Source organism: Pseudomonas sp. R3-57 (genome assembly GCF_051132065.1).
In the GTDB taxonomy this organism is placed as follows: Bacteria; Pseudomonadota; Gammaproteobacteria; order Pseudomonadales; family Pseudomonadaceae; genus Aquipseudomonas.
Genome location: NZ_CP071655.1, coordinates 2,399,306 through 2,629,991 on the forward strand (window position 1 = coordinate 2,399,306; position 230,686 = coordinate 2,629,991).

Sequence of the window (230,686 nt, forward strand, 5' to 3'; positions counted from 1 at the left end):
ACCTGATGCAGTGGGAGAGGGGACGCTGAAGCGAACTTCCCGCGTCGTCTATATCGAGGGCATTGGCACCCGCTCTGGAGAGGAAGATAGTAAATTCGGCTCAGGTACCGGGCGCGGTGAGACTGGCGTTGCCAGTCGAGTCGAGTCCTCATTTCCAGTCATTCAACAAGCGATCAGCCGAGTCTTGATCGATAATCCTGACAGCGAAATCACTTCACTGACGTTCGATACCTTCGGCTTCAGCCGCGGCGCCGCAGCAGCTCGACATTTCGCCAATGAGATCGTCCGAACCAGCCGTGGCCCACTTGGCACCGTCCTGAGGAACCTGCCGAGAGCTTTCAGCCCTAAATTCAACGACCAGTACAAAAGCGATATCAATATGGGGTTTATCGGCTTGTTCGATACAGTCCCATCAATTGCTGGATGGTCAAATCTTGGCAACATCAAAAGCGCTGTCGCCACAGGCGTCAAACTTTATCTCGATCGCCGTTTTTTTACTGACGTCGTGCAGTTGACCGCCCGTGATGAATGCCGCGCCAACTTCGCACTCAGTCGAGTCAAAGCAGATCACTTGGAGATAACCTTGCCGGGTGTACATTCAGATATCGGCGGAGGCTATCTGGAAGAAGCGCAGGAGTGTGTGCTTGTAAGTCCTATGCAAACGCTGATCGTGCCTTTGAATACTGATGTCACGACGACCTCGATATACCGCGATGCCGTCGAGGCCAAGGCCCAATGGTTAGCCAAAGGCTGGCCTACGGAGATGCTTGAAATCGTAACGCCCGACGCATTGCTGATGCCGAACAGCCCGCAAGATCGACTCAGTCCCAAAGTGAAGCGTGTGTACGCCGCTCTGCAGCTCAAACGCTCGGTAAGCGGCATGTTATCTAGGATCTATTTGCGAGTGATGCACCGCTTGGCAAAAGAAAAGGGCGCCCGCTTCAACGACATTCCAGATACGCCTGATCTTGCCATTCCTGAAGAGCTGCAGCCCCTGTGCGATAGATTCTTGGCAGGGGACTACAGCGTCACAGCGCAAGAAGATGAATTGCTGCAATTGAAGTACATTCACACCTCCGCCAATTGGAACCATCCGCTTGGCCGAAAAGATGGCAGCGGGATCAACGCGGTTTACATCAATGCCCCCACGGAAGATTCAATCCGCGTGCAACATCCTCATGTACCTGACTGGACGCTTTGGTAATGAAAGTTCTCGTGACTTTGATGTGTGCACTGTTCATGACGGCATGCCAATCTGCTAATTCGCTGTCGGCCAAAAACGATCCTAAATCGGAATCATGGGAGCTCGCCTTTACCGAACCTTATTACATGAAGGTATGGGTTGAAGACAGCGCAGTAGAGGATATCAACGGCAAGCTATTCAAGCGCACAGGATCAGGAACAGCCGCAGGAGGGGAGCCTGAAAACGGTAAAGAATCCGCTCGAGGCTGGCACGCAGTAGGTGGTGCTGCAAAAGCAGTGATAGGTGCCGATCTTCCCAAGCGCATTTACGTGCGCTGGCAATCAGTTGTTGAGCCACAGACCTATCAGGTTTGGGTAGATGTGCCAGAGGAGGCGAGAGGCCTGATGTTGCAATCGGTTAATCAACGGTGCACGGAAACTCCAGAGCAGCAGGCTAGCTATAGCGCTTCTATCTATTTAGGGCTAGCTCCTGGGGGAGTTGTACAGGTTTTCGTCAGAGATTCTTGCCATCGTCCGGTCAAGGTGGCCAGAGCCCAAGCTGATATCGAACCGTTGGGGCCTAGTCAAGGGAAGAACCAAGGGCGTTACGCTTATCCCGTGAGTGAAAAGGCAAAGCGCTACATCGAAAAATACGGCATCCCTTATGGAAGCTGGTAAGTCAAACGATGAAGAAGCTTGTTATTGCTTTGTGCGCGCTTTTTGTCTGCGGTTGCCAGTCCACTAATCCGCTTTCGGCCAAAAACGATCCCAAATCCGAGTGGTGGGAGTTGGCCTTTACAGAGCCTGATTACATGAAAGTCTGGGTGGAAGACAGCTCCGTACTCGACATCAAAGGTAGAGTCTTTTTCAGAACCGGAGCCGGCACCGCGGCCGGTGGAGAGCCTGAAGATGGAACAGAGTCTGCGCGTGGTTGGACGGGCGTGGGTGGCAGTGGAAGACAGGTAATAGGTGCCGATCTGCCGTTGCTTATCTATGTTCGCTGGCAATCGATCGTCGAACAAAAAACCTGGCAGGCGTGGGTGGATATTCCGGAAGAAGCCAGGCGAATAATGGTGGCGTCCACAAGCCAACGTTGCGCGGAGAGGCCCGACAGAACCGCACGCTACATGGCTTCAGTTTATCTAGGTCTTGCTCCTGGCGGTGTGGTGCAAGTTTGGGTTAGAGATTCCTGCCACCATCCAATCAAAGTGGCCAAAGCTCGGGCAGAAATCGAGCCAATGGGGCCGAGTCAGGGTAAAACCCATGGGCGATACGCGTATCCCGTCAGCGAAAAGTCCAAGCGGTATATCGAGAAATTTGGCATTCCGTACGGGAGTTGGTAGGCGTCAGCAATCCGCAGGCTTGCTGCGCTTGCATTGCCTGTACCTTGAGCCATCACTTTCGACGCCCGTGGCTTCTCCGTTTGTTGACTGGCTGCTTACGGCCAGAAGCGGACGTTCGCAACCGACCGCTAGCGGCGATAAGCAGTACATGACTCCTTTCGCTTAAGATCCATAGGATCACCCGAAGATATTTCTTAGCTGTTAAATAGGATCCCCTAGACCTTAGGTCTGATGGACTTCTAGGCACGCTCACGCGCTAGCGAGAGTCCCTAATCGAAAAACATGGCAAGGTTACATTTCATCAGCTTTACTGCACAAATACTCAAAAAACACCTTCGATGTTCTTCAGTGCCATAGCACACTCAAGATGACTGTAGAAGTGAGTTTTATCATCAAAATTCGGAGGTTGCTGTCGAGGGGGACCTATTATGGGAATTCATCGGCGACACTTCAGGGGGCGAAAATGGAAACGTTCCACAATCCAGACAGGTTTATGTCCGACTTGCGTCAAGTATTGTCACAGGGAAGAAAGCGTATTGGAATTCTTGTAGGCGCAGGAGCGCCGCTTGCAATTCGCGTTAACGAGAGAAATGAAATAGATCCCGATGGTAAGTCGCTAATTCCTGGCGTCGAAGCACTTACGCAACAAGCAACTTCTGGGCTGACAGAAACTCAGGCTGGGGCGGTTGACGCTATAAGAAAGAGCTTGGGTGCGACCGCCAACATCGAGTCAATTCTTTCGCGTATTCGTTTATTAGAACAGGCGCTGGGAGAGACGCTAGTTCAGGACCTAGACTCAGTCGGATACCAAAATCTCGGGAAAACAATATGTAAAAATATTGGAAAAATTGTTGGCGTTTCTTTGCCTAAGCAACGTAATGCCTATTCCGATTTGATCGCATGGATTACGGGGACTGTGCGATCTAATTCTGTAGAGATATTTACCACGAACTATGATTTTCTTTTCGAAGAAGCATTTGAACGGGTCAGAAGCCCTTATTTTGACGGCTTTTCGGGAGGCAGCAAGCCTTTCTTCGACCCCGTTTCGGTTGCCGGAGATGACTTACCTGCTCGATGGGCAAAACTCTGGAAGATGCATGGTTCCCTTGGCTGGGCTTTGGAAGACGGAGCAATTGTACGCGGGCATGGGCGCGAGGCCACCGAGTTGGTCTATCCTGATCACTTGAAGTATGACCTGACTCAAAAACAGCCCTACTCAGCCCTTTTTGAAAGGCTTAAAAGTTTCTTGCTCACACCAGATTCTTTATTGCTGGGAATTGGATTTTCTTTTAGAGATGCGCATATTTGTGCAGTACTTGATGAAAGTCTGGCGATGAATGCTAACTCGGCTGTATTGGCCTTTCAATATCAGACTTTAGATAAGGAAGAGCCTGTCGTTAAGCTAGCAAGCGACAGGCCAAACTTGAGTGTTTACGCGGCTGATGGCGCTGTAATAGGTGGTGTTCCTGGAAAGTGGCGTCCGGGAGAGCTTCCCAAAAACTGGGGAAATATTCGTGAAAGCTTCTGGGCACCGCGGTGGCCTAAAGAACCAGCCTCATTCCTATTGGGAGACTTTGCTGCTTTCGCTCGATTCTGCGCTCTAGCACAAGCCAATGATTTGATAACAAAGTCTTTGCAAAGAGACGAACCCAGTCAGGCTGAGAGTATCAGTGGAAATGGATCTGATGTAGAGGAAAAGCAAAATGAGCGGTAATGACCCTACCTATTTAGGAGTTGTTAGTGCTGTTTCAGGAGCCACGCTAACTGTAAAGCTAGCGGAGTCACTAGATTCGGGCTTCGCCGTTATCAAAGGCCATACATATCGAGTTGGCCAGGTTGGGAGTTTTGTTAGAATTCCTCAAGGCTATCAGGACTTATTCGGTATCGTTTCCGAAGTTGGTGCTACCGCTGCACCAATTCAGTCAGAAATTTCAAGTATCGACTCGGGTAGATGGATGACTGTTCAACTTGCTGGTGAAACAGTTGGCGGCCAATTTGAAAGAGGTCTAAGTCAGCATCCGAATATAAACGATTCTGTACACTTGGTTACCGAATCCGATCTAAGAAGAATATATGGTTCAATAGGCGAAGACCAAGTGGTTATAGGTCACCTTGCAAGTGCTGAAAATATTGAGGTGCGTCTATCGCTGGATGCGCTTGTGACACGGCACTCCGCAATACTAGGTTCAACGGGAGCGGGAAAATCTACAACTGTTGCAAGTCTCCTACGGTCCATCATTCGGAAAGATGAAAAAGAGGGGTCCCCAGGCGCTCGTATTCTCATGATCGATATACATGGGGAGTACACGCAGGCGCTTGAGGATGTGGCGAGGGTATTTAGCACTACTCCTAGTCCTGGGCAGGAGCCATTGTTTGTTCCTTACTGGGCTTTGGAGGCAGGCGAGCTTTTAGATTTTGTGACGGGAGGCCTATCCGATACCCACGAAATTGCCTTCACAGATAAAATTGCAGAATTGAAAGAAAAAGGAATTATTTCGTATCCAAAAGCAGGTATCGATTCAAAAATACTTACCGTAGATAGCCCTGTTCCATTCAGTTTGAAGCAGCTATGGTATGAACTGATCAACTTTGAAACAACCACCTTTCTCGGAGCAAATCGTGATGAGCCTGCGCTTGAAGAAGAAGGCGACGCAGACGCGCTGATTGCACCAAAATACCAACCTCATGCTATGGGCACTAGAGGCCCCTTCACTAATTCCGCAGCCAAGGGTATCCGCAGACCATTGAATCTACTCAGATCCCGAATGCTAGATCGACGTTATGATTTTTTGCTTCATCCCGGAGACTGGGAGCCAGAACTATCGGGAGAGGTGAAAAACGATCTGGACGAACTTCTTAAAGGATGGCTTGGCCATGATAAACAAATCACGATATTAGATTTGTCTGGCGTTCCCAGTACAGTGCTCACGCGGCTTATTGGCTCCATTCTTCGTATCGTTTATGAGGCGCTGTTTTGGAGTCGAGAAAAGTCAGAAGGTGGAGTAGAACGGCCACTCCTCGTCGTTATGGAGGAGGCTCATCGCTACCTCGGGCCGGATGCGGGGACAGTGGCCTCTGAAGTAGTGAAGCGTATCGCGAAGGAAGGACGTAAATACGGGGTAGGTGCCATGGTGGTTTCTCAACGACCGGCAGAAGTTGATGAAACAGTGCTGTCGCAGTGCGGCACAATTATCGCGCTAAGGCTTTCCAATCCCGTAGATCGCGGACGCGTGAAGGGGACTTTACCGGACAATCTAGCCGGATTGATGGACTTGTTACCAGTGTTGAGAACTGGTGAAGCTATAATAACCGGCGAAGCTGCCCGCCTCCCAGTTCGCTGCCGCATTGCTTTGCCTCGTCAAGAGCATTTACCTAGGAGTAACGATCCTAAGGTAACTCTAGCGTGGTCGCGGCGGCGATCAGCGGAAGGATACGACCGTGTGGTTGCTTCCTGGCGAAGCCAACAGACTAATGCGGTTATCCGACAACTTGGAATCACACGTACACCTGTCGAAGACGACAATGAGGAGAGCTGAAATGGATCGCGATGCCGTATCTTCGTCGAATATTTTGTCAGCAGGCTATGACCTTGAGAGTGAAACGTTGGAAATTGAATTTTTGGGAGGGGCTGTTTATCAGTATTACAATGTGAGCGAGCATCTTTATGAGCAATTCAAATTAGCTCCTTCAAAAGGTCAATTCTTCCATATGTACATAAAGAATGCGGTGCCATTTTCGAGAGTCTAATGAGTTAACTCAAACAAAAATTAAAGGACTGCCGTCAACCGGAGACCTGTTTTCTATGATTGGCCGTGAATGTGCGAAAAAAGCCTTTGTCGTTGGACTGCAGAGGCGTAAGTAGTAATTTCTAGACTATTCTCTCAGCAGGGATGAAGTTAAGTTGGCTTTCAATGTCGCTCACGAGCGTAACCATTCCAGAAAATTACTGCAGAAAAGGGGACAGATTTATTTTTCGAGAAATAAATTTGCCCCCTTTCTTATTCTTTTTTATTTATCTCCTCTTTTCTTCGTTCAGTTTTCGTGCGTCCGCCGGAGACTGAGCGATGTTTTTTGTAAATCTACTTCATGCTAAGAGCACTTACGATCTCACGAAGAAACTCTAGTTTAAAGTTATTATTTCGAACGCGACGAATAATTTTAAGGTTTTTAATGTCGTACTTAGGGTCGTCGCTTGTTATTTTTTCAACAAGTAAAATGGTGTAGGGGTTTTGAAACTTCTTTTCTAGTTTAGGCAAGAAATCATCTGTCATATTTTTTGCGCTTGCTTTGGCCTCGACTATTACGACCTGATCTCCTTGAGTAATGACAAAATCCGCCAATTCGTCCTCGCGCACTTTAATTTTGCCATTGCTTTGAACCAGTTCTTTTAGCGATGATCGAATGAAGTTCTCAAGCTGCAACTCTGACTCAACAGCGTCCTTAATTACCTCGGGATTAAGAGAGTCAACTTTTATCCGTTGTTTTTTTCCATTTTCGAGAGCAAACTCGATAACTCGATACCGGCTCTTCGCTCTTTTCGCAAAAAATAATGAAGAGAAATAACCAGTAATTGCAGCTGTAGTGCCTGCTAATAATGCGAATAGTAGCTGCAACATTATAAGCGCTCCTTGACTGCGGTCATAATCAGGCTCGCTAGATACGCTAGGACACCTATAATTAAAGGTAGGCCGACTCCGTAATTGTAGACCATGTATGAGTGTTCTGCGGGATTTTTATTAGCGATCACGCAGCAAGTTCCCCAAGCCCCAAAAGCGACCATTATCATCAGCCAAGTGAATCCAATAAAATTGCTGTCAATCTTCTTGATTGTAATATGGCCAACCACGCCCTCAAGTTGAAGTCCGGAAATTTCTTTTGGCTTGGTTAATGGAGCTAGAAAACATAGTGCAGCAGAAGCCAAAGTCGGACCAATAAAGTCTGACGTGTCAATATTTATCACTGCACGAATTCCTAATTCAAACAGGATTAGAATTACAGGAAAGCCGTACGTAATTATTAAGTACATCTGAAACTTCCGCCCTTTGCGAACCGTCCATTTTTATGTTTTTCCACTACTTTTGCCTAAACCATCCCCTACACGAGTGGGCTGTGTTCAGCCTGCCAGAAGATAGCGTAACCTCATTAAGTTTCCTACCTCTTTCCTCCATTTAGACTGCTGCTCATAGGTCTACAAAATAACGTGAAAACTTAGTGCGACTATCGAGTGTATTGGCAGGTCAAAAAACGGACCTTAGGGGGTAGCCGCTTCTGGCCTACAGCGGTCGCTTGCCGAGGTCCGCTTCTGGCCGAAAGCTGCCTTCCGTGACGGGAGTGTCATAAATTTTGTGTTCGGGCATAACATGTCGCAGAGGTGCATGTATGCCAACCAAAAAGAAACCGGCCCGAGAGGCCCAGCGTGACCTTCCTTCCGTTCCCGAAGAGCTGATCGACCAGTTCGTCAGCGGCCCGATGAGCGCCGTCGCTATTCAGGACGCCGCGATGGCGTTCAAGAAGGCGCTGATCGAGCGAGCCCTTGGCGCCGAGCTGGGGCACCACCTTGGTTATCCTCAGGGCGCGGAGCGTCCCGAGGATTCGAGTAATCAGCGTAACGGCAAGAGCGGCAAGACCGTGCTGACCGATGACGGCCCGTTGGGTCTGGATATTCCCAGAGACCGTGACGGCAGTTTTTCTCCGATTTTGATCCCCAAGCACGAGCGGCGTTTTACAGGCTTCGACGACAAAATCATCGCCATGTATGCCCGTGGCATGTGCGTTCGTGAGATTCGTGCTTTCCTCTCGGAACAGTACGGCACAGACGTTTCCCATGACTTCATCAGCTCCGTTACCGATGCGGTTCTAGAGGAAGTCAGTACTTGGCAACAACGCCCGCTTGAGCCTATGTATCCGGTCATTTTCTTCGATGCTCTATGGGTCAAGATCCGTGACGAAGGCGTGGTTCGCAACAAAGCGATTCACTTGGCGCTGGGCGTACTTCCGGACGGCACCCGCGACATTCTGGGCATCTGGATTGAGAACACAGAGGGCGCCAAGTTCTGGATGAAAGTCTTCAACGACCTCAAAACCCGAGGTGTCGAAGATGTTCTGATTGCAGTAACAGACGGGCTCAAAGGCATGCCTGAAGCTTTGGCCGCAGTGTTTCCTCAGGCAGCGTTGCAGACATGCATCGTTCACCTGATCCGCAACAGCCTTGATTACGCGTCATGGGACAAGCGTCGCGAACTGGCCAAAGCCCTGAAACCGATTTATCAAGCACTCAACGCAGACGTCGCCGAGCAGGCTCTGGATGCCTTCGAGTCAGGCCCCTGGGGCAAGCAATATCCAACGGTGGTTGCAGCTTGGCGACGCGCTTGGGATCGAGTTATCCCGTTCTTTGTGTTCCCGCCAGCCATACGAAAGGTGATCTACACCACCAATGCCATCGAGAGCATCAACTCGCAGCTGCGCAAAATCATCAAGACAAGAGGTCACTTTCCAACCGACGAAGCCGCGACGAAACTGATCTGGCTGGCACTGCAAAACATCACCGCCAACTGGGGCAGCGCCGCCCATGACTGGAAAAGCGCCATGAATCAGTTTGCGGTTTTATACGGAGACCGATTCATCAGGCCGAACTGGTGAAATGAAGGCTTGCCTAACGGCAGGCCATTACCGGCCCGCACACAAAAACTCTGACACTCTCTCCGTGACTCGAAGCTATTGGCCGAAACAGCCTCGTCGTGATTAAGCATCCATCAATAACTGCCAATTTTATTGACCCATCCACGCCACCCTCAACCAACCAAATCAAAAGCCCCACTCCCCAAAACCTCCCCATTAACCATCACCCAAACCCCATGCCGTCCCACAAAATGCTTCCGCGTCGTAAAGTCCCTAATCACCTGCCTCCGCCTAACCACCTCACTCCCAAACCCTGCCAATTCCACCATCTTCAACTTAAAAACTTTCCGCGAAAACCCGCCATTCGCCTTCACATAGTCAATCGCATAATCAATCACCAACCGCTGCCCAACCGGCACAGTGGATCTCACTGAAAACGACAACGTAATCGCATCCCCCAACCGCACCACCGCCGGCTCAACCCGCACATTCAGCAATTCCACCTCAGCCTTCGCCCCCGCACCAATCACCGTCAGGGCGCGCGTATCTCCCTGCTTGATCAAACTGCGCAACGCATGCTTCGCAATCCATCCCGTGTGCTTGTTCTCCAGCGACCAACCTTCAATCGTGTCCAATACCCACTGCGGATGCACCTTCGTCACATCATTCAAATGATTCGCCACGGATTTGCGCACGTACAAATTCTCATCTGCCTTCAACCGCTCGAGTATCCCGGCGGTCAATTGCGGATTTGCTTGGATGGGTTCCAGTCGAAACGACCACGGCAGGCGAGGGCGGCTGCCTTCGCTGGCGAGGCGGCGGATGTGGTGGTTTTCGTCGTGGGCCCAGTCGTGCATGTGTTCCAGGGTGCGTTCGAGGTCGCTGCGCAGGAAGTGGCGGATGGCGAATTCGGAGGAGCCGAAAGTGGTGAAGTATTTCAGCGCGTTCATCGATGTATCGAACGCGTGCCCGCCATAGCTCGCGACATAGTGCGGCAGGCACATGCTGACGAAGCCGCTGTTCAATCGCGGGGCGAGTTCGAACAGCGTTTCGAGGGAGTTTTCGTAATCCAGCGGCAGCACGGCATGCAGGCTTTCGCTGACACGCGCCATGCGTTGCATCACCGATAATTCTGCGAGGCCGTGCTGGGCATGTTCAAGAAACGCCTTGGCGTTGAATGCCGGGTACACGGCGCTCATCTCGCTGGCGATGTGTTGCAGGCGTTCGGTGTTGAAGATTTCCTTTAGCGCCGGAGCGGCGGTGTCGGGCGCACTCATGCTCAGGTCATCGGCGTGCTGACGAACGCTTCAAAGGTTTCGGCGTACGCGGTGTATTGGGCGATGTGCGGGTAGCGGCTGGCGTCGATTTGATCGGGGACGACAAGGTCGGTGAAACTCCAGGCCACGGCGAGGCTGATCCCGGTTTGGGTGAGAGCGCCGTCGGTGGGCAAGGGGTGTTTTTCCAGTTCCTGTTCGAGGGCGGTGAAGGCGGCGGCGAGTTGGCTTTCGACGCGTTCGACCCACGGCTGGTATTGAATGTCGGCGGGGCGCAGGTTGCGTTCGTAATACAGCTGCACGGCTTTTTCGCAGGCGGCGAGGCTTAGGCCGATCAGGCGCAGGGCGTGGGCGCGCTGGCTCAGTTCGCTCGGCAGCAGGGTTTTGCCGGAGCGGGCTTCGAGGTAGTCGAGGATCAGCGTTGAGTCCATCAGCACGACGCCGTCGTCGAGGATCAGCGTCGGGGCTTTGACCACCGAGTTGATTTGCTGGAATTGGTCGAAGTGGCGGAACACCGAGACCGACTCGTGTTCCAGGTCGATGCCCAGGCATTTGGCGGAGATCGCCACGCGGCGCACGTAAGGGGAGTCGAGCATGCCGATCAGTTTCATGACGCGTTCCTTCAAGTCGAACCGGTGGGGTAGGCATAACCTAGCCGAGGTGGCGGCAATTGTCAGTCATCGAATCCGGCTTGTTCATGAATCTCTTCAACGTTCAGCCCCAACCGATACGCCACCGCGACAAACAGCGCCTGACACAAACACAGCGTCGCACTCAGCGAGCGAAAGGCCAGGGCGCTGCCTTCGTTGACCAGCAGCACGCTGTTGGCCTGTTTGACCAGCGGCGAGAGGTGGCTGTCGGTGAGGATCAGGGTGTTGGCCTGTTGCTCGCGGGCGAAGCGCAGGCAGTGCTGGGTTTCCTTGGCGTAGGGGACGAAGCTGATGGCGATGACCAGATCATCCGCGCGCACGCTGCGCATCTGCTCGCGATAGCTGCCGCCAAGTCCGGACACCAGATGGATGCGTTTCTGCGTGTGTTGCAGGTTGTAGACGAGGTAGTCGGCGACGGCGAAGGAGCGGCGTACACCGACGACATAAATATTGTCCGCGTTAACGATGAGGTCGACGGCTGTGGCGAACGCCGCGTCGTCGAGTTCGCGGCCCAGGCGTTTGATGCCCGAGCGCGTCGCATCGATGCATTCGCGGGCGAGGTCGCCGTCGCTGGCATTGCGTGAGGGGCTGGCGATCAGGCTACGGATGCGTTGCTGGTAGTTTTGCGCGGGCGAGGCTTTGTGTGTGTAGGCGCTGCGGAACAACGCCTGCATTTCGCTGAAGCCGCTGAAACCGAAGCGTTGCGAGAAGCGCACGATGGCGGAGGGTTGCACTTCGCATTCGCGGGCGATGTCGCTGATGCGGTCGACCATGATCCGTTCGCTTTGCTGGCTGATGTAGCTGGCAATGCGTCTGAGCTGGCGCGGCAGGCTGTCGTATTGCTCGGTGATCAGGTGCAGCAAAAGCTCGGCGTTGATCGGGGGGCTGGCGAGGGCTACCTCGGCGGTGGCCGGCAGATCGGGGCGGGGCATACGTCGTCCTTCAGGCTGTTTGAGCACAGGTTGCGCCTGATAGTAGTGGGGCTTGGCGCGCTCTGCTGTGCTGAAACGATGCACTGCGCGCAGAAAATTCATCGAGCAGGCGCGGCGTAGTTAGCCGTTTGTCTTCTATATACAGCCGCTCGACTGAATTTCTTGCTATAAACGCACTCCGATGGCCGTATGAAGCCTGTGTCAGAGCAGTTTCCGGGCGTTGTCGGACAAATTCCCAGTATTTACAGTTGCTGAGGCCTCGATCGGGCCTTAGACTGCCGCCCCTTCGTAAATTGAGTGCCGGGTGGCGTTTGCAATAAACGATGCCTTTTCGACGACCGGACACGGCTCGCCGAAACGCTCCCTAATTCGCCTTAATGCACGTTTTTTTATAGAGATATCAATGACAAAGGACAAGTTGCTGGCGATGCCGGCAGATGACTACATGAATGCAGAGCAACACGCTTTCTTCACTGAGCTGTTGCAGAACATGAAAGTCGAAACCCACGAGCGCATTGAGCAAAACCGTATCGCCATCGAAAGCCTGGACACCCCGGCTGACCCGGCGGATGCGGCTTCGGTTGAAGAAGAGCGCACCTGGCTGGTCAACGCGATCGATCGCGACCAGCGCATGCTGCCACAACTGGAACAAGCCCTTGAGCGTATCAAGGACGACAGCTTCGGCTGGTGCGACGACAGCGGCGAGCCTATCGGCCTGAAACGCCTGCTGATCAGTCCGACCACCAAGTACTGCATCGAAGCTCAGGAACGTCACGAGCAGATCGACAAGCACCAGCGTCAGGCCTGATTTTCCGGCGCTGTGATCGCGGGCAAGTCCGCCCCATCAGGTTCGAATCGAACCGGTGGGCGCCGGGCTTGCCCGCGAAGCTTTTTATCGCCTGCAACATTTGCTCCGCGTTTGCATTGACCTGCCACAGACCTCACGACTAACGGACCATGGATAATGGCGTTGTAGTGGCGTTTAATGCAGTCACAACAATGAGAACAGGCGTGGGGTGATGATATGACGAGAGACGGATCTCTGGTTGCGGCGCTGCCTGCACCAGTGCAATTAGCAAAAAACCGCTGGATCGCACCGACCCTGCAAAGCATCGCCCTGATGCTGTTATTGGCTGGCACGACTCTGGCCGAATGGTCGCTGTACATCGGCTTGCCGCTGGCAGTGCTGATTGTCTGGCTGCCGCGCCTGCGCAGCCGTGCTGTTGCCGATTTGCTGCCAAGCGACAACCGCAGCGCGATTTCCGAACTCACTCGCGATCTTTCCTACACCACCAGCCATAACGCGCTGTCAGCGGCCGGCGTGGCGTTTTCGGTCAAAGAGCTGGCGAGCAAGCTCGAATCGCAACTCGACGCGGCGGCGCAGATCGTCAGCAATGCCGAGGTGATGATTGCCACCGAACAGGCCACGTCGCAACTCAGCCGCGCAGCGCTGGAAGCCGCCAGTCAGGCGCACCACAGCAGCGCGGCGGGGCGCACGGAGCTGGTGGATTCGATTGCGCGCATGCATCAACTCAGTGAGCGCGCCAACGCCAGCCGGGAACTGATCGAAGCCCTGAGCCTGCGCAGCGATGACATTCAGCGCGTCACGCTGGTGATCCAGTCGATTGCCAGCCAGACCAATCTGCTCGCGTTGAACGCGGCGATTGAGGCGGCGCGGGCCGGTGAGCATGGTCGCGGGTTTGCCGTGGTGGCGGATGAAGTGCGTGGTCTGGCGGCGCGCACGGCGTCGGCGACCGGCGAAGTTGGCGAAATGGTCGCCGATATTCAGCAGCGTACGGCTCAGGTGGTTGAGCAGATTCGCCAGCTCTCCAGCGATCTGCAAACCGGCGTCGAGCAGGTCGAGCACACTGGCGAGCATCTGGAAAACATTGCCCGATTGGCGGCCGGGGTGGAAAGCCAAGTCGGCGAAATCGCCCACGGTGCACAGACCAATCGCGAGCAACTCGACAGCTTGTTCATAGCGATCGAGCAGATGCGCAGCGACCTGGCGATCAGCGATCAACAGACTCGGCGCCTGGCTGAAGCAGCGGTACAGATGGAAGGGCAGGCGGAAACCATCAGCGAGCGTCTGGCCGAAGTCGGGCTGGATGACTATCACCAGCGCGTCTACGATCTCGCCCGTGAAGGCGCGAGCCAGATTGCCGCGCGTTTCGAGGCGGATGTCGAGCAGGGCAAGATCAGCTTGGAAGATCTGTTCGACCGCCAGTACCAGCCAATCCCGAATACCCAACCGGCAAAATTTCACAGCCGTTTCGACCGTTACACCGATCAGGTGCTGCCGGCGATTCAGGAGCCATTGTTGCCACGTCACGAAGGGCTGGTGTTCGCCATCGCCTGCACGCCGCAGGGTTATGTGCCGACGCACAATCAGCAGTTCAGTCAGCCACTGACGGGCGATGCGCAGGTCGACGCCATCACTAACCGCACCAAACGCAAATTCGCCGACCGCACCGGGATTCGTTGCGGCAGTCATCAACAACCGGTGCTATTGCAAACGTATACGCGCGACACAGGTGAGCTGATGCACGACCTCTCGGTGCCGATCATGGTCAAGGGCCGGCATTGGGGCGGGCTGCGTCTGGGGTATAAGCCTGAGCGTCCGCGCTGAGCGATTGTTACGGCTGACGCAATGAATCTGTGCACGGGCGTTGCTGTTTCCGCTCGACCGAAACCCTTAATCTGCAAACTTGTTAGGTTGCTAATGATTTCGGGAGGGCTGCATGCAATGCAGAATCGATGTGGCGGTGATGGTCGGCAGTGGCGTGCCGGCCGGTTTGCGCGCGATGGGGCGCAGTGTGTGCTGGGTGGTGTTGCTCAACGGCGAGCGGCGTGGGACGGCGTTTGCCAGCCGCGACGAGGCTGAGGCGTGCAAGGCTGCCTGGCTCGATCAACTCAACTTCGAGCCGGGCGACCTTCTGCACTGATTGCATTTATTTACCGCGATGCAGGCGCACGTTCAGCTCATCGACAATCGGCGCTTCTTCACCGTCTGCACGTAGCCATTCCTTGAGTAATTGCGCTTGTTGCGGCGTCCAGAAATCAGCATCAATAAGCTTGGTGTCCGGGTCCAGCGGGTGTGCTTCGACGAAATCGTTGATTGACGCCTCGTCCGACGGCAAGCCCAGCTGTTCAAAAAGGGTGGTCAGGTTAAGCTCGGTTGGCAGTTCCATCGTCTACTCCTGGTTCGGTGCCGGTGCGGCGTGTTCGTTTACTCCCCTTATCAGAGGCGGCAGCTGGCGCGGAGTTCGATTTGTGTTTCAAGGGCGCGGGCGAGGGCGCAAGCTTCGTTGTGATCGCCGCGGAAACCTCTGACAAGGCCGGTTGATGTTTCTTTTATATGAAAGAACGCGTTTCCGGCGGGGACGACCTGATAGCGCAGTTGCGGGTGGTTGTTAGAAGTTGTCGGCAGATCGTTCAGGTGATTGACCTGCATGATCAGCGGTGCGCTGATTCGGGCCTCAGCCGATACGGCGAAATGAGTCAGAGTGCACATATGAAGTCCTTTTCATCAGTCGGCCGGGAATTAGCGGCCGTTTCGGGTAGTCGGAATGAGCATCGCTGCTCTAGAATCGCCAGTGCCTGTTGACGACAGGGCTTATCTAAAGCAATTTTTCGCCAGCGATATGTCGGAAAAGTGCTTTTTTTCGTGAGAATTTTCCTTAAGGTTTGTAGTCAGTCTGCTTGCGCCATCAGTAAGGATTTTTCCTTCGACCTGTGGCGACTTTGGGACGGGTCTCGCGGGTGACAATCCAGTAGTCTTACCAACCTCGCGTTGAACGAGCGCTCTGCTCGAATCGGATTTCAGTTGAGTTTTGGCAGCTTCATCGGCCTGGACGTTTTTTGCCGTGCGCGTTTTCCGTGTGCGATTTTTCAGATGTGGGGATGTTTCCTTGGCAGTCAGTAATCTCGATATGCATGCTTTGTTCGTGTTGGGTGATTTGCGCGCAAAGCTGGTCAAACTTTTCCAATCGCGTTTTGTTTACATCACCGAGCAAAACGCCGAAGGCATTTACGTTGCCGAGATCGACACCGAAAGTGCTTTGGTCGTTGACGACAAACCCGGCCTCAAGCTCAAGGTCGGCGATCATTTCAGTGCATCGGTCTTGCCCAGCCGTGAAGGCGGCAAGATGGATATCCGCTTCCGTGAAATCAAACTGACGGTGTATGGCCTGGGCGATTACGCCTTCGTCGAGACCGCTGACGGCCATGCGATCCTGTTCAAGGAAGGTCACAGCGTGGTGACCGTGTTCGCCGCTCATCAACAGTTGCAGGAAGGCCTGACCAAGACGCTCAAAGCCGTCACGGCCAAAGCGGCCAAGTGGCGCAAGGGTGAACTCGTGACCTTCAAGGCCAGCGAGTGAGCCGCGCGGATTTCCATTTGCAACACCTCGAAGCCGCACGCGAAGAGGCCCGACGTTTGTTCGCTGCAAAAACCGATCTGCAAGGCGCATGGCTCAACTGGCTGGCGGCGCAGCTCTATGCCTTGCGCCCCGCGGAATACGCCGCCATGGTCAGACGCGAGCTGCAAAGCTTGCAGGAAAAGTCTGAAACCTGACCTCGTCGCGGCGCACGCCCGGAAAAAGCAGGAACCTCGGCTACAGTGAGTTGACTGAGTATTCAGCGGCTTGCGGTCTTCTCTCAGGCCAACGGCCATGGCTGTGAACAGCACGAGGTGTAATGCATGAACGGATTTCGACGGTTACTGGCCGCCAGCGTGGCCACCTTCGGTTTGCTGGTGTCAGCGCAATCGGTCTCGGCGGCGCAAGCGCCGATCCATTTCGCCGACCTGAACTGGGAAAGTGGCAGCCTGATCACCGATGTCCTGCGGGTCATCGTCGAGAAGGGCTATGGATTACCGACCGACACGTTGCCGGGGACCACCATTACGCTGGAAACCGCACTCGCCAACAATGACATTCAAGTCATCGGCGAGGAGTGGGCCGGGCGCAGTCCGGTGTGGGTCAAGGCCGAGGCCGAGGGCAAAGTGGTCAGTCTGGGCGATACGGTCAAAGGCGCCACCGAAGGCTGGTGGGTGCCGGAATACGTGATCAAGGGCGACCCGGCCAAGGGCATCAAGCCGATGGCTGCGGATTTGCGCAGTGTCAGCGACCTGAAAAAGTACAAGGACGTGTTCAAGGACCCGGAAAACCCCAGCAAGGGGCGCTTCCTTAACAGCCCGATCGGCTGGACCTCGGAAGTGGTCAACAAGCAGAAGTTGACGGCTTACGGCCTGCAGGACGATTACACCAATTTCCGCAGTGGTTCAGGGGCCGCGCTGGATGCCGAGATCAGCTCGTCGATCCGTCGCGGCAAGCCCGTACTGTTTTATTACTGGTCGCCAACCCCGCTGCTCGGCAAGTACAAGCTGGTGCAGCTGGAAGAACCCCCGTTCGACGCCGAAGCCTGGAAGACCCTGACTGACGCCGACAACCCCAATCCAAAACCAACCCGCTCGCTGGCCTCGAAGCTGTCGATCGGCGTGTCTACGCCGTTCCAGAAGCAATATCCGCAGATCGCTGAATTCTTCAGCAAGGTGGATTTTCCCATCGAGCCGCTGAACAAAGCGCTGGCGGAGATGAGCGAGAAGCACACCGCGCCACGGGAGGCGGCGGTTGCGTTCATGAAGGCACATCCTGATGTGTGGCAGGCATGGTTGCCGAAAGATGTGGCAGAGAAGGTTTCGGCTGATCTGAAATAGTCGTCTCGGCGATTGAGTTCATCGCCAGCAGGCTGGCTCCCACAGGGGATCGCATACCAACTGTGGGAGCCAGCCTGCTGGCGATGTTTTTGAAACCCGGCTCATGCCCCCGCATACCGCCGACCGGTCGTGCATACGAAAAAAATCCGACTACGATGGTTTGTTCAAATCCCTTTCCAAGGATTTCAACCATGACCTTTGTGTTGGCTCAATGGCTGGTGACCGTTTTTGCGTTGATCAGCCTGATGCATGTGTATTGGGCGCTGGGTGGGCAATGGGCGGCGGCCGTGGTGGTGCCGCAGGTGCCGGTGGCCGGTTTTGTCGAGACGCTGCGGCCAGCGTTCAAACCGTCGGGCTGGATCACCTTGCTGGTGGCAGCCGCTCTGTTGCTGATTGCCGTGCTGGTCTGCATGCGTGTCGGCTGGGGCATGCCAGCGGTGCAGCACAAGGCATTGCAATGGGTAATCAGTGCGATTGCCTTGTTGTTGTTTGCCCGGGCGATTGGCGATTCGAATCTGGTCGGGTTTTTCAAGGAAGTGAAGGATTCGCGCTTTGCCCGGCTGGATACCTGGGTGTATTCGCCGTTGTGCGCGGTGTTGGGGGCGGGGTTGTTGGCGGTGGCTTGGGTTTGAGGTGAATGAAAGATCGCTATCGCGAGCAGGCTCACTCCTACATTTGAAATGCGTTCCCATGTAGGAGTGAGCCTGCTCGCGATAGCTTCATGCAGGCAATAAAAACTTCAGCTACCGCTTTCACTTTTGCGGCTACTGACCTCAGCCGGAACATCATCCCCGGCCATGCGCTTGCGAAACAGTGCCGCCCGCGCCAGCAAAAGTGTCGTCACCGGTACGGTTATCGCCAGCAGGATCGGGATCAGCCAGGCGTGCACTACCGCCGTGGATTTCAGCGCCGAAAAACAAATGATCGAGGCCAGCGCCACACACCAGGCGCCCAGCGTCGACGCCAGTGCCGGCGGGTGCATGCGCTGGAAATAGTCCTTCATGCGCAATAGGCCCAAGGCGCCAATCAGTGCGAACACGCCGCTGAGCACCAGCAGAATCGCCACTGGAATCTCAACCCATAGAGACAGTTCGTCGGTCATTCGATCACCTCGCCACGCAGCAGGAATTTCGCCAAGGCAAACGAGCCGACGAAGCCGAACAGCGCGATCAACAACGCGGCTTCGAAGTAAGTGTCACTGGCATAACGAATACCCAAGGTGAGCATCATCAGCATCGCGACGATGTACAGGTAATCCAGCGCCAGGACGCGATCCTGCGCGGAGGGGCCTTTGAACAGGCGAATCAGCGTCAGCACCATGGCCAGCGAGAACAGGAATAGCGTCAGCAGAATCGCATTCGACAGCAATGGGCTCATTCGAAAATCTCCATCAACGGTCGCTCGTAGGTGCTTTTGAAATGCTCGATGAATTGCGCCTCATCATGCAGATCCCAGACGTGCAGCAGCAAAACGCTGCGATCCAGTGCCAGCTCCGACCACACCGTGCCGGGTACCACCGTGCAGATCATCGCCAGCGTCGCCAGGCCGTGAGCGTCGCGCAGATCAAGCGGCACTTTGACGAAGCAAGAGTGCGGCGCGCGCCGGCCGGCGTTGAGCACGCCCCAGGCGACAATCAGGTTGGACATCACCACGTCGCGGCCGACCAGAAAGAACAGGCGCACGATGCTGCCAGGGCGGCGAATGCGTGCGCGTTTGGGGCGCAGTTTGCGCATCATCAGGGGGGCCGCAAAACCCAGTGCCGCGCCGAGCAGCAAGTTACCCGGGCTGACCGACAGGTTCAGCGTCAGCCACAAAACCCAAAGTGCCAGAGACAACCACGGTGCCGGAAACAGTCGTTTCATGGTTGCACCTCCAGCAGCGCGGCTTTGCCTTCCGGGCTGGGCACGGCGCGGGTGCCGAGCACCGCCATGACGTATTGCTGAGGATCGTGCAGCGCCTCGGCGGTGGCCTGGGTATAGCGCAACAGCGGCTCAGCCTTGAACGTCAGCACGATGCTCAGCCCCAGCAGCAGGAAGATCGGTGCGCATTCCAGTTTGCGCAACAGCGGCGAAGGGCGCTCTTCGGGCGTCCAGAACCGCTGAATACCCAGGCGCGAAAACGCCATCAATGACGCCAGCCCGGTCAGAATCAGCAAGGCCAGCAGCGCCCACGCGGCATTCGAGATTGGCCCGCCGTTGCCCAATCCCGGCGGATTGAGCAGCGCACCGATCAGGCTGAGTTTGCCAATGAACCCCGACAGTGGCGGCATGCCGATGATCAGCAGTGCGCAGGCGATAAAGCTCAGGCCGAGAAAGGCCATGGTCCATGGAATCACCTGACCGACCACGGCTTTTTGCTCATCGTCGAGGTTGATGCCTTTGGGCGGTTGCAGGGATTCCTGCGGTCGTGGCAGCAATTCGCTTTCGTCTTCCAGCGGGATTTCGTTGGCCGAGCGCGAACGCTCGATCAGCTCCGCCAGGAGAAACAGCGCACTCAGTGCCAGGGTCGAGCTGACCAGATAGAACAGCGCGCCGCCAATCAGGTTCGGCTGAGCGAAACCCACCGCCGACAGCAGAATCCCGGCCGACACCAGAATGCTCAGGCTGGCCATGCGCTCGAGTCGTTGCGCCGCGAGAATCGCCAGCGCTGCGATGCCCATCGTCGCCATGCCGCCATAGATCAGCCAGTCGCCACCAAAAAATGCCGAAGCCCCGGCTTGCCCGGAGAACAGTAGCGTCCACAGGCGCAACAAGGTGTAGACGCCGACTTTGGTCATGATCGCGAACATCGCCGCTACCGGCGCACTGGCCGAGGAATACGCCGGCACCAGCCAGAAATTCAGCGGCCACATGCCAGCCTTGGCCAGGAACGCAACCGCAAGAATCCCGGCGCCAGCGTGCAGCAAGCCACGGTCGGCTTCCGACACCAGCGGAATCTTCAACGCCAGATCCGCCATGTTCAGGGTGCCGGTAACGCCGTAGATCAGCGCCGCGCCAATCAGAAACAGCGATGAGGCGAGCAGGTTGATCGAGATGTAATGCAACCCCGACGACACCCGCGCCCGGCCCGAACCATGCAACAGCAAACCGTAGGACGCGGCGAGCAGCACCTCAAAGAACACGAACAGGTTGAACAGGTCCGCGGTCAGGAACGCGCCGTACAGCCCCATCAGTTGAATCTGAAACAGTGCGTGGAAGCTTGACCCTGCGCCATCCCAGCGTGCCATGGCGAACAGCAGGGCGCTGACGCCGATGATCCCGGTCAGCACCAGCATCAGCGCCGACAGTCGATCGATCACCAGCACAATACCGAACGGCGCCTGCCAGTTGCCCGGCAGGTACACGCCGATCGAGCCAGGCACCCCGGTGGTCTGGGTCCATTGCAGCAGCATCACCGAAATGAACAGGCCGAGCAGGCTGGAGAACAGGTTGATTTTCGCCTTCAGCGGCCGGTGCCGTTCGCCGAGCATCAACATGAGCGCGGCGGTAAGCAGCGGCAGCAGAATCGGTGCGGCGATCAGGTGCGTCATCGCCATCATTCCTTAGGCTCCCGGCCGTCTACGTGGTCGGTGCCGGTCAGGCCGCGCGAGGCGAGCAGCACGACGAGGAACAGCGCGGTCATGGCAAAGCTGATGACAATCGCCGTGAGGACCAGCGCTTGCGGCAGCGGATCGGTGTAGTGCAGCAAGTCCTGGGTGACGCCGTCCTTGATCACCGGCTCCTTGCCGATGAACAGGCTGCCCATACTGAAAATGAACAGGTTGACCCCATACGACAGCAGGCACAGGCCCATGACCACCTGGAAAGTCCGTGGCCGTAATATCAGCCAGACCCCGGACGCGGCGAGAACGCCGATGGCGATTGCGATGACTTCTTCCATCAGACGGCTCCTTTACTGGCGACGGACCTGGGTAGCGACGCGGTCTTGTGGCCCCGCACCGATTGGTGGGCGAGGGCGGTCAGGATCAACAACGTCGAACCGACCACCACGCCATACACGCCGACGTCGAAGAACAGCGCGCTGGCGATGTGGATATCACCCAGCACCGGCAGTTCGAAGTGCCAGGTATGCGTGGTCAGGAACGGATAACCGACCAGCATCGCCCCGAGACCAGTGGCGGTAGCAAACAGCAACCCGGTGCCCATCCAGCGCAGCGGTCGCAGGCTCATTTGCGCTTCGACCCACTGCGTCCCCGCCACCATGTATTGCAGGATAAACGCCACCGACATCACCAGACCGGCGACAAAACCGCCGCCCGGCTGGTTGTGCCCGCGCATGAACAGGTAGAACGACACCACCAGCGCAATCGGCAGCAGCAGACGCACCAGCACCGCCGGCACCATCATGAAGCCGAGCGCGGTGTCGCTGGCCGAGCGCGGGTTGACCAGATCGGTGACCACGTCGGGCGCCAGCAGGCGTTGCTGCGCTGGCAGTTGCAGGCTTTCTTTCGGTGGGCGGAAACGGCGCAGCAGGGCGAACACGGTCAATGCCACCGCGACCAGCACGGTGATTTCGCCGAGGGTATCGAAGCCGCGGAAATCCACCAGCATCACGTTGACCACATTGCTGCCGCCGCCTTCGGGCAGTGCGCGACTGAGATAGAAGGAGGAAATGTCGTTGGGTGTCTGCCGGGTCAGCATGGCGTAGGAGAGCAACGCCATGCCGCCGCCGACGGCAATCGACAGCAGCAGGTCGCGCAGGCGACGAATCCGCGCCTTGCGCAGGCTGCTCGGCAGTGGCGAGACTTCTTCGATGCGCCGTGGCAGCCAGCGCAGACCGAGCAGGATCAGCACCGTGGTGACCACTTCGACGGCGAGCTGCGTGAGCGCCAGATCCGGCGCGGAGAACCAGACGAAGGTCACGCAGGTCATCAAGCCGCAGACGCTGACCATGGTCAGTGCCGCGAGACGGTGATATTTGGCCTGCCAGGCGGCACCGAGGGCGCAGGCGATCGCCAGCAGCCACAGGGTGACGAAGACGATCGAACCAGGAATCTTCGGCCGGTCGCCCCAGCTCAGGCTGCTGTTCAACATCGGGATCAGGCCGGCAAGCACTGCCGCCAATACCACCAGAAACAACTGCATCTGCAGGCGCTTGGTGCCGAGGCGGCGTTCAACGCGCCGGGCCAGACGCATCATCACCACCAGACTGCGCTCGAACAGGCGCTTGCCATTGAAGCGACCCACCAGCGGCGGATATTTGAAGCGGCCCAGTCGGAATTGCTGGCGCAGCAGCCAGTAGAGGACGATGCCGCCGGACATGGCGATCAGGCTCATGATCATCGGCGCGTTCAGGCCATGCCAGATCGCCAGGCTATATTCAGGCAGCTCGCCGCCGACCACGGGCAACGCCGCAGCGGCGAGCAGCGGACCGACGATCTGCGCAGGGAAAATCCCCACCAGCAGGCAAGTGAACACCAGCAATTCCACAGGTGCGCGCATCCAGCGCGGCGGTTCATGCGGAGTGTGCGGCAGGTCGGTGGCAGTCGGTCCGAAGAACACATCGACCGTGAACCGCAGCGAATAGGCGACGCTGAACATGCCAGCGATGGTGGCGACGATCGGCAGACTGATTTCGACCCAGGCCGTGGCATTGATGAACACGGTTTCGGCGAAGAACATTTCCTTCGAGAGGAAACCGTTGAGCAACGGCACGCCGGCCATTGAGGCGCTGGCGACCATGGCCAGTGTTGCGGTGAAGGGGATCAGCTTGAACAGGCCGCTGAGTTTACGGATATCGCGGGTGCCACTTTCATGATCGATAATGCCGGCGGCCATGAACAGCGAGGCCTTGAAGGTGGCGTGGTTGAGAATGTGGAATACCGCCGCCACGGCTGCCAGCGGGCTGTTCAGGCCCAGCAGCAGGGTGATCAGGCCGAGATGGCTGATCGTCGAATAGGCCAGCAGACCCTTGAGATCGTTCTGGAACATCGCGCAATACGCGCCGAGCAACAGCGTACAGGCGCCGGCCCCGCTGACGATGTAGAACCATTCTTCGCTCCCCGCCAGCGACGGCCACAAACGTGCAAGCAGGAAAACCCCGGCCTTGACCATGGTCGCCGAGTGCAGATAGGCCGAAACCGGGGTGGGCGCTGCCATTGCGTGGGGCAGCCAGAAGTGAAAGGGGAACTGCGCACTTTTGCTGAGGGCGCCAATCAGAATAAGAGGCAAGAGGATGGGGTAGAGGGCATGTGCGCGAATCATGTCGCCGGCGGCCAGGACCTTGTCGAGGTCATAGCTGCCGACCACATGGCCGAGGATCATGACCCCCGCCAGCAGGCACAATCCGCCGGCCCCCGTAACCATCAACGCCATGTAGGCACCGCGCCGGGCGTCGGCACGGTGATGCCAGTAGCCGATCAGCAGGAACGAGAACAGGCTGGTCAGCTCCCAGAAAAACACCATCTGAATCAGGTTGCCGGAAATCACCAGACCGAGCATGGCGCCCATGAACGCCAGAAAAAACGCGAAGAAACGTGGCACCGGGTCATCCGGCGACATGTAGTAACGGGCATATAAGGAAACGAGAGTGCCGATGCCCAGCACCAGCATCGAGAACAGCCAGGCGAAGCCGTCCATGCGCAGAATGAAATTCAGTCCGAGGCTGGGCAGCCACATGAATTCTTCGCGGATCACCCCGCCATGGGCGATTTGCGGGTACAGCATTGCGACCTGGACGGTGCCGATCAGAGCGACCAGACCTGCCAGCAGGGATTCGGCGTTACGCGCATTGTGTGGCAGCACGGCTGCCAGACAGCTGCCTATGAAAGGCAGAAGCAGTAGAACTATCAGGGACATAGGCTTCTAATCTGCGGAGGTTTGTGAAGCATCATACGTGCCAGCTCCCCGATCACCAAACGCCAGGATGTCTCAGAATCCTACAAAGTAGTCCGGAATTTAGTGTTTAGCCTTGTTTCAGGTGAAGCAATGTTGCCTATTTAGGCCCTATCGCGAGCAGGCGCGCTTCCACATCGAAATACATTCCCCCTGTAGGAGTGAGCCTGCTCGCGATAGCCATCGGAAAGGCACTGGATATTTCGGATCAGCCCTGTATTTCCCGCTCCAATTCCGTTTCTGCTTCGACAACCTTCCGCTTGGTCTTCAACTCACTGACAATCACCGCCGCAACAATCAACCCCGCACCCACCATGGCAATCGCCGGCAACCGCTCGCCAGCGATCCGCCCGACAATCCCGGCCCACACCGGCTCACCGGCGTAGATCAACGTTGCCCGAGTCGGCGAAACACTTTTCTGCGCCCAGTTCATCGCCACTTGAATCGCCGCACTTGCAGCGCCCAGCCCCAGCGCGGTGACCAGCAATGTCCAGGAAAAGTCCGGAATCAGCTCACCGGTCGGCACGACCAGCAGGAACGACAGCACCGACGTGGTCGCCAGTTGCACCACTGTCACCCGGCGCACATCGACCTGGCCGGCGTAAGTGCTGATCAGAATGATCTCCGCAGCAATGGCGATGGCGCTGATGAGCGTCGCGATTTCGCCGGGGCTGAAGTTCAGCGCAGCGCCGGACGGGCCGGACAACAGCATTAAGCCGGTAAACGCCAGCATGATGCCGATGCTGGGCATCAATCCGGGCCGCCGTCCCAAAATCAGCCATTGCAGCAACGGCACAAACGGTACATACAGAGCCGTGATAAACGCCGACTGGCTGCTCGGAATGGTTTGCAGGCCCACCGTCTGCAAGCCGTAACCGAGCATGATCGCCACGCCGATGAACGCGCCGGCCTTGAGTTCGAATACGGTCAACTCACGCAGCTGACGCCAGGAGAACAGCGCAACGATTAATGCCGCAGCCGCAAAACGCAGCCCGACAAAAAACATCGGGCCGCTGACCGTCATCGCATGCTGAACCAGCAGGAACGTTCCGCCCCAAATCATCGTAATCAGTACCAGCACGCACTCGGCTTTGCTGAAGCGGGACAGACGCACAGGTGTAGGAGAACCGTTCGATGGCATGATGGCCTTGCGCACTATAAAAAGGAGGCCGCACAATGCGGCGCAACGTTGCGCAGTATACTGCCCAACCCCACCGAGTGAGCAATATAGTGCACAAAGATTCCACGCAACGCGCCTCCGTCCTCCAACACGTCAGCCAGAATGTCCGCCGTTTGCGGCATGCGGCTGACCTGAGCCAGACAGCACTGGCGGAGAAATCCGGGGTCAGTCGGCGCATGCTGGTGGCGATCGAGGCGGGCGAGAAGAATGTCAGTCTGACCACGCTCGATCGCGTCGCCGAAGCGCTTGACGTCGCATTCAGCGATCTGATCCAGGCCCCGGATGCCCGCGATCCCAGCCGCATCAACGAGGTGGCATGGACCGGCAGCATTCCCGGCAGCAAAGCAGTATTGCTGTCGAAAGCCATCGCTACGCGCGAAGTCGAGCAGTGGGAATGGTGTCTGCAACCCGGTGAGGTCTATCCGTCGCAGGTCGATGCCGAGGGCTGGAGCGAGCAGATTTTTGTCTTTGAAGGATGCCTGACCCTGATGCTGGGTGATCAGCCGCAGCACATCAATGCCGGAGAGTTCTACATGTTTGCCAGCCATCAGCCGCATTCTTATCGCAATGATGGCGACGTGGCGGCGCGATTCATCCGTAATGTGGTGATTTGAATGAGCCTGAGCGCAGACGTCCTTATCATCGGCGGCGGCCTCAGCGGCACGATGCTCGCGGTCCAGTTATTGCGTCTGCCCGGGCAGCGCAAGATTGTGATTATCGAACCGCTCGCCGAACTCGGCCGGGGCGAGGCTTACAGCGCAGTGGAGCTGGGCCATACGCTGAACGGTAACGCCGCGCGCATGAGCGTCGACCCGGATAATCCTGACGACCTGACTCAATGGCTCACCGGGTACATCGCTGGCGGCGGCTGGCCGGAGTCTGCAGAGCAGAGCGTGCCGGTCAGCGAACTGTTCCCGCCGCGCGGCTTGTTTGGTGTCTATGTCCAGCAGCGTTTGGCTGAAGCCCGCGCAATCGGCGCGCAACACGGCTCGAGCGTCCAACACATCTGCGCCGAAGTCACCGACCTGTTATCCGCTACGGATTCGGTACAGCTGAGCTTGAGCGACGGGCAAACCCTGCACGCAGCCTATGCAGTGCTGGCGACCGGCATGTTTCCCGCCGCGCGAACCCCACAAAAAGCCTCCAGCGGCCTCAACGCTGCCGCGCTCGATCCTTGGGATGTCGCCGCCATGCGCCTGCTCGACCCGCAATCGACGGTGTTGATCATCGGCTCCGGCCTGACCATGGTCGACGCGGTGGTGTCGCTGGAGCAGGCCGGGCATCGCGGGCCGATCAAAGTGTTTTCCCGGCATGGCTTGTTGCCGCATGTACGCCGGCAGCCACCGGCCTGGGTGGATTTCCTCGGTGCCGATCACAGCCTGCGCACGCCACGGCAACTGTTGCGCGAACTGCGGCTGCAATGCCAGACAGCCATTGCGCAAGGTATCGACTGGCAGGCGCCGCTGGACACGGTTCGCGTGCATATCGCACGTTTATGGAGTCAGGCGACCGACGAGCAGCGGCGACAATTCGTACGCCATGTGCGGCCATGGTGGGAGTGTCATCATCACCGTTCGCCGCCATTGAGTGCGCAGTTGCTTGAGAGACTGCACGGGGCAGGGCGGCTGACGATTGATGCGGCCTCGTTCAAGGGGCTCGAGCCGAGTACGGAGGACGGAGTCGGGATTCGCATTCGGCGTCGTGGAGAATCCGAAACGCGCGTGGTAACGGGCGCTGCGCTGATCAATTCCAGCGGCATCGAGTACGACTGGCGCCGCGTGGCTCGGCCATTGCCGCAGCAGTTGCTGGCACGCGGTCTGGTGCAGCCGGGGCCGTTGGCGCTGGGGATTGCCGCGGCGGCGGACGGCGCGGTGCTCGATGCCGAAGGGCATGCTGCCAGGCGTTTGTTTGCCATGGGGCCGCCATTGCGCGGGATGTGGTGGGAGAGTACGGCGGTGACGGATGTGGCGTTACAGGCCAAGGCCTTGGCTGCGCGTCTGGTGAGCTGAGTTGTTCTTCAGGGCCTCATCGCCAGCAGGCTGGCTCCCACAGGTTTAGCGGTGTGGCGAACATACCGTTCACAACCCGAATCCCTGTGGGAGCCAGCCTGCTGGCGATGGCGGAGGATCAGTCAGCATTTATCTATCTGATCTACCGCTATCGCTGGCAAGCCAGCTCCCACATGGAATTGTGTAGTGGCTTGAAAGTTACGCCACCACTCGATAACACGGCACATACGCCGCGCCGCCCGGCAGTTTCATCCGATGCTGGGCGACGAAGGCTTTGAGCAAGGCATCGAGCGGTTGCATGATCGCCGCGTCACCGCGGATCTGGTACGGCCCGTGTTCTTCGATCAGGCGAATGCCCTTGTCCTTGACGTTGCCGGCGACGATCCCCGAGAACGCGCGACGCAAATTCGCCGCCAGTTCGTGCGCGGGCTGGTCGAGATGCAACTTCAGATTGGCCATGTTTTCGTGGGTTGGATCGAACGGGCGCTGGAAGCCTTCGTCGATCTTCAGCAGCCAGTTGAAATGGAAAGCGTCGTTGCGCTCGCGGCGGAATTGCTTCACGGCTTTCAAGCCTTGGGTCATCTGCCGCGCCACTTCGGCCGGGTCATCGATGATGATTTCGTAATGCTGACGGGCCGCTTCGCCGAGGGTGGCGGTGACGAACGCATCGAGTTGTTCGAGATACGGTGCGGCATTTTTCGGGCCGGTGAGGATCACCGGGAACGGCAGGCCCTTGTTGTCCGGGTGCATCAGGATGCCGAGCAGGTAGAGGAACTCTTCTGCCGTACCGGCGCCGCCCGGGAAGATGATGATGCCGTGGCCGACCCGCACGAACGCTTCCAGACGTTTTTCGATGTCCGGCAGGATCACCAGTTCGTTAACGATCGGGTTTGGCGCTTCGGCGGCGATGATGCCCGGCTCGGTCAGGCCGAGGTAGCGACCGCCATGAATGCGCTGTTTGGCGTGGGCGATGGTCGCGCCTTTCATCGGGCCTTTCATCACGCCCGGGCCGCAACCGGTGCAGATGTCGAGGCTGCGCAGGCCCAGTTCATGGCCGACCTTCTTGGTGTATTTGTACTCTTCGGTGTTGATCGAATGACCGCCCCAGCACACGACAATCTTCGGTTCGACGCCTGGGCGCAAGGTGCGCGCGTTGCGCAGCAAGTGGAACACGTAGTCGCTGATGCCTTGGGAATTGCTCAGGTCGATGCGCTGGCTGTCCAGCTCGTTTTCGGTGTAGACGATATCGCGCAGGGCGCTGAACAACATCTCCCGGGTGCTGGCGATCATTTCGCCGTCGACGAACGCGTCGGCCGGAGCGTTCAACAGTTCGAGGCGCACACCGCGATCCTGTTGATGAATGCGGATTTCAAAGTCCTTGTAGGCTTCGAGAATGGTCTTGGCGTTATCGACATGGGCGCCGGTGTTGAGGATGGCCAGGGCGCACTGGCGGAAGAGGGTGTAGGTACTGCCGGATCCGGCTTCGCTCAGTTGCTGCACTTCACGTTGAGAGAGGGTTTCCAGGCTGCCTTTCGGACTGACCGAGGCATTGATTACGTGTCGTTGGGTCATGCAGTGATCCTTAAAACGATGTCATTCCCTGAACAGGCGAACGGCATCCGAATAATGTGTATCCATGAATGAAGATGGCACGATCTGCGCTATACCGCCATGTCCCCGTTGGACGCTGAAAAAATCAAAAGGAGCCCCAGCATAGCTAAATCCGCGCCAGAGGCGATAATGCGCCGGGCGGTTTTTTCCGTTACCCCTCTTGTCGCTCAAGGAAGTCATTTGTGATGTTCGAGATTCAGCCGATGGACGCCGCCACTTTCCGTCAGCAGACCCGGCGCAGCACGATCATCATCGCCGTGCTGTTTCTGCTATTGGCGATGCTGTTTTCCAGCGTGGCGGTGGCGCTGTTCGGCGAGCCTGACGGCGACAACCTGCGCTTCAATGTCGGCGGGGTGTTCCTGGCCTTTTTACTGACCGGCGCATTGCTCCGTGGACGCTTCTGGCATCAGAGCTGGATGGCGCCGGCGGTGTACAGCTGGCGGCTCAAACGTAGCCTGATGACCATCACCAACGTGATGCACCACCTCACCGCCGCGGTCGCGCAAAACGATCCGACCGCGTTGAAAGTGCTGCGCTTTTATCATCTGGGGCTGATGCAGATGCACGAGCTGGACGGCAACTCCAGCGATCAGGGGCAGCTGTGGCGGGAAGTCGAAGAGCATAAACAGCGCATGCAGGCGCAGGGGCTCGATACCGAGCAGACGCGCCTGGATCCGACATGGCTGGAAGGGTTGAAGCAGACGCCGCGCTAAGGCGTCAGCGTATTCAGCCGAAAATCAGCGAGCGGTGTGTGCCTGCCCCGGCGCGGGCTCCGTCGCCGACCGCCAGTGCGACGGAGCCGGCAGCCAGTGCGGCATCTCCGCACGCGAAGATCCCAGGGACGCTGGTTTGTTGGGTCGCGTCAGTCTGGATAAAAGGCCCCATCGGCCCTTCTTCGAATGCACAGCCCAACTGATCGGCCAGCGGGCTTGCCATGCGTGTGCGCGGCATGGCGAACAGGCCAGCAACCGCGACGATCTCGCCGTCGCTGAGGACTACGTCCGCACGCGCGCCTTCAATGCGCCTGACGCGTCGGGTTTCCAGTCTCACACCGCGCGCAGTCAATTGCGCCAGTTGCTCCGCATCGGGTTCGAAAACGCCATTGATGAAGAACGTGGTCGGGCCCCAGTCAGGCAGCATCAGGGCGTGATGAATCGACAGGGGCGAAGTCGCCAGTACGCCGATTGCGCCCTGATTCAGTTCATAGCCGTGACAGTAAGGGCAATGAAAAACGCTTTGGCCCCAGCGTGGTCGGAGTCCTTCGATGTCCGGCAATTCGTCGATCACGCCCGACGCGAGGATCAGGCGCCTGGCGCTGAGCTGCTCGCCGGTGCGGGTGCGCACAGCAAAACCAGCGTCAACCTGCACGGCCTCTACCGCCGTATCTGCCAGCCATTGCACGGTAGGGTAGGCCATCAGTTGCGCCCGCGCCTCGGCAGCAATGTCGCCGGGTGCGCGTCCGTCCTGTCCGAGAAAGCCGTGAGAAGTGTCGGCGAAGCGATTGCGCCGCAGGCCTGAATCGAGCACTAGCACGCTGCGCCGGGCGCGGGCCAGCTGCAGGCCTGCGGACAGCCCTGCGTAACTGCCGCCGACAATGATGACGTCGTACACCATGATCCAGATCTCCGCTGTGAGGTTTTCAGCGTACAGCGTAAGTTACGTGAAAAAAGACTGTCAATAGTCTCGTAACTTCAGATCTTGCAAGCGATACTCGGAGGTATTCTTTGTTCAGTCTGGAAACGCTCAAGTGAGAAACGACACGCGCCTGTCGCGCATGCTGCATGTGCTGATCCACATGGATCGCCACGAAAAACGCGCCACTTCGGAAACCATCGCTGCAATGCTCCGCACCAATCCGGTAGTAGTGCGGCGCACCATGGGTTTGCTCAAGGAGCAGGGTTTCGTGACGTCGGAGAAGGGCCATCAGGGCGGCTGGGCGCTGGCCAAACCGCTGAAGCAGATTACGTTGCTGGAAATTCATCAGGCACTGGGCACACAGTCGATTTTTTCCATCGGCTTATCGACGGATCATCCACAGTGCCTGGTCGAGCAGGCGGTCAACGCCGCGCTGACGCGAACCTTCGATGAGGCGCAAGCACTATTGCTGTCGAGACTGGGCAGCATCACCCTGGCGGATCTGGCGGCGGATTTCGACTCGCGTTTCAAAACCGTTTGCGAGGTCGATCAGGGCTGAGCGGCGGCGCGACGCAACTTCCACGAGCGGATCAAGCGTCCGTACACCAGCAAGTTGATCGCCAGTACCACGCTGCCGAGCGCCAGTTGAATCTGCGGGGTCAGCCCAGCCGGGTAGATGATCGGCCAGATGTAATGCTCGATGAAGCCTCCGGCGTATTCGGTCTGGCCGGCGGCGTGGCGCATGAGGTTTTCCCAGTAGGTCAGCGGGCACGTCAGGTGCAATACCTCGACCGCCACGCCCCAGGCGGCGGCTGGCAAATGCAGCCACAGCAACCGTGGCCATTTGAGCACCAGCAGCCCGCCAAACAGCACGAACAGAATGAACAAAAGATGAAACAGCACCAGCCCGTCGGCTGCGATTCGGTACAGCATGTCGTCTCCCTGACGCGATCATGAGTGACACCATGTTACGCCGGCGCGGGGATTAAAGCTCAGGGCGGACGCCACGTATTGGGCCCTTATCTGAAACCTGATCTACGCTTGAAGCGAGACTGTTGACGGTGACAGGAGGTGCGCATGGCGAATGAGCAAAAACAGCCTGAAAAAGATGTAGAAGCGGATGAACCGAGCGAAGAAGAAATAGAACGCGAGAAGCGTAAAGAGAAGACCTGGAAGCATGACGATAGCCAGGAGCTTTCCGAGCCTGATCGCAAATTCTGAGCAGTCGAAACGAAGAGCCCCGCAACTGCGGGGCTTTTTTTACAGGCTCAAAGATCGTCCAACTGGGTGAGGTCCGGGTGTGAAGCCCGATATCCCAGTGTCCTGTCGATCCAGGCATTTAGCTCGTTGACCATCACTGGCGCATGGCCGGGATAGTTCTTGAGGGTACTGCGCAGGGTGCGTTCGATGTCGGGAACGGCACCCAGGTTTCGGGTCTTGATGTAGTGGCCGATAAAACAGTCGAGTTCAAAGCGCTCTGTCGTGGACAGATGAATACACTCCAGGCCACCGACCTGTTTGATTGCAAAATCGTCGCGCAACTTAGTTCTCTGCAAGGCTTGTAGATGTTGTTGGGATCCTGGTTCGTTGACTCTTTGGTCAACTGGTATACCAAATGGAAATGCGGCGCGCATGCTAGCTGTAGTGCAGCGAAATGTATGTACGATGGTCGGGTTGTCTGACAAGCGGTTGGTCTATTTGCGTATCGGTTACATTCGCACTGTTTCACGTGTGAAACAGCCGTTGTAACGACCCCGAGTCGGTGGTTTGCAGAAATGGCGTTTGCCGCTCATTCAATCGGCTGAATCAATTCAGCATTTTGGTTACGGACGTTTCCGACGGCTTTCCCGACTCTGTGCCATTCGAAGTGCTCGCTGCCTTCACCTTCAAACAACAACATCTGCTCGGCGCGCTCAATGGAGGTCGCCGGGTCGAGCCACTCGCGTGCCACTTCTGGGCGAAACACCACCGGCCGACGATCATGCACATCGAGCAGGCCGCCCACCGCCTCAGCGGTAATGATCACAAAGCCGTCATCGTCTCGAGCCGCGCTTTCGGCTGTGAGAAATTGCCCGATGGCGGCGCAGAAAACCGGGCTCTGGTCTGCACGACGAATCAGCCACGGCTGTCGGGCCTTTTCCCCGGTATCGACCCATTCGAACCAGTTGTCGACGGGGACAATCAGGCGACGGCGCCAGATCGAGCGGAAAAACGCGCCATGGGCGACTTTTTCTACGCGGGCATTGATCGGCGCAGGGCGGTCCGTGGCCCAGTGTGGTCGCCAGCCCCAGCGCAGGTTGTCGGCCTGCAAGCGTTGCCCCTGTTGATGGAGAATCGCCAACGCGGTGGTCGGCGCCGCGTTGTAGCGCGCCAGCGGTGCATCGCCGACGTGATTGATCAAGGCGTCGGGAATGCTCAGCGCGGCGACGAAATCATGAATGCCGCGATATTGCGAGAGTCTTCCGCACATCGGCTGAATCTCCGGTTGAAGATTTCAGCTTAGTCGCTGACATCCCGAGTGGAGGTCACCGCGTCGAATCGCACATTAAACAACCGAGGTAATGAGCGCCGGAACCAAAGCCTGTGTACCCTATCCAACCTCCGCTCGCGAAGGGCGATGCACGGATGGAAAGGGCGAGGGAAGTTGCCAAACGACAACATGACGGCAGCGGTCGCGCTCAAGGCAAACATGACATCCGGATTCAAGCTTTTTACTGCTGCGCTCATAATGCTTGGTCTGGCCGGCTGTATCGCCGCGCCGATAGAAATGACTACACAAACCGAAACGCGACTGCGGGGCCAGGCGCCGGTGCGGTTTCTACTGACCTTTGACGACGGCCCCAGTGCTTCGAGCTTGTGGAACCCAACGGCGATGGTGCTCGACAGCCTCAAGGACAACCCGCTGCAAGCGAATATCAAAGCGGTGTTCTTCGTGCAGACCCGGGCGCCGCGAGCGGGCAACAGCGAGATCGGCCGCAGCCTGATGCGCCGGGAACACGACGAGGGCCACATTCTCGCGTTTCACACCGCGACCCATTGGCACACCAATCATCGCTCACTCGACCCGCAACAGCTTGAAGCGTCACTGAGCAATGGCATGGCGGACATCGCTGCCATCACCGGGGCGCCGCCGAAATTGCTGCGTCCGCCGTTCTGGAATTACGACAAACGCACCTTCGCGGCGTATCAGCGGCACGGTTTCCAGGTGTTGCTGACGGATCTCAGCGCCAACGATGGCAAGATCTGGGGCTTCAATGCCAGCCCACGCCGACGCGCCAACTTGTTGCGGCAGTTATCCGAGGTGCGTGAGCGTATCGCCGCGGGGGCGTTGCCGACGGTGGACGGAGTGATTCCCGTGGTGGTGACCTTTCACGATCTCAATCGCTACACCGCGCGGCATACCCGCGAATATCTGCAGATCCTGCTCGACAGCGCGGCCGCTACCGGCGTGAAGCTGGACCGCAAGCCTTTCTATGATGATCACGAAGCGCTGCAAAGAGCGGCGCTGGCGCGCACCGTTGAGAAAAGCTCGGAGCCAGTGAGTCTGCCAGGCATGTGGAACTGGATCTGGGACCATGACTCGCATTGATTTGTGAGCCAGTAGACATTTGCGTGACAACGCATAGCAAAATGCTGATCTATGCTCTACCGATTGAACGGTCCCATCGCCTGCGAGGCGTGCCACCATGCTCGCTCTTGACGACATCTGCCGCATCGTTGAATCAGGTTTTCCTGGGTTTGAATGCGAATGCACACCCATGTCGCATGGGCTGTTGCAGATCAAGGTCTATCGGCTGAAAGACGGCCAGGTCGAGCTGTTGCTCAATGGCGTATCGCCGGAACATCTCGTCACGATCCGCGACGTATCCAATTTCATCGGTGAACTGCGCACGGAGATGAGCGCTGGGCGCCGCGCGTTTGCCGGTTGAGCCTTATAAACGCCGTTGAAACGCTTCAACAATGCGCAGCGTCGCTTCATTGGTATTCAAATGGCGCACCGCATCAAGTGGATGCCAGATGCAATCGATGATTTCGTTCTGCGGCCGCACTTGCTCCAGATCTGCCACTGACGCCTCGTAAACGTGGTGGCGGGTGCTGCCGCTCTGCATTTCCATCAGATACAACACGTCGTCGGCATTCAGCCCGGTTTCTTCCTGCAATTCACGCACGGCCGCCTGCGCGCGGGTTTCCCCGGGCTCGACTTTGCCACCGGGCAATGTCCAGTGGCTGCGCGGTTTGCGGACCAGGAGGATGTGGCGATCCTGTTCGCATATAACGGTGGCACGTACTTTCATCTGTTACCTGTTTACGGCTTGTCACGTAATTGTCATCAAACTGCAATATTTGAGCCGCGGCCTCGAATAAAGGTTTCAATAAGATTTTGAGCGGGCGTGGGGGCGAAAAGTGCAAGATTTCTGCGGGCCGGACCGTGCGACATCCGGTCGGCAAATTCAGCGAGTCAGGGTGTAAGGTAAACCGGTGAAGCTGGAACTGACCGTAAGCAACTATGGAGGTGTCCATGAGCATGCCGATGTTGAACAAGATGCACATGAACGGCTATGACGTGCTTAGCGTGAACAATGGCCCCTGGCGGGTCTGTACCCAGGGTGACCGGCTGGCATCGTTTGCCAGCAAAGAGGAGGCGCTGGCTTACGCCGCAGCACTGCCTGGCTACAAAAAACGCTCGGCGCGGGCGAAAAGTCACACAACCCACTGATTGACCATAACAACAGCCCCGACATGTTTGCCGGGGCTTTTTATTGGGTGGTCAGGGCTGGGTGCCTCAGTGCACCTTGATCCGGCTGATGGCACGCGCTTTCACCTCTTTGGCGTAGTGCTGCAAACGCTCTTCATCGCTTTGCAATACCTCGCAAGACCTCAACACCGCTTGCGCGTCCGCCTCATTGCCCGATTTGCGTAGCTGGTCGGCGATACGTTTCAGGTCGACGGCCGACCATCTCAAGTCCGATGCGACACTTTGCAGGTCGCGCTGAAGTTCGTGTTCGTATTCATTGAGCCGCATGATCATCTCCAGAACATTCTCGGTAGAAAAGAGTAGTCGCATTTTTCGCCGATGGGCGAAACACGTTCGTCTGTCTGTGCAGCTTGTGAAAAGTTGTGCAGATTGCGCCACGGTTGGTGTGCCACGATGGATGTACACCCCGGTTACGCGTTACATTCGCTTTTTTCAGATCAGGAAAACACCATGCGGATATGGATCGTGGGGTTGGCGCTGGCCCTGTTGGCGGGTTGCTCGTTGCCGAGGTCACTCGTGCCGGGTGAGCCGAATGTCAGCAAGACCAGCGACAAGGCACCCAAGGACTATGCCGCATGTGTATTACCGTTGTGGCAGCGGGATGTGGCGAAGACCTCTCAAACCTCGATTTCCAACGGCTACCGCATCACCGCGCCGAGCGTCATCACCGCGGACGAGATCCTCGACATCGTCAAATACAAGGACGGCAGCCGGGTCTCGCTGTATCAGGGGCCGCCATGGGCCAAGTCCGGGGCGTTGCGCCAATCGGTGCGTGATTGTCTGTAGTTATCCGCGAAGCAAAACCGGATTGGCGATTTCACTTTAACAGTCACTCAGAAATGTCGGCCAAAGGAATAGTGCCGACATTGCCCTTTTTCTCCCGCCGATCCTGAATCCAGTCCTCCACTTGCTGGCCGAATTCCTTCGGAGCCTTGCGGCCGACCTTCCGGGCGATGTCGAGAATTGTCTGTTGCGCGAGAGCTTCTTCCATACGCTTTTGCGCTGTCATCATCGCGCCGTGAATCGAGCAGGTGCCTTCCACGGCCCATTCCGGCGGATTGCCCTCGAACAAGGCGCAACGCCCGCGAATGTCGCGGCATTCGAAAATATTCTTGCGCCCGTCGATGGCATTGACGATGTCGAGCAGGCTGATTTCATCCGCCGGCCGCGCCAGGCTGAATCCGCCCCGCACGCCTTCCGAAGCGACCACCAGGTTACCCTTCGCCAGTCTGGTGAAGATTTTCGCCAGGTATTCCAGTGGTACACCCTGCAATTCTGCGAGGTCCCGCACGCTGGCTTCGCGGCTGTCGCCACCGTTGGTCACCAGAAAGGCCAGGCAATGGATGCCGTATTCAACGCCAGCACTGTAAAGAGACATGGATAAGTCCGACTTGATTTGTCGTAAATGCTATCAGCCAGGATCCGGCCCGGCAATGGTTCACGCAAGGTCAAGCGACGGCAAACCGCGGAGAAACGCTATCTATGGCCCTGCTCAGGACTCAAGTCGGAGCCAGACCTATCTACAAGTCCGATCAAAACTATCGGATAATTAAACTTGTTGGTGATAAGTCCGACCAATAGAGTCGGCGCTATTGGCCCGTCCGCAGTGTTCTGGTGACGACGTCGATGATCTCTTTCCATCGTCCTGGAGCAAAATGATGAAACAGCAGATTCTGGTAATCGGCGCAGGTTTTGGCGGCATGTGGTCGGCGCTGAGCGCGGTACGTCTGGTCGAGCTGCAGGGTCGCGACGATATTGAAGTCAGTGTGCTCGCGCCGCAGGCCGAGTTGCGCGTGCGGCCACGCTTCTATGAACCGAATGCCCATCACTTGGTCGCTCCGCTGCATGAACTGTTCGACGTGGTCGGCGTTCATTTCATCAAAGGGGCGGCTGAAACCATCGACGTAGCTGCCAAAGCCGTTGGTTACATCGACGCGTCCGGTGCACAAAAAATCTACAACTACGACAAACTGGTTCTGGCGGCTGGTAGTAGTTTGGCCCGGTCTGACACGCCTGGCGTGAGTCAGTACGCTTTCGATGTTGACCAGATTGAAGCAGCCATCCGCCTGGAGACCCACCTCAAGGCGCTTGAAAACCTGCCGGACAGCAAGGCGCGCAATACGGTCGTGGTGGCGGGCGGCGGTTTTACCGGCATCGAAACGGCGACTGAAATGCCGGCTCGTCTGCGCGAGATTTTCGGTGAGCAGGCCGAGGTTAACGTGATCATTGTCGATCGCGGACAAAAAATCGGTATGGTGATGGGCGAGGAAATCAGCAAATCCATTGCCGCGGCCAGTGACGAACTGGGCGTCGAGTGGCGTTTGGGTGTCTCAGTGCAGGCGGTCGATGCCAATGGCGTGACGCTGTCGGACGGTCAGCACATAGAGGCGAAAACCGTGGTCTGGACTACGGGTGTGCGCGCCAGTTCGCTGACCGAACAGATCCCTGCGGAGCGCGATAAACAAGGGCGCCTGCACGTCGATGCGCACCTGAAAGTCGTTGGCCAGGACGACATCTTTGCTACTGGCGATGTCGCCTACGCCGCCACTGACGACATCGGTAACTACGCGCTGATGACCTGCCAGCACGCCATCTCCCTGGGGCGCCACGCCGGCAATAATGTCGCTGCGCGCATCCTCGGCGTCGACCCGACGCCGTACAGCCAGCCGAAATATGTCACCTGTCTGGATCTGGGCGCGTGGGGCGCGGTGTACACCGAGGGCTGGGACCGTCAGGTGAAGCTGGTTAAACAAGAGGGCAAGAACCTCAAGACCCAGATCAATACGCAGTGGATCTATCCACCAGCGGCTGACCGTGCCATTGCGCTGGCCGCCGCCGATCCGTTGATTCCAGTGGTCGCTTAAGGCGCTGAGTGTCAGGCCAGAATCCCGCGTCGGGGTAATCCGCGCGGGATTTTGTTATCAACATCCGCACGCGGTTTCGTTGAGCAGGATTCGCCCGAATTCTGCGTCAGCGTCCTCCGGCGTGATGGCGAGCAGGTGATCAAGACGAATTTCTCTCTGCGCGCCTGCCTGTTCAATGACGAAGAACTCTTCCTTGTCGCCGCTCGTTCGGGTAGTCACGGCCCGAGCCGTCAGGCGCTGTCCATCGGTCAACTCGATGTCCAGTTGATACCCGCGCAGGCAGGCGATTTCCAGGTAATCATGCAGGTCGCAATTGAGTGGCTGGTAGCGGTCCATGAGTTACTCCTCAAAGCTTTGAAGGGTCATGATGCAAGAGCCTGTTTCGCTGATTGCCGCGGCGCCTCATGGGTTGGGCATGGGGGATTCGCGGAGTGAAACGCCCGGTGACAGTTGTACGCGATTTGTTTGCCAGCGTGCACTAGGCTTTTGAGTGTCGGTCGGCAAGACCCTGAAGAGAGCCTCGGATCATGGATGATCTGGTCAAAGAAGTCATACCGTTGCTGCAGTATCTGATTCCCGGGTTTCTATCCGCATGGATTTTCTATTCGCTCACGGCGTTCAAGCGGCCTGACACGTTCGGGCAGATTGTGCAGGCGTTGATTTTTACGTTTGTGGTGCAGGGAGCGGTCTGGGCGATTGGTTCTCTGTGTTTGTGGGTGGGTTCGAAAGGCTTTTCCATCGGGCGCTGGGATGCCAAAGCCGAAACGATGTGGGCATTCGTTGTGTCGGTGACGCTTGGACTGCTGTCCTGTTATCTGGCCACCAATGACAAATTGCATGGCTGGTTACGCAGTCGAAATGTGACGAAACAATCTTCCTACCCCAGTGAATGGTTCAGCATTTTTGCCCAGCACCATCGGCTCATTACGCTGCATTTGAACGATGAAAGGCGCGTTTTTGGCTGGCCTGTGGAGTGGCCACCAGAGGCCAGCAATGGCCAGTTCGTGGTGCAAAATCCGTGTTGGCTGGATGCCGACGGGAAGGAGGTGCCTTTTGGCGCCGAGTTTTTGCTGATAGATTCCGGGAAAGTCAAATGGGTCGAATTCGGTCCGAAATAGGAGGTTTCGTCATGACAGCCAGAGCACCGCAACCAATGCCAGAGTGGGTGGCACGTCGTTACACGCCAGATGGCAAGCCTGTTGCGAATGCGCAGCCCAAAGCACCCAGTGGTCCACCACCGCTAAAAAACCAGTAAGCTTTTTACTCGCCCCAACCTAGCGCCACAGCCCGGCGAATCGCTTCCAGCAACATCGCAAACGCCGGGTTGTCATTGTTCTCCCGCCAGATCAGATGCAGCTCGCTCTGCACCCCTTCGCCCAGGTCAATATCGCGAAACACCACGTTCTTGAACACCACGCTGGTCGCGCAACGCGGTACCAGCGCCAGGCCCATGCCGGCGTTGACCAACGCCAGAATCGTCAGTGATGAACCCAGCCACTGCACATAGTCCGGTGCGACCCGCGCCGAGCGCAGCATGCCGGTCAGCAGTTCGTTGAACGGTGGATAGGCGGCGTGGGAGTACATCAGAAACGGTTGTTGATCCAGGTCGCTGACCAGCACTTGAGCCGCCGTCGCCAACGGATGCGCGCTGGGCACCGCCAGCACAAACGGCTCGCGCACCAGGCATTCGGTGGCGTAGCCCGGCTCCAGCAGTGGCGCGCGGGCGATGCCCAGATCAATGCGTCGCGCGCGCAGGGCTTCGTGTTGTTGGTAGGTGTTCATCTCGCTCAGATCGATTTTGACCTGCGGCTGTTTCAGCCGTGCCTCGGCGATTACCTTGGGCAAAAACTCATACACCGCGCTGCCGACGAAGCTGATGTTTACCGAACCAATATCACCCTCGGCAAAGCGCCGCGCAGTGATCGCTGCCTGCTGGGCACGCTCGAGCAAATTCTGCGCTTCGATGAAAAATGCGCGGCCAGCGGCGGTCAGCGCAACGCTGCGGGTGCTGCGGGTGAACAACTCGACGCCGAGGTGGTGTTCGAGCAACTGAATCTGCCGGCTCAGCGGTGGCTGGGTCATGTTCAGCCGTTCGGCGGCGCGGCGAAAATTCAGTTCGGTAGCGACAGTGGTGAAGCAGCGCAGTTGGGTCAGTTCGAACATTGATCTAATCCGGGTATCAATCGAATGCCAAGTTAGATTAGACGGGATCAATACACAGCGTCCATGATCGACCCATCGCTTCACGCCATTCCTAAAACAACAAGATCGGGAGTCGCCCCTTGAAAACCCTGCAGAGTCCAGCGGACGTCACGGTGCTCGCCCGCGCCGCCGCCAAGGTCAAGCGCCACGTGCTACCGCTGTTCGTGGTGATGTTCATCGTCAACTACATCGATCGGGTCAACATCGGCTTCGTCCGCAGCCATCTGGAAACCGATCTGGGTATCGGTGCGGCGGCGTACGGCTTGGGTGCCGGTCTGTTCTTTATCGGCTACGCGTTGTTCGAAGTGCCCTCCAATATGCTGCTGCAGCGATACGGCGCGCGGGTATGGCTGACGCGAATCATGTTCACCTGGGGCGCGGCCGCCATGGCCATGGCGTTCGTGCGCGGTGAAACCAGTTTCTACGTGCTGCGTTTCATTCTCGGCGCGGCGGAGGCGGGGTTCTTTCCGGGGATCATTTATTACTTCACGCAATGGCTGCCAGCCTCCGAACGCGGCAAGACCATGGCGGTGTTTCTCAGCGGCTCGGCGATTGCCTCGGTGATCTCCGGGCCGGTGTCCGGTGCGTTGTTGCACATCAGTGGCCTGGGTCTGCACGGCTGGCAGTGGATGTTTCTGATCGAGGGCGCGGCGTCAGTGGTGCTGTGCGCATTCGTCTGGTTCTGGCTGCAATCGCATCCGCGTCAGGCCAAGTGGCTGAGCGACGACGAGCGTGAAGCGCTGGTCGCGGCGATTGCCGAAGAGCAGCGTGCCCGCGAAGCAGTGCAGGTCAGCAAGCCGTCAATGTTCAAGCTGCTGGCGGATCGGCAGATCGCGCTGTTCTGCTTCATCTACTTTTCCATCGCCCTGACGATTTACGGCGCGACGTTCTGGCTGCCGAGCATGATCAAGAAAATGGGCAATCTCGGCGACTTCCAGGTCGGCTTGCTCAATTCGATTCCGTGGATCATTTCGATTGTCGCCATGTACGGTTTCGCCGCGATGGCCGGCAAATGGAAATTCCAGCAGGCATGGGTCGCCCTGACTTTGGTGATCGCCGCCATTGGCATGTTCATGTCGACTATCGGCGGCCCGGTCTTCGCGTTCGTTGCCATCTGCTTCGCGGCGATTGGCTTCAAAGCCGCCTCGGCGCTGTTCTGGCCGATTCCACAAAGTTATCTCGATGCGCGCATCGCGGCGGCGGTGATCGCGCTGATCAACTCCATCGGCAATCTCGGCGGTTTCGTCGCGCCGACCGCGTTCGGCATTCTTGAGCAAACCACCGGTTCGATCGAGGGCGGTCTGTATGGCCTGGCGGCGACTTCGCTGATTGCTGCGGTGGTGATTTTCTTTGCCCGCACGGCGCCGGGCGCCAAAGGCCAAACCCCAGCAAAGCCCGCTGACGAAACCGCCGTCGTCGCGCCGGCCCGCCCGGCTGCGAGCCACTGAATCGATTGTTGATCTGTCAGGAGCATCATCTTGAAAATCACCCGCGTCACGGTTACTCCGATTGCCTTTCGTGATCCGCCGCTGCTCAACGCCAGTGGCATCCACGAACCCTATGCCCTGCGCTCGATCATCGAAATCGAAAGCGACAACGGCTACATCGGCCTGGGCGAAAGTTACGGCGACGCGCCGGCGCTGGCGATCCAGCAACAAGTGCAGGCGCAACTGATCGGTGTCGACCCGTTCAACCTCAACCAGTTGCGTGCGATCGTGCAGGCGACGGTGGCGGCGCACAAACCGGCCAGTCTGGCCGGGGCCGAACTGGCACCGGGCTCCCACGCCAGCAAAGCGGTGAGCAACGCCTATTCGGCGTTCGAAGTGGCGTTTCTCGATCTGCAGGCGCATTACCTGAACGTGCCGCTGGTGGACCTGCTCGGCGGTGCAATTCGCGATGAGGTGCCGTTCAGTGCCTACCTGTTTTTCAAATACGCGCAGCACGTCGATTCGCCATACAAGCCCGATAACTGGGGCGAAGCGCTCAGCGAACAACAAATCGTCGCGCAAGCGGCGCGGATGATCGAGGCGTACGGGTTCAAGAGCATCAAGCTCAAGGCCGGTACGCTGCCGCCGGAGCACGAAGTGGCCTGCATCAAGGCGCTGAAAAAAGCCTTTCCCGGCTACCCGCTGCGCATCGACCCGAATGGCAACTGGTCACTGCAAACCTCGATTCGCATGGCTGAATTGCTCGGTGATGATCTGCAATATTACGAAGACCCGACGCCGGGCCTCGACGGTATGGCGGAACTGCATAAACGTACCGGCCTGCCGCTGGCGACCAATATGGTGGTCACCGATTTCGACGAGTTTCGCCGCAGCGTGGCGCAGAACAGCGTGCAGATCGTGCTCGCCGATCATCATTATTGGGGAGGCCTGCGCGACACCCAGACCCTGGCGAAAATGTGCGAGGTGTTCGGCCTCGGTGTGTCGATGCATTCCAACTCGCACTTGGGCATCAGCCTGATGGCCATGGCGCATGTCGCAGCGGCCGTGCCGAATCTGGATTACGCCTGCGACACTCATTACCCGTGGCAGGAGCCGGACGAGGAGGTGATCAAGGGCGGCAAGCTGCCGATTGTCGATGGCTGCGTGAAGATCAGTCGCGCGCCGGGGCTCGGGCTGGAGCTGGATCATGAGCAGTTGGGCAAGCTGCATGATCAATACCTGACCTGCGGAATTCGCCAGCGCGACGATGTGCGGCAGATGCAGCGGTACAAGCCGGACTGGAGGGCGGTCAAGCCGAGGTTCTGAGGCGTCTGTGGCGACGCCATCGCGAGCAGGCTCACTCCTACAGGGGAACGCGTTGCAAATGTAGGAGTGAGCCTGCTCGCGATTGGCGTCCTCAGTCACAACGTTTTTATCAGCCAGTCCCGAAACGCCGTCAGCGACGGCAGCTTCTCATTGCGCGGTGGATACACCAGATAATAACTACGCCGGCTGGTGATCGGCTCGCCCAGTTGCAGTAGCTCGCCATTCGCCAACTCATCCTCGACCAGAATCCGCGGCACCAGCCCCACACCGATATTCGCCCGCACCGCTTGAATCAGGTGTGAGGTCATTTCAAAGCTCGGCCCGATACGCATGCTGCGGTGGGGCAAGCCGCGGTGGCTGAACCATTCCGCCCACGCCTGAGCATTACTGCTGACATTAAGCAGCAGTTGCCCGGCGATGTGCCGTTCGGCGTCGTCGCGCTCGGCGGCGGACAGTTGCGCGCTGGCAATCACCACCAGTTCTTCGGTGTGCAGGGGCAGGGCGGTCAGTCCCGGCCAGTCGCCACCACCGACGCAGATCGCCGCGTCGATTTCGCTGGTATCGAAGTCGATCGCTTCGATACGCGAATGCAAATGCACGGTCATGCCGGGATGTGCGGTGTAGAAATCCTTGAGGCGCGGCAGCAGCCATTTCGAGCCGAAGGTCGGCAGGGTCGCCAGGCGCAGGCTGTGGATGCCTGAACCGAATGCCATCGCCTGCAGCGTCGCGCTGCGTATCTGCCCGAGTGCTTCGGCCAGCTCGCGTTGATACAGGCGCCCGACATCGGTCAGCACCACTTGCCGGCCTTCGCGAGTAAACAGGCGCATGCCGAGCATCTTTTCCAGAATCTGCACCTGACGGCTGACCGCACTTTGCGTCAGCGACAGTTCGTGGGCGGCGCGGGTGTAGCTTTCGTGACGGGCGGCAGCCTCGAAAGCCAGCAATAACGACATGGACGGCGTAAGCGTGCGCGGATTCATTCGCAAAAGTCATCAATAACGGGCCGAATTTACGGTTGTCCCTGAGTTGTTCAGCAATGAACATGGGCACCCTGAGATGGCGGAGCCTGACGCAATCATTCGTTGCGTACAACTGTTCACCGCCACACGGCCCGATTTTGACCGAGATACCCTGACCGATGATTGCCCAGCTGTCGCCCGCAAGCACCCTTACTGCCGATTATCAGGCGTTCCTCAACGCCCTCAGGGCCAGCGGCTTTCGCGGTGAGATCAGCGCCGATTACGCCAGCCGCGTGGTACTGGCCACCGATAACTCGATCTATCAGCGCCTGCCACAAGCGGCGGTATTCCCCATGGACGCCGAAGATGTCGCGCGGGTGGCGAAGCTGATCGCCGAGCCCGCCCATCAGCAAGTGGTGATCACGCCCCGCGGCGGCGGCACCGGTACCAATGGCCAGTCGCTGACCGATGGCATCGTCGTCGACCTGTCGCGACACATGAACCGCATTCTCGAAATCAACGTCGAGCAGCGCTGGGTGCGGGTGCAGGCCGGGGTGGTCAAGGACCAGCTCAACGCCGCACTGAAATCCGCCGGGCTGTTCTTCGCCCCGGAACTGTCGACGTCCAACCGCGCCACCGTCGGCGGCATGATCAACACCGATGCCAGCGGCCAGGGCAGTTGCACCTACGGCAAGACCCGCGACCATGTGCTGGAACTTGACATGATTCTGCGTGGCGGCGAGCGTTTGCACGCTCAGGTGCTGGACGAAAACGAGCTGCAAGCGCTGTGCACGCGTGACGATCGGGTCGGTGAAGTCTATCGCTGTGCACGGCAGATCATCGATGAGCAGGGCGAACTGATCAAACAGCGCTTCCCCGATCTCAACCGCTGCCTGACCGGTTACGACCTCGCGCACCTGCGTGAGGCGGACGGCCGTTTCAATCTCAACAGCGTGTTGTGCGGCGCTGAAGGTTCGCTCGGGTTTGTCGTCGAGGCGCGGCTGAATGTGCTGCCGATTCCCCAGCACACGATGCTGGTGAATATCCGCTACGCCGGTTTCATGGACGCGCTGCGCGATGCGCGCTCATTGATGGCGCTCAAGCCGCTGTCGATCGAAACCGTGGACTCGAAAGTGTTGCTGCTGGCCATGCAGGACATCGTCTGGCACGGCGTCGCCGAGTATTTCCCGGCCAGCGCCGAGCGGCCGACGTTGGGCATCAACCTGGTCGAATTCTGTGGTGACGATCCGGATGAATTGCACGCTCGCGTCGCTGCGTTTGTCGAGCACCTGAGCACAGACCGCACCGTCGAGCGCTTGGGCCATACGCTAGCGATCGGGCACGCGGCGGTTAACAAGGTCTATGGCATGCGCAAGCGCGCGGTCGGCCTGCTCGGCAACGTCGCCGGCGAAGCGCGGCCGCAACCGTTTGTTGAGGACACCGCGGTGCCGCCGCAGCACTTGGCCGAGTACATCGCCGAACTGCGCGATCTGCTCGACAGCCACGGTTTGCAGTACGGCATGTTCGGCCATGTTGATGCCGGCGTGCTGCACGTGCGGCCGATTCTCGACATGAAAGACTCGCAGCAAGCGGCGCTGGTGCGCCCGGTCTCCGATGGCGTTGCGGCGCTCACTCAACGATACGGCGGGCTGCTCTGGGGCGAGCACGGCAAAGGCCTGCGCTCGGAATACGCGCCGGCGTTTTTCGGTGAGTTGTACCCGGCGCTGCAAGCGCTGAAGGCCGCGTTCGACCCGTTCAATCAGTTCAACCCCGGCAAGATCGCCACGCCGGCCAACACCGACGCGGCATTGCTGAAAATCGATGAAGTGACCCTGCGCGGCGAACTCGATCGACAGATCGACGAAAAGGTCTGGCAGGACTACGGCGCGGCGATGCATTGCAACGGCAACGGCGCCTGCTACAACTTCGATCCCGATGACGCCATGTGCCCGTCGTGGAAAGCCACCCGCGAGCGTGCGCAGTCGCCCAAGGGCCGCGCCTCGTTGATCCGCGAGTGGCTGCGCTTGCAGGGCGAGGCGGGTGTCGACGTGCTGTCCGGGGCGATTCGCCGACCGGCGTTTTTTACGACCTTATGGCAGCGCTGGCGCAACACGCGGGCGCAGTCGGCGGACTTTTCCCACGAGGTCTATGACGCCATGGCCGGTTGCCTGGCGTGTAAATCCTGCGCGGGGCAATGCCCGGTGAAGGTCAACGTGCCGGATTTTCGCTCGCGTTTTCTGGAGCTGTATCACACACGGTATCTGCGTCCGGCGCGGGATTATCTGATCGCTTCGCTGGAATACAGCATTCCGTACATGGCGCGCATTCCGGCGCTGTACAACGGCTTGATGGGTGCGACGTGGGTGCGCGGAGTGCTCGAGCGAGTCGGTGGCATGGTCGATGTGCCGTTGCTCAGCCGTTTCGATTTTCACGCCGCGATGCGCCGCTGGCAGGTGCAGCCGGCAACCGTTGCGGCGCTGTCGGCGCTGACACCGGCGCAGCGTGAACGCAGCGTGGTGATCGTTCAGGACGCCTTTACCCGTTATTTCGAAGCGCCGTTGCTGGCGGATCTGGTCGAGTTGATCTCGCGCCTTGGTTATCAGGTTTATCTGGCGCCGTTCAGCGCCAACGGCAAACCGTTGCATGTGCAGGGCTTCCTCGCGGCATTCAATCGCGCGGCGCTGCGCAATGCGCGGCAGTTGCGTGAGCTGGCGGACGTCGGCGTGCCGTTGCTGGGTCTCGACCCGGCCATGACGCTGGTGTATCGCCAGGAATACCTCAAGGTTCCCGGTCTGCAAGACTGCCCAGAGGTTCAACTGGTACAGGAGTGGTTGCTCAAGGTGATGCCCGAGCAGGCGCCGCCGCACAGCGAAGCAAAATTCCGTCTGCTCGCCCATTGCACCGAGAAAACCAATGCGCCCGCCGCGACGCGGCAATGGGAGCAGGTGTTCGAGCGTGCCGGATTGAAACTGACAACCCAGGCCACCGGCTGCTGCGGCATGTCCGGCACTTACGGCCACGAGGCGCGCAATCGCCAGACCTCGGCGCTGATCTACGAGCAGTCCTGGGCGCGTCAGGTGGATGCATCGGCGGAGCAGGGCGAAGCGCTGGCGACCGGTTATTCGTGCCGCAGCCAGGTCAAGCGCCAGTCGGATCAGGCGTTGCGTCATCCGTTACAGGTGCTGCTGGCGGCTCAGCGTCGCTGACGCTGTCGCCGGTGTCCTTGTCCCAGATCAGCCGCGGATCGAAGCTCATTGCCGCAAGCATGGTGAACACCACGACCAGGCCGAAAAACAGGATGCCTGGTCGTGGCTCGATGTCGCCCAGCGTCTGGAATTTCACCAGCGCGGCGACCAGCGCCACCACCAGCACGTCGAGCATCGACCAATAGCCGATCAGCTCGACGAAGCGGTACAGCTTCGAGCGCTCCTTGCGTGCCCAGGCGCTGTCGCGCTGCACGGTGATCAGCAGCAAGGTCAGGGCGACGAACTTGATCCCCGGCACGGCGATACTGGCGATGAAAATGATCAGGGCAATGTCCCAGGCACCGGCTTCCCAGAACTCCAGCACGCCGCTCATGATCGTGCTGTCGGCGCCGCTGCCGAGCATCAGCGTGTTCATCACCGGCAGCAGATTGGCCGGCACGTAGAACGCCAGCGCGGCGAGCATGTACGCCCAGGTACGCGTCAGCGAATTGGTCTTGCGGCGGTGCAGTGGCGCATCGCAGCGCGGGCAATAATGCGGTTCGTCGCGCATGTCGCAGGCCAGGCCGCAGCTGTGACACAGGCACAGGTTGAGCTCGGCGGCGGTCGGTGGACGTTTCATAAAATATCCCAGAGTTCACGGATGTCGCGCCCGGCAATGCGGATCATCATCAGGCTCAGCGCCGCCAGGGCGAACAGGCCGATGCCCGGCAGTACATCGAGCAGCCCGGCGAGTTTGAACACCGCGACCATCGCCCCCAGCAGACACACTTCAAGCATGCTCCACGGGCGCAGGGTTTCCAGCCAGCGCATCGACAGCTTGAAGCCCGGCGCCCGTCGCGACGCCAGGGCAAAACCCAGCACCCAGATCAGCAGCACCAGTTGAAAGGCCGGGGCGATGATGATCGCGATCGCCGCGACCATGGCGATGAAGGTGATTGGCCCCTGACTCAGCGCCAGCACCGAATCCCACAGCGTGGCGCTGTTTTTCAGGCCTTTGAGGCTGATGCTCATCACCGGGTAGAAATTGGCGAACAGCCACAGCATCGCCGCGGTGAAGGTCAGGGCCAGACGCTGTTCGATGGTCAGGCCGTTGTAGCGCTGCAACACGCCGCCGCAGCGCACGCAGAGGGTTTTCTGGTGTTTGGCGAGGACGACTTTTTGATAAACGCAGTCGCAGTGCTCGCAGATGATCAGGTGTTCGGTGTTGACCATGGACCACGCTCGGCAATTGGCCGCAAGGGCAGGGGAGACTTGATCACTATAGAAGTCTGAGGCGATTGGGCAAATGCAGCGGGGCACAGGATCGAGAATTGCTGAGAATCACTCTCGATCGGGTTTGGATGTTGCGTTTTTGATGTTATAAGGTAACGCAGTTTTCAGGCGGCCAGTCGCTCCCGCCTGGTGTCTTTCCTTCGAGTGTGAAATATCCATGACGATTGCGCTGTCCCGTTCTGCTCCGGTTACGTCCGGCCGACTGTTGTCCATCGATGCGCTGAGGGGGCTGGTGATCCTGTTCATGCTGCTCGACCACGTGCGTGAAACCTTCCTGCTGCACCGTCAGGTCGGCGATCCGATGGACATTGCCAGTACTGAGCCGGCGCTGTTTTTCAGTCGCACCCTGGCGCACCTGTGCGCCCCGGTGTTCGTGCTGTTGACCGGGTTGTCGGCGTGGCTGTTCGGGGAGAAATATGCCGGCAAGGCTGATGTCAGCGCGTTTCTGTTCAAACGCGGGTTGTTTCTGGTGGTGCTGGAATTCACCTTGGTCAACTTTGCCTGGACGTTCCAGCTGCCGCCGAGTGTGATTTATCTGCAAGTGATCTGGGCCATCGGCCTGAGCATGATCGCCTTGTCGGTACTGGTCTGGTTGCCGCGCGCGCTATTGCTGACGTTGAGCGTGCTGATCATCGCCGGACACAACCTGCTCGACGGCGTGCATTTCCCACTGGAATCGGCGCTGCATGTGCCATGGGCGATCCTGCATGATCGCGGCTGGATCGATGTCAGCGACAGCTTGCGTCTGCGCACCTCCTATCCGCTGTTGCCGTGGATCGGTGTGATCGGTCTGGGCTACGCCTTGGGGCCGTGGTTTGCTCGCGGCGTCGACGCCGTTGTGCGCCAACGGCGCCTGCTGATCGCCGGTAGCGCAGGGCTGCTTGGCTTTGTCGCGCTGCGGATGCTCAACGGTTACGGGGAAAAGCCGTGGGCCGTAGGCGACACGCTGGTGCAGACGTTGATGAGCTTTTTCAACATCACCAAGTACCCGCCGTCACTGCTGTTTATTGCGTTGACGGTGAGTATCGGCTTGTTGCTGCTATTGGCGTTCGAACGCGTGCAGGAGCGGCGCTGGATCCGCTGGCTGACCGTGTTCGGTTCGGCACCGATGTTTTTCTATCTGCTGCACTTGTACGTGTTGAAAGTGCTGTACCTGATTGGCGTAGCGCTGTTCGGGCTGAATCAGGGCAGCTATTTTGGCTTTTCGTCGGTGGCGGCAATCTGGCTGGCCGCAATCATTCTGGCAATTGCACTGTTCCCGGCCGTGCGCTGGTTCTCCGCGTTGAAGGCCCGGCGTCGGGATCTGACCTGGTTGAAATATTTGTAAGCACTGACCGCCGCCATCGCCAGCAAGGTTTCGCGTTGTACTCGGAATAGAGCTGAAACGCAGGACCTGTAGGAGTGAGCCTGCTCGCGATAGCGGTTTACCAGTCAAAATTGATTCGACTGACCTGCCGCCATCGCCAGCAGGCTGGCTCCCACAGTGTTTTGTGTTGTGCCCGCAAAGAGCTGAAACGCATTACCTGTAGGAGTGAGCCTGCTCGCGATAGCGGTTCACCAGTCAAAATTGATTCGACTGACCTGCCGCCATCGCCAGCAGGCTGGCTCCCACAGTGTTTTGTGTTGTGCCCGCAGTAGAGCTGAAACGCATTACCTGTAGGAGTGAGCCTGCTCGCGATAGCGGTTCACCAGTCAAAATTGATTCGACTGACCTGCCGCCATCGCCAGCAGGCTGGCTCCCACAGTGTTTTGTGTTGTGCCCGCAGTAGAGCTGAAACGCATTACCTGTAGGAGTGAGCCTGCTCGCGATAGCGGTTCACCAGTCAAAATTGATTCGACTGACCTGCCGCCATCGCCAGCAGGCTGGCTCCCACAGTGTTTTGTGTTGTGCCCGCAATAGAGCTGAAACGCATTACCTGTAGGAGTGAGCCTGCTCGCGATAGCGGTTCACCAGTCAAAATTGATTCGACTGACCTGCCGCCATCGCCAGCAGGCTGGCTCCCACAGTGTTTTGTGTTGTGCCCGCAATAGAGCTGAAACGCAGGACCTGTAGGAGTGAGCCTGCTCGCGATAGCGGTTTACCAGTCGAAATTGATTCGACTGACCGCCGCCATCGCCAGCAGGCTGGCTCCCACAGGATTATTTTCGATCCAGCCACACAGTCTGCGCGTTGCAGAATTCGCGGACGCCGAAGTGTGAAAGCTCGCGGCCGAAACCGCTTTTCTTCACGCCGCCGAAGGTCACACGAGGGTCGCTGGCGGAGTAGCCGTTGATGAACACACCGCCGGTGTCCAGTTCGCTGGTCAGTTGCTGGGCCAGTGGCACGTTGGCGGTGTAGATCGTCGCGGTCAGGCCGAATTCGCTGTCGTTGGCCAGCGCTACGGCGTGGGCGCAGTCGCGGGCGGTGATGATCGAGGCGACCGGACCGAACAGTTCCTGTCTGAACGAGGTCATGCGGTCGGTGACGTCCGCCAGCACGGTAGGCTCGAAATAGTTGCCCGGGCCTGCCGCTTTGCCGCCGCCAAGCAGCAGCGTCGCGCCTTCTTCGAGGGTGTCGCGTACTTGCTGGTCGAGTTCATCACGCAGATCGAAACGTGCCATCGGACCGATGTAAGTGTCGGTAGCCAGTGGATCGCCGACCTTCAACTGACGCGTGGCTTCGACGAATTTGCGGGTGAATTCTTCAACCACGCCTTCCTCGATGATCAGTCGCTTGGCCGCTGCACAGACTTGACCGGAGTTCTGGTAGCGACCGATGACGGCAGCTTGCACGGCTTCATCGATGTCGGCGTCATTGAGCACGATGAACGGGTCGGAGCCGCCCAGTTCCAGCACGCATTTTTTCAGGGCAGCACCGGCCTGAGCACCGATGGCCATACCGGCGCGAACGCTGCCGGTCAGGGTAACCGCAGCAATGCGCGGGTCGGCGATGGCGGTCGATACGCCTTCTGGCGTCACGTTGATTACTTCAAACACGCCATCGGCGAAACCGGCGCGGGTGAACGCGTCGCGCAGCAGGTAAGCGCTGCCCATCACGTTCGGCGCATGCTTGAGCACGTAGGTGTTGCCAGCAATCAGCGCCGGCACGGCGCCGCGCAGCACTTGCCAGATCGGGAAGTTCCACGGCATCACCGCCAGGATCGGCCCGAGCGGACGGTATTCGATGCGCGCCTTGCCACCTTCGACCTGAGTCGGTTCGGCATCGAGCATGGCCGGGCCGTGTTCGGCGTACCACTCGCAGAGTTTGGCGCACTTTTCGATTTCGCCACGGGCCTGGGCGATCGGTTTGCCCATTTCCAGAGTGATCATGGTCGCCATGGCGTCAGCGGTGTCGCGCAGCGAGCCGGCGAGGGCGGTCAACAAGCGTGAGCGGTCCTGCAACGGCTTGCGCTTCCACTTGCCGAAGCCGTAGGCAGCGCGGTTCAGCGCAGCATCGAGGTCGGCAGCGGATTCAAAGGCGTAGTGGCCGATCTGCTCACCGGTGGCTGGGTTGATCGAAATGGCGTGGGTCTGGCTGGAAATCTGGCTCATGGCGTCGTCCTGCGTGTTCAGTGGATGGGCCTAGAGTAAGGTGGCGTTTGTTTTCTGGAAACTGAATAATAAAGATCGTTTCTTTCACGATTGGAGAATGCCTGTGGACCTGGTGCAGCTGGAAATCTTCAAAGCCGTGGCTGAGCACGGCAGCATCAGCGCCGCCGCCGCGCAGATCCATCGCGTGCCGTCGAACCTGACCACGCGCATCAAGCAATTGGAGCAGGATCTCGGCGTGGATCTGTTTATCCGTGAGAAAAGCCGTTTGCGCCTGTCACCGGCCGGATGGAGTTTTCTTGAGTACGCGCGGCGGATTCTCGATCTGGTGCAGGAGGCGCGGGCAACAGTGGCGGGTGAAGAACCGCAGGGTGCGTTTCCCCTGGGCTCGCTGGAGAGTACGGCGGCGGTGCGCATACCCGAACTGCTGGCGGCGTATAACCAGTTGCACCCGAAAGTCGATCTGGACCTGTCGACCGGACCATCGGGGACCATGATCGACGGCGTACTGTCCGGGCGCCTCGCGGCGGCGTTCGTCGATGGTCCGGTGCTGCACCCGACCCTGGAAGGCGTGCCGGCTTTTGAGGAAGAAATGGTCATCATCGCGCCGCTCAATCACGTGCCGGTGCAGCGTGCGGCGGATGTGAACGGCGAAAACATCTACGCCTTCCGTTCCAACTGCTCCTACCGGCATCACTTCGAAAAATGGTTCAGCACCGATGCCGCCGTGCCGGGCAAGATCTTCGAAATGGAGTCCTACCACGGCATGCTCGCCTGTGTCAGTGCCGGCGCCGGGTTGGCGCTGATGCCGCGCAAAATGCTGCAAAGCATGCCCGGCAGCGCGACCGTCAGCGTCTGGCCATTGACCGCGGATTTTCGTTACCTGACGACGTGGCTGGTCTGGCGTCGCGGCACGGTGTCGCGCAGCTTGAGCATGTTCGTGCGCTTGCTCGAAGAGCGTGGGGTGGTGCCGGCAGATGCCTGACCGCGGCTGCAACTCAGCCGCGGGCCAGGGTGTGCTTATTGCGACTCGAGGCTGGCGATCAACGCGCCGGTGTCGGTAATGACATGGGCGAAGGTCGGGCCGTTGAGCTCGTGGGCCGCGTGCATCATATCTTCTTTGAACGCGGCGGTCGCATCGCGGACCAGCGTGACGTGGTAGCCGAGTTCCGCGGCATAGCGGGCGGTGGCTTCGATGCAGGTATTGGCCAGCAGACCGACGATGATGACGTGGGTAATGCCTTCCTGCTTCAGGCGAAAATCCAGGTCGGTGTTGGCAAAACCGCTGGAGCCCCAATGCTCCTGAACGATAATGTCGCCGTCCTGCGGGGCAAAATCCGGATGCCATTCACCACCCCATTCGCCGCGAGCGAAATGATGCATGTGCATGATCTTGCACTGCGTCGGCGTGGGATGAGCCCAGCGTTCGTAATCGCCTTTTTCCCAACGATGATGCGGTACGATCACCACCGGAATGCGCAGGCTACGCACCGCACGGTCGAGTTTGCGCAGGTTGTCGAGCAGGCCGTTCTGCTCGGCCATGGGTTTGATCAGCGGGAAAACCTTGCCACCCTCGGAGAGGAAATCGTTGTACGGGTCGACCAAGAGATAGGCGGTGCGGTCCAGCGGGTAGAGAGGGTCAGACATGGCGGCTTGCTCCGGCAAAAGGAAAGAGCGGTGCGCAGGGCTTGTCCCGGCATCGTGTTGATATGATAATCATAGTAACTGTAAAAGAGGCAAGCCCCGATGGCTGAAAACCATAGCGCACCCGACACGCAGTGCCCGATTTCACGTGCCGAAAACATTGTCGGCGACCGCTGGACCGTGCTGGTTCTGCGCGAGTTGTTCATGGCCAACCATCGCTACGACGAGATCCAGGCGCAGACCGGCGGCACCCCACAGATGGTTGCTACGCGGCTCAAGTGCCTGGAGGCGGACGGACTGGTCGAGCGGCGGTTGTACAACGAACGGCCGAAACGCTACGAATATCACCTCACCACGAAGGGCGAAGCGTTCTACCCAGTGATCCTGGCCTTGCGGGCCTGGGGCGAAACCTGGTGCAAAGCCCCCGAGGAAGGGCTGGCAGTGGTCTTCACCCACAAACCCTGCAACCACCCCGCAGGCCTCGGGCCGGTGTGCGCGCATTGCGGCGAACCATTGCGTCGAGAAGATCTGATCAGCCAGCCGCAAACGGCTTACGTCGCCGAACGCCAGGCGCGGCGGGAGGCGTTCAAAAACAAATAGTCATGTAAACAACGTCCTTTTCAGGCGCGAGACTGTTTGTTAAGCCGGAGGGTCAGTCACCGTTGGGATATCCGACCCGTTGCTATCGCCAGCAGGCTGGCTCCCACAGTTTGGATTGGTTGGACCAGCAAAGAGAATGCTTGGCTGACGCGCTGCCATCGCTTGAGGGCAGAATCAAAAGCCCCTCACCCTAGCCCTCCCGAAACGTCGGACCGCCCGTAGGGAGAGGGGACTGATCGCGGTGATTGGAAGGCATACGCCAACATGCGATACCGAGTCGAATGCAATATTCGAAACCAACCAAGATCGGCTCCCTCTCCCTCGGGAGAGGGCTGGGCGGGCGGCGTTCCGATGAGGGGCGAATCCACTGAAGATTTCAAGCCATGCGACGCTTCTCACCACTCAACAATGAGCGCCAGCTCGAGTGCTCTTGATCTTGCCTAACCGGCGACATCGGAAGGCTGAGTGGAGGGATCGATCCGGGCGTGGGAGCGCAGCGACCGTACGACGAAGTCGTACACAGCGGAAGTAGGTGCAGCGCAGCAAACCGTAGCCGCTGCGCCCGGATCGGTCCCGCAGCGAAGGGACCCGAGCCTGCGAGGGCCGTACGTAGGAGCAAAGCCTTTTGGTTCCTTTTTGGCGTTTGAAAAAGGGACTCGCCGTAAGGGCGAAACCGCCAGCCACAGCACCCGCAGCAACGGATATGTCCCCAAACCAAAAAAAATTCACCGCCTGAAAGAAAGCCATCGCCAGCAGGCTGGCTCCTACAGATTCAAGAGCATCGCGGCCAGATTCAAAGGCTCACGGCGTACCATTACGCCCATACAACCGATACCCCTCACGCAAACTCAACCGCTCGTAATAAGCGCTGACCGCAGGGAAATCAGGATGCGCCAGCGGCGTTTCGAACCAGCGATTCACCGACAGCCCAATCGGAATGTCCGCCAGAGAAAACGCCTCCCCGCTGACGTAACCCCCGGTCTTCTGCAACTGGCGATCAAGAATCTCCATGTTCCGCGCCCAGTCCCGACAACCCGCGGCCAGCGCAGCGCTGTCCTGGTAATCCGGGGACTTGCGCACCAGCGCCATCAGCGGATACGACCACGACCGGTTCAGCTCCGAAGCCTGCCAATCGATCCACTGATCGACCTGTGCTCGCGCCCGCGCTTCAACGGGATAAAGCGCCGCGCCGCCATAACGCGTCACCAGATAACGAATGATCGTATTCGATTCCCACAGGGTGAAATCATCGTCCTGAATCACCGGCACCATTGCGCACGGATTGAGCGCGAGAAACTCCGGGGTCTGCGTCGACTGAAACCCCGATCCCCAGTCTTCGCGCTCGAACGGAATGCCCAATTCGGCACACGTCCACAGCACCTTGCGCACATTGATCGATGAAGCCTTTCCGAGTATCCGCAACATGGATTGTCCTTCCCGAGAGTCGACACAAGCCAATAAATAGCACAGCAGAAAAAAGAAGGCCCGCACTCGGGCGGGCTCTTCTCGTTCATGCCGATTGATCAGCGCTGCAGGAACGCCAGCAAATCTTCATTCAACGCCTGCGCATGGGTCACGGCAAAACCGTGCGGCGCACCGGCATAGACTTTCAGCTCGGCGCCTTTGATCTGCGCAGCAGCTTGTTTGCCGGTGGTCTCGAACGGCACGATCTGGTCACCGTCACCATGGATCACCAGCGTCGGCACATCGACCTTGGCCATGTCCGGGCGGAAGTCGGTTTCCGAGAACGCGGTGACGCAATCCACGGTACCTTTCAAGGACGCCATCAGCGCGATGTTCAGGGTCTGCGTGAGCACGCCGTCGGAAACCGTCTGGCCTTGATTGGTGCCGTAGAATGGCGCGGCAAAATCGGCGATGAACTGCGCGCGGTCCTTCAGCAGACCAGCCTTGATTCCGTCGAATACCGACTTGTCGACGCCTTGGGCGAAGTCGGGCTTCTTGCCGAACAGCGGCGTGACCGCACCCAACAACACCAGGCCAGCCACACGCTCGCTGCCGTGGCGGGCAATGTAGCGGCTGACGTCACCGCCACCCATGGAGAAACCGACCAGGGTCACGTCGCGCAGGTCCAGATGGTTGATCAGACCGGCGATGTCATCGGCGAAAGTGTCGTAGTCATAACCGGTCCACGGCTGATCCGAGCGGCCAAACCCGCGACGGTCAAAAGCGATGGTGCGGTAGCCGCGGCTGCTCAGGTATTCCATCTGGTATTCCCACATGTCGCCGTCCAGTGGCCAGCCGTGGCTGAACAGCACGGGTTTGCCGCTGCCCCAGTCCTTGTAATAGATCTCGGTGCCGTCTTGGGTCTTGAAGGTGCTCATGAAAACTCCTTGTGATCGTGTGTGGGTAAGACTGAATGCCGAATGGGCAGCGTGCACTATCTGCGCAAGCGCGGTTTCACACTTGTACGCAGGTGCTGGTTTCTCCCGCGCAACAGCGCCTCGAGTCGACCAATGGTAGAACATAAGTTTGACGTCAAAATGATGGCCATCTAATATCGCGCCACTATTTTGATGTCACTTTCGTCTCGAGGGATCGAACATGTCCTCACCCGCCCTCGTGGCGCGGTTGTGCGTAGCGTTGCTGTGCCTTTCTCCGCTTCATTTCGCCGTTGCTGCACCCACTCCCGGTGAAACCGACCTTATCCGCGACCGCCAGAATCGCCTGCTCGAAGAGCAGCAGCGCCGTCTCGAAGAACTCAAGGATTTGCCCGGCAAAGACGCCAGGCCAGCGCAACCGGCAACTCCCACCGATAGCCGTTGTTTCCTGATCAAGGACATCGAACTCAAAGGCGCAGACAGCCTGAGCGAGGGCGAAAAGAGTCTTCTACTCAAGCCTTACATCGGTGCATGCCTCGGTGTGCCCCAGCTCAATGAGCTGCTCAAAGTCATCACCGATCACTACATCGAGAAGGGGCTGGTCACCAGTCGCGCCTATCTGCCGCAACAGGACCTGTCCAGCGGGCATCTGCAAGTGCTGGTGGTCGAAGGCCGGCTCGAAGGCATGAAGGGCGCCGACAACAGTCGGCTCTCGGATCGTGAACTGGCCATGGCCTTTCCCGGCAAGACCGGTGAACTGGTCAACCTGCGCGAGATCGAGCAAATGGTCGATCAGCTCAATCGTCTGCCGTCCAATCAGGCAAAAATGGAGCTGGCCCCCGGGCAGAATGTCGGTGGCAGTGAAGTACGCGTGACCAACACGCCGCAGAAGCCATGGCGCGCCGGGCTGTCGCGCAGCAACGACGGTCAGCGCAGCACCGGCGAACAACAGTGGGGCACATCCTTCGATTGGGACAGCCCGCTTGGCCTGGCCGATCAGTTGAGCCTGCGCGGCGGCCACGATGCGATGACTGACCATCAGCACACCTCCAACAACGCCATGCTCAATTACAACCTGCCGTGGGGCTGGTGGACGTTCAGCTACACCTACAGCCAGAGCGAATACCGTTCGCAGATCGCCGCCAACGGCTACAACTTCAAGCAGACCGGCGACAGCGAAAACCATCAGCTGCGCGCCGAGCGGGTAATCCATCGCGACTCGGTCAGCAAGACCTCCCTCAGCGCCGGCCTGTCGTACCTGCGCACCAACAACTTCATTGAAGACAGCAAACTCAAACTGAGCAGCAACCGCATCAGCGAAGCGCAGTTCGGCTTCAACCACGGTCGCCGTGTCGGCAGTGCCTTCGTCAACTTTGACGCCGGCATGCAGGAAGGCATCGGCGCCTTCGATGCGCAGGGCAGTCACGATCCCGGTCCCGGCGAGCCTAATGCACGCTACCGCAAATACAGCGCAACCCTGAGCTACTTGCAGCCGTTCAAGCTGTGGGGCGAGTCGTTCAGCTTCAGCAGCCTCATGACCGGCCAGCGCAGCGAAGACGTGCTGTTCAGTTCGCAACGCACCAGTCTCGGCGGATCGTCATCGATCCGTGGCTACAAGGACCAGTCGCTGTCCGGCGACAGCGGTGGTTACTGGCGCAACGATCTGCGCTGGAGCCGGCCGGTGAACGCCGCCTGGCTGCAACCGGTGTTCGCCGAGTACGGCGCCAGCCTCGGTTACGACCAGGGTGTGATCGCCAACGATCGCTACAACGGCGATCAGCACGGGCGCATGTCTAGCAACTCGCTGGAGCTGTTCGCCCGCGGCCAGCACGTCGCCGCCAGCGTGACCTTCGCCCATTCCCTGGAACGACCGGATGCGCTGCCCGAGCGCGAAGCACCGATCTATTTCCGCCTCGACTTTTTCATCTGATAACGACTTTTTAGAGAACCGCCCACATGGACGTTCGTCACCCCGTCTCGCTCGCCGATCAGCCCCGCGCAGCCGCAAACAACCAGGATACTTTCCTTGGCATGCCCAAGCGCGGCCTGGCCTTTTTGCTGGCGAACGTCATGTTCTGGCAACCGATGTGGGCGCAGGCTGACGGCATCGTCGTCGCCAACCCGAATACCGCGCTGGATCGGGCCGGCAACGGTGTGCCGATCGTCAACATCGCCACGCCCAATGCCAGCGGTCTGTCGCACAACCAGTTCCACGATTACAACGTCGGCGCGCAGGGCGTCATCCTCAACAACGGTTCTGCACAAACGTCGAACACGCAACTGGGCGGTCACGTCATCGGCAACCCGAACCTGAAGAACAGCGGTTCGGCGCAAGCGATTCTCAACGAAGTCATCAGCGGTAACCCGAGCCAGTTGCGTGGTTATACCGAAGTGGCGGGGCAGTCGGCGCGGGTGATCGTCGCCAACCCGTACGGCATCACTTGTAACGGTTGCGGTTTCATCAATTCGCCGCGCGTCACGCTCACCACCGGTAAACCGGTAATCGAAAACGGCCGACTGGACCGGTTCCAGGTCGATCAAGGCACGGTAACGATTGAAGGCGCGGGCATTAACGCGAGCAACGTCGATCGTTTCGAGATCATCACCCGCAGCGCGAAAATCAACGCGCAGATTCAAGCGCAGAACCTGGCGATTGTTGCCGGTCGCAACGACGTCAATGCCGATAGCCTGAATGCCACCGCGCGCGCCGATGACGGCAGCGCCAAACCGCAACTGGCGATCGATTCCTCGGCGCTCGGCGGCATGTACGCCGGGGCGATCAAACTGGTCGGCACCGAAGCCGGTGTCGGGGTGAAACTCGACGGCAAGCTGATTGCCAGCGGCGGTGATATCCAGCTCGACGCCAACGGCCAGTTGAGCCTGGCCGACACCTCGGCCACCGGCGCGGTCAACGTCAAAGCCGCCAGCCTCGATGCAAAAAGCCCGATCTACGCCGGCACCGCGCTGAACGTGCAAACCCAGGGCAACCTGACCAACCGCCAGACCCTCGCCGCACGCGACAGCATCACCCTCAGCGCCGGCGGGCAGTTGACCAACGCTGGCGCCATCGAGGCCGGCGTCAATGCTGACGGCAGCCGCAATGCCAGCGGCGATCTGAGCCTGAGCGCACAGATCGTTGATAACGCCGGCAAAAGCCTGACCGCCAGCCGCAACCTGAGCGTCGACGCCACACAAATCCTGAACAACCAGAGCGGCATGCTCAGCGCGAAAAACATCACCGTCACGGGCGGCGTGCTGAACAATCTCAGCGGCCAGGTGCTCGGTGATCTGGGTCTGTCGATCGATCTGCGCGGTGCGCTGGACAACCGTGACGGTGTGCTCGGTTCGGGCGCTGCGGTGTTCGTCAGAGCCGCGAGTCTGGATAACCGCCAGGGTGGTGCGCTGGTCAGCGATGGCAGCCTGACCGCGCGCATCAGCGGCACGCTCGACAACCGCAACAAGGGCGATATCTCGGCCAAAGGCGCCATCGATGTGCAGGCCGGTACGCTGGATAACCGCGACGGTAAAATCATCGGCAAAAGCACACTGGCGTTGCGCGGCGATGTGGCCGATAACCGCGCCGGGGTGGTTCAGGCTGATCAGCAGTTGAGCGTGAATATCGCGCAACTGGATAACCGCGACAAAGGCGTGATCAGCGCCAAGGCCGGCCTGACTTACGTCGGCAACCGTCTGGACAACAGCGGCGGTCTGGTCAGCGCAGCGGGGCCTTTCAATCTCACGGCCGCCGAGATTCAAAACGCTGCCGGGCGGATATCCAGTCAGGGCGACCTGCTGGCGACCATCGGTCTGCTGCAACAGCAGGGCGGCGAACTGGTTGCCCAAGGCAATCTGAACCTCACCGGTAAAACTCTCGACAACCGTAACGGCGGTCTGGTCGGCACCACTAAAGCGCTGACACTCAGCGTTGACGACATCGACAACCGCAGCGGCGAGATCTCCAGCAGCCTGTTGCTGAACGTCAAAGGCCTGCGCCTGGACAACAGTGATGGCGGCAAAATCCTTGCCGGTACCGACCTCGGTCTGAGCGTCGCCAGACTGATCAACCAGAACAAGGGCTTGATCTCCGCCGTCAAAGGCGCAGCGACCATCACTGGCACGACGCTGAACAACAGCGGCGGCACGCTCAGCAGCCTCAACGGCCTGGTGATCACCCTGGACGATGCGTTGATCAACGCCGGGATCATCAGCACTGAAGGCGCGCTAAGCGTCAACGCCGCGCGTATCGACAACCGCAGCGGCAGCCTCGGCAGTGCCGGCAATCTGCGCCTGACCAGCACTGGCGCGTTGCTCAATTCGGGCGGTTCGATCAGCACGGACTCCGCGCTGACCCTCAACAGCGCCAGCCTGGATAACAGCCACAAAGGCGTGATCTTCGGCCAGGGCATCAGCCGCGTCGAGACCGGCGCATTCGACAACCGCGCCGGCGGCAAGCTCACCAGCGGTGCGGCACTGACGCTCAAGGCCGGGCAGGTCAACAACGCCAGCGGACGCATCGCCAGCCAACAGGCCCTCGACGTTTCGCTGACCGGGCTGGATCAGCAGGGCGGCGAACTGTTCAGCAAGTCCGATCTGACTCTCGATCTGCACAACGGCCTATTGAACAACCAGAACGGTTTGATCAACGCGCCGGGCACGCTGCTGCTGAAAAACCTCAACGGCGTGAACAACCAGAATGGTGAAATCTCCAGCCAGCAAGCCTTTACGCTCGCCGCACAAAGCCTCGATAACAGCAACGGCAAGCTGCTTAGCCAACAGGGCCTGACGCTGCGTATTGCGGCGGCCTTGAACAACGTGAAAGGCGTGATTTCCGGCGCTTCGCTGGACAGCCACAGCGCCAGTCTCGACAACGGGCAGGGCTTGATCAGCAGCCGCGGCGTGTTGCTGCTGACCACCGACAAGGCTCTGAACAACCAGCTCGGGACGATCATCGCTGACGGTCAACTCACGGTTAGCGCCGATGAGTTGGTTAACGGCGAAGGCAGCATTGCCGGTAAAGCCGACGTGAGTGTCGAGGCGCGCACCGTCAACAACCAGAAAGGTCAGTTGATCGCCACTGGCGTACTCAAACTGAATGCCGATCAAGTTGATAACCGGCAGAACGGCCTGCTCGGTTCAAGCCAGGACATGACCCTGACGGTCGGCGATCTGGATAACCGTGGCGGCGAGATCAGCACCAACGGTGATCTGCACATCAGCGGCACAAAGCTCGACAACAGCGAGGGCGGCAAGGTCTTCACCGGCAAGGCGCTGACCCTGATCGTCGATGAGGTGATCAACCGCAGTAAAGGCCTGATCGACGCCGGTACATCGCTCGATCTACGCGGGCGCACGCTGGTCAATGGCGGATCATTGCTCAGTCAGCACGGCCTGCAACTGACCCTCAGCGGCGCTTTCGATAACAGCCAGGGCAAGGTCAGCAGCGAACAGGCGCTGACCGTCAAAACGGCGCAACTGACCAACAGCGGCGGCAGTCTGTCCAGCGCCGGCGATCTGACCGTCAACAGTGACGGTAGCGTCGACAACCAGGGCGGCCAGATCGTCACCGACGGTGCGCTGGTACTCGACAGCGCCAGCCTCGACAACCGCTCGCAGGGCACCCTCAGCGCTAAAGGCGCCGTCAGCATCAGCACGGGCGCCTTCGATAACAGCAACGGGCGGCTCAGCAGCGCCGACACGTTGAACCTGACGGCCGGCCAGGTCACCAACGGCGGTGACGGCAGCATTGGCAGCCAGAATACTCTGACAGCCTCGGTCACCGGCTTCGATCAACGCGGCGGCAAACTGTTCAGCAACTCAAACCTGAGCCTCGATCTGAACCACGGCCAGCTGAACAATATCGGTGGTCTGATCAACGCACCGGGGACGCTGCTGCTGACGCAACTCAACGGCGTCAACAACCAGGGCGGCACCATCTCCAGCGCCGAGGCCTTTACGCTTGCCGCGCAAAGTCTCGACAACAGCAACGGCAAACTACTGAGCAATCAGAGCCTGACCTTGCGTATCGCCGCAGCCCTGAACAACGTGCAAGGCATGATCGGCGCCGCCGCCATCGATGCGCAGGCCGCAAGTCTGAACAACAGCGGCGGCAGCGTGGTCAGCCGTGGCGACCTCGCCCTGAGCGTCGATGGCCTGCTGCGCAACGACGCCAAAGGGCTGATCAGTGCTGCGCAAACCCTTGAGATCAGCAGTGGCGAGCTGGACAACCGCGACGACGGGCTGATCAACAGCCAGGGCCAGCTGACGCTGACCGCCACCGCTCTGGACTCCAGCCACGGCGGCGAAGTCTCTGCCAGTGGCGATATCGATCTGCACCTGACCTCGCTGACCCAGAACGGCGGCCGCCTGCTCGGCGATAAAGCCGTCACAATCGACCTGGCCAACGGCAACCTCGACAACCAGAACGGCTGGCTCACCGCCAAAGGTCCGCTGACCCTCAAGCGTCTGCGCGACCTGAACAACCAGAGTGGCGAGATCTCCAGCAACCTCGGTTTCGATCTGATCGCCCAAGCGGTCAACAACACCTCGGGCAAAATCATCAGCGGCGAAAAACTGCTGCTGCGCGGCACTACGCTGATCAACCAGAAAGGCCTGCTGTCGGGCTGGCAAGGCCTCACCGTCAATGGCAACAGCCTGGACAACCGCAACGGCGGCACGCTCTCGAGCAAGTTCGCCGATGTATCGGTGGATCTCAAGGACGCGCTGCTCAACAGCAACGCCGGCGCCGTGGTTGCGCAGGGCGATTTGAACATCAAGGCCGGTTCGCTCGACAACAGCGACAAAGGCAACCTCAGTAGCGCAGCCGGGCAGACCCTGACGCTGAGCGGCGCGCTGAACAACAACCTCGGCGGCCTGATTTCCAGTGGCGCGGCGCTGGATATCGTCAGCACGGCGTTCACTAATGCCGGCGGGATAATCAATGCCGAGCAGGCGTTCAACGCCACCGCTACGCGCCTCGACAACCAGGGCGGACAGATCGCCAGCAACGCGGCGATCACCCTCAACCTGAGCGGTGAGTTGAACAATACCGCCGGCAAACTCGCCGCCGCAGGGCCGATGTTGGTCAAGGGCGTGACCGATCTGCGCAACCAGAACGGCCAGATCGCCAGCCAGAAAACCCTGGAGGCGCGCACCGGTTCGCTGGACAACAGCAACAAGGGCACGATCGCTGCCAATGATCAGTTACAGCTCGGCGCGACTGGCGCCGTCAACAACAGTGGCGACGGTCTGATCTACAGCAAGAACGCCGATGTGCAACTGACGGCGGCCAGCCTGGGCAATGCCAAAGGCTCGATTCAAAGTGAAACCGCACTGACCCTCGACGTCAGCGGCGACTTCGACAACCAGAGCGGCAAGGTCATCGCCCAGAACGGCAATGTCCTGGTCAAAGCGGCCAACATCGATAACCGTGGCGGCACCCTGGCGAGCATCAAAGGCGCATTGGAAGCGCGTACGGTGGGTGTGCTACGCAATGGTTTTGATCTCAACAACAATCGTCAGGGCGGCGTCATTCAGGCGCAGAGCCTGATCCTCTCGGCACTGGCCGGTCTGAGCAATAACGGCGGGCGGATTTCCGCACAAGCGGCAGACCTTGGCGTGACCACGGCGGCGCTGGATAACAGCAGTGGCGTGCTCTATTCGAAAGGTCTGCTGAGCGTCAGCGGCACCAGCCTGGAAAACGCCGGTGGCCAGATCGCTGCCAACCGCATCGATTTCGGCCTCAGCGATGCACTGCGCAATGGCGCGGGCGTCATCGAAAGCACCACTCAACTGTCCGTCAAAGCTGCCAGCGTCGACAACCAGAACGGCCGTCTGCGGTCGCTGGGCAATACCGGCAAGACCCTGTTCCAGATTGGCGGTTTGCTCGACAACCGCAACGGCGTACTGGAAACCGCCAACGTCGACATGACCCTCGCCCTCGGCGGCTTCCTCAATGGCGGCGGGCAACTCAACCACGTCGGGCGTGGCAAGTTCGACATTTCCACCGCCAATGTCATCGGCGCCGGCGGCAGCATCGTCACCGGTGGCCTGCTGGAACTCAACGCCGATACCTGGAACAACTCCAACGTCATTCAGGCCGGTCGCCTGAACATCAACGTGCGCGAGTTCAGCCAGACCGCCAGCGGCAAATTGCTGGCTTCGGATGCGTTGCAGATCGTGGGTGGCAACTGGACCAACGATGGCTTGATCGCCAGCGACGGATCGATCGACATGCGCTTGTCCGGCAACTATGGCGGCAACGGGCGCTTGACCAGCCTGCGCGACACCTATCTGTCGGCGGCTTCGATGAACCTTGGCGCGGCCGGCAGTTTTGCTGCGGGTGCGACGTCGACGATCCAGATTGACGGGCAACTGCTCAATGCCGGTCGCATCACGTCCGGCGAAGACCTGACTGTCAACGCTGGCAGCCTCGTCAACCATGGCACCCTCGGTGCGGCGCAAAACCTGATCGTCAAGGCGCCGGTCTTGCTTAACGACCGCGGCCTGATTTTCAGCGGCAACGACATGACCCTCAACGTCGGCACGCTGACCAACCAGAGCGGTGACTTCTACGGTCTGGGCAACGTAGTGATCGCTGGCTATAGCGGCGGCACGCGCGCGGCGGGGGTGTACAACATTTCCGGTTCGATGGAGAGCGGCGGCGGGTTCACGCTGGATGCCGATGTGTTCGAGAACCGCACCGAAGGGCCAACGGCGTCGGCAGAGCGCAAGTTGATTTCAGGCTTTATCGCGGCCACCTGCGGTGACTGCGTGGGCAGTACGTTCAACAACTTTCTTGCAACTCGCGAGACGTACCAGTTCATCGATACCGATAACAGTGCGTCCGCCGTCCTCAACGTCGGCAAGGACTTCGTCTTCCACGGCGGTACGTTCCTCAACAGCAAAAGCACCATAGCGGCGGGCGGTGGCATCGACATCACCGCGGTCAGCCTGAAGAACATCGGCACCCAAAGCGGGACCATCGAGGTTACCCGTCAGTACAACTTCGAAATGGGCACGGGCACCACGGCGCAATTCATGGCCAACGTGATCATGCCGTACAACCAGCGCAACAACCCTGATTTCCCGTTCATGTATTACGTGATCGCGCCGGAAGGCCTGATCCGTAAAGCGATTGCCAAAACCGTGGGCAACAGCGTTGTCATCGTTGATGCCGAGACCGGCGCCAACGTCGGTAACAGCAAATATGGCCGGGCCATGTCGGGTTACAGCGCCGGCTTCGAGACATCGACGCCATCGTTGTATGACCCGAATAATCTGATGGCCATACCGACCGAACTGACGCAGTTCCAGAAAGGCGACGCGGTTGAAGTGAGCGTCGATGGCGCGGGTGCGCCCGGCACAACGACCGGACGCAACGCGGTGATTCAGGCCGGTGGCAAGGTCTCGATCAACGCCACCAAAGAAATTGAAAACAGCGTTATCCAGCAAGACTACAGCGCCAGCGGCGGCACCAACAAAGTCGCCGATACCCGCGTGGGCAACGGCAACACCACCGTGGTGCGCATCAATAGTCAATTGCCACCGGACCTGGCTCAACAGCAAGTCAATCCGCTGAGTCTGCCTGGATTTTCCTTGCCGACCGGTGAGAACGGTCTGTTCCGTTTGAGCGGGCAGGGCAGCAGCGACGCTGTCGCCGGCAACATCGGGCCAGCACCGACCTGGACGGTGGGCACTGAGAAAGTCGATACCCAAGAGCACGCAGTCGCTGCCACCAGCGGTGGACCGCGCAATCTGTTCATCGATGCGCCGGCCGCGGTCTCCGACAGTACGCGCATGGTCGACACCTTCGACCGCAAACCGAGTCAAACGAAAGCGGCCGCCAGCAGCATTGATGCCAACGTTCCGGTGGATTCTGCCGGGCCGGGCCTGCACGACCGTGACAACGACATGAAGGAGTCGATCGACACGCGTCCGGTCACCCGCGTGACTGGCCTGCCCGACACCCAGGCACCGTCCAATCCGCACAAATACCTGATCGAAACCAACCCGGCACTCACCGACCTCAAGTCGTTCATGAGCTCCGATTACCTGCTCGACAAACTCGGCTTCGACCCCGACCAGAGCGCCAAGCGCCTGGGCGATGGCCTCTATGAGCAACGCCTGATCCAGCAAGCCGTCACCGCGCGCACCGGCCAGGCGTTCCTCGACGGCCAGACCTCCAACGAGGGCATGTTCAAGTACCTGATGAACAACGCCATCGCCAGCAAGGACGCGCTCAACCTGTCGGTCGGCGTCGGCCTGACCTCGCAGCAAGTCGCCGCACTGACCCACGACATCGTCTGGCTCGAAGAGCACGAAGTGAACGGCGAAAAAGTGCTGGTGCCGGTGGTGTATCTGGCGCAAGCCAATGGCCGTCTCGGCCCGACCGGGGCACTGATTGCCGGTAATGACGTGACGCTGATTGCCGGGGAAAACCTCGACAACGTCGGCACGCTGAAAGCTACCAATAATCTGTCCGCGACAGCCGGCAAGGACCTGATCAACAGCGGTTCGATCGAAGCGGGCAATCGTCTCGATCTGCTGGCGACCAACAACATCATCAACAAGGCCGGCGGCATCATCACCGGCAAGGACGTCAGCCTGACCACTCGCACCGGCGATGTGATCAACGAGCGGACCATCACCTCGATGGACGACCAGTACGGCTCCGTCACTCGTCATCAGGATTTTGCTGACAATGCGGCACGCATCGAAGCCGTGAATGACCTGACCATCAAAGCAGCGAAGGACATCAACGTCATCGGCGGCGTGCTGAAAAGCGGGCAGGACATGACGCTGAATGCCGGGCGTGATGTAAATGTGGCTTCGGTACAGGTCAATGACAGCGTGTCATTGGGCTCGCGGGCAAATGCCAGCGATATCACCCAACTGGGTGCGGAGATCGACGCCGGTCGAGATTTCAAGGCAGACGCCAAACGCGACATCAACGTCATCGCCAGCGAGATCGATGCCAAGCGTGATGTGTCGATGAAGGCGACCGAGAATCTGGTGATCACCTCGGCAGCGGACGAGGAACATTCGGACTCGAAAAACAAAAACGAGAAACGCCAGGAGGACCATGTCACTCAGGTGATGTCCGGCATCACGGCGGGCGGCGACGTCAAGCTGGATGCGGGCAAAGACCTGAGTGTGATTTCCAGTCGGGTGACGGCGGGGGATGAGGCGTATCTGGTGGCGGGCGATAACCTGCAGATTCTCGCTTTGCAGGACACCGATTACTCGCTGTACGACATGAAGAAAAAGGGTGGCTTCGGCAAGCTGAAAATGCAGCACGACGAGGTTACCGACAACAAGTATGTCGGCTCCGAGATCAAGTCTGGCGGCGATCTGACCCTCAAGAGCGGCGGCGATCAGCTTTATCAGGTGGCCAAGCTTGAAAGTGGCAATAACATCACCCTGGACAGCGGTGGCTCGATCACTTTTGAAGCGGTAAAAGACCTTCACAACGAAAGCCATACCAAGACCGACAACAACGCTGCTTGGGTGTCCTCCAAAGGCAAGGGCAACACTGACGAAACCCTGCGCCAGACCCAGATGATTGCCAAGGGCAACATCGTTATCAAAGCCGTCGATGGCTTGAAAATCGACATCAAGGATGTAAATCAGCAGTCCGTCAGCCAGACCATCGACAGCATGGTCAAGGCCGACCCGCAACTGGCGTGGTTGAAAGAAGCCGAGTCCCGTGGGGATGTCGATTGGCGGCTTGTTAAAGAAATTCACGAGTCGTTCAAGTACAACAATTCGGGGCTGGGTCCTGCTTCGCAGATGATCATCGCGATCGTGATGGCAGCGGTTGTTGGGCCGGCAGCTTTGACGGCGATGAGTGGGATGGGCACGTTCTGGGCGGCATCGTATGCTGCTGTAGCTACCGGAGCAGCGACAAATGCTGCCACTAGTTTTATCAATAACGGTGGCAACCTTGGCGCTGTATTCAAAGACGTAACGTCTTCTGATGCGCTGGCTGGCTATGTTATTTCAGGAGTAACTGCTGGCCTGACGGCGGGCTACTTCGACAGCATTCTCAAGACCACAACAAATCCGATAACCGGCCAAGCCATGACAGACTTGAGCAGTCTGGAAGGCATCGGCCGTTTCGCCGGTAACCAGCTGCTGCAGAACACGACTTCCACTGTTTTGGGCGCGGCTTTTGGTCAGCACGCGGATTTCGGTAATGCGTTGACGGGCGCTCTGTTGAGTACTCTGAACGCGGCGGCATTCAATGCTGTAGGCGATTTTGCTGCTAATCAGGGCTGGAAAGACGGCAGTCTCGAAAAAATCGCATTGCACGCGGTTGTTGGAGGGTTGCTGACTGAAGCTGCAGGTGGCGATTTCAAAACGGGTGCATTGGCGGCGGGTGCAAATGAGGCTCTGGTTACCCAGTTGGCCACGCTGGTCAAGAACGACAGCAACCTGTTGTCGATGTCCTCCCAACTAGTGGGTATCGCCGCGGCAGCCGTAAGCGACGGTAACCTTCAAGACGGCGCGACTATTGCGAAGGACGCTACTAATTACAACTACCTTATGCACCACGAAATCGTGGAAATGCTGGATGAGCAGGCAAAATGCGCATCCGAGACGTGCAAATCAGAAGTACGAGAGCGTTATGCCAATCTGGATGAGCAGCGAAATGCGGAGTTGGGTAGCGTCTGTCAGAAAAACTTGACTGCCTGCAAGCAGCTTTCGGATCAGCTCCTAGCCGATCAGCCAAAAATTCGCGAACTGGCAGAGCAGCTCAGGCTCAGTGGTGATATAGGTGCAGCTGCAAACGTAGGCTGGATCATTACGGAGAATAACCAAACTGCGCAAAACACGATCATCAGAGAGATTGTGGTTCAGCGTGATGGTGAAAGCGCCGCGTTTTGGGCAGATGCTGCAGGCGTAGCCGCAGATGTCGCGGGCGGTGGTAAACCGGGCGGTAGCAAAGGAACGACCAAAAACAGCGCGTCTCATTCACCTGATGTCGACGGTAATCCTGGTGAGTCTGGAAGCGTAAAGGGCGCGGGTGATACTGTTGTGCGCAGCGATCACGATTTCAGTGCCACAGTGAATGGAAACGGTAAACCGAAAGCGCATCTTAACGAAAATGGCGATTTAGTTCCGCCAAATATAGACGGAACCGGTAGCGTTCAATCACATGTACGCGGTGGTAACGCTGAAAACTCGCCGTATATTTCTGTTACCGACCCGAGCACAACGTCAAACCCAAAAGATTACGGTACGGACAAAATTGAGATTGACGTAAAAAGATTGCAACAGGACATTGATTCCGGTGTATTGCCTAACACTAAATATTTGACAAATCAGGAAGTAACAACGGAGTTGCAGACGAAAGTCGATGCGGCACGTGATAAATTTACAAACAATCCCACGCCAAAAAATCAAACCTCATTAGACAGAGCAGAAACAGATTTGGCAAACGCTGTGAGGGATGGGGAATGTTTGATCAAAGGTTGTGTTCCGGCTGACTACATTAAACCGGTGAAAAAATAGGTGAAAGCGATGGATCCCAAAACATACGAACTGCTCAATGGTATTCCGGAACACGCCGATTACGCTGTGGAGGCGGGTGACCTTGACCGAGAGGACATTTCAGAAGAAAGAATGGCCGCAGTGAGACAACTGCTCAACAGTGAGAATGAAATGGAGCGTTTTCAAGCTTCTAAACTTCTCACCAGCTGGGGCGTCCATGACGGCTTGATAGTGCTGGAAGAATATATGCGACGCCCAGAGATTATCCAGGGTATTTATACCCATAGGCTCCATGGGTACGATGATACATATCGACATATATTGATGGCAGTAACGATGTATTTCGCGAATGCCGCTGAGGTCAGTGGAAAGGAATTAGCGAGGCGTCAGGTATATGATGTGCTTTCAAAAATCATCGCTCTGGCCAACGAGAGGCCTTTTGAAATATCGGAAATATATTCTTTTGTGCATCGTGAAAAGTATTCAGAGTACCTCCCGCTGCTGAAGCAGCATTTGATCGCAATGGTTGAACATCCCGAACTTCATCGGTGGAAAATCAAAGATGCCATTGGTTTGATAATGGAGTTTGATGCTGATTTTGTCAGAGCCTTATTGTCTGAGAACGATAAAATTCTGCAAGATTTTGTGAAAAAATAAAAGTGGGATAAATGAGGGCGGACCACATTTAGAAAGCACTCCAAAAGCGTGGTCTGTCCCCGTTTTCGTGCTCAGGCGCAAGAAGTGCTATTTAACCCGGCTACCAACAAGAAGACAAATGGGGACAGACCACGTTTAGAAAGCACTCTAAAAACGTGGTCTGTCCCCTTTTTTCTTCAAAGCACATCGAAGAGTTCTTGACCCGAAATGGTTTGTCGCATACATCTTCCATGGCCAGTCAAGCGATGCTTGGCAGTTTTCAGAATGCGCTTAATAGTGCTGCTACGCAGGGCATCAAGTATGGGGAAATTATGCAAGTCGGTCGATGGGAACTGATTATCAGCGCTGGGCGTCCCGGAGATCCATTACCAGTTGTAAAACATGCGCTTTATAAATAATCATAATGAGACTTAACAGTATATTAGAATGTGAAGGTACTATCGTCGAAATCGACGAGTATGTGCCATTGATAGTTCGGTTTGAGTCGAGTCGCGATTCTCTGCCATTATATTGGCGTGCGGGGAATGGCAAAACGTCTCTTTTGGAAATTGGATTAAATAGATATACAGGGCAAATTATAAATGTGACCGTTGTTGCCGCCGGCTCTGTAAAAATGGAGGGTTGGAAGGCAAGAGTAGACGGCTTCATATTGGATGTTGGAATTCCGGCGTTTAAACTCGAACGCTGGGGAGCAGGGGGTAGTTACTCAGATAACTATATCGATGATTTTAGTGTTGAATTTGAGCTTGTCGTGGGTGTTGATGAAGCTTGCATCCTTCTAGGTAAGCGCCAGGATATTGATAGGGTAGTAGAAAATGGATGTGTAAGCTTCGGGTTTTCCTCAAGCGGTGAGTTGTTATCGATTCGGATCTCGTGCTTGCGGCCTAATGAGGTGGCTCTGTTAGAAAGTCATTTTTTTCATTAGGTGTAAAGGGGTGAAAAGGGGGACAGGCCACGTTTAATGTAATTGACTGCCACAATACGTAAAAATTTGCCGTCATGTTTAGCTTTCGGCCCGCTAAGCTTTCAGTTCGACCAATTGAAAGGATTCCTCGATGCCGCGTAGAGCCCGAGTTTTGATACCAGGTGTACCGCTCCACTTGATTCAGCGAGGAAACAATAGATCTGTCTGTTTCTTTGCCGAGCAAGATTATCTTTTTTATCTGGAGCTTTTGGTCGAGCAGGCTTCTAAAAATGATTGTGATATTCATGCGTGGTGCTTAATGACCAATCACATACATTTATTAGTCAGTCCTCATAATGCCAACAGCGCAGGCCTGCTGATGAAAGGTGTCGGGCAAAGATATGCTCAATATATAAATCGTACGTATAGTCGCAGCGGAAGTTTATGGGAGGGCCGGTATCGTTCATGCCTTGTTGAGAATGAACGATATTTGTTGTGCTGTTATCGATACATCGAAATGAATCCCGTCAGAGCTAAAATGGTAAATCATCCGTCAGAATATCGCTGGTCAAGTTTACCGTGTTAACGCACAATCAGAGCGATCACACATTGTTACTCCTCATGCTCAGTATTTGGCGCTTGGAGGGCAGGGCGGGCAACCGGCAGATGCTTACCGCGAACTGTTCAAAAATGACTTAGAGTTAGAACTGGTTGACCAAATTCGTGATGCGACCAATGGAAATAATGTTTTTGGCGGTTCAAAGTTTGCTATTGATGTTGAGGCAATGATCGGTCGTCGTGTGCAGCGAGGGAGCCCGGGACGGCCCAAAAAGCCGACCATTTAGTGGAAAACGTGGTCTGTCCCCGTTTTCCTACAAATGAACTTAAATCGGTGAGAAAATGAAGATTGGTGAACCCCTACAAGTGCTCAATCCTTACGACTGGCTACCTGGTTATGGTGAGTCGAAAGTGACTTTCTGTTCTGACGGCTTGGATATAGTTGTTGAAATAATTTATGACCGTGTTGGAACTGATGCTGAAGAATTTTCCTCGGCAAAACGGACCTTATGCTTCAAGAACGTAAGTAGCTTTATAAAGCTCCCTTTCCCCGGAACTGCTGTGTTTGATTTTGTTGGCGATGCAACTGGACTTGAATTGGGGAGATTGACTGAATTCAAAACGTCTGACTTATTAATGCTGGGGAAAGGGAGTTTCGGATCTGAGCAGCAAAAACATTATGCTATTCAGTTTTTGTCGGAAAATCTAAGTTTGCATGTGGTAGCCGAAGGTTACTGTTTGTCAGTAGAAATTCCTGTATTGGCTCAGTTGTAATTTGATGAGGAGGGGTAAATGGGTAAATGGGGACAGGCCACGTTTATATAGCACCTACTCCAAAAACGTGGTCTGTCCCCGTTTTCCCCTTTATGCAAATGACGGGCAAGGGGGCAAGGCAATGGAAAGCTACGAGATGATGCTGACCGATCCAGGGTATTGGGGCGAGATGGCTATCTCGTTAATGCTTTCCGCTGCCGGTGGGTATGTACTTAAGGGAGTAAAAGGTGTTCAATTCCTTATTGAGCCAAAAATTGCTCAGCAGATGGTGAAACGAGGCTGGACAGCGGAGTCTCTCGAAAGCGTCATCAAGAATCCAAGCAAGACGGTTGTGACTAAAGATACTAGGTTTGATCCAGTTTCTGGTACTAAGCTTAATGACCCTGCAACTGGATATGTTACCAAAGATGGTTCTTATGTCGTCCGAAATGACCGGGCGGGTGCGATAGCCCAAGTATCAGATAGAAATGATAAAAACTGGATTGCACCATGGGAGTAATGCAATGAAAGAATTCGTGTCTTTAGGTGATAGTCCTGAGCCTACAAAGGTTTGGGGTAGTACCCCATTATTTAATTTGATCGATGGCCGTAAGTTGCTGGATTATTGCGATAAGCACGATGCGGCCGTACTCGGAATTGAAGGATTCAAAATTATCGGGGGTGAAAGAATTCCTGACTTGGATTGTATAGTGGATTTTTCTAAATTGACAACGACTGGTGAGAAGTTCGCCGTTTTGTCTAGGCGAGCCGCTAGGCAGTTCCTTGATTCGATTTTAAATAAAGACATATTTTTAGAATTTGTTTTAGTGACCCTTTGATTGCGGGAAATAAATGGGATGAATGGAGGGCAAATGGGACGCGATAAATGGGGACATACCACGTTTAAAAAGCACTTCAAAAACGTGGTCTGTTCCCGTTCCCGTTCTACATGACGAACAAGCGCCTTGATGGCTCTGTAGTGGTCTTTGATACCGATGCCAATAAAGTGATACCTCAGCATGGGGATGGGCCACGAAATCGGGACCCTCCCCAGAGAGTCGATGAAGGGCAGCCACGTTATTCCCTTGAGTTGCACAAGATATAGGAGTCGCTACTTGAAAGTAATTCGAGTAATGCTCGAGTCTATACACAAGAAGAATTTTTCAAGGAATACAAAAAATGACAGTGAATCAAGAGTTGTTCGATGACTTATGGGGCGGGGAAAAAAGCATCGGTTTTTTTGTTCATTCTGGAATATGTTTTTGGGTTGTTGATGAAAAGCGTAACTTTACTATTGATGTGAAGCTGAGTCTGCGTGCCTCTCTAAAAAATGGGACCATCACTCAGGAGCGTTATGAGCAGTCATGCCTGAGCTTTAGAGGTGGCGTTTTAACTTTGACAGCCGAAAATTTCCTCACGTATTAAATGGAGGAAGTGCGAAGCTTCTAACGTCATCCGAGTTGCAGGATTTTGTGAGAGCAGACAAGGCTGTCTTTTCACGAGTCGAAGATTATTTTCTCAGTGGCAATGGCTTGGATTCTGATTTGTTTAAGCGTGCAAATGTTATTGGGTCTCGGCTTCCTTTATTTTATATAAACTTTGATCGTAAAATCTTCATGCATATGGATGATGGGCGATCCCATGAAAATTATGTTCATTCTGACTGGGTCTCCCAGTTCCATGATTTCAGTTTTTTGATTCCTACGAGCGAAAAGTATTGGGTAGAATCCGGTAACGATTATTGGAAGCTTCGATTTTTATAGAGAGCGAAAACGTTGTCTGTCCCCGTTTTCCGTTCTTCGCGTCATCTCGACACGGCCAAACCGCTTTGACGCTTCAGACAACACTGAGTAGAATGGCCATCATATTGGCATTACCCTCGTGGCTCGCCACATGAGTCCGCGTGCCTTCACAGGCTCTACGCACGCCAATCTGCCTCACAAATCTACGCCTTCGCTTACTCCGTCATTTCAGGTACTCAGCTCCGTGTCTGTTCCGAAAATTTCCGTCGTCATCCCCACGTACAACGTTGAGTCCTACATCGCCGAAACCCTCGATTCGCTGCTCGATCAACCCGTGCCGCTGCATGAAATCCTCTTGATCAACGATGGTTCGACCGATGGCACGCTGGCGGTGATTGAAGCCGGTTTTGGCCATCGCCCAGAAGTCAAAGTGGTCACCCAGGACAATCAAGGTGTCGGCGCTGCCCGGCGTAATGGTCTGGCCTTGGCGAGTGGCGACTACGTGTTCTTTTGTGACCCGGACGATGTGGTCAGCCCTGAGTTGTTTTCGACGCTGGTGGAGCAGGTCCAGGCCAACGCGGCGCTGGAGTTGTTTTATTTCTCCAAGCGTTCCTACACCGAAGTGGACGGCAAAAAGCAACTGTTGCGACGCAACACCGCTGCCGGCCGCGAAGGCTGGTTCGATGCCGGACGCGACTTGCTGGAAGATCTGATCTTGTCAGGCAAATATCACGCCGCGACGTGGCAGTACATTTTCAAGCGTTCGGTGTGCGAGCGATTTGCGGTGCGCCTGGAAGGGCGGGCCCATGAAGATCACGTGTTCAGCATGAACATTTATCTGCACAGCCAGGCCACTTTCGCGACGGCGGCGGACTTTTACTTTCAACGGGTCCGCAGCGGTTCGCTGACGCAAAGCCATAAGGATGTCGAGTATGTGCTGGGCAGTTATGGGGCGTATCGCGACACCTTGGCCGCGTTGAAAAAACACATTGGCTCGTTCAATGCCGGACGCGATGTGGCGCTGAAGTTCATGGAGCGCAATGTTGATGCACTGATCACCAAATGCATCAAATACAGTGTGCCTTTGCCAGCGCAAATATCCTCGATGACACGTCAGGACAGCCGTGATTGCGGTGTGGTCTTGCACCCTCGCTGGACGCTGCTGTTTCCGCGCATTGCTCATGGGACGCGCAAGTTGCGTTTCAATCTGAAGCAGTTGCGCAGATCGCGGAAAGGCTCATTTCAGGGCTAGTTTCTGTACGATGACTCAAGCAAAAAAAGGGGCGAATTCATGACGATGAATTCGCCCCTTTTTTATTGAGTGTCAGGCCAACATGCTGTCAGCGAAACGCCGGCACCACATGCTTGATAAACAGCTCCAGCGACTTCTTTTTCTCCGCATGCGGCAAGCTGTTGTCACACCAGAAACTGAACTCATCCACGCCCAGCTCCTGGTAGTACTTGATCCGTGGGATGATCTCTTCCGGAGTGCCGATCATCGCGGTCTTGTGCAGGCTTTCCAGTTCAAACTCCGGACGCCCGGCAAACTTCTCTTCAGGGCTCGGCGCGAGGAAGCCGTTGACCGGGGTTTGCTTGTTGCCGAACCACGCGTCGAACGTGCGATAGAAACGCGAGATGGCTTTGGCACCGACTTTCCAACCGTCCGGGTCGTCGGCGGTGTGCACGTGGGTGTGGCGCAGCACCATCAGTTGCGGGCGCGGCACATCCGGGTTGTTGTCGAGTGCGGTCTGGAATTTGTTTTTCAGGTCGACGACTTCTTCGTCGCCCTTCATCAATGGCGTGACCATCACGTTGCAACCGTTGGCCACGGCGAAGTTGTGCGAGTCCGGGTCGCGGGCGGCGATCCACATCGGCGGGTTGGGCTTCTGGATGGGTTTCGGCACGCTGGTCGAGGTGGGGAATTTCCAGATGTCGCCGTCGTGGGCGTAGTCGCCTTGCCAGAGGGCACGGACCACCGGGACCATTTCGCGCAGGGCCTGGCCGCCGCTCGAGGCGGGCATGCCGCCGGCCATGCGGTCAAATTCGACTTGATAGGCGCCACGGGCGAGGCCGACTTCCATGCGGCCGTTGCTGATCACGTCGAGCAGGGCACATTCACCGGCAACGCGCAGCGGGTGCCAGAACGGCGCGATGATGGTGCCGGCGCCGAGGTGGATGGTGGTGGTTTTCGCCGCGAGGTAGGCCAGCAGCGGCATCGGGCTCGGCGAGATGGTGTATTCCATGGCGTGGTGTTCGCCGATCCACACGGTGCTGAAACCGCCGGCCTCGGCCATCAGGGTCAGTTCGGTGAGGTCTTCGAACAGTTGGCGGTGGCTGACGCTTTCGTCCCAGCGTTCCATGTGGATGAACAGGGAAAATTTCATGACGCTACCTCGAGTCTTTTGTCATTGGCCGGTCGTTTGCTGGCCTGTCGAACTGCCGTGAGCGCTGGACGCTCGCGAGTTTTATCACCCTTCAGGCACGCCTTCGAGGACGGCTGGTCGGTTGAATGAATATTGGTATACCATAATACGGAATATCCGCAAACTATTTCTGACCGACACTTCGAACAAGGAAAGCCTCAAACGCTATCCGAGCAGCGATGCCGCGCAAGTGCCCATGGGGCCGCAGGATCTTCAATTGTTCAAGCTGTTCGCCGGGCTGGCCAAGGCGCATCCGGCGTACACCTATCTGTCGCTGGGCACCGAGCAGGGCGGTTATCTGTTCTGGCCGGGCGATGCGCAACTGGCCGGCTGGTTCAATCAGTTCCTGGAAGCGATCCGTACCTTGATCCAGCGCATCGGCCAGGCGGCGGGGCAGATCCACAGCAGCTCCGGCAGCGCCACGGAAGTCTCTGCGGAGATGGCTGAAGTCGCGTCGCGTCCAATCGACACATCCGCCAGATTCATGGTGATGCGCAGCTGGTCGCGAGTCTGGCGGATTCGACCCGTGAGGATGCGCAGAATCTGACGGCACTGTCGCAGACGTTGAATCAGTTGGTGAGCCGGTTTCGTACACACTAACTGACCGTCGCATACCTGTGGGAGCTGGCTTGCCAGCGATAGCGTCAGCACGGCCAATAGCGTCATTGACTGAACTGGCCTCATCGCTGGCAAGCCAGCTCCCACAAGGGTGTGTGTGGATCAGCGCTTGTGATCAAACAAGTACCGGCAAAGCCCCCATCTTGCCGTGGCAATACACCAGCGGCCCGGCCACTTGCTCGGGCACGATCAGGTTTTTCACCGCGCCGACCATGATCGCGTGGTCGCCACCTTCGTATTCGCGCCATAGTTCGCATTCGATCACCGCCGTCGCATTGGCGAGGATCGGATTGCCCAATTCGCTCAACGTCCACTCGATGCCCTGCGCCTTGTCCTTGCCTTTACGGGCGAAGGCGTAGGCTTCGCTTTGCTGGCCGCCAGACAGAACGTGAATCGCGAAGCGCTTGTTCTTGATCAGCACCGGGTAGGAGTCGGAGCTGTAGTTGGGGCAGAACAGCACCAGTGCCGGGTCCATCGACAGCGAGCTGAACGCGCTGGCGGTCAGGCCAACGATCTGGCCGTCATCGTCGAGCGTGGTGATCACGGTGACGCCGGACGGGAACGAGCCCATGACTTGTTTGTAAATGGCAGCATCGATCATTGGTCATTCCTCGGGTGGTGTGCAGCGTTTTTTGTTCGTTTGATGGTCTGATGGTATACCAGTATTTTGCGTTTGCAAGGCCTTTCCAGCTGAACCGATAAACGTGCCACGTTCGTCGGAAACTCAATATTTACGGGGCTTTCGGCTGGTTTGCCAGCAGCGCTTTGGGCGAGGATGGCGTATCAGATGGCGCGGTAAATCACGGATCAGTCTTGTGAAAAGTTTGGAATACCATAATATGGTCTGCATCTGAGGGGCGACCAGAGAGTCCCCGGTTTGGCTTCATACAAAGATAAGAACAGACAAACTCGAGTTCATGCATATGTCCCAGATGTCCCGGCAAGATCCGTTGATCGAGAATCACACGGTCGATTACGTCCCACTCGCGGAACGCCACGGGAAGGCCCGCGACCTGTTCACCCTTTGGTTCAGCACCAACATTGCGCCACTGCCCATCGTCACCGGCGCCATGGTGGTTCAGGTGTTCCATCTTGATTTGTTCTGGGGGCTGCTGGCGATTGCGCTGGGGCACATGATCGGCGGCGTGGTGATTGCGCTGGCGTCGGCCCAGGGTCCGCGCATGGGCATTCCGCAGATGGTCCAGAGTCGCGGTCAGTTCGGTCGGTATGGCGCGCTGCTGATCGTGTTTTTTGCGGCGCTGATCTACATCGGTTTCTTCATTTCCAATATTGTCCTGGCGGGCAAATCGATCGTCGGCATTGCGCCGTCGGTGCCGGCGCCGCTGAGCATTCTGATCGGTGCATTGGCGGCCACCGCGATCGGAGTGATCGGCTACAACTTCATTCACACGCTGAACCGCATCGGCACCTGGGTGATGGGCGGCGCGTTGCTCGCCGGGTTCATTTACATCTTCGCCAATGACCTGCCCGCAGACTTTTTCACTCGCGGCAGCTTCAACTTGTCCGGCTGGCTCGCAACGGTGTCGCTGGGGATCATCTGGCAGATCAGCTTCTCGCCGTACGTGTCCGATTATTCGCGTTACCTGCCGGCCGATATCGGCATCGCCAAGCCGTTCTGGGCGACTTATCTGGGCGCGACGCTGGGCACCATTCTGTCGTTTGCCTTCGGCGCCGTTGCGGTGCTGGCGACCCCGGAAGGCACCGAAGCGATGGCGGCGGTCAAACAGTCGACCGGTTGGCTGGGGCCGATTCTGATGGTGCTGTTTCTGCTCAACATCATCAGCCACAACGCGCTGAATCTGTACGGCGCGGTGCTGTCGATCATCACCTCGATCCAGACCTTCGCCAGCCAGTGGACGCCGAGCATCAAGGTGCGCGTGGTGTTGTCGAGCGTGGTGCTCGCCGGTTGTTGCGTGGTCGCGTTGGGCGCATCGGCAGATTTCATTTCGCAGTTCATCGGGCTGATTCTGGCGCTGTTGCTGGTGCTGGTGCCGTGGGCGTCGATCAACCTGATCGACTTCTATCTGATCAAGCGCGGCTGCTATGACATCAGTTCGATCTTCCGCGCCGATGGCGGGATCTACGGGCGCTTCAACCTGCACGCAATCATTGCCTACTTCATCGGCATCATCGTGCAGTTGCCGTTCGCCAACACCTCGCTGTACGTCGGGCCGTACGCCAATCTGGTTGAAGGCGCCGACCTGTCGTGGCTGGTCGGCCTGGTCGTCACCGTGCCGCTGTATTACTGCCTGGCCACTCGTGGTCAGGCGCAGCAGAGCAGGGCGGCGAAGTTGGGGTATACCGACTAAGGTGATTGTTACCGACTGAGTCGCTCCGCTGTTCAATCAATGCCCGGCCTGTGCCGGGCATTGTCGTTTGCGCATCCCGGCGGTCACCTAAATTGGCCATATCGATCCCCTTTTGGCCGATGCCCCACTGTGATCACCCGGCGCTCTCGGCAAGAATCAACGGCACAACGAAACGCTCGACCTTATTACCCTCGGCCGCCATTTCGGCCACTGCCGTGTACAGAACATAAAAACCATCGAACTCACGCCGCTTTCGGGGAACAACCATGGTCACGATGAAACGTATTCTGGGTGCCACTGTGTGTGGGTTGACGCTGTTGGCCAGCGCCGCCCAGGCCGAGCAACGCGAACTGCGCGTCTACAACTGGGCCGACTATATTCTGCCCGCCGTACCCAAGGATTTCGCCGCGCAAACCGGTATCAAAGTGACTTGGGATACCTTCGACACCAACGAATCGCTGGAGGCCAAGTTGCTCACCGGCAACTCCGGTTACGACCTGGTGGTGCCGTCGAACCAGTTTCTCGAAACGCAGATCAAGGCCGGCGTGTTCCAGAAACTCGACAAGACAAAATTGACGAACTGGAGCCATCAGGACCCGGAACTGTTGAAGCTTTTGGGCAAGAACGACCCCGGCAACCAGTACGGTGTGCCGTACATGGTCGGCACCGTGCTGATCGGCTTCAACCCGGCCAAGGTCAAAGCGGCGCTGGGCGACAACGCGCCGGTGGACAGCTGGGATCTGGTGTTCAAACCGGAGAACATGGAAAAGCTCAAATCCTGCGGCGTGGCGATGCTCGATTCGCCGACGGAAATCCTGCCGCTGGCGCTGCACTATCTTGGTCTCGACCCGAACAGCCAGAACCCCGCCGATTATGAAAAAGCCAAAGCGTTGATGCTCAAGGTTCGCCCATATGTGACCTACTTCAACTCGGCCAAGTACATGACCGACATCGCCAACGGCGACATTTGCGTGGCCATCGGTTATTCCGGCAGCTTCTACCAGTTCGGCAACCGCGCCAAAGAGGCGGGCAATGGTGTGGTGGTCGACTGGCGCTTGCCGAAGGAAGGCGCGCCGATCTGGTTCGATACTTTCGCCATTCCGAAGAGTGCGAAAAACGTCACCGAGGCCCACGAATTCCTCAACCACTTGCTCGACCCGAAAGTGATCGCGCCAATCAGTGATTTCCTCGGTTACCCGAACGCGAACAAGGATTCGCTGGCGTTGATCAACAAGGAGATCACCGACAACCCGAACCTGACGCCAACCCCTGAGGCACTGAAAAAACTCTACGTGGTTCAGCCGTTGCCGCAGAAACTCGAGCGCGTACGGACCCGCGTGTGGACCAGCATCAAGTCCGATAAATAACAGCGTTTCCCTGTAGGAGTGAGCCTGCTCGCGATAGCGGTGTGTCAGCCAATATCCAAGTCACCTGACCCACCGCTATCGCGAGCAGGCTCACTCCTACAAGGTTTTATGTTGTGTCATTCAGTGCGGCGTTCACCCTCGCGCGTCACCACCAGGCTCAGCAACACCGAGCCCAGAATTACCGCGCCGACCACCGCCAGCGACCATTCAACCGGCATGTGGAACCATGGCATCAGCACCATTTTGCCGCCGATGAACACCAGCACGATTGCCAGTCCGTACTTGAGCAAATGAAAGTGGTCAGCCATGTCGGCAAGCAAAAAGTACAGTGCACGCAAGCCCATGATCGCGAAGATATTCGAAGTAAAGACAATGAACGGGTCGGTGGTCACCGCGAAGATTGCCGGGATGCTGTCGACCGCGAACATCAGGTCACTGGCCTCGATCAGCACCAGCACCAGAAACATCGGCGTCGCCCAACGCACGCCGTTCTGCACGATGAAAAACCGTTCGCCGTGAAAGCCGCTGGTGATGCGCATGTGATTGCGTACCCAGCGCAGCAGCGGGTTTTTTTCCAGGTCCGGTTGCTGCTCGGCAAATATCAGCATCTTGATCCCGGTGATGATCAAAAACACCCCGAACGCATACAGCAGCCACTCGAACTGCGACACCAGCCACACCCCGGCAAAGATCATCACCGCGCGCATCACAATCGCCCCGAGGACACCGTACAACAGCACCCGTCGCTGCAATTCCGGTGGCACGGCGAAGTAGCTGAAGATCATCACGAAGACGAACATGTTATCGATCGACAGTGATTGCTCGATCAAATAACCGGTAAGGAATTCAAGGGTTTTCTGCCGGGCGATCTCGCCGCCGAATTCGCCGTGCAGATACCACCAGAGCAAACCGGCAAAGCTCAGCGCCAGCAGGCACCAGGCAATCACCCAGGCCAGCGCTTCACGCACTGACACCCGGTGGGCTTTACGCCCGCCAAACACAAACAGGTCCAGTGCCAGCATCGCCAGCACAAAAACGATGAAGGCGCCCCACATCCACGGTTCGCCGATATTGAGGTTGGTCGCTGGCATGTCACGCTCCCCGTCGAGGCTTAGGTCAGACAGGGCCATGCTAACGACGGATTTATGCGCAGGAAAAATCGTTTATTTTTGGGGAATAGTTCGGAAAAATCGAAGTTATATAAAGACGGAACCTAAACCGGGGCCAAAGCAACAAATCCACATGCAAGTTGACGGAGTTTATGAAGCGCTGAGTGTGCCAAACACTGCGAAATATTCGTTTCAGTTTGGCCCTCAGAGTTCGGTGTTGATTATAAGTCTCCAGTTTCAACTAAAGAAAATTTCCCGTTTTGTACCTCATATACAATACCGCCCCGATCTATTTCAAAATGGAAGCTTGCTCGTACTGTTTTCCCTTCTCGAGTAATATCTATCTTGCCATTTTTTCCGGCGGATATTTCACCATTTGCCACAACATTGGAGCTAACCTTGCCATCGCCCCAATCTTCAATATCGTAAATTTTTGTTTGAAAGTCGTAGGGTAGAACGAATCCGATCTGGTAAAAAACGTCGCCGACGTGGTACCGGCCATGATGCTCATCGTATCTTTTGTGAAGGATTGATAGATAAACTGATTAGGTCGAAAGTTTTCAATATGTGGAAAAGCAGGTGAAAATGTCGCTTTGTAATACTGCTCTTGCGTTACTGGTTTACCTTTAATCGAGGTGGGTTTGAGATTGGTATCAAGAGCAAGTTGAGATGATTGAATGTCATTCATGGCATGGATCTCATGGAGTATGGTTTATGCCGGTCGACAAAACATTGATTTGTCAACGGCAATAAAATACTACTCATGCTCCATGCTTATACAACTGTCAGGTCTGACAGTTGTTAACTTTCATGAAGTATGTATCCAGTAACATACTGCGTGATAAAGAAGCCCACCCGGCGCGAATCAACGAAAAAACTCCCCTGGCGTCTGCCCAAACTGCTGCCGAAACGCCGCAATGAACGCCGACGTCGAGTCATACCCGCACGCCAATGCCACGTCCGTCACCCGTTGGCCTTTTTCCAGTGGCGTCAGCGCGCCGAGCAGGCGCAGGCGTTGGCGCCAGGCGCGGAAGGTCAGGCCGGTGTCGCGCAGGAACAGGCGCGTGAGGGTTTTTTCGGTGATGCCGAACTGCTCGCTCCAGTGACTCAGTGTGGTTTGTTGTTCCGGGTGTTGTTCGAGGCTCTGGTAGATCTGCTTCAAGCGCGGGTCTTGCGGCAGTGGCAGCATCAGATCGATTGGCGGCGCCTCGGCGAGCTGGTCGAGGATGACTTGCGCCAGACGCCCATGTGCCCCGTTCTCGTCATATTCCACCGGCACCTGGCTGAACGTACGGATCAATTCGCGCAGCAGATCGCTGACGGCCAGCACGTGGCAATGCTCGGCGGCCCAACTCGAAACGCTGCAATCGATGTACAGGCTGCGCATTTCCGTGTGCGGCGCGCTGAAGACCCGATGCGGCACACCGGCGGGAATCCACACGGCACGCTCGGGAGGGGCGACGAAACGCCCGGCGCTGGTCTGTACTTCGAGCACGCCTTGAATCGCGTAGGACAACTGCACCCACGGGTGACTGTGGCGGCGGGTCAGGGCGCGATTGGGCAGCGATTCGGTTCTGCCGTACAACGGACGCGGCAGGCTGGGCAGCCCGGGAATGCTGCGGCGAACGCTGTTGGTCTGTCCTTTAGGCGGCATCTTGCGGCTCTTCGGCGTTAGTCGGTAATTGCCAGTCACGTTAGAGTCGTCGGCAAGCACTGGCAACCCCCGGATGAATATCATGACGCGCCCTCGTTTTTTGCCCGACAACTTCACCCTGACGCTGATCGGCGTGGTCCTGCTGGCGAGTTTTCTGCCGGCCAGCGGCCAGGTTGCGGTCGGTTTCGGCTGGCTGACCAATCTCGCCATCGCGCTGCTGTTTTTCTTGCACGGCGCCAAACTGTCCCGCGAATCGATCATCGCCGGTGCCGGCCACTGGCGCCTGCATTTGCTGGTATTCGGTCTGACGTTCGTGCTGTTCCCGCTATTGGGGCTGGCGCTCAAACCCGTGCTGTCACCGTTGATCGGCGACCAGCTATACATGGGCATGCTGTATCTGTGCGCGTTGCCCGCGACGGTGCAATCGGCGATTGCCTTCACGTCGCTGGCGCGGGGCAATATTCCGGCGGCGATCTGCAGCGCGGCGGCGTCGAGTCTGTTCGGGATTTTTCTCACGCCGTTGCTGGTCACGCTGTTGCTCAACGTCCACGGTGATGGTGGTTCGACGCTTGATGCCATCGTGAAAATCAGTGTGCAGTTGCTGCTGCCGTTCATTGCCGGGCAGATCGCCCGGCGCTGGATCGGCGCCTGGGTCGGGCGCAACAAGAACTGGCTGAAGTTCGTCGATCAGGGTTCGATTCTGCTGGTGGTGTACGGCGCGTTCAGCGAGGCGGTCAACGAGGGCATCTGGCAGCAGATTCCGCTGTTCGAATTGCTCGGGCTGATCGTGGTTTGCTGCATCCTGCTGGCGCTGGTGCTGCTGGCGTCGATCCTGCTCGGCAAGGCGTTTGGCTTCAATCAGGAGGACCGCATCACCATTCTGTTCTGCGGTTCGAAAAAGAGCCTGGCCACCGGCGTGCCGATGGCGCAGGTACTGTTCGCGGGCAGCACCATCGGCGTGTTGATCCTGCCGCTGATGCTGTTCCATCAGATCCAGTTGATGGTCTGCGCGGTGCTGGCCCAGCGGTATGCGCGCCGGCCCGAATCGGTGCCGGAGTTGATGGCTCAGGTCGATCCCTGAGCGCTGCGCCTCAGACGATATCGTCGATCAGAATATGGTGCAGCCCACGGCTGCACTGTTCGATCCGCGCTTCAACCTTGTACACGCTGCGCAGCATCTGCTCGGTGATCACCTCACTGCTCGGGCCACTGCCCTGGGTGGTGCCATCAGCGATGACCAGCACCTGATCGGCAAACCGCAGCGCCTGATTCAGATCATGAATCGCAATGAACACAATCACCTCGCGTTGCCGCGCCAGGCTACGCATGAAGTTCAGCACCTGCACTTGCCGATGCATATCGAGGGCGCTGGTCGGCTCGTCCATCAGCAGGATTTCCGGTTCGCGCACCAGCGTCTGTGCGATGGACACCAGTTGCTGCTGCCCGCCACTGAGTTCACCGAGGTTGCGAAACGACAGGGCGGTGATGCCCAGTGCGGCGAGAATGTCGTCGACCAGTTTCAGTTCGTCATCGTGGACGACCCAGCCCGGCGTCAGTTGTTTGCGCGCCAGCAGCACCGATTCGTACACGGTCAGGCGGGCGCTGGCGTTCAGGCCCTGGGGCATGTAGCTGATCCCCGTCGGGCCTTTTTTCGAGTCCTGCAGGATCACTTGGCCGGGGCCGTCGATCAGCCCGGCCATGCGCTTGAACAACGTCGATTTGCCGGCCGCATTCGGCCCGACCACGGCCACCACCTGACCACCCAGAAACGCCGCGGTGGAGACGTCGCGGATGATCTCGCGCTGGCCATAGCGGGCGCCCAGATTGTCCAGTTGCAGCTTCACCATGAGTTTTTCTTCCCGCCGAGAATCAGTGAAATGAAGAACGGCACGCCGATCAGCGAGGTGACCACGCCGATCGGGAAGATCGCGCCGGGAATCAGGGTCTTGCTGACCACCGAACTGGCCGACAGAATCAGCGCGCCCGTGAGCAGCGAGGCCGGCAGGAAGAAGCGCTGGTCTTCGCCGATCAGCATGCGTGCGATGTGCGGGCCGACCAGGCCGATGAAGCCGATGGTGCCGACGAACGCCACGGGAAACGAGGCGAGCAGACTGACCATGATCAGCGTCTGAAAGCGCAGGCTGCGCACGTTGATGCCGAAGCTCGCCGCCTTGTCGTCGCCCAGGCGCAGGGCGGTCAAGGCCCAGGCACGGCGGGCGAAAATCGGCAGGGTGATGAGGATCACCAGACAGATGATGCCAAGTTTTGGCCAGGTGGCTTTGGTCAGGCTGCCCATGGTCCAGAACACTACGGCGGCGACGGCTTGCTCGGTGGCAAAAAACTGCACCAGCGCCAGCAGCGCGTTGAAGGTGAAGACCAGGGCAATGCCGAGCAGGACAATGGTCTCGGCGGTAACCCCGCGGCGCATGCTCAGAAAGTGAATCAGCAGCGCCGAAAGCATAGCCATGATGAACGCATTGAGCGGCACCATGAATTGCGCGGCCAGCGGAAACAGCGCGACGCCGAAGGCCAGGCCCAGCGCAGCGCCGAAACTGGCGGCGGCAGAAATGCCCAGGGTGAACGGGCTGGCCAGCGGATTGTTGAGGATCGTCTGCATCTGCGCGCCGGCCAGCGACAACGCCGCGCCGACGGCCACTGCCATCAACGCCACGGGCAGGCGAATGTCCCACATCACCACGCGCACTTGCGGCGAGGCGCTGTCCGGTGAAAACAGCGCGCCGAGCACTTCGCGCAGGCTGTAGCTGGCCGGGCCGAGCGCCAGATCGAGCAGTACGCTGCACAGCAGCAGAATTACCAGCCCGGCGAGGACCAGGCGTTTGCGCAGCACCAAGCGGCGATAGGTTTCGCGCTGGACTTCCACGGTGTCGGTCATCGAGCTCATGGCTTGACCTCGGTCTCGCCCAGGCTGACGAAGTAGCCCGATTCGTACGGCACCGGCAGGAAGCGCTCATGCAGTTCGCGGAACGCTGCGTCCGGGTCGAGATCGGCGAACAGCTCCGGGTGAAACCATTTAGCCAATTGCTGGATGGCAACGAACTGGTAGGGGCTGTTGTAAAACTGGTGCCAGATCGCGTGGAAGGCTTGATGCTCCTGGGCCTTGATGCCGGCGTAGGCCGGGCGCTGGGTGTACCAGGCGAGCTTTTTCCGTGCCTGCGCCATGTCCGCGCCGGGGCCGACGCCGACCCAGTGACCACCGGGGGCAAACGCTTCCCAGTTGGCGCTGGTGACCACCACATGCGACGGATTGGCGACGATGACTTGCTCGGGATTCAACTGGCCGAACGTGGTCGCAATGATGCCGCGCGCGACGTTGTTGCCGCCGGCCATGTCGACGAACAGGCCGAAGTTTTCATTGCCGAAACTCAGGCAGCAATCATCGGTGTAGCCGCCGATGCGCTCGATGAACACGCTCGGGCGAGGCGGGTGCTGTTTTTCGATGACGTCGGTGACGCGATGGATCTGCTGGTTGCGAAAATCGATGAACGCTTCGGCCCGTTGCTCCTTGCCGAGCAACTGGCCGAACAGGCGCATGGTCGGCTCGGTGTTCTGCATCGGGTTGTTGCGGAAATCGACGTACACCACCGGGATGCCGAGGGCGTCGAGCTTTTCGATGTAACGCGCATCCTCGGTGGCGTGCTGCGCCTCAATGTTGAGGATGATCACGTCCGGGCGCTGAGAGATGGCCTGCTCGATATCGAAGGTGCCATCCTCGAAACCACCAAAAGTGGGGATTTTCGCGATGGCCGGGAATTTGCGCAGGTACGCGTTGTAGGTGTCCGGGTCGGACTGGATCAGGTCCTTGCGCCAGCCAACGATGCGTTCGATCGGGTTCTGTGTATCCAGCGCCGCGACCAGATACAGCTGCCGGCCTTCACCGAGGATCACCCGTCTGACCGGCAGATGCACCTTGACCTTGCGTCCCAGCAGGTCGGTCACCTCGGTGCGCGCAGCGTCGCTGTCAGCGGCGTCAGCACTGGGCAGCACAACGGAAAGCAGGCTCAGCACGCCTGCCAGTAACAGCGCAGCAACCGCCTGGCTGCGTCGATCGAAAATCGCCATGGTCCAACCTTTGCCAAAGTCAGCGCGGCCCTCGGCGCCTGCCGTCGCCACGCTGAACGTTTCAGAAATCGACAGTAGCCGACAGTAATAAAGTGCGCGGGGAGCCCTGGGAGAACGCGCCGTAAGAGGCGACGCCCGACCAGTACTCTCGATCGAATACGTTCTGCACCGTGGCGCGGAACGTGGTCGGCCGCTCATCGATGCGCGTGGTGTAACGCGCACCGACATCGAAGCGCGTCCAGTCATCGAGTTTTTGCGTGTTGGCCTGGTTCACGTACTGGCTGCCGGTGTGGATGGCGCCACCGGTCAGGGTCAGCCCTTCAAGCCACGAGGTGTCCCATTCGGCCCAGAGGTTGGCCTGCACCGACGGCACGCCGACCGGCTTGTTGCCGCGATTGCCGGCCACGGCGGTTTTCGTCAGTTCGGCGTCCAGCAGGGTCACGCCACCGAGCAACCGCGTGCCCGGCGTCACTTCGCCAAACACGTTCAGCTCGAGGCCGCGGTTGCGCTGCTCGCCCTGCACCGAAAACACCCCGGCGGCCAGTTCGCCGCTGGGCTTGGTGATCTGGAACAGGCTCAGGGTCGAGGTGAAGGTGCCGTAGTCGGCCTTGACGCCGAGCTCATGCTGGCGCGAAACGTACGGCGCGAAGATCTCCCCGGCGTTGCTGGCGGTGGAGGGCGCGATGTCGCCCTTGCTCAGGCCTTCGATGTAGTTGTAATAGAGCGCGACGTGGTCCCAGGGCTTGATGACCGCACCGAACAGCGGCGTGGTGCGGCTGTCGTCGTAGGACGTGGTGAGCACGCCGCTGGGGTTGTAATTGTCCGATTTGATGTTCTGCTGGCGCACGCCGAGGGTCATCTGCGCGCGGTCGTCGAGGATCGACAGGGTGTCGGCGAGGGCCACGCCGGTCAGTTCGCTCTCGGAGACTTTCGGCGTGGCCGGCTCAGGAATGTAAGGCTCCGGGCGATCCACGGGGTGATAAATGTTCGACAGGATCGGCGCGGCGGAAATGATCCCCCGTGACAGCACATCGCGATAACGGCTGACTTGCACCGCGGTGCGGTGGCTGACTGGCCCGGTGTCGAAGCGCAGCCGCGCCCCCGTGTCGACGGTGTAGCGCTTGACCTCGAATTTGTAATAACCGGGCGTCGAAGACGTGTCGCCAGCCGGGTTGATGATGGTCGGGGTCTGGTCGGACATGCGCGCCACCGCCGATTTGCCGCCGCCGGCATGGGCGAACACCGTCAGCGCATCGCTGAGGTCGTATTCGCCGCTGAGCAGCGCCGAGGTGTCTTGGGTTTTCGACCAGCCCCAGTCCTGGCTCACGCTGGTTCGGCCGTTGGCGGCGGAGGGAATGTCCACGCCCGGCGCAATCAGAAACGGCCGCGAGGCGGCATCGAAGCGTTCTTTCTGCCGCAACCAGTCGAAGCTGGTGCGCAGGCGCTCGCCTTGATAATCGAGGGCGATCGCGCCGATGTCGACGTGGCGCGACTGCTTGTCGATCGCCGTGTCGCCCAGTTGCGTACTGCCATTGATGCGCACACCGAAGCGCCGCTCTTCACCGAAACGCCGGCTGACATCAAGGTGCCCGCCGAGCTGCGCATTCATCGCGTAACTGGCCGTGAAACGGCTCAGGTCTTCGTCCAGCGAACGTTTCGGCACCACGTTGATCACGCCGCCCACCGCGTTGTTGGGGGACATGCCGTAGAGCAGGGCGCCGGGCCCTTTGACCAGTTCGATGCGCTCGGCGTATTCCGTGAATACCCGGTAGTTCGGCGCGACGCCGTAGACGCCATCGAACGCCAGTTCACCGAGATTGCCTTCGCCCACCGGAAAGCCGCGAATGAAAAACGAGTCGACGATGCCGCCGGTCTGCCCGGTAGAGCGCACCGAGGAATCGCGTTCCAGCACATCACCGACGGTGACGGCCTGTTGATCCTTGATCAGCGCCGAGGTGTAGGTGCTGACGCTGAACGGCGCATCCATCACATCGGTGTTGCCGAGCAGGCCCAGACGTCCGCCGCTGGCGACCTGGCCGCCGGCATACACCGCCGGCAGCGCATCGCTGCGCCGGTCGGTGCCGAGCACCGCCGTTTCATCCAGCGTGACCCGACGCGCAACCAGCGTGTAACTGCCGTCGCTGCGCCGCACCATGTCCAGACCACTGCCGGCCAACAAGCGATTGACCGCTTCCTGGGTCGAGTAGCGGCCGATCAGCGCCGGGCTGCTCAAGCCGTCGGTCAGTGCCGGCTGGAACGACAGGGCAATGCCGGCGTCCACGGCAAAACTCGACAGGGTCGCACCGAGCGGCCCGGCCGGAATGTCGTAGGCACGCAGGGCGAGCGTATCCAGTTGCGCAGGCTCGCCGGCGAGGGCCAGCGGGCAGGCGACAGCGATCAGGACAAGGCTCAGCAACGCACTGCGAATAGCGGGGTTGAACGGACGATCCGGGCGCAGGAGGCGTGCAGCGGGCATGGATGGATGAGCCTATGAACAGGACGAAAATATGCATCTCCCCCATAGCCAGTCGAGATCGGAAAAAGTATCAGCGCGGCGGCAAATATTTTTCCGCTCAGGCGCGGGAGAGCATGACCCAGTAGCCATTCAAGTGGCCGCTGACCAGAATCGGGTAGGTTTGCGCCAGCATGTTCAAGGTGCGCTGGCTGTCGCTGATCGGGTAGGCGCCAGAAATGCGCAAGTCGGCAATCGCCGGATCGAGGCGGATGAAACCGCGACGATAGCGCGTCAGTTCCGCGACGAAATCGGCAAGGCGCATCTTGTCGGCCATCAGCATGCCTTGACTCCAGGCACCGGCGTAACGGTCGGTCGCACTGACTGCGCCAAAGGTCGAAGACGAGAAGTCGGTGCGCTGCCCGGCGTTGACGATCAGTGGCGTGTGCTGGCGATTGTCCGCGAGTTCGACTTTTACCGCGCCTTCCAGGACCGCGAGGTGCGTTTGCGGAGGCAGCGCGCGCACGGTGAATCGCGTGCCCAGCGCCTGCATCCGGCCCTGCCGGGTCGTGACCACGAAGGGCCGCGCCATCGGTGAGATATCCGCTGCCGTCTGCACCAGTATTTCGCCTTCGCGCAGGTGGATCAGGCGCTGACTGGCGTCGAACAGCACGTCGATGGCGGAGTCGGTATTGAGGGTGATTTTTGAGCCGTCGGCGAGGGTCAGTTCGCGTTGCTGGCCGACGGCCGTACGGTAATCGGCTGACCATTGCTGGGTTTGCGCAAGCTTCCAGCCGCCCCAGCCGGCCGGGACCAGCGCCAGCAGCAGCGCCAGTTTGCCAATCGCCGCACGGCGTTCCGGGCTGCTGGGTCGGTCGAGGGCCGACATGGCCAAGGACGGCGGCAGGCCACCCAGTTTGCCCTGCAACAATTGCGCACGGGCCCAGGCGCGCGTGCGCTCGGGGCTGCTGGCTTTCCACAATTCCCATTCGCCGCGTTCGCGGTCGCTCAGCTCGCGCTCGCTCATGCGCATCAGCCAGTCAGCGGCTTCTTCCAATGCCTGAGGAGCGGGTTGCGCTTCATTGCGCCGGGCGAGCATTCACTCCACCAGCAACAGGCATTGCACGAAGGCTTGCTTCATGTAGCGCTTGACGGTGATCAGCGATACGCCCAGTTGCTCGGCAATGTCGTCGTATTTCAAGCCGCTGATCTGCGACAGCAGGAACGCCCGTTTGACCAGCGGTGGCAGGGCGTCGAGCATCGCGTCGATTTCGTGCAGGGTTTCCAGCACCATGAAACGCAGTTCCGGCGACGGCACCTCGGGCGCAGGCAAGTGCGCCAGTGCATCCAGATAGGCGCGTTCGAGCGCCTTGCGCTGATACCAATTGACCAGAATGCCCTTGGCCACGCAGCTCAGGTAGGCGCGCGGCTGCTCGATCACCGTGACCTGCGAGGCGAGGATGCGCGTGAAGGTGTCCTGCGCCAGATCCGCCGCATCCATGGCGTTACCCAGTTTTTTTCTCAGCGTCGCGTACAGCCAGCCGTGATGGCCGCTGTACAGGGCTTCGATCGCGCGCAGATGCTTGTCGTTATTCGCGGGAAGGGTTTCGCTCATGGCTGCAGATTTTCATGCAATTGAGAAGTATTCCCAATGCTAGTTTACAAAGCCTGTGCGATGCAAGCGCCGATTGGCCTGCCGTTTCAAAGGTGCGGCAGAGCGCGTAACGCGGCAATCATCGCGTCGATTTCCGCTTCGGTGTTGTAGGCGTGGAGCGAGGCGCGGCTGACTTCCAGCAAGTCTCTGTGCTGCATGTCCAGCAGGGTCGAGCGAAAGGTTGAAGTGCTGACGTTGATGCGCTTGGCCTGCCCGGCCAGCCACTGTTGCACCTGCGCGGCGCTGTGCTGGCGATGACTGAAGGTGACGATACCGGACCTGTTCATAGGCGGATCCTGCAGCGTGAAGCCGGGGATTTGCCTCAAGTGCTGGCGCAGATAATCGGCCAGTTGCTGGATCCGCAGCCACATCGGCTCGATGCCTTGCGCCAACGCGTACTCCACCGCCGCACCAAGACCGAGTTTCGCCGCGACATTGCATTCCCAGTTTTCGAAACGTCGGGCATCAGCACGGACCGTGTAGCTGTCGGCGCTTTGCAACGATGCCGCGTGCAAATCGAGAAACACCGGCTCAAGCTCCTGGCACAACGCTTTTTCGATGTACAAAAAGCCCATTCCACGCGGGCCGCGCAAGTATTTGCGGCTGGTGGCGGTGAGCATGTGACAACCGATCTTCTGCACATCCAGCGGCATCTGCCCGGCGCCCTGGCAGGCATCGAGCAGATACAGCACGCCGGCCGCCCGGGCGAGGGCGCCGATCTGTTCGATCGGCTGTACCGGCCCGCCGTTGGTGGCGATGACGGGCAGCGAGATCAGCGCCACCCGGTCATCCTCGAGCATCTGCTGCAATGCCGACAACGAGACCCGACCGTGCTCATCGTTGGCAATGATGCGAATCTCGATACCGCGCTGCTGTTGCAGTTGCAGATAAGGAATGTAGTTGCCGGCGTATTCGGTGGCCGACGTCAGCAGCACATCGCCGCGTTGCAACGGCAAGGAATAGAAGGCCATGTCCCAGGCACGCGTGGCGTTCTCGATCACCGCGATTTCATCCGGCGCGGCGTTGAGCAAGCGCCCGATCGACCGGTAGACCTGCTCGACTTCGGCCGCCTGGCGCCCGGCGGCTTCATAGCCGCCAAGGCTGGCTTCGAGCTGGATATGCCGGGTCACGGCCTCGATCACTGGCGTCGGCATCAGCGCCGCGCCGGCATTGTTGAAATGGATCAGTTGCGCGACGGCGGGAGTGTCGGCGCGCAGTTGTTCAATGTTCAAGACGTCACCCTTGATCAGTCCGCCGGCGGTGCGGCATTCGGTTGCATCGCCGCAGGCCAGTAGCGCAAGGCGATAATCGGGATCAGCGCGACCCCATAGGCCAGGCACACGAACAGGTAGGTGTACTGCAAACCGTAGACCTGACTGAGCAGGCCGCCAGCCGATATCCCGGCAATCGAGGCGAATTGCGCGGTGCCCTGCGCGATACCCAGCACATGCCCCTGTTGCGAGCTGTCGGCGGTTTTTGAGATCAGCGCCATCAGCACCGGGGTGGTCGCGCCGAGCAGTACGCCCCAGATGAAATAAGCCACGACAAACACCAGCGGATTACGCGTGACGCCTGCGACAGCGGTCAGCGCGATGCAGCCGATCACCACGTAGGTCATGCGCTGCAGGGTGTCCTGCTGGCCGCGGTGCTCGAAATAGCGCGACCATGCCGTGGCCGACAGGATGAAGCCCAGCGCCAGCAAGCCGTAACACAGGCCGACCACCGAATTGCTCACCTCGAACACCGAGCTGACGTACAGCGAAAACGACGTCTGCGGGAGCATGCGCGCCAGCAGCAGAATGCCCATCACACCCAGCAGCGAGAGCAACGGCGAGCCTTGCCAGAGACTGGCGCGGCGTGCGGGTTTCGCGGATTCGCTGACCACGGGCTTCTTCACTGGCGGCACGTCCGGCAGCGTCACCGCGGCGATCACCGTACACACCGCGCACAGTGCCGAGGCGATGATGTTGATCCAGAAGAATGTTGCGTAATCGAGGATCAGCCCGCCGACCACCGCCCCAAGCAGCGAGCCGACGTTGGTCGAGATCTGCAGGATCGCGAACAGCCGTGCCCGTCGCGACGGCGCTTCGATACTCACGCCATACGCCTGCGCCGGGGCGATGTAACCGGCAAAGGCGCCCTGCAGGAAACGCAGAATCAGAATGGCCCAGATATCACTGAACAGGGCCAGCCCCAACTGGGTCAATGACAACCCGGCGAGCGCGCGGATCATCATCAGCTTGTGACCGTAGCGGTCACCGATGCGGCCCCAGAAGGCACTGGTCAGAATAATGCCGAGCATCGGCCCGACATACACGGCGATGCTGGCGAAGCTGAAAACCGTTTCGGAGTCGGTCAGCCCACGCAGGTGGACAGGCCAGAACGGCCCGCTCATTTCCATCGCGCCCATCGACACCAGCTGGATCGCGAACAGAAGATAAATCAGGATTCGTACACGTGAACCCTGGATGGCACCTGCATGGGACATGAGTCGGCCTCGGTTAAACGCTGGCGAGCGGGTTGCTCAGGGTATGTTGCAAACGATAGTTGCTGTACTGCATCAGATGCATGCGCAGCAACGAACGCGTTGGCCAGGGCTCTTCGACGAACGCGCGGTGTTCGGTTTCCCAGATTTGCGGCGCGACGCGCTCGCGCACCGCGTCGAAGGCGAGGTCGGTTTCCTCGCGCAGGATTTGCCAGAGTCGCGTGTCGTTCAAGCCATACTCCTTGGTCAGCCACAGGGCCAGTTCATGCAGGTGCGTGAGGAACGCCGCATCCAGGACAAACATGCGCACCGGCTCGATGTCACCGCTGAACACCGTTGGCAGGATACCCGGCTGGACATGCGGTTGCAGGCTGTAGCCGCGGCCTTCGAGCAGCGGCGCATAGGTGCGGCCATCGCCAAAATCGCGGATCAGCAGACTACGTGCTTTACCGTCGGCAGAGAACAGCACCATGGTGTTTTGCTGATGCGCTTCCAGGCCGATGCCATACAGCAGATAGATCGCCACGACCGGGTGGGTGACCACTTTCGCATATTCGCGGTACCAGCTTTCCACCTGCGCGGCAGTGGCGCGTACGCCGTCACGTTCGATCAGGTCGGTGAACAGCGGGCGATCGTTGCCGGGCAAACGGGTGAACAGCGACGCCACGGTAATCGGCAGGCAAGCGTCGGAGCGTTCGAACGCGGGTGCACTGGCGCGATAGACCACAGACAGATGCCGGCCGGGGTGATCGTCCTGGGTGACGGCGTTCTTGTAGCGCACACCGATCTCTTCCGGGAAGATTTCCAGGCGTTGGTCGAAGCCGTTTTCGGCTTGCAGAATCTGGCTGATCACCGTGCTGATGCGCGGCCCCATGTGAATCGACTTGGCTTGCAGGCTGCGCAGTTCGCTGGTCATCCACACGGCGATCGGCAGCTTGATCAGCGGCGCACAAACGTCCAGAACCGGCATCATCGTGCGGTAGGACATGGTCGGCAGCGTCACAAGGTCCGGGCCGTCGGTGATCAGGATCCCTGCTTCGATTTCCGCGGCGAACGTCTTCAGCACGTAGGCCTGCAAATGCCAGCCGTGAATCGGCAGCGGCAGCCATTCGCGTTCATCCAGACCCTTGCGGTTGAGCGCCGCTTTCCATTGTTCCCATTGCGCGGGGAAGCTGGCGGCGAACCAGTCGTGGTAGCTGCTCACGTGCGGCATGCTTTCGCTTTGCGCATGTTCGGCGCGCAACGCGGCGATGCGCAGCGGCACCTGCGCATTGAACTCGGGCGACAGTTGCGCGACTTCCTCATCGCTCAGGCCCGGCCGGGCTTTCCAGGTCGGGTAATACGGATGGCCTTCCAGCGAACCCCACTGGTCGAGCAGGATCGCCGCGTCTTTGGTGCTTGCGTGCTGGCGCAGGTAATCGGTGAAACTGTCCAGCCCTTGATCCTTCGCGGCCTGATGCAACCGCGCGTTCCACTGCTGGCGGTGCTGACGGGCGTGAGCGTCGTTGGTCAGGCTGTTTTCCATGTCGGCCTTGAGCCCGGCCACGCCTTCGTCCGTCGGCGCGAAATCGAAGCTGTCGCGCAGCACGTCGAGCATGTCCTGATGGCTGGTGATGGTCTGGCGTACGCCTTCGTCGGTGACCAGCACTACCTCACCGTCGTTGACGATGGTGTCGGCCGGACCTTTGGCAATCTCGGAAAACGCCAGGTGCGCGCGGCCGCCCTTGAGCGGGTAGGTGGCCTGGTTGCCGCCGGCGCAAAAGCTCAGGGCGGCACGGTCGAGAATGTTTTCCGCAAACAGGCAGCGCACCAGACGGCGCATGGCGTTGCGGCGGGAGTAGGCGATCAGTGTCTTGAAGTCATCCATATCAGCGGTCTGCTCGTCGAAAATGAGTGAAAAGGTCATGCCGCAGCGCTGGCCGTGTGTGGCCATTGGCGCGGGAAATAGTCGAGGGCCGAATCACGCAGACCGTGCATATAAGCCACGCTCCACTGCAGGACTTCCTCGATGTGGGGCACCTTGATTTCGAAGCGCCGGGCCATCTCCACCAACAGCACCAGGCCGTAGGCGACGTCTTCGTTGAAGGCACGGCTTTCGCGTTCGATCACGTAGCCCGCGCGGTTGTCGGCAGCGGGCACCATCGGCGCGAGAATGTCGTTGTAGGCCTGATTGGTGCGCAGGATCGAAAGCATGCTGCTGGTGTCGCGGATCTGCTCGCCATAGGCCTCGACGATTTCCTGCTTCAGCGATTTCACCGACGACAGGTCAATGCCCAGACGCTGGCTGATCACCGCGCAGAGCGCCTGGCTTTCCTCGTCCATGCGCTCGAGAAAGTACGCGCCCAGCTCCGGGCATTCGGTCCACCAGCACATGCGCTGCGGGAAGATCTTGCGATGCCACTGGCCGTACGGGCCGATCAAGCCGTAGATCACCGAGCTGTGCATGATCGGGTTGCCCGGCGTCAGGGTGATTTCCAGATAGTGCTCGAGCAACGTTACGCAGGGGCCATACAGTCGCGTGAGAATGGCCTGAAGCTGATGTCGCGACGCCTGCGATTCACGGGCGTGGGTTGCCACGTACAGCTGGCTTTTGCCGCCGCCCATTTTGATCGAGCGCCCAGGATTCAGCTCGAACGCAGTGTGCGGCACATCCTTCATGCCCCAGATCACCACATTCGGCCGCTCGGGCAGCGTCGCCTCGGCCAGCCAGTCGAACCCGCAGAAGCCCGGAATCGCGCCGACATACACCGGCTTGTTCGCACTCAGGTGCGGGGCGATGGCTTGCAGGGTTTGCTGGCGCACGTGAGCGGGCACGGTGATGATGACCAGATCGGCATCTTCCACCGCGCTACGCGCATCCGCCGTGACCCGGTCGAGGCGGGCGCTCAGGCACGAGCCATCCGGCAACAGCGCTTGCATCGGCGTCTGCCGCGCGTGCTCTTCGAAGACCTCGGGGTTGTGGGTGAGCAGCGACACCTGCACATCGGCCAGTTGCTTGAACAGAATGGCGTTGAGATGGCCGGTCCTGCCGCCACCACAGATGGCGACTTTCAACAGATTCATCGAGAGGCGTTCCTGTGTAAAGGATGGGTCATGCGACGCTCAGTTGCAGCGGCGCGGAAACGGATTCCAGCCATTGGGTCTTGCCCAGCCAGATGTCCAGTTGTGCGCCGATGCCCGGATCGAGCAGGTCGCGCTCTTGCAGCCATTGGTCGTCGAATACGGTGTGCAGGTATTTCTCGCCGCCATCGGCAATCGGCACCACGACATTGCCGCGCAGCACACCTTTGTGAATCAGCTCCAGCGCCTTGAAAATCGCCCCGCCAGTCGAACCGCCCACCAGCAAGGCAAAGTTGCGGGCGATGTAGCGTGCGGTTTCGAAGGCTTGCGAGTCGGTGACCTGCACGCCCAGATCGATGCAGCTGTAATCGAGCACCAGGCCCACGGTGTCGCCGGCCGGAGTGCCGGTGCCCGATTGGTAGTAGGGATAGCCGGGATGGCCGAACACAATCGAACCGGCCGGTTCGACGCCGACGGTCACGGTGTCGGGGTTGTGCACTTTCAGGCCGCGCGCAATGCCGGTCATCGAACCGCCCGTGCCGACACAACCGACATACGCACCGATCAGGCCCTCGGCCTGGGCCACGGTTTCGCGGACGAAGTCGCTGTAGCCGCCGGCATTCGCGGCATTGTCGGACTGGTTCATGAACACCGCGCCGGGAATTTCCGCCGCGAGTTCGGCAGCCAGGCGCTGGCGTTCGACGACGGCGACTTCGTCCTCGCGGTAGGTGCCTTTAACGAAACGAACCTCGGCGCCGAGCGCCTTCATCACCGCGATCTTGTCCTGCGCGGCGTGGTGATCGACCACAGCGATGAAGTGCAGACCGAACTCGACCGCCGCCATGGCCAGGCCGATCCCGGTGTTGCCGGACGACGACTCGACCACCACGCCGCCGGGTTTCAGTCGCCCGGACTTGAGTGCCGCCAGCACCATGTTGCGCGCCATGCGATCCTTGATACTGCCGCCGGGGTTGTTCTTTTCAACTTTCAATAACAACCGGGCGTTGGTATCCGGTACATCAATAGCCAGCATCGGTGTATTACCGATAAGGTCGGAAACTTTATTCAAGATCATTTGGTTAGTCCCTTCAGTAGTCAGGTGTGAACGCGTAATTACCTTCCGTACAACAGGTTGCGGTTAATCGCCGGGGCAGGGGATGGCGATGAAACTGGTTTTCCAGCAAGTCCATCTGATAGCCGGCGGTATTGATGTAAATCAATAAGTCGCCGCTTTCGGGGCGTGTTGCGAAGTTGATCAAACGATAACTGATGACGTCGTCGTCGAGACAACTATGCCCGGCAATATAGGCCTGGCTCGGGGCGGCGGGGCGTGGTTCTGCGCTGATCAACAGCGGATCAACCAGATATTCCGAGGCGAACCAGGTTTCGCAGGCGCTGAAACTACTGCCCTCAACAAAGATGACGGTTTTGTTGTCGGCAAGCTTTTTTGTCCGGGTGATGCGGAAGATCGAAATCGCCGCCTGGTCCACCAGACTTCGTCCCGGTTCCAGTGCCAGTGTTATTGACTGTTCCCGCAAGTAAGCGGCAATTGACCGTCCCGGCGAATGTTCGGCTTCGAGGAATAATGTCAGCCATTGTGGCGCCGTCAGGTCGCTGCCGTAGGGGTAATAATCAGCCGGAACTTTATGGTTGTAATAGTGGCTGGGGTTATTGTCGTTTTGCAGGAAGCCGGCATAGGTCTGTGGCTCTACATAGCGAATCGGTAATCCACCGCCAATATCAATCATCTGCGGATGGAGGCCCATTTCCCGTGCCGCTTCGACGAATCCGGTGACTTCCCGAAACGCTTGAGCGCGGGATTCGAAGCCGTAGCCGCCGAGGTGAAAATGAAACCCTTCGAAGCGGAAAATCTCAGGGTGTCTGGCCAATCGTTGCAGGCATTCGAGCAACTCTTCTGCACCCATTCCAAAACGGCTTTTACCGCTGTTCTTCGGCCGGTAACGCAGCAGAACCCTTGATTTTACTGGGCTTGGTTGCGCTTTCAGTACACTGCGCAGGTGGTCGAATTCCTCCAGCGAGTCCAGGCAAATCAGCGAACCGGCACTGATCAGCGCCTGGTGGAACAGCGCCGTTTTCGCCGGCCCGGTGGCGCAGATCTTCGCGCCGGGAATGGCAGCGCGTAGCGCGTCCTGCAGTTCGTGAAGGCTCGACACGTCGACACCGATGCCTGACTTGGCTGCGGCGCCGAGCAGGCTTTGCGACTTGTTGGCCTTGGCGCCGTAGAAGATTGCGTGGGCAATCTTGAACCGTTTCAACACGTTCATCAGCGCTTGTGCATTGGCTTCAAACGCATGCGGCCAGACCAGATTCAGAGGGGATCCGTGTTGTTCCAGCAAATTGCCCAGTGTCTTCGGGAAGTGCTTGATAAACGTGGTAATAACCGGATCGATCAATGGCTGTAGCATGAGCGGATGATGGACTTTATTGTCCTGCTCGGAAGTTGCGGTATTTATTCCAGGCATCGTTAACCTCTGGCGCGGAAAAATAACTTCGCCATAGCAATATCGACAACAAGCCGTTATCGAATCATGAAGTGTCGCTGCTCGTCAGAGACGGGTTTTTATATCGGCAGGTGGCGGATGCCAAATGAAGGCAGTGGTTGGATCCGATATACCCGACGTCATGAATAATTCATCAAGCGCTTGCATAAGAACCCCGATCCATAAGGTTTGCACGAATGTGCTAACTGGCCATTAGTTCTCGGCCAATACTCTTGGAATACCAAGACTGATGTTTAAGTGACATCAGCTGAGCGGTATTTTTCCAGCTGTCACTGACTTGCTTTGAAACGCCGATAGTTCCTGTTGGCGGCGTGAACAATATTGCGAACAGGAACGATTATCAAGTAAGGTTTTCAAATATTTTTGAATAAAGCCCAGCGCAAGACGAACCCATGAACGTGTAATAACACGCTCAAGGACTCGTTCGCCCGCAAATAAAAACAACGGTTAATTGCTTGATAGAAAAGGCATTAACGGTTGTCGCGACAAGCCCCGCAACGGCAGGCGAAAAGTCCCGTTCGAGGGCTGCGGGAATCTTCCCAAACCACGACTGGTTCACACCAAGGAGCAACGCCATGCAATCGGATCGACTCAACCGCAAAACCCGGCGCGCAATCAGCTACCTGTTCGTGCCGGGCAACCGTCCCGAGCGCTTTGCCAAAGCGGTCGAAGCAGGGCCGGACGCGATCATTCTCGACCTCGAAGACGCCGTTCATCCGGACAGCAAGGCCGCCGCCCGCGCGGCCATCTGGGCGTGGCAGGAGAGCGCGCCGAGCGTTGCCTGCGAGCGCTACATCCGCTTGAACAGCGTCAGCAGTGCGCTGTTTCGCCAGGACCTGACCTGGCTCAGCGACATGCGCTATCCCGAGCGCTGCAGCGGGATTTTCCTGCCCAAGGCCGAATGCCCCGAGGCGTTGGCGGCGGTGGTCGAGCGCCTGCTGGCGTGGCAGCCGCAGTTGCACGTTGTCGCGATCATCGAGACCGCCAAGGGATTGCAACAGGTCGAAGCGATTGCTGCGGTTCCCGGCTTGGCGCGACTGGCGTTCGGCTCGCTGGATTTCGCCCTGGACATCGATTGCAGCCAGATTCCCGAGGCGTTTCTGTTCGCTCGCAATCGCATCGTGCTGGCGTCGCGCACGGCCGATCTGCCGGCGCCGATCGATGGCGTGACGCCGGCAATCAGCGATCTGACGGTGGTCGCCAAGGACGCGCACTACGCCCGCTCGCTGGGGTTCGGCGCCAAGCTGTGCATCCACCCCGGCCAACTGGCCACGGTGCAACGCGCCTTCCTGCCGGATTCGCGGCAGTTAGCCTGGGCCGACCGGGTGATGCGCGCCGTGGCCACCGGCAGCCATGCGGTGCAAGTCGATGGCGAGATGGTCGATCTGCCGTTGATCGAACACGCCCAGCGCCTGCTTGACGTCGCCCGCCAGCACGCGCCGATTGTTCGCGCCGATGCCTGCTGAATCGCGGCGCACAGGAGATCACCATGGCACACGGTTATCAGATTGCGCTGCGGCCGCTTTGCGAAGTGCTGCAGTCCGAGCAGGTCGATCCGGCCAACGTGACGATGCTATGCGAATCGATTATCCGCGCCGGGCATTGGCTCGAGCCGATCATCGTCGAGCGCTCGCGCGGCATCGTGATGGATGGCAATCACCGCTTCACCGCGGCGTTGCAACTGGGCCTGAAGCGAGTGCCGTGCATCCAGCTCGATTACGGCGATCCGCGGGTCTGCGTGCGGCACTGGCAGACCGGGCAGGTGTTCGAGGTGGAGCGGATTTTCCGCACCATCGCCCGTGGCGAGATGTTCCCGTACAAGACCACCCGGCACGCCTTTGACCCGGCGTTGCCGGTGGTGGCGATACCGCTGGAGCGCCTGTACGCCTGACCCGCAGCGAGTGCAAAAAAAATAAAACCGACTGCGGGTGATACTTTTTCGCAAATCGACTGGCAATAGGAGTGATTACCATTTTCCCTCGATGAAAAGGATCCTCACGTCATGCCTGTTGTCAGTCGTCCTTGCGGTGAGCGGGTGTTAACACTCGCTGTGCGTACCGCCATGCTGAATTTCGTTCTGGTCGCAGGAAGCGCCAATGCCTGGGCCGCTGGCTCCGGGCAGACCGACGTCGCCGCCCAGACATCGAACGCCGCGTCCACCGCGCCGGCCGATGACAGCAAGGACGCGCTGACCCTCGACACCACCAACATCAACGCCCGCTACAACAGCGCCACGGCGTTGCCGGAAACCCTCGCCGGAGGGCAGGTTGCGCGGGGTGCACGGCTGGGCATGCTGGGCAACAAAGACGTGATGGACACGCCGTTCAGCGTCACCAGTTACACCGCGAAAACCCTTGCCGACCTGCAGACCGTGACCGTCGCCGATGCGCTGGAGCGCGACCCTTCGGTGCGTTCGACCGGCCAGACGGGGGGCATCGTCGACTCGTTTTTCATTCGCGGCTTCCCGATTGGCGAAGGCAACCTCGGCGAGCTGGCGTTCGACGGCGTCTACGGCGTGGCGCCGAACTATCGGGTATTCACCGATTACGCCGAGCGGGTGGAAGTGCTCAAGGGCCCCGGCGCGCTGATGTACGGTATCTCCCCGAACAGTGGCGTCGGCGGGGTGATCAACATCGTGCCCAAGCGTCCGCTGGACGAAGACCTGACCCGATTCACCGGCAGCTACGCCTCCGACTCGCAGGTTGGCGGGCATCTGGATCTGAGCCGGCGCTTCGGTTCGGAGAACCAGTTCGGCGTGCGTTTCAACGGCAATCTGCAAGGCGGCGACACGGCAGTCGATGATCAGCACCGCGACCTCGGCGTCGGCGCCATTGCGCTGGATTATCGCGGCGAGCGTCTGCGCTTGAATCTTGACTACATCAGTCAGAAAGAGAGTTGGGAAGCCGCCTCGCGGCCCTTCACCATCGCACCGGGTGTCGACGTGCCGTCCGCACCGAACGGCCGCACCAACCTGCCGCAGGACTGGGGCTGGTCGGACACCAAGGAACAATCGGCGCTGCTCGGTGGCGAATATGACCTGAGCGACAACGTCACGGTGTTCGCTCACGCCGGCGGTGGCCGATCCGACGTCAAGCGCCTGTCCGATCAGGTGCCGAGAATCCTCAATGACGCCGGCGACACCAGCAACATTCCCGGCTACTACAAATTCAACGTCGACCGCTCGACCGCCGATGTCGGCATGCGCGGCGTGTTCGCCACAGGCCCGATCACCCATACCACGACGCTCATGGCCACCCGTTATCAGGATGAGCTGTCACGCGGGATCACCAACGGCACCGCGATCCTGTCGAACATCTATCACCCGGTCGACGTGCCGCAGCAGTACCTCAGCTCGCCGAAGGTTCAGCGGGTGTCCGAGTCGGAGCTGTCCGGTGTGGCGTTGACCGACACCTTGTCGATGCTCGATGACCGCTTCCAGCTGACCCTCGGCGTACGCCGCCAGGACATCGAGTCGCGCAATTACAACGCGGCCGGTGCGGTCAGTTCCAAGTACAGCGACAACGCGACGACGCCGCTGGTTGGTGTGGTGGTCAAGCCGTGGCAGGACGTTTCGCTGTACTACAACTATGTCGAAGGCTTGTCCAAAGGCGACATCGCGCCGGGCACGGCGAGCAACGCGGGCGAGACTTTCGCCCCGTACGAATCGAAGCAGCATGAGATCGGCGTCAAGTACGAACACGGCACCTTCATGACCACGCTGGCCTTGTTCCAGATCGAAAAACCCAGCGGCGAAATTGGCGCCGGTAATGTGTTTTCGGTGCAGGCCGAACAACGCAACCGCGGCGTCGAGTTGAGCATGTATGGCGAGGTCGCCAAAGGCACACGCCTGATGGGCGGCGTCACCGTGCTTGACGGTGAGCTGACCGATTCGGCCACGGCGGCCAATCGTGGCAACAAACCGGTCGGCGTGCCGGACGTGCAGGCCAACCTCTGGGCTGAATGGGATACGCCGTGGCTGGAAGGCTTCACCCTGACCAGCGGGGCGATTTACACCGACCGCCAATACGTCAACCAGGCCAACACCCAGGGACTGGATGCCTGGACCCGTTTCGATGCCGGTGCGCGTTATGCGACGAAAATCGAAGGCCGGCCGACCACGTTCCGCGCCACGGTGCAGAACGTCTTCGATCGCGAGTACTGGTCGGGCGTGGCTTCCTACGGCGCGTTTTCGCCGGGGTATCCGCGCACGCTGCAATTGTCGGCCACCGTCGATTTCTGATGACAGCAGCGGGGCAGTTGTCCGGTCATCCGGTGACTGCCTCTTCTATATAGAGAGCGGTTTGAGCATTTCAGAAAAGGAGTCTTCGTCATGTTGAACCATCCCGGCGTTGCGGCGCTTGTCGTTCGGCCCGCATCCTCTGCGCTGCCGCGCGAGTTCGATCGCAGTGCCAATCAACATATCCGTCAATTGCTGAGCCACTTCGGACTGCGCAGCAGCCTGATCCGCTTCAAGGTGCTCAATGCACTGCTGCTTGCCAGCCGTGATGGCTATTCAACGGGAGTCAACGGCGTGCATGCGTGGGTGGCCTCGTCGTCACCGCAGTTGTCGTTCATCAGTGTGCGTGAAGTGCTCAAGCGCCTGTGCCTCGAAGGCTTGATCACCCTGGAACAGGACAAGAACTACCGCTTCACCCGGCAAGCCCGGGCCATCCTGCAGCAACACGACCATTGCTTGTAGGCGCGGGACCAGCTGCGCCTACACCAGCCCGAGATACTTCACCGCGGCGGCAGCCCGCGAAGGCACATCCAGCGCGCGTAATAAACAAGACACGTGAATGCGCACCGTGAAGGGTGAAATGTCCAGCTCACGGGCGATTTCCTTGTTGGTCTTGCCTTGCGCTATCAGCCGCAACACCTCCTGCTGACGAGGCGTGAGGGCGCTGGCGGGTTCCAGCGGCAGCAAGCCTGACGGGGCAAACTTCACCAGTACCTCGCCCGCGCGGATCGCCAGAATCGCCTGACCGATTTCATCCGGGGCGATGTTCTTGCCGATAAAACCGTCAACACCCGCGCTCATGACCTCGCTGATCAGCGCCTGGTCATCGACCATCGACACCACGATCAGCGTGGTGCGCGGCAAGCGTCGGCGCAGTTCGGCGAGTTGGGTAATGCAGGTCAAACCCGGAAAGCGCAGGTCGAGTATCAACGTATCCGGCTCGCTGCCCAGCAGCGCGGTGACAGCGTCGAGGTCACCGGCCTCGTCGATAGTCGCCTCGGGGAGCAAGCGCTGCACAGTGCGCACCATCGCTTCGCGAAACAGTGGGTGATCGTCGGCTATGATGATCCGGCATGCCATGGCGCGACCCTCCCTGGGTCAAGCGTTAATCAAGGCTGGCACCTTAGCATCGGACGCGAAGGTTGCCTGTAGGCTGCTTCCGAAACTGACGAACGCTGCACAAGGACGTTTACATGAAATTCGAGAAAAACACCGAACTCGATCAGGCCAATCTGCGCATCATCATCGCGGCCATCGCCGTGGTTTACATGGTCGGGTTGAGCTTTGTGCCCGGCCATCGCGTCGATACCTACCTGCCGGTCATTACCTACATCAGCCTGTTTTTGCTGGCTTCCATTGTGTTCCGTCAGGCCATTGCGCGCTGGCCCGGGCATTATCCGGCGCGGCGGATTTTTGCCATGATCCATGATTACACCGGCACCTGTTTCGGTCTGGTAGTCGGCGGCGAAGCCGCGCTGCCGTTGTACGCGGTGATGGTCTGGGTCAACCTCGGCAATGGCATGCGCTATGGCTCGCGCTATCTGGCGGTCGCCACCGGTCTGGCGTTGCTGGCGCTGCTGGCGGTCTATCGCCTGACGCCGTACTGGCAGGCGCAACCGTTCATGGTCCTGATGTTGATGATCACCAGCACGGTGATCCCGTTTTACGCACACCTGCTGCTCGAGCGTACGCGCAAGGCGTCGGAGGAGGCCGAGGCGGCCAATCTGGAGAAGTCACGCTTTCTCGCCCAGGCCAGTCATGACCTGCGGCAGCCGATCCATTCCATCGGTTTGTTCACCGCGTGTCTGCGCGAGTCGCGCCTGGGCGATAGCGAACGCAGGCTGGTCGATAACATCGACCGTTCACTGCTCAACGTTTCGCAGTTGTTCCGTTCGATCCTCGACCTCTACACCTTGGATAACGGCCGGGTCGAAGCAAAAATGCAAACGCTGAACCTCGGTGAATGGCTCGCGGACATCGTCCGCCAACATCAGGAAGCGGCGCGTTGGGCGGGTGCCGAACTGCGTTTGCGTCCCTGTTACCACTGGGTCAGAACCGACCCGGCGCTGCTGGCGACCATGGTGCAGAACGTGCTCTCCAACTGCTTCAAATACGGCGCTCAGCGGCCGGTGCTGATCGGCGTGCGTAAGCGCGGGGCAGGGCTGGCTGTCGTCATCCATGACTGCGGCAATGGCATTGCCGAAGAGCACCTGCACAAGGTGTTTGAGGAGTTTTATCGGGTGCGGCAGGTACGCGATAAAGACGTCGAGGGTGTCGGGCTGGGCCTGTCGATCATCAAGCGTCTGGGTCAACTGATCGATGTGGACGTTGCTCTGCGCTCGCGGGTAGGGTGCGGCACGACGGTGACCCTTGGCGGTTTGCCAATCGTAGCGGCGGCGCAGTCACGGCTTGTCCGCGGTGAAGCGCGACAGGTGGGTTTGTTGACGGGGCTGAAGGTGTGTCTGGTAGAGGATGATCGCAACGTGCTGCTGGCGACGTCGACGTTGCTCGAGCGCTGGGGCTGTGTCGTGCAAGCCGAATGGTCGGCCGAAAACCTGGTCACCGACTGCGACATCCTTGTCGCCGATTATGACCTCGGCACCCATGCCACGGGCATCGAATGCATCGATGAAGTGCGCAGGCAGCGCGGTTGGGCGGTGCCTGCGATGATCATTACCGGCCACGACGTCGAAAGGATTCAGGCGGCCTTGCACGATCGGCAGATTGCGATTCTGTCGAAACCGGTGCACCCCGCCGAGTTACGCACGACGCTACGCGCCCTGCGTGATCGACGAGGCGAATCCACCGACAACGTTCTGACGTAAAGTCCGGTTGGGTCTGCGGGCTTTACGTCAGTGCAGTGCTAGATGTTCGCCAGTGCCCTGGCCAGATCGGCTCGCAGGTCTTCGACATCTTCAACGCCGACCGACAGCCGCACCAGCCTATCGCCGATCCCCAGTTTCGCGCGGGTTTCGGCCGGAATGGTCGCGTGGGTCATGATTGCCGGGTGCTCGATCAGGCTCTCCACGCCGCCGAGACTTTCCGCCAAAGCGAAGATCTGCACGTTCTCGAGAAACCGCCGTGCGCCGGCCAGATCACTGTTGAGGTCCACGGAAATCATCCCGCCGAAACCGCGCATCTGCCGTTTTGCCAGTTCATGCTGCGGGTGTGACGACAAGCCCGGGTAGTAGACGCGTTTGACCTGCGGCTGTTGCTCGAGCCACTGCGCCAGATCCAGCGCGTTGCTGCAGTGACGCTCCATGCGCAGCGCCAGGGTTTTCACCCCGCGCAACGTCAGGAAGGCATCGAACGGCCCGGAGATCGCCCCGACCGCGTTTTGCAGGAAGCCGAGTTTCTCCGCCAGTTCGGCGTTCTGCCCGACCACCGCAATACCGCCGATCACATCGGAGTGGCCGTTGAGATACTTGGTGGTCGAGTGCAGCACGATGTCGAAGCCCAGTTCCAGCGGGCGCTGAATGTAAGGGCTGGCGAACGTATTGTCGGCCACGCAGATGATCCCGCGGGCGCGGCAGATGCGGGCGATGGCAGCCAGATCCGACAGGCTCAACAGCGGGTTGGTCGGTGTCTCGACCATGACCATGCGCGTGTCGTCCTGCAACGACGCTTCGAACGCCGACAGATCGGCCAGATCGACAAAACTGAAACGGTGCCCGGCGCTGCGCTGGCGGACCTTGTCGAACAGGCGGAACGTGCCGCCGTACAAGTCATTGCCGGAGACGATGTGCGAACCGGCATCGAGCAATTCCAGCACCGTGGAAATCGCTGCCAGCCCCGAAGCGAAAGCGAACGCACGGGTGCCACCTTCGAGGTCCGCCACACAGCGTTCGAGGGCGAAGCGCGTCGGGTTGTGCGAGCGCCCGTAGTCGAAACCCTTGTGCACGCCGGGGCTGTCTTGCAGGTAGGTGGAGTTGGCGTAGATCGGCGGCATCAGCGCGCCGGTGGTCGGGTCCGGTTGTTGTCCGGCGTGGATCACCCGGGTCGCGAAACCTTGGGATTTATCGTCGTGCTGACTCATGCAAGGGATCTCCGTAATTGGTTGAGCATGTCGGTGCGGGTGATCAAGCCATGGAAACCTGTGGCGTCGGCGACGATGGCGACGAGGCCACGGCTGAGCACCGCTTCCAGCTCGGCCAGCGCCGCGCCGGGGGCGAGGGTTTGCAGCTTGTCGGTCATCACGCTGGACACCGATTGGCTGAAGCGCGCGGCGTCTTCGTGCACCGCCATGAGGATGTCCGATTCATCGATCACACCCACCAGTTGCTTGCCTTCGACCAGCACCGGTAGTTGCGAAACATCGGCCAGGCGCATGCGCTGGAACGCGGTCAACAGGGTATCGTCGGGACCCACGCTGATTACCCGGCCGTCTTCGAAACGCCTAGCGATCAGGTCGCGCAGGTCACCATAGCCTTTGCGTTGCAGCAGACCCTGATCGGTCATCCACTGGTCGTTGTAGACCTTCGACAAGTAACGCGTGCCGGTGTCACAGACGAAACTGACCACGCGTTTCGGCTCGGTCTGCTCGCGGCAATAACGCAGCGCAGCGGCGAGCAGGGTACCGGTCGACGAGCCGCCGAGAATGCCTTCGGCCTTGAGTAACTGGCGCGCGTGATCGAAGCTTTCGGCATCGCTGATCGAGTAGGCGTGGCGTACGCTGGAAAGGTCGGTGATCGATGGAATGAAGTCTTCACCGATGCCTTCCACCGCCCATGAACCGGGCGTTGGCAGGCTGCCGTCGCGGCTGTATTGCGCCATCACCGAACCGACCGGATCGGCCAGCACCATCTCCAGATCCGGCTGCACCCGTTTGAAGAAACGGCTCAGGCCGGTCAGCGTACCGGCCGAACCGACGCCCACCACAATCGCATCCAGATCATGTTCGGTCTGCGCCCAGATTTCCGGCGCGGTACTGCATTCATGGGCCAGCGGGTTGGCCGGGTTGTTGAACTGGTCGGCGAAAAATGCGCCGGGAATGTCTTTCGTCAAACGCGCGGCGACGTCCTGGTAATACTCGGGATGGCCCTTGCCGACGTCGGAGCGGGTGATATGCACCTCGGCGCCCATGGCCTTCAAGTGCAGGACTTTCTCGGTGGACATTTTGTCCGGCACTACCAGCACCACGCGGTAGCCCTTGGCGCGGCCGACCAGTGCCAGACCGAGACCGGTGTTGCCGGCTGTCGCCTCAACGATGGTGCCGCCCGCTTGCAAGCGGCCGTCGCGTTCGGCGGCATCAATCATCGCCAGACCGATGCGGTCCTTGATCGAGCCGCCGGGGTTTTGCGATTCGAGTTTGAGAAACAGTGTGCACGGCCCGGTATCGAAACGGGTGACCTGAACCAGCGGAGTATTGCCTATCAGCCCAAGCACGGCAGGGCGTGATTCCTTTGACATTTCTTCACCTCATGATGGTGTTGATCGCGTTCCAGTCGCGAAGAAAGACTCGCGTGCAACATAGGCTCAGCGATGATCCGTCGCAACCTTTAGTCCTGTGTTGATGCAGCCAGTTTGATCTAACGATAGAACGAAATCAGCGCCGTGGCGGACGGGTTTGAACGGGTTTACACAGACGCGTCATTGAGTTTCCAAAGGGCGGCACACAAGCGGGAATTGCTTGAACATCAAGGAGATTTTCTACAGCGTTTTGTGGGCGGAGACTGCCCAAATCGCCAGCAGGCTGGCTCCCACCGGTTTTGCGGTGCAGGCAAGGCTTGGGGCAACACGCAGATCCGCTGTGGGAGCCAGCCTGCTGGCGATGGCTGTCTTTCAGTCACCGCAGTGCTGAATGACCCACCGCTATCGCGAGCAGGCTCACTCCTACCAGTGGATTGAGTACATTCCCAAAGACGGGTCGGCTATCAGGCCGCCATCGCTTGCAGGCAAGCTCCCACATTTGATTGCATTTCTTCAGTGGGAGCGCAGTCATCCAATCAAAAGCCCCTCACCCTAGCCCTCTCCCAGAGGGAGAGGGGACTGATCGTGGCGGATGCGAGAGCTGCGCCGACGTGCAATACCGAGTCGAGCGCGATGTCAAAGCCAACGCAAATCAGCTCCCTCTCCAGGGGGAGAGGGCTGGGCGGGCGGCGTTCCGATGAGGGGCGAATTCACCGCAAATCCCAAGCCATGCGACGCTTCTAACCACTCAACAATGAGCGCAAGCTCGAGTGCCCTTGATCTTGCCTAACCGGCGACATCGGAAGGCTGAGCGGAGGGATTGATCCGGGGGTGGGAGCGCAGCGACCGTACGACGAAGTCGTACACAGCGGAAGTAGGTGCAGCGAAGCAAACCGTAGCCGCTGCGCCCGGAGCGATTCCGCAGCGAAGGGACCCGAGCTTGCGAGGGCCGTACGTAGGAGCAAAGCCTTTTGGTTCCTTTTTGGCGTCTGAAAAAGGGACTCGCCGTAAGGGCCATCCCTTTCAAGGTCTTTTCGTTTTTTTAGCCTTGATTAACCGGTCCGTTGAAACATGCGCATGTACTGCGGTGCCCTGGACCCATGTTTTAGGCTTGGGCACTTTGGGACCGCGAGGGCTTTTCGCGACTTGTTTGGGCTGGATATTTCTGGCCAGTTCCAATAAGCGCTGGGCCAGTTTTTCTAGCGGGATAACGGGAAGATGTTCCGCGGGCAACGCAATTTGCATTCCCTCATACCCACTCCTGACTTGAACCGCCAAGTGATAGATAGAGGCCTCCCATCCTTTAGGCTGGGTATCGCGATGAGCTTGCTCAACACTTCGTTTGAGGACGGCCAGAACGTTATAGGCCAGTACCGCCGTAGCGAACCCGAGCAAGGCAGCCTTTGGGCTACCAAGAGTTTCAATCTCACTTTCCAGAATCGCTTCCAGTCGCTGGAACATACCTTCAATGCTCCAGCGGCGGCGATACAGTTCCGCGATCTGTGGCGCACTGACGCTCTCAGGCAGGTTGCTCCAGAACATCAAACTGCTGTCACCGGAGTCCGTTGGCGAATGAAGCGTCAGCTCGACACGCCGGCATTGGTAACCGCCTCTGACCTGGATGATCTGCTCTCGCACAGTGCCTGTTTCCACAGGTACCGGCTCTTGCCATTCACCCTCTTGAATCAAGCGTGGATGTTTGGCTTGCTGACGAATGACAAACGAGGTTTGAACCTGCTCACAGGCCTCCATAACCGGCAGCGTGCAGTAGAGCCGATCAGCCAGCCAGACTTGGCCCGGCTCGGCATTGGCCAATAGAGGCAGCACACAAACACGCTCACTTGCGTACGCATCCTCACACGCCTGAAGGTCGATGACCTGGTCCAGATCGGGGTCGTAGGCAACCACCGAAAAACCGGGACGAGCAGCGCCGCGCTCATTACGTAAAGCTCCTAGACGCTTCTCAGTGGACGCCAAGTGGTTGCCATCCACCACCCGAATCTGCCAGCCCGGCAACATCGCCGTGCAGCCCAACTCCCTGATGGTTGGAGTCAGGCGCTGTGCACAGCCCGTAACCAACGCGCGCAACAGAGCAGGCTCGGTACGACTGATCTTGTCGTAAAGAGCCGCCAAGCTCACAGGAAGATCTTCAAGCTGTCGCGCGGCGGCGTGAAGGGATGGCTTCAAGCCCAATGAAACAAGGGACATCAGCTTGATAATGGTCGAAAACAGCAGTTCGCGAGAGTACTGCCGTTGCCGATGCTCTTCGAAAACCTGATCGATCCACTCAGGGGCAATAGCCTGCTCCAGCGCCAATTTGGCCATGACACTGGCAGGTGCTTTTTTCTCGAAACGCGCTAGAACATCGGCCCACATCGTTCGGGTATCCCTAAATGAATTTCAGGGGATTTTACAGAAGACCTTGAAAGGGATGGCCGTAAGGGCGAAACCCTAAGCCGCAGCACCCGCACCAACGGATATGCCCCCAATCAAAAAAGCGGTCCAGCCCCCCAAAGTCACGAGTGAAACCGCAAAATCCGCTCACCATCAAACGGATCAATCAAATACCGCGCCCGAACCCCAAACGTCTCCCACAAACACTGCGGCGTCAGCACCTCCAGCGGCCTGCCCAACGCCACCAACTCCCCCCGTTCAAGCACCGCCAGACGATCGCACTTGAGCGCCTGATTCAGATCATGCAGCGCAATCAACGTAGTCACCGGCAAAGCTTTCACGACACTCAAAATCGTCAACTGATGCTGAATGTCCAAATGGTTAGCCGGCTCATCGAGCAACAGAATCTGCGGCCGCTGCGCCAGGGCACGAGCGATGTGCACCCGTTGCCGCTCACCCCCCGACAGACTGCGCCAGATGCGCTGACGCAAATGCACCGCATCGACATCAACCAGCGCCTGCTCAACGATGGCAGTGTCGGCAGTCGACCACGGTTGCAGCGCCGACAACCAAGGCGTCCGCCCCAGCGCCACCGCATCGAACACACGAATGCCGTCATCGGTGTCAGCTTGTTGCTCGACCACCGCGAGTGTCTGCGCAACGCTGCGGCGCGCCATTTTGCCCAGGCGCTGACCGTCGAGCAGTACCTCGCCAGCGCTCGGCTCGCGCAGGCCGGCCAACAGCTTCAACAAGGTCGATTTGCCCGCACCGTTCGGCCCGACGATGCCCAACGTTTCGCCGCGTTGCACCTCAAGGCTGACAGCCTTCAGCAACTCGGCGCCGCGCACCTTGAAGCTCAAGCCCGAGCAATTCAATACCGCGTTCATCGAGCCGACCTCCGGCCCACCAGAATCAGCGCGAACACCGGCGCGCCGACCAGCGCCGTGATCACCCCGACCGGAATAACCTGACCCTTGATCAGGGTGCGCGACAACACGTCGGCGGCAATCAGAAACACCGCGCCGCCCAAGGCACTCGCTGGCAGCAAGCGAGCATGCCCGGTGCCGAGCAACAACCGCGCCGCATGGGGAATCACCAGGCCGACAAAACCGATCGAACCGACAATCGAGACCATCACCGCCGTGACCAACGCCGCGCAACCGATCAGCAGAATCTGCACGCGACGCACCGGTATGCCGAGCGATGCCGCCGAATCCGCGCCAAAGGTAAACGCATCCAGCGCCCGCCGATGCCACAGGCACACGACCAGCCCGAGCACGGCCACCGGCACCGCCAGCCACACCGAAGGCCAGCGCACCCCGCCGAGGTTGCCGAGCAGCCAGAACATGATCCCGCGAGCCTGCTCGGAACTCGCCGAGCGAGTAATCAAAAACGCTGTCAGCGCGTTGAACAATTGCGAACCGGCAATCCCTGCCAGGATGATCTGCCCGGTGCCGTTAGCCGAGCCACTGACCCGTGCCAGCAGAATCACCAGCACGAACGCCGTCACCGCACCGGCAAACGCACCGGCCGACAGCGATACCAACCCTGCACCGACGCCAAGCAACGCGACCATCACCGCGCCAGTCGAGGCCCCGGCGGAGATGCCCAGCAGATAAGGATCGGCCAACGGATTGCGCAACAGTGACTGCAAGATCACCCCGCACGTTGCCAGTCCGGCACCGCAGGCTGCGGCGACCAAGGCGCGGGTCAGGCGATAATTCCAGACGATGCCTTCATCGATCGGGTCGAGCACATAACCGGCGCCCCACAGCTTGTTGGCCAGCACCTGCAGCACCACGCCCGGCTCGATTGAGGTTTCACCAATCGCCACTCCGCCGATAAGCGCAAGCGCGAGCGTCAGCATAACCAGCAGCGAACGGATCAGGCGTCTGCTCATGGCGCCAGGTCGTAGGCATTGATGGCGGCGGCGAGTTGCGCGAGGCCGTCGAAGGTGCGCAGGCTGGCCTGCATGGCCATGGCGTCGAGGATGATGATGCGGTTGTGTTTCACCGCGTCCATGTTGCGCGTCACCGGGTCGCTGCGCAGGAACGCGAGTTTCTTCTGATAGTCGTCAGCCGGGAAACGCCGACGATCCATGCGCGCGATGACCAGGAAAGTCGGGTTGGCCTTGGCGATGGTTTCCCAGCCCACGGTTGGCCATTCTTCATCCGACTCGACCACATTGCGCACGCCCAGGGTGCTCAGCATGAAATCCGGAACGCCTTTGTGCCCGGCCACAAACGGCTCGATGTCCATCTCGGCGCTGGAAAACCAGACCACAGCGCTGACATCCTTGCGCTGCTGGGTTTTCGCCGTGGCGATCGATTGCGCGAGGCTGGCCTTGAGTTGTTCGTTGAGCCGTTCGCCACGCGTCTGCACATCGAAAACCTGCGCCAGTTGGCTCACGCCTTTGTAAATGCTGTCGATGCGAAACGGCGCCAGCCGCGTGCCATCGGAGCCAACGAGATTGTCCTTGGCTTCGCAGTCGGAGGGCAGCAGGTAGGTAGGAATCTTCAATTCATGAAACTGCTCGCGGGTGCCGACCGCACCTTGCGGGCCGACCATCCATTCCAGCTCCACCGCGACCAGCTCCGGGCGCTTGCCGATCACCGCTTCGAAGCTCGGTTCGTTATCGGCGAGGCGCTGGATCTTGTCGTTCTGCGTCTTGTATTGGGGAAGCACGTCGTTGAACCACAGCGAGGTGCCCACGACCTTGTCGCCGAGACCCAAGGCATAGAGCATTTCCGTGCCAGCCTGGCCGATGGTGACCGTGCGAGTGGGGGCGTGCTGGAAGGTCAGGCTGCTGCCGCAGTTCTCGATCGTCAGCGGATAAACCGTGGGCGTCGCTTGCGCGAAAGCGCAAAGGCCCAGACCGGTCAGCAGGGTGGCAACGCGGGGCAGCAGCATGGGGCAGTCTCCAATGGAACCGTACGGGGAGGGCGGGTACGGTTTGGAAACACACCATCAAGCGCTGTCAGCAAACAGCGCAAGGCCGGTCATCGCGCAAAAAAACGCGCACGGCACGATGTCCTTCCCGGACACCCCGCCGGTTAGTAGTCATTGTGCCGGCAGGTCTCCTGACTGATGCGTCATCGCCTGGCTCCGGCCTTCCCGGGGGTTACCCAGTGGCAATCGTGGAGCAGGCTCGGCACCTACAGTTGCGGGGGCAGTTCCGATCGATGCTGAGCAAGCACCTCGGATTCCCTATTAATCCCATGCGGAAACCGGCGGCGGCATGGTAGACGATTTGGGGGGATGAGGGGGAGATGAATCTTTCGAAAAGCCCCTCATCGGAACGCCGCCCGCCTAACCCTCTCCCAGAGGGAGAGGGGACTGACCGAGGCGTTTAGCCGAGCTGCGCCGACTTGGGATACCGAGCTGAACACTAGTTCCAAAGCCAATGAAGATCGGCTTCCTCTCCTCCGGGAGAGGGCGGGGGTGAGGGGCGGGTCCACCTCAAATCCAAAGCCGGCCGCATGCTTCTCACCACCACCTCCCGATCTTGAAAATCCCAAAGTCACCACCCGGATTTGCAATCCGCGAACCCCCAACGCTAATATACGATCCATATACATTCCGTATCGGATTGCTCCCGTGGGCATCGTAAAAATTTCCGAAGACATGCATGAAAACCTGCGCATCTCCAGCAACGCACTCAGCCGCTCGATCAACGCGCAGGCCGAGCACTGGATGCGCATCGGCATGCTCGCCGAGTTGCACCCCAACCTCGACCACAGCGCGATCTGCCGTATGCTGATCCGCGCCGAACAGAATGGCGGGCTCGACCTGCACCAACTGACACAGGAAGTCGCCCTCGCATGAGAAACCAGATCAAGCTCAACACCCCGGCCGAAATCGAGAAATCCCGCGCGGCCGGCAAACTGGCCGCTGAAGTGCTGGCGATGCTGGTACCCCACGTCAAGGCCGGGGTGACTACCGATGAACTGGATCGGCTGTGCCACGACTACATCGTCAATGTGCAGAAAGCGGTGCCGGCCAACGTCGGTTATCACGGCTTTCCGAAAACCGTCTGCGCCTCGGTCAATGACGTGGTCTGCCACGGCATTCCTTCTGCTACACCGCTGAAGGATGGCGATATCCTCAACCTCGACATCGCCGTGATCAAGGACGGCTGGTTCGGCGACACCAGCCGCATGTACGTGGTCGGTGAGGCCTCGCCTGAAGCGCAACATCTGATCAAGACTACCTATGACGCCATGTGCGCAGGTATTCGCGCGGTCAAACCGGGCGCCACGCTGGGCGATATCGGTTATGCGATTCAGAGCCTCGCCGAAAAGGAAGGCTTCAGCGTGGTGCGCGAGTATTGCGGCCATGGCATCGGCAAGATCTACCACGATGAACCGCAGATTCTGCATTACGGCTTCCCCAATCAAGGGATGAAGCTCAAGGCGGGAATGATTTTCACCATCGAGCCGATGCTCAACGCTGGCAGGCGCCATGTGAAGAACATGCCCGATGGCTGGACGGTGCTGACCAAGGATGGCTCGCTGTCGGCACAGTGGGAACACATGGTCGCGGTGACGGAGACGGGGTTTGAAGTGCTGACGGCGTGGCCGGATCAGATCGAGGGGTATGCGGCGATCGGTTGATACTGCGTTTGGCGATCCGAATCCCCTGAAATCCAACGCATAAAAAACGCCGCTTGAACAAGCGGCGTTTTCCTTTGCCTTTACTTCAGATCGAATCGGTCGAGGTTCATGACTTTCGTCCAGGCCTTTACGAAGTCATTGACGAACGGCTGCTGCGCATCCGCACTGGCATACACCTCGGCCAGTGCGCGCAACTGCGCATTGGAGCCAAACACCAGATCCACCCGGGTTGCGGTCCATTTCGGCGCGCCGGTCTTACGGTCCCGTCCCTCGAATTCATCAGCATCGCGCGTCGTCGGTTGCCACTCCACGCCCATGTCCAACAGGTTCGTGAAGAAGTCATTGCTCAGCGCTTCGGGTTTATCGGTGAAGACACCATGCCGGGTCTGCCCGACGTTGGTATTCAACACCCGCAGGCCGCCGAGCAGCACGGTCATTTCCGGGGCGGTGAGGGTCAGCAGTTGCGCCTTGTCGATCAGCAGGGTTTCAGCCGCGACGGTGTATTTGCCCTTGCTGTAGTTGCGGAAACCATCGGCAATCGGTTCAAGGAAGCCGAACGATTCGACATCGGTCTGCTCCTGCGAGGCATCCACGCGCCCGGGCGAGAACGGCACGCTCACGGAATGACCAGCGTTCTGTGCGGCTTGCTCGACCCCGGCATTGCCGGCCAGCACGATCAGGTCCGCCAGCGAGATTTGCTTGCCGCCGGCACTGCCATTGAACTCGCTCTGAATGCCCTCGAGGGTTTGCAGCACATGGGCCAGTTGCTCCGGCTGGTTGGCTTGCCAGAACTTCTGCGGTGCCAGACGCAAACGCCCGCCGTTGGCACCGCCACGTTTGTCCGAGCCGCGGAAGGTCGAGGCCGCCGCCCACGCCGTCGAGACCAGTTGCGAAACCGACAGGCCTGAGGCGAGGATTTTGCTTTTCAGCGCGGCGGCGTCGCTGTCGTCAATCAATGCATGGCTGACGTCCGGCAACGGGTCTTGCCAGAGCAATTCTTCGTTGGGCAATTCCGGGCCGAGGTAGCGTGACAGCGGGCCCATGTCGCGGTGGATCAGTTTGTACCAGGCACGGGCAAAGGCGTCGGCCAATTGCTCGGGATTGGCCAGGAAGCGTCGCGAGATCTGCTCGTAAGCCGGGTCGAAGCGCAATGCCAGGTCAGAGGTGAGCATGGTCGGCGAGAGCTTTTTGCTCGGGTCGTGGGCATGCGGAACCGTGCCAGCGCCGGCGCCGTTTTTCGGTTGCCACTGATGCGCCCCGGCCGGGCTCTTGGTCAGTTCCCACTCGAAGCCGAACAGGTTTTCCAGGTAGTTGTTGCTCCAGCGGGTGGGCGTGGTGGTCCAGGTCACTTCCAGACCACTGGTGATGGTGTCTGCGCCCTTGCCGGTGCCGAAAGCGTTTTTCCAGCCCAGGCCTTGCAGCTCGAGGCCGGCCGCTTCCGGCTCAGGGCCGACGTTGTCGGCCGGGCCGGCACCGTGGGTCTTGCCGAACGCGTGGCCGCCGGCAATCAGCGCCACGGTTTCTTCTTCATTCATGGCCATGCGGCCGAAGGTTTCGCGAATGTCCCTGGCCGAGGCGACCGGGTCCGGATTGCCCTCGGGACCTTCCGGGTTCACGTAGATCAGACCCATCTGCACCGCAGCGAGCGGGTTTTCCAGATTGCGTTCGCCCTGATCGGTGCGGCTTTCTTCCTTGCCGTGCAGATCCGGTTCGGCTACCAGCGTACCGTCACCAGGTTCCTGTACCGGGCCGTTGCTCTTGCCGTAACGATTGTCACCGCCCAGCCATTCGGTTTCCGAACCCCAGTACACGTCTTCATCCGGTTCCCAGACATCAGCGCGGCCACCGGAAAAACCGAAGGTCTTGAAGCCCATGGATTCCAGCGCGACGTTGCCGGTGAGTACGATCAGATCGGCCCAGGAAATGTTGCGGCCGTATTTCTGCTTGATCGGCCAGAGCAGGCGGCGGGCCTTGTCGAGGCTGACGTTGTCCGGCCAACTGTTGAGCGGGGCGAACCGTTGCTGACCGGAGCCGGCGCCACCGCGACCATCGGCGGTGCGGTAGGTGCCGGCGCTGTGCCAGGCCATGCGCACGAAGAGCGGGCCATAGTGACCGAAGTCCGCCGGCCACCAGTCCTGAGAATCGGTCATCAATGCGCTGATATCTTGCTTCAGCGCCTGGAAATCCAGGCTTTTGAACGCCTTGGCATAGTCGAAGTCCTGGCCCAGCGGGTCAGACTTGGGCGAGTGCTGACTGAGGATTTTCAGGTTCAGTTGATTCGGCCACCAGTCTCGGTTGGTCGTGCCGCCACCGGCGGCGTGGTTGAACGGGCATTTCGATTCGCTTGCCATGTTCGAGTCCCTATCAGGTCTGCTGCGGCCGGCTGGTGCCGACTTCGGACTTGTAAGGCTAGACCCGAGTGGGCAAACCGGCTAATAGCCCGGCTATTGCGTGCTGATAGGCAAACTCTCTCAGCGCTACGCTGGCTTCTGATCAGTCAGATCAGCTCGATTGCGCCGTTTCGTCATCGGGTACATCGTCAAGCATGTCCTCTTGTCCCGGCAGCTCAGTGATCACGCTGAAGTCACTGACTTCCACCGCGCCTTGGCCGTAACCGAGCAAATGAAACGAAAACGCTTTGCGCTGTTGCGGGTTTTCGAAGCTGAAGTCCATTTCCAGCGGCTGATCCGCCGTGGCGACCATCTCTGCGGGTAAGCCCAGTTGCACGTCCTGTTCGAATTCCTTGGCCTTGAGCTGAATGTACGCCGCTTGCTGCGGGTCGACCGCGCGCACGGTCAGGCGTACGCGGGTGTGCGAGCCCTTGGGCATTTCCAGATATTGCGCGCCAATCAGGTTGTCGGCCCAGTCATCCTTGATCTGCGCTTGCAGCGGGATGATGTTGTTGCTGCCGAACTGGTAGCGATGGTTGAGCGGCGTGCGCAGCAGCGACAGGTCCAGGGCATTGGCGCGGGCGGCAATCTGTCGGGCCGGATGACCGCTGTAGCGACCCTTGTAAATGGCGCTGTCGGCGATGAAGCCAGCGCTTTCGTAATAGCGGCAGCGGCGCGGCATTTCGCATTCGGAGAAGATGCCGCGGCCATCGTGATAGCGCAGCTTGCCATTGGTGAATGACATGATTTCGCGGCCGGAGTCATAGTCACGGAACAGCGAGCGACCGCTCAGCGCGGAGGGCACTGGCAGGTCGAAGTAGTCGAGGATCGACGTGCTCAGATCGACGTGACCATAGACGCCTTTGTTCAGATGCGGCAGTTGCGCCTGCTCCGGTGCCAGGGTCAGGTTGAATCCCCACGACGAGGCCAGACGCACGCCGTCGATGCCGTGGGATTCGTCCGATGTGATCACCACCAGCGTGTCCTTGAGCACGCCTTTGCGTTCCAGGCCACTGAGAAACTGATCCAGTGCATCGTCGAGATAACCGACGGCGGCCCGCTTCGGCGTTTCGTAACGCTGCAGATAATCGTCCGGTGCGGAGTAGGGCTGGTGAGTGCCGACAGTGAGCAGGGTGAGCATCCACGGCTGTCTGTTTTTCTTCAGCTGGCCGACGTAGTCCAGCGCACCCTCAAAGAACGCCTTGTCATCCTTGCCCCACGGAAACTCCAGATAATTGCTGTTGCTGAACCATTCCAGACCATGGGTGGCGTCGAAGCCGATGTGCGGCATGATCTTGTCTTTGGCCATGAAGCGCAGCCCGGCACCTTGCAGGTAATGCGTGCTGAAACCGTGGTCGCGCAGTTGTGCCGGCAGACAGGCCTGATTGCGCTCGTTGAGGGTGAGCATTTCCACGCCTTTGGGCGTGCCGTTGTTAAGTTTGTCGTAGTCGCCGCAGAGCATGGCGTACAGACCGCGAATGGTCTGGTGCGTGTGCAGCACGTAATCCGGGGTGTTCATGCCGCGCTCGGCCCAGCGGCTGAGGTTGGGCATCAGGTCTTCCTGATAATGACTGCCGATGGCCTCGCGGTTGGCGCGAATGTAGGCGCCGGGAATGCCCTCCAGTGCGATGATCAGCACATTGCGCGCTTGTCCCGGTGCGGTCAGCAGTTTTTCCCCGTTGAGGTCGACATCGGTCAGCCCGGCCATCGCCGGTGCGGGTTCTTCGGCATCGCCGTCCAGCCATTCCTCGGCGCGAATCTGCAGGTCGGCCACTTCGCTGGCGAGCAGTTGATGCGGCAAGTTGTACAGGCGCCACGGGTCGGCTTCGTTGGGCCACAGGTTCTGCGCACCCCAATGCGCGGCGAACAACACCAGCGGCGCGCCCCAGGCTGCACGGGGCAGGGCAGTGAGCGGTCGGTCCCGGCCGGCGAAGCGGGTCAGCAGCCACACCAGTAATGCCAGCAGTAATGTCAGGCCCAATGCGGGATGCGCCAGACCGCCGCCGGTGGAGTTTTCCACGAACTGCGGGTCGATCAGGTAATGAATGTCGGAAGGCGTCGGCAACCGACCGACCGCGCTGACCAGTTCTGCGGTCGCCACCGCCAGCACACCCCACAACAGCAGCACCGGCAGAGCCAGCCACCACGCGCGGCGATGCAGCAAAACCAGCAACAGGCTGCCCACGGCCAGATCCGACAGATAACCCAACGGGCTCGACCAGCCCAACGCCGCGCGCAGGCCCATCGGCACGATCAATACCAACAGCAGCAGAGAAAACAGTCGGGCGTGCGGTTGCCGCAACCGGTTGAAAAGAGCGCTCACAAAAAGACCTTCCAGCCATCAAATCGTCATAAAAGTGTGGGCGATGATAGCAAGGCTCGGCCATCTGATTGCCTTTTAAAACGCTCGGCTGATGCGTAAGGACAAGCGCTGGCGCGAATGGAAAAACAACTGGAAACCCCTATCGCTGCTGGTGGAGCGCGGCGAACGGCCTGTTTGCCGATGCGGATCTTGCCGGGGTTTTATTGTGTCAGGCTGTTAACGATCAACGTTGTAGCAGCGCAAGGCATACGCTCAGCGTCCAGTGCTATCGATATGCAATAAAGATATTTAATTTCTATTTTTTATAGCGATAAAGTCAGGCCTTTCAGCAAACCACCCCCTGCTGCGAGGTTGTCATGGCCACACCGTTGAAACGTTCCGCATTGACCCTGTTGGCCGCCGCCCTGGCGGGCACCGCGTTGTTCAGCTCGGTCGCTCAGGCCGAAGGCAAGATCAGCATCGCCCAGCAGTTCGGCGTCGGTTACCTGATTCTCGATGTAGTTCGCGACCAGCAGTTGATCGAAAAACACGGTAAAGCCCAGGGCCTGGACATCAAGGTCGACTGGAACAGTATCTCTGGCGCCACCGCGATGAACGAGGCGCTGCTGACCGGTTCGCTCGACGTGGTCTCGGCCGGCGTACCGCCGATGCTCACCGTGTGGGATCGCACCAAAGGCAAACAGAACGTCAAGGCCATCGCCGCGCTCGGCTCGATGCCCAATTACCTGCTGACCAACAATCCGAATATCAAAACCCTCAAGGACTTCAGCGACAAAGATCGCATCGCCGTGCCAGCGGCAGGGGTGGGCTTCCAGTCGCGCACCTTGCAGATCGAAACCGCCAGGCTGTTCGGCGATGCCCAGTACAAGAAGTTCGACGACATTTCCGTCAGCCTGCCGCACCCCGATGCGACGGCTGCGCTAATCGCTGGTGGCTCGGAAATCAACTCGCATTTCTCCAGTCCGCCGTTCCAGTACCAGGCGTTGCAGAACCCCAACGTGCACAAAGTGCTGAGTTCCTACGACGTACTCGGCGGCCAGGCGACGTTCAACGTGCTGTACACCACGGAAAAATTCCACGACGAAAACCCCAAGACCTACAAGGCGTTCTACGACGCCCTGGCCGAGGCCGAGAAAATCATCAAGGCTGACAAACCGGCAGCGGCCCAGGCCTATATTCGGGTCGAACAGTCGAAGTTGCCGTTGGCGCTGGTGGAGCAGATCGTCAACGACCCGGAGATCGACTTCACGGTGGTGCCGCAGCGTACGTTTATCTATGCCGAGAAATTGCAGGAATTGGGTGTGCTGAAAAACAAGGCGGGAAGCTGGAAGGATTACTTCTTTGAAGAGGCGCATGGTGGGGCGGGGAGCTGATGTTCCGCGCCAGGATCAAAAGCCCCTCATCGGAACGCCGCCCGCCTAACCCTCTCCCAGAGGGAGAGGGAACTGACCGCAGGGAATGTGAGAATTGCACCAGTTGCAATACCGAGTCGTACGCAAACTTCAAAGCCAACCAAAATCGGCGCCCTCTCCTCGGGGAGAGGGCTGGGCGGGCGGCGTTCCGATGAGGGGTAGCTCCACCCTGAAGCCAAAGCCGAACACCCATTGCTCATCATGGAAACCATCGCAGATCACCGCGCCACCGTTTCACCTGCCTGCCAGCCACCGCCCAGGGCGGTATAGAGGTTGACCTCAGCCACCAACTGCGCCAGGCGGTCGCTGATCAAGGCTTGTTGCGAGGTGAACAGCGAACGCTGCGCATCGAGGAACGTCAGGCTACTGTCGACACCGTTGCGATAACGGTTCCGCGCGAGGTTGTAGTAATCCTGGGTGGCCTGGACCAGATCGCGCTGGGCCTGCAATTGCTGTTCATAGGTGCTGCGCGCCGCCAGACCGTCGGCGACTTCCTTAAACGCCGTTTGAATCGATTTTTCGTACTCGGCGACGGCGACGTCTTTCTGCAGCCGGGCGTAATCCAGACTGGCACGCAGGCTGCCGGCATTGAAAATCGGCAGGCTGATCTGTGGCTGGAACGTCCACGCGCCGGAGCCTGCGCTGAACAACCCGGAAAGATCGCGACTGGCAGTGCCGGCGTTGGCCGTCAGGCTCACACTGGGAAAGAACGCTGCACGGGCTGCGCCGATATTGGCGTTGGCGGCTTTGAGCTGGTATTCGGCCTGCAGAATGTCCGGGCGCCGTTGCAGCAGATCCGATGGCAGCCCGGCCGGCAGCGGCGATACCAGTTCACTGGCCAGCGGCAGCGCCGGCAATTGCGCTGGCAGCGGCGCGCCGACCAGCAGCGTCAGGCTGTTCAAATCCTGTGCGACCAGACGCTGGTAGCGCGCCAGATTGACCCGCGAACTGTCGACGCTGGTGCGTGCCTGCGCCTGTTCCAGCGCTGAAGATTTGCCCGCTTCGCGGTTGCGCGTGGTCAGGTGCAGGCTTTGTTCGTCGGCAGCGAGGGTGTCGCGGCTCAGTTCCAGTAACTGCTGATCGGCGCGCCAGGTCAGGTAGGCATTGGCGACGTTGGCCACCAGACTCAACTCGGCGCTGCGCCGCGCCTGTTCGGTGGCCAGCCAGCTTTGCAAGGCCTGCTCGCTGAGGCTGCGCACCCGACCGAACAGATCCAGCTCATAGGCGCTGATGCCCAGATTGACCGCATACGCCGAGGTGATCTGCGCCGGGCCGCCGGTGACGCTGGACGGCATGCGCTGGCGCAACTCGTTGGCATTGGCCGCCACCGCCGGCACCAGGTCGGCGCGTTGAATGCGGTATTGTGCCTGGAACGCCTGAACATTCAGCGCTGCCACGCGCAGGTCGCGATTGTTGGCCAGCGCGCTTTCGATCAGTTGCCTGAGCGCCGGGTCGTTGAACAGCGTGCGCCAGTCAGCATGGCGGGTCGCTGGCTGCGTTGCAGTGGGGTACTGCTCGGCAGCCGGCGAGGGCGGTCGCTGGTAATCCGGCATCAACGAACACCCGGCCATCAGCACCGCCGTGCACAGCAGGGGCAGGCGCAACCCGGACTTCGCACCACTGCGTTTGCGCGGCAGACGCGGTAACGCTCGAGACCCGTTCAAGCCCCGGCCATCCATTTCGCCAGCCCATGCCTTCCGCTGACGCCGAGCTTGGCCGCGGCACGCTTGAGATAGGTCTCGATAGAGCTGTTCTTGACCCGCAGTTTTTCCGCCATTTGCGGCACGGTGCCGCCAGTCAGCAGGCCCAGACAGACTTCCTTCTCGCGTGCCGACAAGACGACGGCGCTCAACGCCAAACGCTCATCGAAGACCTGCGCCAGCGGCGCCTGATCCAGATCGGCCAAGGCCGGGCGAGGCTGGCGGGCGAGGCTCTGACGGGTCATTTGCGCATGCCGTTCGATCAGCGGCAGCAAGGTATCAGAAAGGCTTTTCAGAAAGGCCAGTTCCGGCAGGGAAAACACCCGCTGGGTATGTGGCCGATACACCGAAATCACGCAACGGCGATTGGAGGTGCGCGACACCAGATTGCATTGATGCACGCCGTGTTGCGGATGACGCGGCAATAAAGAAGCCTTTAGCTGGATCAACAGCGAGTCGTTCATTTCGATCATTTTCTGCAGCAGTGGATGATCGTCCGGTCGATCGATCGCTGCCTGACAATCGCCGGCGTGGGGCAGGCCCGCGCTGCCCAGCGGCTTGATCTCGACCACGCTGGCCTGGCGCTCGTCCAGCGTCCATTCACTGAGATCGAGGCGGTTGACCGGCACCAGCGTGTCGACCAACTGGAACATGTTGCTGGCGAAATGATCGTCGCCGGTACTGGCTATCAGCTCTCCCAGTTGCCAGTAGAAGTGCGGGTTTTCCATGTTGCGAATACTGCCGGTCAGATTCATATCCTTCTCATCCCTGGTTCAGAGTCATCACTGCTTTGTCTGCCGTTCATGCACACGCCACCGCGCAATCATTTCTCCTTGAACTGATCAGCAGCGGGATTTAAGCCTATGCATTTGTCCTGCGTCTGTAGGGGAAAACAGGGACACAAAGTGCCACTATTTTCGCTGGCCTGCCGAGGCCAGGCGTGCGCCTGCCATCCGCGCGCGTGACTGGCGGGTCACTCCAGGCGCCCGGAATGTCGGCAGATGAGCTTTTTCCGCCGCCGGCCACCCAGCGATAAGCACTACCGAGGCATGGTGTTTTTCCTACAGATCTTTCAGCAGTTTCTTCAGCAAATCGTGCAGCGCGTGCTCAGGCACGGGGCTGTCACGGAAAGCGCCGCAGGGACGCGTTGCGCTTGTCCGGGTTTCAGGTGTCATGTCGTGAGCAGGGCCGATGCTTGAATACGGGCAAACCACATGAGATGGATCTTATGCAGCCTACTTCTGCTCCAGCAGCGGACGATCTGTCCGTGCCTTGCGAAACCTTTGCCCTGACCGCCGCCCAGCGCGATATCTGGCTGGATCAGCTGAGTCGCGGTGATTCGCCGCTGTACAACATCGGTGGTTATGTCGAGCTTGACGGGCCGCTGGATCAGGCACTGATGCAGGCAGCGCTGGAATCGCTGATCGCCCGCCACGACGCATTGCGCACCGTCTTGCTGCCTGGCGTCGGCGAGGATGGCATGCCCCGGCAAGCTTTTGCGCCAACGATGGCGGTGGCGATGCCGCTGTTTGATTTTTCCGGACTCGACGATGCGCACGCGGCGGCGCAGGCATTGCTGCAACAGCAGATGGAGCAGGTCTATCGCCTTGATGGCCAGCCGCTGTTGCGCTTCAGTCTGATTCGCCTCGACCAAGGGCGTCACTGGCTCGCGACTCAGGCGCATCACCTGATTCTCGACGGTTGGGGCTTCGGTCAGATGCTCAAGTCGCTGGGCGAGATTTACAGCGCGCTGAGCCAGGGGCAAACACCTGCGATATCGGCGCCGTCCTATGTCGATTTCATTGCCGACGATGCGCGCTATCAGGGTTCGGATCGGCACGCCCGTGATCGCGATTATTGGCTCGACAAGTACCGTACGCAGCCGGAGCCGCTACTGCTGCCGCGCCATCATCAGGATTCCAGCCAACTGACGCGACCGTCGCAGGCGCATGTGCAAGCGATGCCCGCGCTGCTGCACCAACGCATGCAGCAAGCGGCGCAACCGTTCGGGGCGTCGGCGTTTCACGTCCTGTTGGCGGCCTTGCATGTGTATTTCAGCCGCACGGCGCAGCGTGACGAGTGGGTGGTGGGCCTGCCGATTCTCAACCGCGCGGGGGCACGCTTCAAAACCACTTTAGGCTTGTTTGCCCAGGTCAGTGCGGTGCGCCTGGATTTTGCTCGGAATTTGCCATTTGCGCACTTGGCGCGGGCCATCGCGACACAGCTGAAACAGGACCTGCGCCATCAGCGCTTTTCCCTGAGTGAGTTGAATCGCGCACTGGGTCTGCTGCGCGAGGACCGCGCCCAGTTGTTCGAAGTGTCGGTGTCGTACGAGCAGGACGATCACGACTACCGCTACGGCGCGGCCTCGGCGCACACAGTCAAGGTCTCCAACGGCCATGAAGCGACGCCACTGGCGATTCATCTGCGCAGCAATCGCTTCAACGATCAGGCGTGGCTGCATCTGGTCTACGACCAGGCGTACTTTGACGCCACGGACGTTCAAGCGCTGGGCGCACGGTTGCTGTTGATTCTTGAACAGGGGCTGGAGCAGCCGCAGCTGTCGACAGCGGATTTCTGCCTGAGTACCGCCGACGAATCGCGGCAGTTGCAGCAATGGAACGACACGCGGGTGGACTTCCCGCAAGGCCGAACGGTTGCGCAACGCTTCGCCGCGCAAGTTGCGCAGCGCCCCGACGCTGTCGCCGCTCTTTATCAAGGGCAGCCACTGACGTACGGCCAGCTCGACAGCCAGGCCAATGCCCTTGCCCGACACCTGATCGAACTCGGTGTACAACCCGATGACCGCGTCGCCATCGTCGCCCGTCGTGGCCTCGATACGCTGGCGGGACTGCTTGCCGTGCTCAAGGCCGGCGGCGCTTATGTGCCGATCGATCCGGCGCAGCCGAGCGAGCGCTTGAGCTATTTGCTCAGCGATTGCGCCCCCCGGGCAGTGCTGACGCAGAGTGATCTGCGCGCTCGCTTGCCGCTGTTGCAGGTGGCGGTGATCGAGCTCGATCAAACCGATTGGCCGACCGCCAACCAGGCTGACCCGGTGGTAGCGGGGTTGACCGACGCCAACCTCGCTTACGTGATTTACACCTCCGGCTCCACCGGGCTGCCCAAAGGCGTGATGGTCGAACATCGCGCGTTGGGCAATCTGATCGACTGGCATTGTCAGGCCTTCGACCTCGGCCCCGGCCAGCACACGTCCAGTCTCGCCGGGTTCGGCTTTGACGCGATGGCCTGGGAAGTCTGGCCGGCGTTGTGTGGCGGTGCGACGCTGCATTTGGCGCCGGCCCATGACGGTAGCGAAGACATCGATGCGCTGCTGACGTGGTGGCGCTCGCGACCACTGGATGTGAGTTTCCTGCCGACGCCGATCGCCGAATATGTCTTCAGTCGCAAACTGCAGCATCCGACCTTGCGTACGTTGTTGATTGGCGGTGATCGGCTGCGCCAGTTCAATCGCGCGCAGTCGTTCGAGGTGATCAACAATTACGGCCCGACCGAGGCCACGGTGGTGGCGACGTTCGGCAGAATCGAGCCCGGACGGGCGCTGCATATCGGTAGACCGGTGAGCAACGCAACGGTGTACGTCCTCGACGAACAGCAGCGGCCGCTGCCGATGGGTGTCACGGGGGAGCTGTACATCGGCGGCGCCGGCATTGCCCGTGGTTACCTGAATCGCCCGGACCTGAGCGCTGAACGCTTTCTGCGCGACCCGTTCAGTACCGACCCGGCGGCACGTCTGTATCGCAGCGGCGATCGGGTGCGTTGGCGCGCCGATGGCACGCTGGAATATCAGGGGCGCAACGACGACCAGGTAAAAATTCGTGGGGTGCGCGTCGAGCCGGGCGAAGTCGAGGCGGCACTCAGTCGTCACGAGGCGATTGCGCAAGCGGTGGTGCTGGCGCGCGACGGGCAGTTGCTGGCGTGGTTCAGCGAACGCCGGCCGGTGGATATCCTTCAGTTGCACGCGTATCTGCAGGCTCGCCTGAGCAGCGCCATGCTGCCGCAGGCGTATGTGCGCATGACGGCAATGCCGCTGACCGCCAATGGCAAAATCGACCGCAAGGCCTTGCCGGCACCGGGGCCGGACGCGCTGATCCGCCGTGACTATGAAGCGCCGCAGGGCGATGTCGAAAACGCTCTGGCGCAAATCTGGCAGGAACTGCTGCAGGTGCCGCAGGTCGGGCGCCACGACCATTTCTTCGAGCTGGGCGGGCATTCGCTGCTGGCGGTGAACCTGATCGAACGCATGCGTCAGCTCGGCATGAGCTGTGATGTGCGCGTGTTGTTCGGCCAACCAACGCTGGTCGCGCTGGCGGCCGCGGTCGGCAGTGGGCGCGAGATCGACGTGCCGGCCAATCGCATACCCGCTGGATGCACCTCGATCAGCCCTGACATGCTGACGCTGATCGAACTGGATCAGGCCAGCCTCGACCGCATCGTCGCCAGCGTGCCCGGCGGCGCGGCCAATGTGCAGGACATCTACCCGCTGGCACCGTTGCAGGACGGTATCCTTTATCACCACATCACCGCCGCGCAGGGCGATCCGTATCTGCTGCAGTCGCATCTGGCCTTCGCCAGTCTGGAGCGCGTCGAGGCCTTCGCCGACGCCTTGCGTACCGTCATGGCCCGGCACGATATTCTGCGCACCGCTGTGGTCTGGGAGGGGCTGATCACGCCGCTGCAAGTGGTGCTGCGGCACGTCGAGCTGGCGGTGCAGGAAATCGACATCGAGCCTGCGCAGGGCGACGTGCTTGAGCAATTGCATCAGCGCTGCGATGCGCGCCGCTATCGCCTGGATGTCAGTCAGGCACCGCTGCTGCGCTTGCTGGTTGCCCGCGACCCGTTGAAGGAACGAATCGTCGGTGTGCTGCTGTTCCATCACCTGGCGCTCGATCACATTGCGCTGGACGTGCTGCGCGGCGAAATATCCGCCAGCCTTGCCGGGCAACGCGAGCCTTTGCCGCCGGCGGTGCCGTACCGCAACTATGTCGCGCAGGCGCGGTTGGGCGTCAGCGAGGCCGAACATGAGGCGTTTTTCCGCGAGATGCTCGGCGATATCGATGAGCCGACGCTGCCGTTCGGCTTGCACGATGTGCAAGGCGATGGCCGGGGGATCGAGGAGTCGCAGCAACCCCTCGCCAGCGAACTGGACGGCCGTCTGCGCCAGCAGGCCCGCCGGCTCGGTGTCAGCGTCGCCAGCCTGATTCACCTGGCCTGGGCGCGCGTCCTGGCGGCGACCTCGGGCCAGGAGCGGGTGGTATTCGGCACGGTATTGATGGGGCGCATGCAGGGCGGCGCGGGTGCCGACCGTGCGCTGGGGGTGTTCATCAATTCCCTGCCGTTACGCGTCGATGTCGCGGCGCCGGCGCGAGCCGCGGTGCAGACCACCCATCAGCGCTTGACCGGATTGCTCGGTCACGAACACGCATCGCTGGCGCTGGCCCAGCGCTGCAGTGGCGTGGTTGCGCCGACGCCGCTGTTCAGCGCGCTGCTCAACTATCGCCACAGCGAGCGGCAGCAAGGTCAGGCCGATGAGCCGCACTGGCCAGGCATCGAAACCCTGGCCAACGAAGAACGCACCAACTACCCGCTGACCCTGAGCGTCGACGACTTCGGCGATGGCCTGCAATTGACCGCCAGGGCAGTCGCCAGCATCGGCGCGCAACGCATTGCGGATTACATGCACCTGGCTCTGGACGGGCTGGTCGAGGCACTCGAGCAAGACTCGGATCTGCCCCTGGACCGACTGCCGATCCTCTCGCCAGCAGAGCGCGATCAGTTGCTGACCCGATTCAACGCCACCGCAGTCGATTGCCCGATCGAGCAACCGCTGCACAGGTTGTTCGAGCAACAGGTGCAACGCCACCCGGACGCCATTGCGTTGCAGGCCGGCGAGGCGCAACTGAGCTGGCGGCAACTCAACGAACAGGCCAACCGTCTGGCCCATCACCTGCGCGAACAAGGCGTACGCCCGGATACACGGGTGGCGATCTGCGTCGAGCGCGGTCTTGAACTGGTGGTCGGCCTGCTGGCGATCCTCAAGGCCGGTGGTGCCTACGTGCCGCTGGACCCGGACTATCCGCTGGCGCGCTTGCAATTCATGTTGCGTGACAGCGCGCCGGTGGCGGTGCTGCTGCATGCGGCGACCCGCGATCTGCTGGGTGACACGCAGATGACCGTGGTCGACTTCGACCGCTGCGCCTGGGACGAGGCGCCGAGCGACAATCTGCAAGTGCCGGATCTCGCTGCGTCGAACCTGGCGTACATGATCTATACCTCGGGTTCCACCGGCACGCCGAAAGGTGTGATGATCGAGCACCGCAGTGTCTGCAATCTGATGCACTGGGGCTCGCAGATTCGCCCGCCAACCGCGGATGGCGCGTTGTTGCAAAAGGCGCCGTTCAGCTTCGACAGCTCAGTGTGGGAGATTTTCTGGCCATTGAGCGCCGGCCTGCGCCTGGTGCTGGCACGGCCTGACGGTAACCGCGATTCGGCTTACGTCACGCAAGTGATTCGCGAACAACGTATCAGCGTCGTCAAGTTTGTCCCGGCGCTGTTGCAGCAGTTTCTCGAACAGGATGATGTCAGCACCTGTACCAGTCTCACCGACGTATTCTGCGGCGGTGGCGACCTGACCGTTGCCATGGCCCGTGCCGTGCGCGAACGCCTGCCGTGGGTGCGCCTGCACAATGTCTACGGCCCGACCGAAACCACGGTCGACAGCAGCGCCTGGACCCTCGAACCCCACGAGCCAGTGCCCGAGCGGGTCATCCCGATCGGCAAGGCCCTGACCAATACGCGGCTGTACGTGCTCGATCGCAACGATCAGCCGGTGCCCTTGGGCGTCAGCGGCGAACTGCACATCGGTGGCGTCGGCGTCGCGCGTGGCTATCACCGATTGCCGCAGATACAGGCCGAGCGCTTTATCGACAGTCCGTTCGTGGCCGGGGATCGCTTGTATCGCAGCGGTGATCGGGTGCGGTATCAGGCGGACGGCAATCTGGAATTCCTCGGCCGCACCGACTTCCAGTTGAAACTGCGTGGCCTGCGTCTGGAGCCGGGGGAAATCGAAGCGCGGCTGATTGCACATGCCGCCATACGCGAGACGCTGGTGCTGGTACGCGACGAGCGCCTGGTGGCGTACTTCACCGTGAGCGACGGTCACGTTGCACCTTCGATCGAGGCACTGCGCGAGCACGTCTTGCAGCAATTGCCCGAATACATGGTGCCCGCCGCGTTCGTGCGGCTTGCCGCCATGCCGCTGACGCCCAATGACAAGATCGACCGCAAGGCTTTGCCGGCCCCCGGCGCCGAACACTTGCTCAGCCGCGCCTACGTGCCGCCCGAAGGCGACATCGAGCAGGCGGTCGCGCGGGTCTGGGCCGAGACGCTGGGCATCGATCAGATCGGGCGCAACGACAATTTCTTCGAATTGGGTGGGCATTCGTTATTGGCGGTGAGTCTGGTGGCGCGCATGCGTCAGGCCGGGCTGCATGTCGATGCCCGCACGCTGTTCAGTCAGCCGACGCTGGCAGCACTGGCGGCGCAGACCTCACGGCAGACACACAAGGTCGACATCGCGCCGACCACCATTCCACAGCTCAACCGCAAGCGCCGGATCTGACCGGGCAAGGACCTCTGCGCCGGCGCACAAGCGTCTGCGCAGCGGGGCTTGTCCCGGCTTCCCATGTCAGACAGTGCGGCGCCGATGTTTTAGTTTTTCCCAGTTGCGCGCGGTCGCCACGGACTCGCCACTGCGTGCAGCTTTTCCCAGTCTTTACAGCAGGTTATCTCATGCATTTCAGCGAACTGATGGCAGTTATTTCGACCCATGCGATCCGCCTTCAACAGGAAGATGAAGACCTGGTCATCCTGGGCAGTGACGACGCGCTGGACGATGAGCTGTGGGACGGCCTCGCCGCCCACAAGACGCAGTTGCTGGAGCTGGTCGCCCGGCACAACGGTGACTGGTTGAGCCCGGCGTATCGCATCACTCCCGACATGCTGCCGCTGGTGACGCTCGATCAGGCCAGCCTCGACCGCATCGTCGCCGGCGTGCCGGGCGCAGCGGCGAACCTGCAGGACATCTATCCCCTGGCGCCTCTGCAGGAGGGCATGCTTTATCTGCATTTATCGGCAGCGGCGGGCGACCCCTACGTCTCGCAGGCGCGCTTCGCCTTTGCCAGTCGCGAGCGTCTGCAAGCCTTCGCCGACGCGCTGCAATGGATGATCGGCCGTCATGACATTCTGCGCACGGCGTTTGTCTGGGAGCGCCTGGACGAACCGCTGCAAGTGGTCCAGCGCCAGGCGACATTGCATTGCCAGGAATTCGAATTGAGCGCCAGCGGCGACGTGCTCGACCAACTGCTGCAGCGCCACGATCCGCAGCATTTCCGTCTCGATGTGCAGCAGGCGCCGCTGCTGCGCCTGGTGTTTGCTGACGATCCGGCCAATGGCCGCGTGGTTGCCTTGTTGCTGTTCCACCACTTGATCATGGATCACCTGGCGCTGGACGTGATCCGCCGCGAAGCGCAGGCCTTTCTGCTCGGGCACAGCGCGCACGTGGCGGCGCCGGTGCCGTATCGCGATCATTTGGCGCGGGCGCGACTGGCCGCGAACGAGTCGGCCCACGAGGCGTTCTTCCGGGAAATGCTCGCCGATATCGACGAGCCGACACTGCCGTGCGGATTGCGCGACGTGCAGGGTGACGGGCACTCGATCGAAGAAGCCTCGCTGATGCTCGACACAGCCCTGAGCCGGCAATTGCGCGAGCAGGCGCGGCAACTCGGGGTGAGCGTGGCCAGTGTCATGCACCTGGCGCTGGCGCGGGTGCTCGGCGAGTTGTCCGGGCGTACGGCGGTGGTGTTCGGCACCGTGCTGCTTGGGCGGATGGCGGCCGGCGAGGGCGGTGAACATGCGCTGGGGATGTTCATCAATACCTTGCCGCTGCGGGTGGATGTCGGCGCCGATGACGTGCGCGCCGGCGTGTTGCTGACCCACCGCCGGCTGACCGCGCTGCTCGCCCATGAGCAAGCCTCGCTGGCGCTGGCCCAGCGCTGCAGCGACGTAGCGGTGCCGACGCCACTGTTCAGCGCGATCCTCAATTACCGGCACAGCAGCGTCGATGAAGTGGCCGAAGTCATCGATATCGCCCCGGGCGTGCAGGTGCTGGGCGCTCGCGAACGCACCAACTATCCATTGACCGTCAACATCGATGATCTGGGCGAAGACCTGCGCATCACCGCACTGGCCGAAGCCAGCCTGGGGGCGCAACGCATCGCCGCTTATCTGCAGACCACGCTGCAAGGTCTGGTCGATGCATTGCAGGCCAGCGTGCCGACACCGCTGCACAGCGTTCGCATTCTGCCGGCGGCCGAGCGCGAACAACTGTTGCACGGCGTCAATACTGCGCGCGCGCATTTTCCCGTCACGCCGTTGATCCACCAGCAGTTCGAAGCTCACGCCCAGGCCCGACCGCACGCCACGGCGTTGCTGTTCGAGGAGCAAACATTCAGCTACGACGACGTCAATCGCCGCGCCAACCAGGTGGCTCATCACCTGCTGGCACTGGGTATCCGCCCCGACGACCGTGTGGCGATCTGCGTCGAGCGTGGCCCGCACATGATCATCGGCCTGCTCGGCGTGCTCAAGGCCGGCGCGGCTTATGTGCCGATCGACCCGGCCTATCCGCAAGAGCGTATCCACTTCACCCTGCAGGACAGCGCGCCGGCGGCGCTGCTGCTGCAAGCCGCGACACGGGATCGAGTCGGCGCGCTGCACGTGCCACTGATCGATCTCGACAGCCAGCCGCTGCGCGCCGAACCCGACAGTAATCCGCAGGTGGCCGGGCTGACCCCGGCGCATCTGGCTTACGTGATCTACACCTCCGGTTCTACCGGTTTGCCCAAGGGCGTCATGGTCGAACATCGCAACGTGGCACGGCTGTTTGGCGCGACTGCGCAGTGGTTTCACTTCAATGAGCGCGACGTCTGGGCGCTGTTTCACTCGTTCGCCTTCGACTTTTCGGTGTGGGAAATCTGGGGCGCCCTGGCGTTCGGCGGGCAACTGCTGCTGGTGCCGCAAGCCATCAGCCGGGCGCCGGACGAGTGCTATGCGTTGCTGTGCCGCAGCGGTGTCACTGTGCTCAACCAGACGCCGAGCGCGTTCCGCCAGTTGATCGCCGCACAGGGGCGCAGTGTGCTGCAGCATTCGTTGCGCGAAGTGATCTTCGGCGGTGAAGCACTGGAACCGGGGCTGCTCAAACCGTGGTATGCCCGCGTCGGCAACGCCGGCACGCGCCTGGTGAACATGTACGGCATCACCGAAACCACCGTGCACGTGACCTATCGGCCGTTGCAGGCTGCCGATGCGCAATTGGTGGGTGTCAGCCCGATTGGCGGGCCAATCCCCGACCTGCAACTGTACCTGCTCGACCCGCAAGGTGAACCGGTGCCGGTCGGTGTAACCGGCGAGTTGTACGTGGGGGGCGCGGGGGTAGCACGCGGTTACCTCAACCGTCCAGAGCTGACCGCCGAGCGCTTCATTCGCGACCCGTTCAGCCACACGGCCGATGCGCGCCTGTATAAAACCGGTGACCTGGCGCGCTGGGCCGCCGACGGTAGCCTCGACTACCTGGGGCGCAACGATGATCAAGTGAAGATCCGCGGATTTCGCATCGAACTCGGCGAGATTCAGGCGCGCCTGTCGGCCTGCACCGGTGTCCGCGACGCCGTGGTGATTGCCCGTGAAGACAGCCCCGGCGAACCGCGTCTGGTCGCCTACTGGACCGCGGATGCCGGTGAAGATCCGAGCGTGGCGCAACTGCGCGAGACACTGCTCGGCGCGCTGGCGGATTATATGGTGCCGAGCGCGTTCGTACGTCTCGAGGCCTTGCCGCTGACCGCCAACGGCAAACTCGACCGCAAGGCGTTGCCGGCGCCGGACAGTGATGCGTTTGCGCGAGGCGAATTCGAGCCGCCGCAGGGCACGGTGGAAGGCCTGATTGCCGACATCTGGCAAAGCGTGCTCGGTGTCGATCAGGTCGGGCGGCACGATAACTTTTTCGAGCTGGGCGGGCATTCGCTGCTGGCGGTCAGACTGATCGAGCGCATGCGTCAGCACGACTTGCATTGCGATGTGCGGGTGCTGTTCGGGCAACCGAACGTGGCGGCGTTGGCGGCCAGTCTCGGCGCGACGCAGGGGCATGCGGCACCGGCCAATCGCATCGAACCCGACTGCACGGCAATTACCCCCGAGCATTTGCCCTTGGTCGATCTCGATCAGGCCGGCATCGACACAGTGCTGGTCAGCGTGCCCGGCGGTGTCGCCAACGTTCAGGACATCTATGCACTGGCGCCGTTGCAGGCGGGAATTCTTTATCACCATCTCGCCACCCACAGCGGCGATCCCTACGTGTTGCAGGCGCAGTTTGCCTTCGACGGTCTGGCGCAGATCAAAGACTTCGTGCGCGCCCTGAACAGCGTGATTGTCCGCCATGACATCCTGCGGACCAGCGTGGTCTGGGAGGGTCTGGAAGAACCGGTGCAAGTGGTCTGGCGCGAGGCGCCGCTGCATCTTCAGCGAATCGATGCCGACGAGCTCAGCGGCGATGTGCTGGAGCAAATGCAGGCACGTTTCGATCCGCGGCACTATCGCCTCGATCTCAAGCACGCGCCGCTGCTGCGGTTTGCCTACACCGAAGACCGCGCCGGGCAGCGCTGGGTCGGCATCCTGCTGATGCATCACATCGTCCTCGACCACACCGCGCTGGAGGTGCTGGTGGCGGAAATGAGCGACCTGCTGCAAGGGCGCGCGAACGATCTGCCGCCAGCCGTGCAGTACCGCAACTACGTGGCTCAGGCCCGTGCGGGTGCCGATGACCAGGCGCACGCAGAGTTCTTCAGCGACATGCTGGGCGACATCAGCGAACCGACGCTGGCGTTCGGTGTGCAGGATGTGCTCGGTGACGGTAGCGCCAGCGTCGACAGCCAATTGCCCCTCGACGCGGGTCTCGGCCGGCGCCTGCGCGAGTTGTCCCGGCATCTGGGGATCAGCACTGCCAGCCTCGTGCATCAGGCCTGGGCGCAAGTGCTGGCGCAGGTTTCCGGCCAGCAGGACGTGGTGTTCGGCACCGTGCTGCTGGGGCGCATGCAGGGCGGCGCGGGCGCAGACCGCGCGTTGGGCATGTTCATCAACACCTTGCCATTGCGTGTCACGGTCGCCGCCGACTCAGTGCAGGACAGCGTGCGCGCCACCCATCAACGCCTGGCGCAGTTGCTCGGGCACGAGCAGGCTTCATTGGCCTTGGCCCAGCGCTGTAGCGCAGTCGCAGCGACCTCGCCGCTGTTCAGCACGCTGCTCAATTACCGCCACAGCCCGGCGGACACGGCCGCGGTGAAATGGGATGGCATCGACATTCTCTGCTCGCGCGAGCGCAGCAATTATCCGCTGGTGGTCAGCGTCGACGACCTCGGCGACGGTTTTCTCTTGAATGTGCAGGCCGTGCCGCAAGTGGATGGCGCGCGGGTGTGCGATTACTTGCAGACTGCGTTGCACAGTCTGGTGAATGCACTTGAACATTCGCCGGGGCAGCCCGTGCAGCAGTTGTCGATTGTCTCGCCGAGTGAACGCCAGCAGGTGTTGTTCGGCTTCAACGACACCACGCGGCCATTCCCGCCAGCGCAGACGGTGCAGCGTCTGGTCGAAGCGCAAGCACTGGCCAATCCCCAGGCGTGGGCGGCGGTGCAGGGCGAGTGGCATCTGAGTTATGCCGAGCTGAATCAGCGCGCCAACCGCCTGGCCCACCACCTGATCGGTCTCGGCGTACAGCCGGATGACCGTGTTGCGGTGTGCCTGTGCCGCAGCCCGCAAATGCTCGTGGCGCTGCTGGCGATTCTCAAGGCCGGCGCGGCTTATGTGCCGGTCGATCCGGCTCATCCGCGCGAGCGCATCGCCTATCTGTTGCAGGACTGCGAGCCGCTGGCGGTGCTCGCCGAGACCGCCACCTGCGGCTTGCTCGGCACGGTGCCGCGGATCGATCTGGACAACGACGGCTGGGCGCATTTGTCCGACGCCAACCCGCAATTGCCGGCGCTGACCCCGGCGCACCTCGCCTATGTCATCTACACCTCCGGTTCCACCGGCCAGCCGAAAGGCGTGATGGTCGAACACCGCACCCTGGAAAACCTGGTGCATTGGCACACTGAAGCGTTCGACCTGCAGGCTGGCAGCCATACGGCCAGCGTGGCCGGGTTCGGTTTTGACGCCATGGCCTGGGAGGTCTGGCCGGCCTTGTGCGTGGGCGCGACCCTGCATCTGCCACCGGCATCGATCGATAATCAACACCTGGATGAATTGCTTGAGTGGTGGCAGACGCAGCCGTTGCAGGTGAGCTTTCTGCCGACGCCAGTCGCCGAATATGCGTTCAGCCGCGAACTCGGCCACCCGACCCTGCGCACGCTGTTGATCGGCGGCGACAAGCTCCGGCAGTTCCCGCGTGATCAAACCTTCGAGGTGATCAACAACTACGGACCGACCGAAGCCACGGTGGTGGCAACGTCGGGTCGCATCGAGTCCGGGCAGGGGTTGCACATCGGTCGACCGATTGCCAATGGCAAAGTCTATCTGCTCGACAGTCAGCAACAACCGGTGCCCGTCGGCGTGCAGGGCGAGCTGTATGTCGGCGGTGCCGGGGTCGCGCGCGGCTACCTGAGTCGCCCGGCATTGACCGCCGAGATGTTCCTCGACGACCCGTTCAGCGATGAACCGCACGCGCGTATGTACCGCACCGGCGACCTCGCGCGCTGGCGCGCCGACGGCACGCTTGAGTACCTGGGACGCAATGACGATCAGGTCAAACTGCGCGGCGTGCGCATCGAGCCGGGGGAAATCGAAGCCGCACTGCGCGCGCATAGCGCCGTGCAAGACGCGGTGGTGCTGGTGCGTGACGGGCGCTTGCTGACCTGGTTCAGCGAACGCAGCGCAGTAGATATTGCCGACTTGCGTCGGCACTTGCAGAGCCGATTGCCGGAGGCGCTGATTCCTGCCGCTTACGTGCGCGTCGAGGCGATGCCGCTGACCGCCAACGGCAAGCTTGACCGCCAAGCCTTGCCAGAGCCGGATCACAGCGCCTGGCTCAGCCATGAATACGCCGCGCCGCACGGTCCGCTGGAACAGGCGCTGGCGCAGATCTGGAGCGATCTGCTCAAGGTCGAGCAGGTCGGTCGTCACGACAATTTCTTCGAACTGGGCGGGCATTCGCTGCTTGCCGTGAGCCTGATCGAACGTCTGCGCCAGCTCGGGCTGAGTGCCGATGTTCGCGTGCTGTTCAGCCAGCCGACCCTCGCCGCACTGGCGGCCGCGCTGGGCAGCGGTCGCGAAGTCGAGGTGCCGGCCAATCGCATTGCCGCCGACTGCCGCCACATCAGCGCCGACATGTTGAGCCTCAGCGAACTGGATCAGGCCAGTGTCGAACGCATCGTCGCCACGGTGCCGGGCGGCGCGGCCAACGTGCAGGATATCTATCCGCTGGCGCCGTTGCAGGAAGGCATTCTTTATCACCACCTCAGCGCCGGCCAGGGCGATCCGTATCTGCTGCAATCGAGTCTGGCGTTTGCCGACATCGACCGCCTGTACGCCTTCGTCCACGCCCTGCAAGGCGTCATCGAGCGCCACGACATTCTGCGCACCAGCGTGGTCTGGGAAGGGCTGCCGAGTCCGCAACAAGTGGTCTGGCGGCGTGCGCCATTAGCGGTCGACGGCGTGGCGCTGGACGCGGCAGAGGGTGACGTGCTCGCCCAGTTGCAAGCGCGTTTTGCCGCCCGCCAATGGCGCCTCAATCTCGGCCAGGCGCCGCTGATGCGCCTGGTGTATGCCGCCGATCCCGTGCACAAACGCGTCGTCGCCATGCTGCTGTTCCATCACATCGCCCTCGATCACACCGCGCTGGCGGTGGTGCGTCAGGAAATGCAGGCCAGTCTGCTCGGTGCCATTGAGCCGCTGCCGGCAGCCGCGCCGTACCGCAATTACGTGGCGCAGGCCCGCCACGGCGTCAGCGATCAGGAACACGAAACGTTCTTTTCAGAGATGCTCGGCGACATCGACGAGCCGACCTTGCCGTTCGGTCTGCGCGAAGTGGAAGGTGAGGGCGACGACATCGAGGCGTTTGTCAGCGGATTGCCAGTGGAGTTGAGCCAGCGCTTGCGAGCGCAGGCGCGCCGCTTCGGGGTCAGCGCCGCCAGTCTGTTCCATCTCGCCTGGGCGCAGGTGCTGGCGGCCACGGCCGGGCAGTCGAACGTAGTGTTCGGCACGGTGTTGCTCGGTCGTATGCAGGGCGGTGCCGGCGCTGATCGTGCGCTGGGCATGTTCATCAATACCTTGCCGTTGCGCGTCGACGTCGCCGAGGCCAGCGTCGGTGCAGCGCTGCGCGGTGTGCACCAGCGGCTGGCTGCGCTGCTCGGTCACGAACACGCGTCACTGGCGCTGGCGCAGCGCTGCAGTGCAGTGGCTGCGCCCTCGCCGCTGTTCAGCTCGGTGCTCAATTATCGTCACAGCGCGGCGGGTCATTGCGACGATGCAGCGTGGCAGGGGATCGAGTTTCTCGCTCACGATGGGCGCAGCCATTATCCGCTGACGCTGAGCATCAACGATCTTGGCGAAGGCTTCGATCTGTCGGTGCTCACGCCCGCTGAAGTTGGCGCGCAACGGGTCTGCGACTTGATGCACAGCACGCTGGCGGCGCTGGTGTCAGCGCTGGAGCAAAATCCCGAACAGGCGCTGAATCGCCTGGCGATCCTGCCGCCGCTTGAGCGCGAGCGAGTACTCAGCCAGTTCAACGCCAGCGTCAGGGCATTCCCGCCGGCGCAAACCGTGCATCGACTCTTCGAAGCACAGGCCTTGCTCAACCCGCAGGCAGTGGCGGTGCAAGCGGGCGAGCAACAGCTGACCTACGCGCAGCTCAATCAACAGGCCAATCGCCTGGCGCATTATCTGCTCGCGCTGGGCGTGCAGCCCGACGCGCGCGTGGCGGTCTCCACCCGGCGCGGCCCGGACATGCTGCTGGCGATGCTGGCGGTGCTCAAGGCCGGCGCAGCCTATGTGCCGATCGACCCGGCGCATCCGGCCGAGCGCATCGCTTACCTGCTGGCCGACAGTGCGCCGCTGGCGTTGCTGGTGTCCGGTGTGGAACCGGGCGCGGTGAACGTGCCGGTGATCGATCTTGGCGACGAGCGCTGGCAGGACTTGCCCGAGCAGAATCCGCAAGTGGCCGGTTTGACTGCGAACCATCTGGCCTATGTGATTTACACCTCCGGCTCCACCGGCCAGCCAAAAGGCGTGATGGTCGAACACCAGAGCCTGGAAAACCTTGTGCACTGGCATGCGCAAGCGTTCGACCTGCACGCCGGCAGCCGTACCGCAAGCGTTGCCGGGTTCGGCTTTGATGCCATGGCCTGGGAGGTCTGGCCGACGTTATGTGTCGGCGCAACCCTGCACTTGCCGCCGGCGTCGATCGGCAATGAACACCTCGACGAATTACTTGAATGGTGGCGAGCGCAGCCCTTGCAGGTGAGCTTCCTGCCGACGCCGGTGGCCGAATATGCGTTCAGCCGCGAGTGGGGCCATCCAACCTTGCGCACGCTGTTGATTGGCGGCGACAAGCTCCGGCAGTTCCCGCGTGATCAGACCTTCGAGGTGATCAACAACTACGGACCGACCGAAGCCACGGTGGTGGCGACCTCGGGTCGCATCGAGGCGGGGCAGGCGTTGCACATCGGTCGACCCATCGCCAATGCCAGGGTGTATGTCCTCGATGGCCAACAGCAACTTCTGCCAGTGGGCGGCACAGGCGAGCTGTACGTCGCCGGCGCAGGCGTGGCCAGGGGTTATCTGAACCGCGATAAATTGACCGCCGAGCACTTTGTTGCCGACCCGTTCAGCACTGAACCAGACGCGCGCATGTATCGCACCGGCGACCTTGTGCGCTGGCGTGCCGACGGCACGCTGGAGTATCTGGGGCGCAATGACGATCAGGTCAAGCTGCGTGGCGTGCGGGTGGAACTTGGCGAAATCGAGGCCGCGCTGGCCAGTCATCCGGCGCTGCAGGACGCTGTGGCGCAGGTGCGCGACGGGCAGTTGCTGGCGTGGTTCACCGCGCGCGGCGCCGTGGCTATCGACGACTTGCGCCAGCACCTGCAGACGCGCTTGCCGCAAGCCTTGCTGCCGGCCGCCTACGTGCGTCTCGACGCGTTGCCGTTGACCACCAATGGCAAACTCGACCGCAAGGCCTTGCCGGAACCGGATCAAAGCGCCTGGCTCAGCCGTCAGTACCAGGCGCCGCAAGGCCCGGTGGAAACCACGCTGGCGCAGATCTGGCGCGAAGTGCTCAAGGTCGAGCAGATCGGCCGGCACGACAACTTCTTCGAACTGGGCGGGCACTCGTTGCTGGCGGTCAGCGTCATCGAACGCATGCGCCAGATCGATCTGAGCACCGACGTGCGCGTGCTGTTCAGCCAGCCGACCCTGGCGGCGCTGGCGGCGGCGGTCGGTAGCGGCCGCGAAATCGACGTGCCGGCCAACGGCATTGCCGCAGACTGCGCATACATCACGCCGAGCATGCTCAGCCTGCTCGAACTGGACCAGGCCAGCATCGAACGCATCGTCGCCACGGTGCCGGGCGGTGCGGCTAACGTGCAGGATATTTACCCGCTGGCGCCATTGCAGGAAGGCATTCTTTATCACCACATCACGGCCGGGCAACACGACCCGTACGTGCTGCATTCGCGACTGATGTTCGCCAGTGTCGAGCGGGTCGAGGCCTTCGCCAGCGCGTTGCGTCAGGTCATGGCGCGCCACGATATCCTGCGCACGGCGATCGTCTGGCAGGGCCTGGCTGCGCCGGTCCAGGTGGTGTGGCGCGAGGCGCAATTGCCAGTGGAGGAGGTCGCGTTCGCGCAACTGTCGACGCGCTCGCTGGATCTCGCTCAGGCGCCGCTGATCCGCTTGTTGCATGCGCGCGATCCGGGCACCGGGCAAGTGGCTGGCCTGCTGTTGTTCCACCACATCGCTCTTGATCACACGGCGCTGGAAGTGGTGCGCGAAGAAATGCAGATCAGCCTCGCTGGCGAACCGCGCTTGCTGCCGCCGGCGGTGCCGTATCGCAACTACGTGGCACAGGCGCGGCTGGGCATCAGTGAGACGGAGCACGAAGGGTTCTTCCGCGACATGCTCGGTGATGTCGATGAGCCGACGCTGCCGTTCGGCTTGCAGGAGGTCAACGCCGCGGCGGGGACTTACGAGGAAGCCGCGCTGGCACTGCCCGATGCCCTGGCACAGCGCCTGCGCCGCCAGGCACGACAGCTGGGCATCAGCGTCGCCAGCGTGTTTCATCTGGCGTGGGCGCAGGTGCTGGGCGCCACTTCCGGGCAGGAGCGGGTGGTGTTCGGCACGGTGCTGATGGGCCGCATGCAGGGCGGGGCAGGGGCGGATCGCGGGCTGGGGATGTTCATCAATACTCTGCCGCTGCGCGTCGATCTCGGCGCGCAACCGGTGCGCGTGGCGCTGGCGGCCACCCATGGGCGGCTCACCGGCCTGCTGGCGCATGAGCATGCCTCGCTGGCTCTGGCCCAGCGTTGCAGCCGGATCGCTGCACCGGCGCCGTTGTTCAGTGCGATGCTCAACTATCGGCATGGCAGCGCGACGCCTGCGCAGGCGCATCCCGCGTGGCACGGCATCGAAACCCTGCACAGCGAGGAGCGCACCAATTATCCGCTGAGCCTCAACGTCGACGATCTCGGCACCGGTTTCAGGCTCACCGCGATCACCTGCGCCGAGGTCGGTGCGTTGCGCATCTGCAACTACATGGAGACGGCGTTGCAGACACTGGTTGAGGCGTTGGAGCAGACGCCGCAGCAACCGATCGAGCAGTTGTCGGTGTTGCCGCAGGCCGAGCGTCAGCGCTTGCTGTTCGACTTCAACGCGACGGCGGTCGATTACGACTTGCAGCAAACCCTGCACGGGCTGTTCGAAGCACAAGTGCTGCGCACGCCGCAGGCCGTCGCGGTGCAGATCGACGCTCAATGCCTGAGTTTCCACCAGCTCAACGAGCGCGCCAACCGCCTCGCCCATCACCTCATCGGGCTCGGCGTGCAGGCGGATTCGCGGGTGGCGATCTGCGTCGAACGCAGTCTCGCCATGGTCGTTGGCCTGCTGGCAATTCTCAAGGCGGGTGGCGCGTATGTGCCGCTGGACCCGGACTACCCGGCCGAACGCATCGCCTGCATGCTTGCCGACAGTGCGCCGGTGGCGCTGCTGGTGCAGGGCAGCACGGCCGCGCGGGCCGGCGCACTGGCGGTGCCGGTGATCAATCTGGACGAGGACATCTGGCGCGACATGCCGGCGGACAATCCGCCATGCGAGCGCCTGACGTCGGCGCATCTGGCCTACGTGATCTACACCTCCGGCTCTACCGGTCAGCCCAAGGGTGTGGCCAACGAGCACGGTGCGGTGGTCAACCGTTTGCTGTGGATGCAGGACGCCTATGCGTTGACGGCGGCGGATACCGTGTTGCAGAAGACCCCGTTCAGTTTCGACGTGTCGGTGTGGGAATTCTTCTGGCCGCTGATGACCGGCGCGCGCCTGTTGCTGGCCCGCCCCGGCGGGCACAAGGAGCCGGCGTACCTGAGCGCGCTGATCGAGCGCGAGCACGTCAGTACTGTGCATTTTGTGCCATCGATGCTTGACGTGTTTCTTGCCCACGGCCAGACCGAACGCTGTGCCGGCTTGCGCCAGGTGATGTGCAGCGGCGAGGCGTTGCCCGGCAGTCTGGTGCGGCGTTTCAAACAGCAGTTGCCGGCCAGCCAGTTGCACAACCTGTACGGCCCGACCGAAGCGGCGGTGGACGTCACCGCGTGGCATTGCGCCGGGCCGTTGCAGGACACGCCGGACAATACGCCGATCGGCAAACCGATCGCCAATACGCGGATGTACATCCTCGACGCGCAGCAACAACCGGTGCCGCAAGGTGTGGTCGGCGAGCTGTACATCGGTGGCGTACAGGTCGCGCGCGGCTATCTGAACCGCGCCGAACTGAGTGCCGAACGCTTCCTGCGTGACCCGTTCAGCTCGCAGGCGCAAGCGCGCATGTACCGCACCGGCGATATCGCTCGTTATCGTGCCGACGGCAATATCGAATACCTGGGCCGTAACGACGACCAAGTGAAGATTCGCGGCCTGCGCATCGAACTGGGGGAAATCCAGGCGAGCCTGACCCGCATCGACGGCGTGCAGGAAGCGGCGGTGCTGGCCCGCGAAGACGTGCCGGGGGACAAGCGCCTGGTGGCGTATTACACCGGTGCGCGGCTGGACATCGACATCCTTCGCGCCGCATTACTGCACGGCTTGCCGGACTACATGGTGCCGGCCACCTACATCCATCTCGACCGTCTGCCGCTGAGCCCCAACGGCAAACTCGACCGCAAGGCGCTGCCCGCGCCGAATCAGGACGCGCTCGTCAGCCGGCCGTACGAGGCACCCATCGGCGAGGTGGAAATCACCCTGGCGCGGCTGTGGGGCGAATTGCTCAATGTCGAACGGGTCGGCCGTCACGACCACTTTTTCGAGCTGGGCGGGCACTCGCTGCTGGCGGTGAGTCTGGTCGGCCGGCTGCAACAGCAAGGCATGGAGGCTGACGTGCGGGCGTTGTTCGAGCACCCGACACTGGCCGGTTACGCAGCAATCACGGAAAGAATGGAGATCGTCCTGTGAGCCTGAATCCCTTGTTGGCAACCCTTAAAGCCCGCGACATCCAATTGACGGTCACAGACGACCAGTTGCGCGTCAATGGCAACAAGCAGGCGCTTGGAGATCCGACGCTGCTGGCGTCGTTGCGCGAGCACAAGGCGGCGCTGATCGAACTGATCAAGGCCGGCGGGTACTCCGCCGCCCGCGTCGGTCAGGTCGAGGTGCCGGCCAATGGTATTGCGCCCGGTTGCACCCGGATCACTCCGGCGATGCTGACCCTGACGCAACTGAGCCAGGACGCTATCGATCAACTGCTCGAAGGCATTCCCGGCGGGGCGGCGAACGTGCAGGACATCTATCCGCTGACACCGTTGCAGGAAGGCATTCTCTATCATCACGTCAGCGCGCAGCACGGTGATCCCTATGTCATGCAGGCGCATTTCGCCTTCAGCGGCGCGGAGCGTTTGCAGGCATTCGTCGACGCCTTGCAAACGGTCATTAATCGCCACGACATTCTGCGCACGGCGGTGGTCTGGGAAGGTCTCGACACGCCGCTGCAAGTGGTCCTGCGCGATGCCCGCCTGCCGCTGGAAGAAGTGCTGCTGGAGGCTGAGGGCGGCGATGCGCTGAGCCAACTGCACGAACGCTTCGACGCTCGCCAGTTCCGCCTCGACGTGACGCGCGCGCCGCTGTTGCGCCTGGCGCATGCCTGGGACGCGCGCGAACAGCGCATCGTCGCGATGCTGCTGTTCCATCACATGGCGATGGACCACTCGGCACTGGCGGTGGTCAGCGAGGAATTGCAGGCCTGCCTGTGCGGACAGGCCACGCGGCTGGGCGCGCCTGTGCCGTTTCGCAATTACGTGGCGCAGGCGCGCCTGGGCATCAGCGAGGCGCAACACGAAGGGTTTTTCCGCGAGATGCTCGCCGACATCGACCAACCGACCTTGCCCTATGGCCTGCAAGGTGTGCACGGCGATGGCAGCGATATTGTCGAATTCAGCCAGGCGCTCGACCCGCCACTTGAGCGCCGCTTGCGCGCACAGGCGCGGCGCCAGGGCGTCAGCGTCGCGAGCTTGTTCCACCTCGGTTGGGGCCAGGTGCTGAGTGCCCTGACCGGGCAGGCGAGCGTGGTTTTCGGCACCGTGCTGATGGGGCGCATGCACAACGCCGAAGGCACCGAACGCGCGCTGGGCATCTTCATCAACACCTTGCCGCTGCGAGTCGACATCACCACGCTGGCCGTCGCTGAAGCGATCAAGGCCACTCACGCGCGGCTGACCATGCTGATGCGCCACGAACATGCGCCGTTGGCATTGGCGCAGCGATGCAGTGGCGTGGTCGCCTCATCGCCGTTGTTCAGCACGCTGCTCAACTATCGCCACAGCGCCTCGAGCGCCAACGCCAGCGCCGAAGCACTCGCCGCCTGGGAGGGCATCAGTGTGCTGCGCTCGGAAGAACGCACCAATTATCCGCTGACCCTGAGCATTGACGACTTCGGCGAGCGCTTCAGCCTGACCTTGCTGGCCACTCGCGCCGTCGACGGTCAGCGTCTGTGCGCCTATCTGTTGTGTGCGATCGAGCAATTGCTGTCGGCACTCGAACAGGCGCCGCAAACGCCGCTGAATCGGTTGTCGGTGCTGCCGGCGGAGGAGCGCGAGCAACTGTTGCACGGGTTCAATGCCAGCCAGGTCGATTACCCGCCAGCGCAGCCGATTCATCAGCGGTTCGAAGCGCAGGTGCTGGCGCGTCCGGATGCGCTGGCCGCGGTGCACATGGGAGAGTCGCTGACCTTTGCCGAGCTGAACCACAAGGCCAATGCGCTGGCCCACCAGTTGCTCGATTTGGGCGTGCAGCCTGATGACCGTGTCGCCATCGTCGCCCGCCGCGGTCTGCAAGCGCTGACCGGTTTGCTGGCGATCCTCAAGGCCGGCGCCGCTTACGTGCCGGTCGATCCGGCGCACCCGGCCGAACGCCTGCTGCATTTGCTGCGCGACAGTGCGCCGGTGGCGGTGCTGACCAGCGCCGATCTGCGTGAACGCCTGCCGAGGCTGGCGGTGCCGATGCTCAATCTCGACCCGCGCACCTGGCCGCTGGGCATCACCCGCAACCTGCACCTGCCGAATCTGCAGGCGAGCCATCTGGCCTACGTGATCTACACCTCCGGCTCGACCGGTTTGCCCAAGGGCGTGATGGTCGAGCATGGCACGCTGTCGAACCTGGTCGATTGGCACTGTTCGGCCTTCGACCTGTGTGCCGGCCGTCACACCTCAAGCCTCGCGGGATTCGGCTTCGACGCCATGGCTTGGGAGATCTGGCCGGCGCTGTGCGCGGGCGCCACGCTACACATCGCCCCGGCGCATGACGGCAGTGAAGACATCGACACGTTGCTCGACTGGTGGCGCGCGCAGCCGCTGGACGTGAGTTTCCTGCCCACGCCTGTGGCCGAATACGCCTTTAGCCAACACCTGGAACACCCGACGTTGCGCACGCTGCTGATCGGCGGCGACCGCTTGCGCCAGTTCTCGCGCAACCAGCGTTTCGACGTGATCAACAATTACGGCCCGACCGAAACCACAGTGGTCGCGACCTCCGGGCGCATCGACAGCGATGACGCGTTGCACATCGGCAAACCGGTGAGCAATGCCACGGTGTATCTGCTCGATGAGCACCAGCACCCGGTACCGATTGGCGCGGTCGGCGAGCTGTACATTGGCGGCCGAGGTGTGGCGAGGGGGTACTTGAACCAGCCGCAGCTGACGGCCGAACGCTTCCTGCGCGATCCCTTCAGCAGTGCAGCGCAGGCGCGCATGTACCGCTCCGGCGACCTCGCGCGCTGGCGGAGCGACGGCACGCTTGAGTACCTGGGACGCAATGACGATCAAGTGAAAATTCGCGGCGTACGCATCGAGCCGGGCGAGATCGAGAATCGCCTCAATCAGTTGCCGGGGATTCAGGAGGCGGTCGTGCTGGCGCGCGAAGATCAGCCGGGACAACCGCGCCTGGTGGCGTATTTCACCGAGCAGGCGCAGGTGCAGGCATTGGCCGTTGGGGAATTGCGCGCGTTGTTGCTGACGCAGTTGCCGGAATACATGGTGCCGTCTGCCTTCGTCAAACTCGACGGATTACCGCTGACCGCCAACGGCAAACTCGACCGCAAGGCCTTGCCCAAGCCTGAGCGCTCGGCCGTGTTCACCCGTGAATACGCCGCACCGCAAGGGGAAGTGGAAATCGCCCTGGCCGACATCTGGGCCGATGTGCTGCAGGTCGAGCGGGTAGGGCGCGAAGACCATTTCTTCGAACTGGGCGGGCATTCGCTGCTGGCGATGCGCATGGTTGCTCAGGTGCGCCAGCGACTCGGCGTCGAGCTGGTGCTCAGCGATCTGTTTGCCAACGCCGAGCTGGCAGCGGTGGCGCAGGTATTGACCGAAGCCGGGCGCTGCACGCAACCGCCGATCCTGCCGGCATCGCGTGAAACGGCGCTGCCGTTGTCGTTTTCGCAGCAGCGCTTCTGGTTTCTGGCGCAGATGGAGGGCGCCAACACTGCTTACAACATCCCGATTGCCCTGCGCTTGCGCGGTGCCCTGGACGACGATGCCCTGCAACGCGCGCTGGCCCGTATCGTCGCCCGCCACGAAACGTTGCGCAGTCGCTTCGCACCGCTCGCTGGCGACGCTCAGGTGCTGATCGCGCCGGTCGACAGTGGCCTGCTGTTGCGGGTCGAGGATCTGCGCCAGCACCCACAGGCGGACGAGGCGTTACAGGCGCTGATTCAGGGCGAGGCTTCGGGGCCGTTCGATCTGCTTGACGACCCGCTGATTCGCGGGCGTCTGGTGCGTCTGGCCGATGATCATCATGTGCTGCTGCTGACGCTGCACCACATCATCTCCGACGGTTGGTCGATGGGCGTGCTGACCCGCGAACTGATGGCGCTGTACCGGGCCTTCAGTCAAGGCGAAGACGATCCGTTGCCGGCGCTGACCCTGCAATACGGTGACTACGCGGTGTGGCAGCGGCGCTGGTTGAGCGGAGAGGTGTTGCAGCGCCAAAGCGAATATTGGCAACGCACCCTGCGTGACGTGCCGGCCTTGCTGACCTTGCCGACGGATCGGCCGCGCCCGGCGCAGCAGGACTACGCCGGCAGCAGCATTGCGCTGCAACTGGACGAGCGTCTGAGCGCCGGGCTCAAGGCCTTGAGTCAGCGCCACGGGGTGACGTTGTACATGACCTTGCTCAGTGCCTGGGCGTTGCTGCTCGGGCGTTTGGCCGGGCAGACCGACGTGGTCATCGGTTCGCCGGTGGCCAACCGCAATCGGGCCGAAGTCGAGGGCATGATCGGCCTGTTCGTCAACACTCTGGCCCTGCGTATCGACACCTCTGGCGAGCTGACCGGCGAAGCGCTGCTGATGCGGGTCAAGACTCTGACCTTGCAAGCTCAGGCGCATCAGGACCTGCCGTTCGAGCAAGTGGTGGAGCTGACCCGGCCGGTGCGCAGCCTGGCGCACAGTCCGCTGTTCCAGACCATGTTCAACTGGCGCAACAGCGACGGCCCGGCACTGGCCCTGGGTGAGCTGACCCTTGAGGCGGTGGCCGAGCCGAGCCACTTTGCCAAGTTCGATCTGACCTTGACCCTCGGCGACACCGGCGCAGGCATCGGCGGCTGGCTGGAATACGCCACGGCACTGTTCGATGAAACCACGGTGCAGCGGTTTGCCGGTTACCTGCAGCAATTGCTACAGGCCATGGTCAGCAACGATCAGGCGCCGCTCGCCCAGGTGCCATTGATGACGGATGAAGAGCGCCAGCGTTTGCTGGTGGATTTCAATGACACCGCACGGGAATACCCGCACAACCACACCGTGCAGCATCTGTTCGAAACATTGGTCGTGCAACAACCCGACGCCGTCGCAGCGCTGCATGGCGAGCAGACCCTGAGTTATGCCGAGTTGAACCGCCGGGCCAATCGGCTGGCGCATCATTTGCTCAGCGAAGGGGTAAAACCTGGCGACGCGGTGGCGATCCTGTTGCCGCGTTCGCTGGACCTGCTGATCGCGCAACTGGCGATCGGCAAGTGCGCGGCGGCGTGGGTACCGCTGGATATTCACGCACCGGGCGAGCGCCAGGCGTTCATGGTCGAGGATTGCCAGGCCGCCGCGCTGCTGACGCACAGCACCACCACGCTGACCTTTGCCGCACGGCGCATCGATCTTGATCGGCTGCCGCTCGAGGCTCAGCCCAGCCATAACCCGGATCTGTCGCAGTCGGCCGAGTCGCTGGCGTACATCATGTACACCTCGGGCTCTACCGGCATGCCGAAAGGCGTCATGGTCCCGCATCGGGCGATCACGCGGCTGGTGATCAATAACGGCTACGCCGATTTCAATCGCCAGGATTGCGTTGCGTTTGCCTCCAATCCGGCGTTCGATGCCAGCACCATGGACGTCTGGGGCGCGCTGCTCAACGGCGCGCGGGTGGCGATCATCGATCACGCGACGTTGCTCGACCCGCAGGCGTTCGGCGCCGATCTCAAGCGCAGCGGCGCGAGCATCCTGTTCGTCACCACCGCACTGTTCAACCAGTATGTGCAGCTGATTCCCGACGCCCTGAAGGGCTTGCGCATCCTGCTCTGCGGCGGCGAGCGCGGCGATCCGGCGGCGTTTCGCACGTTGCGCGCCGTGGCGCCGGATGTGCGTCTGGTGCATTGCTATGGCCCGACGGAAACCACCACTTACGCCACCACGTTTACCGTGCAGAATGTCGCCGAAGAGGCCGACAGCGTGTCGATCGGTGGGCCGATCTCCAACACCCAGGTCTATGTGCTCGACGCCTTCCAGCAACCGGTACCGTTCGGCGTGACCGGTGAGTTGTACATCGGCGGGCAGGGCGTTGCCCTGGGCTACTTGAATCGGCCCGAGCTGACCGCAGAGAAATTTCTCCCGGACCCGTTCAGCGCTAGGCCCGACGCGGTGATGTACCGCACCGGCGATCTGGTGCGTTGGCTGGCGCCGGGGCAGCTTGAGTGCATCGGTCGCAATGACGATCAGGTGAAAATCCGCGGTTTCCGCATTGAGCTGGGCGAGATCGAAAACCGCCTGCTCAGCTGTCCCGGGGTCAGGGAAGCCGTGGTCCTGGCGCGGCGTGACGGCGCGCAGACTACCCGTCTGGTGGCCTATTTCAGCGCTGACGATGCCGAGCTGCACAGCGCCACCTTGCGCGCGTTGTTACAGGCACGGTTACCGGAATACATGGTGCCTTCGGCGTGGGTGCGGCTGGAGAATCTGCCGCTGAACAATAATGGCAAGGTCGATCGCAAGGCCTTGCCGGAGCCGACCCAGGAGGCTTTGCTCAACCGCGTGTACGAGGCGCCGGGCAACGCGCTGGAAAGCCGTCTCGCCGGATTGTGGAGCGAAATCCTCCTGATCGACCGGGTCGGCCGCCACGACAACTTCTTCGAACTGGGCGGGCATTCGTTGCTGGCGGTGCGGCTGGTCAGCCAGATGCAGCATGCCGGTCTGTCGATGACCCTCGCCGAGTTGTTCCAGCACCCGAGCATTGAGGCGATGGCTGCGCTGCTCGCCGAGCGTGACGGGATCAGCGAGGCGGAACCGGGGCTCATCGTGGTCCGCGAGGGCAGTCAAGGTACGCCGCTGTTTCTGGTGCATGAATTCAGCGGCCGCGATGTGTATTTCCCGGCGCTGGGCCGCCATATCGAGGGTGATTTCCCGATCTACGGTCTGCCCGGTATCGAGTTCGGCCAGGCGCAATTGCGCACCCTCGAATGCCTGGCGACACGCATGGCCGGGATCATTCGCGACAGACAACCTCAGGGGCCGTATCGATTGGCTGGCTGGTCGTTCGGCGGTGTACTGGCTTACGAAGTCGCGCAGCAATTGCTGGGGCAGGACGAAGTGGTCGAGTTCATCGGCCTGATCGACAGCTACGTGCCGCGTCTGGCCGATCCGCACAAGGCGCGCTGGAACGATGCCCACGTGCACAAGCGTCAGTTGCTCCTGCATTGCACTGCGCACTGGCTGGGCCTTGGCGAAGATGGCCAGCGCGGATTGACGGCATTGGCAGCGTTGCAAAGCGAGCTTGAGCCGCGCTCGTTCGCCGAACTGCTGGAGCGCTGCCAGCAGCAGCAATTGCTCCATCCGGAGCTGGCAACAGCCTCGGCAGCCGATACCTGGCATTACCTTGATCGCGAAGTTGCCCACGGGCATGCGCTGGCGCATTACCGGGTCAGTCCGCTGCCGGTGCCGCTGCATGTGTTTCGCGCACAGCAACGTTCGGCGGCGATGGCGCAGCTCAGCCCGACCCTCGGCTGGGCCGAAGAATTGCCCAATGCCGAGTTGCGTTGCATCGACGTGCCCGGCGATCACCAGAACATGATGAAAGCTCCGCATATTCAAGCGCTGGGTCAGGCGCTCAGCCAGGCACTGGGGCAAGCAAAGGCGCCGACATTGCCGGTCTATCAACCGCTGGTGACCATCCAGACTGGCGACAGTGCAAGGGCGCCGATCTTCTGCGTGCCGGGTGCTGGCGACAGTGTTACCGGCTTCATTCAGCTGACCGAAGCTCTCGGTCCCGAGTGGCCGGTTCATGGTCTGCAACCGCGCGGGCTGGACGGCGACGCGGTGCCGCACAGTCAGGTCGAGGCGGCGGCGCGCTGTTACCGGCGGGCAATCGAGCAGCTCTGTCCGCAAGGCCCCGTGCACCTGCTCGGGCACTCCTTCGGTGGCTGGGTGGCGCACGCCCTGGCCGCGCAATTGCAGGCCGACGGGCGCGAAGTGGCGTCGCTGACGCTGATTGACAGCGAAGCACCCGGCGGCAACGGCGTGATCGGCAAACCCTACACCGCAACCGCGGCGTTACAGCGGCTGATCGAGGCGCTGCAACTGTCGGCCGGCACCTCACTGGGCATCGATGCCGAGATGTTTGCCGCAGCCGATGACGCCACGCAATTGCGTCTGCTGCACGAGGGCATGGTGCGCGCAGGCGTGCTGTCGGCGCGATCTGCGCCGCAGTCGTTGCAAGGTTCGACGCGCACGTTCGCCAGTGCCTTGCGCACGGTTTATCAACCGCGTCAGCGCTACAGCGGCCCGGTGCGGTTGGCGCTGGTAGACGATCCGACGCTTGATGCGGCGGGCAATCAGCGCGAGCAAACGGCGATGGTTGAAGGCTGGCGCCGCGAAGTCGATCTGACGGTGTGGTACGGGCCGGGCAACCATTTCACCTTGCTCAAGGCGCCCAACGTGTTCAGTTTCGCCGCGTGGTGGCACGAGGGTCACACGCAACCGGCCAAGGCAATGTTCTCCTGATTGATGTGTACGTCTTGCAGCCCGGTCGCCGGCCGGGCTCAACCCTGAATGGATTTGTGGTTTATTTATGGAAAAGTCGAAGTTGCGCAAAGTCGCTTTGGGTGTAGCGCTGGCGGCGGTCGCCGGCTTGTTGCTGTACGCGGTACAGGCGCCGGCGCAAGCGCCGCAGTACCTGACCGCCACGGTGGAACGCGGTGACATCGAGAACGCGGTGCTCGCCACCGGGCTGCTCGAGGGCATCAAGCAGGTCGATGTCGGGGCGCAGGTGTCGGGGCAATTGAAGTCGCTCAAGGTCAAGGTGGGCGACAAGGTGAAGAAGGGCCAGTGGCTGGCGGAAATCGATCCACTGGTGTTGCAGAACACCCTGCGTCAGGCCCAGGTCGATGAAGAAAACCTGCAAGCGCAAAAGCGTGCGACCCAGGCGCAATTGCGCCAGACCAAGGCCTTGTTCGAGCGTTACCGGAATTTGCAGGAGGACGCGTCGATCTCCCGCCAGGATTTCGAAACCGCGCAATCGAATTACGAAGTGCAGCAGGCCAATCTGCTGTCACTGGACGCGCAGATCAAGAGTGCGCATATCCAGATCGACACCGCCAAGGTCAATCTGGCCTATACGCGGATCATTGCGCCCATCGACGGCGATGTGGTCGGCATCGTTACGCAGGAAGGCCAGACCGTGATCGCTAACCAGTTGGCGCCGATCCTGCTCAAACTGGCCGATCTGGACACCATGACGGTCAAGGCGCAGGTGTCGGAAGCGGATGTGATTCACATCGCGCCGGGGCAGGAGGTATATTTCACCATTCTCGGTGAAGACAAACGTTATTACGGCAAGCTGCGCGGCACTGAGCCGGCACCGCAGAACTTCCTCGAAACACCGCCGGCCGGCACGCCGAAGCAGAACACTGCGGTGTTCTACAACGCTTTGTTCGAGGTGCCGAACCCGGATCATCGCTTGCGCATTTCCATGACCGCGCAGGTGCGCGTGGTGCTCGACACGGCAAAGTCAGCGCTGACCATTCCGGTGGCGGCACTCGGCGCGCGCAACAGTGACGGCAGCTATCCGGTGCGTGTGCTCGATGCCAAGGGGCAGGCCCACCCACGCACCGTGCAGGTCGGCATCAACAACAACGTCAAAGTGCAGATCAACGAAGGTCTGATCGAGGGTGATCGCGTGGTGATCGGTGATCCGGTGTCTGCTGTGGCGGGGTCCTGATCATGGCCCAGGCCCTGCTGCAACTGAGCGGCATCACCCGCAGCTTCATTGCCGGCGATCGCGAGTTCCTCGCGCTGAAGGACATTGATCTGACGATCCATGCCGGGGAAATGGTGGCGATCATCGGTGCGTCCGGCTCGGGCAAATCGACGCTGATGAATATCCTTGGTTGTCTCGATTACGCCACCGCCGGCAGTTACAAGATCAACGGCCGGGAAACCCGCGACCTCGACAGCGAGGCGCTGGCAGCACTGCGCCGCGATTACTTCGGTTTCATTTTCCAGCGCTATCACTTGCTGCCGCATCTCAGTGCCATGCACAACGTCGAGATCCCGGCGATTTATGCCGGCACCCCGGAGCCGCAACGCCACGCCCGCGCCCGCGAGCTGTTGGCGCGGCTGGGGCTGGAACGGCACCTGACGCACCGGCCCAGCCAGCTGTCTGGCGGCCAGCAGCAGCGCGTCAGTATTGCCCGCGCCTTGATGAACGGCGGGGAAGTGATCCTCGCCGATGAGCCAACCGGTGCCCTCGACACCACCAGCGGCAAGGAGGTCATGCACATTCTCCAGGAGCTGCACGCCGCCGGGCACACGGTGATTCTTGTGACGCACGACCCGAAAGTGGCGGCCAATGCCCAGCGCATCATCGAAGTCAGCGACGGCGAGATCCTCAGCGACCGGCGCAATGTCCCCGACGGCGAAGCATCGGTGAGCGACGACCGGGCGGCGCCGCAAGCCACCGCAGCCCGGCGTCTGGTCGCCAGCCTCGGGCTGTTCAAGGAAGCCTTCAACATGGCCTGGGTCGCGTTGATTTCGCACCGCATGCGCACCTTGCTGACCATGCTCGGCATCGTCATCGGCATCACTTCGGTGGTGTCCATTTCGGCGATCGGCGAGGGTGCCAAGCGCTATGTGCTCAAGGATATTCAGGCGATCGGCAGCAACACCATCGATATCTATTCCGGGACCAGTTTCGGCGACAGCCGATCCGCCGCCATCGAAACCCTGGTGCCCGCCGATGTCGCGGCCCTCAATCAACTGTATTACGTCGACAGCGCGACACCGGTGGTTGGCCGCAATCTGCTGTTGCGTTACCGCAATATCGATGTCGATGCCCAGGTCAACGGCGTCAGCGATCTGTATTTCCAGGTGCGCGGGATAAAGATGGCGGCGGGCATCCATTTCAGCGAAAGCGATGCGCGACGTCAGGCTCAGGTGGTGGTGATCGATCACAAGACCCGTCAGCGCCTGTTCGGCGAGCAGGTCGACCCGCTGGGGCAGGTGATCCTGATCGGTAATCTGCCGTGCACCGTGATCGGCGTCGCGGCGGAGAACAAAAACCTGTTTGCCGCGAGCAAGTCACTCAACGTCTGGGTGCCCTACGAAACCGCTGCCGGGCGCCTGCTCGGCCAGCGCTATCTGGACAGCATCAGCGTGCGCATCAAGGACGGCCAGCCGAGCAAAGTGGTGGAGGACAACGTCAACAAGTTGATGCTGCAGCGTCACGGCAGCAAGGATTTCTTCACCAACAACCTCGACAGCATCATGCAGACCGTGCAGAAAACCAGCCGCTCGCTGGCGTTGCTATTGTCACTGATTGCGGTGATTTCGCTGGTGGTCGGCGGCATCGGCGTGATGAACATCATGCTGGTTTCCGTGACCGAACGGACCCGCGAGATCGGCATCCGCATGGCAGTGGGCGCGCGCCAGTCGGACATTCGTCAGCAGTTTCTGGTGGAAGCGGTGATGGTCTGTCTGCTCGGTGGCGCCATCGGCATTTCCCTGTCATATGCCATCGGCCATCTGTTCTCGGTATTCATCAAGGAATGGGAGATGGTGTTTTCCATGGGCTCGGTGCTGACGGCTGTGTTCTGTTCGACCCTGATCGGCGTGGTGTTCGGTTTCGTACCCGCGCGCAACGCTTCACGGCTGGACCCGATCGAAGCGCTGGCGCGGGATTGATCGCGCCGGGTCAGGGGGTGGGGGCTGCCGCGCTGTCCTGCGGCGAATACATCCACTTCATCAACGAATGCCGGCCGCTGATGCCCAGCTTGATCGCCGCGCGCTTGAGGTAGCTTTCCACGGTGTTGACCTTGAGCTGCAACTGCGCGGCCAGTTCCGGCGCAGTGTGCCCGGCGAGCAGGCCGATGCACACCGCGCTTTCGCGGTTCGACAGCTTCAAACCCAGTTGCTCCAAGCGCTCGTTGAAGCGCAGGCGCAGGGTCTCCAGGCCGCTGGTTTCGGTGGTGGGGACCGGAGCTTGCGGGTCGATCTCCAGCGGCTGCACGGCGTTGATGTGTTTTTCGACCATCGGCAGCAGTACCGGCGAGATGTCCTGCAACAGGCTGCGCTCCTGGGCGGAAAAGCGTTCCGACTGATCGTTGCGGTACACCGAAATCACGTAGCGGTAACCGTCCTTGCGCCGGGTCAGGTGCAGTTGCGCAGCGTCGGCGACGGTCGGCGATGTCTCGGGCGGCGGCCGGTCGCTGTGTTCGCTGAACAGCGTGTCGGCGCGCAACGCCGCCTCCCTCGTCGGCTCGGGTGCGCAGCGCTGCGTCACCGGTTCGACACGCATCTGCCGGATATGCGTAGCGTCCACCGCCAGTTGCGTGCGAATCAGGTCATGCAGCATGCGCGGGAAATGGCGGCTGCCGGTGCTGGCAATGACCTTGCCGATGTGCGGAAACAGGTGTGAGTTCATGTCTTCATCCGTGAGTGGCATTGAGCGGCTCGTATCCTGCAGTCCCGGCGTGAGCTCCATGGCCGGTAAAATTTCCTACAGGTTTGGATCCTATCCTAGTACAACGTTTCAACATGCGTTTAATCAAGCGCAATTGCGATAAGTACGCACTCAGGTTCGCATGACGCATCAAGAATGCAAAAGGGGACCTTCGGCCAGTCAAAAGAAAGCCTGCGTTAACAGCAGGCTTTTTGTTTGGTCACTCGATGGGCTGCGTTCTGTAAGTTTTATAAAGCTGCTGGATATCGGGATTGTCGAGATTCGCGTAGATGATCCCTTCCTTATCCAACCCGTCCAGCCCCTTTATACCGCCGATTACGCCGGGCCATTCGTCACGGCTGGAAATGTCTACGACGCAGGGCTTGAGATAACTGTCCAGGTGGCCTACGAAGGGATCACGGATTTCGTCGCTGAGCGCTCGTAAATAGGCATCTTTGCTAGTCTTCGACCAATCGATGGCAAATTTGGCTCGATAGCACAGCTCCATGTAAACGAGCAAAATCGTCCGTCCGTTACCGTCCAGAAACGGGTGAGCCGAGGCTAATTGACCCATCACATCGCCGGGGCGATCCCGGAAGCGTTTTTTGTTTGCGGCCAGTTCAAGCGCGTAGTCTACGGATCTTTTGATCAGATCGGGTCGTTCAAAGGGCGTGTAATGAGGGTCGTCTTGCGCTCCTTTGAAAACCGCCAAATGGGGTACCAGTTCATTTCTGTCCTTCCCTGCCCAAGGGTAGAAACCAGAGAACAGAATTTCGTGGGTTTTGAGTACCGCTTTGTAATCGATAGGTCTTTTTTTCGCCAAGTGGGCAAGCGCGTCTTCGATACTGGCCTCGAAAGAAAGGTGTTCCGATTCTTTGACTTCAACAGGATCTTTCAACTTCAGCGAGTTTCGAAGGTAGCCTTCAGTGTCGAAATCGCCGAAGGGGTCGAACGTCATGCGCTGAGTTGCTCTTTCGAACGCCGTTTTTCCTGGAGGTAACGTCCTTGCAAGACCATTATTTCTGCCTTGTTGAGAACACCCTTACGTTTCAGGTTGACCAGCAGTTGCTCAACACCGTCCAACTCAACAGTATCTCCGGCGAGCCGCGTAATCGTCGCAGCCATGCAACTCAGACCGTCACGGTCGGCGCCGACCCTGTGTTTTTGAGCGAGTTTGCGTACTTCGTTCGCAACGCTGTCACTGGCTGATTCGGTCATTTTCTAACCCCTCGTTTGCTCTGTCGGAGAATAGCATGGCGCTGTTCGGGCAGATAACCGTCGAGCGTTTCGATTATCGTTAATGTGCTTTTTCGAAATACGCTGACGTGAAATACCGGGTCGGACCTTCAGACACAAAAAAAGGGGCGGCCTGTTCAATCAAGCCGCCCCTTTCAGATCACTCGGCAATCAATGCATCTTGCTGTGATCGTGCCCCGGCATGTTGGTCAGCGCACGCACCGGCGCCTTCACCTCGAGGGTCTCTTTCTCGCCCTTGGCGTTTTCCACGGTCAGGGTCAGCGGTACGCTTTCGCCTTCCTTGAGCTGGCCGGTCAGCCCCATCAACATCACGTGATAACCATTGGGATCAAACGCGACCGCTTTGCCCGCCGGCAGATCCACCGATTTCACCGGGCCCATGCTCATGACGTCGTTCTTCATGGTCATTTCGTGGATCTGCACGTCTTTGGCGACCGGTGAAGCGACGCTGAGCAACTTGCTGTCGCTGTCAGCGGTGAGGGTCATGAACGCGCCGCTGGCGCTTTGGGTCGGCACGGTGGCGCGGACCCAGGCGTCGTCGACTGTGGTTTGCGCCGCGGCCTGAAAAGCCAGGCCCAGCAACGACAGACCCCATACAGCGCGTTTGATGTGGTTCAAGACAGGACGCATCAGCAGACCTCCATAACAGTGAGCAAATCTTCCGTGCATTGTTCTGCCGAAAGCGATGTGGACAGCCCCAGGCGCAAACCGCCGTTGGAGTCGTAGACGTAACTGGTCGCGGTGTGCGAGATGGTGTAGGTGTCGCCGGCCGGAACCTTCTCGTAGAACACGTCGAATTCCTTGGCCGTGGCCTGGGTTTCCTCAAGCGTGCCGTACAGCGCGACGAAGGTCGGGTCGAAGGCTTTCATGTAGGCGTCGAGAATTTCAGGGGTGTCGCGCTCTGGATCGAGGGTGATGAAGATCACCTGCAAGCGATCGCCGTCGGCGCCCATCAGCTTCTTGATCTTCGCCGCGCGGGCGAGGGTGGTCGGGCACACAGCCGGGCACTGGGTGAAACCGAAGAACACCATCGGCATCATGCCGCGAAAGCTCGACAGCGTCATGGTTTCGCCGTCGGTGTTCTTCAGCTTGAAGGTGCGCCCCATGATCTTGTTACTCAGATCCTTGCCGTACTTGTACGACAGTTGGCCGCGGGTGTCGCAGCCGGCGAGCAGGCCCAGCCCGAGCACGCCCATTCCCGCAAGTACCTTGCGGCGAGTCAACAAAGCCGTCATCTAATACCGCCTTTTGCAGCCCGTCAGTCGACAGGACTGGCGGGGGGTTAACCGTAAAAGCGGCGCATGATACCAAACTGCAGGCAGGCGCCGGCCACGGATCGCTGGATGGTGTGGGATAGCGCCATAAAAGGTGTAAGAAAAAATGACCTCGCTGGTTCGAAGGGCAGGGCTGAAGGGCAACTGCGGGGCCGTCAGCCGTGAATGATCGAATTCACCGATTCGGCCGTGATCACCGGCGCCTCGATCGCGTCGATCAAGCCGCACAGCATGGCCTGCGACGGGTCGATGATGCGCGGTGCCGCTGTCAGGTATTTCTCGGTTTCCAGTGTTTCCCGCGCTCCTTCCGTGCGTTCGGCGACGATGCGCGCATACAGGTACAAGTCGTAATCCAGGCTCATGGCGTATTCCGACATGCGCGAATGATCGACCGCGCCCTGCAAGTGCCAGTGGAAAGGGTGGAAGAGAAATTTGCTGTGGGTACACGCCGAGCGGCGTTCGCCGGCAAGAAACACGATATTGCCCATCGACTCGACCGTGCCCAGATTATGCGTGTGCACCGGAATCGGTAGCGACAGGAGAAAGTTGTACATGGTGAAACCGTAACTGCATTCGCCACCCATCGTGGCGATGTTAACAATCAGCTTCGAGGCTTTTTGCTGTACGGCGACGGAGGCTTTGTCGATCAATTGGCCGCAGGTGGAGGCGTTGATCGGCCCCGTGAAATTGATGACGTGAACGGGCATGAGTCACCTCGCTGTTTAATGGCGTTTTGACGATGCGGGTCAACAGACTGCTTTGACTGGCTTGCTCAGTAACCGCGCTCGCAAACAGGTCGGGTGTGTGTCGCCCCGCACTGGCGCTCGGCCTGAGCGGCGCCTTGCAGGCGCTCGTAGCAACTGCGCGACGCCACCGCGGGAACAGGGCGTGGCGGCTCTGGCGCACTGGCAGGCTGTTGAGGCTGATCCTCTGCCAATGTCAGGCCTGGTGGAGAGCTTAGCTCCATTTCGTGGGCAGGCTCTTCAGCCTTTTCCATTTGCATGGCGCAGTGGTGATTTTCGACAGGCGCTTTCATGGCAGACCTCAAGGTGAAAGGGGCAGCGAGGCCGCCCCCGAATTGGCGCTTACGACTTGCGTCCGCCGCCATGGCTCTGTTGCCCGCCCTTACGGCCGGCTTCCGAGGCTTTTTCGCGGTCGTTGGCAAAGTTGCCGCCATTGCCGCTGCCCGATGAGCCCTTTTTATCGCTGGTGGAGGTCTTGTTATTGCCCTGATTCTTATTACCGGTAGTCATGGTGGTTCTCCGACAAAAGTGAGGGTTCTTGCTGTCCGTTTACGTAACGGACACTAATTCGGATAACGCTAAAGCTGGAATCGTTTTGATTGTTTTACAGTTGCCCGATAAGCGGTCGAACGGTTAATGGCTCAGCAGCAAGTCGTGGATCAGACACACCGAGCCATCGGTGGCCGCCGTGGTGGCGCTGTAATCGATCTGGTTATAGACACCGCCATGGAAGTTGAAACGCTGGTTCGCCCAGCTGCTGTCCATCTGCTGCGGCGGCGCCGAGGTGGTCACGCCGTTGCAGATCACCAGCACGTTGACCAGCCCCGCGGCACTGACGTTGATCTCGACCGTGAAGGGCACGTTGAGGCCAATATTGCTGGCGATCGTGCTGTTGACCGGGTCGGGCTGGTTGAAGCTCTGGCGAAAGCCCCAGGTGATTTTGTTCTTGTTCCAGAACACCTTGATCGCCGGGCTGTCGTCGTCCTTGACGTGCATCTGCGCAATCACCACCTTTTGCGCGGAATTGACCTGCGTGAGCGTCATGCGCTGGCGATTGACGTGTAGCGCTGCGCTTTCCAGCGTCCAGTACACCGGCTCTTTCCATTCGCAGCGCGTGCGATGAGTGCTTTTGCTAGAGGCGCCAAGGGTTGGTGCGCTGAAACGGATGCTGCCATCGGGCTGGCGGCTGATGACTTTAGGAAAACGCAACAACGCCTCATCGCCCATCAACTCTAGTGCGACCGGGTTGGTGGGCGAAGTGGCGACAGGCGTGGTGATACGCAAACGGCTGATATCGACAGGCATAAATACCTCCACAATCTCGGACAGATGAAGTGGGTAAGTTGCAAGACGAGTGATGCCGGGGTGCATCGATGTGTTCCATGAACTTAACAGTGCGTGGACTAATGGCATTGATCAGCGGGTGTGGATTGTCTCGTTTGAGTGGACGGTGAAACGCGTTTCAGCCGATTTATCCTTTTTCGATGGGTCAGTAATCTGTACCCAACTTGAACGCAACAACAAACTTCAAACTTGAAAAGGGATGCCCACCATGACCACTCCAACCTACAACCGCCTGAACAAAGACGACGCCATCGTGCTGCTGGTTGACCACCAGACTGGTCTTATCTCCCTGGTGCAGGACTTCTCGCCCAACGAGTTCAAGAACAACGTGCTGGCCCTGGCCGATCTGGCGAAGTTCTTCGAACTGCCGACCATCCTCACCACCAGTTTCGAACAAGGCCCGAACGGCCCGCTGGTCCCGGAACTGAAAGAAATGTTCCCGGACGCGCCGTACATCGCTCGGCCAGGCCAGATCAACGCCTGGGACAACGAAGACTTCGTCAAAGCGATCAAGGCGACTGGCCGCAAGCAGATCATCATTGCCGGCGTGGTCACCGATGTCTGCGTAGCGTTCCCGACCCTGTCGGCATTGGCGGAAGGTTTCGATGTGTTCGTGGTTACCGATGCTTCGGGGACCTTCAACACCACCGTACAACAAGCTGCATGGAGCCGCATGACCCAGGCTGGCGCACAAATGATGAACTGGTTCTCGGTGGCCTGTGAGCTGCACCGCGACTGGCGCAACGACATCGAAGGCCTCGGTAACCTGCTGTCGCAGCGTATTCCCAACTATCGCAACCTGATGAACAGCTATACGGCGCTGACGGCTCAGCAGAAGTAATCGGTATGGCTACATAACAAAGCCCGCTTTGAAAGCGGGCTTTTGTCGTTTGAGGATTCAGGACGACGAGTCAGGTCAGGCTCATCGATGGCTGCGGCACCCGTGACGCCGCTCGCGCGGCCAGTAATGCCAACACTGCCGCCACCACCAGCAACCCAGCGCTGGATTCGAACGTCGCGCGATAGCCGCTCATATCAAACAGTACGCCGCCGACAATCGCCCCCGAGGCGATAGCCAGTTGCACCACGGCGACCATTAGACCGCCGCCAGCTTCGGCCGCGTCCGGCAGGGTCCGCGCCAGCCACGTCCACCAGCCCACCGGCGCAGCGGTTGCCACCAGACCCCACAAACCGAGCAAGACTGCGGTAATGACCGTTGAACTGCCGAAGGTAATCAACGCCATCGCTATCACCGCCATCAGCAGCGGAATGACGATCAGCGTGCGACGCAGGCTCTTTTTCACAAACCCTTCGATCAGGAAAGTCCCGGCCAGCCCGGCCACGCCGAGGCCGAGCAGCATCAGCGAGAGCACTGAGACATTGACCTGAGTGACCGTTTCAAGGAACGGTCGCAGATAGGTAAACAGCATGAACTGGCCCATGAAAAACACACTGACCGCGAGCATGCCCAACGCCACCGGCGGGCGTTTGAGCAAGCGCAAGACGTTGCCGGAAACCGCGCCACCCGCGGCTTTCATCGACGGCAGACTGAACATCAGCCAGGCCCCGGCCAACAGGGCGACCGGCACCACGCAGAAAAACGCCCCGCGCCAGCCGATCAACGATCCGAGAAAACTGCCCAGCGGCGCGGCAATCACGGTTGCCAGCGCATTACCGCCGTTGACGATCGCCATCGCCCGCGTGACCTGTTCATCCGGCACCAAACGCATCGCTGTCGCTGCCGAAAGCGACCAGAAGCCACCAATTGCCACACCGATCAGTGCGCGACCGAGCATGAACACCGGGTAGTTCGGTGCGAACGCGACCACGCTGCCGGAGACGATCATCAACCCGGTCAGCGACAGCAGCAGCGGCTTGCGATCGACCCTTGCGGCCAGCAACGGAATCAGCAAACTGGTGAGCAGGGCAAACAGCCCGGACACGGAAATGCCCTGGCCGGCCTGGCCTTCGCTGATGTGCAGGTCGCTGGCGATGGGTGTCAGCAGGCTGACCGGCATGAACTCCGAGGCCACCAATACGAAGGCCGCAAGCGACATGGCGAATACCGCGCCCCATGAGGCGTGCGATTGCGGCGGGGCGGAAGTGGTCACGGTCATTGTCGAATCCTGTGTTGCGCAAAACGTCCATTGTCCCGGCCAGGCGCGCACGGCTGTAGCGCGATTCGCTGGATTTCTTGCCTGATCCGCTGAGTCGCGGCATTTGCGCGGGACGCTCGCGCGCCGGCACGCTAAAGTTCAGCGCAGAGGTAACGGAACCCTATGACCATGACACTTTCCCCCTATTTATCGCTGCAAGCCGAGCTGGCGCAGACCATCGGCGCGCATGCCGACGTACCAGGCGATTTCCCCACGGCGATCGCCGGGCTCGGTTTTTTCCGCCGCGAGCAACCCTCGTCACCGCTGGTGTGCATGGTCGAACCCAGCGTGATTCTAGTGGCTCAGGGCGAGAAGCAACTGTGGGTGGGCGGCGAGGGCTTCATGTACGACACCTCGCGATTCCTGCTGACCTCACTGGATCTGCCGGCCAATTCCGAAGTGCTGCAGGCCAGCCCCGAGCGGCCCTGTCTGGGGCTGTCGTTCAAGCTCGATGTGCAAATGCTTGCCGAGCTGGCCGCGCACAGCGAGCCACCGTCATACCGCGACGGCGCCGAGCGCAAGAGCGTCGGTATCGGCTCGGTCACCCCGCCGATGCTGCTGGCGTTCCAACGCTTGCTCGCACTCCTCGACGAGCCGGAGGCAATCGCGGTGCTGGCGCCGTTGATTCAGCGGGAAATCCACTTTCGCCTGCTGCAAAGCGATCAGGCGCCGCGGTTGCGCAAGATCACCGCGGTCGACGGGCAGGGCTACCGCATCGCCAAAGCCATCGACTGGCTGAAAATCAACTACACCTCGCCGTTGCGAGTCGAGGAACTGGCCGCGCGGGTGCAGATGAGTGCGCCGACCTTCCACCATCATTTCCGCCAACTGACGACGATGAGCCCGCTGCAATATCAGAAGTGGTTACGCCTGACCGAAGCGCGGCGACTGATGCTCAACGAACAGCAGGACGCCTCCAGCGCGGCCTTCAAGGTCGGCTACGAAAGCCCATCGCAGTTCAGCCGCGAATACAGCCGACTGTTCGGCACCGCGCCCAAGCGCGACATCGTCGCATTGCGTGGGCAGCGACGGTCGGAGGACGAGCATCAAACCGCGAAAATCAACAGCCCCTCACCCTAACCTCTCCCGGAGGGAGAGGGGACTGACCGCGGTGGATGTGAGAGATACGCCGACTGAGATACCGAGTTGGACTCAGATTCTGAAAAGCCCAAAGATCGGCTCCCTCTCCCTCGGGAGAGGGCTGGGGTGAGGGGCAGCCAAACCACAAATCCCAAGCCAACCCCCCGCTTCTAACCACTCAACAATGAGCGTTAGCTCGAGTGCCCTTGATCTTGATCTTGCCTAACCGGCGACATCGGAAGGCTGAGCGGAGGGATTGATCCGGGCGTGGGAGCGCAGCGACCGTACGACGAAGTCGTACACAGCGGAAGTAGGTGCAGCGCAGCAAACCGTAGCCGCTGCGCCCGGATCGGTCCCGCAGCGAAGGGACCCGAGCCTGCGAGGGCCGTACGTAGGAGCAAAGCCTTTTGGTTCCTTTTTGGCGTCTGAAAAAGGGACTCGCCGTAAGGGCGAAACCCTAAGTCGCCATCACCGCAGCAACGGATATGTACCCAAAACTCACCGCCTGAAAGAAAGCCATCGCTTGCAGGCAAGCTCCCACAGGATATTGCGCAGGATGATGCTGCGCGTTGCCTGGACTGCTTGTATCCTTGCCCCAGCCGAGGACATACGGTCGCTGTCAGGGCCTCGGTCCGCTGACGGCAGGAACGGGAAACCGGACTTTCCATAAGGTACTTTCGTGAAGCGTGATACCCATCTCGTCATCCTCCTGTTATTGGTGATCGGCTGTTCCCTGGCGTCTCTGACCATCTGGAAAGTCCTCGCTTCGCGCGAGCGTGCGCTGGAAGAAATCGACGTCCACAGCCTGAACCTGACGCAAGCACTGGCGACCTATTCCGAAGGCATCGTCCGCCAGAGTTCGCTGTTGTTGCTCGGCCTGGTCGAGCGCCTGGAAACCGAAGGCAGCGGCCCGGCGCACATCGAGCGCTTGCGCACGTTGATCAACCATCAGCAACCGCTGATGCCGCAACTGAGCGGCATCACCATTTACGACCGTCACGGCCATTGGCTGATGTCATCCAACCGGCCGATTCCCCAGGGCGCTGACAGCAGCGACCGCGCCTATTTCATTCATCATCGCGACGATCCGAGCCGTGAGACGTTCATCGGCCCGCCGATCCGCAGCCGCAGCAATGACGAGTGGGTGATCACCGTCAGTCGCCGCTTCAATGACGATCAGGGCGCGTTCGCCGGGGTGGTCGCGGTGACGCTGGGCGTGCAGAACTTTTTGCGTCTGTTTGGCAAGCTCGATGTCGGTCAGGACGGCGCGATCGGCCTGTCGTACACCGACGGCACGCTGCTGGTGCGCTACCCGTTCCGCGAGCAGGACATGGGCCGCAACTTTTCCACATCGCCGATCTACGCCAAATATCTCGTCGAGCGTTCGGTAGGCACCGCGTCGTTCACTTCCAGCCTCGACGGCGTCGAACGGCTCTACGCGTTTCGCAAAAGCCAGAAATTGCCGCTGGTGACCACGGTCGCGCTGGGCAAGCATGAATCCCTCGCGGCGTGGCGCACGGAGGCCTTGCTGTCCGCAGTGGTGGTCGCCAGCCTGTTGGGGCTGACCGGTGTCATCGGCTGGTTTCTCTATCGCGATATTCGTCGGCGCACCCAGGTCGAAGAAGAGTTGCGGATCGCCCAGCAGCAGTTGCTCGGCTCCAATCGACAGCTGGAATTGCTGGCGATGAAGGATGCGCTGACCGCGCTGGCCAACCGTCGCTGTTTCGACCAGACCCTCGCCACCGAAGCGCGCCGGGCCCAGCGCGACGGCGGCTCGCTGGCCTTGCTGATGATCGATCTGGATTACTTCAAGCTGTACAACGATTCCCTCGGGCATGTCGCCGGCGACGCGTGCCTGCAGGCAGTCGGCAAACTGCTGGAAGACTCTGTGCGGCGCCCGTCGGATCTGGTCGCGCGTTACGGCGGCGAGGAGTTCGCGGTGATCATGCCCGACACTGATGCGGAGGGCGCGGCGGTGGTGGCGCAACTGCTCGTTGATCGGCTTGAGCAGGCGCAGTTGCCACATCCCTCCAGTCCACTGGCACGGGTCAGCGTGAGCATCGGCGTTGCCGCAGCGCAGGGGGCGCAACTGGACGCTGTGCAAAGGCTGATCGAAGCCGCCGATCAGGCGCTGTATCAAGCCAAAGCCGCCGGGCGCAACGGCTTCGCTGCGTACCGGGGGGAGCCGTCACTCGAAGGGCGCGGCCATCAGCCCACTGACCCGTGACACCAGCGTGTCGACCGCAAAGGGTTTGGTCAGCACCTGCATGCCCGGGCCGAGCTGATTGCTGCCGATCACCGAGTTTTCCGCGTAACCGGTGATGAACAAGGTTTTCAGCTGCGGACGGATTTCCCGTCCGGCATCGGCCATCTGCCGCCCGTTCATGCCGCCCGGCAAACCAACGTCGGTAATCAGCAGGTCGATCTTCGCGCCGGAACGCAGCACTTCAAGCCCTTCGAGGCTGTCCGCCGCTTCGAGCAGGCTGTAGCCGAGGTCTTTGAGAATGTCCTTGAGCAGCAGGCGCACCGACGGCTCGTCGTCAACGATCAGGATGGTCTCGCTGGCCTTGGCAAACGGCGTGCTGGTGCTCTGCGCGTCGTCATTATTGCGTTGCGCCGCGCCGCGATAACGCGGCAGGTAAATGCACATTTCGGTGCCTTGGCCGACCTGCGACTGCACCCGCACCTGACCGCCGGATTGCTTGGTGAAACCGTAGATCATCGACAGCCCCAGCCCGGTGCCTTGACCCAATGGCTTGGTGGTGAAAAACGGATCGAAAGCCTTGGCCATGACTTCGGCGCTCATGCCGGTACCGGTGTCGGTGACGCACAGGCACAGGTACTGACCGGCGGGCATGTCCAGCGCCCGCGCGGCTTCGGCATCGAGCGTACGATTGGCGGTTTCGACGATGATGCGCCCGCCATCGGGCATCGCGTCGCGGGCGTTGATGCACAGGTTGAGCAGGGCGTTTTCCAGTTGGCTGGCATCGACCAGCGCCGGCCACAGATCGGCGGCGACCACGGTTTTCAGGCGAATGCTCGGTCCGACGGTGCGCTGGATCAATTCGGTCATACCGGCGATCAGCGCGTTGACTTCTGTCGGCCGTGGATCGAGGGTCTGACGCCTGGAGAATGCCAGCAGTCGATGGGTCAGGGCGGCCGCCCGCTTGGCTGCGTCCTGAGCGATTTCCATGTATTTGCCGATGTCCTGCAGTCGACCTTGACTGATCCTTTTGTCGACCAGTTCGAGGGAGGCGCAAATCCCCGCCAGCAGGTTATTGAAGTCATGGGCGAGGCCGCCGGTGAGTTGCCCGACCGCTTCCATTTTCTGCGATTGACGCAACTTCTCTTCGGCCTGCATCAGTTCGGCGGTGCGTGCCGAAACCCGTTGTTCGAGGGTGTCATTCAGTGCACGGAGGGCGGCGGTGGCGCGGTCGCGCTCGGCCTCGACATTGCGCCGCTCTTCGACGTCGATAAGCACCCCGGGAAAGCGCAGCGGGGTGCCGTCCTCGGCAATCTCGACGCGGCCGTTGGCTTCGATCCAAGTGTATTTGCCGTCGGCCCCGCATACGCGATATTGGTGCGAATAGGCACCGCCACTGGCGATCACTTCGTTGATCGCGGCGATCAGCCCTTCACGGTCGTCCGGGTGCACGCTGGTGACGATTTGCTCAAGGCTCAGGCCATCGCGGCCCAGCGCCGGGTCGAGGTTGAACACCCGGGCGAAGGCTTCATCGACGGAAAAACCATCGGCGGGCAGGTGCCAGTGCCAGGTGCCCATGATCGCGCCAGCGGCGAGGGCGAGTTGTACGCGCTCGATGTTCTCGCGAGCCACGGCCTCGCTGACGCGCAGGCGTTCCTGGGCATTGCGGCGTTCGGTGACGTCGTTGAACAGGATTGCGATCTGCCGATCGGCCGGCTCGCCAACACGCACGGCGCGCACGTCGAACCAGCGTTCGAAGGTATTGGCATAGTTTTCGAAGTTGGCCGGTTCACCGGTTTTCGCCACATGGCCGTAGGTCTCGAACCAGAACCGTTCCAGGTTTGGTGCAAACTCGGTGACCCATTTGCCGCGTAGATTGACCCCGGCCTGACGCTCGAATGCCGGGTTGGCTTCGACAAAGAAATAATCGATCGGTTGGTCGTCGACATCGAATTTGACCTTGACGATGGCAAACGCCGCTTCGATGGTTTCGAGGATTGTGCTGAAGCGTTCTTCGCTCAGGCGCAGTGCATTTTCCGCGCTGCGCGAGCGGGTCAGGTCGAGCATCGCGCCGATCATTCGCTCAGGCTGGCCGGCGGCATCGCGGATCAGGTGACCGCGATCGAGCACTTCGGCATACGAGCCGTCGTGGCAGCGAAAGCGGTACTCGGCGCTCCAGGTGGTGCCTGTGCCGTCGATTGCCGAGCGAATCGAGGTGGTCACTCGGCCACGGTCTTGAGTGTGGATCTGCGCAAAACGCCAGTCGCAGGTCGGCTCGATGGCCTCGGCGACGTAGCCGTAGGCCTGTTGCAGTGAGTCGTTCCAGACGATCCGGTCGGTCTTCAGATCCCAGTCCCAGACGGCGTCGCAGGTGGCTTCCACGGCCAGGCGCAGGCGCGTGACCTCGGATTCGAGCTGCTCGCGAGAAAGCTGTTTCAGGACATCCACTCCTCATGCCTTATTGATGGTCGGCTCTGCATTCGAACGGCACGCCGCAACGAACCTCCCTGAGCTAGACGCTGTGTCAGCATTGACCCGGCGCGCCACATTTAAGTTGCACGCCTGCGCAGTTATAACGCTTCGCCGTTGTCCAGCCGCTCGAGCAGACTCTGTCCGCGTTGCCACAGCGCCTGCTGCTTGGCCAGCGGCATGCGGTCGAGGTTCTTGTACATCATGCTCATCCGCTGATTGCCGCGCAGCCGATCGCCGTGGCGCATCAGAAAATGCCAGTAAAGGGCGTTGAACGGGCAAGCATTGTCAGCCGTGGTTTCGCGAACCGAATAGGCGCAGTCGCGGCAGTAGTCGGACATTCGGTTGATGTACTGGCCGCTGGCGCAGTACGGCTTGGAGCCGAGGTAGCCGCCGTCGGCATGCATGACCATGCCGAGGGTGTTGGGCAATTCGACCCAGTCGAATGCGTCCATATAAATCGCCAGATACCAGTCGCAGATCTGGCTCGGTGCGATGCCGGCGAGCAGGGCGAAATTGCCGGTCACCATCAGCCGCTGAATATGGTGGGCGTAGGCATGCTGGAGACTTTGGCCGATGGCCTGGCCCATGCAGTTCATTTGCGTGGCGCCGGTCCAGTAGAACTCCGGCAGCGCACGCTGATTGGCGAAGACATTGCCGTCGGCGTACTCAGGCATTTTCAGCCAGTACACGCCACGCACGTATTCGCGCCAGCCGATCAATTGGCGAATGAAGCCTTCGGCGGCATTCAGGGCAATCGCGCCGGACCAGTACGCCGATTCGACGTCGCTGCACAGCTGGCGCAGATCGAGCAGACCGATGTTCAACGCAGCGCTGATGCGGGCGTGGAACAGGAACGGCTCGTCGCTGGCCATCGCATCCTGATAGTCACCGAAACCGGCCAGGCCATAGTCGAGAAAATAAGCCCAGAGTGCCTGGGCGTCGGCGTGGGTCACCGGGTAATTGAAATCGTCGAGGCCGCCGTAGTGACTGGCGAAACGTTCGGCGACCAGCGCCAACACGTCGCGTGTGATCGCGTCGTTGGCAAAGCGCGCGGGGTAGGGTGGCTTGGCGCCCTTGGGCAGGGCTTTGCGGTTGTCGCTGTCGAAGTTCCAGGCGCCGCCGACCGGCGTGCCGTCACCGTTGAGCAGCAGGCGACTCTTGCGCCGCATGTCGCGGTAGAAGTATTCCATGCGCAGCTGGTTTTTTCCGGCGGCCCAGGCGCGAAACTCATCACGCGAACAGAGAAAGCGCCGGTCGGCATGCCAGTGCAGCGGCAATCCGCAATCCTTCAGCGATTGTTCCAGGCGCCAGTCGCCGCATTCAGTGAGGTGCACTTCGCGCGCTTGCAACAGCACCTGCCAGCGCTTGAGTTCGCCGGGCACCGAGCCGCTGTTGTGAGGGGCGTCGAGGGTGACGTAATGCACGCGGATGCCCTGGTCTTGCAGGGCCTTGGCGAAGTGACGCATGGCGCTGAAGATCAGCGCGATCTTTTGCGGATGGTGGGCGACATGGGTGGCCTCTTCCATGACCTCGACCAGCAGCACAGCGTCGTGCTCGCGGTCGAGATCGGCGAGGCAAGCGAGGTCGAACGACAACTGGTCGCCCAGCACCAGACAGAGCCGATGGGTGGTGTTCATGTGCACGGATTCAGGTGAGGAGCAGCAACGGGTGCTCGGCCAGGGATTCGTTTTTTGGCTGTGAATACTTATACAGATTGTAGCTCGTGTATAGATATTTGCGCGCTGTTGAACGAAAACCTGCGGTGCCTGAATCGTGCACAGATCGCCGGGTTAGCCGCCGTATGAAGGGTAGTCGGTATAGCCTTCAGCGCCACCACCGTAGACAGTCGCCGGGTTCAGCACATTCAGCGGCCAGCCGTTGGCGATGCGCGCCGGCAGGTCAGGGTTGGCCATGAACGGACGGCCGAACGCGACCAGATCCGCCAGGCCGGATTCCAGCAAGCGCGCGCCGGATTCGGCGGTATAGCGCCCGGCATAAATGATCGCGCCGCTGAAGGTGTCGCGCACGGCCTGACGGAAAGTCAGTGGCATCTCGGGAGCGTTGTCCCAATCCGCTTCGGCGATCGACAGATAGGCGATGCCGACGTTCTCAAGGATCTTGATCGCTTCGATGTAGGTGGTGTGCGGATCGTCTTCGACCAGGCCCAGATACGTCCGCGCTTCATCGGTGGTGGTGAACAGTGGCGCAAAGCGCACACCGACCTTGTCCTTGCCGATGCACTCGGCCACACCGGCGACCACGTCACGCAGAAACCGCAACCGATTGGTCAGCGAGCCACCGTATTGGTCGTCGCGCAGGTTGCTGTGCGCCGAGATGAACTGATTGACCAGATAACCATTGGCGCAGTGCAACTCGATGCCGTCGAAACCGGCGTCCATCGCGTTTCGCGCAGCCTGGATATACAGCTGCACCAGTTCTTCAACTTCTGTCGAACTCAGGGCGCGCGGGGCCGAAGGGCTCACCAGCTCACCGGCGCCGGGCGCGGTTTCGATGAACACGCTGACCCGATCGGTCGCCACCGCCGAAGCCGATACAGGGGCCGCGCCGCCGGGTTGCAATGCGCTGTGCGAGACCCGGCCGACGTGCCACAGCTGGGCGAAAATCACCCCGCCTGCGCCATGCACGGCCTCGGTGACCTTGCGCCAACCGGCGATTTGTTCCGGGGTATGGATGCCCGGCGTCCACGCGTAACCCTGGCCGCGCGGTTCGATCTGCGTGCCTTCGGTGATCAGCAGGCCGGCGCCGGCACGCTGCTGGTAATACTCGGCCATCAGCGCGTTGGCGACATTGCCTGGTTGCGTGCTGCGCTGGCGGGTCAGGGGCGGCAGGACGATGCGATTTTTCAGGGTGTAACCGCCAAGGGTGACGGGGTTAAAAAACGGGTTGTGCTTCATGGAGTGACCTTGAGTAATTAGACCAGTCGACTATTGATCGATTGAAAAAAAACGCCGGGCTAACCGCGCACGGCGTTCTTGGGTTTTGGGCGCGAACTTAGCCGAGCAGTTTCAGCAGTTTCTCGGCGACGGCGGCGGAGCTGGCCGGGTTCTGGCCGGTGACCAGTTGCCCGTCGGCGACCACGTGTACCTGCCAGTCAGCAACTTTCGAGTATTGACCGCCCAGACGCTGGAACTCGTCTTCGATCAAGAACGGCACCACGTCAGTGAGGCCGACCGCCGCTTCTTCAGCGTTGGTAAAACCGGTGACGTTGCGGCCCTTGACGATCGGCTGGCCATCAGCCCGAACTACGTGCAGCAAAACGCCCGGTGCGTGGCAGACAAAACCGTGCGGCTTGTTGGCGCGGTCGAAGGCTTCGATCAGGGCGATCGAATGTCTGTCCTCAGTCAGATCCCACAGCGGGCCGTGGCCGCCTGGGTAGAACACCGCATCGAAATCTTCTGCGCTGACCTCGGCCAGGCGTCCGGTGTTTGCCAGTGCCTGCTGGGCGGCAGGGTCCTTGCGGAAGCGATCGGTTTCAGCGGTTTGCGCGCCGGGCTCGTCGCTTTTCGGATCGAGCGGTGGTTGACCACCGGCCGGCGAAACCAGCGTGACGTCAACGCCGGCGTCCTTGAAGGCGTAGTAGGGGGCGGCGAATTCTTCCAGCCAGAAACCGGTTTTCTTGCCGGTGTTGCCCAGTTGGTCGTGAGAGGTCAGCACCATCAGGATTTTCATAAACGCACCTTTGTGTGAGTCAGGTGTTTCGTGGGAGAGGGATTCGCCCATCGCTGGCACCCGGCAGAAATCGTTTGTCGGGGCGCAGCATAGATCTCAATTAGACCAGTCGTCTAGTAATTTTTTATCTTTGGTTTTTTCGCTGTCAGGTATGGCAAACTCGCCTTCCTTCTCAGCATACGACTGGTCTAATGCCAGCTAATTCGCGCCCCATGAAACCGACCTACGACGACACCCGCCAACACTTGCTCGACACCGGCCACCGGATGATGGCCGAGAAGGGCTTCACCAGCGTTGGCCTGAACGAGATCCTGCAGACCGCCGGTGTGCCCAAGGGCTCGTTCTATCACTACTTCAAATCCAAAGAGCTGTACGGCCAGGCGCTGCTCGAGGATTACTTCGTCGGCTACCTCGCCGACATGGAACGGCGCCTGACGCTGCCGGGGCTCAACGCCTACGAGCGGCTGATGGATTACTGGCAGGGCTGGCAGAACCGCTGCACCCTCGAAGGCCACGGCGATGAATGCCTGGTGGTGAAACTCAGCGCAGAGGTCGCCGACCTCTCCGAGTCGATGCGTCTGACCTTGCGCGATGGCGCCGAGCGCGTGGTATCGCGCATCACCGAATGCCTCGAACAGGGCCAGACGGACGGCAGCGTGCCCAAGGGCGATGCCCGGCATCTGGCGGAAACCCTGTATCAACTGTGGCTGGGCGCCAGCCTGTTGAACAAGTTGCAGCGCACCGGACAGTCGCTGCAAACCTCGATGGCGATGACCACGCAGCTACTGGGCCACTGATTCGAAACCCCGCCGGGTCAGCGATCCTGATCAACATGACAAATAAGAATAAGTTTCAATTACGCATTGCACTGGTATACCATGCGCGCCGTTTCGTTGGCAGTTCTGCCATCCGTTCTGGCCTATTCGTAAAGGTTTCCTTTTCATGCGTCGTACTCTGCTTTCCATTTGCGTGCTGCAGGCGTTGTCTTGTTCTTCGTGGGCCGAACAGGCTGTTAACGCACCCTCAGTGCTTGAGCTGGACGCCACCGATGTGGTCGGCACGGCAGATTACGAACGGGCCGACGGCCCGGTGCAGGGCTACCGCGCGACGCGTTCGGCCAGTGCCACCCGTACCGACACGGCGATTCATGAAACCCCTCAATCGATCAGCGTGGTGACCAAGGATGCGGTCGAGGACATCGGCGCGACGCGCTTGCAGGACGCCCTGGATTACGCCGGCGGCGTCGGCCGCGCGAACAATTTCGGCGGCCAGGGCCTGACCACCTTCACCGTGCGCGGCTTCACCACCGGCGAGTTTTATCGCAACGGTTTCCCGATCAACCGCGGCTACCCGAACATGCCCGACGCCAACACCATCGAGCGTCTGGAAGTGCTGCGCGGCCCGGCGACCACGCTCTACGGTCGCGGCGATCCCGGCGGCACCTTCAATGTGGTGTCCAAACAACCGCTGGCCGAGCGCACTGTCACCCTGGGTAGCCAGCTCAACGACCAAGGCATGAAACGCGGCACCCTCGATGCTTCCGGACCGCTCGATGAAGAGGGGCGCCTGGCGTATCGGCTCAACGTCGTAGGCGAGGGCGGCGATACCTTTCGCGATCACGTCGAGACCGAACGCTACGGCATCACGCCGGTGCTGAGCTGGCAGGCGACCGACGCGACCAAGCTGATTTTCGAAGGCGATTTCATGCGCAACAATGCGCCGCTCGACCGTGGCGTAACGCGCTATCCGAAGCAGATCGGCACCGCCTCGCGCGACACTTTCTTCGGTGAGAAGGACGTCGGCAAACTGCACAATGACAACAACATGGCCCAGTTGCGTTTCGAGCACCTGCTCAACGACGACTGGACCCTCGGCGGCGGTTTCCAGTGGCTCGACGGCTCGCTGCAAGGCAACGCGATCGAAGCCAACGGCATCGCCGCTGACGGTCGCACCCTGGGGCGCAACTTCAACTACCGCAAGCTGGAATGGACCGACAAGGACACCCAACTGAACCTGACCGGGCATTTCAGCACCGGTGGTTTGCAGCACACCTTGCTCACCGGCATCGAATACGAAGACTACGATTACAAGTCGATCATCCAGCGCTCCAGCGGTGCGGTCGGCGCCTACCCGATCGACATCTTCGATCCGGTCTACGGCCAGCCGCGCCCGGCCCTGACCCGCACGCCGACCCATGACAAGGAAAACCTCAAGACCTACGCGGCCTTCGTCCAGGATCAGGTGGCGTTGACCGAGCGCCTGAAAGTGCTGGCCGGGGCGCGCTTCGAGCGTTTCGAACACGACTACGAAACCTACGTGCCGGGCGGCAAGAGTTGGCAGGCGGCGGATAACGCGGTGACCCCGCGACTGGGCGTGACCTACGATCTGACCGAAACCCTCGCGATTTACGCCAACACCGCGCGCTCGTTCAAACCCAATACCGGCGCCAGCCGCGTCGGTGGCGGCTTTGCCCCGGAGAAAGGCAAATCCTATGAAATGGGCCTCAAGTGGGAGGCGCTGGATCATCAGTTGAGCATCGACGCGGCGATCTACCAGATCGAAAAACGCAACGTGCTGACCACCGACCCGGTCGACTCGACCTTCAGCGTCGCCGCAGGCGAGGTGCGCAGCCGTGGCTTCGACCTGAACGTCGCCGGCAACCTCACCCCGGAATGGCGGGTCATCGGCGGCTACGCCTATGTCGATGCCGAAGTGACCAAGGACAACACGATCCGCTCCGGCACCCGCTTGCTGAACATTCCGCAAAACAGCTTCAGCCTGCTCAACGTCTACGAATTCCAGGACGGCGCCCTCAAAGGCCTGGGCCTCGGCACCGGACTCAAGTATGTCGACGAACGCGCCGGACAAACCGCCAATACCGCGTTTTCGATGGACAGCTACACGGTGGTCGATTTGCTGGGCTTTTATAAGGTCAACGACAAGGTGCGGCTCAATCTTGATCTGAAGAATGTGTTCGATCGTGATTATGAGGAAGGGGCGTTCGGCAACGTCTACGCCTATCCGGGCGCGCCGCGGACGGTGCAGGTGGGGATTTCGTATACCTTGTGAGGTGGTTTGGGATCTGTGCGAACAGCAGACCCTCACCCCAGCCCTCCCGAAGCGTCGGACCGCCCAGAGGAAGAGGGAGCCGACCGAGTCGATCCTGATCGTACCCACGCGGAGCAACCTGATCGTTCCCACGCTCTGCGTGGGAATGCAGCCCCGGACGCTCTGCGTCCAGAAGCGTGACGCAGAGCGTCACAAGAGGCATTCCCACGCGGAGCGTGGGAACGATCAGTTGGGGTAGGCTCGGGCTGGCGCGGGGGCTGCCATTTCAGCCGCGGCGCTTACCCGGTGACACACCCCTGCGGCACCTTGCCGGCAAAGCTGTCGAGCAGGCTGGCAACCACCATTTCGCCCATCCTCGTACGCGTCTGCAAGGTGGCGCTGGCGCGGTGCGGTTGCAGCACCACCTGTTCGTTGCTGAACAAGGCTTCTGGCACATTCGGCTCATCGACAAACACATCCAGCCCGGCCCCGGCGATTTCGCCAGCCGTCAGCGCGGCCAGCAGGTCCGCTTCGTTGACCAGTTTGCCGCGCGCCACATTGATCAAATAACCGCCCTTGCCCAACGCCTGCAGGACTTCGGCATTGATAATCGCTTCAGCCTTGTCGGCGGCGGCGGCGAGAATCAGCGCGTCGCTGTCGCGGGCCAACTGCTTGAGATCGGCGACGAAGGTGTGGCTGACATCGCTCATCGGCTGCAGATCGGTGTAACTGATCGGGCAGCCGAATGCGGCGGCGCGGCTAGCCACTGCACGACCGACCCGGCCCATGCCGACGATACCGATGCGCATGCCCGACACCTGTCGTGCCAATGGCAGCGGCGCCAGCGGCGTCGGGCTGTGCGGCCATTCACCCGAGCGCACGTAGCGATCGCTGGTGCACAGGCCACGGCACACGGCAATCAGCAAACCGATGGCAAGGTCGGCGACGTCTTCGGTCAGCGCGCCAATGGTTGCCGTCACGCGAATGCCGCGATCGCGAGCGTAGGCCAGATCGACCGCGTCGGTGCCGACGCCATTGACCGCCACCACTTCCAGCTGCGGCAATTGAGCCATCAGTTCCTGGCTGATGCCGGTGTGCCCGCCGGTGATCACTCCGCGAATAGTGGCGCCGTGCTCACGCAGATAAGCGGCTTTGTCGGCCTGCTGGAAATAGCGTCGGACGGTGAATAGTTCATCGAGACGGGCGTTGATTTCGGGGATCAGAATCGGGCTCAACTGCAAGACTTCGGGCTTCATGTAAACCTCACTTACCGAATAAAAAGGCCGGCTCAACCGCGGCCGGCAAACGGCATGGCGGTAGCCATGACGGTCATGTTCAGAACGTTGGCCGACAGCGGCAGGCCAGCGATATAGCGCACGGCCTCGGCGACGTGCTTGACGTCGACCATCGGCTCGACGGCGATGCTGCCGTTGGCCTGGCGCACGCCGCGGGTCATGCGCTCGGACATCTCGGTCAACGCATTGCCGATGTCGATCTGGCTGCAGGCGATGTTGAATTCGCGACCGTCCAGCGCCAGCGATTTGCTCAGGCCCAGCACCGCGTGTTTGCTCGCGGTGTAGGCGCTGCTGAACGGGCGCGGCGTGTGCGCGGAAATCGAACCGTTATTGATGATGCGTCCGCCCTGTGGCTGCTGGCGGCGCATCAGGCCGAAGGCGCCGCGGGCACACAGGAAAACCCCGTTGAGATTGGTGTCGATGACGTTGCGCCATTGCTCGAACGTCAGTTCATCCAGCGGCACGGCAGGGGCATTGACCCCGGCATTATTGAACACCACGTCGAGGCGTCCGTAGACCTCGGCAATGGTTGCGAACAGCGCGTCGACACTGGCCGGGTCGCGCACGTCGGTGGGTACCGCCAGCGCCTGGTGACCTTCGCTCGTGGCCAGTTCGACCAGCGCTTGCAAAGGTTCCGCGCGGCGTCCGGCGGCAACCACGGTGAACCCGTCGGCCATCAGGCCCAGCGCTACCGCGCGACCGATGCCACTGCCGGCACCGGTGACCAGCGCGACTTTTAGCGGTGAAGAATTGGACATGCTCGGGTACTCCTTATGCAAATGGCTGAGGGCGAGCGCCGACGCGCATTTCCAATTGACCGATGCCGTCGATGCCAGCACTGATCAGGTCGCCGGGTTGCAGCGCATCGACGCCCGCCGGGCTGCCGGTCATGATCAGATCGCCGGCGCGCAACGCCACCGAACGAGAGATGCGGCTGATCACTTCACTGACCGACCAGATCTGGTTGTCGAGGCTGCCGCGCTGGCGTTCCTCGCCGTTGACGTTGAGCCACAACTCGCCCTCGGGATGGCCGCCGCGGCTGACCGGCACGATCGCGGTCATCGGCGCAGCGCCATCAAAAACCTTGGCACCTTCCCACGGCAGGCCCTTGCTCTTGGCCGTCAGTTGCACGTCGCGGCGGGTCAGGTCGAGCCCGGCGGCGTACCCCCAGACATAGGCCAGCGCCTGGTCTTCGGGAATGTTCGCGCCACCTTCGCCAATCGCCACCACCAGTTCGATTTCATGGACGAACTCTTCGGTCAGCGGCGGGTAGGCCACTTCACCGACGGCATCGACGACATTGCTCGCCGGCTTCATGAAGAACACCGGTGGCTGGCGCGACTGGCCCTGGCTGTCCGGCCACGGGTAGTTGCGACCGACACAAAACACCCGACCGACAGGAAAGCGTTGCGCGCTGCCCACCACCGGCAAGGTCGCGGGCAGATCCGGAGTGAAAACGTATTCAGTCATGTTCATCCTGTGAGGTCCTGTGTGTGAGATCAGCCTACGGCGGCGCGCGTCGGTGTAGTTGGACGAATGCCGCTTCGGCTTGGAGAAAACAGTGCTGTTGCGCTCAGCGCGGTTTCAGTTCGATGCGGTACAGGCGGCCGAGCAGCAGCGAGTAGGAGAGGGTACCGATCAGTGCCACGCCGCCGATGAACCAGAACGCCCAGGCGAACGAGCCGGTGGCATGGACGATGGCGCCAATCACGATCGGCGTGACGATGCCGCCGATGTTCGCCGCCAGGCTGGTGATGCCGCCGGTCAGGCCGATCAATTCCTTGGGCGCGACTTCCGAGACCGCCGCCCACGAAGACGAGGCGATGCCCTGGGCGAAAAAAGCGATGGTCAGCACGGCAATGCAGATCGTGTTCGAGTCGGTGAAATTCACCAGCACGATCGACATGCCCAGCATCGACCCGACCACCAGCGGCAACTTGCGCGCGAATGACATCGAGTAGCCGCGGCGTATCAATCCGTCTGAGACGATCCCGGCGAGCAGAATGCCGACGGTGGCGCCGACGAAAGGCAACACGGCGAAGATCCCGGCCTTGATCATCGTCAGTTGGCGTTCTTCGATCAGGTAAGTGGGGAACCAGGTCAGGAAGAAGTACAGCGCCGAGGTGCTGGCGAACTTGCCGATGCAGATCGCCCAGACCTGACGGTAGCTGAACAATTCGGCGATCTGCCGCCAGTTGAAACGGGTGCGTTCCTGACTGCTTTTGACCAGACCGCCGCCCGCTTCGATGTACTGCAATTCGGCCTTGCTGACCTTTTTGCAATTGAGCGGATCGCGATACAGGTACAGCCACAACACACCGAAAACGATGCCCAGTGCGCCGGTGCTGTAGAACACGTGGCGCCAGTCGAAGGTTGTCGCCAGCCACAGCAAGGCGCCGGTGAACAGCGCCGTGCCGAGGTACTGGCCACAGACATAAATGCTGCTCGCCAGCCCGCGTTCGCGCGCGGGGAACCACACCGTCACCGCGCGGCTGTTGGCCGGGAACGCCGGGGCTTCCATGGCGCCGACCGCCAGGCGCAGGCCGAACAGCGACGCGAAACCGGTGGCGAAGCCCTGGCACACGGTGACCGTCGACCAACTGATCAGCGACACCCCGTAGGTGAAGCGCGAGCCAAAGCGGTCGGCGATGAACCCGGCCGGCACCAGCGCCAACGCATAGGTCCAGGCGAACGCGGAGAAGATCAGGCCCATCTCGATCTTGTCCAGGCCCAGGTCCTTGGCCATGAACGGTGCGGCGATCGAGATATTGACCCGGTCGATGTAGTTGATGATGGTCGCGATCAGCAACAGCGACAGCATGAACCAGCGCCGCCGCGAGGGCAGGCGTTGCGGCACCACGGCGTCGCGCGCGCCGGCAATCACCGGCGGCACACTGGCTTGAGAAGCATGGGAATTGGACATGGTCGGACCTCGTTATTGTTAGAAGGGTCGAGAGGTTTTCGCGCAGCCGAAGGCCTTGCCCACAAGCGTCGGGGCAGACAGATCGGCGTTGAAAAGCGACGGCACGAAGGCCCGGCGTCAGACGTTCAGGTACGTCTCACGGCGGGCCGGTTCGGCGGGATCGGGAGGGGCGGTGAGGAGCGATGGCTGGATCATGACGGGCACACCTTTGATTGTTTTTGGAGGAGGCTGGGCTGCGTTGGCTATTACAGTGGTCGTACAACATCTTCAGATCAAGCCAGGGGTTAGAACGTTTTTTCTTATAACGGGAGCGCTGGTTAAACCTGTCCAAGAAAAAAAGTTCGTACGGCAAGAGCCATTCTGATTGCGGAATTTGATAAACCATTGAAATAAAACAGAAATACGTTTTTGTAGGGCTTTTGCTTTTTTGGACAGGCGAAATGCCATTCTCCAGCGGAAAAAATTACCGATGCTCATGTCATCGTATGACTGCTTGCTGCGTTGCTGGCTTGCCTGCAAGATGATTCGCGCCCACGTACCCGCCGAAGGACCCTCAGCCGATGTCGTCACCGCACCGGATTCCCACCTACGTCATGCAGCAACGCAGCGAATTGACCGACTTCTACATTCGCGACAAAAAGGGCCGCCGCGCCGAAACCGCGCCGCATCGCCACGAATACTTTCAGATCCAGATCAACCTCGGCGGCGACACCGTGCAGCACATCGGCAACGTCGAACGTCCGTTCCCGCGCAACACCCTGGCGTTCATCCTGCCGCACCGTGTGCACGTGATTCCGCACCCGGCGGAGAGCAATTTCTTCGTCATCAACTTTTCCCAGACCTTCCTGTTGCCGCACTTGCAGTGCGACCCGATGGACCTCGAAGAGGTGTCGATCCTGCTGGCGCCGGAGCTGTCGCCGTTCCGCTTTCAGGAGCATCTGGATTTCATTCTCGCGGACGCCGATTTCACCGGTGTCTGTGCGCTGATCGAGCAGATGCGCCGCCTCGACGAGAATCGCCAGTTCGGCACGCGGGAGATGCTCAAGGGCTTGTTGCTGCAGTTGATCGGCAGCGTGTGTTTTCTGTATGCCGAGCCGCTCAAGCGTCTGGCCGAAGAAAACGCCGCCGAAGTCAGCCGACGCGATGCGTTGAGCCGCATGTTCGAATACCTGCGCAAGAATATCGCCGACCCGGACCTGAACCTGATCAAAGTGGCGGCGGCAACGTACCTGTCACCGACCTATCTGACCCACTGGCTGCGCAAGGAAATCGGCAAGACCTTCACCGAACTGGTGCTCGAACGGCGGATGCACGCGGCGCGCAATTTCCTCCTCAACAGCACCCGCTCCGTGGGCGAGGTGGCGCGCCTGTGCGGGTTTGCCGACGAGGCGTATTTCTCTCGGCGTTTCCGGCAGATTCACGGCCAGCCGCCGGGGCAGTTCCGCCGCCGGCAGCTCAACCCGGATACGCCGCAAACGCCGTTGAATACCTGACAGGCAGCTTGTCAGGGCTCAAGCACCAAGGGCCGCCAGACGATGGCGGCCGGGTCGAGCAGGGTGGCTGGCGGCTCGGTCGCGGACGTTTGCTCCTCCTCGGGCTCAGTGGTGCCGAACTGTTGTGTGTTGGCAGGCAAATCTTCGGCATAGCCGGCAACGTCATCGACAGGCATGCGGCTATTTCATCCGCACGACGACTTTGCCCTTGGCGCGGCCCTGTTCGACATAAGCCAGCGCTTGCCCAGTCGACTCAAACGCAAAGCTGCGATCCAAGACCGGCGCCAGCTTGCCGGCCTCGATCAACGCGCTGATGTCGCGCAGCTGCGCGCCGTTGGCCCGCATGAACAGAAAGCTGTAACTGACGTTGTGCCGGCGAGCCTTGCGACGGATCTTCAGGCTCAACAAGCGCATCACTTGCCGCAGCGGCCAGGCCAGACCTTGCGCCTTGGCGAAGTCTGCGGTGGGTGGGCCGGAGATGGAAATCAGCCGACCGCCGGGTTTCAGAACCTTCAGCGATTGCTCCAGCACATCGGCACCGAGGCTGTTGAGCACCACATCGTAACCGCGCAGCTCCTCCTCGAAACGCTGTTGTTTGTAGTCGATCACCACGTCCGCGCCGAGCGCCTTGACCCACTCGACATTCGCCGTGCTGGTGGTGGTCGCCACGAACGCACCGAGGTGTTTGGCCAGTTGAATGGCGACCGTGCCGACGCCGCCGGAACCGGCATGGATCAGCACTTTCTGCCCGGCGCGCAACTGCGCAATGTCGACCAGCGCTTGCCACGCAGTCAGCGTCACCAACGGGATCGCCGCGGCCTGTTCCATATTGAGGTTGGCAGGCTTGTGCGCGACCGCGTGCTGATCCACGGCAATCCGCTCGGAGAACGTACCGATGCGCTGTTCCGGCACCCGCGCATAGACCTCATCCCCTGGCTTGAAAGCGGAGACCGCGGCGCCGGTCGAGATCACCACACCGGCGACATCGTTGCCCAGTACCAATGGCATCGAGTACGGCAGAATCAACTTGAATTCACCGCGGCGGATCTTCGAATCGAGGACATTGACGCTCGCCGCGTGCACCTCGATCAGTACGTCATCAGGCCCAGGTGCGGGCTCGGCGACGTCGCTAATGTGCCCGTTGTGTTTGCCGTAGCGGTCGATGAGAAAAGCTTTCATGGCAGGTAACGCTGGGCAACCGCGGACTGGCGAATCTGCCCGAGCAAGCCCTGACGCGCGGTTTGCAGGTCATCCCAGCGCTGGCCTTCGTGCAGCGGTGGAATGGTCACCGGCTCGCGGCGATCGAAACCGACCAGTGCGGCGTCGACCAGATCGCTGACTTCCATGATTTCGCTCAGGGTGTTGATGTCGATGCCAGCGCGGTCCCAGATTTCCGTGCGGGTCGCGGCGGGCAGCACGGCTTGCACGTACACGCCCAGCGGCGTCAGTTCCAGGCTCAGGCCTTGCGAAAGGAACAGCACAAACGCTTTGGTCGCGCCGTAGACCGACATGCCGAACTCTGGCGCCAGTCCGACCACCGAACCGATATTGATGATCGCACCGTCACCGGTCTTGGCCAGACGCGGCGCAATCGCGCTGGCAAGGCGTACCAGGGCGGTGGTGTTGAGGGCGACCAGATTGGCCACGCTGTCGGTGCTCTGCTCGATAAAGCTGCCGGACTGCGCCGCCCCCGCATTGTTGACGAGGATGCCAATGCGCGCATCGTCACGCAGGCGCGCTTCGACGGTGGAAAGATCGCTGAGTCGGGTCAGGTCGGCCGGGATCACATCGACGGCAACGCTGTGCTCGCTGCGCAGTTTGGCCGCCAGTGTGTCGAGGCGTGCAGCATCGCGAGCGACCAGCACCAGATCATGCCCGCGTTGGGCGAAACGTTCGGCGTAGACCGCGCCGATACCGGTGGAAGCGCCAGTGATCAGGACAGCAGGGCGAGTGGTCATTGATTCATCTCTTTGCGAATGCATCGGTTGGGGTAAATGCCGGATAGCAGCAAGTGGATTTAGGATGATGATCTAAATCTAAGCTGTCAATAGTTTTGATTATGGCCAACATCTATGTATCATCAGCGGATAATTTTCAGCGTAAAGAGGTACCGCTCATGCGAGTCAGCAAAGCCCAGGCACAGGCCAACCGTGAACACATCGTCGAGACGGCGTCCGAGCTGTTTCGTGAGCGAGGGTTTGATGGCGTCGGTGTGGCTGATCTGATGGCGGCGGCCGGTTTTACCCACGGCGGCTTCTACAAGCACTTCGGCTCGAAGGCCGATTTGATGGCCGAAGCCTCGGCCAACAGCCTGGGGCGATCACTGGCGGTCGCCGAAACCCTCGACGTCAAAGGCTTCATCGACCTTTACGTGTCGCGCGAGCATCGCGATGGACGTGGCGACGGCTGCACCATGGCGGCGCTCTGCGGTGACGCCGCCCGCCAGCCGGACGAGTTGAAAGCCACCTTCGCCGACGGCATCGAGCGCACCTTGCAGACGCTGGGCGCCAAGTACCCGACTGACGCCGCCGCGGCGCCGGACGCGGCGCGTTTGAAGATGATCGGGTTGCTGGCGCAAGCGGTGGGCGCGGTGATGCTGTCTCGGGCCTGCCCGGATGATTCGGCGCTGGCCGATGAAATTCTCGCGGTGTGTCACGCGCAGATGCTGGCGTCACTGCCGCTGGCTTTAGAGGATGAGGGTGAATAAACATTGTCCACTCTGAGTGGACAGTGAAACGCGTTTCAGCCGATTTATCCCTTTTCGATGGGTCAGTAATCTGTACCCAACTTGAACGCAACAACAAACTTCAAACTTGAAAAGGGACGCCCACCATGACCACTCCAACTTACAACCGCCTGAACAAAGACGACGCTATCGTGCTGCTGGTCGATCACCAGACCGGTCTGATTTCCCTGGTGCAGGACTTCTCGCCCAACGAGTTCAAGAACAACGTGCTGGCCCTCGCCGACCTGGCCAAATTCTTCAACCTGCCGACCATCCTCACAACCAGCTTCGAACAAGGCCCGAACGGCCCGCTGGTCCCGGAACTGAAAGAGATGTTCCCGGACGCGCCGTACATCGCTCGCCCAGGCCAGATCAATGCCTGGGACAACGAAGACTTCGTCAAAGCGATCAAGGCGACCGGCCGCAAGCAGATCATCATTGCCGGCGTGGTCACCGATGTCTGCGTAGCGTTCCCGACCCTGTCGGCATTGGCGGAAGGTTTTGATGTGTTCGTGGTCACCGATGCTTCCGGGACCTTCAACACCACCGTGCAGCAAGCCGCGTGGAGCCGCATGACCCAGGCTGGCGCACAAATGATGAACTGGTTCTCGGTGGCCTGTGAGCTGCACCGCGACTGGCGCAACGACATCGAAGGCCTGGGCAACCTGCTGTCGCAGCGTATTCCCAATTACCGCAACCTGATGAACAGCTACTCGGCGTTGACTGCAAAGCAGAAGTAGTCGGTATCGCTACAGAACAAAAAGCCCGCTTTGAAAGCGGGCTTTTGTCGTTGCCACCTTAAACACACCGCTCCCACAGTGGACCGCATTTCAATTGAAGAACCACGAACAAATTGTAGGAGCTTGCCTGCAAGCGATGGCGGCCCGACATTCAATATGGATTTTGAATGACGAAGCGCGATTGTAGGAAAGCCACGCATCGGGTTAAACCAGAACCACCAGATCAGAATATCGAGCGACCAACGGATCGGCCGTAAGCAACCTCATCGGTTCAGTCATGGCTGTGGCGACGATAATGCGATCAAACGGATCCCGATGATGGTGTTCAAGATCCTTCACAGCTATGGCGTGTTCCGTGGTCACCGGCAATTCGATAAACCCGCTATCAAGGCAATGTTGGCGGACGTCATCCAGATCAACATCTAACTTACCGAGGCCAACCTTGATAGCCATTTCCCAAAAAGTGGCGGCACTGATGTAGATATCGGCAGCGTTTTCAATCAGCTTTCTGGCTTTACCAGACAATCTGGCGTCATCACTGAGTGTCCAGAGCAGAATATGGGTATCAAGCAGTAGCCTCATGCCTGAGTGCCGTCGAATGCATCCAGGATGTCATCGGGCAATGGTGAGTCGAAATCTGCAGGCAGCACCAGTTTGCCCTTCATTGCACCAATACGCAGTGCGTTCGGCTTGCCTACAGGAACGAGGCGAGCCATCGCCCGGCCATGCTTGGCAATCGTGATGACTTGTCCGGCGGCGGCATCATCGACAAGTTTGGATAGGTTGTTTTTTGCTTCAGCCAGCGGAACGATGATCATCAGCTCACTCCTGTATTCTGGACAAATATAGCCAGAACATTCTAGCGCTGCCAATCCCTCGGCGCTTTCAGCCCATTTGGAAAAGATATCTCTATGCACTTTCGCCTCGCTGTTCTTTCGATTGAACAAGGCTGCACCATAGAACTATCCATTCAGGCTGGCTGTAGGACGCAACGGAGATTGCGGCGAGAGCTTTCGGCATTTGCCCAGGGATAGGACAAAATTGGTAAAAAGTCGTACAAACGACTCTCTGGCAAGCCACTCGCTTTTTACATTGTTCTACCGATACCGTTCACACCCCAAACGGAAACGTGTCCTCTTCATGACTCGATGAACCCGGGCTCGACAGCGGTGTAATCGCCGTGGTCTGCGCGAACCATAAATACGCATCGAATTGCTCGCTGAGGGTGGCGTCGAAGTAATGGCTTTGTCGTTCGGTCTGCGGCCGGTAGATCACCCCGATCGCGCGTTCCAGCAGGCGCCGCGTGAGGGCTTCGCGTAACTCGGCGTGATCTGCCGCGCGCCAGTCATACAATGCTCGCGGGTAAGCGGCTTCGACACAGGCGCGCTCCCAACTGCGCGGCAGGGCGGGAAGCACATTTTTGATCTGCATCGGCGCGTCCCAGTCGTCGGCGGCAGCCACGCTGCCCTGATCGGTGCCCATGCCGATCAGCACCGCGTCTGCGCCAAAGGCTTGCCGGCACAGCTGGCCGAGGGTCAGTTGGCCGCTGTCGCCCATTTGCGTGGCGCGGGCATCGCCGATGTGCGAATTGTGCGCCCAGACGATCACTTTCGCCTCGTGCGCCTGGCGCATGCGCAACGCTTGCAGGGTCTCGAACATGTGCCGGTCGCGCAGGTTCCACGACTCGCGGCTGCCGCGATACATCGCTCGATAATATTGCTCGGCAGCGCGCACGACGCGGGCATTCTGGGTGGCGTTGAACAGCGCTTCGCCGTCGTTTTCCATCAGGCTCAGACGTTCATTCAACAGGGCCTGAAGCTGTTCGAGCACGGCGCGTTCGCAAGTGGCCATGCCGCCGACTTCAGTGAAATGCCCGTAGAGCGCCGGGTCATCGTGCCAGGGATTGAGGCAGGCGTAGCGCTGTTGTGCTTCGCGGGCCATGGCCGGGTCGGCGTCTTGCAGAAACCCCAGCACCTCGCGAATCGAACTGCGCAGGCTGTACACGTCGAGTCCGCGAAACTCCACGCGCTGCTCTGCCGGCTGCGCTTGATTGTATTGCTGCAACCAGCGGGTAAACGCCTGCACGTCGGTGTTGCGCCACATCCAGGTCGGGAAGCGCGCAAACGCCGCATCGTGCCACGCCCCTTTGCTTCGGCCGCGCACGCAGCGATCAATCTGATCGGCGTCCGGCCAGTCAGCCTCGACCGCGACAATGGTGAAACCATGATGGGCAATCAGATGCCGGGTGATCGCCGCGCGTGCTTTGTAGAATTCGTGAGTGCCGTGGCTGGCTTCGCCGATCAGCACGACCTGGGCATCGGCGTAGCGGTCGAAGAGGTCGGCAAAGGCGTCACTGCCAACATCCGGCAGCGGTTCGGCGTATTCGTTGAGGGTCGAGACCAGAGTGTCCATGTGCGGATTCTCCGTGGTGGGTTGTGCGTTGGAAAACCCGCAGGAAACCGCGGTTCCATCGGACTGAGCGGACGGCTGCCGGCCGGGCAATGCACCGTTCGTCCAGCGTCGGGCACTTGCCCGGCAGGGGCTTTTCTCAGTTTTAACCCACTGTGAATCACAACGGAGAGCAGACATGCACATAGACGAAAATGCACCGGGTAATCAGTCCCAGCAAGGCGCAACGCGCCCGACGGACAATGAGGCGGGGCACGATTCAACGCGCGAGAAGCCCGAGGTGCCGTTGCCGGCGGATGACGAAGCGCCGGTTGATGAAGACATGGCCGATGTCGACGCGACGAACTCGGTTTCGCAGGAACATCCCAAGCCGCAATGACAGCGCAGGCGCAGGCGTAGAGCCCTCACCCTAACCCTCTCCCAGAGGGAGAGGAGACTGACCGAGTTGCCCTTTAACGTTACGCCGATCCAGGATATCCAGGCGAACTCAGGCGTGATGATCGTTCCCACGCTCCGCGTGGGTATGCAGCCCCGGACGCTCCGCGTCCAAAGCGTGACGCAGAGCGTCACAAGAGGCATTCCCGCGCAGGAGCATGGGAACGATCAGCGTTCAGGTAAATAACTCACAGTCGAACCGCCTGATGAATCTCCGTCACCGACATGGTGAACACCAGCTTGGATTTCCCATGATTGGCATACTCATGCGGCACATCGGTTCTGGCCACGGCCGAGCAACCTGGGCCGATGATCAGTTCCGCCGCGCCAACCTTGAGCCGCAATGTGCCTTTCTCGACGTGAAAAAGTTCGGTGGTACCTTGCGGGTGACCGAGGGAGCTGTAGCTTTCACCGGGAAACATTTCCCAGCGCCACAATTCGAGCATGTTCGGGCCGCTGGTGCCGGCCAGCAATCGCGCCGATCCACCGAGTTCGCCGTGCCATAACGTGGGGATGTCCTGACTGCCGATCAAATGTGCTGCGGGTGTGTCGGCGACGTTGACGAAGTCCGCAACGGAAAGCCCCAGCGCGGCGGCAATCTTGCACAGAAGGGCGATGCTCGGGTTGGCTGCGCATTTTTCGATTTCGACCACCATGCCCTTGCTCACACCGGCGCGCCGCGACAGTTCGTCGAGGGTCATGTTCTGTGTTTTACGGGCGTGCTTGAGGGTGCGCGCAACCGCTTCGCTTACGCTCTGGACGTCGGCGCCGGCCTCGGTCGATATATTGACTTTTTTGGTCATTGGTCGCTAGCATCGTTTGAAATTCAGGTTTGAGGGGATTCTGGAATGCTGTCTGTCGTGCCGTCAATCGATCCGGCTGTTGCGCAACTGGCGCCGGGCTTCAGAGCGTTGAGTTTGTCGTGCAAGCGGCGCTGATTAGCCGCCCGCAGATCGCCAGCGAAGCCCTTGCCAGCGCCTGTCAGGCGGTGACCGCGGGCGGTCCGGAGTGGGCGGCGGCGCACTTGCAGGCGTGGGCCGAAGTGTTCCGCCGCTTCGGCGCCAAGCCGCAACGTACGCCGTGCTCGGCCGAAGCCTTGCGCAAACGCGTGTTGCGCGATGGCAGCCTGCCGAGCATCGACCCGGTGGTCGATCTGTACAACGCCATCAGCCTGGCCTACGCGATCCCGGTCGGAGGCGAAAATGCCCAGGCCTACGTCGGCGCGCCGCGCCTGGTAATGGCCGACGGCAGCGAACCGTTCGACACCATGAAGGAGGGCGTCCCGGCCCATGACTTCCCCGACGCCGGCGAGGTGGTCTGGCGCGACGATCAAGGCGTGACCTGCCGCCGCTGGAACTGGCGCCAGGGCGTCAGAACCCGCCTCGATGCCCAGGCGCAGCAGATGTGGTTCATCCTCGAAAGCCTGCCCGAGATGCCGCTGGAAGCACTGACCGAAGCCGGCGACAAACTCATCGAAGGCCTGCAGCAAATGATGCCGGGCGCCAAGATCGAAAGCATGTTGATCGGACCGGGAGCGGCCTGATCTGCAAGCTGAATCCATTCAATTCGCCGGCCTAGTCGCTCGCCCACTCTTGGCGATACTGCAACAGAAAATCCACAAACGCGCGCACCCGCTGCGGCACATAACGGCCGTGCGGGTAGAGCAGGGTGTAAGGCCGTGAGCGTCCGGCGTAGGGCTGCAACACCTCGATCAGGCTGCCGTCGGCCAGCTCTTTTTCGACGATGAACTTGTAGGTTTGAAATACCCCGGCGCCGTGCCTGGCCAGGGTCACGCCGCCGAGTACGTCGTCGGAACAGGAATAGCCGCCGTCGGACATGAGTTCGCGGTCCTCACCGTTTTCCTGAAACAGCCAGGAGATGCGCCGGCCACTGCTCGGCAGCTCGAACTGAATGCAGTCGTGCTGCACCAGGTCTTCAAGGGTGTGCGGTGTGCCGGCCTTGCGCAGGTAATTGGGAGAGGCGACCACCACCAGTTTCGCGTCTTCGAGCAGGCGCGCGATCATGCTCGAATCAGGTTGGGCGCGGACGCGGATAGCGAGGTCGTAGCCTTCGCCGACGAAGTCGATGTTGCGGTTGCCCAAATGGATATCGACGCTGACCTGCGGATACAGCGCACGGAATTTCGGCAGCAGCGGCAGGATGCGATGGTGGCCGTAAGTGGTCGGCAGGCTGATGCGCAACAAGCCCGACGGCGTGGTCTGCGCGCCCATGACCTCCTGCTGTGCCTCGACCAGTTGGGTCAGGGCCTGGCTGCACTGGAGGAAGAAGTTGCGCCCGGCTTCGGTCAGGCGAATGCTCCGTGTGGTGCGGGCAAACAGGCGTGAACCCAAACGTTGTTCCAGACGCAGAATCGACCGGCTGACAGCGGCGGGAGTGACCCCGGCCAGTTGTGCGGCGGCGGTGAAGCTGCCGGCCTCGGCGGCGAGGCAGAACAGTTCGATACTGCCCAACTGCAGGTCATCAAAATGGCGCTTCATGTGGGGACACCGAGGTTTGCCTGACATGTGATCCTCGGTGTTATCTCACGAAGCGGCACCGCCGGTACACACCGGCGGTGCAGCGGGGAGCGATCAGTGGCCAGCGCTTTGGCCGCCGTCGACGTGGAGGATTTCGCCGGTGACGAAGTTCGCCGTGTCGAGGTACAGAACCGCCTGGACGATGTCATCGATCTCGCCCATGTGGCCCATCGGGTGCAGGCTGCCCAGGGTTGCATGGGTTTCTTCGCCGTGCATCGGCGTTTTGATGATGCCAGGCGACACCGCGTTGACCCGAATGCCCCGCTTGGCGTACTCGATGGCCAGCGATCTGGTCGCTGCGTTGATGCCACCCTTGGTCAGCGAAGCGAGGACCGACGGCACGCCGTCAATCGCGTGATCGACCAGACTGGTGGTGACGCTGACGATGTGGCCGCTGGCGTTCTTCTCCATTTCGGCAACGGCCAGTTGCGAGATGTAAAAGAAGCCGCTCATGTTGGTCGCCACGACCTGGGCGTAGTCGGAGTGGCTGTATTCGGTGAACGGTTTGGCGACGAAGATCCCGGCGTTGTTGACCAGCGTGTCGATCCGGCCGAAACGGGCGACGGCTGCGCGGATTACGCGCTCGGCGGTTTGCGGGTCGGCGATGTCACCGGCGACGGCGAGAATGTCCGGGTCTGTCGATGGCTGGATCGAGCGCGAGGTCGCGACCACTTTGTAACCGCGCTCGCGGAAGCTTTTGACCAGACCTGCGCCAATGCCTTGCGAAGCGCCGGTGATAACCACAACTTTGTTGGCGGTGTTCATGATGTTTCCTCTATGCAATCTGAATGAGTTGGATAACGACTTGCAAAATCTCAGGCGTGCGCCGGTACCTGCGCGGCCTGGCGTAACGCTTGCTCGTAATAAGCAACGGACTGCGAACCGGCGATGAGCTGTTGGTCATCGATGACCATGGCCGGCACCGAGTCGATGCCGCGCTGCTGGTAAAACCGCTCAAGTTCGCGCACTTCTTCAGCGAATTCCCCGTTCGCCAGTACGGCCTGCGCTCGCTGGCTGTCGAGGCCGACCGCGCCGGCCAGAGTGACCAGCGTGGCGTGGTCATTCGGGTTCAGGCCGTCGCTGAAGTAGGCCTTGAGCAGCGCGCGCTTCAGTGGCCGTTGCAGCCCTTGGGTTGCGGCCCAGAACAGCAGCCGATGGGCAGCGAAGGTGTTGTGAAAGTGGCTGCGTTTTTCCAGGTCGAAATGAAAGCCGATCTGTGTGCCGCGTTCGATGATCATCGCGTTGCGATCCGCCACTTGTTCGGCGCTGCGCCCGTATTTGCGCATCATGTGGGCAATGGCGTGTTCGCCCTCGGCGGGCATGTCCGGGTTCAGCTCGAACGGTTTGTAAGTCAGTTGCACCTCGACTTCACCGGCCAGATTGCTGATCGCCTGTTCCAGCGCGGTGGCGCCGAGAGCGCACCAGGGGCAGACGACATCCGAAACGAAATCGATTTTTACCGTGCGGCTCATGACTGCGAATCCGCCAGTTGCTTGCGGTATTCGGTGGTGCTGATGCCGGCGTAGCCCCAGTTATCGGTGTCGACTTCTTCGATGACGATGTGGGTCAGGTGCGGGTCCTTGTTCAGCACGCGGGTCATGGTCTCGGTGATTTCCTGGATGACCTGGGCTTTCTGCTCGCGGGTGACGCCGTCGCGGGTGATACGAACGCTGATGAAAGGCATGTGAGCTATCTCCAGTCGCTGGCCCGTCGGAGTGAAGGGCTGCTGTTGGAGTGGACTTTAGGGGGCGGGGTTGAATTGATAAATGGGGCTTGCGGTACTTCATTTGTGATGCGGTGTATCTAATCGAAGCGTGGTGATCACGGTTCGAGGGGGAAGGATTTCAGGCGAGCAATTCCTCGATCCAGCGCGTTTGTCGCGCGACGGCTTCAAGCTTTTCCTGCGGCACGGTCTGCCGCGCCTGGGCGAGGCGGGCGAGGGTTTTCTGCTTGAGGCGCAGTCGGTGCTGCCATTTGCGGATGAACGCCGGGCTGCGCGTCTGCATCTGCACCGGGCCGAAGTACAGTTGCTGAGCGGTGTAGCTGACCGGGCCGTCGCGCTCGGCCACGATGATTTCGTAGTCGAAACGGTTTTCGTGCAGCACTTCTTCGCTGAGGATGCGATATCCGTGCTCCATCAGCCATTGGCGCAAGGGTTGTTCGCCGCCGTTGGGTTGCAGGATCAAGCGTTCGTTGCCGCTGAGGTGGGCCTTGCCGGATTCGAGAATGTCGCGGATGGTTTCGCCGCCCATGCCGCAGACGCTGACAGCGGTGATGCCGTCGTCAGCACTGATTGCCGCCAGTCCGTTGGCGCGACGCACGCTGATCTGCGCCTGCAGGTCGTTTTCACGCACCGTACGTTGCGCCGCGTGGAACGGCGTCAACGCGACTTCGCCCGCCACCGCTGCGCTGATCAGGCCCCGGCGCAGCAAGGCGACCGGCAGATAACCGTGATCCGAGCCGATATCGGCCAGCCGCGCACCAACCGGCACGTATGCAGCCACGCGCTCAAGGCGCAGGGACAATGTCTGTTCGTTCAACGGCAACCCCTTTCAACATCAGCCTGCGGCTCGACGGCAGGCAAAGGGGTGCGACTCTGGCGAGCCGCGCTTGAGCTGTCAAATTCCGCCGACAAAATCCCTGCGCCCATCGCCAGCGCCAGGCTGACGATGGGCGCGCGGGGTTAGCCGACCAGCGTTGCGTTGTCGATCACGAAGCGATATTTCACGTCACCCTTGAGCATGCGTTCATAGGCGTCGTTGATCTGCTCGGCGCCGATCAGCTCAATGTCCGAAACGATGCCGCGCTCGGCACAGAAATCGAGCATCTCCTGGGTTTCGGCAATCCCGCCGATCATCGAACCGGCGATGGTGCGGCGCTTGGTGATCATATTGAACACGTTGGGCGACGGGTGCGGCGAGGCGGGCGCGCCAACCAGTGTCAGGGCGCCGTCACGCTTGAGCAGGACCAGAAACGCGTCGAGGTCATGCGGCGCGGCGACAGTGTTGAGGATCAAATCGAAACTCTTGGCATGCGCAGCCATTTCCTCGGCGTTGCGCGACACCACCACTTCATCGGCGCCCAGAGCTTTGGCCGCGTCACGCTTGGAGTCGGAGGTGGTGAAAGCGACGACATGCGCGCCCATCGCGTGCGCCAGTTTGATACCCATGTGCCCCAGCCCGCCGATGCCGACGACACCGACTTTCTTGCCCGGGCCGGCGTTCCAGTGGCGCAGCGGCGAGTAGGTGGTGATGCCCGCGCACAGCAGTGGCGCGACAGCCGCCAGTTGCGCCTCGGGATGGCGGATGCGCAGGACATAACGCTCGTCCACGACGATGTTTTGCGAGTAACCACCCAGCGTCCAGCCCGGCTCATCCGGGGTCGGGAAGTTGTAGGTGCCGATCATGCCGTCACAGTAGTTCTCCAGCCCGCTTTCACAGTCGTCGCAGTGTTTGCAGCTGTCGACGATGCAGCCGACGCCGACCAGATCACCGACCTTGAAGTCCGCAACATGCGCCCCCACCGCCGCAACCCGGCCGACAATTTCATGACCCGGTACGCAAGGGAATTGCGTGCCGGCCCATTCGGCGCGGACCTGATGCAGGTCGGAGTGGCAGATGCCGCAGAAGGCGATGTCGATCTGTACGTCGTGGGCGGCTGGCGCGCGGCGCTTGATCTGCAGCGGCTCAAGGGGTTTGTCGCCGGCGTGGGCACCGTAAGCGTGTACAAGCATGGGAACATCCTCCATCGGTTTATCGTGAGGTTATTCTTGCGGGTCTGGCGTGTCCGGTCATGGTGCAATCCTGTGCGATGCTTGCCTGATCCTGCGAGGTGCCAGTTGCCTTGTGAGTTTGTGACGTTGCGCCGACAGACGCTCAATCGATTTGCAGGTAATCTGCCGACGCGCTGACTGAAACGCGTCAGCTGACTAAAACAAAACAAAAGCGGAGTCATTGATGCAACCAATCCGTCTCGGTCTGGTGGGCTACGGCAAGATTGCCCAGGATCAACACGTACCGGCGATCACCGCCAATCCCGGATTCCAGCTGGTCTCGGTCGCCACCCAAGGCAAACCCTGCGTCGGCGTCGAAAACTTCCAGTCATTGACCGAGTTGCTGGCCAACGGCCCGGCGGTCGATGCGATCGCTTTCTGCACACCACCGCAAGGTCGCTTCGCACTGGTCCAGGAAGCCTTGGCCGCCGGCAAGCACGTGCTGGTCGAAAAGCCGCCCTGCGCCACCCTGGGCGAGGCGCTGGCCTTGGTCGATCAGGCGCAGGCGCAAGGCGTCAGTGCCTTGTTTGCCTGGCACTCGCGCTACGCCCCCGGCATCGAAGCCGCCCGTGACTGGCTCGCCTCGCGCACCCTGCAAAGCGTGCAAATCGACTGGAAAGAAGACGTGCGCAAATGGCACCCCGGCCAGACGTGGATCTGGCAACCCGGCGGCCTCGGCGTGTTCGATCCGGGCATCAACGCCTTGTCGATCGTCACCCACCTGCTGGCGCTGCCACTGTTTGTCGAAGCCGCCGAGTTGCGCGTGCCGAACAACTGCCAATCGCCGATTGCCGCCTCGATCAAAATGTCCGACGCGAACCACCTCGATGTCCGCGCCGAATTCGACTTCGACCACGGTCATGACGAACTGTGGAGCATCGAAGTGCGCTGCGCCGAGGGCGTGCTGCGCCTCGATAACGGCGGCGCGCTGCTGAGCATCGATGGGGTGCGCCAGACGGTCTCGGAAGAGGGCGAATACGCCGCGGTGTATCGACACTTCCAGCAGTTGATCGTCGACAAGGCCAGTGACCTTGATGTGCAGCCGTTGCGCCTGGTGGCGGACAGTTTCTTTGTCGGTAGCCGGGTGGCGGTTGAGGCGTTTTACGATTAAGTCATCGATCCGTTCGCTTCGTGGCAGCGCTGCATAACCGCAGCGCTGCCACGTCGATTCAACGCGGGTTCGGTTGATCATCCATCTCCGCATTGTCGGTTTCCCTGCGCACCCGTTCCGGGTCGAGACCGGCGCTGTCATTGTCCAGCGGAATCTCGCCTTCGTTATCGGGCAATTCATCGATACCGCGATCTTTCATTGGATCGACTTCGGTGCGGCCCGGGCTCAACGGGTCGGGGGTTGTCGGCAGCGGATCATGCTCACCACTACCGCCTTGCAGGTTTGGGTCGTTGTTCATTTCACACCTCTCGTCGTGCGCTGTTTTATCGGCGTACAGGTTGGAGGCGCAGGGAAATTGTGCCGTTCGATTTTTCGTCTGCCGATGGTCGGCTGAGTCGTTGAAGCACGCTTTGTTGAATTTTCTCGGGCGCTAGAAGATCAACAGCACAACAATCCGACACGAGGAAATCGACATGAGCGCTTCATTCAAGGTCGGCGATGCGGTGCGCTGGTACTCCGAGGCCGGGGAGATTCACGGCACGGTGGTCAAGGTGCATACCCGCGATACCGAGTTCATGGGCCGCCATCGACCAGCCTCAAAAGACTCGCCGCAGTACGAGGTCAAGAGCGACAAGACCGGTCACCTGGCCATGCACCACGGCGAGGCGCTCAAGCACGTCAACTGACGCGTTCCATCAGAAACGCGCCAATCGGTAACGATCACCCTTCGGCAAATCAGGCGCCGGATTCGAAGTCGGGCAGGCCATCTGCACCAGCATCTCGGCGGTGACCGCCGCCTGGGTCAGGCCCAGGTGCTGGTGACCGAACGCGAGCAACACCTTGCCCTCGCAGACCTGATCGATCACTGGCAGCGAATCCGGCAGCGACGGGCGAAATCCCATCCACGGTGTTGCCGCTTCGGCGTTCAGATCTTCGCGAAACAGGCCCTGACTCAAACGGTGCAATTGCCAGGCGCGTTGCATATTGGCTGGCTTGTGCAAACCGGCGAATTCCACCGTGCCGGCCAGGCGCAAGCCGTCAGCCATGGGCGTCATGATGAACTTGCGTTCCAGCGAGGTGACAGGGAAGGGCAGTCGCCCGGTTTCATGCGGCAGCATCAGGTGATAACCGCGCTCGGTGTCCAGCGGGACTTTTATGCCGGTGAGGGCGGCGGTGAGTGGCGCCGAATGAGCGCCGCAGGCGATCAGCACGCGGCGGGCGCTGATTGGCCCGTTGTCGGTGTGCAGGCAAACGCCGTCGTCCTGCACCTGACCACCCGCCACCCGCTGCTGTAAAAAGCTCACGCCGCCAGCCTTGGCCGCATCGACCAACGCGGTCACTACCCGGTAGGGATCGATGAAATGCCCGGTGCGCGGGAAGAACAAGCCACCCTGAATCCGTTCGCTGAGTTGTGGCGCGGTGTCGCGAATGGCGCCGGCCTGCCAGACATCTACCGGCACTTGTTGCTGGTGCAACCTTTGCTGCAACGCCTCGATTGCCTGAGGTGATTCGCCGCGTTCGTACACCAGTAATGAACCGTCGACCTTTAGCAAGTCGCTGCGCTGGATATCGCCGAGCAAACGTTGCCACGCCGCCAGGCTGCTTTCATTCAGCGCACGCAAACCGGCGACCGTATTGTGAAACGGCTGCGCACGCAGATTCAGCAACAATCGGGTGAACCACGGCAGCGCGCGCGGCAGGTAGCGCCAGTCCAGGCGCAACGGTCCCATCGGATCGAGCAGCATGCCCGGCAGGCGTTTGAGAATCGACACGTCGGCGATCGGGAACACCTGCTCGGTCGCCAGATGCCCGGCATTGCCGAACGAAGCGCCGTGGCCGGGCGGCTGCTGATCGATCACGACCACGCGCAACCCTTGGCGGGCCAGACGCAGCGCGCAGGCAACACCGATGATGCCGGCACCGACCACGGCGATGTCGTGCGCGGGGTTATTTGCCATGGTGGGTTCCTGAAAAAAGAGGAGGGACTGCCGCCAGCCCCAGGGCTGCGCGGCAGGTGCAATGGCGCAGGTCAGGCGAAGTCCTGCTCCGCCGACCAGTTTTCGTACCAGTGACGGAACAGCGCATATTGCTGCTCGGCGTAACGCCGTTGCGAGTCGCTCAAGGCGTCGGTTTCGTTGAAGTGCAGGGTGTATTCCTTGTCGCCGTTGAGCACCATCAGATGCTTGTAATACAGCACCAGATCGCAGCCCTCATCGAACGATGACAACACCGCCAGTGCCGACTCCAGCTCCCGCGCCTGGCGCCGCGCCTTGGCGTCGCCGTTGGCCGCTTGCTTGCTCAGCGCCACCAGTTGCAGCACTTCGCGCGGCAGGGCGTTGCCGATGCCGGTGATCGCGCCGGTGGCGTTGCAGTTGACGAAACCATGCACCACCTGGGTGTCGACGCCGACCATCAGGATCACGTCATCGTCCCTGGAGGTGATGTTCTCGGCGGCGTAACGCAGATCGGCACCGCCGCCGAATTCTTTGAAGCCGATCAGGTTCGGGTGCTCGCGCCGCAGTTCGAAGAACAGCTCGGCGCGGGTGGCGAAGCCGTAGTAGGGGCTGTTGTAAATCACCGCCGGAAGGTTTGGCGCGGCTTGCAGAATCGCCGAGAAATGCGCCTTTTGCGCCGCCGCAGAAGCGCCACGCGACAGCACGCGCGGAATCACCATCAGGCCTTGTGCGCCGACTTTGGCAGCGTGCGCGGCATGGGATATCGCCTCGCGGGAATTCACCGCGCCGGTGCCGACAATCGTCGGCACGCCCGCCGCGACCAGCTGCGCCACGCCTTCCTGACGCTCGGCTTCGGTGAGCAACGGCCAGTCGCCCATCGAACCGCAATAAACCACCGCGCTCATGCCGATATCGACCAGCTCGCGACCCTTGGCCACCAGCGCGTCGAAGTCCGGGGTGCGCTGGGCGGTGCACGGGGTCATCAGGGCTGGCATGCAACCGGTGAAGATGTTGTCGCTCATTGTCATGACTCCTTGGCACAGCATTAAAAGTGAGGTGAAAAACCAGCGTGGCGGCTCAGATGCCCCACGCGAACGGATCCTGTTCGTCGATCAGCAGGGTGCTGTCGGCGGTCATGTAGGCGCGGCCGGTGATGAACGGGCGAATACGCTCGCCTGCCCATTCGAAGCGGCCTTCGAACTGGCTGCCGGTGATGCTCGCCTGCACCCACGGTGCACCGGGCTGCAACTTGTCGTCGGCAGCCAGGCAGGCGAGTTTGGCGCTGGTGCCGGTGCCGCACGGTGAGCGGTCGTAGGCTTTGCCGGGGCACATGACGAAGTTGCGGCTGTCGGCCTCATCGTCATCGGCGAACAGCTCGATGTGATCGATGACTGCGCCGTCCTCGCCGTAAATGCCCTGATCTTCAAGCGCCTTGAGCATGGCCCAGGTGTAGGTGGTGAGGGGCTCGACGTTGTCCATCGTCAAGGTCTGGCCGTGCTCGGAGACCAGGAAAAACCAGTTGCCGCCGTAAGCGATGTCGCCCAATACCTGGCCAAAACCCGGCACGTCCACCGCCACCTGCTTGCGGTAGCGATAGGCGGGCACGTTGCCGAGGGTGACGCTGCCATCCTCGTGCAGGGTGGCGCTGACCGGGCCTACCGGCGTGTCGATCCTGTGTTCGCCGGGCTGGATTTTGCCCAGGTAGTGCAACGAGTTGATCAGGCCGATGGTGCCGTGGCCGCACATGCCCAGATAACCGGCGTTGTTAAAGAAGATCACCCCGCAGGTGGCATCCGCCGAGAGCGGCGGGCAATACAGCGCGCCGACCAGTACGTCGTTGCCGCGCGGTTCCAGCAGGCAGGCGCGGCGCCACTGATCATGCTGGCTGCGCAGGGCATCGCGTTGCTCGGCGATGGTCGCGCCGGGCAGGGTGGGGAAACCGTCCATCACCAGCCGGGTGGGTTCGCCGCCGGTGTGCGAGTCGATCACGTGCAATCGTTTCATGGGCATGTCCCGTAGATGATTTCAGTAGGCGCCGAGGACTCAGGCTGGCGCTGGAGGCAGCGACTTCACTTTCCGGCCTGACTCTGCACTCATCGACCCAGCAGCGATTGATGTTTTAGCGCGGCAGCGATGACGAATTCAGCACAATGGCGCGGCTGTAACGCCACGCTCGACAGGCTTCTGGCGATGTTGCAATCTGCACGCGACCGCCGCAGATCGGGCACCTGGCCGATCCACGAACCGAGGACACTCTTTGATGCACAGCGCGCTTTCGATCCTGGCCCAGAGCGGTAACGGCCAGCTTCCGCAGACCCTCGAAAACCTGATGGCCAGCGCCGCGCTGCTGTTACCGATGCTCGACGTGATTCCCAACGCGGCGATTTTCATCAAGGATCTGCAAGCGCGATATGTCCTCGCCAATCGCACGCTGGTGCAGCGCTGCGGCTTGAAGGATTTGCGCCCGTTGCTCGGCAAGACCAGCGCGCAGGTGTTCCCGGCGCAACTGGGGCCGGGCTACACCGAGCAGGATCGCAAAGTGCTGGAAGAAGGGTTGGTGCTGCAGGATCAGCTCGAACTGCATCTGTATGGCAGCCGCGAACCGGGCTGGTGCCTGACGCACAAACAGCCGCTGTACAACCGTGACGGAGAAATCATCGGCCTGGTCGGGATTTCCGTGGACCTGCAATCAGCCAGCGAAACTCACCCGGCATTCGAGCGGCTGGCGGCGGTCGACGAACACATCCGCACCAACTTCAATCGTCGCGTGACGCTGGGCGAACTGACGCGCATCGCCGGCATTTCGGTGGCGCAACTGGAGCGGTACTGCAAACGCGTATTCCATCTGACGCCGCGGCAGATGATTCAGAAAGTCCGCCTGGAACACGCGCACCGCTTGCTGCACACCGATTTGCCAATCACCGACGTGGCGCTGCAATGCGGTTACACCGACCACAGCGCCTTCACTCGCCAGTTCAAGGCCTCGACCGGGTTCACCCCGCGAGAGTATCGGCAGGCGACGGCGCACTGATCACCTGCTAAGGATGATCGTTCCCACGCTCCCGCGTGGGAATGCAGCCCGTGACGCTCTGCGTCACTGGACGCGGAGCGTCCCCGGAGTCATTCCCAGGCAGAGCGTGGGAACGATCATCACGGGTAATTAGAACTCACAGCAACACCGCCAGCCACGCCGAAATCAACAGCAAAAGTGCCAACGCAGCGTTCATGCGCTTATACCCCCGTGCGGAGCCAAACAACCGCGCGCTGCCCACCCCGAGCAGCGCCCAGAAGGTCATGCACGGCAGCGACACCAACAGAAAGGCCAGCGACAACACGAGCAGACGCAAGGTCTTGTCACCCCCACCGACGAACACACTGACCACCGCCACCGCCATCATCCACACCTTCGGATTGACCAGTTGAAGCAGCGCCGCGCCGAAGACGCTCAGGCCTGAATCCTGTTGCTGAGCCGGGTCCAGCGACGGCGGCGGGCTGCGGAAAATCTGCCAGGCCAGCCAGCTCAGCCAGAGCACGCCGCCCCAAGCCATGGCGTGTTGCACCAGCGGATAACGCAACAGCGTTTCGCCGGCACCCAGGCCCACCACCAGCACAATCAGCGCCGCCGCAGTGCAGGCGCCAAAGATGATCGGTAGCGTGGCGAGCAGTCCCTGTCGGGAACTGTGGCTCAACACCAGAATATTGGTCGGGCCGGGCGTGATCGAAGCCACGAAAGCGAACAGCAGAAAGGGCAGTAATGAGGCCATGATGCGCAGGTCCTGAAAGTTGAAACAGGCCTGCATGATCGCCAGTCGGCGCGCCTCAGTCTGGAAGGTTTGAGCAGCGCTTGCGGTAGTCCGCCGGGGTCAACTGGTAGGCGCGGCGGAACCAGCGCCCCAGGTGACTTTGATCGGCAAAGCCCAGCACACAGGCAACCTCGGCGGGCGTCTCGCCACGCGCCAGCAACTGCCGCGCCTTGGCCAGGCGCAACTGGATCAGATAGGCATGCGGGGCCAAGCCAAAAGCAGCCTTGAACGCGCGGCTCAGGCGAAACCGGTCGACCCCGCAGAGCTTCGCCAGATCATCCAGGCCGATGTCTTCAAAAGCATGCGCGTGCAGATAATCACGCGCGATCTGCGCCACCAGTGGCAGGCGCGGATCAATCGGCTGACGCTTGCGCCAGTCGAGGTGGCGAGTCAACGAGCCGAGCAGCCCGTCGATGGCGGTCTGGCGAACGATGCGCAAATCGCCGTCGTGCAGCGCATGAAAGGCCTGAACAATCGCAGTGGCAAGGCGCGGATCCTCGCTCAGCGTGTCGGCAAATCCCGGCTGACTGTTCGACGGTGCGTCTTCGTAAAGCGCATGCACTTCGCGCTCGAGCCAGTGCGGGTCGAGGTACAGCATCGAATAGGTGAAACCGTCCTCGGTCGGCGCATGGCCGTCATGAATTTCCCCCGGTTCCAGCAGAAACACCTGGCCCGGCGTACTGCGATGGCGCCTGCGCCGGCAATTGAATTGCTGCACGCCTTGCTCAGTGACGCCGACCAGAAAACTGTCGTGCCAGTGCGGGTCGTAGGCATGCCCTTCAAAGTGCGCGCGAATCGACTCGATGCCGGTGTCGACGTCCTGGGACAGCTCGATCCAGTTGCGTTTTTCCACGAGGCCTCCAGGGTTCGATTGGGCAACATGCGGCTGGATAAAATACCGCGCAATGGGCGAGGGCGTTTAGAAGATTTGTGCACAAAAGGGCAGCGCAGCCATTCAGGGTGCTGCCGATTCCGGGAACCGCGCGCGCAGGGCAGCGAACATGCGCTGGCCGTACAGACCCACCGCCAGCCCGAGCACGATCAGCGCAACAGCCAGCACCTTGCTGAGCGTTACGCTTTCGTTGAAGAGCAGCACCGACCCCAGCATGCCGAAAATCGGCACCAGCAGCGACAGCGGCGCGACCGTGGACACCGGATAGGTTTTCAGCAGCGAGTTCCAGATCCAGTAGGCGAACAGCGTGTTGGGGTAGACCTGAAACAGGATCGACAACACTGCGGTGCCGTCGACCTGATGGACGAACGCGGCATAACCGGCGTTGCCTTTGACCGCGTAATCGAGGGCAAACAGCGGGAGCGGTGCGAAGGCGCTGGACCACACCGGAAAAGCAAACACATCGCGGGTGCTGGCCTTCTTGTTGATGATATTGGCGACACTCCACGAAGCGGCGCCGAGCAGTACCAGCAGCACACCGGGCAGGCTCACCGAACCGTCACTGATGGTGATGATGCACAGCAAACCGCCCAGGGCGATCAGCATGCCCAGGAGCTGGAAACGGCTCAGCGCTTCCTTGAACACCCAGCTGCCGAGCACGATGGTGAAAAACGCACTGAACTGCAGAACCAGCGAAGCGATGCCTGCTGACAGTCCGGCCTTTATCCCGAGGTTGACCACACCCCAAAGACCGATGCCGAACACCAGCCCGTAACCAACGATGTAGCGCCAGGCAACGTCAGGCTTGCGGATAAAGACAATCGCCGGCAGCGCGCACAGACTGAAGCGGATGCCCGCCAGGATGAACGGGTCGACAGTGGCGAGTCCGAGTTTGATTACCGAGAAGTTCACGCCCCAGATGGCGGTTATCAGTACAGCCAGTGCCACGTGCAGTGGTTTCATCGATCATTTGCCCTGGAAGAAAAGGAGGCTGTCGCAGCGACAGCCGGATTCGCAAAGAAGCTCTACCAGCGTCAATCGCGGACGACCATCAGCACTAGCCAGTACACCAACGCCGCGGCGCTGATCGCCGCCCCCAGCAGGCACACGGCGACCCAGCCAAAGTGCGCATACGTGTAAGTGGCGGCTATCGCACCGAGGCCACTGCCGACCGAGTAGAAACACATATAGGCCCCAATCAGACGGCTTTGCGCATCCGGGCGAGCTGCGAAAATCAGGCTTTGGTTGGTGACATGCACCGCTTGTACGGCAAAGTCGAGCAGCACCACACCGACGACCATGGCCAGCAATGAGCTCTCGACAAATGCCGTGGGCAGCCATGACAGGGTCAACAACGCCAGAGCGATGCCGGTGGTGCGATTGCCACGTCCCTGGTCCGCCAGGCGTCCGGCCCGCGCCGCTGCCAGTGCACCGGCGACACCGGCGAGGCCGAACAGGCCGATCTGTGTGTGCGTCAGCGACAGCGGTGGCGCGCTCAACGGCAATACCATCGACGTCCACAGCACGCTGAAGGCGGCGAAGATCAGCAGGGCGAAGGTGCCTCTGACCCGCAGCGTGCGCTCGGTCAGGTACAGCTGAAACACCGAACGCAGCAACTGCCCGTAACTGCCTTTGGCCGGCGGCGTTGCGGAGGCGGGCAGGGTGCGCCATAACACTAGCGCCATGCCGATCATCAGCGCGGCCGAGACAAAGTAAACGCCACGCCAGCCGGCCAGATCGGCGACAGCCCCCGAAACGAAGCGCGCCAACAGAATGCCCAGCACCACGCCGCTGGTGACCGTGCCGACGGCTGCGCCGCGCTGTTCCGGGCTGGCCAGCGAGGCAGCGTAGGCCACGACCACCTGCACCACCACAGCCATCAGGCCCACCAGCACCATGGCGCCGAGCAGCATGCCCCAGTTGCCGGAAAGTCCCACCGCACACAAGGCCACGGCCGACATCAGCATCTGCGTAAGAATGAGTTTCTTGCGATCGAGCAAGTCACCCAGCGGCACGATGAACAACAACCCGACGGCATAGCCGGCCTGAGTCGCGGTGACAACGATGCCGATCGTGCCGGGCGACACGGCAAGGCTCAAAGCCATGGACTCCAGCAATGGCTGGGCGAAGTAGACGTTGGCCACGACCATGGCGCAGGTGATTGCGAAGAGCAGGGTTTGATAGCGGCTGAGGGTCGCGGTGACACGCGACTGCAAAATCCGAGTCTGGCCTCCGCTCGCTTTCTCGGCTTCAACGTCCATTTTCAGCGGTGGATGTGGTTCGTACGGCATCAGTCCATCCTTGGTTCATGTGGTTTCAAATGAAAACCGATGCGTTGATTTTTAGCGATTTCGGTTGTTAAATGCAACCACATTGCGCAGAACGTTTTCGTCTGACGCCAGAACCTTTTTCAACCTTGCTTTCCCTGGGAGATTCATGGCCAGACAGACTTTACTGGCGCAGAGCGAATGCCCGGTGGCCCGAACACTTGAGGCCATTGGCGATCGCTGGGTGCTGATGATCATCCGCGACGCCTTCGACGATGTGCGCCGCTTCAGCGAATTCCAGAAGCGCCTGGGGTTGGCGAAAAACATCCTCACGGTGAAACTGAAAATGCTCGTCGAACTGGGCGTGCTGCAAATGCAGCCCGCCGCCGACGGCAGCGCCTACAAGGAATATGTGCTGACCGACATGGGCCGTGCGGTGTTTCCGATCGTCGTCAGCCTGCGCCAGTGGGGCGAGCGCTTTTTGTTCGCCCAAGGCGAAAGCCACTCGGTGTTGCTCGACAACGATTCGGCGGAGCCGGTCGAGACCATCGCTGTGCGCTCCTCGTCCGGCAAGGTGCTGACGCCGGCCGACTGCCATCGACGTGTGGTCACGCGTCAAGGCTGAGTGCCGGGTCGGGGCCCATCAACTCGCCGCCGGCGGTTTCGCCAGCGCAATGCCCGCCGCACCCAGACGCTTCAAAATCTCGAACAACAGGTCACTCTTGGTCACCCCGACAATCCTCGGGCTGGCCACATACCCGGTCACCGTCAGCGTGATCCCGTCCGGCGACAGCTTGCTGAAGCGCACGAACGGCGCCGGTTTATCCAGCAGGGTTTCGTTCTCGCGGTAGGTGTCGAGCAGCAGCTCTTTCACCTGTTCAGGGTCGATGTCCAGCGGGAACATCAGCTCCAGCGATGCCACGCCTTGCGCGCTGCCGCCCAGGGTGACGTTGCGCAGGTTCTGCGAGATCAATTGCGAGTTGGGCACGATGACGATCGAGCGGTCGCTGAGCTGGATTTCCGTGGCGCGGACGTTGATCCGGCGAATATCACCTTCAACGCCACTGATGCTGATCAGGTCGCCAACCTTCACCGGCCGTTCAGTCAACAGAATCAGCCCGGAAACGAAGTTCTTCACGATCTCCTGCAAACCGAAACCGATGCCCACCGACAGCGCACTGACGATCCACGCCAGATTGGTCCACTGCACACCCAGCGACGACAGGGTCAGCAGAATCACCAGCGCGTAACCGATGTTGGAAAACAGTGTGCTCAGCGACGCACACATGCCGGGGTCCATCTCGGTCTTGGGCAGGAATTCATGGTCCAGCCAGCGGCTGAGGGTGCGGATCAGCCAGATACCGATGATCAAGGCCAGTACGGCATTGAGCAGGTGCGCGGGGACGATGTTCAACTTGCGCAGCCCGGCGCCGCCGAGGATGACCATGATGTTGCTCAGCAGTTGCCCGAGCGTGGTGCCAATACCGCCGACGAACAGGCTGATCACCGCCAGTAACATCAGCGCGGCACGGCTGAAGCCGGACAGCAGGATCGCCATTTGATCGAGGCGCCGATCGCCGATGCCGAGCAGTTGCTTGAGTGTCTTGCCGCTGGCATGGCGGGGTGAAAACACGTGCTCGCAGAGGTCCTTGACCAGTTGGATCAGCAGGTAGAAACCGGACAGGACAATAAAACCCCAGACCAACTGATAACTGATGAACCGCGCCAGCGAAACGTAGCCGGCGAGCAGGGCCAGCGCCGACACCAGAATCGAAACGCTGGCTACGGTGTAGATGATCCCGGCAAAGGTGCTGTTGGCCGCCGCCGCATCGTTGGCCGCGACCAGCGCTTTGCGCACCTTGCCGACCCGCAGCAGCAAGGTCAGGACAATCGCCAGCACCACCATCGCAATGATCCCGCGTCCGGCAATCACGATCTGACTGCTCATGCCGGTGGCGTTGCTGACCTGCACCAGCGTCACCAACACCAATAACGTGCAGGAGAGGATGCGCGGGTAGGGCTTGAGCGCCAGAGCGACCGGATCGGCAATCGCCGGCAAGCGCCACGAGGGATGCTCGGTCGACAGCAGGGCGCGGCTCAGGCCGGTGATCAGCACGCAGGCATACACGACCTTGGCGAACTCTTCGGAGAAGGTTTGCAGCACCGGCGTCAACGGTTGATGGCGGGTGCAGGCGTAGAACAGAATTTGCAGGGCGATGCCTGTGGTGGCGATGGTTGCCAGCGCCGAGGCAAAGGCGAGCGCGCTGCGCCGCAGGCGTCCTTCCGGGACGCGATGAATGCACAGCCAGGTCAGGCCGCGCTCGGCCAGCCGGCGCCCGAAGGTCCAGACGATAAACGCCAATAACACCAGCACGCTGGTGTAAAAACGCTCGCCGGCCACCCACACGCTGTTCCAGGACAGACGCAGTTGATCGACGAAAAACTGCAGTCGCTGCCGATCGTCCGCGCTGGGATCGAGCAGCGGCAACCAGAAGCCGGGATGCAGCACGCTGTGGGTGCCCAGCGTCAATTCGCTTTCCAGCAGCGTGCGGCGAATACCGGCAATCTGGGTGATCAGGTCCGCAGCATTCTGCTTGAGCGCGGCAAGGCTTTTCAGGGTGCTGTCGAGTCTGGTTTTCTGCGCCGTTAACGTAGCTCGCTGAGCGATGATGTCGGCTTGCTCGGCGGCCACATCGGTGTCCGGCGCGGCCCCCAACACGCCCAGTTGCACCGCCAGTTGCGCCTGTTGCGGCAACAGCGCAGCCGACAATCGATCGATATCGAGAATGAACGCCTGGACCCGATCCTGTGGACCTTCGAGCTGGTTGTAATTATTCGCCGCAGAGATCTGCTGCTTGAGCCCGTCGAGGCGCTGCTGCAAGGCTTGCAAATCGCTTTGCGTAATCACCGGCAATGGCGCGGTGGCAGTCGGCGCTGGCGCCGGCAAATCCTCCGCCCACAGCGCCAGGCTGCTGCTACCGAGCAGCGTGAGGGCGACCAACAACATCCATTTCAAGGCGTCGCGCATGGTGGGGCGGCTCGCATCGACCAGACAGTCTATGAGGGTAGGTGATCAACCCGAGAGCGGGGGAAAAGTTTGCGCGCCGGCCGCTGATTGCGCTCAGGGTTGTTTGGCAGGCACGACGAAATTCACCGTCGTGCTGGTCAGCACGGTGTGCGTCGGATCGGCAATCTCCAGCAGCACCTTGTGTGCACCTGGCGTCAGGCCGACCAGAATGATTGGGTCCTCACTGGTGTGGGCCCAGGTGCCTTGCCAGTCATCAACGGTGACGTGCAAATGACCCAGGCGCGGCGAGACCGGCACCGCCGCTTTGCCGAACACCGGCATGATTCGCGTGTGTTCGGTGCGGTATTGAATGATCACCACGCCACGGGCCAGCGGCTCGGCGAGCGGCGGGTAGGCAATCAGCCTGGGCGCGGCTTCGGAAACCAGCGGGAGCAGGGCGGGCGGTTGCTGCGGGTCGACCTCGGTTTGCCCAAGGGCGCTCATGGCGAGCAATAGCGAAGCCGTCGGGGCGAGCAGAAATCTGATAGCGAGGGACATGGTTTTTCGCTCCCGCGTGATTTACCTCAAGGTTAGTTGAGCGCCGGCGGTTGCGCAGTGTTCAGCAAGCCCTGAACGCAAAAAGCCCGACGGCGAGGTCGGGCTTTTCTTCGGTGACCGCAGTGAAACGCGGCATTCAGACGGCGCGGCGTTCGATCAGACGGTCAGAACCGCCTTCGGCTATAGCGTCGCTGAACAGCGGATCGGTTTCAGTGGCGGCTACGGCGTCGCTGAACAGCGGATCGGTTTCGGTCGCGGCGACGGCATCGCTGAACAGTGGATCGGTTTGCGTGGCAGCAGCGGTGCGTTGTTCCAGCAAACGGTCGGAACCCCCTTCGGCAACCAGCGGCTGCGCAGGGGTAGCGGCGAAAGCGTTCAGTGCGAAGAGCGAGAAAGCGATGCTGAGAAGGGCCTGGCGTTTCATGATGGTGTGCTCCGTTGGGTAGTGGTTGGGTCTGGAGCCGATCTTACGCCGCGGCACTGATAAGAGAACTTCATTGAATTAATGGTTGTTATTGATGCAGTTAATGGTTGGGCCGATCAAGCCTGCTCGCTGCCGGGCTTGAGCTGAGTGCTGATCAACTCGGCGAGGACACGCACAGGCTCGGTGAAAGTCTCGCGCGCTCGGTGGACGAGGCCGATGTCGCGGTGAAACGTGTGCGGCCCAAGATCGAAGGCGCGGACGCCGGCAGGCCATTCAAAGTCGGGCGAGGTTTGCGGCACCAGCGCCACACCGACGCCGTTTTCGACGAGTTTGATGATCGCCTCCAGTTCGTCCAGCTCACAGACTTCGCGCAGGTTGAAATGCATCTGGCGCAAAAACCGGTCGACCTGTCTGCCGCCAAAGGAGGAGCGGTCATAGCGGATAAACGGTTGGCTGCTCAGCAATTGCGTCCAGTCATCGCCCGCCACATCGCGGGGCACGATCAACCGATACGGCTCAAGGGCCAGGGTGGTCCAGCGCAAATCGCTCTGCAGCGAGAAGGGCGGGCGAATCACCACAGCCATGTCGATCTCGCCGGTATCCACCAGATTGACCAGCTCCATCGACAGGCCCGGAATCACCCGGGTTCGGCAGTACGGGCACTTTTGGTGAAAGCGCGCCAGCGCATCCGGCAGATACGAGCGTTGCACCGAGGCAATCGCGCCAAGGTTGACCAGCACACTGGGCGGCAAACCCACCGCGGTCGAACCGAGGTTGTCGTAGAGCCTGAGCAAGTCTTGCGCTTGCAGCAGGATCTGCTGGCCCATCTTGTTCAGGTGCGCCGAGCGGCCCTTTCGGTCGAAGATCTCGAAACCGAGCTCGGCTTCAAGACGCTGCATCTGCGCACTGACGGCGGCCTGGGTAAGGCCGATGCGATTCCCGGCGGCGGCGAAAGTGCCTTCACGGGCAACGGCAATGAGTGTTTTCAGTTCTTTGATCATTCACAAATATTAGTTGTGAATCTGAGAAATATATATTGATTTTTATGTTGGGTTTTTCGTCCTAGGATGTTTTTCATCCCGACGTCGGCTGCACCGAAAGCGCCGATATCGGTAAGACCTGTTCGCCCACCAACAAGAACGATATTGGAGTCCTGATGAATCTCTCGCCTTTTCACCTCGCTATCCCTGTTTATGACCTGGCTGCGGCGCGCACTTTTTACGGTGAAGTCTTTGGCCTTGAAGAAGGACGCTCGAGCACTCAATGGGTCGACTTCAACTTTTACGGCCATCAACTGGTGATTCACGAACATCCGAAAACCGCCTCTCAGGAGAGCGTACACAGCAACCCGGTTGACGGCCATGACGTGCCGGTGCCGCACTTCGGCATCATTCTCGGCTGGCAACAATGGGAGGCACTGGCAGAACGTCTGAAGTCGTTCGGCACGCAGTTCGTGATCGAACCGTACATTCGCTTTCAGGGCCAGGTCGGCGAACAAGCCACCATGTTTCTCTTCGATCCGTGCGGCAATGCCCTGGAATTCAAAGCGTTCAAGGATATGAGCCAGCTCTTCGCCAAGTAACAACTGCCATGGCACAACAGCGTTGTGCCATTTCTCAAAGTGAGCTGGATGCTCATGACTCTAGCAACTGCCGTTCGCGCAGACCGTTCATTCCAACAAGAAGGCTAGACATGAAACGTATTCCCCTGGTGTGGCAAATCGTTGCCGGGCTGTTGCTTGGCGTGTTCGTCGGTTGGTATTTCAATACCCATCCGCAATATCAGACATGGGTCAGCGCGGAGATCCTCAAACCGCTCGGTGACATCTTTATCAAGATGATGAAGATGGTGGTCGTGCCGATTGTGTTCTGTTGCATGATTCTGGGGATTGCCGGCGGTGGCGATAACAAATCGTTCGGTCGTATGGGCGTCAAGTCGCTGGGCTATTTCTTCGCGATCACGGCGCTGGCGATTGTCATCGGACTGTGTTTCGCCAACTTGTTCGAACCGGGCGCAGGCACCGATATTTCCGGCATTTCCCATAACGCCGCTGCGATCAATCTGGAACCGTCCAAAGGTGCTCTGGTGATCCTGCAGAACATCGTTCCGGACAACGTTCTGGTGGCCATGTCGGAAGCGAAGTTGCTCTCGGTGTTGTTCTTCGCGGTGTTGTTCGGCCTGGCCTTGAATGCACTGCCCAAAGACAAGAGTGCGCCCGCCATCGCTTTGGTGCAGAGCATTTCCGATGCGATGTTCAAGGTGGTTTCCATTGTCATGGCCTACGCGCCAATCGGTGTGTTCGGCATGATCGGCGCAACCGTCGCGACGTTTGGTTTTGCCTCACTGTTGCCGTTGCTGAAGTTGATCGGCGTGGTCTATCTGGCGCTGATTGTCTTTGCCTTGGTGATACTCGGCGGGATCTGCTACCTGATCGGCGAAAACATTTTCAAGTTGATCGGCTACTTCCGCAATGAACTGATCCTGGCGTTTTCCAGTGCCGCTTCGGCAGCGGTCATGCCGCAGTTGATGAGCCGACTTGAGCAGTACGGCGTACCGCGGCGGATCGTCAGTTTCGTGGTACCGGTGGGCTATGCGTTCAATCTCGATGGGGCATCGATTTTCCTCGGTGTCGCGACGATTTTTGTTGCGCAGCTGTACGCCATCGACCTGTCGCTGTCGCAGCAGATATTGCTGGTGGTGACCATGGTCCTGACGTCCAAGGGCGCGGCGGGCGTACCGGGTTTTGCCATCATCATCCTCTCGGCGACTCTGGCGTCGGCCGGCCTGCCGCTGGAAGGCGTGGCGCTGATCGCGGGCATTTTCCGGATCATCGACAGCGGTACCACGACGCTGAACGTACTGGGCAACGCCATCGCGCCGCTGGTGATCGCCAAGTGGGAAAAAACCGCGCGGCAACCGGGGGGCGCCGAGGCAAGTGTAAAACACGAATCGCCGCTGCGCTGCCATTGAAAGTCCACACAACGGACGCTTGAAACAAGCAACCGCCCGCTGGCTCAGGGGCGTTTTTTTAACGCTGGTCACTAGACGACCAGTCTAATGTTTTGGAGATTTAATGATTGATCACGCCGCTGATACCGACCTTTTTTCACCCGTGACCTTCGGCGCGCTGCGCTTGGCCAATCGCATCGTCATGGCCCCGGTGACGCGCAGCCGAATGGCCGATGACGGCGTGCCCAACGCCATGCACGCGACCTATTACGCCCAGCGCGCCACGGCCGGATTGATCATCGCGGAGGCGACGAATATTTCTGCCCAGGGTCGCGGCTATGCGATGACGCCGGGTATCTGGACCGACGAGCAGGTCGCTGGCTGGAAGACTGTCACCGATGCGGTGCACGCCGCCGGCGGCAAGATCGTTTGCCAGCTGTGGCACGTCGGGCGGTTTTCCAGTGTCGAGTTGCAGCCAAACGGCGAAGCACCGGTAGCGCCCTCGGCGATCAAGGCCGAGGGCAGCACCTACACCGAAAAAGGCTTTGTCGAAGTGTCGATGCCGCGCGCACTCGAAACAGCGGAGATGGCCGGCGTCATCGAGCAATACCGGCGTGCCGCGCAGAACGCCAAACAGGCCGGTTTCGACGGCGTGGAAGTGCATTCGGCCAACAGCTATCTGCTCGACCAGTTTCTGCGCGACTCGACCAACCAGCGCAGCGATCAGTACGGCGGCAGCATCGAAAACCGTGCGCGCCTGACCCTGGAAGTCACCCGCGCGGTGATTGATGTCTGGGGCAGCGACCGCGTTGGCATCCGCCTGTCGCCGGTCACGCCTGATGCCGGTAACACGCCGCCCGACAGCAACGTCATGGCGACTTACGGCTATCTGATCCAGCAACTCAATCCGTTGAATCTGGCCTACCTGCACTTCGTCGAAGGGGCGACAGCCACGTCGCGCAGCGTGCCGGAAGGGATTGATCTGGACGCGCTGAGTGCGCAGTTCACCGGGCCGTTCATCGGCAACAACAACTACGACCTGCCAATGGCCCTCGAACGCCGCGCACAAGGACGGATCGATGCGGTGGCGTTTGGACGCTTGTTCATCGCCAACCCCGATCTGGTCGAGCGCTTGCGTCGCGGTCTCGAACTGACCATCGCGCCGCGTGAGAGCTACTACGGCGGCGGCGCCAAAGGCTACATCGACTGGCCCACCGCCAGCGCCTGATCACCCCCGTTGCCGCGTCAGCCTTGGCTGGCGGCAGCCTTTCACTCAAAACAGGAACCCCACATGACCACTCCCACCTACGTGCAGGAATACAACGCGATCGTCGCCGTCCTCAACCAGTACAACGAGGGCGGCGCGAAAGCTGACAGTGCTCTGATGAAACCGGCATTCCATCCGCAGGCGACGATGTTTGGCGTCGACGGCGAGCGCCTGGTCGGCGGCGCGATCCAGAATCTCTACGACGTGATCGACACATCTTTTCGCCCGTCGCCCGAAGCTCAAGCGGCGATCGTGCGGATCGATATCGTCGGCACTGCCGCCAGCGCGCGAGTCGATACCGACAACGTGTCGGGTTTTCGTTTTACCGATTTTTTCAATCTGCTGAAAATGGAAGGGCAGTGGACAATCGTCAGCAAGATCTACCACACGCATTCGGACGTTTGATCGAGTGGGTCAGCGCGTTGCTGCCAGGCAACGCGCTTCAAGCGTGATTTTCGCCGCTCTCGACCGGCTCCGCGACTTCAGCGGCCAGTTTCAAGCGCTCAGCCTTGCTGATGTACTTGGGCTTTTTCGGCGCCAGCTTGGCACTGGCCTTTTTGGCCTTTTCCTTGAACAGTTGCTGGAGTTTCTTCTGGCGGTTCATCTGGGTTACTCGGCGGGAAAGTTGGAGTCGACCGCGGCAGGACGCTGGACGGATACGCGGCTGACGGTCGAAAAGCCGCGAATCCTGACCCAAGCGCCGGGCCAAGGCAATGTCAATTTGTTGCAGAAACAGTGAAGCCTCGCACAGTCTGCAGCGTAGCGGCCTGGTTTGCCGATGGTCAGCGCGGCGAAATAAACTAAGCTGAGGTTCAGCGTCCATATGACAGTGAAGCTTCCCGCCATGAAGGAGTACCCATGATCAGCTCTCGTAAATGGATCGCCACGGCGTCCTCCCTGGCATTGGTTTTCGCTTCTGCGGTGGCTTCGGCCGACCCCGGAAACGGCAAAGGCCAGGGGAACGGCAAAGGTAATCCGCAGAACATGCAGGATCACGGTAAACAGAAAGGCCAGGGCAATCAGGGCAATCAGGGCGGCCAGGGCAAGCAGGGTGGCCAAGGCAATCAGGGCTACCGTGGAGGTCCTAGTGTTGATCGCGGCAACATACTCGGGATCGTGGGCGGTTATCGCGATTACTGGAACCCTGGACCGGCGCTGCCGCCGGGTATTCAAAAGAATCTGGCGCGGGGCAAGCCGCTGCCACCCGGTATCGCGAAGAAACTGGACGGTCGCCTGCTGGGCCACTTGCCGCGTTACGACGGCTACGAATGGCAGCAGGTGGGGACGGATCTGATTCTTGTCGCGCTAGCGACCGGTTTGATTTACGAAATCGTCAATGGCGCCTTCGATTAAGCAGCGCAGCCAATAAAACCGCGCGTTGGCAGCGGCAGGGTTAACCTGCTGCTTCCGCGCATTCCTCACCTCAAGCGATTTTCAACGCCCTGAGCACCACCAGCGACTGCTCGGCAAACGCCTGCGCCTGCTCGGTCAGCTCAGCGAGATTTTCTTCGGCAGTGAGCAACGGCTGGTCGCCCTTGATCAGCACTTCGTTTTGTTCGCTGATCACACTCCAGGCCAGTTGCGCCCATTCGGCCGGGTGCTTTCTACCTTGCTTGATGGAAATCAGGAACAGTTGCTGGAAACGGCTGACCGTCACGCCACCGCCGGTGACCGGGCTGGACAGCACCTGTACCTTGGCGGTGAACAGGGAGCGTTTGCACAGTTGCAGATTGAGCGCCGCGCAGCGGTCCTGCACCAGTGACTCGGCCGCTTCGCTCTGGCACGGCGCAACGACCCCCATGCCGATCAGCACGGCAAGCGCTTGTTCTAGATCGTCGAAGGTCAGCGGCGCCGTCGCCCCGAGCAACTGGCGCATTGATTTTGCGGCGTAGGCCTGGTCCGCCAGTGCGTCCAGCACCGGACCGTAAATCTCCACCTGCAGTGATGCTTCGCCGGCCGGACCGGTGACGGCGGCAGGTACGCTGGTTGCCGGTTGCAGCAGCACGAAACGCGTATGCAGCATCTGCGCGCGGCGCTCGGGCGCAGACAGACGATTGGCACCGCGCACGTACAGATCGCGGCGGAAATGCTGATTGACGAAATAGTCGCGCGCCTGCTCGCGCATGACTGGGTGCTCAATGGTTTCGAGGAAATCCATCGCCTCCGCGCTGAGGTTCAGCGGATCGACTGAGTCCAGCGGTACCGCAGTCGTCGCGTAATCGAGCTTGGCAGGTGCGAGGGCATCGACCATGTCGGCGAAGTACATGCAGTTCCAGTCGCGGTTGAAATACTCATGCGCGACGTACTGACGATCCTGGCCCTTGATGCTCTGCAGTCGCGCACCCAGACTCGGCGCCGCCGCGGCGTATTTCGGGTTGGCCGCGAGCAGCGCCTCGGAGAACTGCAACGCAGCGTCGATGCGCTGATCCGCACGTGCAGAAGTGTTAGCGAAGCGGTCATGCAGACTGAACAACTGGCGCAACGGCGCCGACGGCGACCAGCCCGGAAAACTGTTGTAGCTGACGTACAGATGACCACCGGGTTTGAGGTGGCGACGGGTGAACTCAACGATCAGCTTCTGGTTGTCGCGGCTGACCCACGTCCATATGCCGTGCAGGCTGATGCTGTCGAACTGCGGCAGGTCAGTGCGCGCCAGCAGTTGTTCGAAACTGTCGTCGTAGAGGCGGGCACCGTTATTGGCTGCGGCGGCCAGCTCCACGGCATAAGCCGCTTGGCCCGGATGAAAGTCCGTACCGACGAACACGCCTGGATTGGCGGTGGCGTGGATATTGATCGACACGCCTTGACCGAAACCGAGTTCGCAGTGGTAGCCGTCGTTACTGTCCAGACTGGCAAAACCGCGCAGCAACAGGCAGTAGCGCTGGAACACCGGGTTGATCTCCCGGCTGTAGCTGTAGGTGTAGCCTTCGTCGGTGAAATAGCCTTCGTTCCAGGCGTTGCTCATGGTTGACGTCTCTTGTTCTTGAAATGAAAGCAGTCGTTATAAGGGGTAGTGAGTGCGGGCGACAAGCGAAAAGACAAAAGTCACAAGCCCCTCATCGGAACGCCGCCCGCCTAACCCTCTCCCGGAGGGAGAGGGGACTGACCGAGTTGTTTGGGCGTGAGATGTCGACACGGAATACCGGGTTGAATGCAAATTCTGCAACCAACCGAAATCAGCTCCCTTTCCCTCGGGAGAGGGCTGGGGTGAGGGGAGAATGCACCGCCGAACCAAAGCCGACCACATCCGCCATCACCCTGAGCGCCAGGCAAAAAAAAGCCCGGCCAAAGCCGGGCCAAACCACGCGTAATCCTTAAGCAGCCATTTCCTTCTTGTAGCTGGCCTTCATGGCCTCCATCTGCGCGCCCAGTTCATCGAGCTTGGCTTTGCCCAGCAGCTGTTTGGCCTTGGGAAACATCTCCGATTCCTCTTCTTCGATATGGTGTTCAAGCAACTCCTTGACCACCTTCACCCGGCCAGCAAACTCAGGCGTGCCCGGGTCAGTCTCTTTCAGATCCGGCAGCACCAGCGAATCCACGGTGCGGTGTTCTTCCTTGGCCTCGTAATACATCACGTCCTCTTCCTTGCTGCCCGCTTCCTTGAACGCGGGATAGAGGATTTCTTCTTCGAGACGGGTATGAATCGAGACTTCCATCTCCAGTTTGGCCAACAGCTCGGCGCGTTTTTTCAATGCCCGTTCAGTCGATTCGCTGAGTTGGCTGAGGATGTCTTTGACTTTTTCATGGTCGGCTTTGAGAAGGTCGATGGCGTTCATTAGTTATTGGCCTCTGCTATCACGGTATAAACACAGGCCTCTATGGGCCGTGCGGTGTATTCCCTGTCTACAACGCATGAGCTGTGCCACTTGCACTGATCGGCCAAACCGCGCTGGATCAAGGCTTTGCCAGAGACGCGAGCAAAGCGCTTCGTGCACTCTGCATGAACCGCATCGTGCACGCCTTGCAGATTACCAATCTGGAAAAAACCGAGCCCGCTGCCATCGCAGCCATTGATCCGCTGGGGCAAAATTTCACTGAACTCCTGCAGAAGGCTGCGCTTCCGAAATGAAGAGACTCACGCCATTTCATTGATCAGGAAGAGGACCATGCCATGCGCGCAATGACCTACCACGGCGCTCACGATGTGAGAGTCGAGACCGTGCCGGACCCGCAGCTCGAAGCCCCCGACGACATCATTCTGCGTGTGACCGCGACCGCCATTTGCGGCTCCGATTTGCATCTGTATCGGGGCAAGATTCCCACTGTCGAACACGGCGATATTTTCGGTCATGAGTTCATGGGCATCGTCGAGGAAACCGGGCCGGAGGTGACTGCGGTACAGCGCGGCGATCGCGTGGTGATTCCTTTCGTGATCGCCTGCGGAGGCTGCTTTTTCTGCCAGCAGGAACTCTACGCGGCGTGCGAAACCACCAACCCCGGTCGCGGCGCAATCCTCAACAAAAAGTCCATTACGCCACCGGCAGCGTTGTTCGGCTTCAGCCGCTTGTATGGCGGCATTCCCGGAGGCCAGGCGGAGCTGGTGCGCGTGCCCAAGGCCAATACCGGACCATTCAAGGTGCCGGGCACGCTGGCGGACGAAAAGGTGTTGTTCCTCTCGGACATTCTGCCGACCGCTTGGCAAGCGGTGACCAACGCGCAAATCGGCAAGGGCTCGACCGTGGCCATCTACGGTGCCGGCCCGGTCGGGCTGCTCAGCGCAGCGTGCGCAAAAATGCTCGGTGCCGAGCAGATTTTCATGGTCGATCATCACCCGTATCGACTGGAATACGCGCAGCGCACCTATGGCGTGATCCCGATCAACTTCGATGAGGACGATGATCCGGCCGACACGATCATTCGCCAGACGGCCGGTCACCGTGGCGTCGACGGGGTGATCGACGCGGTGGGGTTCGAAGCCAAGGGCAGCACCACCGAAACGGTATTGGCCACGCTCAAGCTCGAAGGCAGCAGCGGCAAGGCCTTGCGCCAGTGTATCGCCGCCGTACGGCGGGGCGGGGTGGTCAGCGTGCCCGGTGTGTATGCCGGGTTCATTCACGGCTTTCTGTTTGGCGATGCGTTCGACAAGGGCCTGACCTTCAAGATGGGCCAGACCCACGTCCAGCGTTTCCTGCCAGAACTGCTCGGGTACATCGAAACCGGCGCGCTGCAACCCGACGCGATCATCACCCACCGACTCTCCCTGGAGCAGGCGGCCGAGGGCTACAAGCTCTTCGACAAGAAGCAGGAAAATTGCCGCAAGGTGATCCTCACGCCCGGCAGCAGTGATGTGCCGCTGGCGGAGACCGCAGACACGCCACCGTGGGTGCCCGCCACTTGAGTGAGCCAGCGAGCCCGGAATGCCGGGCTCGCTGAACGTGGGAATGATCACCGCGGCATGCGGTCAACCGGCAATAATTCCAAGAGTGAACGTCATGTCCATTGCCAATGAAACGGTCGACTATTTGCGCGACCATTCGCTGACCATCACCACGGCGGAATCGTGCACCGCCGGCAACATTGTCATGCTGCTGTCCGAGGTGCCGGGCAGCGGCCAACTGATCGAAAGCGGCTATGTGGTGTATTCACCGCAGGCCAAGCAACGGCTGCTGCATGTCAGCCCGCACACCCTCGAAACCTTCAACCTGACCAGCGTCGAAGTCGCGCGGGAAATGGCCATCGGCGCGTTGCGTGACAGCACCGCCAACGTCGCCGTTGCGACCACTGGCATTCTCGGCCCTGACGACGTCGACGGCATCGCTGCCGGTACCGTGTGTTTTGCCTGGGCCTTCCAGCTGGACGGTCAACACGCGGTGTTCACGCGCCAGCAATGGTTCCCCGGTTCGCGTGTAGAGGTGCAGCAGATCGCCTCGGAATTCGCCTTGCAGCAACTGCCGCATTTCCATCAACGAGCCCAGCGCGGCGAGCGAGGCTGAACCGATGAAAACCGACCGCGATCACCCGGACTTGCAAAGCAGGGATTACCCGGTGCGCGAAGACATGGCTTATCAAGCGAAGGTCTGGCGCTTCGAGCGATGCGGCTGGTACGTGCTGGTGTTGTTGGTGGTGCTCGGGCTGCTGGGGTTGTTTTCGCGCGGAATCATCAGTTCGCGGGAAGTCAGCAGCGACAACGGCCACCTGCGCGCCGAGTACGAAATGTTCCATCGCAATGGCTCGACCAACGCGATGAAAATCAGCCTGAACGGCAAACCCGATGCCACGCTGGAACTGGATATCGGTGGCGAGCTGCTGGAGGGCTTCAGTGTCGAAAGCCTGCAGCCGCAACCGCTGCGCTCGCGCAATTCGGCGCAGGGCATGCGCCTGTGGTTGCAGGCGGACGGGCAGGGCCAGGCGACGTTGTACCTGACTTTGCGCGGCGACGGCCTCGGGCTGTTCCGCAGCCGCATCGAATCGCCGGGCTCGGCAGGCGTCGAGCTCGTTCAATTCATCTTCCCGTAGGTGACGCCATGGATTCCGTGTTGCGCGCAGTAGCGATGTACCTGGCCCTGATGGTGTTGTTCAAAATCGCCGGACGGCGTTCACTGGCCGAGCTGACCACGTTCGATTTCGTCCTGCTGATGATCATCGGTGAAGCCACCCAGCAGGCCTTGCTGGGCGACGATTTCTCGATCACCAATTCGCTGCTGGTGATCGTTTCGCTGATCGCGATCGACGTCGGTTTTTCCTTGCTCAAGCAGCGTTCCGGCTGGGTGTCACGGCTGATCGACGGCGAACCGACGATCATCGTCGAGAACGGCAAACTATTGCATCGCCGATTGCGCCATGCGCGGCTGGTGGAAGCGGATGTGATGGAGGCTGCGCGCTCGAGTCAGGGCATTGAAACGATCGATCAGATCAAGTTCGCAATCATCGAACGCAACGGCAAGATATCGGTGATCCCGCAGGATTCCTGAACGCGCTGGCCGCAAACCCCAAGGCTTGCGGCCAGCATTGGCAAGATCAGCGACCCGGATTTGACGCGGTGTCGTGACGAATATGCTTGGGCCCGGCCAATGCCCAGGCGATCAGACCGAACAGCGGCACAAACACGATCAGCACGATCCACACACCTTTGTTGCTCGATTTGCCCTCGCTCTTGCGCACCCGATTGATGGCCCACAGCTCGATCAGCACCAGCACTGCTGCCAGTACGATCCACACGGTTTCGATTTGCATAGGCTACCTCCTGATGGTCTATGCGTTAGGCGGTGCCGGGTTCGTCGGGTTCATTTATTTTAGTATTTGCGGTGAATCCATTTTCCTCATGACACGCTAAACCCCTGTGGGAGCCAGCCTGCTGGCGATGGCGCACTGTCATTCTCACAAGATCTGCCTGACCTGACACAATCCTCCACAGGTTTTATGGTGCCGCGCGATGGCCCGTCGATCATCAGCCCTATATCCTGCCCGCTGTGTAATGGACTGACTTAAGGAAGAATTGCATGCCGTTCAGGGTGATGGTGGTCGGTGGTTACGGCAACTTTGGCAGCATCGTATGTCGGCATCTGAAATCGATGCCAGCCATCGGCCTGGTGCTGTCGGGACGTGATCCGCGCAAGTTGCACAGCAAGGTCGATGAGTTGCAGGCGCAGTCCGGCGCGGTCTGCGAGGGCTGGTGCGGTGATGCGATGGGCGCGGGGTTCAGCGACGCATTGCGTGCGCTGGATATTCAGTTGGTGGTGCACACCGGCGGGCCGTTTCAGGGGCAGTCCTACGCGGTCGCCGAAAGCTGCATTGCGGCCGGCGTCAACTACTGCGACCTCGCCGATTGCCGCACCTTCGTCAATGGCATCGACATACTCGATGCCAAGGCGAAGCAGGCGGGCGTGGTGATTCTCAGCGGCTGCAGTTCGGTGCCGACGTTGTCGTCAGCGATTATCGACGAACAGCGCCAGCGCTTTTCGCGCATCGACTCGATCGAACACGGAATTTCCTCGTCGGCGAAAATGCCGGGGCTGTCGACCATCGAAGGCGTGCTGGCCTACGCCGGCAAACCGATCAGGCAACTGAAAAACGGCAAGGTCCACGAAGTCTCCGGCTGGCTCGATCTGACCTTGCGCACGATGCCGCAACTGGGCACGCGCCTGCTGGCCAACGTCGACGTCCCGGACATGGACATCTTCGCCGCTCGCTATGGCGCGCAGACCTTGCGCTTCAAGGCCGGCGCCGGGCTCAAGCTCGGCGGCCTCGCCAATGGCTTGCTGGCGCAGGCATTGAAGCTCGGCCTGGTCCGCGACCATGCGCTCTGGGCGGCCCGGCTGCATCGGCTGGGCGTGCGTTTCGAGCGATTCGGCGACGGCAAAAGCGCGATGTACATCGATGTGCAGGGGCTGGGTCTCGACGGACTACCCTTGTCGATGACTGCGCAACTCACCGCCCTCAACGATAAAGGCCCGGAAATCCCCAGCTGCGCCGCCGTCGCTCTGGCGAGCAAAATGGCCCAAGGCTACGTACCGGCCGCTGGCGCGCGCCCTTGCGTGGGTGAAATCAGCGTCGACGAATACCTGACTGCCATCAACGACCCGCATAACCTGAGCCTGTCGGTGCAGTTTTCGGACGGGCAACGCTGATGCTCTATCTTTGCTTGAAATACCTGCATGTGATCGCGGCGATTTTCCTCTTCGGTTTCGGCATGGGCTCCTATCTCTACCTGATCGCCGCCAGCCGCACGGCCAGCCCGCAGGTTATCGCTCACGTCGCGCGCATGGTGGTGCGCTTCGACACTTGGATCACCACACCGGCTGGCTTTGTGCAGATCATTACCGGCTACGGGCTGATGCGTCTTTCCGGGCTGAGCATGAGCACCGAATGGGTGCTGATGTCGCTGATCATCTTCGTCTGCGTGGGCGCGTTGTGGCTGCCGGTCCTGCTGCTGCAGAAACGACTGTGCCAGATGGCCGTGAAGGCGAGCGAGGCGGGCGCCGTTCTCGATGTGCGTTATCCGAGCATTTACCGCGCATGGTTCTGGATGGGTGTGCTGGGATTCGCCGGAATGTTTGTCATCGTGCTGATGATGGTGTCGAAGATGACGCCGGCTCAATTGCTGGGGTATTGGCTGTAGCGTTTGAGCGTGTGTGTTCAAAGCCCTTGGTGATTGGGGCCGGCAAACAGCTTCGGTCGATCCCTAGGAAAATAACGACAAGCCCATCCTGCCGATTAAAAAAACCAGCAGAATCAAAAAAAATATCCGGATGAATCCGCTTCCATAGCGTAGAGCCAGGAACACGCCGGTCACAGAACCCAGCATGTTGCACAGAGCAACGACGGTGCCAACGGTCCACAACACATTGCCAGACGGAATAAAAAATAACAGCGCTGCGCCGAATGTCCCCAGGTTAACCAGTTTTGCCGAGGCCGAGGCGTTGAGAAAGTCGAATCCAAACACTTTAACGAAGACGAAAAGAAGCAGGCTGCCGCTACCGGGACCAAACACACCATCATAAAAACCAATAAGGCCACCAAAGAAAACGCCTAATGCAATTTCCCTCGGGCCACATTTAATATCTGCGTTCGTCAGGCCTAAATTTTTTTCGCTGAATGTATAAATGGCCATGGCTATGAGAATGAAAAACACAACAAATTCCATGAGTCTTTTCGGCACGATTGAAACGGAGAAGGCGCCAAGAAAGGCAAATACAAAAGCCGAGCACATGGTCGGAAGCATCAATCGCCACAGGATTTTTATGCGTTTAACATAGCTGAATATGGAAGATAAATTTCCTGCCAGGACAGCCAGTTTATTGGTGCCGAATACCGTGGCCAGACTTTGCTGGGGCAGCGCATGTAACAGTGCCGGCAACTGAACGAGCCCACCGCCACCCACCGCAGCATCAATCAAGCCCCCGCAAAAAGCGAAAAAACCCAGCGCTATCAAAGCTTGCTCAATGGACATGGTAATAAACTTTGTTTAATTCCAATTGCAGGCACTCCTTAAAGTACGATGTTTTTATTTTGCGAGATGGGCCAACTTGCGTTTGGTTTTGTAGAAGCATTGAAATAACTGATTTGAGGGCTTGCTACAAGTGACTTATAGTGTGCGCATCATTCACTTTTGATGAGTAATGACATGGAGTTGTCCCAGCTGACGATGTTCAAGACGGTTGCCGATCAAGGTAGCATCGTGCGCGCTGCTGAGTTGTTGCACTGTGTCCCTTCCAACATCACTAACCGGATCAAGGGACTGGAGCGGGAGCTAGGGGTTTCGTTGTTCATCAGGAAAGGCAGGGGGCTGGTCATCAGCCCATCCGGAAGTTTATTTCTCGGTTACGTTAACAAGATCCTGTCGTTGTGCGAGGAATCACAACGAGTCCTGGACTCATCAGCTGCGCCTTCGGGGATATTGAAAATCGGTGCTATCGAGTCTTCCGCCACGGGCAGATTGCCGAGGCTGTTATCGAAATTTCATCAACTATATCCCGCTGTGCAAATGCAATTTCGCACCGCAGACTGGTCGCAGTTATCAAACGATGTAGTCAAGCATGAACTGGATGGCGCAATTGTCGCGGTAAGACCTGAGCATCCGGATCTAAACGCTATTGAAATATACAGAGAAGAGCTGGTGCTGATTGCCTCTCCCGCTGCCGGACAAATAAACAATCCGCAGGACCTCGCAGCAGTCGATATATTCATGTGGCCTGAAGGTTGCCCTTATCGAGGTGCACTGCTTGATTGGCTGAAAAAGCATGGCGTAGAAAGTGCCGTAACCAGTATAGCCAGTTATGGCACTATCCTCGGTTGTGTCAGTGCTGGTGCCGGTGTGTCTTTAGTTCCGAAAGGTATCTTTGAGCAGTTCAAAAGGATCGGCAGCATAAGCGCTTATACGTTTGATGATTTGCTGCCGGTTACCAATTATTTTATATCGAACAAAAACGTTGAGTTGCATCGTGCGAAAGACAAGTTTGCCGAACTTCTAAAAGAAGAGCTTCGATGCCTGTGACTGCTATTTTTCGGTGCATGGCAGTGCGGACATTTTCAGAAAACGCAGCTCATGGTCCGGATTGGGCAGCAGGCAGCTGTCGTACTTGCCGAACAGCCGATAACGATTCAGCGCGATGCGGTCATACGCCCAGTCCCGCACGCGGCGAGGCAAGATGCGCAGCACGCGCAACGGCTGCCAACGGCCGGGCAATTGGCGGATCACTTCGAGGAATGCATCCGAACGTTCCCAGTAATGCCGATCGCGAATCACTGCCATGGTGTCGAACTGGTCCACCGGCAACCCGGCCCACGCCAGCAACGCCTGGCCCTCCGGAGACTGCACGGCGGCCAGGCGCACGCGTCGCTGCTGATCGTGACGAATCAGGAAACGCGCCCAGCCATTGCAGAGTTTGCAGACGCCGTCGAACAGAACCACGGTTTCGCCGGGTTTGAGAAGCGGCGCGGGGGTAGGGCGGATGTTCGGGGTTGGCATTCCATCAGATTCCAGGGCAGGGCTGGTTACCAGCATAGCGCCGCGTTGTATTCCGGTAATAGCAAACATTACGGCATCAGCATCTTGGCCATGATGATCGTACGCTCCGATTGATAATACTCGTCGCGGATTTTCCTGAAGCCTAACGAAGCGTAGAAGCCTTCTGCTGGGATTGAAGAGGGCACGTTGAGCAAACTCAAGCCTGCATCCAGAGCGATGGATTCAATGGTGCTGATCAAGTGCCTGCCGATGCCCCTTCGGTGGTATTGCGGGTCGACAAATACGCTTCGAATAATGTTCTTCTGAAGACTCGCTGTGGCGACGATGTGGCCATCAATTGTCGCGACGAGCACTTGGCGCTCAGTCAACATACGCAGGACCGCCGGGACGGAGAAGCCTTGAACCACTTGGTCGATAATGTCGGATGAATAGTCCCGCGCGTTGGACTCTCGAAGTGCGTTGATGATCGTCTTGCTGATGGCCGGCGCATCGCTATCCGATGCGTTTCGAATCTGCACATCCACTCGCATCGCTCCTTTTACAGTGTCAGCCGTGTAGCACGGGCGACTTATCCCAGCATATTCCATGTCCGTATAGTTCTGGCCCGATTATCTCTCGGCACATACAACCGAACTCAGCAGGTCAACATCATCGTTGAATCACCCGCAACGGGAGCAAGCATGAACGCCACTGTAATCCCCGAAGGTTTCACGCTGTTCAGTCGCAGCAGCCCATTGCTCGATTTGCTGGGCCCAATCTACGCGCGCGGCAGTGGTCTGCAACTGGAACTCGGATTGTTGACCGACGCCAGGCACGCCAACGGCCGTGGCACGTTGCATGGCGGTGTGTTGGCGACGTTGGCGGATGTGGGTATGGGCTACGCCATGGCATTTTCCAGCGACCCTCCGCAGCCGTTGATCACGGCGAGCATGACCCTGGATTATCTCGGTGCCGTGCAAATCAATGAATGGCTGGAGGTGCGTCTTGAGCATTCGAAAAAAGGTCGGCAACTGGCGTTCGCCGCTGTCAGCCTGCATGTCGGAGAGCGCACGGTGGCGCGCGCCAGTGCGGTGTTTGCTGTGCCTGTGAACTGAGCGCATGTCTACGCTTTGCGGTTATTAAAATTACGGGCGTCATATTTACAGGTGAAAATTATTATGACCATAATGCCGCGCCCTCGGTGCAGTCGTTGGTTGCTGTTCCGGACTGCGCGCGAGGGCGTTTGAGTCAACCGGGACCCCAAATGGATCGGGGCATTTGTCTCCCCATCATTTGGGATAAAGCCATGCACACATCCACTCGCTCCAGCGTATTGCTCGCACTCCTGATCGGGCTTTGCGGCCTGGGGGAAATTTCCACGCAGTTGCTGATTCCCAGCCTGCGCGAACTCGAGTCAGGCCTTGGCGCTGCACCGGGTGCGTCACTGGCGGCGTTGTCGATGTTTGTCGCCGCTTTTGGTTTGGGTCAGTTGTTCTTCGGCCCGCTCTCAGATCGTCTTGGGCGGCGCCCGCTATTGCTCGCTGGCGTTGGTACTTACGTGCTGGCTTCGCTGTGGATGGCGTATGCGCAGAGCATGGACGAGTTCATCGTCGGACGTGCGCTTCAGGGTTTGGGCGCCTGCGCAGCGCTGGTGGTGGCGCGCAGCATTGTGCGGGATGTGTGGAAAGAGCGCGCCGGACCGATCATGGCCATCACCGTGATCGGCATGCTCAGTACCATCATGCTCTCACCGGTAATCGGCGGGTTGATCGCCACCCACGCCGGCGGCTGGCGCGCCGTGGTGATGGCAACCGTAGTGTTCGGCGCACTGGCGCTGATCGCTTCGCTGTTTTTCAAGGAAACCCATCTACAACGTGACCCGCAGGCCGGGCGCCTGAAGACATTGCTGGGCAACTACGCGGCGCTGCTCAAAGGCTCGTCTGTGCGCAGTTTTTCGGTTGCCATCGCCTGCACTTACGGCGCGATGTTCAGCTTTATCGCCGGCTCATCGCGGGTATTCGTGGGCCAGCTCGGCTTGAGCCCTACCCAATACGGCCTGCTGTTTGGCAGCATTGTTTCCGGGTTGATTGCCGGTGCGGTCTACACCAACCGCACCATCATCAAGTCCGGTCCGGAAAAGATCGTTGCCCTCGGCACCGGTCTGGTTGCGGTGGGCGCCAGTCTGTCGTTCATTATTCACCAGTTGGCTGGCCCATCGGTAACCGGTCTGATGCTGCCACAGGTGTTGCTGACGCTGGGAGCGGGCATGGTGCTGCCCGGTTCGGTTGCCGGCGCGGTGATTCCCAATCCGACCCGCGCCGGGCTGGCGGCTGGTTTTATCGGCTTTGCGCAAATGGCCGGTGCGACCGTTGCGGGATTGCTGCTCAGTCGTCTGCAGGACGACACCGCCGTCGCGATGGTCGCGCTGAATGCTGCGTTTGCCATCGCCGGTTTTGTCGTATTCCGCATAATGCTTGCGCGTAAATCTCGCGCAGCCAAGCTCGCTCTGGGCGAGTAAGGCGTGCTGTTCGTCGCTCACGCCAGGCTCCGCGCACTGCTGATATCTTTCGAGGGCGGCGAGCCGAACTGGCGGCTGTACTCACGGCTGAATTGCGAGGGGCTTTCATAGCCCACGCGATAACAGGCACTCGCCACATCCAGGCCCTCGCCGAGCATCAAACGGCGGGCTTCCTGCAGGCGCAGTTGCTTCTGGTATTGCAGCGGGCTCATCGCGGTCATCGCTTTGAAGCGGTGGTGCAGGGTTGAGCTGCCGAGGTTGGCGATACGTGCCAGCTCTTCGATGCGCAGTGGCTGGGTGTAATGGCTGTTCAGCCAGTCGATCGCCCGCGTCACGCGGCGCGCTTGCGAATCGCCCATGGCCAGTTCGTACAGACGACGCCCGTGAACCCCGCGCAGCAGACGGTAGTAAAGCTCGCGCAGGGCCAGCGGTGCGAGCATGCCGATGTCGCGCGGGGTCTCCAGCAGGCGCACCAGACGCAGCATGGTTTCCAGCAGCGGCACATCGATAATTTCCAGAAACATCCCACGCTCCGGTTCGTCCGGAACGCCTGTCGGCGGCGCATCGGCGATCACCTGCGCAAGGTCAGTGGCTTCGAAATCCAGACGAATACACAAATAGGGCGCCTCCGGACTCGCCTGCAACACCCGACCGGACACCGGCAGCGTGACCGAGACCACCAGATAATTCAGCGGGTCATACCGGTAGCAATCCTCACCGAGCCCGACTTCCTTGCGCCCTTGCAGGATCAGGCACAGCGCTGGCTTGTGCACGGTGTGGATCAGCTCGGTGGGCTGATCCATGCGGATCACATGCAGCGGCGCGATGGCGGTTTCGTAGATGCCCGGTTCGGCAAAGCGCTGGGTCAGTGCACGGATCAGTTCAGTGCGATAGAGGGCGGTGTTTTGCAAGAGGGAAGCATCGCTCGGTTGCATAGCAAACTCTCATAAAGATTCGTGGGCCGAGGCGGCACCCGTCGCTGATCTTCAGATTACACAGCGGGGAGGGCGCAGTGTTAGGCCGATACTGCCGCAGATCTGCCTGATCCTGCTGCGCGTGCCGGACATTTTCGCCTGCGCCCGTTGTCGTGTCAGCCTGCGGTGACGGTCATGCCACCGTCGGCCATGACCACCGCGCCGACCATGAAACTGGCGCGATCCGAGGCGATGAACGCGACCACTTCAGCGATTTCCTCGGGTTGCGCAGCGCGGCCGATGGGCGCGTTTTCGCCGTGTTGCGCGAGGAACGCGGGACCATCTTCGACTACGTCGTTAAGGATGTTGGTCACCACGTCACCGACGCCAACGGCATTGACGCGAATGCCATGGCCAATCACTTCCAGGGCAAGGGTGCGTGTCAGTTGTGCCAGCGCGCCTTTTGAGGCGGTGTAGGCGGCGATGGTCGGGAAGGCGAAATAGGAAGCATAGGAGGCGATGTTGACGATCGCACCGGACTGGTTCGGGATCATCGCTTTGACCGCTTCGCGACTGTGCAGGAAAGCGGCGGTGGCGTTGACCGCTTGAATGCGTTCCCAGTCGTCGCGGGTCATGTCGACCACCAGTTTGTTGATAATGATCCCGGCGTTGTTGACGAGAATATCCAGGCGGCCAAACTGCTCAACGGCCAGGGCTACCGCGCGTTCGGCGGCGCCGTCCTCGGTGATGTCGGCCACCAGCGGCACCAGGCCGGGACGGGCCAGTTCCTGCACGGCGGGGTTGAGGTCTTCGGCAACGACTTTGGCGCCACGGGCATGCAGCAACAAGGCGATCGCCTTGCCGATGCCGCTGGCCGCGCCGGTCACCAAGGCCACTTTGCCCATCACTTCGTTTGGCGTGCTGTTGTTGATCTCGCTCATGATCTTCTCCACGTTGTGATCCAGTCAGGATTGCCTTGCCAGCGACCTTAAGGCGTTGGTTTCGGCGACGGTTCAACTGTCTCGCAACCTGGCGACCTCGACTTTCGCGGGCTTGCCGAGGCTGTCGGAGTTTTGCGCCCAATTTGGCAATGGCTGGGTTATTGTCGGGCTTTGCACTTTAGGGAATGGAAGGAAAACGTTCATGGCGAATACCGCTCAGAGGCGTATATCCGGTGGTTCCATGGCAGATTACTTGCCGGGGGAACCCCTCGCGCTGCCTTCGCGGCCTCATTTCGATGATGTCGTGACTCAGCTGTTCAGCCATCGCAGCATCAACGAGCCGATCACGGTACCCGCGGTGGTAGAGCCATTGCTGGTATTGGTCCTGGCCGGCGCGGCGAGGGTGGAAGAGCGTGCGCCGGGTGGCGAGTGGGAGGCGGCAGAGGTCAGCGCCGGCGACTTTTTTCTCACCCAGTCGGATGAACCCTATGAAATGCGCTGGCAGACCCACGGCGGCGAAACCTTTGAAGTCATGCACCTTTATCTGGGTTTGCCGCTGATCGAACGTGCCTCGCGGGAGCTGTCCGGGCAAGCCGGCGCGCCGCTGCGGCTGCGCGATGTTTCAGGCGCGCGGGATTCGCGCGTCGCG

Annotated in this window: 196 protein-coding genes, 2 pseudogenes and 1 riboswitch (2 of these 199 cut by a window edge); of the genes and pseudogenes, 88 read left to right on the forward strand and 110 right to left on the reverse strand. The window is 60.2% G+C overall.

What is annotated here, in order from left to right:
- The 6 genes from J3P93_RS10975 to J3P93_RS11000 form a co-directional block, all read left to right on the forward strand.
- Positions 1-1,204: the 3' portion of a T6SS phospholipase effector Tle1-like catalytic domain-containing protein gene (locus J3P93_RS10975; protein ID WP_434597311.1), read on the forward strand. The gene continues 338 nt to the left of window position 1, outside the view; only the last 1,204 of its 1,542 coding nucleotides appear in the window; the start codon falls outside the window, past its left edge; its stop codon occupies positions 1,202-1,204.
- Positions 1,204-1,860, forward strand: a complete 657-nt coding sequence (locus J3P93_RS10980) for a DUF2931 family protein (protein WP_434597313.1) — start codon at positions 1,204-1,206, stop codon at positions 1,858-1,860. Before J3P93_RS10975 ends, J3P93_RS10980 begins: the two co-directional genes overlap by 1 nt.
- Before the next feature lie 8 nt (positions 1,861-1,868).
- Positions 1,869-2,525, forward strand: a complete 657-nt coding sequence (locus J3P93_RS10985; RefSeq protein WP_434597315.1) for a DUF2931 family protein — start codon at positions 1,869-1,871, stop codon at positions 2,523-2,525.
- A gap of 463 nt (positions 2,526-2,988) precedes the next feature.
- Positions 2,989-4,239, forward strand: a complete 1,251-nt coding sequence (locus J3P93_RS10990) for an SIR2 family protein (RefSeq protein ID WP_434597318.1) — start codon at positions 2,989-2,991, stop codon at positions 4,237-4,239.
- On the forward strand, positions 4,229-6,061 hold the full coding sequence (locus tag J3P93_RS10995; protein ID WP_434597320.1) for an ATP-binding protein: 1,833 nt from the start codon (positions 4,229-4,231) through the stop codon (positions 6,059-6,061). The genes J3P93_RS10990 and J3P93_RS10995 overlap by 11 nt, the downstream gene beginning before the upstream one ends.
- 1 nt (position 6,062) lies before the next feature.
- The gene (locus tag J3P93_RS11000) at positions 6,063-6,272 is read left to right on the forward strand and encodes a KTSC domain-containing protein (RefSeq protein ID WP_434597322.1); all 210 of its coding nucleotides are present in this window, start codon (positions 6,063-6,065) and stop codon (positions 6,270-6,272) included.
- A gap of 332 nt (positions 6,273-6,604) precedes the next feature.
- Here the strand turns inward: J3P93_RS11000 and J3P93_RS11005 are convergent, their stop codons facing one another.
- Both J3P93_RS11005 and J3P93_RS11010 read right to left on the reverse strand, forming a co-directional pair.
- Entirely contained in the window at positions 6,605-7,141 is a 537-nt protein-coding gene (locus J3P93_RS11005) for a hypothetical protein (protein WP_434597325.1), read from the reverse strand.
- On the reverse strand, positions 7,141-7,551 hold the full coding sequence (locus tag J3P93_RS11010; RefSeq protein ID WP_434597328.1) for a hypothetical protein: 411 nt from the start codon (positions 7,549-7,551) through the stop codon (positions 7,141-7,143). Before J3P93_RS11010 ends, J3P93_RS11005 begins: the two co-directional genes overlap by 1 nt.
- A gap of 353 nt (positions 7,552-7,904) precedes the next feature.
- Between J3P93_RS11010 and J3P93_RS11015 the strand changes: the two genes are divergently transcribed.
- Entirely contained in the window at positions 7,905-9,164 is a 1,260-nt protein-coding gene (locus J3P93_RS11015) for an IS256 family transposase (RefSeq protein ID WP_434597331.1), read from the forward strand.
- Positions 9,165-9,316: 152 nt separating this feature from the next.
- Here J3P93_RS11015 and J3P93_RS11020 read toward each other — a convergent pair whose 3' ends face one another.
- The 3 genes from J3P93_RS11020 to J3P93_RS11030 form a co-directional block, all read right to left on the reverse strand.
- Entirely contained in the window at positions 9,317-10,420 is a 1,104-nt protein-coding gene (locus J3P93_RS11020) for a DNA alkylation repair protein (RefSeq protein WP_434597333.1), read from the reverse strand.
- A gap of 2 nt (positions 10,421-10,422) precedes the next feature.
- Positions 10,423-11,028 (reverse strand): glutathione S-transferase, encoded by a 606-nt coding sequence (locus tag J3P93_RS11025; protein ID WP_434597336.1) that lies wholly within the window; start codon positions 11,026-11,028, stop codon positions 10,423-10,425.
- A 62-nt stretch (positions 11,029-11,090) separates the two neighbouring features.
- Positions 11,091-11,999: a MurR/RpiR family transcriptional regulator gene (locus tag J3P93_RS11030; protein WP_434597338.1), complete on the reverse strand. Its 909-nt coding sequence runs from the start codon at positions 11,997-11,999 to the stop codon at positions 11,091-11,093.
- 403 nt (positions 12,000-12,402) lie between these two features.
- Here J3P93_RS11030 and J3P93_RS11035 point away from each other — a divergent pair, with 403 nt between their 5' ends.
- The 3 genes from J3P93_RS11035 (at position 12,403) to J3P93_RS11045 (ending at position 14,944) form a co-directional block, all read left to right on the forward strand.
- A complete protein-coding gene (locus J3P93_RS11035; protein ID WP_434597340.1) occupies positions 12,403-12,807 on the forward strand; it encodes a TraR/DksA family transcriptional regulator in 405 nt (134 codons plus the stop codon).
- A 597-nt stretch (positions 12,808-13,404) separates the two neighbouring features.
- Complete coding sequence (locus J3P93_RS11040; protein WP_434598334.1) at positions 13,405-14,628, forward strand: methyl-accepting chemotaxis protein; 1,224 nt, start codon at positions 13,405-13,407, stop codon at positions 14,626-14,628.
- Positions 14,629-14,740: 112 nt separating this feature from the next.
- Complete coding sequence (locus J3P93_RS11045) at positions 14,741-14,944, forward strand: hypothetical protein (RefSeq protein WP_434597341.1); 204 nt, start codon at positions 14,741-14,743, stop codon at positions 14,942-14,944.
- A gap of 6 nt (positions 14,945-14,950) precedes the next feature.
- Here the strand turns inward: J3P93_RS11045 and J3P93_RS11050 are convergent, their stop codons facing one another.
- Together J3P93_RS11050 and J3P93_RS11055 are read right to left on the reverse strand one after the other, a co-directional pair.
- On the reverse strand, positions 14,951-15,190 hold the full coding sequence (locus J3P93_RS11050) for a DUF2789 family protein (RefSeq protein WP_090284218.1): 240 nt from the start codon (positions 15,188-15,190) through the stop codon (positions 14,951-14,953).
- A gap of 50 nt (positions 15,191-15,240) precedes the next feature.
- Complete coding sequence (locus J3P93_RS11055; protein ID WP_434597343.1) at positions 15,241-15,513, reverse strand: hypothetical protein; 273 nt, start codon at positions 15,511-15,513, stop codon at positions 15,241-15,243.
- A 397-nt stretch (positions 15,514-15,910) separates the two neighbouring features.
- Here J3P93_RS11055 and J3P93_RS11060 point away from each other — a divergent pair, with 397 nt between their 5' ends.
- The 4 genes from J3P93_RS11060 (at position 15,911) to J3P93_RS11075 (ending at position 18,350) form a co-directional block, all read left to right on the forward strand.
- Entirely contained in the window at positions 15,911-16,381 is a 471-nt protein-coding gene (locus tag J3P93_RS11060; protein ID WP_038366424.1) for a hypothetical protein, read from the forward strand.
- The gene (locus J3P93_RS11065; RefSeq protein ID WP_434597345.1) at positions 16,378-16,575 is read left to right on the forward strand and encodes a hypothetical protein; all 198 of its coding nucleotides are present in this window, start codon (positions 16,378-16,380) and stop codon (positions 16,573-16,575) included. Before J3P93_RS11060 ends, J3P93_RS11065 begins: the two co-directional genes overlap by 4 nt.
- A gap of 126 nt (positions 16,576-16,701) precedes the next feature.
- Entirely contained in the window at positions 16,702-17,718 is a 1,017-nt protein-coding gene (locus J3P93_RS11070; RefSeq protein ID WP_434597347.1) for an ABC transporter substrate-binding protein, read from the forward strand.
- Positions 17,719-17,909: 191 nt separating this feature from the next.
- Complete coding sequence (locus J3P93_RS11075; protein WP_434597349.1) at positions 17,910-18,350, forward strand: DUF3995 domain-containing protein; 441 nt, start codon at positions 17,910-17,912, stop codon at positions 18,348-18,350.
- A gap of 107 nt (positions 18,351-18,457) precedes the next feature.
- Here J3P93_RS11075 and J3P93_RS11080 read toward each other — a convergent pair whose 3' ends face one another.
- The 7 genes from J3P93_RS11080 to J3P93_RS11110 all read right to left on the reverse strand — a co-directional run bounded on the left by J3P93_RS11080 (position 18,458) and on the right by J3P93_RS11110 (position 25,692).
- Positions 18,458-18,820 carry a Na+/H+ antiporter subunit G gene (locus J3P93_RS11080; protein ID WP_090284208.1) on the reverse strand — a complete coding sequence of 121 codons (363 nt, stop codon included), beginning with the start codon at positions 18,818-18,820 and terminating at the stop codon, positions 18,458-18,460.
- Positions 18,817-19,095 carry a K+/H+ antiporter subunit F gene (locus tag J3P93_RS11085; protein WP_090284207.1) on the reverse strand — a complete coding sequence of 93 codons (279 nt, stop codon included), beginning with the start codon at positions 19,093-19,095 and terminating at the stop codon, positions 18,817-18,819. Before J3P93_RS11085 ends, J3P93_RS11080 begins: the two co-directional genes overlap by 4 nt.
- Entirely contained in the window at positions 19,092-19,580 is a 489-nt protein-coding gene (locus J3P93_RS11090) for a Na+/H+ antiporter subunit E (protein WP_206416155.1), read from the reverse strand. The genes J3P93_RS11085 and J3P93_RS11090 overlap by 4 nt, the downstream gene beginning before the upstream one ends.
- Entirely contained in the window at positions 19,577-21,256 is a 1,680-nt protein-coding gene (locus tag J3P93_RS11095; protein WP_434597352.1) for a monovalent cation/H+ antiporter subunit D, read from the reverse strand. Before J3P93_RS11095 ends, J3P93_RS11090 begins: the two co-directional genes overlap by 4 nt.
- Positions 21,253-21,597: a Na+/H+ antiporter subunit C gene (locus J3P93_RS11100; protein ID WP_007910763.1), complete on the reverse strand. Its 345-nt coding sequence runs from the start codon at positions 21,595-21,597 to the stop codon at positions 21,253-21,255. Before J3P93_RS11100 ends, J3P93_RS11095 begins: the two co-directional genes overlap by 4 nt.
- On the reverse strand, positions 21,597-24,515 hold the full coding sequence (locus J3P93_RS11105; RefSeq protein ID WP_434597354.1) for a monovalent cation/H+ antiporter subunit A: 2,919 nt from the start codon (positions 24,513-24,515) through the stop codon (positions 21,597-21,599). Before J3P93_RS11105 ends, J3P93_RS11100 begins: the two co-directional genes overlap by 1 nt.
- A gap of 244 nt (positions 24,516-24,759) precedes the next feature.
- Positions 24,760-25,692, reverse strand: coding sequence for a DMT family transporter (locus J3P93_RS11110; RefSeq protein WP_434597356.1), 933 nt, complete (start codon positions 25,690-25,692; stop codon positions 24,760-24,762).
- 89 nt (positions 25,693-25,781) lie between these two features.
- Between J3P93_RS11110 and J3P93_RS11115 the strand changes: the two genes are divergently transcribed.
- Both J3P93_RS11115 and J3P93_RS11120 read left to right on the forward strand, forming a co-directional pair.
- Entirely contained in the window at positions 25,782-26,345 is a 564-nt protein-coding gene (locus tag J3P93_RS11115) for a helix-turn-helix domain-containing protein (protein WP_434597358.1), read from the forward strand.
- On the forward strand, positions 26,346-27,740 hold the full coding sequence (locus tag J3P93_RS11120) for an FAD/NAD(P)-binding protein (RefSeq protein WP_434597360.1): 1,395 nt from the start codon (positions 26,346-26,348) through the stop codon (positions 27,738-27,740).
- Between the two features lie 198 nt (positions 27,741-27,938).
- Here J3P93_RS11120 and ppnN read toward each other — a convergent pair whose 3' ends face one another.
- Entirely contained in the window at positions 27,939-29,312 is a 1,374-nt protein-coding gene (ppnN, locus tag J3P93_RS11125; RefSeq protein WP_090284194.1) for a nucleotide 5'-monophosphate nucleosidase PpnN, read from the reverse strand.
- A gap of 224 nt (positions 29,313-29,536) precedes the next feature.
- Between ppnN and J3P93_RS11130 the strand changes: the two genes are divergently transcribed.
- Entirely contained in the window at positions 29,537-30,064 is a 528-nt protein-coding gene (locus tag J3P93_RS11130; RefSeq protein WP_434597363.1) for a DUF3087 domain-containing protein, read from the forward strand.
- A gap of 13 nt (positions 30,065-30,077) precedes the next feature.
- Here J3P93_RS11130 and J3P93_RS11135 read toward each other — a convergent pair whose 3' ends face one another.
- Entirely contained in the window at positions 30,078-30,965 is an 888-nt protein-coding gene (locus J3P93_RS11135; RefSeq protein ID WP_434597365.1) for an NAD(P)/FAD-dependent oxidoreductase, read from the reverse strand.
- Between the two features lie 133 nt (positions 30,966-31,098).
- On the opposite strand from J3P93_RS11135, the gene J3P93_RS11140 reads away from it, so the two are divergent.
- Positions 31,099-31,545, forward strand: coding sequence for an Rrf2 family transcriptional regulator (locus J3P93_RS11140; protein ID WP_434597367.1), 447 nt, complete (start codon positions 31,099-31,101; stop codon positions 31,543-31,545).
- Here J3P93_RS11140 and J3P93_RS11145 read toward each other — a convergent pair.
- Complete coding sequence (locus J3P93_RS11145; protein WP_434597369.1) at positions 31,536-31,919, reverse strand: DUF2784 domain-containing protein; 384 nt, start codon at positions 31,917-31,919, stop codon at positions 31,536-31,538. The two genes, J3P93_RS11140 and J3P93_RS11145, sit on opposite strands and share 10 nt — an antisense overlap.
- 144 nt (positions 31,920-32,063) lie before the next feature.
- On the opposite strand from J3P93_RS11145, the gene J3P93_RS11150 reads away from it, so the two are divergent.
- A complete protein-coding gene (locus J3P93_RS11150) occupies positions 32,064-32,207 on the forward strand; it encodes a hypothetical protein (protein ID WP_434597371.1) in 144 nt (47 codons plus the stop codon).
- A 47-nt stretch (positions 32,208-32,254) separates the two neighbouring features.
- Here J3P93_RS11150 and J3P93_RS11155 read toward each other — a convergent pair whose 3' ends face one another.
- Together J3P93_RS11155 and J3P93_RS11160 are read right to left on the reverse strand one after the other, a co-directional pair.
- Positions 32,255-32,527, reverse strand: coding sequence for a hypothetical protein (locus J3P93_RS11155; RefSeq protein ID WP_434597373.1), 273 nt, complete (start codon positions 32,525-32,527; stop codon positions 32,255-32,257).
- A 248-nt stretch (positions 32,528-32,775) separates the two neighbouring features.
- Positions 32,776-33,456, reverse strand: a complete 681-nt coding sequence (locus J3P93_RS11160) for an SOS response-associated peptidase (protein ID WP_434597376.1) — start codon at positions 33,454-33,456, stop codon at positions 32,776-32,778.
- A 219-nt stretch (positions 33,457-33,675) separates the two neighbouring features.
- Between J3P93_RS11160 and J3P93_RS11165 the strand changes: the two genes are divergently transcribed.
- Together J3P93_RS11165 and J3P93_RS11170 are read left to right on the forward strand one after the other, a co-directional pair.
- Positions 33,676-34,575: a polysaccharide deacetylase family protein gene (locus J3P93_RS11165; protein ID WP_434598337.1), complete on the forward strand. Its 900-nt coding sequence runs from the start codon at positions 33,676-33,678 to the stop codon at positions 34,573-34,575.
- Positions 34,576-34,672: 97 nt separating this feature from the next.
- Positions 34,673-34,915 carry a DUF1652 domain-containing protein gene (locus J3P93_RS11170; protein ID WP_434597378.1) on the forward strand — a complete coding sequence of 81 codons (243 nt, stop codon included), beginning with the start codon at positions 34,673-34,675 and terminating at the stop codon, positions 34,913-34,915.
- Positions 34,916-34,918: 3 nt separating this feature from the next.
- Here J3P93_RS11170 and J3P93_RS11175 read toward each other — a convergent pair whose 3' ends face one another.
- The gene (locus J3P93_RS11175) at positions 34,919-35,281 is read right to left on the reverse strand and encodes an NUDIX hydrolase (RefSeq protein ID WP_090284179.1); all 363 of its coding nucleotides are present in this window, start codon (positions 35,279-35,281) and stop codon (positions 34,919-34,921) included.
- A gap of 224 nt (positions 35,282-35,505) precedes the next feature.
- Here J3P93_RS11175 and J3P93_RS11180 point away from each other — a divergent pair, with 224 nt between their 5' ends.
- On the forward strand, positions 35,506-35,703 hold the full coding sequence (locus tag J3P93_RS11180; RefSeq protein WP_093100773.1) for a DUF2188 domain-containing protein: 198 nt from the start codon (positions 35,506-35,508) through the stop codon (positions 35,701-35,703).
- A gap of 66 nt (positions 35,704-35,769) precedes the next feature.
- Here J3P93_RS11180 and J3P93_RS11185 read toward each other — a convergent pair whose 3' ends face one another.
- Complete coding sequence (locus J3P93_RS11185; RefSeq protein ID WP_203418504.1) at positions 35,770-36,009, reverse strand: hypothetical protein; 240 nt, start codon at positions 36,007-36,009, stop codon at positions 35,770-35,772.
- Between the two features lie 183 nt (positions 36,010-36,192).
- On the opposite strand from J3P93_RS11185, the gene J3P93_RS11190 reads away from it, so the two are divergent.
- Entirely contained in the window at positions 36,193-36,528 is a 336-nt protein-coding gene (locus J3P93_RS11190) for a hypothetical protein (protein WP_203418503.1), read from the forward strand.
- Between the two features lie 43 nt (positions 36,529-36,571).
- Here the strand turns inward: J3P93_RS11190 and J3P93_RS11195 are convergent, their stop codons facing one another.
- The gene (locus J3P93_RS11195; RefSeq protein ID WP_434597381.1) at positions 36,572-37,120 is read right to left on the reverse strand and encodes an RrF2 family transcriptional regulator; all 549 of its coding nucleotides are present in this window, start codon (positions 37,118-37,120) and stop codon (positions 36,572-36,574) included.
- A gap of 280 nt (positions 37,121-37,400) precedes the next feature.
- On the opposite strand from J3P93_RS11195, the gene J3P93_RS11200 reads away from it, so the two are divergent.
- On the forward strand, positions 37,401-38,606 hold the full coding sequence (locus J3P93_RS11200; RefSeq protein ID WP_434597383.1) for an NAD(P)/FAD-dependent oxidoreductase: 1,206 nt from the start codon (positions 37,401-37,403) through the stop codon (positions 38,604-38,606).
- 57 nt (positions 38,607-38,663) lie between these two features.
- Here the strand turns inward: J3P93_RS11200 and J3P93_RS11205 are convergent, their stop codons facing one another.
- The gene (locus tag J3P93_RS11205; protein WP_434597385.1) at positions 38,664-38,942 is read right to left on the reverse strand and encodes a Rho-binding antiterminator; all 279 of its coding nucleotides are present in this window, start codon (positions 38,940-38,942) and stop codon (positions 38,664-38,666) included.
- 191 nt (positions 38,943-39,133) lie between these two features.
- On the opposite strand from J3P93_RS11205, the gene J3P93_RS11210 reads away from it, so the two are divergent.
- The gene (locus J3P93_RS11210) at positions 39,134-39,724 is read left to right on the forward strand and encodes a DUF6338 family protein (protein WP_434597387.1); all 591 of its coding nucleotides are present in this window, start codon (positions 39,134-39,136) and stop codon (positions 39,722-39,724) included.
- A 142-nt stretch (positions 39,725-39,866) separates the two neighbouring features.
- Here J3P93_RS11210 and J3P93_RS11215 read toward each other — a convergent pair whose 3' ends face one another.
- The gene (locus tag J3P93_RS11215) at positions 39,867-40,769 is read right to left on the reverse strand and encodes a LysR substrate-binding domain-containing protein (protein ID WP_434597388.1); all 903 of its coding nucleotides are present in this window, start codon (positions 40,767-40,769) and stop codon (positions 39,867-39,869) included.
- 119 nt (positions 40,770-40,888) lie between these two features.
- Here J3P93_RS11215 and J3P93_RS11220 point away from each other — a divergent pair, with 119 nt between their 5' ends.
- Together J3P93_RS11220 and J3P93_RS11225 are read left to right on the forward strand one after the other, a co-directional pair.
- A complete protein-coding gene (locus tag J3P93_RS11220; RefSeq protein ID WP_434597390.1) occupies positions 40,889-42,256 on the forward strand; it encodes an MFS transporter in 1,368 nt (455 codons plus the stop codon).
- 30 nt (positions 42,257-42,286) lie between these two features.
- Positions 42,287-43,561: a glucarate dehydratase family protein gene (locus J3P93_RS11225; protein WP_434597393.1), complete on the forward strand. Its 1,275-nt coding sequence runs from the start codon at positions 42,287-42,289 to the stop codon at positions 43,559-43,561.
- A gap of 95 nt (positions 43,562-43,656) precedes the next feature.
- Here J3P93_RS11225 and J3P93_RS11230 read toward each other — a convergent pair whose 3' ends face one another.
- Entirely contained in the window at positions 43,657-44,541 is an 885-nt protein-coding gene (locus J3P93_RS11230) for a LysR substrate-binding domain-containing protein (RefSeq protein ID WP_434597395.1), read from the reverse strand.
- 158 nt (positions 44,542-44,699) lie between these two features.
- On the opposite strand from J3P93_RS11230, the gene ydiJ reads away from it, so the two are divergent.
- A complete protein-coding gene (gene ydiJ, locus J3P93_RS11235) occupies positions 44,700-47,726 on the forward strand; it encodes a D-2-hydroxyglutarate dehydrogenase YdiJ (RefSeq protein WP_434597398.1) in 3,027 nt (1,008 codons plus the stop codon).
- Here the strand turns inward: ydiJ and J3P93_RS11240 are convergent.
- Positions 47,659-48,345 (reverse strand): paraquat-inducible protein A, encoded by a 687-nt coding sequence (locus tag J3P93_RS11240; RefSeq protein ID WP_434597400.1) that lies wholly within the window; start codon positions 48,343-48,345, stop codon positions 47,659-47,661. The genes ydiJ and J3P93_RS11240 overlap by 68 nt on opposite strands.
- Positions 48,342-48,938 (reverse strand): paraquat-inducible protein A, encoded by a 597-nt coding sequence (locus J3P93_RS11245; RefSeq protein WP_434597401.1) that lies wholly within the window; start codon positions 48,936-48,938, stop codon positions 48,342-48,344. Before J3P93_RS11245 ends, J3P93_RS11240 begins: the two co-directional genes overlap by 4 nt.
- 217 nt (positions 48,939-49,155) lie before the next feature.
- Here J3P93_RS11245 and J3P93_RS11250 point away from each other — a divergent pair, with 217 nt between their 5' ends.
- Entirely contained in the window at positions 49,156-50,325 is a 1,170-nt protein-coding gene (locus J3P93_RS11250; protein WP_434597404.1) for a DUF1624 domain-containing protein, read from the forward strand.
- Between the two features lie 812 nt (positions 50,326-51,137).
- On the opposite strand, the gene J3P93_RS11255 is transcribed toward J3P93_RS11250, so the two are convergent.
- Positions 51,138-52,529 carry an aldehyde dehydrogenase family protein gene (locus J3P93_RS11255; protein ID WP_434597405.1) on the reverse strand — a complete coding sequence of 464 codons (1,392 nt, stop codon included), beginning with the start codon at positions 52,527-52,529 and terminating at the stop codon, positions 51,138-51,140.
- A 103-nt stretch (positions 52,530-52,632) separates the two neighbouring features.
- Between J3P93_RS11255 and ptrR the strand changes: the two genes are divergently transcribed.
- The gene (gene ptrR / locus J3P93_RS11260; protein ID WP_434598339.1) at positions 52,633-53,511 is read left to right on the forward strand and encodes a putrescine utilization regulator PtrR; all 879 of its coding nucleotides are present in this window, start codon (positions 52,633-52,635) and stop codon (positions 53,509-53,511) included.
- A gap of 35 nt (positions 53,512-53,546) precedes the next feature.
- Here the strand turns inward: ptrR and J3P93_RS11265 are convergent, their stop codons facing one another.
- The gene (locus J3P93_RS11265; protein ID WP_434597407.1) at positions 53,547-54,173 is read right to left on the reverse strand and encodes an isochorismatase family cysteine hydrolase; all 627 of its coding nucleotides are present in this window, start codon (positions 54,171-54,173) and stop codon (positions 53,547-53,549) included.
- Between the two features lie 99 nt (positions 54,174-54,272).
- Here J3P93_RS11265 and J3P93_RS11270 point away from each other — a divergent pair, with 99 nt between their 5' ends.
- A complete protein-coding gene (locus tag J3P93_RS11270) occupies positions 54,273-54,770 on the forward strand; it encodes a winged helix-turn-helix transcriptional regulator (protein WP_434597409.1) in 498 nt (165 codons plus the stop codon).
- 801 nt (positions 54,771-55,571) lie between these two features.
- Here J3P93_RS11270 and J3P93_RS11275 read toward each other — a convergent pair.
- Both J3P93_RS11275 and J3P93_RS11280 read right to left on the reverse strand, forming a co-directional pair.
- Entirely contained in the window at positions 55,572-56,195 is a 624-nt protein-coding gene (locus J3P93_RS11275; RefSeq protein ID WP_434597411.1) for a glutathione S-transferase family protein, read from the reverse strand.
- 98 nt (positions 56,196-56,293) lie between these two features.
- The gene (locus J3P93_RS11280; RefSeq protein ID WP_332763466.1) at positions 56,294-57,112 is read right to left on the reverse strand and encodes an alpha/beta fold hydrolase; all 819 of its coding nucleotides are present in this window, start codon (positions 57,110-57,112) and stop codon (positions 56,294-56,296) included.
- Between the two features lie 220 nt (positions 57,113-57,332).
- Between J3P93_RS11280 and J3P93_RS11285 the strand changes: the two genes are divergently transcribed.
- The 10 genes from J3P93_RS11285 to J3P93_RS11330 all read left to right on the forward strand — a co-directional run bounded on the left by J3P93_RS11285 (position 57,333) and on the right by J3P93_RS11330 (position 76,466).
- Entirely contained in the window at positions 57,333-59,039 is a 1,707-nt protein-coding gene (locus tag J3P93_RS11285; protein WP_434597414.1) for a ShlB/FhaC/HecB family hemolysin secretion/activation protein, read from the forward strand.
- Between the two features lie 26 nt (positions 59,040-59,065).
- Complete coding sequence (locus tag J3P93_RS11290; protein ID WP_434597415.1) at positions 59,066-70,621, forward strand: filamentous hemagglutinin N-terminal domain-containing protein; 11,556 nt, start codon at positions 59,066-59,068, stop codon at positions 70,619-70,621.
- A gap of 9 nt (positions 70,622-70,630) precedes the next feature.
- Positions 70,631-71,257, forward strand: coding sequence for a hypothetical protein (locus J3P93_RS11295; RefSeq protein WP_434597416.1), 627 nt, complete (start codon positions 70,631-70,633; stop codon positions 71,255-71,257).
- A gap of 403 nt (positions 71,258-71,660) precedes the next feature.
- Entirely contained in the window at positions 71,661-72,182 is a 522-nt protein-coding gene (locus tag J3P93_RS11300; RefSeq protein ID WP_434597417.1) for a hypothetical protein, read from the forward strand.
- A 130-nt stretch (positions 72,183-72,312) separates the two neighbouring features.
- Entirely contained in the window at positions 72,313-72,747 is a 435-nt protein-coding gene (locus J3P93_RS11305; RefSeq protein ID WP_231990211.1) for a transposase, read from the forward strand.
- Between the two features lie 314 nt (positions 72,748-73,061).
- The gene (locus tag J3P93_RS11310; protein ID WP_434597419.1) at positions 73,062-73,493 is read left to right on the forward strand and encodes a hypothetical protein; all 432 of its coding nucleotides are present in this window, start codon (positions 73,062-73,064) and stop codon (positions 73,491-73,493) included.
- A gap of 121 nt (positions 73,494-73,614) precedes the next feature.
- Positions 73,615-73,992, forward strand: coding sequence for a colicin E5-related ribonuclease (locus J3P93_RS11315; protein ID WP_434597420.1), 378 nt, complete (start codon positions 73,615-73,617; stop codon positions 73,990-73,992).
- Between the two features lie 4 nt (positions 73,993-73,996).
- Positions 73,997-74,311, forward strand: a complete 315-nt coding sequence (locus J3P93_RS11320; protein WP_434597421.1) for a hypothetical protein — start codon at positions 73,997-73,999, stop codon at positions 74,309-74,311.
- Between the two features lie 340 nt (positions 74,312-74,651).
- Positions 74,652-74,897 (forward strand): hypothetical protein, encoded by a 246-nt coding sequence (locus J3P93_RS11325; RefSeq protein WP_434597423.1) that lies wholly within the window; start codon positions 74,652-74,654, stop codon positions 74,895-74,897.
- 561 nt (positions 74,898-75,458) lie between these two features.
- Positions 75,459-76,466 (forward strand): glycosyltransferase family 2 protein, encoded by a 1,008-nt coding sequence (locus tag J3P93_RS11330; protein WP_434597424.1) that lies wholly within the window; start codon positions 75,459-75,461, stop codon positions 76,464-76,466.
- An 88-nt stretch (positions 76,467-76,554) separates the two neighbouring features.
- On the opposite strand, the gene J3P93_RS11335 is transcribed toward J3P93_RS11330, so the two are convergent.
- Entirely contained in the window at positions 76,555-77,598 is a 1,044-nt protein-coding gene (locus tag J3P93_RS11335) for an LLM class flavin-dependent oxidoreductase (RefSeq protein WP_208937775.1), read from the reverse strand.
- Between the two features lie 256 nt (positions 77,599-77,854).
- Between J3P93_RS11335 and J3P93_RS11340 the strand changes: the two genes are divergently transcribed.
- Positions 77,855-78,184 (forward strand): hypothetical protein, encoded by a 330-nt coding sequence (locus J3P93_RS11340; RefSeq protein WP_434598525.1) that lies wholly within the window; start codon positions 77,855-77,857, stop codon positions 78,182-78,184.
- Positions 78,185-78,370: 186 nt separating this feature from the next.
- Here J3P93_RS11340 and J3P93_RS11345 read toward each other — a convergent pair whose 3' ends face one another.
- Entirely contained in the window at positions 78,371-78,856 is a 486-nt protein-coding gene (locus J3P93_RS11345; protein WP_090284134.1) for a flavin reductase family protein, read from the reverse strand.
- Positions 78,857-79,178: 322 nt separating this feature from the next.
- On the opposite strand from J3P93_RS11345, the gene J3P93_RS11350 reads away from it, so the two are divergent.
- Together J3P93_RS11350 and J3P93_RS11355 are read left to right on the forward strand one after the other, a co-directional pair.
- Positions 79,179-80,585, forward strand: a complete 1,407-nt coding sequence (locus J3P93_RS11350; RefSeq protein ID WP_093100848.1) for a purine-cytosine permease family protein — start codon at positions 79,179-79,181, stop codon at positions 80,583-80,585.
- Between the two features lie 266 nt (positions 80,586-80,851).
- On the forward strand, positions 80,852-81,952 hold the full coding sequence (locus tag J3P93_RS11355; RefSeq protein ID WP_434597425.1) for a polyamine ABC transporter substrate-binding protein: 1,101 nt from the start codon (positions 80,852-80,854) through the stop codon (positions 81,950-81,952).
- A gap of 116 nt (positions 81,953-82,068) precedes the next feature.
- Here the strand turns inward: J3P93_RS11355 and J3P93_RS11360 are convergent, their stop codons facing one another.
- The 3 genes from J3P93_RS11360 to J3P93_RS11370 all read right to left on the reverse strand — a co-directional run bounded on the left by J3P93_RS11360 (position 82,069) and on the right by J3P93_RS11370 (position 84,715).
- The gene (locus J3P93_RS11360) at positions 82,069-83,043 is read right to left on the reverse strand and encodes a TerC family protein (protein ID WP_434597426.1); all 975 of its coding nucleotides are present in this window, start codon (positions 83,041-83,043) and stop codon (positions 82,069-82,071) included.
- Positions 83,044-83,401: 358 nt separating this feature from the next.
- Complete coding sequence (locus J3P93_RS11365; protein ID WP_434597428.1) at positions 83,402-83,749, reverse strand: hypothetical protein; 348 nt, start codon at positions 83,747-83,749, stop codon at positions 83,402-83,404.
- A gap of 177 nt (positions 83,750-83,926) precedes the next feature.
- Positions 83,927-84,715 carry an AraC family transcriptional regulator gene (locus J3P93_RS11370; protein WP_434598341.1) on the reverse strand — a complete coding sequence of 263 codons (789 nt, stop codon included), beginning with the start codon at positions 84,713-84,715 and terminating at the stop codon, positions 83,927-83,929.
- An 82-nt stretch (positions 84,716-84,797) separates the two neighbouring features.
- On the opposite strand from J3P93_RS11370, the gene J3P93_RS11375 reads away from it, so the two are divergent.
- Positions 84,798-85,796, forward strand: coding sequence for a bile acid:sodium symporter family protein (locus J3P93_RS11375; protein WP_394506957.1), 999 nt, complete (start codon positions 84,798-84,800; stop codon positions 85,794-85,796).
- A gap of 10 nt (positions 85,797-85,806) precedes the next feature.
- On the opposite strand, the gene J3P93_RS11380 is transcribed toward J3P93_RS11375, so the two are convergent.
- From J3P93_RS11380 to J3P93_RS11435, 12 genes are all read right to left on the reverse strand, one after another.
- Positions 85,807-86,562, reverse strand: a complete 756-nt coding sequence (locus tag J3P93_RS11380) for an ABC transporter ATP-binding protein (RefSeq protein WP_434597429.1) — start codon at positions 86,560-86,562, stop codon at positions 85,807-85,809.
- Entirely contained in the window at positions 86,556-87,617 is a 1,062-nt protein-coding gene (locus tag J3P93_RS11385; protein ID WP_434597430.1) for a FecCD family ABC transporter permease, read from the reverse strand. Before J3P93_RS11385 ends, J3P93_RS11380 begins: the two co-directional genes overlap by 7 nt.
- On the reverse strand, positions 87,614-88,795 hold the full coding sequence (locus tag J3P93_RS11390; RefSeq protein ID WP_434597431.1) for an ABC transporter substrate-binding protein: 1,182 nt from the start codon (positions 88,793-88,795) through the stop codon (positions 87,614-87,616). Before J3P93_RS11390 ends, J3P93_RS11385 begins: the two co-directional genes overlap by 4 nt.
- A 61-nt stretch (positions 88,796-88,856) precedes the next feature.
- On the reverse strand, positions 88,857-91,271 hold the full coding sequence (locus J3P93_RS11395) for a TonB-dependent siderophore receptor (RefSeq protein ID WP_434597432.1): 2,415 nt from the start codon (positions 91,269-91,271) through the stop codon (positions 88,857-88,859).
- A 97-nt stretch (positions 91,272-91,368) separates the two neighbouring features.
- Positions 91,369-92,346, reverse strand: coding sequence for a FecR domain-containing protein (locus J3P93_RS11400; RefSeq protein WP_434597433.1), 978 nt, complete (start codon positions 92,344-92,346; stop codon positions 91,369-91,371).
- The gene (locus J3P93_RS11405) at positions 92,347-92,862 is read right to left on the reverse strand and encodes a sigma-70 family RNA polymerase sigma factor (protein ID WP_186552243.1); all 516 of its coding nucleotides are present in this window, start codon (positions 92,860-92,862) and stop codon (positions 92,347-92,349) included.
- 86 nt (positions 92,863-92,948) lie between these two features.
- Complete coding sequence (locus tag J3P93_RS11410) at positions 92,949-94,133, reverse strand: aminotransferase class V-fold PLP-dependent enzyme (RefSeq protein WP_434597434.1); 1,185 nt, start codon at positions 94,131-94,133, stop codon at positions 92,949-92,951.
- 14 nt (positions 94,134-94,147) lie between these two features.
- The gene (locus J3P93_RS11415; protein ID WP_434597435.1) at positions 94,148-95,389 is read right to left on the reverse strand and encodes an MFS transporter; all 1,242 of its coding nucleotides are present in this window, start codon (positions 95,387-95,389) and stop codon (positions 94,148-94,150) included.
- Between the two features lie 13 nt (positions 95,390-95,402).
- A complete protein-coding gene (locus J3P93_RS11420) occupies positions 95,403-97,292 on the reverse strand; it encodes an IucA/IucC family protein (RefSeq protein WP_434597436.1) in 1,890 nt (629 codons plus the stop codon).
- Positions 97,289-98,449, reverse strand: a complete 1,161-nt coding sequence (locus J3P93_RS11425) for an NAD/NADP octopine/nopaline dehydrogenase family protein (RefSeq protein WP_434597437.1) — start codon at positions 98,447-98,449, stop codon at positions 97,289-97,291. The genes J3P93_RS11420 and J3P93_RS11425 overlap by 4 nt, the downstream gene beginning before the upstream one ends.
- A 28-nt stretch (positions 98,450-98,477) precedes the next feature.
- Positions 98,478-99,521: a PLP-dependent cysteine synthase family protein gene (locus J3P93_RS11430; RefSeq protein ID WP_206416182.1), complete on the reverse strand. Its 1,044-nt coding sequence runs from the start codon at positions 99,519-99,521 to the stop codon at positions 98,478-98,480.
- 13 nt (positions 99,522-99,534) lie between these two features.
- Positions 99,535-100,929, reverse strand: a complete 1,395-nt coding sequence (locus J3P93_RS11435) for a Y4yA family PLP-dependent enzyme (protein ID WP_434597438.1) — start codon at positions 100,927-100,929, stop codon at positions 99,535-99,537.
- 614 nt (positions 100,930-101,543) lie between these two features.
- Here J3P93_RS11435 and J3P93_RS11440 point away from each other — a divergent pair.
- From J3P93_RS11440 to J3P93_RS11455, 4 genes are all read left to right on the forward strand, one after another.
- Positions 101,544-102,434, forward strand: a complete 891-nt coding sequence (locus J3P93_RS11440) for an HpcH/HpaI aldolase/citrate lyase family protein (protein WP_434597439.1) — start codon at positions 101,544-101,546, stop codon at positions 102,432-102,434.
- Positions 102,435-102,457: 23 nt separating this feature from the next.
- Positions 102,458-102,859, forward strand: a complete 402-nt coding sequence (locus J3P93_RS11445; RefSeq protein WP_434597440.1) for a ParB N-terminal domain-containing protein — start codon at positions 102,458-102,460, stop codon at positions 102,857-102,859.
- Between the two features lie 111 nt (positions 102,860-102,970).
- Positions 102,971-105,208, forward strand: a complete 2,238-nt coding sequence (locus J3P93_RS11450; RefSeq protein ID WP_434597441.1) for a TonB-dependent receptor — start codon at positions 102,971-102,973, stop codon at positions 105,206-105,208.
- Between the two features lie 90 nt (positions 105,209-105,298).
- Positions 105,299-105,667, forward strand: a complete 369-nt coding sequence (locus tag J3P93_RS11455; RefSeq protein WP_434597442.1) for a fe2+ zn2+ uptake regulation protein — start codon at positions 105,299-105,301, stop codon at positions 105,665-105,667.
- An 18-nt stretch (positions 105,668-105,685) separates the two neighbouring features.
- Here the strand turns inward: J3P93_RS11455 and J3P93_RS11460 are convergent, their stop codons facing one another.
- The gene (locus tag J3P93_RS11460) at positions 105,686-106,285 is read right to left on the reverse strand and encodes a LuxR C-terminal-related transcriptional regulator (protein WP_434597444.1); all 600 of its coding nucleotides are present in this window, start codon (positions 106,283-106,285) and stop codon (positions 105,686-105,688) included.
- Positions 106,286-106,398: 113 nt separating this feature from the next.
- Here J3P93_RS11460 and J3P93_RS11465 point away from each other — a divergent pair, with 113 nt between their 5' ends.
- Entirely contained in the window at positions 106,399-108,030 is a 1,632-nt protein-coding gene (locus J3P93_RS11465) for an ATP-binding response regulator (RefSeq protein ID WP_434597445.1), read from the forward strand.
- 38 nt (positions 108,031-108,068) lie between these two features.
- Here J3P93_RS11465 and J3P93_RS11470 read toward each other — a convergent pair whose 3' ends face one another.
- From J3P93_RS11470 to J3P93_RS11495, 6 genes are all read right to left on the reverse strand, one after another.
- Positions 108,069-109,241, reverse strand: a complete 1,173-nt coding sequence (locus tag J3P93_RS11470) for a cystathionine gamma-synthase (RefSeq protein WP_434597446.1) — start codon at positions 109,239-109,241, stop codon at positions 108,069-108,071.
- Entirely contained in the window at positions 109,238-110,614 is a 1,377-nt protein-coding gene (locus tag J3P93_RS11475) for a pyridoxal-phosphate dependent enzyme (protein WP_434597447.1), read from the reverse strand. Before J3P93_RS11475 ends, J3P93_RS11470 begins: the two co-directional genes overlap by 4 nt.
- A gap of 1,023 nt (positions 110,615-111,637) precedes the next feature.
- Positions 111,638-112,939, reverse strand: a complete 1,302-nt coding sequence (locus J3P93_RS11480) for an IS4 family transposase (RefSeq protein WP_434598321.1) — start codon at positions 112,937-112,939, stop codon at positions 111,638-111,640.
- A 191-nt stretch (positions 112,940-113,130) separates the two neighbouring features.
- Positions 113,131-113,895 (reverse strand): ABC transporter ATP-binding protein, encoded by a 765-nt coding sequence (locus J3P93_RS11485; RefSeq protein WP_434597448.1) that lies wholly within the window; start codon positions 113,893-113,895, stop codon positions 113,131-113,133.
- A complete protein-coding gene (locus J3P93_RS11490; RefSeq protein WP_434597450.1) occupies positions 113,892-114,908 on the reverse strand; it encodes a FecCD family ABC transporter permease in 1,017 nt (338 codons plus the stop codon). Before J3P93_RS11490 ends, J3P93_RS11485 begins: the two co-directional genes overlap by 4 nt.
- Positions 114,905-115,918: an ABC transporter substrate-binding protein gene (locus J3P93_RS11495; RefSeq protein ID WP_434597451.1), complete on the reverse strand. Its 1,014-nt coding sequence runs from the start codon at positions 115,916-115,918 to the stop codon at positions 114,905-114,907. The genes J3P93_RS11490 and J3P93_RS11495 overlap by 4 nt, the downstream gene beginning before the upstream one ends.
- Before the next feature lie 143 nt (positions 115,919-116,061).
- Positions 116,062-116,255: riboswitch (cobalamin riboswitch) on the reverse strand.
- Positions 116,256-116,605: 350 nt separating this feature from the next.
- Between J3P93_RS11495 and J3P93_RS11500 the strand changes: the two genes are divergently transcribed.
- Together J3P93_RS11500 and map are read left to right on the forward strand one after the other, a co-directional pair.
- Complete coding sequence (locus tag J3P93_RS11500) at positions 116,606-116,833, forward strand: ParD-like family protein (RefSeq protein WP_434597454.1); 228 nt, start codon at positions 116,606-116,608, stop codon at positions 116,831-116,833.
- The gene (gene map / locus J3P93_RS11505) at positions 116,830-117,621 is read left to right on the forward strand and encodes a type I methionyl aminopeptidase (protein ID WP_434597456.1); all 792 of its coding nucleotides are present in this window, start codon (positions 116,830-116,832) and stop codon (positions 117,619-117,621) included. The genes J3P93_RS11500 and map overlap by 4 nt, the downstream gene beginning before the upstream one ends.
- A gap of 80 nt (positions 117,622-117,701) precedes the next feature.
- Here map and katG read toward each other — a convergent pair whose 3' ends face one another.
- Positions 117,702-119,972, reverse strand: coding sequence for a catalase/peroxidase HPI (gene katG, locus J3P93_RS11510; protein WP_434597459.1), 2,271 nt, complete (start codon positions 119,970-119,972; stop codon positions 117,702-117,704).
- A gap of 151 nt (positions 119,973-120,123) precedes the next feature.
- Positions 120,124-122,334 carry an LTA synthase family protein gene (locus J3P93_RS11515; protein WP_434597460.1) on the reverse strand — a complete coding sequence of 737 codons (2,211 nt, stop codon included), beginning with the start codon at positions 122,332-122,334 and terminating at the stop codon, positions 120,124-120,126.
- A gap of 356 nt (positions 122,335-122,690) precedes the next feature.
- On the opposite strand from J3P93_RS11515, the gene J3P93_RS11520 reads away from it, so the two are divergent.
- The gene (locus tag J3P93_RS11520) at positions 122,691-123,707 is read left to right on the forward strand and encodes an ABC transporter substrate-binding protein (protein WP_434597461.1); all 1,017 of its coding nucleotides are present in this window, start codon (positions 122,691-122,693) and stop codon (positions 123,705-123,707) included.
- A 257-nt stretch (positions 123,708-123,964) separates the two neighbouring features.
- On the opposite strand, the gene J3P93_RS11525 is transcribed toward J3P93_RS11520, so the two are convergent.
- Both J3P93_RS11525 and J3P93_RS11530 read right to left on the reverse strand, forming a co-directional pair.
- On the reverse strand, positions 123,965-125,317 hold the full coding sequence (locus tag J3P93_RS11525) for an efflux transporter outer membrane subunit (RefSeq protein WP_434598343.1): 1,353 nt from the start codon (positions 125,315-125,317) through the stop codon (positions 123,965-123,967).
- A gap of 89 nt (positions 125,318-125,406) precedes the next feature.
- The gene (locus J3P93_RS11530; RefSeq protein WP_434597463.1) at positions 125,407-126,201 is read right to left on the reverse strand and encodes a helix-turn-helix transcriptional regulator; all 795 of its coding nucleotides are present in this window, start codon (positions 126,199-126,201) and stop codon (positions 125,407-125,409) included.
- 473 nt (positions 126,202-126,674) lie between these two features.
- On the opposite strand from J3P93_RS11530, the gene J3P93_RS11535 reads away from it, so the two are divergent.
- The 5 genes from J3P93_RS11535 to J3P93_RS11555 all read left to right on the forward strand — a co-directional run bounded on the left by J3P93_RS11535 (position 126,675) and on the right by J3P93_RS11555 (position 157,692).
- On the forward strand, positions 126,675-133,085 hold the full coding sequence (locus tag J3P93_RS11535; RefSeq protein WP_434597465.1) for an amino acid adenylation domain-containing protein: 6,411 nt from the start codon (positions 126,675-126,677) through the stop codon (positions 133,083-133,085).
- Between the two features lie 170 nt (positions 133,086-133,255).
- Positions 133,256-146,221 carry an amino acid adenylation domain-containing protein gene (locus J3P93_RS11540; protein WP_434597466.1) on the forward strand — a complete coding sequence of 4,322 codons (12,966 nt, stop codon included), beginning with the start codon at positions 133,256-133,258 and terminating at the stop codon, positions 146,219-146,221.
- The gene (locus tag J3P93_RS11545; protein WP_434597468.1) at positions 146,218-154,515 is read left to right on the forward strand and encodes an amino acid adenylation domain-containing protein; all 8,298 of its coding nucleotides are present in this window, start codon (positions 146,218-146,220) and stop codon (positions 154,513-154,515) included. Before J3P93_RS11540 ends, J3P93_RS11545 begins: the two co-directional genes overlap by 4 nt.
- A 67-nt stretch (positions 154,516-154,582) precedes the next feature.
- The gene (gene macA, locus J3P93_RS11550; protein WP_434597471.1) at positions 154,583-155,731 is read left to right on the forward strand and encodes a macrolide transporter subunit MacA; all 1,149 of its coding nucleotides are present in this window, start codon (positions 154,583-154,585) and stop codon (positions 155,729-155,731) included.
- A gap of 2 nt (positions 155,732-155,733) precedes the next feature.
- Positions 155,734-157,692, forward strand: a complete 1,959-nt coding sequence (locus tag J3P93_RS11555) for a MacB family efflux pump subunit (RefSeq protein WP_434597472.1) — start codon at positions 155,734-155,736, stop codon at positions 157,690-157,692.
- Between the two features lie 10 nt (positions 157,693-157,702).
- Here J3P93_RS11555 and J3P93_RS11560 read toward each other — a convergent pair whose 3' ends face one another.
- The 8 genes and pseudogenes from J3P93_RS11560 to J3P93_RS11595 form a co-directional block, all read right to left on the reverse strand.
- Positions 157,703-158,431 (reverse strand): helix-turn-helix transcriptional regulator, encoded by a 729-nt coding sequence (locus tag J3P93_RS11560; RefSeq protein ID WP_434597473.1) that lies wholly within the window; start codon positions 158,429-158,431, stop codon positions 157,703-157,705.
- Positions 158,432-158,669: 238 nt separating this feature from the next.
- Positions 158,670-159,407, reverse strand: a complete 738-nt coding sequence (locus J3P93_RS11565; protein ID WP_434597474.1) for a Fic/DOC family protein — start codon at positions 159,405-159,407, stop codon at positions 158,670-158,672.
- Entirely contained in the window at positions 159,404-159,667 is a 264-nt protein-coding gene (locus tag J3P93_RS11570; RefSeq protein ID WP_434597476.1) for a hypothetical protein, read from the reverse strand. Before J3P93_RS11570 ends, J3P93_RS11565 begins: the two co-directional genes overlap by 4 nt.
- A 189-nt stretch (positions 159,668-159,856) precedes the next feature.
- Complete coding sequence (locus tag J3P93_RS11575; protein WP_434597478.1) at positions 159,857-160,336, reverse strand: copper chaperone PCu(A)C; 480 nt, start codon at positions 160,334-160,336, stop codon at positions 159,857-159,859.
- Positions 160,336-160,941: an SCO family protein gene (locus J3P93_RS11580; protein WP_090284058.1), complete on the reverse strand. Its 606-nt coding sequence runs from the start codon at positions 160,939-160,941 to the stop codon at positions 160,336-160,338. The genes J3P93_RS11575 and J3P93_RS11580 overlap by 1 nt, the downstream gene beginning before the upstream one ends.
- 194 nt (positions 160,942-161,135) lie before the next feature.
- Entirely contained in the window at positions 161,136-161,687 is a 552-nt protein-coding gene (locus J3P93_RS11585) for an ATP-dependent Clp protease proteolytic subunit (RefSeq protein WP_093100927.1), read from the reverse strand.
- Positions 161,688-162,065: 378 nt separating this feature from the next.
- Positions 162,066-162,161, reverse strand: a pseudogene (locus tag J3P93_RS11590) (general stress protein); the annotation flags it as partial.
- 195 nt (positions 162,162-162,356) lie between these two features.
- Positions 162,357-163,028 (reverse strand): polysaccharide lyase family 7 protein, encoded by a 672-nt coding sequence (locus J3P93_RS11595; protein ID WP_434597480.1) that lies wholly within the window; start codon positions 163,026-163,028, stop codon positions 162,357-162,359.
- Between the two features lie 247 nt (positions 163,029-163,275).
- Here J3P93_RS11595 and ycaC (J3P93_RS11600) point away from each other — a divergent pair, with 247 nt between their 5' ends.
- Entirely contained in the window at positions 163,276-163,908 is a 633-nt protein-coding gene (ycaC, locus tag J3P93_RS11600; protein WP_160040662.1) for an isochorismate family cysteine hydrolase YcaC, read from the forward strand.
- 70 nt (positions 163,909-163,978) lie between these two features.
- Here ycaC (J3P93_RS11600) and J3P93_RS11605 read toward each other — a convergent pair whose 3' ends face one another.
- Positions 163,979-165,184: an MFS transporter gene (locus J3P93_RS11605; protein ID WP_434597483.1), complete on the reverse strand. Its 1,206-nt coding sequence runs from the start codon at positions 165,182-165,184 to the stop codon at positions 163,979-163,981.
- A gap of 162 nt (positions 165,185-165,346) precedes the next feature.
- On the opposite strand from J3P93_RS11605, the gene J3P93_RS11610 reads away from it, so the two are divergent.
- Positions 165,347-166,303 (forward strand): AraC family transcriptional regulator N-terminal domain-containing protein, encoded by a 957-nt coding sequence (locus J3P93_RS11610; RefSeq protein WP_434597485.1) that lies wholly within the window; start codon positions 165,347-165,349, stop codon positions 166,301-166,303.
- Between the two features lie 679 nt (positions 166,304-166,982).
- On the forward strand, positions 166,983-168,530 hold the full coding sequence (locus J3P93_RS11615; protein WP_434597487.1) for a sensor domain-containing diguanylate cyclase: 1,548 nt from the start codon (positions 166,983-166,985) through the stop codon (positions 168,528-168,530).
- Here the strand turns inward: J3P93_RS11615 and J3P93_RS11620 are convergent.
- From J3P93_RS11620 to J3P93_RS11635, 4 genes are all read right to left on the reverse strand, one after another.
- A complete protein-coding gene (locus J3P93_RS11620) occupies positions 168,492-170,954 on the reverse strand; it encodes a PAS domain-containing protein (RefSeq protein WP_434597489.1) in 2,463 nt (820 codons plus the stop codon). The genes J3P93_RS11615 and J3P93_RS11620 overlap by 39 nt on opposite strands.
- 122 nt (positions 170,955-171,076) lie before the next feature.
- On the reverse strand, positions 171,077-172,615 hold the full coding sequence (locus J3P93_RS11625; protein WP_434597491.1) for a cryptochrome/photolyase family protein: 1,539 nt from the start codon (positions 172,613-172,615) through the stop codon (positions 171,077-171,079).
- A gap of 153 nt (positions 172,616-172,768) precedes the next feature.
- Positions 172,769-173,893, reverse strand: coding sequence for an alkene reductase (locus J3P93_RS11630; RefSeq protein WP_434597493.1), 1,125 nt, complete (start codon positions 173,891-173,893; stop codon positions 172,769-172,771).
- Positions 173,894-173,990: 97 nt separating this feature from the next.
- A complete protein-coding gene (locus J3P93_RS11635) occupies positions 173,991-174,668 on the reverse strand; it encodes a type 1 glutamine amidotransferase domain-containing protein (RefSeq protein WP_434597495.1) in 678 nt (225 codons plus the stop codon).
- A gap of 212 nt (positions 174,669-174,880) precedes the next feature.
- Here J3P93_RS11635 and J3P93_RS11640 point away from each other — a divergent pair, with 212 nt between their 5' ends.
- Positions 174,881-175,465 carry a TetR/AcrR family transcriptional regulator gene (locus tag J3P93_RS11640; RefSeq protein WP_434597497.1) on the forward strand — a complete coding sequence of 195 codons (585 nt, stop codon included), beginning with the start codon at positions 174,881-174,883 and terminating at the stop codon, positions 175,463-175,465.
- A gap of 145 nt (positions 175,466-175,610) precedes the next feature.
- Entirely contained in the window at positions 175,611-177,737 is a 2,127-nt protein-coding gene (locus tag J3P93_RS11645; RefSeq protein WP_434597499.1) for a TonB-dependent siderophore receptor, read from the forward strand.
- Positions 177,738-178,015: 278 nt separating this feature from the next.
- On the opposite strand, the gene J3P93_RS11650 is transcribed toward J3P93_RS11645, so the two are convergent.
- The 4 genes from J3P93_RS11650 to J3P93_RS11665 form a co-directional block, all read right to left on the reverse strand.
- Positions 178,016-178,972 (reverse strand): 2-hydroxyacid dehydrogenase, encoded by a 957-nt coding sequence (locus tag J3P93_RS11650; protein ID WP_434597501.1) that lies wholly within the window; start codon positions 178,970-178,972, stop codon positions 178,016-178,018.
- A 32-nt stretch (positions 178,973-179,004) separates the two neighbouring features.
- On the reverse strand, positions 179,005-179,769 hold the full coding sequence (locus J3P93_RS11655; RefSeq protein ID WP_434597503.1) for an SDR family oxidoreductase: 765 nt from the start codon (positions 179,767-179,769) through the stop codon (positions 179,005-179,007).
- Positions 179,770-179,782: 13 nt separating this feature from the next.
- The gene (locus tag J3P93_RS11660; RefSeq protein ID WP_434597505.1) at positions 179,783-180,487 is read right to left on the reverse strand and encodes a fumarylacetoacetate hydrolase family protein; all 705 of its coding nucleotides are present in this window, start codon (positions 180,485-180,487) and stop codon (positions 179,783-179,785) included.
- 97 nt (positions 180,488-180,584) lie between these two features.
- Positions 180,585-181,934 carry an MFS transporter gene (locus J3P93_RS11665; protein ID WP_093100956.1) on the reverse strand — a complete coding sequence of 450 codons (1,350 nt, stop codon included), beginning with the start codon at positions 181,932-181,934 and terminating at the stop codon, positions 180,585-180,587.
- 560 nt (positions 181,935-182,494) lie between these two features.
- On the opposite strand from J3P93_RS11665, the gene J3P93_RS11670 reads away from it, so the two are divergent.
- Positions 182,495-183,427, forward strand: coding sequence for an AraC family transcriptional regulator (locus J3P93_RS11670; protein ID WP_434597508.1), 933 nt, complete (start codon positions 182,495-182,497; stop codon positions 183,425-183,427).
- 11 nt (positions 183,428-183,438) lie between these two features.
- On the opposite strand, the gene J3P93_RS11675 is transcribed toward J3P93_RS11670, so the two are convergent.
- Genes J3P93_RS11675 through J3P93_RS11685 form a run of 3 tightly spaced genes read right to left on the reverse strand, consistent with a single transcriptional unit; the run spans position 183,439 to position 185,385 of the window.
- Positions 183,439-183,603 carry a hypothetical protein gene (locus J3P93_RS11675; RefSeq protein ID WP_434597510.1) on the reverse strand — a complete coding sequence of 55 codons (165 nt, stop codon included), beginning with the start codon at positions 183,601-183,603 and terminating at the stop codon, positions 183,439-183,441.
- Positions 183,604-183,607: 4 nt separating this feature from the next.
- Positions 183,608-184,606 carry an NADP-dependent oxidoreductase gene (locus J3P93_RS11680; protein WP_434597513.1) on the reverse strand — a complete coding sequence of 333 codons (999 nt, stop codon included), beginning with the start codon at positions 184,604-184,606 and terminating at the stop codon, positions 183,608-183,610.
- Positions 184,603-185,385, reverse strand: a complete 783-nt coding sequence (locus tag J3P93_RS11685) for an SDR family NAD(P)-dependent oxidoreductase (protein ID WP_258448875.1) — start codon at positions 185,383-185,385, stop codon at positions 184,603-184,605. Before J3P93_RS11685 ends, J3P93_RS11680 begins: the two co-directional genes overlap by 4 nt.
- A 158-nt stretch (positions 185,386-185,543) precedes the next feature.
- Here J3P93_RS11685 and J3P93_RS11690 point away from each other — a divergent pair, with 158 nt between their 5' ends.
- Both J3P93_RS11690 and ycaC (J3P93_RS11695) read left to right on the forward strand, forming a co-directional pair.
- Positions 185,544-186,134 (forward strand): TetR/AcrR family transcriptional regulator, encoded by a 591-nt coding sequence (locus J3P93_RS11690; RefSeq protein ID WP_434597515.1) that lies wholly within the window; start codon positions 185,544-185,546, stop codon positions 186,132-186,134.
- A 125-nt stretch (positions 186,135-186,259) separates the two neighbouring features.
- Positions 186,260-186,892, forward strand: a complete 633-nt coding sequence (ycaC, locus tag J3P93_RS11695; protein ID WP_434597518.1) for an isochorismate family cysteine hydrolase YcaC — start codon at positions 186,260-186,262, stop codon at positions 186,890-186,892.
- A gap of 204 nt (positions 186,893-187,096) precedes the next feature.
- On the opposite strand, the gene J3P93_RS11700 is transcribed toward ycaC (J3P93_RS11695), so the two are convergent.
- The 3 genes from J3P93_RS11700 to J3P93_RS11710 all read right to left on the reverse strand — a co-directional run bounded on the left by J3P93_RS11700 (position 187,097) and on the right by J3P93_RS11710 (position 189,304).
- Positions 187,097-187,474, reverse strand: coding sequence for a type II toxin-antitoxin system VapC family toxin (locus J3P93_RS11700; protein WP_394506996.1), 378 nt, complete (start codon positions 187,472-187,474; stop codon positions 187,097-187,099).
- Positions 187,471-187,797 (reverse strand): type II toxin-antitoxin system Phd/YefM family antitoxin, encoded by a 327-nt coding sequence (locus J3P93_RS11705; RefSeq protein WP_434598346.1) that lies wholly within the window; start codon positions 187,795-187,797, stop codon positions 187,471-187,473. The genes J3P93_RS11700 and J3P93_RS11705 overlap by 4 nt, the downstream gene beginning before the upstream one ends.
- A 205-nt stretch (positions 187,798-188,002) precedes the next feature.
- Positions 188,003-189,304 (reverse strand): erythromycin esterase family protein, encoded by a 1,302-nt coding sequence (locus J3P93_RS11710; protein ID WP_434597520.1) that lies wholly within the window; start codon positions 189,302-189,304, stop codon positions 188,003-188,005.
- A 175-nt stretch (positions 189,305-189,479) separates the two neighbouring features.
- Here J3P93_RS11710 and J3P93_RS11715 point away from each other — a divergent pair, with 175 nt between their 5' ends.
- Complete coding sequence (locus J3P93_RS11715; RefSeq protein WP_434597522.1) at positions 189,480-189,680, forward strand: hypothetical protein; 201 nt, start codon at positions 189,480-189,482, stop codon at positions 189,678-189,680.
- A gap of 244 nt (positions 189,681-189,924) precedes the next feature.
- Here the strand turns inward: J3P93_RS11715 and J3P93_RS11720 are convergent, their stop codons facing one another.
- The gene (locus tag J3P93_RS11720; RefSeq protein WP_434597524.1) at positions 189,925-190,539 is read right to left on the reverse strand and encodes a helix-turn-helix domain-containing protein; all 615 of its coding nucleotides are present in this window, start codon (positions 190,537-190,539) and stop codon (positions 189,925-189,927) included.
- A gap of 45 nt (positions 190,540-190,584) precedes the next feature.
- Here J3P93_RS11720 and J3P93_RS11725 point away from each other — a divergent pair.
- Positions 190,585-191,279, forward strand: a pseudogene (locus J3P93_RS11725) (B3/B4 domain-containing protein).
- A gap of 31 nt (positions 191,280-191,310) precedes the next feature.
- Here the strand turns inward: J3P93_RS11725 and J3P93_RS11730 are convergent.
- The 6 genes from J3P93_RS11730 to J3P93_RS11755 all read right to left on the reverse strand — a co-directional run bounded on the left by J3P93_RS11730 (position 191,311) and on the right by J3P93_RS11755 (position 196,006).
- Positions 191,311-192,234, reverse strand: coding sequence for a LysR family transcriptional regulator (locus tag J3P93_RS11730; RefSeq protein WP_434597526.1), 924 nt, complete (start codon positions 192,232-192,234; stop codon positions 191,311-191,313).
- A 93-nt stretch (positions 192,235-192,327) separates the two neighbouring features.
- On the reverse strand, positions 192,328-193,038 hold the full coding sequence (locus J3P93_RS11735) for an SDR family NAD(P)-dependent oxidoreductase (protein ID WP_434597528.1): 711 nt from the start codon (positions 193,036-193,038) through the stop codon (positions 192,328-192,330).
- 50 nt (positions 193,039-193,088) lie between these two features.
- A complete protein-coding gene (locus J3P93_RS11740; protein ID WP_434597530.1) occupies positions 193,089-193,745 on the reverse strand; it encodes a DsbA family oxidoreductase in 657 nt (218 codons plus the stop codon).
- A complete protein-coding gene (locus tag J3P93_RS11745; protein ID WP_090284001.1) occupies positions 193,742-193,957 on the reverse strand; it encodes a tautomerase family protein in 216 nt (71 codons plus the stop codon). The genes J3P93_RS11740 and J3P93_RS11745 overlap by 4 nt, the downstream gene beginning before the upstream one ends.
- Before the next feature lie 160 nt (positions 193,958-194,117).
- Complete coding sequence (locus J3P93_RS11750; protein WP_434597533.1) at positions 194,118-194,813, reverse strand: tRNA (adenine(22)-N(1))-methyltransferase; 696 nt, start codon at positions 194,811-194,813, stop codon at positions 194,118-194,120.
- 143 nt (positions 194,814-194,956) lie between these two features.
- Positions 194,957-196,006: an NAD(P)-dependent alcohol dehydrogenase gene (locus J3P93_RS11755; protein WP_434597535.1), complete on the reverse strand. Its 1,050-nt coding sequence runs from the start codon at positions 196,004-196,006 to the stop codon at positions 194,957-194,959.
- Between the two features lie 223 nt (positions 196,007-196,229).
- Here J3P93_RS11755 and J3P93_RS11760 point away from each other — a divergent pair, with 223 nt between their 5' ends.
- Positions 196,230-197,156 (forward strand): Gfo/Idh/MocA family protein, encoded by a 927-nt coding sequence (locus tag J3P93_RS11760; protein WP_434597537.1) that lies wholly within the window; start codon positions 196,230-196,232, stop codon positions 197,154-197,156.
- Positions 197,157-197,214: 58 nt separating this feature from the next.
- On the opposite strand, the gene J3P93_RS11765 is transcribed toward J3P93_RS11760, so the two are convergent.
- Positions 197,215-197,454 (reverse strand): hypothetical protein, encoded by a 240-nt coding sequence (locus J3P93_RS11765; protein WP_434597539.1) that lies wholly within the window; start codon positions 197,452-197,454, stop codon positions 197,215-197,217.
- 175 nt (positions 197,455-197,629) lie between these two features.
- On the opposite strand from J3P93_RS11765, the gene J3P93_RS11770 reads away from it, so the two are divergent.
- Positions 197,630-197,842, forward strand: a complete 213-nt coding sequence (locus J3P93_RS11770) for a DUF2945 domain-containing protein (protein WP_434597541.1) — start codon at positions 197,630-197,632, stop codon at positions 197,840-197,842.
- Between the two features lie 9 nt (positions 197,843-197,851).
- On the opposite strand, the gene J3P93_RS11775 is transcribed toward J3P93_RS11770, so the two are convergent.
- The 3 genes from J3P93_RS11775 to J3P93_RS11785 form a co-directional block, all read right to left on the reverse strand.
- Positions 197,852-199,114, reverse strand: coding sequence for an NAD(P)/FAD-dependent oxidoreductase (locus J3P93_RS11775; protein ID WP_434597543.1), 1,263 nt, complete (start codon positions 199,112-199,114; stop codon positions 197,852-197,854).
- A 71-nt stretch (positions 199,115-199,185) separates the two neighbouring features.
- Positions 199,186-200,133: a dihydrodipicolinate synthase family protein gene (locus J3P93_RS11780; protein WP_434597545.1), complete on the reverse strand. Its 948-nt coding sequence runs from the start codon at positions 200,131-200,133 to the stop codon at positions 199,186-199,188.
- Between the two features lie 55 nt (positions 200,134-200,188).
- Positions 200,189-201,115 (reverse strand): 4-hydroxyproline epimerase, encoded by a 927-nt coding sequence (locus tag J3P93_RS11785; protein ID WP_434597547.1) that lies wholly within the window; start codon positions 201,113-201,115, stop codon positions 200,189-200,191.
- 256 nt (positions 201,116-201,371) lie between these two features.
- Here J3P93_RS11785 and J3P93_RS11790 point away from each other — a divergent pair, with 256 nt between their 5' ends.
- The gene (locus tag J3P93_RS11790; protein ID WP_434597549.1) at positions 201,372-202,142 is read left to right on the forward strand and encodes a helix-turn-helix domain-containing protein; all 771 of its coding nucleotides are present in this window, start codon (positions 201,372-201,374) and stop codon (positions 202,140-202,142) included.
- 136 nt (positions 202,143-202,278) lie between these two features.
- Here the strand turns inward: J3P93_RS11790 and J3P93_RS11795 are convergent, their stop codons facing one another.
- The 4 genes from J3P93_RS11795 to J3P93_RS11810 all read right to left on the reverse strand — a co-directional run bounded on the left by J3P93_RS11795 (position 202,279) and on the right by J3P93_RS11810 (position 206,097).
- The gene (locus J3P93_RS11795) at positions 202,279-202,875 is read right to left on the reverse strand and encodes a LysE family translocator (RefSeq protein ID WP_434597551.1); all 597 of its coding nucleotides are present in this window, start codon (positions 202,873-202,875) and stop codon (positions 202,279-202,281) included.
- A gap of 55 nt (positions 202,876-202,930) precedes the next feature.
- On the reverse strand, positions 202,931-203,767 hold the full coding sequence (locus J3P93_RS11800) for an AraC family transcriptional regulator (RefSeq protein WP_434597553.1): 837 nt from the start codon (positions 203,765-203,767) through the stop codon (positions 202,931-202,933).
- Between the two features lie 102 nt (positions 203,768-203,869).
- On the reverse strand, positions 203,870-204,769 hold the full coding sequence (locus J3P93_RS11805; RefSeq protein WP_434597555.1) for an EamA family transporter: 900 nt from the start codon (positions 204,767-204,769) through the stop codon (positions 203,870-203,872).
- A gap of 71 nt (positions 204,770-204,840) precedes the next feature.
- Entirely contained in the window at positions 204,841-206,097 is a 1,257-nt protein-coding gene (locus tag J3P93_RS11810) for an MFS transporter (RefSeq protein WP_434597557.1), read from the reverse strand.
- Between the two features lie 145 nt (positions 206,098-206,242).
- On the opposite strand from J3P93_RS11810, the gene J3P93_RS11815 reads away from it, so the two are divergent.
- Complete coding sequence (locus J3P93_RS11815) at positions 206,243-206,698, forward strand: winged helix-turn-helix transcriptional regulator (RefSeq protein WP_434597559.1); 456 nt, start codon at positions 206,243-206,245, stop codon at positions 206,696-206,698.
- Positions 206,699-206,716: 18 nt separating this feature from the next.
- Here J3P93_RS11815 and J3P93_RS11820 read toward each other — a convergent pair whose 3' ends face one another.
- From J3P93_RS11820 to J3P93_RS11835, 4 genes are all read right to left on the reverse strand, one after another.
- Positions 206,717-209,101, reverse strand: coding sequence for a DUF3772 domain-containing protein (locus J3P93_RS11820; RefSeq protein ID WP_434597561.1), 2,385 nt, complete (start codon positions 209,099-209,101; stop codon positions 206,717-206,719).
- 93 nt (positions 209,102-209,194) lie between these two features.
- The gene (locus J3P93_RS11825) at positions 209,195-209,638 is read right to left on the reverse strand and encodes a DUF6130 family protein (protein ID WP_434597563.1); all 444 of its coding nucleotides are present in this window, start codon (positions 209,636-209,638) and stop codon (positions 209,195-209,197) included.
- Positions 209,639-209,774: 136 nt separating this feature from the next.
- Positions 209,775-210,062: a hypothetical protein gene (locus J3P93_RS11830; RefSeq protein ID WP_434597565.1), complete on the reverse strand. Its 288-nt coding sequence runs from the start codon at positions 210,060-210,062 to the stop codon at positions 209,775-209,777.
- A 116-nt stretch (positions 210,063-210,178) separates the two neighbouring features.
- Entirely contained in the window at positions 210,179-211,063 is an 885-nt protein-coding gene (locus tag J3P93_RS11835; RefSeq protein ID WP_336355607.1) for a LysR family transcriptional regulator, read from the reverse strand.
- 155 nt (positions 211,064-211,218) lie between these two features.
- On the opposite strand from J3P93_RS11835, the gene J3P93_RS11840 reads away from it, so the two are divergent.
- From J3P93_RS11840 to J3P93_RS11855, 4 genes are all read left to right on the forward strand, one after another.
- Positions 211,219-211,644 (forward strand): VOC family protein, encoded by a 426-nt coding sequence (locus tag J3P93_RS11840; protein WP_258448900.1) that lies wholly within the window; start codon positions 211,219-211,221, stop codon positions 211,642-211,644.
- 110 nt (positions 211,645-211,754) lie between these two features.
- Positions 211,755-213,032: a cation:dicarboxylate symporter family transporter gene (locus tag J3P93_RS11845; protein ID WP_434597567.1), complete on the forward strand. Its 1,278-nt coding sequence runs from the start codon at positions 211,755-211,757 to the stop codon at positions 213,030-213,032.
- A gap of 103 nt (positions 213,033-213,135) precedes the next feature.
- Entirely contained in the window at positions 213,136-214,239 is a 1,104-nt protein-coding gene (locus J3P93_RS11850) for an alkene reductase (RefSeq protein WP_434597569.1), read from the forward strand.
- Positions 214,240-214,302: 63 nt separating this feature from the next.
- Positions 214,303-214,683 carry a nuclear transport factor 2 family protein gene (locus J3P93_RS11855; protein ID WP_434597571.1) on the forward strand — a complete coding sequence of 127 codons (381 nt, stop codon included), beginning with the start codon at positions 214,303-214,305 and terminating at the stop codon, positions 214,681-214,683.
- A 37-nt stretch (positions 214,684-214,720) separates the two neighbouring features.
- On the opposite strand, the gene J3P93_RS11860 is transcribed toward J3P93_RS11855, so the two are convergent.
- Positions 214,721-214,882 (reverse strand): DUF2986 domain-containing protein, encoded by a 162-nt coding sequence (locus J3P93_RS11860; protein ID WP_434597573.1) that lies wholly within the window; start codon positions 214,880-214,882, stop codon positions 214,721-214,723.
- A 254-nt stretch (positions 214,883-215,136) separates the two neighbouring features.
- Between J3P93_RS11860 and J3P93_RS11865 the strand changes: the two genes are divergently transcribed.
- Positions 215,137-215,631: an anti-virulence regulator CigR family protein gene (locus tag J3P93_RS11865; protein ID WP_434597575.1), complete on the forward strand. Its 495-nt coding sequence runs from the start codon at positions 215,137-215,139 to the stop codon at positions 215,629-215,631.
- Positions 215,632-215,701: 70 nt separating this feature from the next.
- On the opposite strand, the gene J3P93_RS11870 is transcribed toward J3P93_RS11865, so the two are convergent.
- Positions 215,702-217,243: a class I SAM-dependent methyltransferase gene (locus J3P93_RS11870; RefSeq protein WP_434597577.1), complete on the reverse strand. Its 1,542-nt coding sequence runs from the start codon at positions 217,241-217,243 to the stop codon at positions 215,702-215,704.
- A gap of 349 nt (positions 217,244-217,592) precedes the next feature.
- Positions 217,593-218,054, reverse strand: a complete 462-nt coding sequence (locus tag J3P93_RS11875) for a hemerythrin domain-containing protein (protein ID WP_203418381.1) — start codon at positions 218,052-218,054, stop codon at positions 217,593-217,595.
- A 164-nt stretch (positions 218,055-218,218) separates the two neighbouring features.
- Here J3P93_RS11875 and J3P93_RS11880 point away from each other — a divergent pair, with 164 nt between their 5' ends.
- From J3P93_RS11880 to J3P93_RS11900, 5 genes are all read left to right on the forward strand, one after another.
- Positions 218,219-218,347 carry a hypothetical protein gene (locus tag J3P93_RS11880; protein ID WP_434597579.1) on the forward strand — a complete coding sequence of 43 codons (129 nt, stop codon included), beginning with the start codon at positions 218,219-218,221 and terminating at the stop codon, positions 218,345-218,347.
- Between the two features lie 42 nt (positions 218,348-218,389).
- The gene (locus J3P93_RS11885) at positions 218,390-219,616 is read left to right on the forward strand and encodes a zinc-dependent alcohol dehydrogenase (protein ID WP_434597581.1); all 1,227 of its coding nucleotides are present in this window, start codon (positions 218,390-218,392) and stop codon (positions 219,614-219,616) included.
- Positions 219,617-219,710: 94 nt separating this feature from the next.
- Positions 219,711-220,211: a CinA family protein gene (locus tag J3P93_RS11890; RefSeq protein ID WP_434597583.1), complete on the forward strand. Its 501-nt coding sequence runs from the start codon at positions 219,711-219,713 to the stop codon at positions 220,209-220,211.
- A 4-nt stretch (positions 220,212-220,215) separates the two neighbouring features.
- A complete protein-coding gene (locus J3P93_RS11895) occupies positions 220,216-220,734 on the forward strand; it encodes a hypothetical protein (protein WP_434597585.1) in 519 nt (172 codons plus the stop codon).
- 8 nt (positions 220,735-220,742) lie between these two features.
- Positions 220,743-221,189 (forward strand): DUF421 domain-containing protein, encoded by a 447-nt coding sequence (locus J3P93_RS11900; RefSeq protein ID WP_336355618.1) that lies wholly within the window; start codon positions 220,743-220,745, stop codon positions 221,187-221,189.
- Positions 221,190-221,235: 46 nt separating this feature from the next.
- Here J3P93_RS11900 and J3P93_RS11905 read toward each other — a convergent pair whose 3' ends face one another.
- Positions 221,236-221,451 (reverse strand): PLD nuclease N-terminal domain-containing protein, encoded by a 216-nt coding sequence (locus J3P93_RS11905; RefSeq protein ID WP_090283927.1) that lies wholly within the window; start codon positions 221,449-221,451, stop codon positions 221,236-221,238.
- A 266-nt stretch (positions 221,452-221,717) separates the two neighbouring features.
- On the opposite strand from J3P93_RS11905, the gene J3P93_RS11910 reads away from it, so the two are divergent.
- Positions 221,718-222,845: a saccharopine dehydrogenase family protein gene (locus J3P93_RS11910; RefSeq protein WP_434597588.1), complete on the forward strand. Its 1,128-nt coding sequence runs from the start codon at positions 221,718-221,720 to the stop codon at positions 222,843-222,845.
- Positions 222,845-223,336: a DUF2269 family protein gene (locus J3P93_RS11915; RefSeq protein ID WP_434597590.1), complete on the forward strand. Its 492-nt coding sequence runs from the start codon at positions 222,845-222,847 to the stop codon at positions 223,334-223,336. Before J3P93_RS11910 ends, J3P93_RS11915 begins: the two co-directional genes overlap by 1 nt.
- A 63-nt stretch (positions 223,337-223,399) precedes the next feature.
- Here J3P93_RS11915 and J3P93_RS11920 read toward each other — a convergent pair whose 3' ends face one another.
- Positions 223,400-224,167, reverse strand: a complete 768-nt coding sequence (locus J3P93_RS11920) for a sulfite exporter TauE/SafE family protein (protein ID WP_434597593.1) — start codon at positions 224,165-224,167, stop codon at positions 223,400-223,402.
- A 174-nt stretch (positions 224,168-224,341) separates the two neighbouring features.
- Here J3P93_RS11920 and J3P93_RS11925 point away from each other — a divergent pair, with 174 nt between their 5' ends.
- Positions 224,342-225,211 carry a LysR family transcriptional regulator gene (locus tag J3P93_RS11925; RefSeq protein WP_434597595.1) on the forward strand — a complete coding sequence of 290 codons (870 nt, stop codon included), beginning with the start codon at positions 224,342-224,344 and terminating at the stop codon, positions 225,209-225,211.
- Between the two features lie 3 nt (positions 225,212-225,214).
- On the opposite strand, the gene J3P93_RS11930 is transcribed toward J3P93_RS11925, so the two are convergent.
- Complete coding sequence (locus J3P93_RS11930; protein WP_434597597.1) at positions 225,215-225,685, reverse strand: thiol-disulfide oxidoreductase DCC family protein; 471 nt, start codon at positions 225,683-225,685, stop codon at positions 225,215-225,217.
- A gap of 68 nt (positions 225,686-225,753) precedes the next feature.
- Entirely contained in the window at positions 225,754-226,209 is a 456-nt protein-coding gene (locus J3P93_RS11935) for a GNAT family N-acetyltransferase (protein ID WP_434597599.1), read from the reverse strand.
- Positions 226,210-226,365: 156 nt separating this feature from the next.
- Here J3P93_RS11935 and J3P93_RS11940 point away from each other — a divergent pair, with 156 nt between their 5' ends.
- Together J3P93_RS11940 and J3P93_RS11945 are read left to right on the forward strand one after the other, a co-directional pair.
- The gene (locus J3P93_RS11940; protein WP_434597601.1) at positions 226,366-226,779 is read left to right on the forward strand and encodes a PaaI family thioesterase; all 414 of its coding nucleotides are present in this window, start codon (positions 226,366-226,368) and stop codon (positions 226,777-226,779) included.
- A 191-nt stretch (positions 226,780-226,970) separates the two neighbouring features.
- Positions 226,971-228,182 carry a multidrug effflux MFS transporter gene (locus tag J3P93_RS11945; RefSeq protein WP_434597603.1) on the forward strand — a complete coding sequence of 404 codons (1,212 nt, stop codon included), beginning with the start codon at positions 226,971-226,973 and terminating at the stop codon, positions 228,180-228,182.
- 17 nt (positions 228,183-228,199) lie between these two features.
- On the opposite strand, the gene J3P93_RS11950 is transcribed toward J3P93_RS11945, so the two are convergent.
- Together J3P93_RS11950 and J3P93_RS11955 are read right to left on the reverse strand one after the other, a co-directional pair.
- Positions 228,200-229,117, reverse strand: a complete 918-nt coding sequence (locus tag J3P93_RS11950) for an AraC family transcriptional regulator N-terminal domain-containing protein (RefSeq protein ID WP_434597605.1) — start codon at positions 229,115-229,117, stop codon at positions 228,200-228,202.
- 155 nt (positions 229,118-229,272) lie between these two features.
- Positions 229,273-230,037, reverse strand: a complete 765-nt coding sequence (locus J3P93_RS11955; protein ID WP_434597607.1) for an SDR family NAD(P)-dependent oxidoreductase — start codon at positions 230,035-230,037, stop codon at positions 229,273-229,275.
- Between the two features lie 241 nt (positions 230,038-230,278).
- On the opposite strand from J3P93_RS11955, the gene J3P93_RS11960 reads away from it, so the two are divergent.
- Positions 230,279-230,686, forward strand: the 5' portion of a protein-coding gene (locus J3P93_RS11960; RefSeq protein WP_434597610.1) for a helix-turn-helix domain-containing protein. 462 nt of this gene lie beyond the right edge of the window; the window shows 408 of its 870 coding nt (coding positions 1-408); the start codon lies at positions 230,279-230,281; the stop codon falls past the right edge of the window.

Excerpts from the sequence above, each read along its gene's own strand:
- J3P93_RS11420 (WP_434597436.1), bottom strand. The coding sequence starts at position 97,292 with ATGACCTTTTCACTCATTTTCGACGAGCAGACCGCTGATATGGATGAC.
- J3P93_RS11820 (WP_434597561.1), bottom strand. The coding sequence starts at position 209,101 with ATGCGCGACGCCTTGAAATGGATGTTGTTGGTCGCCCTCACGCTGCTC.
- J3P93_RS11815 (WP_434597559.1), top strand. The coding sequence starts at position 206,243 with ATGGCCAGACAGACTTTACTGGCGCAGAGCGAATGCCCGGTGGCCCGA.
- J3P93_RS11740 (WP_434597530.1), bottom strand. The coding sequence starts at position 193,745 with ATGAGCCGCACGGTAAAAATCGATTTCGTTTCGGATGTCGTCTGCCCC.
- J3P93_RS11465 (WP_434597445.1), top strand. The coding sequence starts at position 106,399 with ATGAAATTCGAGAAAAACACCGAACTCGATCAGGCCAATCTGCGCATC.
- J3P93_RS11255 (WP_434597405.1), bottom strand. The coding sequence starts at position 52,529 with ATGAGCCAGATTTCCAGCCAGACCCACGCCATTTCGATCAACCCAGCC.
- J3P93_RS11825 (WP_434597563.1), bottom strand. The coding sequence starts at position 209,638 with ATGTCCCTCGCTATCAGATTTCTGCTCGCCCCGACGGCTTCGCTATTG.
- J3P93_RS11480 (WP_434598321.1), bottom strand. The coding sequence starts at position 112,939 with ATGGCCAAATTGGCGCTGGAGCAGGCTATTGCCCCTGAGTGGATCGAT.
- J3P93_RS11580 (WP_090284058.1), bottom strand. The coding sequence starts at position 160,941 with ATGACGGCTTTGTTGACTCGCCGCAAGGTACTTGCGGGAATGGGCGTG.
- J3P93_RS11530 (WP_434597463.1), bottom strand. The coding sequence starts at position 126,201 with ATGAATCTGACCGGCAGTATTCGCAACATGGAAAACCCGCACTTCTAC.
- J3P93_RS11165 (WP_434598337.1), top strand. The coding sequence starts at position 33,676 with ATGACATCCGGATTCAAGCTTTTTACTGCTGCGCTCATAATGCTTGGT.
- J3P93_RS11005 (WP_434597325.1), bottom strand. The coding sequence starts at position 7,141 with ATGTTGCAGCTACTATTCGCATTATTAGCAGGCACTACAGCTGCAATT.
- J3P93_RS11490 (WP_434597450.1), bottom strand. The coding sequence starts at position 114,908 with ATGAGCAGACGCCTGATCCGTTCGCTGCTGGTTATGCTGACGCTCGCG.
- J3P93_RS11915 (WP_434597590.1), top strand. The coding sequence starts at position 222,845 with ATGCTCTATCTTTGCTTGAAATACCTGCATGTGATCGCGGCGATTTTC.
- J3P93_RS11830 (WP_434597565.1), bottom strand. The coding sequence starts at position 210,062 with ATGAAACGCCAGGCCCTTCTCAGCATCGCTTTCTCGCTCTTCGCACTG.
- J3P93_RS11775 (WP_434597543.1), bottom strand. The coding sequence starts at position 199,114 with ATGGCAAATAACCCCGCGCACGACATCGCCGTGGTCGGTGCCGGCATC.
- J3P93_RS11435 (WP_434597438.1), bottom strand. The coding sequence starts at position 100,929 with ATGCCTGGAATAAATACCGCAACTTCCGAGCAGGACAATAAAGTCCAT.
- J3P93_RS11285 (WP_434597414.1), top strand. The coding sequence starts at position 57,333 with ATGTCCTCACCCGCCCTCGTGGCGCGGTTGTGCGTAGCGTTGCTGTGC.
- J3P93_RS11755 (WP_434597535.1), bottom strand. The coding sequence starts at position 196,006 with ATGCTTGTACACGCTTACGGTGCCCACGCCGGCGACAAACCCCTTGAG.
- J3P93_RS11950 (WP_434597605.1), bottom strand. The coding sequence starts at position 229,117 with ATGCAACCGAGCGATGCTTCCCTCTTGCAAAACACCGCCCTCTATCGC.
- J3P93_RS10985 (WP_434597315.1), top strand. The coding sequence starts at position 1,869 with ATGAAGAAGCTTGTTATTGCTTTGTGCGCGCTTTTTGTCTGCGGTTGC.
- J3P93_RS11265 (WP_434597407.1), bottom strand. The coding sequence starts at position 54,173 with ATGTCTGACCCTCTCTACCCGCTGGACCGCACCGCCTATCTCTTGGTC.
- J3P93_RS11845 (WP_434597567.1), top strand. The coding sequence starts at position 211,755 with ATGAAACGTATTCCCCTGGTGTGGCAAATCGTTGCCGGGCTGTTGCTT.
- J3P93_RS11460 (WP_434597444.1), bottom strand. The coding sequence starts at position 106,285 with ATGGCATGCCGGATCATCATAGCCGACGATCACCCACTGTTTCGCGAA.
- J3P93_RS11385 (WP_434597430.1), bottom strand. The coding sequence starts at position 87,617 with ATGAGCTCGATGACCGACACCGTGGAAGTCCAGCGCGAAACCTATCGC.
- J3P93_RS11095 (WP_434597352.1), bottom strand. The coding sequence starts at position 21,256 with ATGATGGCGATGACGCACCTGATCGCCGCACCGATTCTGCTGCCGCTG.
- J3P93_RS11315 (WP_434597420.1), top strand. The coding sequence starts at position 73,615 with ATGGAAAGCTACGAGATGATGCTGACCGATCCAGGGTATTGGGGCGAG.
- J3P93_RS11855 (WP_434597571.1), top strand. The coding sequence starts at position 214,303 with ATGACCACTCCCACCTACGTGCAGGAATACAACGCGATCGTCGCCGTC.
- J3P93_RS11000 (WP_434597322.1), top strand. The coding sequence starts at position 6,063 with ATGGATCGCGATGCCGTATCTTCGTCGAATATTTTGTCAGCAGGCTAT.
- J3P93_RS11010 (WP_434597328.1), bottom strand. The coding sequence starts at position 7,551 with ATGTACTTAATAATTACGTACGGCTTTCCTGTAATTCTAATCCTGTTT.
- J3P93_RS11355 (WP_434597425.1), top strand. The coding sequence starts at position 80,852 with ATGGTCACGATGAAACGTATTCTGGGTGCCACTGTGTGTGGGTTGACG.
- J3P93_RS11250 (WP_434597404.1), top strand. The coding sequence starts at position 49,156 with ATGACGATTGCGCTGTCCCGTTCTGCTCCGGTTACGTCCGGCCGACTG.
- J3P93_RS11540 (WP_434597466.1), top strand. The coding sequence starts at position 133,256 with ATGCATTTCAGCGAACTGATGGCAGTTATTTCGACCCATGCGATCCGC.
- J3P93_RS11730 (WP_434597526.1), bottom strand. The coding sequence starts at position 192,234 with ATGAAGCGCCATTTTGATGACCTGCAGTTGGGCAGTATCGAACTGTTC.
- J3P93_RS11190 (WP_203418503.1), top strand. The coding sequence starts at position 36,193 with ATGCGGATATGGATCGTGGGGTTGGCGCTGGCCCTGTTGGCGGGTTGC.
- J3P93_RS10995 (WP_434597320.1), top strand. The coding sequence starts at position 4,229 with ATGAGCGGTAATGACCCTACCTATTTAGGAGTTGTTAGTGCTGTTTCA.
- J3P93_RS11810 (WP_434597557.1), bottom strand. The coding sequence starts at position 206,097 with ATGCCGTACGAACCACATCCACCGCTGAAAATGGACGTTGAAGCCGAG.
- J3P93_RS11760 (WP_434597537.1), top strand. The coding sequence starts at position 196,230 with ATGCAACCAATCCGTCTCGGTCTGGTGGGCTACGGCAAGATTGCCCAG.
- J3P93_RS11035 (WP_434597340.1), top strand. The coding sequence starts at position 12,403 with ATGACAAAGGACAAGTTGCTGGCGATGCCGGCAGATGACTACATGAAT.
- J3P93_RS11075 (WP_434597349.1), top strand. The coding sequence starts at position 17,910 with ATGACCTTTGTGTTGGCTCAATGGCTGGTGACCGTTTTTGCGTTGATC.
- J3P93_RS11300 (WP_434597417.1), top strand. The coding sequence starts at position 71,661 with ATGAGACTTAACAGTATATTAGAATGTGAAGGTACTATCGTCGAAATC.
- J3P93_RS11635 (WP_434597495.1), bottom strand. The coding sequence starts at position 174,668 with ATGAAAATCCTGATGGTGCTGACCTCTCACGACCAACTGGGCAACACC.
- J3P93_RS11885 (WP_434597581.1), top strand. The coding sequence starts at position 218,390 with ATGCGCGCAATGACCTACCACGGCGCTCACGATGTGAGAGTCGAGACC.
- J3P93_RS11360 (WP_434597426.1), bottom strand. The coding sequence starts at position 83,043 with ATGCCAGCGACCAACCTCAATATCGGCGAACCGTGGATGTGGGGCGCC.
- J3P93_RS11110 (WP_434597356.1), bottom strand. The coding sequence starts at position 25,692 with ATGCCATCGAACGGTTCTCCTACACCTGTGCGTCTGTCCCGCTTCAGC.
- J3P93_RS11390 (WP_434597431.1), bottom strand. The coding sequence starts at position 88,795 with ATGGCGATTTTCGATCGACGCAGCCAGGCGGTTGCTGCGCTGTTACTG.
- J3P93_RS11205 (WP_434597385.1), bottom strand. The coding sequence starts at position 38,942 with ATGGACCGCTACCAGCCACTCAATTGCGACCTGCATGATTACCTGGAA.
- J3P93_RS11210 (WP_434597387.1), top strand. The coding sequence starts at position 39,134 with ATGGATGATCTGGTCAAAGAAGTCATACCGTTGCTGCAGTATCTGATT.
- J3P93_RS11325 (WP_434597423.1), top strand. The coding sequence starts at position 74,652 with ATGACAGTGAATCAAGAGTTGTTCGATGACTTATGGGGCGGGGAAAAA.
- J3P93_RS11450 (WP_434597441.1), top strand. The coding sequence starts at position 102,971 with ATGCCTGTTGTCAGTCGTCCTTGCGGTGAGCGGGTGTTAACACTCGCT.
- ycaC (WP_434597518.1), top strand. The coding sequence starts at position 186,260 with ATGACCACTCCAACTTACAACCGCCTGAACAAAGACGACGCTATCGTG.
- J3P93_RS11180 (WP_093100773.1), top strand. The coding sequence starts at position 35,506 with ATGAGCATGCCGATGTTGAACAAGATGCACATGAACGGCTATGACGTG.
- J3P93_RS10990 (WP_434597318.1), top strand. The coding sequence starts at position 2,989 with ATGGAAACGTTCCACAATCCAGACAGGTTTATGTCCGACTTGCGTCAA.
- map (WP_434597456.1), top strand. The coding sequence starts at position 116,830 with ATGAGAAACCAGATCAAGCTCAACACCCCGGCCGAAATCGAGAAATCC.
- J3P93_RS11405 (WP_186552243.1), bottom strand. The coding sequence starts at position 92,862 with ATGAGCGAAACCCTTCCCGCGAATAACGACAAGCATCTGCGCGCGATC.
- J3P93_RS11020 (WP_434597333.1), bottom strand. The coding sequence starts at position 10,420 with ATGAGTGCGCCCGACACCGCCGCTCCGGCGCTAAAGGAAATCTTCAAC.
- J3P93_RS11280 (WP_332763466.1), bottom strand. The coding sequence starts at position 57,112 with ATGAGCACCTTCAAGACCCAAGACGGCACCGAGATCTATTACAAGGAC.
- J3P93_RS11840 (WP_258448900.1), top strand. The coding sequence starts at position 211,219 with ATGAATCTCTCGCCTTTTCACCTCGCTATCCCTGTTTATGACCTGGCT.
- J3P93_RS11605 (WP_434597483.1), bottom strand. The coding sequence starts at position 165,184 with ATGACCGTGACCACTTCCGCCCCGCCGCAATCGCACGCCTCATGGGGC.
- J3P93_RS11905 (WP_090283927.1), bottom strand. The coding sequence starts at position 221,451 with ATGCAAATCGAAACCGTGTGGATCGTACTGGCAGCAGTGCTGGTGCTG.
- J3P93_RS11015 (WP_434597331.1), top strand. The coding sequence starts at position 7,905 with ATGCCAACCAAAAAGAAACCGGCCCGAGAGGCCCAGCGTGACCTTCCT.
- J3P93_RS11650 (WP_434597501.1), bottom strand. The coding sequence starts at position 178,972 with ATGAAGCCCGAAGTCTTGCAGTTGAGCCCGATTCTGATCCCCGAAATC.
- J3P93_RS11520 (WP_434597461.1), top strand. The coding sequence starts at position 122,691 with ATGGCCACACCGTTGAAACGTTCCGCATTGACCCTGTTGGCCGCCGCC.
- J3P93_RS11425 (WP_434597437.1), bottom strand. The coding sequence starts at position 98,449 with ATGAATCTGTTGAAAGTCGCCATCTGTGGTGGCGGCAGGACCGGCCAT.
- J3P93_RS11625 (WP_434597491.1), bottom strand. The coding sequence starts at position 172,615 with ATGAACACCACCCATCGGCTCTGTCTGGTGCTGGGCGACCAGTTGTCG.
- J3P93_RS11105 (WP_434597354.1), bottom strand. The coding sequence starts at position 24,515 with ATGTCCCTGATAGTTCTACTGCTTCTGCCTTTCATAGGCAGCTGTCTG.
- J3P93_RS11475 (WP_434597447.1), bottom strand. The coding sequence starts at position 110,614 with ATGTCAAAGGAATCACGCCCTGCCGTGCTTGGGCTGATAGGCAATACT.
- J3P93_RS11670 (WP_434597508.1), top strand. The coding sequence starts at position 182,495 with ATGTCGTCACCGCACCGGATTCCCACCTACGTCATGCAGCAACGCAGC.
- J3P93_RS11900 (WP_336355618.1), top strand. The coding sequence starts at position 220,743 with ATGGATTCCGTGTTGCGCGCAGTAGCGATGTACCTGGCCCTGATGGTG.
- J3P93_RS11045 (WP_434597341.1), top strand. The coding sequence starts at position 14,741 with ATGCAATGCAGAATCGATGTGGCGGTGATGGTCGGCAGTGGCGTGCCG.
- J3P93_RS11610 (WP_434597485.1), top strand. The coding sequence starts at position 165,347 with ATGACCATGACACTTTCCCCCTATTTATCGCTGCAAGCCGAGCTGGCG.
- J3P93_RS11290 (WP_434597415.1), top strand. The coding sequence starts at position 59,066 with ATGGACGTTCGTCACCCCGTCTCGCTCGCCGATCAGCCCCGCGCAGCC.
- J3P93_RS11955 (WP_434597607.1), bottom strand. The coding sequence starts at position 230,037 with ATGAGCGAGATCAACAACAGCACGCCAAACGAAGTGATGGGCAAAGTG.
- J3P93_RS11130 (WP_434597363.1), top strand. The coding sequence starts at position 29,537 with ATGTTCGAGATTCAGCCGATGGACGCCGCCACTTTCCGTCAGCAGACC.
- J3P93_RS11925 (WP_434597595.1), top strand. The coding sequence starts at position 224,342 with ATGGAGTTGTCCCAGCTGACGATGTTCAAGACGGTTGCCGATCAAGGT.
- J3P93_RS11200 (WP_434597383.1), top strand. The coding sequence starts at position 37,401 with ATGAAACAGCAGATTCTGGTAATCGGCGCAGGTTTTGGCGGCATGTGG.
- J3P93_RS11215 (WP_434597388.1), bottom strand. The coding sequence starts at position 40,769 with ATGTTCGAACTGACCCAACTGCGCTGCTTCACCACTGTCGCTACCGAA.
- J3P93_RS11945 (WP_434597603.1), top strand. The coding sequence starts at position 226,971 with ATGCACACATCCACTCGCTCCAGCGTATTGCTCGCACTCCTGATCGGG.
- J3P93_RS11100 (WP_007910763.1), bottom strand. The coding sequence starts at position 21,597 with ATGGAAGAAGTCATCGCAATCGCCATCGGCGTTCTCGCCGCGTCCGGG.
- J3P93_RS11335 (WP_208937775.1), bottom strand. The coding sequence starts at position 77,598 with ATGAAATTTTCCCTGTTCATCCACATGGAACGCTGGGACGAAAGCGTC.
- J3P93_RS11860 (WP_434597573.1), bottom strand. The coding sequence starts at position 214,882 with ATGAACCGCCAGAAGAAACTCCAGCAACTGTTCAAGGAAAAGGCCAAA.
- J3P93_RS11270 (WP_434597409.1), top strand. The coding sequence starts at position 54,273 with ATGGCTGAAAACCATAGCGCACCCGACACGCAGTGCCCGATTTCACGT.
- J3P93_RS11805 (WP_434597555.1), bottom strand. The coding sequence starts at position 204,769 with ATGAAACCACTGCACGTGGCACTGGCTGTACTGATAACCGCCATCTGG.
- J3P93_RS11055 (WP_434597343.1), bottom strand. The coding sequence starts at position 15,513 with ATGTGCACTCTGACTCATTTCGCCGTATCGGCTGAGGCCCGAATCAGC.
- J3P93_RS11680 (WP_434597513.1), bottom strand. The coding sequence starts at position 184,606 with ATGAAAGCTTTTCTCATCGACCGCTACGGCAAACACAACGGGCACATT.
- J3P93_RS11575 (WP_434597478.1), bottom strand. The coding sequence starts at position 160,336 with ATGCGTCCTGTCTTGAACCACATCAAACGCGCTGTATGGGGTCTGTCG.
- J3P93_RS11835 (WP_336355607.1), bottom strand. The coding sequence starts at position 211,063 with ATGATCAAAGAACTGAAAACACTCATTGCCGTTGCCCGTGAAGGCACT.
- J3P93_RS11865 (WP_434597575.1), top strand. The coding sequence starts at position 215,137 with ATGATCAGCTCTCGTAAATGGATCGCCACGGCGTCCTCCCTGGCATTG.
- J3P93_RS11085 (WP_090284207.1), bottom strand. The coding sequence starts at position 19,095 with ATGAGCCCATTGCTGTCGAATGCGATTCTGCTGACGCTATTCCTGTTC.
- J3P93_RS11875 (WP_203418381.1), bottom strand. The coding sequence starts at position 218,054 with ATGAACGCCATCGACCTTCTCAAAGCCGACCATGAAAAAGTCAAAGAC.
- J3P93_RS11930 (WP_434597597.1), bottom strand. The coding sequence starts at position 225,685 with ATGCCAACCCCGAACATCCGCCCTACCCCCGCGCCGCTTCTCAAACCC.
- J3P93_RS11400 (WP_434597433.1), bottom strand. The coding sequence starts at position 92,346 with ATGCTCGCCCGGCGCAATGAAGCGCAACCCGCTCCTCAGGCATTGGAA.
- J3P93_RS11170 (WP_434597378.1), top strand. The coding sequence starts at position 34,673 with ATGCTCGCTCTTGACGACATCTGCCGCATCGTTGAATCAGGTTTTCCT.
- macA (WP_434597471.1), top strand. The coding sequence starts at position 154,583 with ATGGAAAAGTCGAAGTTGCGCAAAGTCGCTTTGGGTGTAGCGCTGGCG.
- J3P93_RS11940 (WP_434597601.1), top strand. The coding sequence starts at position 226,366 with ATGAACGCCACTGTAATCCCCGAAGGTTTCACGCTGTTCAGTCGCAGC.
- J3P93_RS11120 (WP_434597360.1), top strand. The coding sequence starts at position 26,346 with ATGAGCCTGAGCGCAGACGTCCTTATCATCGGCGGCGGCCTCAGCGGC.
- J3P93_RS11910 (WP_434597588.1), top strand. The coding sequence starts at position 221,718 with ATGCCGTTCAGGGTGATGGTGGTCGGTGGTTACGGCAACTTTGGCAGC.
- J3P93_RS11685 (WP_258448875.1), bottom strand. The coding sequence starts at position 185,385 with ATGACCACTCGCCCTGCTGTCCTGATCACTGGCGCTTCCACCGGTATC.
- J3P93_RS11555 (WP_434597472.1), top strand. The coding sequence starts at position 155,734 with ATGGCCCAGGCCCTGCTGCAACTGAGCGGCATCACCCGCAGCTTCATT.
- J3P93_RS11770 (WP_434597541.1), top strand. The coding sequence starts at position 197,630 with ATGAGCGCTTCATTCAAGGTCGGCGATGCGGTGCGCTGGTACTCCGAG.
- J3P93_RS11030 (WP_434597338.1), bottom strand. The coding sequence starts at position 11,999 with ATGCCCCGCCCCGATCTGCCGGCCACCGCCGAGGTAGCCCTCGCCAGC.
- J3P93_RS11160 (WP_434597376.1), bottom strand. The coding sequence starts at position 33,456 with ATGTGCGGAAGACTCTCGCAATATCGCGGCATTCATGATTTCGTCGCC.
- J3P93_RS11370 (WP_434598341.1), bottom strand. The coding sequence starts at position 84,715 with ATGCCGCCTAAAGGACAGACCAACAGCGTTCGCCGCAGCATTCCCGGG.
- ppnN (WP_090284194.1), bottom strand. The coding sequence starts at position 29,312 with ATGACCCAACGACACGTAATCAATGCCTCGGTCAGTCCGAAAGGCAGC.
- J3P93_RS11920 (WP_434597593.1), bottom strand. The coding sequence starts at position 224,167 with ATGTCCATTGAGCAAGCTTTGATAGCGCTGGGTTTTTTCGCTTTTTGC.
- J3P93_RS11535 (WP_434597465.1), top strand. The coding sequence starts at position 126,675 with ATGCAGCCTACTTCTGCTCCAGCAGCGGACGATCTGTCCGTGCCTTGC.
- J3P93_RS11440 (WP_434597439.1), top strand. The coding sequence starts at position 101,544 with ATGCAATCGGATCGACTCAACCGCAAAACCCGGCGCGCAATCAGCTAC.
- J3P93_RS11295 (WP_434597416.1), top strand. The coding sequence starts at position 70,631 with ATGGATCCCAAAACATACGAACTGCTCAATGGTATTCCGGAACACGCC.
- J3P93_RS11690 (WP_434597515.1), top strand. The coding sequence starts at position 185,544 with ATGCGAGTCAGCAAAGCCCAGGCACAGGCCAACCGTGAACACATCGTC.
- J3P93_RS11040 (WP_434598334.1), top strand. The coding sequence starts at position 13,405 with ATGATTGCCACCGAACAGGCCACGTCGCAACTCAGCCGCGCAGCGCTG.
- J3P93_RS11570 (WP_434597476.1), bottom strand. The coding sequence starts at position 159,667 with ATGACCGAATCAGCCAGTGACAGCGTTGCGAACGAAGTACGCAAACTC.
- J3P93_RS11025 (WP_434597336.1), bottom strand. The coding sequence starts at position 11,028 with ATGAAACTGATCGGCATGCTCGACTCCCCTTACGTGCGCCGCGTGGCG.
- J3P93_RS11785 (WP_434597547.1), bottom strand. The coding sequence starts at position 201,115 with ATGAAACGATTGCACGTGATCGACTCGCACACCGGCGGCGAACCCACC.
- J3P93_RS11375 (WP_394506957.1), top strand. The coding sequence starts at position 84,798 with ATGACGCGCCCTCGTTTTTTGCCCGACAACTTCACCCTGACGCTGATC.
- J3P93_RS11710 (WP_434597520.1), bottom strand. The coding sequence starts at position 189,304 with ATGGACACTCTGGTCTCGACCCTCAACGAATACGCCGAACCGCTGCCG.
- J3P93_RS11090 (WP_206416155.1), bottom strand. The coding sequence starts at position 19,580 with ATGAAACGACTGTTTCCGGCACCGTGGTTGTCTCTGGCACTTTGGGTT.
- J3P93_RS11585 (WP_093100927.1), bottom strand. The coding sequence starts at position 161,687 with ATGCCCGTTCACGTCATCAATTTCACGGGGCCGATCAACGCCTCCACC.
- J3P93_RS11345 (WP_090284134.1), bottom strand. The coding sequence starts at position 78,856 with ATGATCGATGCTGCCATTTACAAACAAGTCATGGGCTCGTTCCCGTCC.
- J3P93_RS11715 (WP_434597522.1), top strand. The coding sequence starts at position 189,480 with ATGCACATAGACGAAAATGCACCGGGTAATCAGTCCCAGCAAGGCGCA.
- J3P93_RS11525 (WP_434598343.1), bottom strand. The coding sequence starts at position 125,317 with ATGGCCGGGTGTTCGTTGATGCCGGATTACCAGCGACCGCCCTCGCCG.
- J3P93_RS11145 (WP_434597369.1), bottom strand. The coding sequence starts at position 31,919 with ATGCTGTACCGAATCGCAGCCGACGGGCTGGTGCTGTTTCATCTTTTG.
- J3P93_RS11175 (WP_090284179.1), bottom strand. The coding sequence starts at position 35,281 with ATGAAAGTACGTGCCACCGTTATATGCGAACAGGATCGCCACATCCTC.
- J3P93_RS11640 (WP_434597497.1), top strand. The coding sequence starts at position 174,881 with ATGAAACCGACCTACGACGACACCCGCCAACACTTGCTCGACACCGGC.
- J3P93_RS11675 (WP_434597510.1), bottom strand. The coding sequence starts at position 183,603 with ATGCCTGTCGATGACGTTGCCGGCTATGCCGAAGATTTGCCTGCCAAC.
- J3P93_RS11565 (WP_434597474.1), bottom strand. The coding sequence starts at position 159,407 with ATGACGTTCGACCCCTTCGGCGATTTCGACACTGAAGGCTACCTTCGA.
- J3P93_RS11495 (WP_434597451.1), bottom strand. The coding sequence starts at position 115,918 with ATGCTGCTGCCCCGCGTTGCCACCCTGCTGACCGGTCTGGGCCTTTGC.
- J3P93_RS11665 (WP_093100956.1), bottom strand. The coding sequence starts at position 181,934 with ATGTCCAATTCCCATGCTTCTCAAGCCAGTGTGCCGCCGGTGATTGCC.
- J3P93_RS11655 (WP_434597503.1), bottom strand. The coding sequence starts at position 179,769 with ATGTCCAATTCTTCACCGCTAAAAGTCGCGCTGGTCACCGGTGCCGGC.
- J3P93_RS11645 (WP_434597499.1), top strand. The coding sequence starts at position 175,611 with ATGCGTCGTACTCTGCTTTCCATTTGCGTGCTGCAGGCGTTGTCTTGT.
- J3P93_RS11050 (WP_090284218.1), bottom strand. The coding sequence starts at position 15,190 with ATGGAACTGCCAACCGAGCTTAACCTGACCACCCTTTTTGAACAGCTG.
- J3P93_RS11430 (WP_206416182.1), bottom strand. The coding sequence starts at position 99,521 with ATGATCTTGAATAAAGTTTCCGACCTTATCGGTAATACACCGATGCTG.
- katG (WP_434597459.1), bottom strand. The coding sequence starts at position 119,972 with ATGGCAAGCGAATCGAAATGCCCGTTCAACCACGCCGCCGGTGGCGGC.
- J3P93_RS11470 (WP_434597446.1), bottom strand. The coding sequence starts at position 109,241 with ATGAGTCAGCACGACGATAAATCCCAAGGTTTCGCGACCCGGGTGATC.
- J3P93_RS11870 (WP_434597577.1), bottom strand. The coding sequence starts at position 217,243 with ATGAGCAACGCCTGGAACGAAGGCTATTTCACCGACGAAGGCTACACC.
- J3P93_RS11230 (WP_434597395.1), bottom strand. The coding sequence starts at position 44,541 with ATGAATCCGCGCACGCTTACGCCGTCCATGTCGTTATTGCTGGCTTTC.
- J3P93_RS11135 (WP_434597365.1), bottom strand. The coding sequence starts at position 30,965 with ATGGTGTACGACGTCATCATTGTCGGCGGCAGTTACGCAGGGCTGTCC.
- J3P93_RS11630 (WP_434597493.1), bottom strand. The coding sequence starts at position 173,893 with ATGAAGCACAACCCGTTTTTTAACCCCGTCACCCTTGGCGGTTACACC.
- J3P93_RS11745 (WP_090284001.1), bottom strand. The coding sequence starts at position 193,957 with ATGCCTTTCATCAGCGTTCGTATCACCCGCGACGGCGTCACCCGCGAG.
- J3P93_RS11365 (WP_434597428.1), bottom strand. The coding sequence starts at position 83,749 with ATGAATGACATTCAATCATCTCAACTTGCTCTTGATACCAATCTCAAA.
- J3P93_RS11275 (WP_434597411.1), bottom strand. The coding sequence starts at position 56,195 with ATGTTGCGGATACTCGGAAAGGCTTCATCGATCAATGTGCGCAAGGTG.
- J3P93_RS11150 (WP_434597371.1), top strand. The coding sequence starts at position 32,064 with ATGGCGAATGAGCAAAAACAGCCTGAAAAAGATGTAGAAGCGGATGAA.
- J3P93_RS11765 (WP_434597539.1), bottom strand. The coding sequence starts at position 197,454 with ATGAACAACGACCCAAACCTGCAAGGCGGTAGTGGTGAGCATGATCCG.
- ydiJ (WP_434597398.1), top strand. The coding sequence starts at position 44,700 with ATGATTGCCCAGCTGTCGCCCGCAAGCACCCTTACTGCCGATTATCAG.
- J3P93_RS11445 (WP_434597440.1), top strand. The coding sequence starts at position 102,458 with ATGGCACACGGTTATCAGATTGCGCTGCGGCCGCTTTGCGAAGTGCTG.
- J3P93_RS11395 (WP_434597432.1), bottom strand. The coding sequence starts at position 91,271 with ATGCCCGCTGCACGCCTCCTGCGCCCGGATCGTCCGTTCAACCCCGCT.
- J3P93_RS11195 (WP_434597381.1), bottom strand. The coding sequence starts at position 37,120 with ATGTCTCTTTACAGTGCTGGCGTTGAATACGGCATCCATTGCCTGGCC.
- J3P93_RS11070 (WP_434597347.1), top strand. The coding sequence starts at position 16,702 with ATGAACGGATTTCGACGGTTACTGGCCGCCAGCGTGGCCACCTTCGGT.
- J3P93_RS11895 (WP_434597585.1), top strand. The coding sequence starts at position 220,216 with ATGAAAACCGACCGCGATCACCCGGACTTGCAAAGCAGGGATTACCCG.
- J3P93_RS11880 (WP_434597579.1), top strand. The coding sequence starts at position 218,219 with ATGAACCGCATCGTGCACGCCTTGCAGATTACCAATCTGGAAAAAACC.
- J3P93_RS11415 (WP_434597435.1), bottom strand. The coding sequence starts at position 95,389 with ATGTCCCATGCAGGTGCCATCCAGGGTTCACGTGTACGAATCCTGATT.
- J3P93_RS11455 (WP_434597442.1), top strand. The coding sequence starts at position 105,299 with ATGTTGAACCATCCCGGCGTTGCGGCGCTTGTCGTTCGGCCCGCATCC.
- J3P93_RS11185 (WP_203418504.1), bottom strand. The coding sequence starts at position 36,009 with ATGCGGCTCAATGAATACGAACACGAACTTCAGCGCGACCTGCAAAGT.
- J3P93_RS11700 (WP_394506996.1), bottom strand. The coding sequence starts at position 187,474 with ATGAGGCTACTGCTTGATACCCATATTCTGCTCTGGACACTCAGTGAT.
- ycaC (WP_160040662.1), top strand. The coding sequence starts at position 163,276 with ATGACCACTCCAACCTACAACCGCCTGAACAAAGACGACGCCATCGTG.
- J3P93_RS11780 (WP_434597545.1), bottom strand. The coding sequence starts at position 200,133 with ATGAGCGACAACATCTTCACCGGTTGCATGCCAGCCCTGATGACCCCG.
- J3P93_RS11660 (WP_434597505.1), bottom strand. The coding sequence starts at position 180,487 with ATGAACATGACTGAATACGTTTTCACTCCGGATCTGCCCGCGACCTTG.
- J3P93_RS11310 (WP_434597419.1), top strand. The coding sequence starts at position 73,062 with ATGAAGATTGGTGAACCCCTACAAGTGCTCAATCCTTACGACTGGCTA.
- J3P93_RS11850 (WP_434597569.1), top strand. The coding sequence starts at position 213,136 with ATGATTGATCACGCCGCTGATACCGACCTTTTTTCACCCGTGACCTTC.
- J3P93_RS11240 (WP_434597400.1), bottom strand. The coding sequence starts at position 48,345 with ATGAAACGTCCACCGACCGCCGCCGAGCTCAACCTGTGCCTGTGTCAC.
- J3P93_RS11485 (WP_434597448.1), bottom strand. The coding sequence starts at position 113,895 with ATGAACGCGGTATTGAATTGCTCGGGCTTGAGCTTCAAGGTGCGCGGC.
- J3P93_RS11595 (WP_434597480.1), bottom strand. The coding sequence starts at position 163,028 with ATGCCTGTCGATATCAGCCGTTTGCGTATCACCACGCCTGTCGCCACT.
- J3P93_RS11795 (WP_434597551.1), bottom strand. The coding sequence starts at position 202,875 with ATGGCCTCATTACTGCCCTTTCTGCTGTTCGCTTTCGTGGCTTCGATC.
- J3P93_RS11560 (WP_434597473.1), bottom strand. The coding sequence starts at position 158,431 with ATGAACTCACACCTGTTTCCGCACATCGGCAAGGTCATTGCCAGCACC.
- J3P93_RS11735 (WP_434597528.1), bottom strand. The coding sequence starts at position 193,038 with ATGAACACCGCCAACAAAGTTGTGGTTATCACCGGCGCTTCGCAAGGC.
- J3P93_RS11790 (WP_434597549.1), top strand. The coding sequence starts at position 201,372 with ATGCACAGCGCGCTTTCGATCCTGGCCCAGAGCGGTAACGGCCAGCTT.
- J3P93_RS11080 (WP_090284208.1), bottom strand. The coding sequence starts at position 18,820 with ATGACCGACGAACTGTCTCTATGGGTTGAGATTCCAGTGGCGATTCTG.
- J3P93_RS11320 (WP_434597421.1), top strand. The coding sequence starts at position 73,997 with ATGAAAGAATTCGTGTCTTTAGGTGATAGTCCTGAGCCTACAAAGGTT.
- J3P93_RS11305 (WP_231990211.1), top strand. The coding sequence starts at position 72,313 with ATGCCGCGTAGAGCCCGAGTTTTGATACCAGGTGTACCGCTCCACTTG.
- J3P93_RS11245 (WP_434597401.1), bottom strand. The coding sequence starts at position 48,938 with ATGGTCAACACCGAACACCTGATCATCTGCGAGCACTGCGACTGCGTT.
- J3P93_RS10980 (WP_434597313.1), top strand. The coding sequence starts at position 1,204 with ATGAAAGTTCTCGTGACTTTGATGTGTGCACTGTTCATGACGGCATGC.
- J3P93_RS11380 (WP_434597429.1), bottom strand. The coding sequence starts at position 86,562 with ATGGTGAAGCTGCAACTGGACAATCTGGGCGCCCGCTATGGCCAGCGC.
- J3P93_RS11720 (WP_434597524.1), bottom strand. The coding sequence starts at position 190,539 with ATGACCAAAAAAGTCAATATATCGACCGAGGCCGGCGCCGACGTCCAG.
- J3P93_RS11890 (WP_434597583.1), top strand. The coding sequence starts at position 219,711 with ATGTCCATTGCCAATGAAACGGTCGACTATTTGCGCGACCATTCGCTG.
- J3P93_RS11350 (WP_093100848.1), top strand. The coding sequence starts at position 79,179 with ATGTCCCAGATGTCCCGGCAAGATCCGTTGATCGAGAATCACACGGTC.